A 230,686-nucleotide genomic window follows, 5' to 3' on the forward strand; every position below is an offset into this window, starting at 1 on the left:
TTAAGCCCCGGAGCGCCCATGGTACTGCCTTCACCGGCGGGAGAGTAGGTCGCCGCCAACCTTACTGTTTTTGCGGACGAGCCCCCGGCTGCGTCACCCAGTCTCCCCGTAGGGGGAGGAGGGGGATGCGCCGGGGGCTCGTCCCGTTTAGGGCCTTCCCAGCCGGGAGGCTCTTTTATCTATTTTGCTTAACAAGCCTATCTAGCGTTAACATTATAGTTGCAGGAATATGCGTTCTTCTCCATGCTTAATAATAATGCTGTTATAGGACAAGGACTAATAGCGCATAGACTGTTTTAAAGCGCACCTTTGGGCTCATAATAGAGTACCCAATAAACTTAGCTTATAGTCTATTGTAGAGGCTTGGTTGTTATTTGCTTCAGCGTTTTCTTAGGGCTAAGGATAATCAAGGATTTCACCTGGTTGAGAGTAAATAAAAAAGGCTTCCAGTATTTGGAAGCCTTTTTTATTTACTCGGTTATAGTTTTATCGTAACCGATCCATACTGCGTACCAGCTGTTCATCACGACGAATAAAACGGTTGGCCAGCACATTTAGGAGCAGTGCCAGCGTAGGTAGATAATATCCTGCCTGAAAGGTGCCAGGCATCTTTATGTTCAACATTTGCTCGGCCTGCCCAGAGTAATAAAACCCGGAGCCAAGTGTGCCGACAATAAGAAGGAAATTAACCATACCCAGTTTGAGCTGAGTGAAGCGGTTGCGGTACTGAAAAATCTCAACTATTGCTACCAAAGCAGAGGCTGCGGCGAATGCTGCAACAGGCCACGTGCTAATAGGTGCAGACATACCAGGATCAGCCTTTTGATAATTGATATGGTACGCGTCCATTACTAACAACTGGCCACTAGCAGGGTCTGTTTTGCTCCAGATAGGCAGGAACAAAACACTCAACATAGCCAAGGCCAATAAAAGGAGGAACACGCTTTGGATTCTTTGTATCATCTTTGTGTTTTGACGATTGAAAACTACTACTGCTCGGAATTTCCGGGCCGGCAAAAGTAGCCAACAACGACCGGAATAACCGCAATACACGCCAATGCCTACTGCTTATATCGTGGACGCTGTCCGCACTCCCATTGCCAAATTTGGTGGTGCACTCAGCAGCGTACGTCCCGACGACCTCGCCGCACACGTACTGCGCGAGTTACTACGCCGTAATCCTACCTTGGATAAAACGGCTATTGAAGATGTTATTATTGGGGCAGCTAACCAAGCCGGAGAAGACAACCGCAATGTGGCACGCATGGCAGCCTTGCTAGCTGGCTTACCCGTGACCATACCAGGGATAACGGTGAATCGGTTGTGTGCCTCAGGTCTGCAAAGCATTATGGATGCTTCGCGGGCTATTAAGGCTGGTGAAGGAGAAATCTACCTGGCTGGAGGTGCAGAGAGCATGACCCGTGCCCCTTTCGTGATGGCGAAGTCTACTACTGCTTTTGCTCGGGACTTTACTGCTCACGACACCACTTTGGGTTGGCGCTTCGTGAATCCCAAACTCACTAAGATGCATCATCCCTATGCCATGGGGGAGACTGCCGAAAATGTAGCGCGTAAGTATAGCATCACACGCCAGGAGCAAGACCAGTTTGCTTTCAACTCACAGCACAAATACCAGCGTGCTTTCGAGAAGGGCCGGTTCCGTCGTGAGATAGTGCCCGTGTTTGTGCCACAACCCAAGGGCGATACGGCATTGTTTGACCAAGATGAACCACCTCGCTTATCGAGCCTAGAGAAGCTAGGAGCTATTCGTCCGGCATTTCAGGTAGATGGTACCGTTACAGCGGGCAACTCTGCTGGCATCAATGATGGGGCCGCGGCAGTAATTGTGGTTAGTGAGGAAGCGTTAAAGCTTTACAACCTGAAACCAATGGCACGGGTTGTTGCTTCGGCTGTAGCGGGCGTAGACCCGGCCTATATGGGTCTAGGACCAGTACCAGCAACGCAGAAGGTATTGCAACGGGCCGGTCTCACTTTGCAGGATATTGACCTGATAGAGTTAAATGAGGCCTTCGCTGCTCAGAGTATTGCATGCATGCGTGATTTGGACCTCGATCCGGCCAAAGTAAACGTAAATGGCGGTTCGATTGCCATTGGGCACCCGTTAGGAACTAGTGGCTCGCGTATCACTGCAACGCTACTGCACGAAATGCAGCGCCGAGAAAACGTACGTTATGGTTTAGTCACCATGTGTGTTGGGGTAGGCCAAGGGGCCGCCGTCATATATGAGAAGATTTAGTAGCACAGTATAACAGAAAGGATGGACCTACTACTGGTTCATCCTTTCTGTTATACACTACCTCAACCACAGTGCTATGAATAGTCGGTTGTTGCAGCCCATCCTAGATCTGCCGCATACGGATGCTCGATTGCGGCCTTGGCATCTAACAGATGCTGCCGACTTGGTCCGGTGTGCTAACGACCGAAATATTTGGCAGAACCTGCGTGATACTTTTCCTCATCCCTACACCCTAGAGGATGCCGAGTACTTCTTGGCCGCAGTCAGTGACAACCAGCACGACTTGCATCTGACATTCGACGTACAGGGCGTAGCTACGGGCAGCATCGGCGTGCACTTCAAAACGGATGTACGACGGCGCTCTGCCGAAATTGGCTATTGGCTAGCCCGTGAACATTGGGGCCAAGGTCTGGCAACAGCGGCCGTACGAACCGTATCAGCTTACGTGCTGGCTAACTTCGATATCTGCCGCCTCTACGCAATTGTATTTGCGACCAATGTGGCCTCTGCCCGAGTACTAGAAAAGGCGGGCTACGAGCAAGAGGCGCTGCTTCGGCGCAGTATCACGAAGGATGGGTGTACTCTCGATGCACTGTTGTACGCTTTAGTGGTTTAAATCTAGCCTGATACCCTGGTAAGACACTTATACTGTACTTGCCCAGCGCCTAGAAGGGTGTCGTAACATTGCTCTTTCCTTGTTTTTTACGTAATGCGGTATTTTCTTCATCTGGCTTACAACGGCACTCCGTATCACGGCTGGCAAATACAGCCGGGGGTACTGACGGTGCAGCAGGAGCTAGATCGTTGTCTCACGCAGGTGTTACGTCAGCCTGTATACTCGTTGGGGAGTGGGCGCACTGATTCTGGTGTACATGCCAGCCATCAGGTAGCTCACTTCGACGCTCAGGTTCCCGAAGGGCTTGACCTACTAACCTTGCTCTACCGCATCAACCGCGCTTTGCCGCGTGATATACGGGCCCAGGCCCTGCATCCGGTGCCAGGTACTGCTCATGCCCGATTTGATGCCAAAGCGCGCACGTATGAGTACCATGTACGACTAGTACCAGACCCCTTCAGTCCCAATTTCTCGCTGTACCTCGATCGTGCCCCTGACGTGGCTGCCATGAACGAAGCAGCAAGTATGCTATTGGGTACCCATGATTTTACTAGTTTCTCGAAAGTAAAGGGCAGCGAAAAGCACTACGTCTGTACTTGTTTTGAGGCTGGCTGGCATGTAGTGCCGGGTGGGCTGCTCTTTCGCATTCGGGCCAACCGCTTTGTGCGTGGCATGGTCCGACTGGTGGTAGGTACCCTACTGACGGTAGGTAGGGGCAAAATGACGCCGCAAGAGTTTGGTGAAATATTTCGCTCTCTCAACCGTGTACATGCTAGTGGAGCTGCCCTAGCCAACGGACTGTTTCTATGCCGCGTAGAATATCCGCCGGAGCTACTGCAGAACCTAAGCCTTCCTACGGGCTTGCCGTATTTTTCCAGCAAATAACGTCACGGGTACGAAGATAAGATATAGGGATACTTCCGCGTGACTCGGCACTTTTTGCCGCTTCGCCTGTTACCCTCGTAGCTGATTTTCTTCCCTAGTTCTCGCATCCGAATGGAGCAAACTTCTACCGCCAAGAGCGGCAATATTTTCGACTGGCAGGTACTACGGCGGTTGATGACATACGTGCGCCCGTACCAGCGCATCTTTTACTTCCTGATTTTTCTGACGGTAGCCACCGCGGTGCTCGGCACGTTGCGGCCCTTCCTGATTCAGCGCATGGTAGACGTTACCATTGAGCAAAACGACTGGTCGGGCCTGAACCGCATGTTTGGGCTGTTACTCGTGCTGCTGGTTGCGCATGCCATTGTCAGCTATTTGCAGACCTATTTTGGGGGCTGGCTGGGGCAATATATTGTGCGCGACATTCGGGTAGATCTGTACCGGCACATTCTTGATTTGCGCCTAAAGTTTTTCGACCGCACGCCCATCGGAGTCTTGGTGACGCGCAATATTTCCGATGTTGAAACCCTCTCGGATGTATTCAGCGAAGGATTAGCGGCCATGATCGGTGATATCCTACAGCTTGTGTTCATCATGGGCTTCATGTTCTACATCGACTGGCGCCTGACGTTGGTGAGCTTGGCTGTCATTCCTCCCTTGCTGTTTAGCACGTATGTATTTAAGGAGAAGGTTAAGAAATCATTTCAGGAGGTGCGTACTGCGGTAGCTAACCTAAATTCCTTCGTGCAAGAGCACCTGACGGGCATGAACGTCGTGCAGATCTTCAACAACGAGGAGCGGGAGTTCCGCAAGTTCAAAGCCATCAACCAGGAACATACCCGCGCTAATATTCGCTCTGTGCTCTACTATAGCATCTACTTTCCCGTGGCCGAGGTTCTGGCGGCAGTGGGGGTAGGGTTGCTAGTGTGGTATGCAGCTCAAGGTCAGATTGAAGGCACCATTTCAAAAGGCGCCCTGATTGCATTTATTATGTACAACGCCCTGTTTTTCCGCCCCATTCGCCAGATTGCGGACCGGTTTAACACTCTGCAACTAGGACTAGTAAGCACGGAACGCTTGCTTAAGTTGCTAGACAGTAAAGAGCTGATTGCTGACAATGGAACCTACACCCCTGCCACGTTGCGCGGCGACGTAGACTTCGACCATGTGTGGTTTGCCTACAACGAAGAAGAGTGGGTATTGCGCGACGTGGATTTCAGCGTAAAGGCGGGTCAAACCGTAGCGTTTGTAGGAGCAACCGGTGCCGGCAAGACGAGTATAATTAACTTGCTCAGCCGATTCTACGAAATCAACCGCGGCACTATCCGGGTGGATGGCCACGACTTGCGCGAGTACGACCTAAAGGATTTGCGCCGTCATATTGGGGTTGTACTGCAAGACGTCTTCCTGTTCGCCGGCTCCATCCGCGATAATATCACCCTCGGTAAGCAGGACATCACCGACGAGCAAATCTGGGAAGCGGCCGAGCTAGTAGGGGCGCGGCGCTTTATCGAGCGGTTGCCAGACGGACTCCACTACCAGGTTATGGAACGAGGAGCAACCTTGTCAGTGGGACAGCGCCAGCTGATTAGTTTCGTGCGGGCTATGGTGTATCAGCCTCGCATTATCATTCTGGACGAAGCAACCTCGTCGGTAGACTCTGAGACGGAGGAATTGATTCAGGAAGCTATTGAAAAGTTAATGCAAGGGCGTACCTCATTGGTTATTGCACACCGGCTCAGCACAATTCAAAAAGCTGACCGCATTATTGTGCTCGATAAGGGCGAAATCAAAGAATCGGGTACTCACGAGGAGTTGCTCCGGCAGCAGGGCTTCTACGCCAACCTCTACCAAATGCAGTACAAAGGTGTACTAGAAGGGTAGTGGCGATGCACTACTTTTGCTAGTTCACTTCTCATCCCTCCTGCATGAATCGAATTCTTCTGACGCTGGCTCTCATCCTGGGCATCGGGTTTAGTTTTGCGTACTGGAAAATGGGCGGCTTTAAAACTGCTACCGTCACGGCCGAAACTACCAGCCAGCCGTACTTCGTAGCAGGTAGTTATTATGAAGGTCCTGCCAACGATGAAGGGTTTGGCGAACTAACCCGGAAAGCATACGAATACCGCCACAGTGGCAAGCTGCGTGGCGACTTCGGCAATATCTTCTACAACAGCCCCGAAACGACGAACGAAGCGGCTAAGGTGTTTGTCGGTATTGTGGTAGCAGATACCACTTCCCAGCAGCTGCCGGCCGGGTACCGCTACCGCGCGTTTGCGGCGGGCCAGCGGGTACTACATGCCCGCATCAACGCCAGCTATATGGTAGCACCAGAGAAACTATACTCTGGCATTAAAGACTACGCCGAGGCGCAAAAACTCACGCTGCAAGACATCTATTTAGAGCGTTTTCCTGAAAAGGGCGAGCCAGAAGTATTAGCTGTATTGAAATAACTGACGATTACTCTAAGCAGCAAGCAAAAGGCCACCTGAAATCAAGCAGGTGGCCTTTTTATTTCAACTGATTAATTGTGCCCCAAAAAAGAAGGCTGCTCCTATGTTCAGTTCCGACAGCCCAACTCCCAAATCGAGTGCGTTGGTAGTTACTTTTCTACCATATTGACTAACATTATCCTTAACGGCACACTGGCTATAGCTAAGACCTCGTAACGTTAGTTCTAGTCCATTTGGAGTAGTTTATCAGGCCGGAAACGAATGTAGTGCCGGCTGCTATCTGCGCTGTAGGTACACCCGCCGACATGCTCAAAAGAACTGCACTGCAAAGTTCGATAAGGATAAAATGAATGAAGGCAACAGCCGAATGAGCCCTAAACGTAGAGTTTATAAAAGATCATATATACTAATATGCCTAGCGCTTTGAGAAAGCAAACTTCTTTCAGCAGTTATAGAGCCAAGTAAAACGCAAAAAGCCCACTAGCTGAAGCTTAGTGGGCTTTTAAATGAAAGTGCGTCGGGGTGGCAGGATTCGAACCTACGGCCTCGTCGTCCCGAACGACGCGCGCTACCGGGCTGCGCTACACCCCGAAAATCGTACTACCAGAGCACGTATCAGGTAATTGCTTGTGGGTATTGTCGAAAAAAGCCTCCGGGTGGGGTTCCCAGAGGCTTTTCGAGCAATAAACTCTTCGGTCGGAGTGGCAGGATTCGAACCTACGACCTCCAGCACCCCATGCTGGCGCGATACCAGGCTACGCTACACCCCGAGAGAATTATGGCACAAATGTAGGGCGTAAAGGGGGAGCTTCGCAAGTATTTATGCGAAAATTTACCTGGCCGTATAGCGTTACTAGGACTCTGGCTTAGCTATCCTATTCAGTCAGTGGCCGTTGTCGTTAAAAAAGAAAACATTAAATAATTCGTAGCTCTGGCTGGCTATACGCTCTCCAAACCCACACTTGAGGTAGGGAGTGTACCGTCTCGGCCCATGAGCAGTTTAAAGCGCTTATAAAGCTGTATCTTTGTGAAGTTTAACTTCCTTAGAATACTGCTAAGAAGGCATATGAAGACGTATACATTTCTATTGGGGTTCGTAGCGGCATTCTTCACAGGTCACTTTGCTGATGCCCAAGCAAAACCTGCCAAGCCAATTTCTACCAAGCCTAGTCCAGTAATTAAGCCTGCTACCGTTGCAGCTAAACCAGCCGTAAAGCCCAGTACCACTGCCAAGCCAACTGCTACTACAACTAAGCCGGCTTCAACTGCCAAACCAGTAGCTGCTCCTACCGTTGCTACCGCCGCCTCAGCACCGCCTAGTCTTGTTACGGACAAAATGGAGCCTGTAGCGCCTAACACGGACGCACTGAAGCTGCGGCTGGATACTAACCCCGTGACGAAGCGCCTGACGGTACGCACCAATGCCTCGGGCCCAACCCGGGTGGAAATAAATGATGCTGGTGGGCGTCCCGTCCTCACCCGCGACCTGATGGTTGGGACTGACGCCACCGTACTAGACGTAAGCAGCCTACCTCCTGGCGCCTACCTGGTGCTTTGCACATCTGGAGAGCGACGGGGCCTCAAGCGCATCGTACTAGGTCAATAACACGAGCAGGTAGTATTTTGCCACGACACGGCAGAACAGCAGAAAGCCCCGCAGTACATCAGTACCGCCGGGCTTTCTGCTGTTCTGACGTGTTGTGGCTTAGGCAGCGTCTTCGCTTTGCAGTTGACGCTCATAAAGGGCACGATAAAGGCCCCCTTCTTCGCGCATTAAATCTTCATGTGTGCCGTGCTGCACAATAGTGCCGTCATCTAGCACGAGGATCAGATCGGCCAGCTTCACGGAGGATACCCGGTGGGAGATGATCAGGCTGGTTCGATTGTGCATGATGCGCTGAAGGCTATTCAGGATAGCGTTTTCTGTGTTGGTATCCACTGCCGATAGGGCATCGTCTAGGATCATAATTTTGGGCTCTTTGACTAGGGCCCGGGCAATACTGACTCGTTGTTTCTGGCCTCCTGAAAGCGTAATGCCCCGCTCACCTACTTTCGTATCGAACCCCTCGGGGAAGCGCATAATATTCTCATACACATTAGCGTCCTTAGCCGCTTGCAGCATACGTGCTTCATCCGGCTCGTCGAGGCCAAAGTTGATGTTGTTGCGGATGGAATCTGAAAACAGGAACACGTCTTGGGGCACGTAGCCAATTTGGCTTCGCAAAGCCCGAAGGGACAAGTCGCGCACATCAACCCCATCTACTCTGATAGTGCCACTGCTTACATCGTACAGGCGGGAGAGGAGAGCCGCAATGGTAGTCTTGCCCGAACCCGTGTTGCCAATGACCGCCAAGGTTTGACCCGGCCGGATGCGGAACGATACATCGTGCAAAGCTTGGATGCCCGTATCGGGGTAGGTGAAGGAAACGTGGTCAAAAACAATGTCGCCCTGAATGTCTAATTCCACATTCTGGCGCGACACCACGTCGGTTTGTTGTTGCATGAACTCGTTGATGCGAGCTTGGCTAGCCTCAGCCCGCTGCACTAGGGAACTCGTCCAGCCCAGGGCCGTAACGGGCCAGGTAAGCAAATTTACGTAGATGAGAAACTCAGCAATGCTACCCGTTGTGATGGTGCCCCGAATTACCTCCTGCCCACCAATCCAGACCGTAACGATGGTACTCAGGCCCACCAGAAACAGGATAAGGGGAAAAAACAGGGAGTTGACAAAGTTTAAGCTCAATGCTTTCTCCCGGTAGTTATCGGAAGCCACGGCGAATTGGTGGTGGGAATTCTCTTCGCGAACAAAGGATTTCAGCACCCGAATCCCGGAAAATGCCTCTTGCACGAATGTGGTCATGCTCGCCAAGGAGCGTTGAATTTCGTCGGACTTTCTCTCAATCAGGTTGTTGATGTAAAAGATGCTGATGCTCAGAATGGGTAGTGGTAGTAGCGTGTATATGGTCAGCTTCACATTCACCATGAACATAAGCGGCACAATAAGCACGAACAGCAGCACCAACTGTAGGAAGTACATGATGGCCGGTCCAAAGTACATGCGCACCCGTCCCACGTCCTCAGAAATGCGCGACATCAGGTCGCCGGTGCTGTGGCGGCGGTAAAAGCTGAGTGGTAGTGCCTGGTAATGCTGGTAGATTTCGTTTTTCTGGTCGTTTTCAATGTGCCGGCTCATCACAATAAGCGTTTGCCGCATAAAAAACAGAAAGATGCCCCGCAGCAAGGCCATTGTTACGATGATGATGCCATAGAGCAGCACGTTGCGCCCAAACAAAGAATACACGCTGCTTTGCGCGCTGGTACCAGCGTAAAGATGATAGAGGTCAATGCCCTCACTTACTAGGTCGAAGGCATAGCGCACAATCTGGGCTGGGAAAATGGCCAGCAAAGTGCTCAGGGCCACGAACAGCACCCCACCTAGGAAGTGCCATTTGTAGCGGAGAAGGTATTTATTCGTAGCGGAAAGGGCGCGCACAGCGGGAAGATGAAAAGTTTAGGCCGTTGGAGCTTAGAAAGTTTAAAGGGGTAGCTAGGGTTTCGGAGCTATCCGCTAGGATGATACCCATACGCACTAGCACTCATTCTAACCTGCTAACTCCCAAACCTCTAAACGGACAAAGAGCAACGGGAAAAGATGCCACTGGGGTGGTTGAAGTCGGAAAAACCGGCTACTTTTGCACCCGCATTGCGAGGGGTGGCCAATTGCCAGGCCTTCGCGTTTCGTTAAACGAACGAAAATGACCATCTGGCCAGCTCACTTCGTTTAAGGATTTGCGTATGCCACCAGCCGTACAGCCGGTGGACAAAGGTACAACAACCCACCCCCACCCACCTTCTTTTTCCTTTTTCCGATGGTTGAAACGAAAGAGCTGACCGATACTTCGGTTTTTGGTCAGATTGCCGAGCACCAACACGAGCAGGTAGTATTTTGCCACGACCACGAAACCGGTCTGCGCGCCATTATTGGCATTCATAACACCGTACTAGGTCCCGCGTTGGGTGGTACGCGCATGTGGCACTATGCTTCCGATGCGGAGGCCTTGAACGATGTGCTCCGCCTCTCGCGTGGTATGACCTATAAGGCGGCCATTTCGGGTCTTAACTTAGGCGGGGGCAAAGCCGTTATCATCGGCGACGCCAAAACCATGAAGACGGAGGCACTACTCCGTAAATTCGGGCGTTTTGTGCGTAACCTCAACGGCAAATACATTACGGCGGAGGATGTAAACATGACCACAAAGGACATGGAATACATTCGGCAGGAAACCAAGCATGTATCGGGTCTGCCCGAGAGTATGGGCGGCTCTGGCGACCCTTCGCCGGTGACAGCCTATGGCACTTATATGGGTATGAAAGCCGCCGCGCATAAGGCATTCGGCTCCGACTCTTTGGCGGGTAAGCGCGTGGCGGTGCAGGGGGTAGGTCACGTGGGTACCTACCTGCTGGAGTATTTGCAGAAGGAAGGTGCCAAATTGGTACTCACCGACTATTACGAAGACCGGGCCTTGGAAGCAGCCGCGCGTTTTGGTGCTACGGCAGTAGGCCTAGATGAAATCTACGACCAAGAGGTTGACATCTACTCGCCCTGCGCGCTAGGAGCTACCCTGAACGACAACACGCTGAGCCGGCTGAAGTGCCAGGTAGTAGCTGGCTGCGCCAACAACCAGCTAGCCGATGAGAACATTCACGGTCCGGCTTTGGTAGAACGTGGCATCATTTACGCCCCCGACTTCCTGATTAATGCGGGTGGTCTCATCAACGTAGCTTCGGAAGTACACGGTGGCAACCGCCAGTCGGTGATGACCCAAACCGAGCGTATTTACGATTTCACTACCCAAGTGCTGGCTCGTGCCGAGCAGGAAGGCTCGCATCCGCAGGCCGCAGCCATTCGCCAAGCCGAGGAGCGCATTGCTGCCATCGGTAAGGTTAAGTCAACGTTTTAATATTTTGGTGATGGGGTGAGTAAGGACAGGGCAAAACGGAATTCTTTGCCCCTGATTTACCTTATCACCTGCTCACTTCATTGCTTCATCACCCCCAAGAATGCTCAACCGTCGCACGCTTCGCATTAAGGTCATGCAGGCCCTCTACGCCTATCATCAGGCGGTAGGCTCCGATTATTTACTGGCTACTGACCGGATTGCGGACGCCTTTGCGCCCGACCTAAATTCTCCTGAGCCTCAGGACCGCAAGCACCTACAAGGGCAGCGGAAGCTGGCTGAGGTTGTGTTTAAGGAGTGGCACAAAACTGGTGAGGACCCGGAGAAAACCGAAGATGCCGACGTGAACGACGCTGTGCAGGATGCCATCAAGTTCTACCAGAAGGCCGTAGCCAAGGATGGTACGTTCTACGCAGGGCAGATGGTACAGGCTGCCGAGAGCATTCACGATCAGTACATTCACTTGCTCAATATTCCGCAGGCTTTGCTGGATGTGATTGACGAGGAAAAAGAGCGTGAAGCCCGCCGCTATACTGCTTCTAAAGAGCCCCTGTTGGATGCAACGCGCCTTAGCGAGAACCAGGTGATTCAGAAGCTGATCAGCAATGTGCAGCTGCAAGACCTTACCATTCGCCGCCGCATGCAGTGGAGTGGTGAGGACGAGACGACAGCCTTGCGCAACGCTTGGCGCCAGGAAATGAAGCAGGACCCTGAACTACTGAGCTACTTGGCAGCCCCCGCCGGCAACTATACCGAGGACCAGGAAATCCTGAAGCACCTCTTCAAAACCTACGTGTTTAAAGGGGAGAGCTTGCCGGCTTACATTGAAGAAGACGACCTGAACTGGGAAGAGAATCGGTCAATCGTGAAGAACCTGGTAGTGAAAACTATCAAAATGCTAGACGAAGCAGCCGATGAAAACCTGGAGCTTATGTCGTTATCGGCCAACTGGAAGGAGGACCGGGAGTTTGCCGAAAGCCTTTACCAGCAAACCTTGCAGGACGATGAGAAATATGAAAAGCTCATTGCCGAATCGGTGCAAAACTGGGATGTAGAGCGCGTTGCTCTCACCGACAAAATTCTGCTGAAGATGGCGCTGTGTGAGATGCACTTGTTCCGGGCTATTCCGGTGAAAGTGACCATCAACGAATACATCGAAATCAGCAAAATTTATAGCACGCCCAAGAGCAAGCAGTTTGTGAACGGGATTCTGGATAAATTGGCGCAGGACCTGACGGCTAGCGGCGCCATCCGCAAGTCGGGCCGGGGCCTGCTAGACAACCAGTAACACCAGGTTGGTAGCAACCTACTAGAAGGGTAAGCCGGGCTGTTCTCCTTAGAATATATCCTGCGGCCTATTTCTACGTATTTACCCGTACTTCCTTTCTCATACCTCACCCACTGTACTCACTTCCAAAGAAAATGGGTAGCAAAACCACCACCGGCATTCTGTGCTTCGCCGGCGGCGCCCTTACCGGCGCCGTTGTCGGGCTTCTCTATGCACCCGAAAAGGGCCGCGAAACGCGCAGCTGGCTCAGCTATAAACTCGAGAAGTACCGCGAGACGCTAGCCGACCTCACTGAAAACCTCGTGACAAGCCGGGCCGACCAAGGCCCTAGTTCCGCGAAGAGCGAAGGCCAACGCGTAATTCAAGACGCGAAAAGCAAGGCCGAGCAGCTTCTAGGCGATGTTGACCAGCTGATTAACCAGATTAACTCGCGCAAAATCATCTAACGAAATGCGCTACGCCGTGAATGTGCCGCCGTGCTAATGAGGAATCATGAGCGCAGCGGCACATTTCATTTTCAGTACATGCCACAAGGCGGTACCTTTGCAGCCGATTCCCCTTGGTGAGTACCGCACTCCGCTTGTACGGGCCTCACTTGCTATGTAGCACCTCAACTCCAAGTTCATCAACACAATGCACAGCATCACTCTTATCCCCGGCGACGGTATCGGTCCGGAAATCACGAAAGCAGTAACGGATATTTTCGCGGCGGCGCAGGTGCCGGTACAGTGGGAGGAGCAGAATGCTGGCCAAACCACGTTCGACCAGTCGGGGGAGCTGATTCCTCAGACGCTGCTTGACTCGCTGGAGAAAAACCGCGTGGCTCTGAAAGGCCCCATCACTACGCCAGTAGGCAAAGGCTTCCGCAGCATCAACATCACATTGCGCCAGAAGTACGACCTCTACCAGAACATCCGTCCCGCAAAAACGACGGCGGGTATTCAGAGCCGCTACGAGGGCATTGATTTAGTGCTGTTCCGGGAAAATACGGAAGGCCTATATTCCGGCCTGGAGCTGTTCGACGAGCGCCTGGGCGTGTCGGACTCCATTGCGCGTATCACGGTAGAAGGCTCGCGCAAGATTTGCCGCGCGGCTTTTGCCTATGCTGCCAAGCACGGCCGCAAAAAGGTAACGTTGGCGCACAAGGCCAACATCCTCAAAATTGCGGGCACCTTGATGATCAACGCATGCAAGGAAGCTGCCAACGAGTTTCCTCACATCATCTTCGAAGACAAAATCATCGATAACATGTGCATGCAGTTGGTAAACAAGCCTGAGCAGTTCGACGTGGTAGTAACCACCAACTTGTTTGGTGACATTCTCTCGGACCTGTGCGCTGGTTTGGTAGGCGGCCTGGGCGTAGTATCGGGTGCTAATGTGGGCGACAACATGGCCATCTTCGAGGCTGTGCACGGCTCGGCTCCGGATATTGCCGGTCAAGGCAAGGCTAACCCTACTGCGCTCCTTCGCTCGGCCCTCATGATGCTGCACCACATCGGGGAGCATGAGCACGCCGACCGTATTGAGAAGGCGCTCGAACTCACGTTGAACGATAAAGAGAAGTGCACCGGTGACTTGGGCGGTAAGGCCACGACCACCGAGTTTGCACAGGCTATCATCGATAATCTGGGTAAGTAAACAGCACTATCATTCCGACTCGAACAGGGAAGCCTCGGTAGCTGTTCTAGCTGCATCGGTACCCTGCTTTGGGCCGGAATGCTGACTTTGCGGCGTGGCATCAGACCAAATAATGCCGTACTTTCACAACATAAAATGTCTTTCACGTAAGCTGCTAAAACGAGGTGTTTTAGCTTCTTTTCTTGCTCTATGAAACGCACTCTGTTTTCTGCTTTTCTGCTTTCCAGTGGCTTGTGGCTGGGCAGCTGCTCCAACGATAAGCCCGCCGAAGTAGGTACCGAAGGGATGAACGCCGCCGCAACGGAAGCGGCAGCTAATCCTGTGGTAGATAACCCTAACGTGACCAACGAAACGGAGGCCCCAAACCCGAATGCTCCTGTAATGACCTTTGCCGTGGCCGACCACGACTTTGGTGATATTCAGCCCGGCTCGGTTGTAAAGCACACGTTCGAGTTTACAAACACGGGTAAGTCGCCCTTGCTGATCGAAAATGCTACGGCCTCTTGCGGCTGCACTACCCCCAACTGGACCAAAGAGCCCATTGCTCCCGGCGACAAAGGCAGCATTGATGTGCAGTTTGACTCCCACGGCAAAACCGGTATTCAGAACAAAGAAGTAGCAATCCGGGCGAATACCCAGCCTAACATCACCAAAGTGGTGATTAAGGCCAACGTGCTGTCAGACGGCCAGAACGGGCCCACCCGGTAAGTACTACCTAGTGTAGCGCCTGTGCGGCTGAGTTGGAGCGTTCAGTACGCAACCAGCTCGGCGGCACAGGCGTTTTCTTTCTTGTTGGCAGGCATTTCTGCTAGCTTCTTTCTACTTTACTCTATGCTTCTCTCTCTTCTGTTGCAGGCCACTACTTCAAGTGAAGGCCTCACGTCCCTGCTGTTTCCGGTTGGTATTGCCGTTATCGTGTACTTCTTCATGATCCGGCCCCAACAAAAGCGCGCCTCTGATGCAAAGAAGTTTCGGGCGGGTTTGGTGAAAGGTTCTTCGGTGGTAACCATAGGAGGCTTGCACGGCAAAGTGGTTGACCTAACGGAAGAAACAGTAACAGTAGAGGTAGACAAAGGTGTGCGCCTACGCTTCGAGCGCTCAGCCATTGCTCGGGAAGTAACGGGTAAATCCTCACCGGCTACTACTTCGTTGGCCTAAGTACTCGCCTATTATGCCTACCACCCGTCCTATCCGTTGGCTGCGCTGGTTTTCTGTTCCGTTCTTCGGGCAGGAGCGCAACTACTGGCGGGCGGTATTGGCGTGTTTTCTGGCGGCTAGCACTTTCTGGCTACTCAACTCCCTTAACAAGACGTATACCACGCGCATCACCTATCCGCTGGTCTGGCGCTACAATGCTAGCCAGTACATAGCAGTGCAGCCCTTACCTACTGAAGTAGCCGTGAACGTAACGGGCCGAGGCTGGAAGTTGCTGCGCCGCAACCTGGGCCTAGATGTGCGGCCTGCGGAATTGACGCTGCATGCGCTGCCCGCTACGCGCTACGTAACGGCGCGCAGCCTACGCCCTGCTTTGCAGCAGGCCATGGAAGGGCTGCAGTTCAACTACCTGCTCACCGACACACTGTGGGTTGAATTCGACAAGCTGGTGAGTCGGCGTCTGCCACTGGCGCTCAGCCCTGCGGCCGATGGCTCGGCGCTGCCGTATGCAGCCAGCTTCACGCCCGCTACAATTGTATTTCGAGGACCCGCTAGTAAGATCAATGCGCTGCCCAACCCCTACCTGGTGCACCTGCCCCAGGCACCGGCTGGTAGTACTACGGGTGATATTCGGGTGCCTATTGGTGGGCCCGAGCTTGTAGACCCCAACGTGCAGGATGTACGCGTGCGGTTACAGCAACGCCCCCTCGTGACGGTTCTAATGGAAGTGTTGCCCGAGTTGATGGATGCTCCTGTGGGCCGAACCTACCGCTTGTCGCCGGCTAGGGTGCGCGTGCGGCTGCAGTGCTTTCCTGAAGATACTGCCCACCTTAATCCGGCCGACATCCATGTGCAGTTGCACTATGGTCAGTTCATCAACTCCGATTCTACTCTACGGCCCTTCCTGGCCGACCGCCCTGATGCAGCTCGTGGTGGCCGTGTTATTACGCGCGGTGTGCGAGTAACTGTGGAAACAGGAAAGCTGTAGAGCGGGCAGCATTACTCTCACTTTTAGCCCCAACCGGCTACAGCACCTTCACGACTTTCGCCCTGCACAATTGCGTTATGCTGAAAATAGGAATTACTGGAGGTATTGGAACAGGAAAAAGCGTGGTATGTAAGCTGTTCCAAGTGCTAGGTACACCCGTTTACGATTCTGACAGCCGGGCGAAATGGGTGATGATCAACGATATAGTGCTACGGGATGAGTTGCGGGCTGCCTTCGGACCTGATACGTTTGACACTCTAGGTCAGCTCAACCGTACCTATCTCGCTAAGGTTGCCTTCTCCGACCCTCAACAAGTAGCGCGCCTGAATGCGCTAGTGCACCCCCGGGTAGGCGCCGACTTTGAACAGTGGACCATCGAACGCCAGGCGGAAGGCCACCGCTATATCCTGAAGGAAGCGGCACTCTTGTACGAGTCGGGAGCCTATCGGCAGCTCGACCGGATTATTACCGTGTTTGCCCCCTTGGCACTTCGCCAAACCCGCATCCAACGCCGCGACCCACACCGTACTACCGATGATATTCAAAACATCATTGGTAAGCAGATGAGCGAGGAGGAAAAGATCCAACGAGCTGACTACATGGTGTATAACGATAATGAGCACTTGCTCATTCCTCAGGCGCTGAAGCTGCACGCCGAGTTTGACGCCCTCGCGCAGCAGAGTGTATCTAACGGATGATGGGGCTTCGCTCGAATGGTCGGGTACGGTCGAAAAGGAAGCGGTACGTAACGTGCGTTTTGTAGATGCGGGCGCCGATAGAGCGGGTAAGTGCCAGCATCCGCGGATTGAAGTCGCCTATCCAGTTCATCTCAATGTCGGTGTAGCCGGCCCGCATGAACTCGGCCCGAGCGTGTACCATCAACGCCGACTCAATGCCCTTGCCCTGCCACTCCGGCACTACCCCGAAGATGACACCAAAGAGCTTTTTATCGGGGCGCTGCATGTACTTACGCTTCTCCCAGAGGAAGCGTAGCTTGCCCCAAAGGTTGAAGTTGCGGCCCACATGCTTGAAAATCTGGTTGAGCTCAGGTAAGCTCACGAAGAAGGCAATAGGCTCGTCGTTGTGGTAGGCAAACCACAGCAGCCGCTCATCCAGCACTGGCTTCATTTCCCGCACAAGTTCCCGCGCTTTCTCCAAGGGCATAGGGTTGACGCCGCTGTGGTTGGCCCAGGCTAGGTTATAAACGTGGTGGAAATCTCGTGCCAGCTTCTCGGCATCGCGCTTGCTGCCGTGCTGAAACCGGAAGGTAGGATACTGCTGAGCGTAGGTGTCGAAGGCCCGACTGAAGGTAGGGTGCAAATGCACGGCTACCTCGCGGTAGCAAGTATACTGCTTGAAGAACACCTGAAAACCATAGGTTTCAAATAGCTGCTGGTAGTACGGTGGATGGTAGAACATGCCGTAGTTGGGCTCAGTGAAGCCTGCTACCAGCAAGCCCCAAAACCGGTCTCGCTCGCCAAAGTTAATGGGGCCATCCATGGCGGCTAGTCCGCGCTGGCTGAGCCACTGTTGGGCTGCATCAAAGAGCTGGTTGGCGGCCGCCTGATTGTCGATGCACTCAAAAAAACCCAGGCCACCCACGGGTAAAGTAGGGTCGGTTTGCGGAGTTTCGTGGTTGATGAAGGCCGCTACGCGCCCGACAACCTCACCGGCCGGGTTAGTCAGCACCCAGCGGATAGCCTCGCCGTGGGCAAAGTTGTGATTACGCTTGGGGTCGAAGACAGACTCTATTTCATGATCAAGCGGCGAAATCCAATTTGGGTGGTTGCGGTAGATACGCGCCGGCAAGTCGAGAAACTGACGACGGTGCTCAGGGGTGGTGACTTCAACTAAAGGCATACGAAAGAAAAATCGGGGCAAAGCGAACTTGCTCCGGCAAAGAAAAGCGTTTCAGAGCCTGATAACAGCTTAGCGGCTCGGCTGGCGGAAAATCGACAGAACTTTTATGCCTTCTGTATGTAAAGTGTGGATTTCGGTGCCCATACTGTCAGCATATGTCTGTGGGTGCCAGCGGTAGGCAGTTATAAAATAATCTGCCTCAGCAAGAGGAACATACCGGATTCGTTGTCGTTGTTCGGGCCGAAGGATAAGCGTATTGTTGTACAGCGGGTTGTACCACGGCCAACGCACGTACACCCGAATAGGCCCCGTCGGTTGGTGCTGAAGCATCCATTCGATTCCGTGCCGAAATGTAAGCCCCCAATAGTCGCGCTCGAATAAGCGCTCAGCAGTTGGCGCGCTAATACAGCTAAAGTAAAGGTTTTGATAGGGATGCAGGCGCACCATGCGCACCGCCGTGTGAACTGTCTCAAGTCCGGCCAGCAAGGCGAGAATAATCGTTACTCGCCGCCCGCTGCTGGACTGCCGCGCTATAGCCGCCAGACCCACTGCACCGCGAACGGCAAGCAGCACCAAAGCTGGGTACACAAAATAAAGGTGACGCCACGAATCGTATAGTGCCGAGTGCAAGGCAATCACCAGCAGCAGCGGACCTAATAGCCACCCAACTAGTAGTGAATCAAGCTGGAACCCACGCTCTTGGAGCGCTAGCCAACCACGGCGTATAAAGTGTATAGCTACTGTTACCAGGCCACCCAGGGCTGCTACTACATACGGCAGAGGTGTCGTTACAAGTATCCAAACAGGGCCATAGTGCCACGGTATATCAGCTACTTTATGGAAATGGCCCAGGTAGAAATTCGTGAAAGACCACGGATAGTGGCTGAGGTTACGGAAAGCAGCCACGAAATGCCCCAGCGGATTCTCCCATAAGTAGGGCCAGCCAACTACGGTCATTACCATGGCGGCGACAAGGCAGCAACCTAGTAAGCGTAGCTGGTGCCCACGCTGAGGCGCATCATCTAGCAGCACAAGTACGACAGTAAAGGGAACAAGAATGCTTCCTAAAATCCGGGCATCAATGGCTAATCCAATGGCTAGGCCATGTAGCACTGCCCGTTGCCAGGTAGGTCGTTCCGTGAGTCGTACCAGCGTAGCCATGGCCAAGGTAAAAACGCCCAGAAACATGATGTCTTTTCCATTGAAGAAGGCTTCAGCAAATAGGCGCGGCGAAAGCACTAACAGCAATGCGGCCAGTAGCCCCAAGCGCCAGTCACGGAAGCGGACCCGCCCGATATAGTATACTCCCCAAACTCCCAGCAGAAATGTGCCAAAGATGCACAAGTGCCGCATGTAGTAATAAGCTTGCGGGTTATGCCGCGTGAACACGTAGCTAAGCACTGCTACGGGAATTTCGAAAATAACTCCGTGGTCGTTGTCGCGGTAGCCCTGCAACGGCGGGATTAATTGAGTGGTAGGTTCCTGCGCCACCTTTTCAGGTGCCACAAGTCCAACGATGTATTTCACATTGACCAAACCATTGAGGTGGTCTGTAGGCTCATCCCAGGAAACACCATAGTCTCGGTGCAGAAGTACGCCTAGCAGGGCTAAGAGTCCGAAGAAAGCACCAACTATCTGGCGCCGGTACGTCGTAGATTCAGCACGCAGCAAATCGGGTAATGGCATAAATAGCTTTAGCGAAGCCGAAAAATTGACAAGATAGGCAGCCCATTTACGCGCTGTTCAAACACCGCCGGACCGTAAGAATTTGGATACGCCTCTGGGTGCCAGCGGTAAGTGCCAAGGAAGTAGAGGGCTTGGTTGGGCGGCACCATACGCACCCTAGCTCGCTGAGGAGGTGAGAGTAGTAGTAGCGCATTATGGAGCGCTAACCGAGTGCGCGCATCAGTGCCTATTGGCACGGTAGAGGCGGTATCGTGGGCTAGAATCCACTCCAGTCCTCTACGACCCGAAAGCGCCCAATAATCGCGTTCAAACAGCATTCCTGTAGTGGCAACAGGGGGAATGCTGAAGTACACGTTTTGGTACGGATGATCTAGTGCCATGCGTACCACGGTATGTGCTAAACATACTCCCAACACCACAGTACCCACCCAGCCTGTTGTCTTCTTGAGAGGTGCACTGTGAAGATGATGCCACGCTTGCCACAATGCCTGCAAACCACGCACGGCCAGTAAAAGAAAAGCTGGGTAAATGAAATACAGGTGTCGCCACCCGTCATAGAGTACTGAGTGGAATACGATTACAGCCAACACTGGACCGATAAACCAGGCCAGCAGTAGCAGGTCTGCTCGCCCCATAGGTGACGCTAACCAGTGCAATGGCCGCAACGCTGCTCGCACAACTACTCCTATTCCCACAGCAAACAACCCCGAATACAGTAGGGGCGTAGTGACGAAAATCCAAATGGGTGCGTAGTGCCAGGGCAACGCCTGCACAGAAACATCTTGCCCCAAATAGTGGGTTAGCATATCGGAACGGTAGCGGCTGAAACTTTGGAAGGCTTCTACAAAGTTCTCTACCGGGTTTTCCCACAAATAAGGCCAAGCTAGCACCACGCCCACAGCCGTCAGCGGTAAGTAGAGGGCAAATGAACCAATGAATCGTTGCCATTCATTACGCCTGAACATTAGTTCTAGTCCCGCAAAGCTTATCGTCATCGGCACTAAAAGAACTCCCATCGTTCGGTTGTCGATAGCAGCGGCGCAGGCTAATGCGTGTAGAGTAGCGCGTTGCCAAGTAGGCTGGCGTAGCCAACCCAGCATGGTGTAAATAGCCAGCGCGAAAAACCCCATAAATACGGGGTCCTTGTAATTGTAAAACGACTCTGCAAATAAGCGAGGTGAGAGAACTAGCAACCCCGCTACTACGAGCCCCCACTGCCAGCTGCCAAAACGCCAAGCTCCCAACCGATACACCACCCACGTGCCGGCTACGCAAGTCAGCCAAATAGTCAAATGCCGAAGAAAGTACACGTCGCGGGTGTCTTCCACCCGAGCTACTTTCTCCAAGAGCACCAATGGTAACTGATATAATACCCCGTGGTCGGTGTCTTGGCTCCCATGCAAGTCGGGAATCTCGGCAAAGCTAGGCTGACGACGAGCTATTTCCGGCGCCAGCTTCATGGCTACATATTTGGCGTTGATAATGCCATTGAGACGATCTACTTGCTCATCCCAGCCTACGCCATAGTCCTGATATAATGCTACGCCTAGTAGGGCTAGCAACCCGAAAAACGCACCTACTGGCCAACGATGAGATAAAGTAGGAGTAACAGGCATAGTAAGTAATAGGCCCCTGCGAGTGGGGGCGAAAATCTGTGCAGATATGTGGCTCTTTTAGGTAAGAGCCATTTGCCGGACGGTGCTCAAGTGTACGAACCGTAAAACACGGCTAAATTCGGCAATTCATTTCCAACTCTACTCGTCTCCGCGTGCTGCGTACCATTCCTCGATTTGTTTGGCCTATAGCAGCGCTACTGTTATGCATACGGCTGGTGCTTAATCTACACCTCAACCCTGGCCTGGAGTGGAATTATGATGAGCGGCGTAACGGACGCATCGCCGACAATTACTTGGCGGGTCGTGGCTACGTCAGCACCGACCCAGAACGGCACATAGTGCGCCCCGATGCATTTCATGCCAGCTTTCCGGTGTTTGTATACATTGGCTGGGCACGGCTGGGCTTGCCAAAGCACTACCTCACGCTGCTTGTCTATGCGGCCGCGGCGGGTTGCTACCTCTTGGGCGGCCTGTATGTGCAACGTACGCTGTGGCACTTTGGCGTGAGCCACGGTTTGTCGTGGGTTGGGGCTGGGTTATGGGCCGTGTACCCATCGGTGGTTTACTACATTGGAGGCTTTTGGTGGTTCGAGAACCTGACGCTTCCTCTGCTCATTATGGTCATATACAAGCTCCTGCGCCTGTATGGGGGGCGTCCACTGTCCTGGCCTGATGCTTGGTTGCTAGTAGGTGCCGTCGTATTATCCTGCCTATTGCGCGGGTATTTACTGGCTGTATATGGGCTTGTATTCGGTGTGTTTGGGCTATTGATGTTATCCTGTGGGTCTCGTGCTACCCGACTAGCAATGGGCCTGAGTTTGGGCATCGCGCTGGCAGTAGGAATAGCGCACCTACCCATTTTTTTGAAGAATCACCAGCTATTTGGGGCGTGGACGCTTAGCAACCAAGCTGGTTTTGAACTGCTGCAAGGGCACAACTCCGTAACCCAGGGCCGCTTTATGTTCGACTGGGACGACCGTACCAAACCGTTCGACCAGTATTTACGGACCCATGTGCCCCAACTAGATGCGTTAGACCAGTACCAGGAAAGCCAAGCCCGCGCCCGTGTAGCCCGACAGTGGATAGCAACGCACCCTGCGCAAGAGGCACAGCTATGGTTGCGTAAAACGGCATTGTTCTTCTCACCCGAGAATTTCATTGCGGATGCCCCGCGCACGCCGTGGCACCCATTTACAGCCCTCGTGCACCTTGCTTTCTTTGTTGCGCTGGTACTCACCTTGGGGCAATACCAAGGTCTGCGCTTTGAGCGGCGCGATGCGCTACTGCTGACGCCTTTAATAGCTGCGTGGCTACTGAGCTTAATCTTCTTCGTAGGCTTCCGGTGGCGGTTCTTTGCGGAGCCTGCTCTACTGCTATTTCCCCTTATCACCGCCCAACGTTTTTGGCAGGGGCGTGTCCGCAGTGGGGCGCTATAGAATTCTTGCACCTCTTCAGCCCACCCCACAAATCCTTCTACAGTATCGGCGTACGGCTGTGATGTTCGGCAGTAGCCTGTCACAAAGGAATGTCAAGCCGCCGAGATGGGCAGGTGTAACAATCGTACTTGATCAGCGGGAGCAATCCACAGCTTGTAGTTATCCGGTGACGAGATAGGTGAAACACCAAGGAAATGTGATGCGCATGATCTGCCGCAAAAACAAAAAAGGACAGCCGTTGCCGACTGTCCTTAATCTGGTGGGAGATACTGGGTTCGAACCAGTGACCCTCTGCTTGTAAGGCAGATGCTCTGAACCAGCTGAGCTAATCTCCCGAGGGGTATGCGTACTCTAAAAAGTGGGAGATACTGGGTTCGAACCAGTGACCCTCTGCTTGTAAGGCAGATGCTCTGAACCAGCTGAGCTAATCTCCCATGGGCGTGTCCCGTTTGGGATGGCAAATATGGCAGGTCGTTTTTTCTTGCGCAACTCTTAACCTAAAGTTTAATTGGTTTTTTTTGAAAAAGGATGCCTGTAAAGCGTCAACTGGTTCATAGTCAGAAATTTTTGACCAATAAAAAAATTACAGTATTTATCGTGTGCTTGGCTGACTGCAGCGGCGTTTTGGGGTGAGGCTGGGGTTGATAGGAGTAAATCTCAACCTAATTAATGGCTTCGCGTTAAGATGCATCGATTCTTTCTCTTCCCTCCATCCCTCGCTTTACTATCATGGACGATAACCAACTTCTGCAAAATTACTCTGATCAGGAAAAAGCAGCTTACCTCAGCGTTATTGCCAGCCTAGCCTCTGCCGATCGGGAAGCTTCTGCTGCTGAAATAGAATTTCTACAGCAGTTGTCTCACCAGGCAGGCCTCTCGGGCGGTGCTACCCAGCAAGTGCTAGCTGCTGCCAAAGACGCTAACAATGAAAGCATTCGGCAGAACCTCGACGCTCTTCGCAATAGCGAACTGCGCTATTCGCTGGTTACGGACCTCATCAGCTTTGCGCGCGCCGATGGTGCCTACTCCAATACGGAGGAGGAAATGGTAAATAAAATTTCTAGCTACCTCGGTATTAGTCAAGAGCAAAAGCAAACCTTGGAGCAAGTAGTAGACCAAGCTGCTCAGGTACCCCACGATGCCAGCGACCCAGCGAAGCAAGGCTTCTTCAGCGGCGTTACCAATAAGCTTGAGAGTGCGGGCATCCCCAAGAGCGCCCTCATGGCCGGCTTGTTGGGTGTAGTAGCACCCATGGTAATATCCAAGGTGATGGGTGGCCGTAGCAGCCAAGGTGGTATGGGCGGCGGCCTAATGGGTGGCTCGATGGGTGGCCTATTGGGTGGCGCAGCCCAAGGCGGTATGGGTAGCTTACTTGGTGGCCTACTCGGCGGCGGTTTGCTTAGCGGTATGATGGGTGGCGGCCAGCAGGCTGGCTACGGCAACTACCCGCAGCAAGGGTCGCACGTAGGTGGGGGTGGCCTAGGCTCCCTCATGTCGATTCTAGGTGGCCTTGGTGGTCAGCCTAACTCACAGCCTCGTAGCGCTGGCGGCGGCGGCTTGATGGGCGGCGGCATGGGTAGCCTGCTAGGCGGCCTATTTGGTGGCCGCTAAGCGGTTACCACAGGGTAATGTATATAGAAGAGGCTTGCCTAATGTGGCAAGCCTCTTTTTTTATGACCCCATGACAATGCCGTAGTCAAGTGCCTTAGATAGGCTACTCAGCTATACCACTGGCGTATTGGTAGGGTTAAGGCCATCAAAGCGGCCACCACCTGCTAGTTGAACTACGGTAGTACCAGTACTGGCAAAACCTCCGCCAGCCGCTTCCACTACTTCTACCAGCCGGTAGTTTAGCTCCTCTTTCACAGCTAAGTATTCATCATAGTTGGTCGTTTCTACGAAGTACTGCACAGTAATTTCCTTGGCAGCAGGGGTAAGAGCAGAAAATTGAATCTGTACTTCCTTTGTAACCAATGGATTATCCTCAATGGCGTGCTTACCCTTTTCTACAATTTGGTGCAGCTGCTGGCTGGAAGTAGCATGACTAAGGGCCAGGGTAAAGTTTACGCGCCGAGCAGTACGCAGGGAAAGGTTGTCCAACGGCTTGTCAATCATAGACTTATTGGGTACGGTTACGTAGCTTTTCTCAGCGGTGCGTAACCGAGTGCTACGAAACCCTACCTTCTCTACGGTACCCGTTACAGCTCCTACTTCTACCAAGTCGCCCACGGCAAAGGGCCGGTCGAGGAAGATGGTAAAGGAGGCAATCAGGTTCTCCAAGCTTTCCTTAGCAGCAAAGGCCACGGCCAAACCACCAATGCCCAAGCCCCCAATCAGGGCCGTCACATTCACCCCAAACACCTTGCTGAGCAGTACTAGGAAAGCCATGGTCATTACCAGTACTTTCAATAAATCCTTAGCAAAGGGAATCAACTGGTCGTTTAGGCGGGATGTGTGCGTTTCGGCGCGGCGCCGAAACACCAGCACCATAAAATCTACCACCCGCAAGGCAATCCAGGCTACTCCCGTAATGATGGCTACTTGGTACAGCCGGAACAAGGCTACTTGCGGCCACGGCTCGTGCTTCGTGATTTCAGAACTGCGCACCGGGTAGTCTAGCACTTGAAAGGCTAGGTAGATGGTCACGAAAAAGACTACAATGGATACGGGCTGAATCAGGAGGGCCTGAAACTGCTCTTCACTAACGCCTTCGGCCCGCTTGCGAATAAAGCGAAATACCAGCTTGGAAAGCAGCCTAGAGAGCAGGGTCTTGAATAGGTAACCAAACAGCAGCAGAACGAGGCACGTTAGGTAGGCGCCTACATTATTACCAAGAAAACGGTAGTGCAGAATTTCCTGAAGGGACATGAAAAAGTACGCTTAGGCTTACAGGATAAAAGGTGGGATGACGCCCTGGCAGTCTGGCTGCCGGGCATCATCCCAGGGTACGGCCTCAAATACTATACCTGCGATTATACAAGCTGCCGCAGCGCCATCTCAAACGACTTCTGCGCAATACCCGTGAGGGAGTCGCTTTGCTGGCGAGTACGGGCCAGGGCTGCTTGAATAACCCGAGAAGTGTCTTGAAAAATAGCCTGGTCAGTAATTTCGGCGTCGGCTTCCATTAAGTAGGCAAACACGCGGGCCATGCCGCAGTTGGCAATGAAGTCGGGAATGACGCTTACGTGGTCGTCGGCAAACTCGCCGGTAGGACCGAAAAAGATTTCCGGGTCTTGGAAGGGAACGTTGGCTCCGCAGCTTATAACTTCTAGCCCACCGGCTACCAGCTGCTCTACCTGCTGGCGCGATACCAGGCGCGAGGCTGCTGCGGGAATGAAAATTTCGGCGCCGCTACTCCAAATGCGTTGGTTTACTTCTTCAAACGGTAGCACGTCAGCGGCAGTCAGGGCGTTGCCCTCGCGCTGTAGAAACAGCGTCCGGATTTCCTCCAGCGAGAAGCCCTCTTCCCGAATGAGGCCGCCGGCCCGGTCGATGATACCCGTGATGCGGGCGCCCTGGCTGGCAAGGTAGTAAGCGGCGGCCGCTCCTACGTTGCCCCAACCCTGGATAATGGCGCGCTTACCTAATACGGAGCGAGTGCCCCACAACTCGTAGTAGTGACGTACTGCCTCGGCTACCCCATATCCCGTGATAAGGTCTGCAATGGTGTACTTGCGGCCGAGGCTCGGCGAGAAGGTAGCGTCTTCGAGCACCTTCACTACTCCTTGGCGTAGCTGGCCCAACTTCTGAATCTTCTGGGGCTCGGTGGCACGGTAGTGGCCGTTTACGATGCCTTCCTGCGGGTGCCACAGGCCGTACTCCTCCGTAATCGGAATTACGTCGTGAATCTCGTCCACGTTCAGGTCGCCGCCGGTACCGTAATAGTTCTTCAGCAGCGGAATGACAGCTCGGTACCACCGTTCTAACACGCCACGCTTGCGCGGGTCCTGCGGGTCGAAGTTGATGCCCGATTTGGCGCCTCCAATAGCCGGGCCCGAAACGGTGAACTTCACTTCCATGGTTTTAGCCAAGCTCTCTACTTCGCGCTTGTCAAGGCCTTTACGCATGCGAGTACCCCCGCCGGCCGCTCCGCCCCGCAGGGAGTTAATCACTACCCAGCCCTCTGCCTCGGTTTCCGCATCTTTCCATTCAAATACAATTTCGGGGCGCTTAGTCTCAAAGGTAGCTAGTAGGTCTTTCATCAAGTAAAAAGTGGGGTGGGTGGAATACTACGCCCCAAAGGTAAGCACCTCGTCGGGCAAGCCCGGCGGTGTAGATATAGCATTGCAACAAGCGAATGGAATCGGGTACAATTTTTTGGTTTTTGTAAATTTTTTTGAGACCTGGTACGTTGAAAGGAACTTACCAACTGCGGAATATCGTATTACGCATATTCCTGCATAACCACTCTTTTGCAACCACCGTTGTAGCCCTCCATATGAAACCATTGCTTGCACGCGTAGAATCCAAAAAGGTAGATAAGGCTGCCGCCATGCTTAAGGTACTGGCGCACCCAAAACGACTGGCTATTGTTGACTTGCTGGGCAAGGAGGAAAAGATGACCGTAACGGAAATCTACCGCTCCCTGGATTTGCCACAGGCCATTGCCTCGCAGCACCTGATTACCCTGAAAGACCGCGGCATTTTGTCGTCGTTTAAAGTCGGGACCAAAATCTACTACTCTCTTTCTATTCCCAAATTGCTCGACGTAATCGACTCGCTGGAGGATTGCTGCGACACTCTATAGAAAGTAGCCCCCTCGCCCTGTAGGGTATGCGGTGCGTTACCAGCTAGTACTAACTAGCACGGCCCGCCTGATGCAGATCAGGCGGGCCGTGGTATGTAAGGGCGGCTCATAGAACCGAGAGTAGCAGTGTACTATACGGCGTTGGGTTGGCGCTCTAGGTCAAAGAGGTCGGTAAGCACGTCGATGAGTTGATCAGCTTCACCCCGCTTGCAGGCGGCTTTTAGTTGAATGACCGGCTGCTTTAGAACCTTCTGCATCAACGACTTCGTGATTTCGTCGACGCGGCGGGCTTCCTCGGGGCTCATCTTCTTCTGGAAGCGGTCCATTTCTTCGAGGCGAAGCTGCTCCAGCACATTCTTAAGCTTCTGGATGGTCGGCGACACCATCATCTCCTTGGTCCAGTCTTGCAGCCCCACGAGGCTTTCCTCAATAATGGCCCGAACGTGAGGCACGGCAGCCAATCGGCGCTCCAAGGCGGCCGAGGCTTTGCTCTGAATGGCGTCGATGTTATAAACCAGTACGCCGGGTACGTTCTCCACCTCAGCAGCAATGCTACGCGGTACCGATAAGTCAATGAAAAACTTGTAGCTCAGCACGTCGAGGCGCTCTACCATGCTGGGCGTGAAGAACGGCTCGTGGTGAGCAATGCTGCTGATGATGACGTCGGCTTCTTTCAGCGCGGGCACCAAGTTTTCAAAGTCGATGACCTTGAGCCCGCACTCTGCTGCTAGCAAATCGGCCTTGCTGCGGGTACGGTTGCAGATGGTGACATCGGTGAACAGCTTGCTGTCGCCAAAGTGCCGACAAACATCGGCTCCAATCTCTCCGAGGCCTACTACTAGTACCCGGGGGTTGTTGGTGTCGGCGGTGAGTTCTTCAACTAGCTCTAGCGCGGCGTAAGACGTCGAGGCTGCCCCGTCGCGGAAGGACGTTTCCTGCTGCACCCGCTTGTTGGTGAAGAACACGGTGTGCAAGAGGCGGTGCAAGAAAGGACCCGCCGCATCTTCATCGGCCGACCACTGGTAGGCCTGCTTCACCTGATTGCTAATTTGCAGGTCGCCTACCACCTGGGCATCGAGGCCCATGGCTACCTCAAAGAGGTGGCGGACGGCGTCGAGGTGTTGGTCGAGAATATCAAAGTAGGGGTAGTACTCGCTTACGTCAGCTAAGCCTTTGAGCTGGCCGAGAGCAGCAATAATAGCTGGGCTCTGGTCGCGCTCTGCGGAGTAGTAGATTTCAGTACGGTTGCAAGTGCTGAGCACAAGCAGGTCGGTGAGGGCCAGCTCGTGGTGGAGTGTATGCAGGAAACGGCGACAAGCGGCCTCATCTAATGAAATCAACTCCCGAATTGCTAAGGGAGCTTTTTTAAAGGAGAGACTAACGGCCTTGAATGGATGGAGCATAGCTGGAGCTAGTGCGAAAATCAGGGGGCAAAAATACGCCACAAATCGATAGAGTAAAAACAGGTGAAGGCGCTTAGGGGTTCACGTAAAGTGAAAACAATGCTTCTAGCGCTCCGGTGGCCTTTTTATCTCTGCTGATACTGAAAAAAGTTGGTAATTAGATAAGAAAGCGCGTGGTGAGAAGCCCGCTAGCCAACATCAGGCCCCGTACCTTCGTTGATACGGCCCGGTTCCCTTTCACTACTCGGAAAGGCAGAATAGCAGGTAGCCGACCTCACCAGCCGCCGCACGTGCCCTTTGTTTTTATCCGTTTTTTGTTTGTCCGTGCTTCCGATATACGACCAGAAGTCCCGTATTAAGCTCGTCATTGTGGCCGGGGCCCTGCTAATTGCCGCGGCTACGGTTATTTATACCAATATCCTGGTGCAGCGCCTCTCCGAGCGGGAGCAGCAGCAAATTGACCTGTACGCCAAAACCCAGCGCTACATTATCAACACGGAGGAGGAGTCAGACAACTCCTTCCTGATGGATGAAATCATCAAGGCCAACACGACCATTCCGGTTATTTTCACCGACGCGGACGCCAACATCATCGACGCCAAGAACGTGAGCATACCCAAGGGGCTCTCGGAGCAGGCGGCCATTGCGTTTTTGCGCCGCGAAATAGCCGTTATGAAGCAGCAGCATCCGCCTATTGTGGTGGAAATAGGGGCGGGCCTGCGCAACTTCATTTACTACAAAGAATCGGCCTTGCTTACGCAGCTGCGCTACTATCCTCTGGTGCAGCTGGCCGTAATTGGGTGCTTGGCTATTATTGCCTACTTCACCTTTAGCTACTCACGCCGGGCCGAGCAAAACCGGGTATGGGTAGGGCTTGCTAAGGAAACAGCCCACCAATTAGGCACTCCGCTGAGCAGCTTGGTAGGGTGGCAAGCCTACCTGCGGGAATCGGAACGGTTTCGAGACGAGCCCATTGTGGAGGAACTGGGCAAGGACATCCGGCGGCTGGAAATTATTACGGAGCGCTTCTCTAACATCGGCTCGGTGCCCGTTCTTAAGGATGAGAACATCCTGCGCGTAACCCAAAACGCCATCAGCTACTTGCAGAGCCGGGTGTCGCGGAAGGTAACGTTTGAGGTGAAAACGGACCTGCCCACCGATACGCCCGCCCAAGTCAACATTCCGCTGTTCGATTGGGTAATTGAAAACATCTGCAAAAATGCCGTGGACGCCATGGATGGCCGGGGCAGCATTACCCTGCACCTGCGCCGCCCCATCCGCAATAAAAGCCAAATTGCCATCGACATCACCGATACCGGCAAGGGCATCCCAAAAAGTAAAATTGAGCGCGTCTTCCTACCCGGCTACACTACCAAGAAGCGTGGCTGGGGGCTGGGCTTGGCCTTGGCCAAGCGCATTATTGAGAATTACCACCGGGGCAAGCTCTTCGTGAAATGGAGCGAGGTAGGGCGGGGCACTACCTTCCGGGTGATTCTGAAGGGGTAGGCTGCTCTTTGGCCTTTACAACCTCGGCGGCTTGGCGAGCTTTCTTGGCTTCACGACGGTTGGTAATTTCCACATAGCTATTGCCCTTCACCGGTTGGCCATTGTGAGTGCCCTCAACCCGGCACATCCCTTCCCAATAGTGCATTTTGATGCCCGCAAACAGCTTGAGCGTCAGTTCTTGGTCTGCTACGAGTGGCGTGATGGTGAGGTCGTAGCCCTGGCTAGGAACCCGCAGACGCCACTTGCTTGGGTACTGAAGCTTAGAATGCGGGCTGGTCCAGTAGGCCAGCGTTTCTAGCTGAAAATCATCCTGATTGAGGTGCTTATTCTGGGCCTGGTTGCTGTAATGCGAGCCGCCGCCAATGCTCTGGCCGGTAGCTTTATTGTAGAGTTGGTAGGCCATAAGCTCCTCACGCGGCTCGTCTAGCTGAATGCTAAACCAGTCCCAACCCAGGTCTTTAGTGGTCACGCTATTGCAGTTCCACTGCCGGTCGTACCACAGCTCACCTTCCACCTGACGAGTTTTACCGCCGATTTCCAAGGTGCCATTGGCCGCCAAGCGCGGGTAGCTATAGTAGCCCGCTCTGGCGGTAGGGCCGTACTGCTCGTAGCCCGTGCCGCTGTGCAGGAGTACGGGCTTGGCGGGTGTGGTAGTGAGGTTGATGGCTTCTCCGGCGTGCAGAGCCATCCGGGCTTGCAAGTGGTAGCGCCCCTCCTGGCCCGTCAGGGTCCATTGCTCGGCCCGCTTCTGGGTGGTCAGGCTCAGGGGCAGGGTGGCCGGGAGCAAGCTGGGCAGTTGCTCTACCTTATAATCATAGCGGAACCGTTGGGCCTTAGGGTCTGTCAGGGCAAAGTTTACCATCTGCCAATCCTTCTTACCCGTGAGGTTGAAGTGAAAAAAGACGTACTCTACGCCGAACGTTTCGCCGGTCTCCTTATCGCGCAAATGGCCGGTGAAATACCACCATTCCAAGGAGTTCTGTTTATGAACTGCTTCTTCCTGCGGTAGCTGGGCCCGGTCACTCACGACATCGTACTTGTTGGTGGGCTTCAGGGCACAACCAGCGGTTGTAAGTAATAGAATTAGAAAGGCAAGGATGCTGTGCTTCATACCCCAGAATAATACTTTTCAGGGGCGAAAGGTTTGCCGGCTTACTAGTTTAGCTTCTGCTTTTGCCGGAAAGGCCGCGTAATTCGGTTCCACAACCCGCGGGGTGAGTACCAGGGTGTCGCGTAGCGCCCATCAATCAAGACTACCTCTCCCAGCATACGGGAACCGCTAGCTAATACAATCCTCTGGGTGGCTGTGTCTTGCGGATTTACTTGCAGGTACTGGCTTTCGTAGCCCACAGAGCTGATGTAGAGTAGTACGGATTTGCTCTGGCGAAACGTGGCGGGCAACACCAACTCAAACGTGCCATCATCATTGGTGCTAACGCCCACGGTAGTCTCCGCTATTGTTACTATCACTCCCGGTAATGGAACACGACCTACCGCTTCTAGCACCACGCCCCGCACTACTGGCGCTGGTGGTACGCCAGGCCCAGTGGTAGGCCGGGTAGCAACCAAACCCATCGTAACAGGGTAGGGGTGCTCCGTTAGCACGGGCTGGGGCAACTGCGCCTGCACTACCGGGGTAGCTAGGGTACCTATGCCTAGGAACGCTACCAAAGCCAACCAGCGCTTACGTCCTGCAGCGCAGGGCTCCGGCAACGGGGCTGTCAGCGCACGGTTTAGCTGCGAGCTATGAAACCGCCCGCAACTAGCCCCCGCCGACCGGCCCAAGTAAGCCACTATCTCCGCATCCGACATGGAGGTGAAGTCGATTACCACTTTCGTGCAAGCCGCGCAGTGGCGGCCTTGGGCGGTGGGCGTCATAGCCTGCCAGTTCTCCTGGCAAGGCTGTGGTATGGAGAGGCTAGGGCGGCGCAGCATTAGAACAGCACGTTAGGTTTGCTGATCTGATGCCGCACCAAGCCAGATTCCATAATCTGGTGATAAGTATTTGCTGACAATAGGCCCGCAGAGGATATACTACTCGGCCGCAGTAGACGTACGGGTAGTGAGCCTAGGTGGCGGTGGCGGCGGAATGTTAGGCGTAGAGAGTGATCTGATGGCAGGTGAGAAGCATTCCCCGGGCTCTAATCTTGGGCTGCCGAGTACGGCGGCTCTGTTGCGCAGCCGCACAACTGCCGACTCAGAATCGGTGGCCATGAAGTAGCGAGGGGTATAGAAGGTAAAGTCCTCGTTTACCTTGGTAGGGGAGGTTGCGGCTACTAGTGCAGTGCCACGCAGGGCCACAGGTAACGGAAGCTGAAAAGTGCCATCTGGGGCCGTGCGGGTGTGCCGCGTGGTATCTTGCTCACTAACAACTAGGGCATGTACCACCGGCATGCCAGATTCCTTATCTACTACAGTGCCCTTCACCACAAAGAAGTTGCCTACAACTGGTGCTACGGTGCTAGTGACTGGAAGGGAAATGGTTGGCTCTACCTCGCACGATGATAAGGCCGCCACCACTGCCGCCAACCATGAAGCCCAGTTGGGCAGCGGATTAACGTGCTCCGAGCGAAATCTGCCGCAAGCCCCAGGGTGTTGCTTCAAGTAGGCCACGGCTTCTGCCTCCGATAACCGCGTGAAATCAACCACCACTTTATTGCAGGCAGCGCAGTGACGCCCGCCCGGAGCAGGAGTCATATCCTGCCAAGTAGCAGGGCAGGGTGTGGGAATGGTGATACAAACAGACATGGCTGAAAGATAAGGCGGTAGCACTACATGGTGCAGCCGCCCAGCATTATTCTGTATCTTTTGCCCCTCTTACCTTCTCTCAACCGACTTTGTCTACTCCGCTTCCCCCCTCGCGCTCTAGCGGCCTATTTCGCCGCAAAAGCCTCGATGACATCTTGCACAACCCGCCCGCCGATGCCGACGGCCATAGCCACGGTGGCGGACTAGAGCGCCATCTGACTGTGCGCGACCTCACGGCACTGGGTATTGCAGCGGTTATTGGGGCTGGCATTTTCAGCACCATCGGCAATGCCTCCCACGACGGTGGGCCGGCCGTATCCATGCTGTTCGTATTCACGGCCGTCGCCTGCGCCTTCTCGGCGTTGTGCTACGCTCAGTTTGCGGCTACCATTCCCGTGAGCGGCTCTGCCTACACCTACGCCTATGCTTCCTTCGGGGAACTGGCCGCCTGGATTATTGGCTGGGCACTGATTATGGAGTATGCCGTGGGCAACATTGTGGTGGCCATTTCCTGGTCCGATTACTTTACCGGGCTGCTGGAGGGCGTAGGCGTACACGTCCCTGTATGGCTTAGCATGGGCATGCAGAGCGCGCACAAGCACTACAATGAAGTGCTGGAACTGATGCAGGCTGGTAAGCCGCTGGCCGAAGCATCGGCGGCTCAGCTAGAAGGGTATAATGCGTGGAATACGGCGCCGGTGCTGCCCGGCGGCTTACGACTGGTAATTGACTTGCCGGCCGGCCTGATTACCCTGGCAATTACGGCTTTGGTGTACGTAGGTATTAAGGAATCGAAAAACGCTTCCAACCTGCTGGTAGCCCTGAAGCTGGTAGTAGTAGCGGTGGTAATTCTAGTAGGTGCCTTCTATGTGGAGCCCGCCAACTGGAGCCCCTTTGCGCCAAACGGCATTGGTGGCGTACTCAAAGGGGTATCGGCGGTGTTCTTCGCCTACATCGGTTTCGATGCTATTTCGACCACGGCCGAAGAATGCAAAAACCCCCAGCGCGACCTGCCCCGGGCTATGATTTATGCCCTTATCATCTGCACTATTCTCTACGTGATTATCACCTTGATACTCACCGGCATGGTAAACTATAAAGAGCTTGCCGTGGGCGACCCACTCGCGTACGTTTTCAATAAAGTAGGCGTAAAGTGGCTGGGCGGTGTAGTAGCCGTGTCGGCGGTGCTGGCTATGGCGTCGGTATTGCTAGTATTCCAGATTGGCCAGCCCCGCATCTGGATGACCATGAGCCGCGACGGGTTGCTGCCTCCCGTTTTCTCCAACGTGCACCCCAAGTTCCACACACCCTCATTTAGCACCATCGTCACGGGTTTCTTTGTGGGAGTGCCGGCCATGCTGCTGAATATGGACCTCGTCATCGACCTGACCAGCATTGGTACTTTGTTTGCCTTTGCGCTGGTGTGCGGCGGCATTCTCATCATTGACCCTCACGGCCAGAGCGATGCGCGTTTTAAGGTGCCTTACATCAATGGGCAGTTTCTGGTGCCCCTGGTTTTGGCGCTCGGGGCCGCGCTCTTGCTGCTATATAACCAGGCAGGTATTCAGGAATTTCAGACGGCCCTGAGTAGCGGGTACGAAGAGGGCCGCCACTACATACCTATGCTGGTGTTCTTTGTGTTCTGCCTGGTTTTGGCTTGGCTCTCATTCCGCAAGCGCCTCTCGTTGCTGCCGGTGTTGGGCCTGCTTACCAACCTGTACCTGATGACTCAACTGGGCATCAACAACTGGCTGTTGTTCTTCGGCTGGCTGGTTATCGGGCTGGCCTTGTACTTCAACTACGGCTTCAAGCACAGCAAACTGGGGCTGAAAAAAGTAACAACGAGCCGCTAGCTGACCCTGCGCCCAGTACTTTCACAAACCCGTTGGCCCCGGCGGCCGGCGGGTTTGTGTTATTTACTCCTTACCCAACAGCCCTGCCTAGCTGCGGCCCCGCCCTGTATGTCTGCTGATTCTACCACGTCTTCGCTAGCAGCGCGCCTGGAAGCTTCGCGTCGGGAACTGCTTGACCTGGGTATGCGCAACCCCATGCTCAACTTTCGCCACTCAGCGGCGCATGGGGTGGCCGTGGTAGAGGAAGAGGCCGCGGCGGTATATGAGGTGCTGGTACGCCAAGGCAAAGCCATGTATTTCCAAGCGGCACCAGCGCCCCAAATAGGCAGAGAGGAAAGGGTAGATGTGCATGCCGGTAGTGGCGAGAAAGTTGAGCAGCCTGATTCTGCATCTGCCGACTACAAGACAATAGAGACACCTGCTGAGCTACCAACGACGGCCCGACGCCTACCCGCAACCACCGACAACAAGCTGCAAACAGCCGAGCCCCCGGCCCGGCTGGAAAGGCGTCTGCTCAATACCTACTATGCTGCCCGCACCAGCCTGGAAGAACGGGGTGTAAATAGTCTGTATCTGGCCTTGGGCATGCTGACTTGGTACGAGGCCGCCAATAGCGGGGAGGCACGCCAGGCCCCGCTTGTGCTTGTGCCCGTGCTAGTGGAACGGGGCACCGCAGCCGAGCGGTTTAAGCTGCGGTATACGGGGGCAGAGGTAGAAGGCAACCTTTCTCTGGAAGCCAAGCTACAGGCCAGCTTTAGACTGAGCTTGCCGGAGTGGGACGAAGAAGCTGGGGTGGCGGCCTACCTTGCCGCCGTGGGGAAAGCCGTACGGGAAATGCCGCGCTGGCAAGTAGCGCCCTCCCAGATTGCGCTGGGCTTTTTCTCCTTCGGCACGTTCATGCTCTACCGCGACTTAGACCCCACAACCTGGCCTGCGGAGGCATCGTTGCTTCAGCATCCGTCCATTCAGGCCCTACTCGGGGTGGATACAGGCTTCCAGGATGCCCCACTCAGCCTAGATGATACGGCCTTCCTCGACCACGAAAGCGCCGCCCACGGCCTGCACCAAGTACTGGACGCCGACAGCTCGCAACTACTGGCTCTGCTGGCTGTGCAAGAAGGCCGCAACGTAGTGGTGCAAGGCCCGCCCGGCACCGGCAAGTCGCAGACTATTACTAACCTGCTAGCGGAAGCCATTGGCGCCGGTAAGAAAGTACTATTCGTGGCCGAAAAAATGGCGGCCCTGGAAGTAGTAAAGCGTCGCCTCGATAGCCTAGGCCTTGGAGCGGCTTGCTTGGAGCTGCACAGCCACAAGGCCAATAAAAAGGTAGTGCACGATGAGTTGCAAGCCACGCTCAGCCTGGGCCAGCCCGCTGCGGCTACGCTGGTAGCCGACCAAGTAGCCCAGTTGCCCCACTACCGCGCCCTCCTGAACAACTACGCTCTGGCCGTAAACGCTCCGCTGGGCCATAGTCAGCGCACTGCTCAGCAAGTAGCCGGAGAGCTACTGCACCTGCGCGAGCAAGTGGGCACTCTGGAGCTACCCCGGATTGCTTTTCTTACTCTGTCTACCTGGACTGATGCCGATGCCGCCCGTGCCGAGGCCCTAGGTGCCCGCCTACAGGCTGTGCTTCAAAAAATGGGAGTACCGCAACAACTGCTGTTTTGGGGAAGTGAACTGACCGTGCTGCTACCAGCCGACCAGGCCACGTTGGCACAGCAGCTCAGTGCCGCGCAGGTGGCCGTTACCCGTCTGGAGGAAACTGCCCGAGCATTGGCGCAGCACCTTGGCTTGCCCACCCCAGAGGAGCGTACTGCTGCCGAACAGCTCCTACCTGCCGCCCGCCACGCCCAGCTTGCACCCGCCATGCCAGCGGGAGTGGCCGTAGCGGATGTGGCCTGGTACCAGCAAGCTACTGCACTTCGAGAAATTATAGGAGCGGGGCTAGCCTACAACGCGCTACGTAAGCAGCATGAAGACACACTGCTGCCCGAAGCTTGGGAGCAGCAGTTACTTGCGGAGCGGGCCATCCTGCTCTCCACGGGCGACAAATGGTGGCGCCTGCTCAGCGGCGACTACCGCCGTGCCCGTAAGCACTTGCAAAGCTTCTGGCGCGGCCCACTGCCCGATGCAGCAGCAGCTGTAGTAGAGGTCATTGATGCTATTCATGAAGCAACTCGCCACGCCAACACCTTGGCGAAAGCTAGCGGCTTGGGGCAGCACTTATTCGGGCCGGGCTGGCAAGGTACGCGCTCCAACTGGCCCGTACTGCTCAAAGTACAGGAATACTTAACCCTGACGCAGCAACGAATAGCCAGGGGTGAGTTGCCCACCGCATTATTTGGCTACCTACAGCAAAATGCTCACCCCGGCGAGGTAGCCGAATTGTTGGCTGCGCTGGAAACTGCCCTAGCCAATCAACGCAATCGGGTGCAGGCAGTAGCCGGTAGCCTACACCTAAACGAAGCACGACGCTTCGGACCGGATGGCCGCTTGCAGTTTCAGCTCTTCAACCGTCAGCAAGCAACTCTGCAAGCCTGGGCGGCTGACCTACCCGCGTTGCGCAACCTAGTGGAATGGAACAACGTGGCAGCTAGTGTTCAGGCAGAAGGTATGCCGGAGCTGACTGCCCTGGCCGAGCGCTGGGAGCCTGCTGCCCACTATTTGGTAGCGGCCATACGCCAGACTTGGCTGGAGCAGCTGCACAAGCTGGCCTACGCGCAACCCCCGTTGCGTCAGTTTGAGCGAGCCAGCCACAAAGAAACAGCCTCACGCTTCCGCCAAGCCGACCACGACGCGCTCTACCATCACCGGGTACGGGCCATGCGCCAGCATTACGAGCAGCTTCCTCATCCGCAGGCTGGTGGGCAAATGCTGCTGCTGCGCAACGAATTCGCTAAGAAGGCGCGTCACCTACCATTACGGAAGCTTATGCAGCAGGCCGGGCGGGCAGTGCAGGCCATTAAGCCCATCTTCATGATGTCGCCGCTATCAGTAGCCAGCTTTCTGCCGCCGGGTGCCCTGGAGTTTGACCTGGTGGTGTTCGACGAAGCCAGCCAAGTGAAGCCTGTAGACGCGCTGGGCGCTATTGCCCGCGGCAAGCAACTCGTGGTAGTCGGCGACTCCAAGCAGTTGCCGCCCACGTCTTTCTTCAACTCTTTGACGAACAGTGGAGAAGATGCCGATGAAGAAAATGTAACGGCCGATGTGCAAAGCATTCTGGAGCTGTGCAAAGCCCGCCAGATGCCCGAAGGCATGTTGCGCTGGCACTACCGCAGCCTACACCAAAGCCTGATTGCGGCTTCTAACCATCTGTTTTACGACAACAAGCTGGTTATCTTCCCCAGCCCTGGTAGCCAGGAGCAGCTTGGGTTAGTATATCATCATTTGTCTGCTGCGTATTACGAGCGCGGCACTACGCGCACGAACCCCCTGGAGGCCCAGGCAGTGGCCGAGGCCGTGCTCCAGCACGCCCGCACCACGCCTCACTCCACGCTAGGAGTAGTGGCCTTCAGCATGGCCCAGCGCCAAGCCATTCAGGATGCGCTAGAAAAATTGCGGCGCCAGCATCCCGAAACGGAGGAGTTCTTCCGCCGCCACCCGTACGAACCGTTCTTCGTCAAGAACCTCGAAAACGTGCAAGGAGATGAACGCGACGTAATTTTCATCAGTGTGGGCTATGGCCGCACCCAAGAGGGCTCCCTGGCTATGAGCTTCGGACCCCTGAATGGGGAAGGAGGTGAGCGGCGTCTGAATGTGCTCATCACCCGGGCCAAACAGCGCTGCGAAGTTTTCACAAACCTCACGGCCGACGACCTCGACCTAAGCCGCACGAGCGCCAAAGGAGTAGCAGCCCTCAAGTTCTTCCTTGGTTTTGCTCAGCACGGCCGTCTTAATCTGCACGAAGAAGCGGGGCCCGCTACCGATTCGCCCTTTGAAGCGGCTGTGTACCGCGCCCTCACGGCCCGCGGCTACCACGTGCACTCACGGGTAGGCAGTCAGGGTTTCTACCTCGACTTAGCCATCGTGGACCCCGACCAGCCGGGACGCTACGTGCTAGGCATTGAGTGCGATGGAACCATGTACCACCGCGCCCGCTCCGCCCGCGACCGGGACCGGCTGCGCCAGCAAGTACTGGAAGCTATGGGGTGGCGCCTACACCGCATTTGGAGCACCGGCTGGCTACGTGACCCCCAGCGCGAGATGGATCGGGTAGTGCAGGCCATTGACCAAGCGCGCCGCCATGCAACCCAAGCTACGTCGGCTGAGCGAGAAGAGGCGCCCCCGGCAGTGATGCCGAACGGTATTGCACGGGAGGCTGCGCCTATTACCCCCGCTGCCTTAACCGAACCCTACCACGTAGCGCAACTACCTGCTGCTGTCGGTCATCGGGAACTGCATCAACACAGCTTGGGCCAGTTGGCCAATTGGCTGTCCTCGGTTGTGCGCATTGAAAGCCCAATACATATAGAGGAAGCTACGCGCCGCTTGGCTAATGCCAGTGGCGCAAGCCAGGTAGGGGCGCGCATACGAAAAGCGGTGCGGGATGCGGCCCTACTCGCCCAGAACCTGCGCCACTTGCGTCGCCAAGGTGACTTTCTCTGGGAAAATACCATGCGACGGCCTCCTCTCCGTAGTCGAACTGGTCTGCCCACCATTTCGCGCAAGCTGGCCTTTGTAGCACCCGAAGAGCTTACACTTGCTCTCCGAACTGTAGTGGCTCATAGCTTTGTGCTGCCTACTGATGCCGCCCTGCTGGCTGCGGTACGCCTGCTTGGGTTCAACCGCCTAAGCGAGGAAATGCGCCAGCAGTTGGAGCCGGTGTTACGGGAGTTGCTAGCCGCAGGGGAGGTAGAGGAAGTGCATGGTGTGTTGAGGCTACCCCTTAGCAGCACATAACCATCTGCTGCCAGCCTCTATGATGCACATCTTGCATCTTATGCGGCGCCTTAACTCAGGTGGTAGCAGAAGGCTGGGTTTTACTTCGCCCGGTGGATAATGGCTACGCTCACGAGGATAATTGCCATGCCCAGCAAGTGCCAAAGGTTGAACTGCTCGCCATCTAGTAAGCCCCAGCCAAGGGCCATAATGGGCACTAGGTACGTGTTAGAAGAGGCAAATAGCGCCGTGGAGCTTTGGATAAGCTTATTGAAAAGCACCATTGCTACGGCCGTGCTCATGGTAGCTAGGAGGGCAATATAGCCGAAGGCCGTCCAGGCCCCAGGTACCGTGGCTAGCTTGTGTAGAAACTGAGTGCCGAGCAGCAGGTAAGCCAACGCCGGCCCGCCAATAAAAAGCAGCAACAGGCCCGTAACGGCTACCGACGGAATGCCGTGCAGATGGTGCTTAATGACGTTTACACTCACGCCATAGCCCATCGTTGCCAGCACTATGTAGAGGCCGTACCAAGCATTGCTTTCCCCCGAGGGGGTAGCATCGCCGCCGCTACCGCCCAGCAGCATGAGCACTACCGTACCCACCAGCCCTAGGCCAATGCCCAGTACCCGCAAGCCCGTGAGCTTCTGACCAAACAGGGCGGCTCCTACCACCAAGGTAAATACGGCCGTCAGTGCGTTCAGCACCCCCGCCAGGCCCGATGCCAGGCGGGTTTCGGCGTAGGCGAACAGGAAGGCCGGGACCAGCGTGCCCACGACACCGCTCAGTACCAGCCACTTGAAACGGCTGCGCTCTACCTTGCCGATGTGCTTCAGGGCAAACGGTAGCAGCAGCAGCGCCGCCACGCTTACCCGCGTTGCTCCCAACTCTAGCGCCGAAAACACCACTAACCCTTTCTTCATCAAGATGAACGACGTGCCCCAGATGGTAACCAATACAATCAGCAGCACCCAGGCCGAGGTGGGAGTGCGGTGGGGTGGGGGTGGCGCTACGGCTGGCTGACGAGGGGCAGTAGTAACAGCCGGGGCGGGGGCAGTGGACATAAAGGTGAGCGGGTGGTGCGACGGAGAATATTAAAAAGGTACGTCCTGCGCGGGTAGTCGAAGGATGCTGTTGAGCGGGTAACGCAACAACATCCTTCGACTACCCGTGCAGGACGGCTAGCCGGAGAACTAGGCTACCAATACTGGCTCGGCGGCAATGATTTCGTCCATGATGGCGTGAATTTCCGCCGGGTCGTTGCTGTCCACGAGGCGAGTGCGCCACTGGCGGGCACCTTCTAAGCCGCGGAAGTACTGGGCATAGTGGCGGCGCATCTCGAAAATACCCGCACGTGGGCCTTTCCACTCCAAGCTCTTCTCAAAATGAAAGCGGCAGGCTTGCACCCGCTCCTCTACCGTGGGCGGGGCTAGCAGCTCGCCAGTGGCCGCGTAATGCTTTACTTCCCGGAAAATCCAGGGGTAGCCAATGGCCGCGCGGCCAATCATCACACCATCTACCCCGTAGCGGTTTTTATACTCCACTGCCTTCTGAGGCGAGTCGATGTCGCCATTGCCGAAGATGGGAATCTTAATGCGCGGGTTATTCTTAATAGCCGCAATTAGGCGCCAATCGGCCTCGCCCTTGTACATCTGCACGCGAGTACGGCCATGAACGGTGAGGGCCTCAATGCCAATGTCTTGAAGGCGCTCGGCTACTTCCTCCACGTTCTTGGTGGTGTCATCCCAGCCCAGGCGGGTCTTTACCGTCACGGGCAGGTGGGTAGCTTGCACCACGGCGGCGGTCATTTGCACCATCTTAGGAATATCGCGCAGCAGTGCTGCGCCGGCTCCCCGGCAGGCTACCTGCTTTACGGGGCAGCCGTAGTTGATGTCGATTAGGTCGGGACCAGCTTCGGTGCTGATGCGGGCGCACTCGCCCATGGTTTCCACATCGGAGCCGAATAGCTGAATACCAATGGGGCGCTCGTAGTCGAATACATCAAGCTTCTGTCGGCTTTTGGCGGCCGCCCGGATGAGGCCTTCCGAGGAAATAAACTCGGTATACATTAAGTCGGCCCCGCCTTGCTTGCAGACCGCCCGGAACGGCGGGTCCGATACGTCTTCCATGGGCGCGAGTAGCAAGGGGAAATCAGGCAGGGAAATGTTACGAATGTGTACCACGGCAGGCTATTCTAGTATTTTGCGCAAATTTACGACTTAGTGCTTAGTCGGTAGTGCTTGGTGCTTAGCACCTGGGCCTTGAGCCCGTAAAAACAGCACCTGAGCACCACGTATCACGCTCTAAGCACCAACTTCCTATGAAAGGTTTCGTTTCTAGCCGGTTGCATCCACTTCTTACCTTGCTTCTGCTCGTGGGGCTGGTGTTTGCTGGCTGGTGCGTGGGCCTGTTGCTGACATTTGCCGTCTGTCAGTTCGCGTATGAGATTAATATGCTGGAGGTGCAGCGCATCATGACCCAGCCCGCTACTTCACCCTACGGCTGGGCCATTATAATGCTGGTGCAAGGAGCTACGGCTTACTTAGGCTTCGTGGGAGGAGGCTTGCTGCTGCCCACACTTCAGGGGGCATCTTTATCAAGCTACTTTTTCCCGCGCCGACGCATTCCAGTAGGCTGGCTGCTGGGGGCCATGGTGCTGGTGCTGGCTTCCCTTCCCCTCATGACGGCCATTATGGAGTGGAACACCAACTTGCACCTGCCAAGCTTTCTGACGGAATGGGAAACCGAAGCGCGTGCCACCGAAGCCCGCTTACAGGAACTCACCCGCTTCCTCACGCGCTTCACTACCACGGGCCGCTTTATTATAGCGCTGGTAGTTATTGCGGCGGGTGCAGCCATTGGCGAAGAACTCATATTCCGAGGCGTAGTGCAACGGCAACTTACCCGCTTGTCTGGCTCGCCAGAAGCCGCTATTTGGCTAACGGCATTGCTGTTCAGCGCTATTCACTTCCAAGTACTTGGGTTTTTCCCGCGCTTTATTCTGGGTCTCGTATTTGGCTACCTCTACTTGTGGAGCGGTAACATTCTGGTGCCCATGGCCGCGCACTTCACTCAAAACGCCTTCCAGCTAGTGCTGCTCTACAACCAACAACGCCAGTGGACCAGCACCGATTTCGACCCCGACTCGACGGAAAGCATGGCGTGGTATTGGGTAGTAGCATCGTTGGTACTCTGTGCGAGCCTGCTTTGGTCGTTGCGCCGCCGCATGTTAGCGTATCCTATTGCCGAGGAGCCTACCGAAATGCACACGCTAAGTAGCGGGGGCGTAGCGGCAGCCACTGCTCACGCTGCTTCGGGCGGGCGCACCCTCAACCATCACGGCGTGGACGCCACCAAATTGTAGTTTTACGCCCCGTCATGTAGGAGCGCCGCCTGCTTTCGGTGCTTGCTAGTGTTGCTTGGTATTTATTTCTCCCATTTCCCGTGTCTACTTCTCCCGTCCCCTCCCCACCCGCCGAACCTCCCACGGGCAAGCCGCCCATGTCAAACTTAGCTCAGCGCATAATTTTTGGCCTGATTGGGGCTGCCCTGCTCCTAGGCAGTGTGTGGTATAGCGCCTGGACGTTCGCCCTATTTTTTGCCGTGGTGCAGATGCGCATGCTGTGGGAGTTCTATCGCATGATGCGCGAGGTAGGCTACAAACCCGGGGCTATCCTGGGCGGCAGCATCAGCTTGCTGATTTTTGTGGGTGTGTACGCCTTAAGCCAGGCGCTAGGAGTTGATACGGATACTTCTGGTTTTCATACCCTTGTTCTGGTAGGTGATTTACGCGTTGCTGGGCAAGCGTTGCTGGGTATTATCCTGCTGCTGCCTATCATTCTCATTCTGCGGGAAATGGCCGCGTGGCCGCGTGAGAATCAACAGCTAGCCCCTTTTGCCAACGTTGGGGTAGCACTACTGGGGCTGCTCTACGTGAGTTTGCCAATGAGCCTGTTCAATGTAGTAGCTTTCGGTAACCAAGGCTACGACTACCGTCGGGTTTTTGCCCTGCTGCTACTGGTATGGTCTTCAGATATTGGAGCATACGCGGCCGGCAAAACTTTCGGTAAGCACAAGCTAGCTCCCAAAATTTCGCCCGGTAAAACCTGGGAGGGAGCCATCGGCGGGTTCTTGCTCACGCTGGCAATGGGTTGGGCACTGGGCTACTTGCTGCCCGAGCTTTCACTGGCATTCCGCTTGGTAGTGGCGGGGGTAGTAGCCATCTTCGGGCCGCTCGGCGACTTAGCTGAATCCATGCTCAAGCGTAGTGTAGGCGTGAAAGATTCCGGCCGCATCATGCCTGGGCACGGCGGGCTGCTCGATAGATTCGATGCCTTCCTTTTTATCCTACCAGTGCTGGCCCTGCTCCAGCTAATCTGGGGATAGTCGGGTATAACAAAAATATAAAAAGCCAGTGCCCCCACGCGCTGGCTTTTTACGTTCAACAGCACGGTGGCCGTGTGCTACGGCTGGAGTAGTCGGATGCGGTAATATGCTAAGTGAACCGCAAGCCCCCAACTCCACGTAAACCTGCTACCTTTGCCCACCCAAATTTTTCCGCGCGCGACCATTGCTCCCACCGCTACTGGACGCCGTTATATTATTCACCCACCCCAATTCCTTCACCCGTATGGCTGCCACCACGGTGTACAAAGAACCGGCTCCCCGCGTCGATGCCGAAAATCCCCTGGAGTCTATGATGTCACGTTTCAACGTGGCAACTGAAATCTTGGGTCTCGACGATGAAACTTACAACGTACTGAAAGCGCCTGATAAGCAGGTTATTGTGCATATTCCTGTGACCATGGACGATGGCAAGGTGCACGTGTTTGAAGGCTACCGGGTAGTGCACAACACCATCCTGGGCCCCTCCAAAGGCGGTATCCGCTACGATAAGAATGTGCACTTGGACGAGGTGAAAGCCCTGGCCGCCTGGATGACGTGGAAGTGCGCCGTGGTTGACTTGCCCTACGGTGGTGCCAAAGGCGGCATTATTTGCGACCCTACCACCATGAGCGCCGGCGAAATTGAACGTCTGACCCGCGGCTACACCATGGCCATGAAAGACGTGTTTGGCCCCGACCGCGACATTCCGGCTCCTGACATGGGTACGGGTCCGCGCGAGATGGCGTGGCTGATGGACGAGTTCTCGAAGCGCGTAGGGGCTACCTCGCCCGCCGTAGTTACCGGCAAGCCGCTGGTAATGGGTGGTTCGTTGGGCCGCACGGAGGCTACGGGTCGTGGCGTAATGGTATCGGCGCTGGCAGCCATGAAAAAGCTGGGTATGGACCCCCGCCAGGCGTCGGCGGCGGTGCAAGGCTTCGGCAACGTAGGCTCTTGGGCAGCCAAGCTCCTGAGTGAGCAGGGCGTTAAAATCAAGTGCGTATCTGACGTAAGCGGTGCGTATTGGAATGAGAACGGCATCAACATCGACGAGGCCGTAGCATACAAAAATGCTCATAAAGGCCGCCTTGATGGCTTCACGGGTGCTGCCCTGATGGAGCACGCCGACGAACTGCTAACAGCTGACGTTGACGTACTGGTACCTGCCGCAGTAGAAGACGTTATTACCGAGCACAATGCCCACGATATCAAGGCCAAGCTGATTGTAGAAGGTGCCAACGGCCCTACTTCCGCTTCCGCCGACCCTATCATTAATGAGAAGGGAATTATGGTGGTGCCCGATATTCTGGCCAACTCAGGTGGCGTAACGGTATCTTACTTCGAGTGGGTGCAAAACCGCCAGGGCTTTAAGTGGACGGAGGAAATGGTAACGGAGCGCGCCGACCGTATCATGTCCGACGCTTTCGAGAAAGTGTACCAGACCAGCCAGAAGTATAACATCCCCATGCGCATTGCGGCCTACGTGGTAGCCATTGACAAGGTAGCCCAGACGTATAAGTTCCGCGGTGGCTTCTAAACCGTTATCATTCTGCGAGTAGCACAAATTCGCAGAATCTAACGTATACTGTCTGCTATATTTGTTTGCCCAGTAACCCGGACCGTACGGCCCGGGTTGCTTTTATCTGCTGACAACAACTCCTTTCCTTTGCCCCTGGCAACTTTACGTACCAGTTTTACTGTTCGATTGACCGACGCCGGCGCCTGTTGAGTTCCTACATGCCGCGTCAATCTGCGATTTATGAAGATTCACAAAGAAGGACGACGTATTCTGTTCTTTACCTTGTTGGCCCTGTTGGCTGTCAACTTGCTCCTGTTCCGGATCAACGCTGAGCACAATGACTTTAACAAAGTCTTTGCGGGCGTTTCGGTCATTGTATTCTTGGCGCTGCTGCAATTTTTCCGCAGCCCAGCCCGGCGCCTGTTTACGCACGAGGACTTGGTAATAGCACCAGCCGACGGCAAAGTGGTGGTTATTGAGGACGTGCATGAGCCGGAATACTTTGATGACGTGCGCAAGCAAATCAGCATCTTCATGTCGCCGATTAACGTGCACATTACTCGCAACCCTATCTCGGGTATTGTGCGCTACTTCAAGTACCACCCTGGCAACTACCTGGTTGCGTGGCACCCCAAGAGTAGCACCAAGAACGAGCGCACTACGGTAGTAGTAGAATCGGAGGCCGGTCCTTTTGTGTTGTTCCGGCAGATTGCGGGGGCTATGGCCCGCCGCATTGTGTGGTACGTGAACGAGGGCGACGAAGTAAGCCAAGGCGAGGAGTTTGGCTTCATCAAGTTCGGCTCCCGCGTAGACATCTTCGTGCCAGTAGATACCGAAGTGAAAGTACAGATTGGCGAGAAAGTAAAAGGTGGTCAGACCATCGTGGCTCAGCTGAAAGCCACCACACCTGGGTTGTTCTAATCCCTAGGCATATCCCAATCAAGCCCTACTAAAGCAGCGGCCTTCCTCATCAGGGAAGGCCGCTGCTTTATCTTATAGCTCTACTTGTGCTTGGATTAATGGGTTTATAAATCCGTTGCTGTGGCTTGCAGGCCAGCGGTGCTGCCTCCACCCGTAGCCAGGAGAGTAGTACCAGCAGTTTTGCTTTTCCTCTTCTATACACCCTAGCAGTTGGCCGTAGCTGATATGCGTTGCTTGCTGGCCCGACGATACTATGGTGCGGCTGCAGGAGAACTGAGGGGCTGTATACACCCATTCCATGGCTACGTAAAAGCCTTGGGCTGGAAACTGGATACCAGAGTTCAGGGCTACTGTGTGCCAGCCCGGGCGTTTCGCCGCCGTAAGTATGGTAGTCGTAAGAAGGTCGGTGCCAGGCATCCCATCGGGGCCGTCGGCTGCGTATACCCGTACTCGAAAGGGAGCTCCAGATTGGCCTTTACACTCCTGATGGGCACTAATGAAGTAAGCCACCCGCTGAATAGTGCCTTCAGCAGCGGGGTGAAAGAAACGAGCTACCTCAAACCCGCCTCGCTCAGCAGCTCGACCTGTAGAGCCCCAAGAGGCGTAGCTTTTGCGAGCAGTAGGCCCGAATACTTGCTTGCCACTTACCGGTGCACGAATCACCACTTCCTCGAGCGTAACCGCCCGGGGCAACAACACTAATTTGCAGGGGGAGGTGACGCCCGTGAATTGCTGCGCCACATACCCCAAAGCCGATACGTGAATAGTGTCAGAAGCGGTTAGCGCCTGTGGTATGGGGAGAGTGAAGCCGCCCGTTGCGCTGGCCTGAGTGCCTATCTTTTTGCTACGCAGCTCTACCACCGCAAAAGGAACAGCTTCTTTGGTTCCAGCGGCCACGACTACCCCCTGCAGGGTAGTCGTCTGTGCCCAACTAGTGCATGCGCTTCCCAGGCTGATTACGAAGAACCCTAGGGTGAGAAAGTGCATACCCAATGGCCGAGACAAGAGTAAGATTAACAACTAGCTATAAGCCTGCGTGTAGCGGGCAAGCTATACGTTTAGAACCACGATGCTACTAGCGGCATGAGCCGCTCCAAGGCTTGCTGATCATCGGAGTCGAAGTCGTTCAGTTGGTCGCTGTCCACATCCAGCACGGCTACTACCTGGCCATCTTTTAGTACGGGCACCACAATTTCTGACTTGGAATCAGAGCTACAAGCAATGTGCCCCGGGAACTGTTCTACGTCGGGCACGAGGATGGTAGCAGCTTGCTCCCAGCTTGCGCCGCAGACTCCTTTGCCGCGCCGGATGCGCGTGCAGGCAATAGGTCCTTGGAAGGGCCCAAGGACTAGTTCTTCATTTTTCACTAGGTAGAAACCCACCCAAAAGAAGTTGAACGCCTGGCGTAGCGCGGCGGCCGTGTTAGCTAAATTGGCTGTCAAATCAGGTTCGCCAGAGGTAAGTGCTTCTATTTGGGGAAGCAACTGACGGTATTGCTCTGCTTTGCTGACGGTGGTATCGAGGTGAAGTTCTTCGGCCATGAGTAAAAAGTAGTAAGGAGCAGGCGGTCAGGATGAGGCCACCAAGCTGCTCCTAGGTTGCTATGAAACAGACGAAACTGGTGTGACGCTATGTAAGTTTTCGTTCCGAAAGATAAATACCTCGTCATCCCCCAAGTGGAAGTGCTCCTGTAATCCTATCATACCCATTCGGGGTGCTGCTATGCCATTGCCCAACCGCTGCTGGCTCCGAATCACGCGAGCCTCATCCCACAGGCCGTCTTTCAGCAGGGAGGAAAGCACCGTGGTGCCCCCCTCTACCAGAACCGACTGCACCTGCCGCTGGTGCAAGTGCTGCAGAATCTGGGGGAATAAGTCAGCCGCTTCAGAAAGGCGAACATAGTCTAAGTTCTCCTTGGCTTGCCGCTCCCGATATGTGAAAACAACTGTGGGCTGACGGCCATCAAACAGGTGATGGGAGAGAGGTAAGCACAGATTTTTGTCGATGACGAGACGAATAGGATCGGGGCCAGGCCAGGCGCGCGCGTTTAGGTGGGGGTTGTCGTGCAAGGCAGTTCGGGTACCTACTAGAATAGCTTGCTCCTCTGTACGCCACTGGTGCACTGCCACGCGCGCCAACTCTCCGCTGATAGCTACAGACTGAAAAAAAGGACCAGCTAGGTACCCATCAGCCGTTTCCGCCCATTTAAGCACCACATGCGGCCGTTGCCGCTCCTGCGTAGTGAAGAATCGGCGGTTAAGCCAGCGTCCTTCCTGCTCTAGCACTCCGGTCTCCACCCGAATACCAGCGTCCCGAAGTTTCTGGAGGCCTCGGCCTGCCACCAACGGGTTAGGATCAAGATTGCAGACGACTACTTCTGCTACTCCCTTGGCAATAAGCAAATCGGCGCAGGGTGGAGTTTTGCCAAAGTGGGAGCACGGTTCCAGTGTAACGTATACCCGGCTCTGCGGGAGTAAATGAGGCTCCGTCACGGCCGCTACTGCATGCACCTCTGCGTGTGGTCCGCCGTACTGTTGGTGCCAGCCCTCTCCAATAATCCGGCCTTCGTGGGTGATAACGCAGCCTACCATGGGGTTCGGACGAGCGTGGCCAGCGCCCAAACGGGCAAGGTCGAGGGCGCGTCGCATCATCAGGTGGTCGAGGTCGGTGAGAGACATAGGGCGGAAATTGGTGGGGTGGTGAAGATAGAGTAGTTTCTACTTTGCCAGCGCTGGCTCGTACTATTACGGCATGCCCACTGATGACTTTCGTGAAGTCTACTACTAGCTAAGTAGGCGTAATAGTACCATCCGGTGCAGGTGCCGTACTTTTGTCGGTATGTCTACTCTTCGCCAGCTTACCACTGATTTGTCAGCCTCCCTGCAAGCTATCTATCCTGCATCGGAGGCAGATGCAATGGCCGGGCAAGTAGTAGAACATGTATTGAGCCTCTCACCCTTGCAGCGGCGGATGCAGGCTAACGAGGTGGTACCAATAGATAAGCTGACCGCTTTCCCCACTATACAAGAGCGCCTCCTACGTCATGAGCCATTGCAGTACGTGCTGGGGGTAGCCCATTTTGCCGGCCTAGAGCTAGAAGTAACTCGCGCTACACTCATCCCACGCCCTGAAACCGAGGAACTGGTTGCGTTGATATTGCAGGAACAGCGCGGCAAAGCAGGCATTCAGGTGTTAGATATTGGTACAGGTAGTGGATGTATTCCACTTGCACTTGCCCAAGGGTTGCCCGGAAGCTGCCTCACGGCCGTCGATATTTCGGCTGAAGCATTGATAGTAGCCCGTCGCAATGCTGCACGCTACAGCGTAAGCATCGAATTTCAACAGCTTGATATTCTGCATGCTGCGCCCCGAATTCCCGCTCCTTTAGATGTCCTTGTAAGTAATCCTCCCTACGTGCTGGAGCAGGAGCGCCCCCTAATGCGTGCCAACGTGCTAGACTACGAGCCCGCCGCGGCCCTCTTTGTACCCGATAATGATCCGCTGCTATTCTACCGCCGCATTGCTGAACTAGGCACCACGCTAATACGGCCTGGGGGCAGCATCTATTTTGAGATTAATGAGCAGTACGCCGCTGAAACAGTACGACTGCTTACTGCCATGGGGTATCAGCAGGCCACCGCGCATGCTGATCTGTTTGGCAAGATGCGTATAGCGCGGGCCACCTGGCCAGTATAGAGCAACCAGTGAGTAGCGTGTAAAAACTAGATGCTACGGCCCCCTTTTAGGCATATTACTTGCTTGGCCGCACGACTATCGTGTAAACGACCAAACTTCTACGCCCCGAACTGGCAAATCTCCTACCTTTGCAGGCTGAAAATCTGCTCATCCACCATTCCGGTATGAATAAGCCTCCGGCGTATACTGCGCATCCTACCGCCGTCCTCGACGAAGGTTGCCGTATTGGTAATGGATGTCGTATTTGGCATTTCACGCATGTAAGTGCCGGCGCTGAGCTGGGAGAGGACTGCTCCTTGGGGCAAAATGTGTTTGTAGCCGATGGCGTACGACTAGGTCGTAATGTGAAGGTGCAAAACAATGTGAGCTTATATACCGGCGTAGAGTGCGCCGATGATGTGTTTCTGGGACCTTCGGTCGTGTTTACTAACGTTCGTACGCCTCGCGCTGCCGTGCCGCGACGCGGACCTGCGCACTACTTGCCTACTCGTTTGGAGAAAGGCGTCAGCATTGGGGCTAATAGCACCATTGTATGTGGTGTGCAGTTAGGTGAACATGCTTTTGTTGGCGCGGGCTCAGTAGTAACGAAGAATGTAGCTCCTTATGCCCTTGTGTATGGTAATCCCGCTCGGCCTCGTGGGTGGGTTAGCGCGTATGGGCACCGACTAACTTTCGATGCCGAAGGCAATGCTACCTGTCCCGAAAGCAAAGAAAATTACCGCTTGCTAGAGGGGAAAGTCTCACGCATGAGTTCCTACAGCTAGCGTAAAGCAGTTGCTTTTCAGATTTTCAGTAGTCAATATCTAAGATTTTAAGTTCATAAGACCCTACGTCGTGTACGAACAACTTCTCCAAAAACAGGCCAAGCTGGCCGTTATCGGCCTCGGCTATGTAGGCCTGCCCATTGCCCTCGAGTTTGCCCGCAAAATCAAGGTTATTGGCTTTGATATCAATGCCAAGCGCGTGGAGATGATGCGTAACAACATTGACCCAAGCGGCGAGTTGGAAGCCAGTGCTTTCGAAGGTACAGACATTGAGTTCACAGATTCTCTGGATGTACTGCGTGAGGCTACCTTCTACGTAGTAGCTGTGCCAACGCCTATTGATGAGCACGCCCAGCCTGATTTGAAGCCCCTCCTTGGCGCTTCCCGCTCGGTAGGCAAAGTGCTGAAAAAAGGCGACTACGTTGTGTTTGAAAGCACCGTCTATCCCGGCTGCACGGAGGAGGACTGCATTCCCGTAATGGAAGAGCTGTCGGGCTTGAAGTTCCCCGAAGACTTCAAAGTAGGTTACTCACCTGAGCGCATCAACCCCGGCGACAAAGAGCATACGCTTTCTAGCATTGTGAAGGTAGTAGCAGGCTGCGACGGCGAATCGCTGGAAGAAATTGCCAAAACCTACGAGCTGGTAGTAAAAGCGGGCGTGCACCGTGCTAGCAGCATCAAAGTGGCCGAGGCTGCTAAGATCATCGAAAACACCCAGCGCGACGTGAATATTGCGTTGATGAACGAGCTGTCGATGATTTTTGACCGCATGAACATCAATACCTACGAAGTACTGGAAGCAGCTGGTACCAAGTGGAATTTCCTGAAGTTCTCGCCCGGCTTGGTAGGGGGGCACTGCATCGGGGTAGATCCTTACTATTTGACCTACAAGGCCAAAGAACTCGGGTATGATGCGAAAGTAATTCTGTCGGGGCGGACCACCAACGACAACATGGGTGCCTACATCGCGCGCAAGACGGTGCAGACCATGATTAAGCAGGGGAAAGACGTCGCTAAAAGCCGCGTATTGGTGATGGGTGCTACGTTCAAAGAGAACGTGGAAGATATCCGCAACTCGAAAGTGGCAGACGTAATCCAGGAGCTGAAAAACTTCTCTGTTAATGTGGATATCATCGATCCGCACGCTGACTCGGAGGAACTGCACCATGAGTACGGATTCCGCCTCACACCGGAAAACGAAGTGCGTACCGATTACGATGCTATTATTGTAGCCGTTAGCCACCAGCCCTACCTAGAGTTGGATGAGGCGTACTTTAAGTCCATCACTAACCAGCCAGCGGTTGTAGTTGACATTAAAGGCTTGTTCCGCAACAAGATAGAGGACCTCGTTTACTGGAGCCTGTAAGGTAAAGTGGTGAGTTGCTGGTCTGATAAATTGTTGTGCTAATGACCTCTTCTCACTTCTACTTTCGCAAGCCATCAGCTCACCACTTCACATTTAGCATCTATGGATCGGACAAAAATACTGGTAACGGGTGGTGCGGGCTATATTGGCTCCCATGCAGTTGTGGAGCTTTACAATGCTGGATATCAACCAATCATCGTTGATAACTTCAGCAATTCGCAGGAATCGGCACTAGTAGGAATCGAACAGATTCTGGGCGTGAAGGTGCCTGCCCACCGCATTGATTGCAACGACGCCGAAGCGCTTCGCGCGGTATTCGCCGAAGAGGGCAAATTGCGCGGCGTTATCCACTTCGCGGCCTATAAAGCAGTAGGGGAGTCGATGGGAAAACCCCTCGAATACTACCAGAATAACGTTGGTTCGTTGCTGACGCTCCTACAGGTAATGCGCGAGTTTGGCGTGGAAGCACTGGTGTTTTCATCATCGTGTACCGTATATGGCGTGCCCGATGCGTTACCCGTTACGGAACTTACGCCCACCAAAAAGGCCAACTCTCCCTACGGTGCTACCAAGCAGATGTGTGAAGATATCCTGCGGGATGTAGCAGCGGCACCCGAGGCCAGCTTGCGCACAATTCTGTTGCGATACTTCAATCCTATTGGGGCGCACGAATCTGCCCTTATCGGGGAACTGCCTTTGGGCGTGCCCCAGAACCTGATTCCGTACGTGACTCAAACAGCGGCTGGTATCCGGGAGCAACTCACAATTCACGGCGACACGTACGATACCCCCGATGGCACCAATATCCGGGACTATGTGCACGTGGTGGATTTGGCCAAAGCGCACGTAGTGGCTGTAGAGCGCCTCTTAGATGCCAAAGGCGAGAAGGTGGATACCTTCAACGTTGGTACCGGCCGCGGCAACTCGGTTTTGGAAGTAGTGCAGGCCTTTGAGCGTGCCACAGGAGAGAAACTAAACTACAAAATTGGGCCACCGCGTCCGGGTGATGTTCCTGCTATCTATGCCGATGTAACGAAGTCCGTGCAGGAGTTGGGTTTCAGCACGAGCACGTCTTTGGAAGACTCACTGGCCAGCGCCTGGAAATGGCAACAAGCATTGATGAGCTAACTCGTTGTTCAGTAGGTAACAACGCTCAGCACATCTTTACATCTGTACTGTAAAAACGTCATGAAAATAATCATCACCGGCGGGGCCGGCTTCATTGGGTCGCACGTGGTGCGCCTGTTTGTAACGAAGTATCCAGAGTATCAGATTCTGAACCTGGATGCCCTCACCTACGCTGGCAACCTCGAAAACCTACGCGACATTGAATCGGCGCCCAACTACCGGTTGGTGAAAGGAGATATTACCGACCAAGCCTTCGTCGACCATCTTTTTGCTACTGAAGAACCAGATGCGGTGATTCACCTAGCTGCTGAGTCGCACGTAGACCGCTCTATCACCGATCCGCTAGCCTTCGTTAAGACGAACGTGCTGGGTACGGTGCACCTGCTGAATGCGGCCAAAAACCTGTGGAAGCCGCTGGGCTATGAAGGCAAAACCTTCTACCACGTTTCTACCGATGAAGTGTACGGTTCTCTGGACTTCGGCCCGGAAATGTTTACGGAGAGCACCTCCTACGACCCTCGGTCGCCCTACTCGGCATCCAAGGCTTCTTCTGACCACTTCGTACGGGCTTGGCACCACACGTATGGTCTGCCAGTAAAGCTGAGTAACTGCTCTAACAACTACGGCCCGAACCACTTTCCTGAGAAGCTAATTCCGCTGGCTATTCACCGAATTCGTACCAACCAACCGGTACCAGTGTACGGCAAGGGCGAGAACGTACGCGACTGGCTGTTCGTGAAAGACCATGCCACCGCTATCGATGCCGTTTTCCACAAGGGCACCTTGGGCGAAACGTACAACATTGGCGGGGTGAATGAGTGGAAAAACCTAGACCTCATCCACTTGCTTTGCGATACGCTGGATGAGAAAACGGGTAAGGAAAAAGGTACCTCCCGTCAACTCATCACCTTCGTAACCGACCGCGCTGGCCACGATCTGCGCTACGCCATCGACTCAAGCAAAATTATGCAGGAGTTGGGCTGGAAGCCCAGCGTAACTTTTGAAGAAGGCCTTTCTCAGACTGTAGACTGGTACTTAGAAAATCAAGAGTGGCTAGAGCACGTGACCAGCGGAGCCTACCAAAGCTACTATCAGCAGCAATACGCTACCCGTTAATATGCTACTAGGGCTTCTACTCCTGGGCAGCATCACTGCGCAGGAGCAGAAGCACCATGGGTAAAAATCATCAAATTCTCAGCTCAACACTACCGTGTACGAAACCCCTTTTCACGACCAGCCACTCGATAACTTGGCATTCCTAGTTACGGGTGGAGCCGGTTTCATTGGCTCTAACCTGGTTGAATATCTGCTGAAGTACGGCGCCAAGGAAGTTCGGGTGTTGGATAACTATTCGAATGGCTTCCGCAAGAATGTAGCTCTGTTCGAGAGCAACCCGGCTCTGCGCGTTATCGAAGGTGATATCCGGGACCGGCAAACGTGCATTGATGCCTGCCAAGGTATTGATGTTGTACTGCATCAGGCTGCGCTAGGCTCTGTACCCCGCTCCATCAATGACCCCATTACAAGCAACGACGTAAACGTAGGTGGCTTTGTAAATATGTTGGTGGGGGCCAAGGAGGCGGGCGTAAAGCGCTTTGTATACGCCGCTTCTTCTTCTACTTATGGCGACCACAAGGCGCTGCCAAAAGTAGAAGACCGTATTGGCAAGCCTCTCTCGCCCTACGCCGTTACCAAATACGCCAATGAACTGTATGCTGACGTATTTGGCAAGACGTACGGAATGGAAATCATCGGGCTGCGTTACTTCAACATCTTTGGGCCTCGCCAAGATCCAAATGGTGCTTATGCCGCCGTTATTCCGTTGTTTATTGATGCGGTATTAGAAGGCAAGCCTCCACGCATGAATGGTGACGGTGGACAAACCCGCGACTTTACCTTCGTAGAGAACTGCGTGCAGGCCAACATCAAAGCCGCCCTAGTGCAGAGCCCCGAGGCCGTGAATCAGGTGTACAACATTGCCGTGGCCGACCGCACGTCACTCAACGATTTGTTCAACATCCTGAAAGAAGAAGCTGGTTCGTCTATTACCCCTGAGTACGGCCCTGACCGCCCCGGTGACATCCGCGACTCCTTGGCCGATATCAGCAAGGCAAACAACCTGCTTGGCTATAACCCGCAGATCCGCATTCGGGAAGGGCTGCAAAAAACGCTGGCTTGGTTTAAGGAAAACCAGGCTTTCATTGCGGAGCGCAATTAATTCTGCTTTGCCTGCTCCATTATGCACGGAGAAAGGATAGCTGCTACCAAGCATATGGTGGCAGTAGCTTAGCGTAATAACACGAGTTTTTGTAGTGCCCAGGTTGACAGCTTTCTAAGAACCAAGATTAAGCTCCTATATGAAAGGTATCATCCTCGCCGGCGGCTCCGGCACCCGACTGCACCCTCTGACGTTAGCTGTGTCTAAGCAGCTCATGCCCGTGTACGACAAGCCGATGATTTATTATCCCTTGTCGATTTTGATGATGGCCGGAATTAAGGACATTCTCATCATCACGACGCCGCATGACCAAGATCAATTCCGGAAGCTACTTGGCGACGGAAAGAACTTGGGCTGCAATTTCCAATATGTAGTGCAGGAGGTTCCCAATGGTCTAGCGCAAGCATTCGTGCTTGGTGCCGACTTCATTGGCGACGACAAAGTAGCGTTAGTGCTCGGCGATAATATCTTCCACGGCGAAGGCATGGAAGAATTGCTGAAAGCCAATAATAGCCCTGATGGTGGGGTGGTGTACGCCTATCACGTGCACGACCCAGAGCGTTACGGTGTGGTAGAGTTCGATGCGAACAACACGGCCCTCAGCATTGAAGAGAAGCCCAAGCATCCAAAAAGCAACTACGCTGTGCCTGGTCTATATTTCTACGATAATGATGTGGTAGAAATTGCTCGTAACCTGAAGCCTAGCCCTCGCGGTGAGTACGAAATCACCGACGTAAACCAGGAATATCTGCGGCGTGGTAAGCTCAAAGTAGGCATCTTAGGCCGCGGTACAGCGTGGCTTGACACGGGTACGTTCGAGAGCTTGATGCAAGCTGGCGAGTTTGTACGAGTGATTGAGCAGCGTCAGGGCCTGAAAGTTGGTTCCATTGAAGAAATAGCCTACCGTCAAGGATTCATTGATGCTGACCAGCTGCGCAAGATTGCGGAGCCCCTGCGCAAGAGCGGCTACGGCGACTATCTGCTTCACCTACCAGAACAGTTAGTAGTAAAAAGCTAACGAAACACTGGCTCAGTTTAAGAAAGGTCCTCCGTGCTGCTACTTGTCAGCATAGGGGGCCTTTCCTTTTTGGGTAACTCCTAAAACAAGATGCCGGCTAGCAAGGCTGCCCCCACAATTAGGTACGATGGAATCTTCTCCCAGAGTAGTACGAGAAAGGTAACGGCAATGAGCACAAGGTTCACGGGCGTATCGGGCAAAGGATGATACAGCAGAAAAGTAGCTGCGCACACCAGCCCCGCCGACACAGCGTTAATTCCTTCTAGCGAAGCCTTTACTACCCGGTAGCGCTTAAGTTGGTCCCAGAACCGAATCAGGAAAAAGATAAGCAAGGTGCCTGGCATAAAAATGCCTGCTGCACCTACCAAGGCTCCCAAAATCTGCCCATCGAAGCCGCTACCGTCGCGGCGCATGGCTAGGGCACCAATGTAGGCCGCAAACGAAAAATTAGGGCCGGGTAGCGCTTGAGTAAGACCATAGCCCGACAAAAACTCTTCGGCGCTGAGGTAGTTCTTAAACTCTACAAACTCTGTGTAGAACAGCGGCGCCAATACCTGGCCGCCTCCGAATACAAGGCTACCGTTGCGGTAGAAGTTTTCGAATAGCCGTACCGGCAATAGTTTCGTGTAGGAGCCAAGCAGCGCTGCTCCCACGAATATTCCTAGCCACAGGGCAAAGTTGGCCCACTCAATCCGCAACGGGATTTTATCTTCCTGAGGAATTTTGCGGTAGCGGAAGGTGGTAACTAAGCCCCCAGCCAGCAGCAGTATAGGCATAAGCCACGGTAGCTGAAAGCGGTACACCAGCATGGCTGCCACAACCATGAGCGCTACGGAAGTCTTAGTGTGAATAACCTTCTCCGCAATCTTGTAAGCAGAATAGGCCACAAACCCTACTGCCACAGGCTGCACATACTGCACTAGCCGTGCAACTAGGTCTTTGTCTAAGTAGCTGATCGTGAGACCTGCCACCGTCATGAAGGTCACGGCAGGTAGCATCCATACTAATAGAGTAAGGTAGGCCAGGTTGGGGCCGCCCAGCCGAAAGCCAATTGCCGTAATGGTTTGGGTAGAAGTGGGGCCCGGCAAAATCTGACACAGAGCAGTCAGCTCCAGTAACTCGGCCGCTGATAAGTAGCGGCGCTTGTCAACGAGGAGGCGCAGCATCATGGCCATGTGCGCCTGGGGACCACCAAAGGCCGTGAGGCCCAGGGTAGCAGCGTCCTTAAGAAAGATAAGGTTACGCCCGCGCCGAACCCGTTCCGGCGGACGAACGGGTGGCAGCTGAGTAGAAGGTGGGGTATTTGGGAGGGGCAAAGACAAGCGCGACAAGCAGGGTATCAAACAAATAAGCAGAAACCACCCGAAAAAACAACCGGCCCCGGCTGCTACTGGGCAGTCGGGGCCGGCGTGAAAACGAGGGAACGGGCAGGTGCGCGTGGAAGTACGTAAGGTTCCGATGAGTCAGGCGCGGGCACCTACGGCCAGGGGACTATTTTTTCTTTAGTCCCAGCTCAATTAGGCGCTCATTCAGGAATTCACCGGCAGTAATGTCGGCTTCCTTTTTCGGGTTTTCATCGGTAACGCAGTTCTCCAAAGCCGCCAGGCTCATTTCGGAGCGAGGGTGCATAAAGAACGGGATGCTGTAGCGGGAAGAGTTCATCCGCTCGCGGGGTGGGTTCACTACGCGGTGAATGGTGCTCTTCAATACGCCATTGGTGAGACGCTGGAGCATATCGCCCACGTTCACCACAATTTGGTCCGGCAGCGCCGTGATGGGAATCCACTTCCCGTCGCGACGCTTCACCTGCAGGCCATCAGCCGAGGCCCCCATCAGCAGCGTAATCAGATTGATGTCGCCGTGCTCAGCAGCCCGTACGGCGTCAGCAGGTACACTGTCGGGGTTCTCGATGGGGTAGTAGTGGATGGGGCGCAGGATGCTGTTGCCGTTGCGAACTTTGTCGTCGAAGTAGTTCTCCGGCAATTCCAAGTACAAAGCAATAGCACGTAGCACGTCTTTACCGGCCGCTTCGAGGGTGCGGTAGGTAGTAAGGGAGGTATCAGCAAAGCTGCCTACTTCCGAAGGCCAAATGTTGGCGGGGTACTCGGCACCAATAGGGTCGGAAGCGTCGTCCACTTCCTGGCCTACATGGTAGAACTCCTTTAAGTCGCCAGTGTTACGGCCCTTGGCGTGTTCCTTGCCCTTGCTCACATAGCCACGTTGGCCAGCTAACTCAGGCTTTTCGTACTGCTGCTTTACATCGTCAGGCAGTGCAAAAAAAGATTTCACGTCAGCGTAGAGCTTATCAGTTTGCTCTGCGTTCAGACCGTGATTTTTGAGAGCAATGAAGCCGATGTTTTGATAGGCTTCACCCAATTGTTGTACAAAGCGGGCTTTGCGCTCCGGGTCGCCGGAACGGAAATCGGCCAGGTCGAGAGAGGGAATTTCCTCTAGCAGTTTTTCTTCCATAGGGGAGAAACAATAGACTTTTGGGCGAACCTTACGTGGAGCAAAGGTACTCAAAAAGCGCCACCTTTCCTGGCAAGCCGCCTGGGCATCATCGTTCAAAATACGGTGCAAATTCCCCCTGTCCAGCGCGTAGACAACCGACTAGCATTCGAATAATGAGTATAGTAAAAGTAAGATTAGCTACTTGTTATGGCGCTACTACTACTACTACGGGTGTCTACTTTAGAGTAAAGTACCTCTCTAGCGTTGGCTACCTAGTGTGCCATTGCGTAATAGCTTTTCGCGCTACGCGCTGCGTATATCCTGACTAGGCGATAGTGCTTGCACACCAATCTGGGCGGTAGTCTCCCGGAGGGTTCGATTTTCTCACGCTGCATATGAATAGAATTCTATACTCGCTGTACGCCCTTGCTTTTCTAAGTTTAGTAGCTTGCGACGTAAGCCGCTGGCAGGCAGAAAATAACCCGCTGGCTACGGCGGAGGCCAATGCGGAAGCTACTTCTCTGGACCAGAATGGTATTCGTCTTACGCCCATTACTGACTTGCCGGGACAGCCTGCCGCGCTGCTAACTTTGAAAAATCGAGCATCGGGTGCGCCTGCCCCTCCGGGTGGTGCAGTACCCTTTGCATATGAGGTAACCAACTTTGCGTTGCCGAAAAGTGGGACCAGCTCGGTGGCCCGCAAGGCCGAAGTTTCGGATGGTCAGCATGTGCGTACCATCATCGACAATCAGCTTGTTTACAACCATAGTACCCCTGTCTTTGCCCTGCCGCTAGCAGCGGGGCCACACGTAGTATTGACTTTCTTGGAGGACGATGCCCACGTCAGCCTGAAGCACCAAGGCGCCTATGTCTTGCACTCTATTGGGATGAGCGAGGGAACTCGTGGAACGTTTGATGCAAGTGCACCGCATCTGTTTCACAGCCACCCACTAGGGGTATACAGTGGGAAAGATGCTGAAAATGTAGTGCTAGACTTTTACCTCGTCAATACTTCCTTATCGGAAAAGGGGAATAAGGTGCGTGCTACCCTCAACGGAACCGAGTTTCTGCTCAACGACTGGGTGCCGTACCGCATCGAAGGCTTGGCCCCGGGCGAGAATACAATCAAGCTGGAGCTGATAGACGAGCGGGGAAATCAGATTGTAGGGCCGTACAACGCAGAAACCCGCACATTCAATCTGGAACCATAGTCCAATAAATAGATGCAGTACAGATTCTGGATTTATGCAAAGTCTGTCACGTCAGCTTGCATACAGTACACGGTCAATAAAATATCGATGTTATTTTTCCGTTAGGAAAATAGCAAGCTGGTGTGAGAAAAGTAACGTGCTGATTACTAAAAGTAAGGCTCGGATTTATACAAAGTACTACTGCTTTGTAGCGGCTCGGCAGGCTGTAACTGAGCTGTAGGCCCTAATAAGCCAGGAAAAAGTACAGTTCGGGTCAATATTTTCTGCTTGCCCAGGAAGTGTGCGTACTTTTGGCCCGTCTTTCGCATCAGGTTGCAACTTACCGGGGAGGTAGGACGTCTTAAGAGATTCTATACCAGTACGTCGCCAGAGAAGTAGACTACCGAAAGCATTTGAATTTGCCCTTGACCATATGAGCATCCGAAAAATACTGTTGTCGGCGGGATTGTCAGTGGGAATAAGCGTGGTAGCACAAGCCCAACATGCAGTGTGGGCGGGTAAAGTAGTAGCTGTTTCTTCCCAAAAAGCCGAAGGGAAGGAAGCCTTTTCGCCGGAGAAAGTGCTAGGTGAGCCCAACGCACTGCCGCTAGGACAGGCAAGCAACGAAGCGTGGATTCCTAAAAAAGAAGGTACCAACGAGTTTATCGAGATTCGATTTGGTAAATCGTTGATAGCCAAACAGGTGACCGTGGTGGAGAATTTCAACCCCGGCTCGGTCACCAAAATTGAGTTGGTGGATACTCGCGGGCAGAAACACCAGGTGTACGAAAACACCAGCCCCGGACCTCTTCCCGAAACGTTTCGAGCACTACAAGCTACTTTTGCGCCGGGTACCTACCGTACCATTGGGGTAATCGTGACGATGAATACTAAGGCAGTGAATGGAGTCAACCAAATTGACGCTATTGGTATTGCTGACGTGGGCGAAACGATGGTGAAAAAGGAGTTTCAGGCCCCCAAGGATGCCGTAAGCTTCGACTCATCCATGGTAAACCTGGGAGCTAACGTCAATTCTAAGTACGTTGATACCCACCCGGTTATTTCACCAGATGGCCGGACGCTGTTTTTTGCTCGCCAGGAAAGCCCGCAGAACATAGGCGGCGGCAAAGACGGCCAAGACGTGTGGTACTCCACCATACAGAACGCGCAGAAAAAAACTTGGAACCCCGCCAAGAATATTGGTGGCCCCATTAACACTCCCGGCCCGAATGGATTGGCCTCCGTATCGTCGGACGGAAATACGGCCTTGCTAATCAACGTGTACAAACCCGATGGTACTCTTGATCCGAAAGGGCTAAGCCTGTCGCGGCGCACGAAGACTGGTTGGAGCCAGCCCGAGAAAGTAGAAATTGATGATTTCTACAACGATGATCAGGAAAACGTTGATTACTACCTCGGTACATCGGGGAAAGTGCTGCTGATGGCCGTAGACCGCAAAGACGGGCAGGGCCAGCAGGATATTTTCGTGAGTTTCCGCAAGGAGGATGGCCAGACGTGGACCAAGCCTCGCAACCTTGGTTCTACTATCAACACCAAAAAGCCGGAGTTTGCCCCCTTCCTGGCTGCCGATGGTAAGACGTTGTACTTCGCTTCGGAAGGCTGGGGCGGCTATGGTAAAAGCGACATTTTCTATAGCAAGCGCCTCGACGACAGCTGGACCAACTGGACCAAACCCCGGAATTTGGGCTCCACCGTTAACTCACCTGACTTCGATGCCTATTATGTAGTGTCGGCCGCAGGGGAGGATGCCTACCTGGTGTCGGCCCGCAAAGGTATTGATGGGTCTAAGGACATCTTCCGCATCAACCTCAAGCCTACCTTCCGGCCGGAAGTGGTAACGCTGGTGCGCGGCCGCGTGCTAGATGCGGCCACTAAAAAGCCAATTGCCTCCACCATTCGCTACGAAAACCTGCTGACGGGTGAGGAAATAGGAGTAGCTGAATCGAGCCCCGTAGATGGCAGCTATACCATTGTGCTGCCATCCGGCGCGCATTATGGTTACCGGGCCGACGCCAAGGACTACCTGGCTGAGTCGGACAACCTTGACGTAACGGACCGTCAAAAATATTCCGAAGTAAACCAAGACTTGTACCTGGTGCCCTTCGCCGTAGGTCAGACGATTAAGCTGAACAACATCTTCTTTGCGCAAAGCAAATACTACCTGCGCGAAACGTCTTACCCCGAGTTGCAGCGCCTAGTACGAACCCTGAAGGCCTACCCAGCGGTAGAAATCAAGATTGAAGGGCATACTGATAACCAAGGTGACGCCGCACTGAACCTAAAGCTGAGCCAAGACCGAGTAAACGAGGTGAAAAAATACCTGGTTAGCAAAGGTGTCAGTGGCAATCGGATTACGACGGAAGGCTTTGGCGACAAGAAGCCCATTGCTCCCAACGACCAGGAAGAAACGCGTAAGCTTAACCGCCGCGTAGAATTCCGAATCACGAAGAAGTAAGCTGCTGCCTCAGGCCTGTTGAACGTAAGTAGAATGCCTGAAAAAGGCCCGGCTCTGTACTAGAGCCGGGCCTTTTTATATGTCTTTGTCAGTAGATAACAGGGTAGCGACGTAGCAGCAAGTTAGCTCAGGCGGGTTTCGTCGCGGCCGGGCTTTGTGCTGCTGTTCTGGCCTCCCGGGTTTGCTATGGAGTCGCGCATGTCGGTATCTGATTGGATGTTACGCATCTTATAGTAATCCATGATGCCCAAGTTGCCGGATCGAAAAGCCTCGGCAATAGCTTTTGGAATTTCTGCTTCGGCATCAACCACGCGCGATTTTGCTTCCTGGGTCTTGGCCCGGTTTTCTTGCTCCATAGCTACTGCCATAGCTCGCCGTTCTTCCGCCCGGGCTTCGGCTACGCGCAAATCGGCAGAGGCTTGGTCAGTCTGCAGCTTCGCCCCAATGTTTTCGCCGATATCCACGTCAGCAATGTCAATGGACAAGATTTCGAAGGCTGTACCCGCATCCAGACCTTTGCTTAGCACCAGTTTCGAAATCTTATCGGGGTTTTCTAGCACCTCCTTATGAGAGCGGGAAGAACCAATGCTGGTGACAATGCCTTCGCCTACCCGGGCAAGAATGGTTTCTTCGCCGGCGCCGCCCACTAGCTGCGCAATGTTGGCTCGCACCGTTACGCGGGCCTTGGCAATCAGCTGGATGCCATCCTGAGCTACTGCCGCAACATTGGGCGTGTTAATCACTTTGGGGTTGACGGAGGTCGTGACAGCTTCGAATACGTCCCGACCGGCCAAGTCAATGGCCGTAGCCTGCTTGAAGGAGAGGGGAATGTTGGCCTTGTCGGCCGAAATCAGCGCCTTGATAACGCTAGGCACGTTGCCGCCCGCCAAATAATGCGTTTCTAGGTCGTTGGCAGTTAGCTCCAATCCGGCCTTGGTTGATGTAATCAGGGAGTTGACAATGAGGGACGGTGGCACCTTGCGAACCCGCATAAAGGCAAGCTGAAACAAGCTCACGCGCACTCCCGAAAATAGCGCCGTAATCCAGAGGCTTACAGGAAAAAAATACAGCAATACCAGCAGCACAATGCCACCAACGATAAGCGGGAGTAAGGGAAAGTTCATAAGGAAAGATAACGCACACGCGTGTGCAAGTAGAAGGACAGAGAAAAGGGAGCAGTAGCACAAGCTAGGGGCTACACCCAGCCAAGGCAGTTCACTAGAGTAGCAGGTTATACCACACGCTCCACCACAATCCGGTTATGCTCAATACCTAGCACCCGCACCTGGGCACCAGCAGCTATAAACTCACCCCGGGTAGTTACCTCGCGCCGGTCGGTAGCAAAGAGTACGGTGCCGGCCGGGCGAAGCGCCGATAAGGCCCGGCCAGTAGCGCCCAGCTCTACGTCGGGCTGACGGGCATCGCGCACTCGGCCATTGTTGACGCTAGTGAGGGCTACCTTATTGAGGTTTTTGGGTCGTAAGCCCACGTACACCAGAACTCCCACTGCTACCGCCGAGCCAGCTAGCATGAGGTGGCCTGTGGCGGAGCCTAAGTCGCGGTAACCAAACCAAATACCTGCTATCAGTAAGGCCAAACCGATCAGCCCAACAATAGTAGTACCGGGAATGAAGATAACCTCGGCGGCTAAAAACAGCAGGCCGAACACAAGTAGCAGCGCAATAGTAAGCCAGTCCATGGTGGAAAACAGTTGGTTGAGAAAAGATACGCAGAACCCCTCTGACCAGCCGAATATTGCCAGCAAGCTACTTGGGAGGATTAGCGGCCATAGCCGCAAAAACAACCACTTTGTGGCCCCTGCTCCGGGTGGCACTAGCAACTGGCAGCTTTGCTCTGTCGTTAAAACGATATGAGCCGAGCATTCGCCAAAGAAGATGATTCCCTTGAAGCCCCAATTATTCCGCCGCGGGCAGCCTTGCCCGTGGGTACGCCCAACTACGTAACTCCCCACGGGCTTGAGCAACTTCGGCAAGAACTCGTTGGTCTAGAGGCTGAGCGGGCCCAGGTAGAAGCCAACCGGGAAAACGAAGCGGACCGTACTCGCCTGCTAACGGTGCTTAACGGTCGGCTTAGCGCCCTCAATGCCCGGCTAGCTAGTGCCAAGGTGGTTGATCCACGTGGTCAAACAGCTCAGGAAGTACGGTTCGGTGCTACGGTACGCCTGCGCACCCGCCGCGGCGACAAACCTGGCTTGGAGCGGACGTTTACCCTGGTAGGGGTAGACGAAGCCGCCGTAGCGGAAGGCAAGGTAGCTTTTATTGCGCCTATTGCCCGCGCCGTGCAGGGTGCCCGCCTCGGTCAGGTTCTGACCATACGTGTGGGTGCCAAGGAAGAAGAGGTAGAGGTGCTGGAAATAAGCTATAAGGAATCATAAATTTGGTATTGCCAGTACTCCACACCCGTAGCAACCTCCTATGAAACAACGAGAAGTAACGGATAAGCATCACACCACCTGGACCTGCGTGCAGGCATACGCGGGCGTAGATAGCGCCGCGGCTACCGCCGCTACCGAGCGTAGTGCCGCTGCTGATGGTGGCGTGACAGTGGTGTGCACACCCACAGGCGGCGCTCAAACCGTGCGCCTAGAGCTGGCATCCGATTGGAATGATGCCCTTTCCGACGAAGAGTTGACGGCCGCTATTGCGAATGGATAGTAAAAGCACAAGGCCCTTCTACCTGGTAGAAGGGCCTTGTGTAAGAATAAGGGTGCCTGCACCCAAAAGAAATGGCAATTAGTATGCGCGGGCAAAGTATACGCGGCGCTTGCTGGGCTTGCCGGTTACCATGCACACACCATCTTCATCGGGCTCGTTGAGGGCGATGCACCGAATGGTAGCTTTGGTTTCTTCCTTGATGCGCTCTTCGGTTTCGGGAGTGCCATCCCAGTGAGCTACTACGAAGCCAGGGTTGCTATCGAGTACTTGCTTAAACTCCTCGTAGGAATCTACGCGGGTAGTGTGGGTTTCGCGGAAGCGCAGGGCCCGTTGGTAAATATTCTGCTGGATATCGGTCAGCAGCTGATCCACGCTATTGACGATGTCGGCCAGCGGAAGCGTCATTTTTTCCTTAGTGTCGCGTCGGGCTACTTCCACGGTGCCACCATCCAAGTCGCGCATGCCTACTGCAATACGCACGGGCACTCCTTTCAGCTCCCACTCGGCAAACTTGAACCCAGGACGCTCGGTGTCCCGGTCATCAATCTTCACGGAAATACCCCGCTGGATTAAGCCCATCTGCATGGGCCAAATGCGCTCCATCAACTCGTCGAGCTGGCCGGTCTTGTAAATAGGTACGATAACTACCTGGATAGGCGCCAGCTTGGGGGGGAGCACGAGACCTTCATCGTCGGAGTGAGCCATAATGAGGGCACCCATTAGGCGGGTGCTTACACCCCAGCTGGTGCCCCATACGTACTCTAGGCCCCCTTCTTTGTTGGCGAACTGCACGTCGAATGCTTTGGCGAAGTTCTGACCCAGGAAGTGGGAGGTGCCCGCCTGCAAGGCCTTGCCATCCTGCATTAGCCCTTCAATGCAGTAGGTGTCAAGGGCGCCGGCAAACCGCTCGTTGGCCGATTTTACTCCCTTCACGACGGGTAGCCCTATCCATTCCTCGGCAAACTGCGCGTATACTTCCAGCATCTGGCGGGTTTCGGCTACGGCTTCCTCGGCCGTGGCGTGGGCCGTGTGGCCTTCCTGCCAGAGAAACTCGGCGGTGCGCAAAAACAGACGCGTGCGCATTTCCCAGCGCACCACGTTTGCCCACTGGTTGATGAGCAGGGGCAGGTCGCGGTAGCTCTGAATCCAGTTTTTGTAGGTGCTCCAGATGATGGCCTCCGAGGTGGGGCGCACAATTAGCTCTTCCTCCAGCTTGGCATTGGGGTCCACGCGGAGTTTTCCTGGCTTATCAGGATCAGTTTGGAGGCGGTAGTGCGTTACTACAGCGCACTCTTTAGCAAAGCCTTCCGCATTTTGCTCCTCTGCTTCAAACAAGCTTTTAGGTACGAAAAGCGGGAAGTACGCGTTCTGGTGACCCGTACGCTTAAACATATCATCCAGCGTACGTTGCATCTTTTCCCAGATGGCATACCCATAGGGTTTGATGACCATACACCCGCGCACGGCCGAGTTTTCGGCTAGCCCCGCGCGCTTTACCAATTCGTTGTACCACAGGGAATAATCTTCGCTGCGCTTGGGCAAACTTTTGCTCATTTTCGGGGTATCTTTGAGTAGGCAGAACGGTTTTCTACTTGGTATAAGATTTGTCTTACAAAAAAGGGCACCGTTTCGGCACCAAATTACGTTATTAAATCCGGAGGAGTCGGCTACTATTGAGCTCTTCACTGCTGGGTTCCCGCACGTTCTTCCTCTTCCTGCCCATTCCTTCCGCATATGCAAGCCATGAGAAAATCCATCCACGCTGTATTGCCCGCTTTAGCCCTGCTCGCGTTGGGGGGCTGTGCTGGTACGTCGGTCCTGACGACTACCGAAAGCGACGGTATCTACTATTCCTCTAAAGACCGGACCATCATGCCGGCCTCCGTACCAACGGCTTCTACTATCCCCTATACTGGCGAAACAACTACTCCCGGCGACGTTACCAACCCCGACTATGTAGAGGGCAGCACTGCTAACAGCGCAGCCAGCACGGAGTATTACGATGATGACTACGGGTACGCCTCGCGCCTACGTCGCTTTCATTCTCCTTACCAAGGTTTGGGTTTAGGATACTACGACTTTGCTTACACCGACCCATTCTGGTACGGTGGCCCAGCCTATGCTATGTATCCGGGAGCATATTCGCCCTGGGGCTATGGTGGAGGCTACGGCTATGGCTACAGATCTTTCTACGACCCCTTCTACAGCCCGTACTGGGGCGGTTCAATGATAAGTATCAACATTGGACGGCCTTGGTACCGTCCGTGGGGGTATGGTGGGTATGGCTACGGCTACAACCCTTATGACTACTATGGCGGCTACGGTGGCTTTGGCTATGGTGGAGGCGGGTACTATAACGGCTTTGGACCAGGGTATTACAATGGGGGTAGCGTACGCAGCCGCGTGGTGTATGGGCCGCGTCGTGACGGTGCTACCAACGCCACTAATATCACCAGCAATGCTACCGGCGGCCGCGGCCGCGGCCGCGTTGAGCAGGGCGGCATTGTGCAGCCCGGCGGTGTAAATGGCACAGGCTTGTCTACGGATGGGGCCGTGGCTACCCCAGCACCCCAGCCGGCTCGGGGCCGCGGACGCAACCGCACGCTGGACCCAACTACTACTTCTGGAGTTACTTCGTCTGGTATAGCTGTTGATAACCCAAGCCAGCCCAATCCGAACTCTACTCCTGGCGGCCGTCGTTGGCAGGTGCTAGATCAGGCGGGTGCTGCTACTGGTTCGCAGCCCACTACGGCTCCTACCGATTATAACCAGCCTCGCCGGGGCCGGGGCAGTATGGGCGGTGCAGGCCAGTCTGGTCAGCAGTCGGGTACCTACCAGCCCACGCGTCGCCGGGCCGTAGCCGACCAACCTGTGCGTACGTATGAACAACCGACCCGCACGTATGAGCAGCCTGCGCGTAGCTACGAACAACCCTCACGGAGTTATTCCTCGCCTTCTAGCGGTGGCAACTTCGGTGGTGGTAGCAGCGGCGGGGGCGGCGGAGCGCGCGGCCGGGGCCGTGTGCAATAGTTAGTTACTTCCGAGCTGTTATCTATCCGCGTTATACATGGCCGGCCTACCTGGCCGGCCATGTGCACTTTCTCACCTTCCTTCCTGCAATGAAAAATCTGAAATGTGGGCTGAGCCTGGCGCTGCTAGGGTTAGCCAGCCACGCCTTTGCCCAAAGTGAAGTAGATGCGCTTCGCTATTCTCGCCTCCAGTTTGGAGGGCCTGCCCGAACTCAGGGCTTTGGTGGCGCTACCTCGGCTTTAGGGGCCAACTTGGGTAGCCTCGTCACTAACCCAGCGGGCCTGGGTCTTTATGTAAAATCGGACATTAGCTTTACTCCTGGCTACAGCCAAACAACGTCCAAAACGCAAACCGGCGCTGCCAATCTCTCCGACACTCGTTCGAGCTTAAATATTGGCAACTTCGGCATAGCCTTCACCAACCGGTTGCCCGACGATGACAACACTTCCGAGTGGCGTTCCGGTACGTTTGCCTTTGGAATTACTCGCCTGAACGACTTCAACCAGCGGTATCGGTACCGCAACACCACCACCGACAACCGTTCCTTATTCCAGCGGTTCCGGGAGCCCCGAGTTAGCTACGACGACATCGATAACGAGTTCCAGACGGGCTATACTTCCTTAGACGGGCTAGCCTATGGCACGTACTTATCGGAGTTTGTGGGAACCCCACCCAATGATGCCCTAGTACTTACCCCACGAAATGGGGAGATTGTGCAGGAAGAAACGGTGCAAACCAGTGGTGCGCAAACGCAATTTGACTTTGGCTATGGGGCCAGTTTCCGCGACAAACTATATATCGGTGGTGCCCTGGGTATCGTGAGCACGCGCTACAACGAAACGCGAGACTTTACCGAAACGGAAAACGACCCCTCAACGCCATTTACGAGCTTGTTGCGTCGCAACACGTTGGAAACGCAGGGTACCGGCGTCAACTTCCGCCTTGGGCTTATCTACCGGCCCACGGACATGGTACGGCTAGGTGCTTCCGTGCAGACGCCTACCTTCTCCAAGCTAACGGACTCGTACGGAGCCTCATTGCGTACCAACTTTAGCGAAGAACCTTTTCCGAACACGGGTACATCGAGAGCAGAAAGCACTGCTCCGGGAGAATATTCTTACAACCTCACGACACCCTTCCGCGCTACGGGTGGGGCAGCCGTCATACTAGGCAAGTACGGGTTCGTGACGGGCGACGTGGAATACGTGAACTACTCCCAGGCTCGTCTCAACGGCGACGGTTCCGACAGTGGCGCCGGAGTGTTTGACGTAGAAAATGAAGCCGTTAGCAACACCTACGGTTCGGCGGTAAACTTCCGCGGCGGGGTAGAAGGCCGTTTTGATGTGTTCCGGGTGCGGGCTGGCTTCGCTCACAACGGTGACCCCTTCAAAACGTCTACCTTCAACCGGGCGCAGAACTACTTTACTGGGGGCCTGGGGCTGTACCAGCGCAACGTGTACATAGATCTGGCTGGTGTATACAACACCGATGATAGCTACACTTCTGCCTATACTTTAGCAAGTGGTCTACAACCAGTAATCGGCGTTAAAACCAACCGCTTTACTACCTCTGTTACAGTCGGGGTCAACTTCTAACAGTTACCCAAACGGACTACACACAAACGGCTCCCAGTAGTGGGAGCCGTTTGTGTGTAGTCCGTTTGGTATCCTTACTTGGTCACAATAACCTGTAATGATATAGATGGAATTCCCGTGGTGTTGATGGCTGCAACCCGAAACAAACCGGTCTTATTTTCAGGAGTTTGAAAGGCCACTACTGTGTTGAGCTCCACGGGCGGGGTCCTGGTCACCGTAGGAGATGCCCCAGCGAAGGCAGCAGTTATCAGGGTTGGGGTAGTAAGCGCCTGAAACGCAGCATTATTGAGAGAAGTAAGTCGCAACTGAGTAGCTCTACGAGGAACCCACCGCGAGGAAAGCGTCAGGCCGGGGTCGGCGGGGGTAGCCAGCACCGGACCAGAACTAGCGCTACCAGGGTAGTAGATTAAGTCTACCAAGGCTTGATTCTCGGCGTTGGTGCGCACCATAAACTTGGGCATGGCTAGGCCTTCCCGGAGCGCCAAGAAGCTGCGCCGGCTGTTGTCCACAGTGGCAGGAGCTTGCAGTACTACTGAGTAGCTATGATAAAGGCTAAGCGAATCAACTCTAGTAAGACGAGCCTTGATGCTCCGAGCCCCTTGCTTCTTGTTGGCATCCGTAAATGTGTAGCTCCACGTTTCCAGGCCTGCCGTTGTGCGAGCAGAATGCACGCTCGTGAAGGCGAAATCAGAACGGGTAAAGGTGGAGTCGAGGTATACGAGCGTAGTTACACCCGGCTTTTCAGGGTCATACAGCGCATCGTAGATGAAGGGTGTGGGCTGAGGCGAATAGTTGAGCTCGATGCGTAAGTTGGTCAGCGGAGCGCTATCGTCTTCCTGTGCAGCGTACACCTTAGTTGTTACTGTGTCGGCAGGGACGGTGAGCCGCTGGTCAACGGTAGTGAAGCGAGAACTGCTAATTAGGTCCACACGCGGGCCCGACTCAAGGGAAGGCTCGCAGGCTGCCAAGGGCAACAGAAGCAGAAGAATAGAACGAAGGCGCATACTGCAGTAAAGGTCGGAAGAAGAAGGGAAGTTGCCTATTGCAAAGCATAACGGCAGGCGGCCCGGCTTTCATACGTGCTAAGTAAAAGCCGCGCTTTGGCAGGTGCAAGCGGGTAGGCGCGGGTGGGTGCAACCACCCGGCGGTGTTTGCTACTTTTACTTATACCTCCTTTTTCTTCTTTCCATGACGCTCCGCTCCTTTGGGCTTGCCTTGCTGCTGTCGGTGGCAAGCCCAGTAGTATTGCCGGCTACCTTGCCAGCCGCTTTTGCTCAGCAGAAATCCACCATTACGCTCGAAGACATCTGGCAAAAAGGCACCTTTCAGACCCGCTCCGTACCTGGGTTCAACTGGATGAAAGATGGCCGCTACTACTCTGCCCTTGATAAGGGCGACTTAGTACAGCACGATGTGACCACCGGCCAAGCAGTGCAAACGCTCGTGGCTGCCACCGACTTGAAACTGCCGGGCCAGAACCAGCTCTTACCCGTAGACGGCTACCGCTTCAATGCCGACGAAACCAAGGTGTTGTTCAGCACTGATACGGAGCCTATCTACCGGCGCTCTAGTAAGTCGTATTTCTTTGTGTATGACCGGGGTACCAAGCAGCTGACGCCCCTCAGTAAAACGGCTGGCAAGCAGCTCTACGCCACGTTTTCTCCCGATGGTAAGCACATTGCTTTCGTGCGCGACAACAACGTATTTGTAACCGACCTGGGTACCATGCGCGAAACCGCCGTGACAACGGATGGCGCTACGAACCGCATCATCAATGGCGGCACCGACTGGGTATACGAGGAGGAATTCTCGTTTGCGCAGGGCTTTCAATGGTCACCCGATTCGCGGCAGCTAGCGTACTACACCTTCGACGAAAGCCAGGTGCCCGAGTATAACATGCAGGAATGGGGCCCCCTTTACCCGCAGGACTACCGCTATAAGTACCCCAAAGCCGGAGAAAAAAACTCGGTGGTGGGCATCTCTACCTATGAGGTGGGCACCGCCAAAACCACGAGAATGGACGTGGGCGCCGAGACCAACCAATACATTCCGCGCATCCTCTGGACCCAGACGCCCAACTTGCTTAGCATTCAGCGCCTGAACCGCTTGCAGAATAAGCTGGAAATCTTGCACGCCGATGCGACCACCGGCAAAACCAGGGTAGTTCTAACCGATACGGACCCGGCCTACGTGGACGTGACCGACGACCTACGCTACCTCGAAGGTGGGAAGGAATTTCTGTTCACTAGTGAGAAAGACGGCTACCGCCATCTGTACCTGTATGCTATGAACGGCAAGTTGGTGCGCCAGCTTACAAAGGGTAACTGGGAAATCACCAACATCGACGGCTTCGACGAGAAGAAGGGCCTCGTATATTTCACCAGCACAGAGGCATCGCCCCTGCAGCGCCATCTCTACCGGGTTGATGTAAAAGGTAAGGGCAAAGTACGGCTCAGTGAAGCCGGCCCCGGTACCAACGCCGTGAACATGAGCTCCGATACGCGCTACTTCCTCAACTATCACTCGCAGGCTGGCGAGCCACAGGTAGTAAGCTTACGTAGCGGCCAAGATGGCAAGCTGGTGAAAGTGCTGGAAGACAATGCCGCACTGCGCCAGAAGCTGACAAACTTTACTTTCAGCAAGCTGGAGTTCATCAATTTCAAAACCGCTAGCGGGGTAGCCCTCAACGCGTCGGTGCTGAAGCCCGCCAATTTTGATCCAAGTAAAAAGTACCCCGTGCTCATGTACGTGTACGGCGGCCCTGGCTCCCAAACAGTAAAGGATGATCAGGGCGGTGGCATTGCCTTTACCAATTACCTCTGGCATCAACTGTTGGCCCAGCACGGCTACATTGTGGTGTCGGTAGATAACCGGGGTACAGGCGCGCGCGGGGCTGCATTCAAGAAAAGCACCTACGCTAACCTTGGTAAGCTAGAAACTATTGACCAGGGAGAAAGCGCCGCCTACCTAGCTACCCTGCCCTACGTTGACAAATCGCGCATTGGCATCTGGGGCTGGAGCTTCGGAGGCTATATGACCGCGCTGGCTATGACGAAGAATGCCGATATCTTCAAGATGGGTATTTCGGTGGCGCCAGTTACGAACTGGCGCTATTACGATACGGTGTACACAGAGCGGTTTCTGAAAACGCCTCAGGAAAATCCCCAGGGCTACGACGATAACTCTCCTGTGCAACACGCTGACAAGCTGAAAGGCAAACTGCTACTAGTGCACGGCACCGGCGACGACAACGTACACTTCCAAAACTCAGTAGCCTTTGTGGAAGCAATGGTGAAAGCCAACAAGGATTTCCAGACCCTGTACTACCCCAACCGCAACCACGGCATTTCGGGTGGCAACACGCGCCTACACCTGTACCGCCAGATGACGGACTACGTGTTGAAAAACCTATGATTCTGCTGCCACTAGCTACCAGCACAGCCACTTACGCGGCGGTAAGGCTGGTAGCTAGTGGTAATAGGATGGCTGGTTCTCCACAACTACATAGTCGTGGGTCTCCGTGGTGCTGCTCCGATGAAAGCGGATAGAAGTAATTTGTAGCCCGAGCAAGTAAGGGCTGCGAAATTGCTCGTAGAGGTCCGTTAGTATCTCGTGTAGCTCAGCAGTTTGGCTAGAAACCAGCCGCTTTACCTGCCGGGTGCCGACTATTTGTCCGCACTGCACTTCTGCCAGCGTAAGCTGACAACACACCATGTAGGGAAGCCCGCTTTTCATAGTCATCAGGAGGAAAGGATGGCAATGAGAACAATGCTTCAAAGCTAATAATATTAGCTTAAAATCCAATTAAGTTAGTATTAATTCGTTAGCCAGTTGCAGCCGTTTGGGCAGCAGAACTCGTTCTGGTAATTACCAGCCTAATCCTGCCCATCAGTTCACGACAGGGCTTGGGGTGGGGGCGAGCCACTACCTGCTGGCCTAGTTTTATCCTGTGGGAGGGGCACAAACTCCTTGTTATCATTAGGCGGTAGAATAATCCGGCCGGCTTGCCAATCGGCCTTTGCTTGCTCGATCCGCTCTCGTTTTGAGGATACAAAGTTCCACCAGATAAACCGCTCGCCGAGGGGTTCGCCCCCAAGGAGCATAAGGGTGCTAGCCTCACGGGCCACTAGTACCGGGTCGATGCCTGGGGTGAATACGAGTAGCTGTCCTGGTCCGTAGGTATGGCCGCTTACTTCTACCAGCCCCTTAGCCACGTAGGCACCCCGCTCGGGGTAGCCCTGGGGCAAGCCGAAGCGGGCACCCGGTTGCAGTACTACATGCAAATAGAACAAGGGCGAGTGGGTGCGTACCTCATTATGTAGCCCAAAGGCATTGCCAGCAATCAAGCGCATCCACACGCCTGGCTCGGTGAAAACAGGTAGCTTGTGGGTCTGATAGTTGGTGAAGGACGGAGCACATTCCTCATCAGCTTCGGGTAGGGCCACCCACGTCTGAAGCATTTCTAAGGCGCCACCAGCCAGCGTTGCAGGGTCCTCAAACCGCTCAGAATGAGCAATGCCGCTGCCTGCCGTCATCCAGTTTACCTCTCCGGGCCGAATAATTTGCTGTACGCCTAGGCTGTCGCGGTGGGTAACCTGCCCGCCAAATAGGTAGCTCACCGTGGACAAGCCAATGTGCGGGTGTGGCAGCACATCTAACGCCGAGAGTTGCTCGGGGGCCATATGTACGGGGCCAGCATGGTCCATAAAAATAAAAGGGCCTAGCATGCGCCGCAGTCGGTAAGGTAGAATTCGGCGAACCGCAAAGCCTGGGCTTAGGGCTGCCGGCCGGGCATCAATTACAAGGTCTAGCATAAGAACAGCGTAGAAACAAGAGGAACGGGTGCCTGCCGGGTTAAACAGCTGCGTTCTGGCTTGGCGAGCGAGTAGAAGCCCCTAAGACCACAGCAATGAGCGTCTAAAATAGAAGTATAGGCAATGAGTAGCGGCATAGCTATACTAAAATAGGTTTAACTCAACTATTTACTGGAAAAGCGTATCCTTGGGGCAGTAAAACGGACTTTTTTAGCGTAGAGCACGCGTATGCCAACGTTTACCCCAACTCGTTTCCTGCAGATAGGACTGCTAGGGATTCTTAGTACTGCCTGCCAGCAAGAGAAGCCAGCCCGTACGGAGCCAGCTACTAGCCCGGCCTTAGCCGATACGCTCAACCTGGATTCCCTGGCGCAGCCCGTGGCAACCCCCGTGCGGCGCGATTGGCACCGCGTAGAGCGGCCTACTAGCCGCAATGCTCCTTTAATAGTGTATCAGCGCGGCATCCACAAACCTGCGGCCTTCAATGCTGATGCCCCCCCCATGGAAGCCCGTCTACAGGACCTGACCCTGAAGGCCAGCGAATATTTTCAGATTGACCCGGCCCGGCCCGCCGAATTGCGTGGGCAGGATGGTACCATCGTGCGTATTCCGGCAGGCGCCCTTGTGGACCGGCAGCAACGCCCCGCTACCGGAACCGTGTGGATAGAGCTAAAGGAATGCTATTCCGTAGCGGACCTATTGCTGTCTAACCTCCTCACCGAAACCGAAACCGGCGTTGCGCTAGAGCTGGCAGGGGCCGTATTGGTGCGCGCTACCGCCGGAGGGCAACAGCTGGCCCTAGCTGCTGGGCGCGAAATGCAGGTAGAAATGGCGGAGGAAGCCCGGCGCGTGCAGCAGCTTTACTATGGGCAGGCTGCCCCCGCTACAGAGCCAGTTCGCTGGGCCGAGGCTCCTAGCAAAGAGGAGCCGGAGCAAAATGTGTACACCACAGCCGAGCAAATGCCCGGCTATGGCAATGGCCCCGCCGACCTCAACCGCCTCATTCGCTACCCACGCCAGGCGCAGGAGCGCCAAACACAAGGATTGGTATTGGCTTCGTTTGTGGTAGATGAAAGCGGGCGAATCACTAGCCCGCGCATTGTGCGGAGCCTTGGCGACGGGTGCGACCAAGAAGTGCTGCGCGTGTTACGCCAAACCTCTGGCCGCTGGAAGCCCGGCCGCCAGGGTGGACAAGCCGTAAAAGTGCGCATGACGCTGCCCATCCGCTTTTCCTTCCAAGAAGGGCGGGCTACTGCCGCCGATGAAATGCTTGCTACCACAGCCAGCGACGCCGAAGCCACGCTGCCCGGCTTCACCGACGTGACTGGTGGGCTATGGGTAGGGCAGTTGGGCTGGGTAGCGGTTGGGAAAGAGTGGCGCGGCCCTGCTTCACCTTACTACGTGCCCTTCGCCAGCGCCACCGAGCATACCACGTTGCGCGTTGTAGTGCCTGGCCGGCGGGTAGTACTAGCGGGCCAGCCCCAAGCTGGAGGCTATCAGTTTATGTCGGTGCCTTCTTTCACGAAGGTGGTCCTTCTGGGCATGCGCTATGAAAACGGCACGCCATTCGTCGCACGCCAGGACGTGCGCACCAGCAGCCCACCCGATTCGTTGCAATTTGCCGAAACTACCCTGGGCGATTTGGAAGCCACACTCGCCCGGTTCAACTAGTTGGTAGAGTATTTTTTAGAGCGTTTCGTGCGCTGTATAACCTTTTCTGGAATCCCCGTTGCATAGTACTCGGTGCAACGGGGATTTTTTGTTTCACACAGTGAAATGAGGCAATCAGAGAGTAAATATTACGCTCATCGAGAAACAGCCACCCTTGGCCAAAAACCAACAACATGAATTTAAATAAGCTAAGACGGGGTATGTAAATTTCGCTGATTGACTGTTGCCAGCTCCCTGCTCCACAACCACCTGTGCACTACTGTATGGTTCAACTCCTACTCCGCCTTTTTCTCCTTACACTTACTGTGCTTGGAGCCGCCCGCGGGTGGGCTCAAACCCCCGTATCAGCCCCTAACTCCCGACCGGTATCGGTCTATATCACAGCCCACCCCGATGACTGGCAGCTCTTTATGGGCTCTGATGCGTGCGATGATGTGCAGCGGCGCAACGCGAAAGTGGTTTTCATTTGCCTCACGGGTGGACAGGCCAATAAAGTAGATGATGCGTACTGGCAAAGCCGGGAAACCGCTTGCCAAGCTGCTATACAAAAAGCGGCTAACCTTACTACGGCTGCCAGCACAGTACCTATGCCAGCGCAAGAAAGCGTCAATGCCCATTCGGTGACAGTGGTGCGCTACCGGAGTACCGTTGCCTACTTTTTGCACTTACCCGATGGCAACCTTGATGGCAAAGGACAAAGCCGGGGCGGGTTCCAAAGCATGAAGTTACTTTTTAAGGCAGGGCGTCCTGTTGCCCCCTTAGATCATGGACCGGCCTACACTTCATGGAATGACTTAGTCGCGACTGTGCGGGCACTGTTGCAGCGCGAAGTAGGAAGCGCCAAGCTCGAAGTACATACTCCCCAGCCAAATGAGCGCTACAACCCCGGCGACCATTCTGACCACCGAATGGCAGGGGAACTGGCCCTGGCCGCCACAGCCCAAACGGAGTGCCGATACCAGTTGTATGTGGGGTACGACAGTAGCCGACGGCCCCTTAATCTGACGGCAACTCAAACCGAAAACCAGCGGGCTGTGTACCAGGCCTACAGCCAAAAGATGGCTGAGCAGGGCCAGCCAAGCTCCTGGGACGAAGCGCATCTACGCTTTATTGGCCGTCAGTACTCGTTTATTCGGCACTGCCCGGGAAATAGCCTCAACAGCGGTACCCCCGCCGCCCCCAGCACCTCTGCTTCGGGTACGAACCCAGATGAGCCAGTCGAGGTAGCCACGGGCATAGTATTGGAGCCGAGCTACCCCAATCCATTCAACGAGTCTAGCCTGCTGACGTACCGCTTGCCCACCGCCGCTGCCGTCTGGTTGCGCGTACTGGATAGTCAGGGCCGGGAGGTTGTGAGCCTATTGCGCGGAAGCCAACAGTCAGCCGGTAAGCACGAGCAATGGCTTGATGTTCATAGCTTTCCTGCTACAGGTTTGTACGTGGCAGAACTGCGCGTAGGTAGCCAGCACCGCATCTGCCGCCTCGAAATTATTCGCTGATTTTTCAGTTTTTGACGATGCATTTCCTGTTGACGGTACTTCGCCGCCGTCCTTCCCAGGCCGCTCTTTTGGGCGCGGCTTTGCTGCTTCAGTGTTTGCTGGTTTTTCGGGCCTTTGGCCTCCTGCTTACCGAGCCAGGCCAGCACCTGCTGGTTTCCGGCTTCGACGGAATGAAAAACTACTTCACCTTTCAAGCCTACGTGCAACAGCCCGCGGCCTACGGTATGCGGTGGTTTGGAATGATGAACTACCCCTTCGGCGACTACATTTTCTACACCGATAACACTCCCCTGCTCGCGTGGCTCGTCCGGCTATGGTCGCGCTACGTCTCTGATGTATCGCCTTGGGGAATTGACATCTACCATGTGCTGCTATTAGCAGGTATGTTGCTGAGTACGGGGCTGCTGGTAGCCATTCTGCGCCGCATACTGCACTACTGGGGGCTGATAGTGGTGTTTTCAGTTGTACTACCTTGGCTTAACCCCCAGCTAGGGCGTTTGCTGATGGGGCATTTCAACCTGTCGTATAGCTGGGTGATCTTGCTTGCCATTTGGGGGCTAATGCGCCTGTACGACCGCGCGGAGGCAGGACAACCCATCGGAAGGCTGGTAGCTGGTCTGACAACGGCCTTCACGCTTATTTCCTTTGTGCATCTGTATTATCTGCCGCAGTTAGCGCTGCTCACGGCTGCTTTCTTTGCCCTGTGGCTGCTTCCCAACGGCCGCTGGCGGCAGCAGCCACTGTTGCTGATGAGCACCGTGCTGACCTTAGCGCCCATGCTCCTAAGCGTTGGGTTCGTGCGCTTGGTAGACGCCTACTACTCTCTGCGACTAACAACCCCCACGGGTTTCAATACACCCGCGTGGAAGCTACAGGCGCTAGCGCTTATTCAGCCCTACGCATACCAAACTACACACTTCATCTTTGAGCCAACCAAACCGGTTTCAGAAGAGTCGCAGGCGTACTTAGGTGCCTTTGCCCTGTTCGGGCTCGTGGTTGCGCTTATTGGGTGGGTGTTTCGGCGGGCCCTGGTACGGCAATGGTGGCGGAGCTGGGGGCAACTCCCGCAACAGCGCCTACTTCTCCTGCTTGGGGTAGCGTCGTTGGCAGGCTTTTTTGCTTCGGTGGGCACGGTGTACGAAGTAGAGGACGGACAGTTTACGTGGCATAATTACCTGAGTGTCTTCTTCTACCTGCACAAGATTACGGGAGCCGCTGCTCATTTTCGTACGGTAGCTCGCTTCTGCTGGCCTTTCTTCTGGATGGTGAACCTACTGGTGGTAGCGGGGCTTGATTATTGGCTGCGCATTGGCCGGTGGACTGCTCGTTGGGTGGTGGTGGTGGCCCTGGTGTTACTTGCCCTCATCGACATGCGCGACACCATTAAGCACTACCGGCATAGCATCTTGCCCAACCCGCTCACCAATGTGCAAGCGCAACCGGAACTGGCGCCGCTGCTAGCGTCGCTTCGGCCCCACGACTACCAGGCTATTCTACCCGTGCCATTCTATCATGTGGGCAGTGAAGACATGGACCTAACGCTGGATGATGATAACCGCCACTCCCTGCATAGCTACCAGCTAGCCCTGCGCACCAACCTGCCTTTAATGGCTACGAAACTTTCGCGTACGCCACCTGTGCATGCTAAGCTGCTGCGTAGTGTGTTTGACTCTGCTGGTCCGGCACCGGAACTACGTCGGCAGCTAGTAGCCAATGGCAAACCCGTACTCGTGCTCTACGACCAGAGCTACTATGACGGCACCGACTCGTTGGCCGCCCGGCAAACCAACCCGTACGCTCGTCAATTGGTGGAGGCAGGCGCTAGCTTTCCAACCAACCAGCACCTAACCCTGCTGGCCCAGTCAGGGAAGCTACACCTGTACCGGTGGGACGTACGCTAAAACGGTAAGCTGTTATTTGGTAGCAGGTTGCCTATAGTTTGATGGTAACATTCTGCGGCTCGGTAAAGAAACGCAACGCCTCAATTCCGCCTTCGCGACCCACCCCAGAACTCTTCATACCCCCAAAGGGTGTGCGTAAGTCGCGATGCAGCCACGCATTCACCCACACAATACCGCTGTGCAGAGCGTGTGCTACCCGGTGAGCGCGCTTCAAGTCCGTGGTCCAGATAGTGGCGGCTAATCCATACTCCGTGCCATTGGCCCACTGAATAACCTCCGCTTCGGAGTCGAAGGGAGTGAGTGTGACAACAGGACCAAAGATTTCCTCGCGGTTTACGCGGCAGTTGGGTGGTAAGCTCTCAAATACAGTAGGTTGCATGAAGTGTCCGCCAGCGCAGCGGCCCGGTAAGTACACCCGCTGTCCTCCAGCCAGCAAGCGGCCGCCCTCTTCATGAGCCAGTGCCACGTACCCAAGCACCTTTTGCAAGTGAGCTTCGCTGACCAAGGCTCCTTGTTGGCTAGCCGGGTCTTGCGGGTCGCCGACGGTTAAAGCGGCTACTCCCTGCAGAAAGGCCTGCTTGAATGCCTCATAAAGGGGCCGTTCGATGAAGATGCGGGAGCCACACAAGCAAATTTGCCCCTGATTGGCAAAGGAACTCCGTAGGCTGGTGCTCACGGCTTCTTCCAAGTTGCAGTCGGCAAAGACTAGGTTGGGATTCTTACCCCCTAGCTCCAAGGAAAGCTTTTTGAATAAGGGTGCCGCCGTGCGTGCTATGTGTTCCCCGGTCTTGGTGCCCCCCGTGAAGCTGATGGCCTTCACTGCTGGATGCTCCACCAGGGCTTGGCCCACCTTGGCGCCCGTACCATGCACAATGTTGAGCACCCCCGGCGGCAAGCCAGCTTCCTGACACAACTCGCTCAGGAGAAATGCAGTGTACGGTGTAACTTCCGATGGTTTGGCCACAACGCAGCACCCAGCGGCGAGAGCCGGAGCAATCTTCCATGTGAATAGGTAGAGCGGCAGGTTCCAAGGGGAAATGCACGCTACCACGCCTAGCGGGTGGCGCACCGTGTAGTTTAGCGCGATGCCCTCCTGGAAGTGGGTTTCAGATGAAAAATGCTGTGCCGCCGTACCAAAAAAAGCAAAGTTGCTGGCTGCTCGTGGGATATCGACGGTGCGGGCCAAGTGCACGGGCTTGCCGTTATCCTGGCTTTCTGCCGCAGCTAGTCGGTCCTGGTCACGCTCAATCAATTCCGCAATACGAACCAAAAGCCGGCCCCTTTCTTCAGCCGGGCGAGTGCGCCAAGCCGGTAGCGCTTCTTCTGCCGCCTGCACCGCTAGCGCTACATCCGCGGCGTCAGAGTCAGGCAAGTAGGCGTGGGGCTGACCCGTAGCCGGCTCAAGAGTAGGTAGGTAACAACCAGCACTGGGAGGCACCAGCCGGCCGTTGATATAATTCTGAAGCTGAATCATAGGGACTACATAGGACGAAGCCTAGCGTCCAGTAGCAGATGGTTCGCTGGTCGGCTCCGGCAGGTTAGAGTCTGACACAATATACAACGGCCGCTGCCGCACATTGGCAGATAGCCGCGCTAGATATTCACCAATGATACCCACAGCAATGAGTTGCACCCCACCTAGGAACAAGATGCTAATCATCAACGACGCCCACCCAGCCTCGTAGTTGTCCGTCGCAAAACGGGCATACAGGGTATAAATCATTACCAGGAAGGCAAGGCCAGATACCACAAACCCGCTAATGGTAGCTGCCTTTAAGGGCACGTCGGAGAAAGCCGTAATACCGTCCAGGGCTAACCGAAGCATCTTACGGTATGTATAGCCTGTGGCGCCGCCAGCCCGTTCTGCCCGGTCATATTCCACGTAGGTTTGGCGGTATCCAATCCAAGAAATCTGACCTCGGATAAACTTATTTTGCTCGGGCATCTGCCGTAAGGCGCGCACAACCTTCTCAGAAATGATGCGAAAGTCTCCCGTGTCAACTGGAATAGAAATGTGGGTAATGCTAGCCAGAATACGGTAGAACAGTTTGGCTGTGAACTTCTTAGCGGCACTTTCGCCTTGGCGGGAGCGGCGCTTTGCGTACACTACCTCGTAGCCTTCGTGTAGGCGCTGGTATAGTTGCGGAATCAGCTCCGGTGGGTCCTGCAAGTCAGCATCAATAATGACGACTGCCTCGCCTGTGGCACGGTCTAGGCCGGCCGTAACAGCAATTTGGTGCCCGAAATTGCGGCTAAAATCTACGTACCGGACCCGCGTATCGCGCACTATTAAGTGCTGAATTAGTACCAGCGACTTATCGCGTGAGCCATCGTTTACGAAAATGAATTCGTAGCCTCCTGGCAATAACATTCCATCAAGAACCCCACGTAGCCGCTCGTAGAGCGAGAGAATATTGGCTTCTTCGTTGTAGATGGGAATAACGACGGAAAGATCCACGGAGTGACAGAAAGCAGGGAAGAGCAGAAATGACTAAGCAGGCTTACGGGCCAGGGCAAATACACTCACGCCTACCGGTAGGTTTAAATGGCGCAGTATTCGGTTTTCTGTGCGCAATAGCGAAAGCAGAGAGGTATTCAGAAAGGCGGGGAGTAGCTGCAAGTCTCCTGATGGAGAAGGCTCCGTTCCCGGCAAAAGTTTACGTAGCAGCCGTACCAGGGCTACCGGTGCGAATAAGAGAGAGTTCCAGTACGACAAACGCTGTTGCTGTAGCCCGTTGTGAGCAATAGCGGTGGATAGCTGTTGGCTGGAATACCGCCGAAAATGCTGATTCACATCGTCGTGAGAGCTCCATAGAAACTGGAAAGCCGGCACGAAGACGATCAGCTGACCGCCGGGGCGTAGCACGCGCTTCCACTCTTGCAAGGCTTGATTCTCATTTTCAATGTGCTCCAGCACATCTGAGGCAATAACCAAGTCGAAGCTGGCGTCTGCAAATTCTAATTTAGCACCATCCATAACAGCAACGTGCTCAAAACCGCGCTGCTTGGCAAGCTGAACCCCCTGGGCACTAATGTCAATGCCCGTAAGATTAGTATAACCTGCTTGCCGCAAGGCCAACAATAGGGGTCCTCCGGAACAGCCAATTTCCAGAATGGAAGCTGATTTGGGTAGCTGCAGTTCCTGAATTAGCTGGAACACCATACCGCGCCGGGCCTGAAACCACCAGTGCCCCTCTTCAATCTGATGGTAAGTTGCTTCGTAATCGGAATGCACAGGGCTCAGGGGTAAAGAGTCATCAAGATAGTTGTGCAAAGATAGGTTTATGTCCGTTTTACACGATAGATAACCACTGCATCCTAGTTGCGCCCCTGAAGAGGCCAGGATTGGTTTGCCTCTCTATCTTCGTTACTTACTGTGCTGTGTGATGACTAATTGCCGAGATTTTTTGCTTGAGCTATACCAATGGGTAAGAGGCATGTGGCCTGCCATCGTGACTTTGCGAATGGGGCGAATGTGTTGGTTCTTGGTAAGCACCTTGTGGCCAGTACTGGGAATTGCACAAGTTGGCTCTTTCACTGCCCCTTTGCGCATTACCTCATTTACCGCCTTAGCTAATTACGCGGGCGAAACAGATGCACCAGCCGGCCAGCTTATTCGGCGCTATAACGCAGAGATGACCATACGTCGGCCGGGCCGTGTATTTCCTCATCCAGAGGGTAGTAGTGAAAGCCCAGCTTTATTCAACTGTCGCCTTACTATTGCAAACACTTCTGAGCGAGATACCTTGTTTTATGCGCTCTTCTATCAAAATGAGAGCTACGCATTTGAGCCTGGCCATCCTCGGGATGATGAAAATTTCTACGGCACGTGGGGCTACGATGAAGGTAAGCAGCCAGGGTTTCGGAAGATAGCAGTACCTCGTAGGGCGGGAGGTACTACGCTTCAGGCGGGTGTGCGTCTGCGAGGAAACCCTAGAAATGAGAGCCTGTTCATGGATGCGCCAGCAGGCTCTAGGCCACTACCCGATGGGCCGGATGATGAAAACCTCTATGGTCGGTGGAAAAGGCCCCCCCGTATGGGCCGTTACCGATTTATGCTGGTCGTCACTACTGATACCTCCGAGATTGATTTCTATGCTCGCGACTGTCATCGCCGACGGTCGGATGGCCATTATCTCAACCCGTTTACGTACTTCTTAGGCCGCTCCTTTGCTCATACAGTTGTGCAAGTTGCCGATGAGCAACTGCAGATATACATGCGCCCGCCCAAGTTAGGGGCTCCTCTACCGGCCCGAGACTGGCGTATGCCAGCCACGGCGGAACAGATGGAAGCTAGTTTTCGGTACAGCAGTTTTGGTGGAGCCAAAATGCCAAACGTGCCAGTGGTAGCTGATGTCAACAATAACTCCTTTACACCGGCTGCTTACAATCGGCTGAAGCACCAGTTTGATCCTACTACTTTGCCAGTGGTAACTGTGGGTGACGATGGCCCAACGGCATCAGTAGCCGACTCAGGTCGTATTCAGCTTATTAATCCGGCTGCTGACCCGGCAGATCCGCATAAGTATGATGCTTCTGTGCGGACGCTCTTCGGGTTTACGTACGGACGGTTTCGGGCCCGCATTCGGTTTCCTCAAATAGTTAATTCAGCTGGCGTTTGGAATGGAATAAGCCCTGCATTCTGGCTGTTCTCAGCGGCTGGTGAACCTTGGAATTCGCTGAATCGGGACTACCGTGGCGGTTTTTGTACCGATGACGAACGTGCCTTCTTTTCCGAAATCGACATAGAAATATTTAAGGCTCAGTGCATACGTTACCGCAACTATCGCAACGATGGGTACGAAGGCCGGGCCCGTCACCGCCGGCGGTGGCTGCGTGAAGGAGGCGCTTTTCAAGACGAAAGCTGTGATTCTATCGTCATCGGCTGCAACAACTTCGACTACATGCGCCAGGATATTCCTCATCTCGTAAATGGCGCCGCCGCAACGCCACCTTGTGGCGCTAATGGCAACGACGAGCCGATTGTATACGAAGGCAAGACCTATCGGCTTCATCGTGATGGGGCCAGTACTGCTCTTTCGACCCGCGTGGTACTCAGTTCAACGGAGCTGTTCTCACCCCACGACACATGGTATGAAATAGAATGGCGCCCTACCGAAATCATCTGGCGCATAGGCCCTGACGAAAATCACTTACGCGTTATTGCTTATATGTCAGACCAGTATACGGTGGTGCCCAATACCCTTATGCATGTTATTCTGGCTCAGCATTGGCTACCTACCAACGACTACCATCCTTACTTTCAGGAGAACATTCCGTATCCGGCCTTTCCTATCCGAGGTGAAATTCTGGAATTCTCGGTGGAGTAAGGTGGGTGCATTGGCTTTATATGAGCCTTGGCTAGGTGGTAGAAAGTGCATGTAGTTCATAGGCAGACTACCTACCTTTGCTAGACTTACAAACTGTATCTATCACTCCTCTACATGAAAAAAATTGCTGTTTTGCTCGGTTTGGCCTTCCTAGGCGCCTGCTCATCGGATGATACATCAGCCGTTGCTTCCGACAGCAAAACGATTACTGCCAATGACTTCGAGTCGCTTGCTGGTTGGAACAATGACCCTGCCACGTTAGATAAGGGGCACGCGCATTCGGGACAGTATGCCATCAAAGTAGACAAGGACCATGAGTTCAGCACTACGTTTGATATGGCGCTTGGCCTAGCTACTCCCGCGAAAATTAAGACGGTTCACTTAGAAGCTTGGGCGTATTTGCCCAGCAATAAGGCAACCGGAATGCTAGGCGTTCAGGTAATGGACCCAGCTACAAACCAGCAGGTTTTCGGCGACGGTATTCGGTTGGGAGAGCAGGTAAAGGAATACAATAAGTGGACACAGGTTAGCAAAGACATTGTGTTGCCTGATAATATCACGTCCCTGCAACATATCCGTATGTCCCTGTGGCGTGCCGATGCGACGGACCGCGTCTTGGTAGACGATGTGAAATTGAGTATCAAAGACTAACCCGTAGCTATAGTCTGCTATTAGACGACCATTCTTGGTGGCGAGCTAGTCTATTGTAGGCTGGCTCACGCTACCATAGCCTCCAACTCTGCTTTGGCCGGAGGCTTAAATTCACGCAAGCTGTATGAATAAACGCTACTTATCGGGCTTGTTGATAGCGTTTGTAGTGCTAGATCTGATATACACCTATTGGCAAAACTATCAGTTGCCACTAGATGGTGATATCGTCCCGACGATCCTGCCCGCGCAGTGGTTTAGCAAGGTGCTACATGATCCGTTTGGATGGGCTGTACTGACTAGAAATGAGGTGTACGGCGGAACTAACCGGTTTTTTGCGCATGCCACTATGGGTCTGTACTTGAAGCGGGTGCCTCACCTGCTGCAATACTTTATTCCCCCCATTGCTAGTTTATACACGGCCACTGCGTTGTTCAACACGGCCACTCAGGCACTACTAACCGTGCTGCTAGCGTGCTACATCCGGCTGGGCGCAGGCGGCCCGCGTGCGGGGTGGAGCTTTTGGATAGCTGTAGCCCTTCTGGTGCCCTTATTTCAAACGAGTGGTTTCTATGAGCAGATGGGTATCACAAACTATGCTATTACTTATACGTTCTTTTATGCCTTTCCAATGGCTTTGCTACTGGTTGTGTGGTGGCCTATTTTTCAGGCCGTGCAGCGGCAGCAGCCCTTACACCTGCGGCCGTGGCAACTAGCGCTACTGGTAGCGTTAATCGTTGTTATTTCCTTCAATGGCCCAATTACTGTTGCGGCTATCGCCATCTTGCTGCTTGGAATCAGCCTGTACTGGCTGGCCCAACAGTGGCAGAACGGCCTACAGTGGCCATCCCTCCGGGCCATTCCTGGTAACTGGCTCTCGGGGCAGGTAGTTGTGCTTCTTGTCACTATGGGCGTTTTAGGCCTGTACTCCTTGTACATAGGGCGTAACAATGCAGAAAATACCCATACACACACTCTAGGTGAGCTTTATCAACTGTTGCCCACTGGTGTCTATTTGGAACTTACGCTTCACTGGGGATTGCCTATACTCATTGTGCTGGTGTTGGTCAATGTCCAGCTAGTATATCGTTTCACTGCTCCTTCCTTGGAGCGCCAGCGGGTATTGAACAGCATACGGTGGGTAGGGTTATTTGCCTGCGCATTCATCCTGCTTCTACCCTTTGGCGGCTACCGCGACTACCGCGCGTATCTAGTGCGGGGCGATTCTATTCTACCCGTCTTATTGGCGTTGTTCTACGCCTATGGCTTGTCGAGCTATTTCTTGGTGCTGCGGTTGTCAGGCCAGCGCCGGCACGCCTATATTGCTCTCATCGTCTTATTTGCTGCTACGTTCACTTACATGGATGTGGCTACGAAGCTGCCAGTCAATAATGATTGCGAGCGGTGGTCTATGGATCAAATAGCTCAATCTCCAGAGCCAGTAGTGCGCATTTCGCCTTATTGTAATGTCCTGACGTGGTCACCAGTGCCAGATTATCATCAGTCGGAGTTGCAGGCTGAGATGCTGTATTATTGGGGCGTGACCAAAAGCAAAAAGTTTTACTACCAGTAACATGCCTGTGAAGCGCCGCTCCTGGGCGTTGCTACACAGGTGTGTCTGGCCCTGCTAGCCTTTTTTCTACATCTCTCCCATGGTGAAATACGCCTCTGCTGCCCTTCTTTGTACCTTGTTTTTAGGAAGCTGCTCTCAGCAACCCAGCACTCCCTCGGCTCCTGGTGTGCTGGCGTCTAGCAGTTTCGAGAATTTGGATGGGTGGCTACCTGATGCGCCCGGCTTGGCCCTGCTCAGCCGCGACCAAGCTCACTCAGGAACGTATAGCACCATGGTTGCTCCTGACCATGACTTTAGCCTAGGGTATAATAACAAGCTCAGCCGTCTCGCGCCCGACTGGCCTGCTAAGCTAACCATTGGAGCTTGGGTGTTTCTTCCGAATGAGCAGGCCGCTGCTAAGCTTGTAACGGAAGTACGGAGTGATAAACCCAATCAGCCTAACCTACTATGGGAAGGATTAGACTTGTTGAGCACAGTAAAAGTGTACAACAAGTGGCAATACGTTGAGCAAACTGTTACCATGCCCGCCGCCGCCAAAGCAAATAGCCGCTTGCTAGTATACCTGTGGCGTGCCGATAGCAAGCAGCCCGTATACCTAGACGACGTGCAGATTTCCTTGGCTTCTAAGTAGTGGAGCCGAGGCTTTTCGCCAAGTAAGAGTTATTTAACTACCTCTACTGGCACGCGTAGCCGCACGGGCCAATCCACATAGTTCTTACTAATAAGGCTGATTTCAAATGTGTATCGTCCGGGCTGTGTGGGCGTGCGTAGGGGCAGTGTCTGTTTCCAAGGCTGCCATACATCCACCTCCAAAGCAGCTTCCATTGGCCCAACATCCGTAGGCCAGTCGTGTGACTTATAGAAAGCGGTGCGTAGCAAAGTAGGGTGCGGCAACCGGGTGCCCGAATGCAGAGGTCGGGCGTGGTCAGGTACGCTTACCTGTACCTCTACCTTGTTCCAGTTGTTGGCATGCAAAACGGGTAATGGTGCCGCCAACGTGAGCTGCACTCCTTGGTGAGCCCTTATATACGGGCGCAATGCCGCCGTATCCATAGGGGGCAGCGTGTTAAGCACACGATACGCGGTTTGTGGAAACTTGAGGTAGTTGGCAGGCATTGCGGCACTTTCTACCGTCTCAAACGGGCCAAATAGTACACCTGGGCGGGAGCCCGTTTGAGCTAACTCATCAATGTTCCAGCCTACCCGTACGGTTTGGGCCGAGTCGGGGCTATGGCGGGCACTCACCATCATCGTTTCACTTGCGGCGGCCCACCAGGGCCAGCCCGAACGCAGATTGTGAGGATCTACATTGTCGGGGTACATGATGAACTTACGTTCGGGAAACTGCCGAGTGTACGTGAGCAAGTGAGTAAGCCACTGCTGGTAAGCGGTGTAGGAAATGTGGCGGTGCCATAGTAGCCATAAACGAGCCCCTAGCACGACAGTTAGCAAGCCGATAATAAATACAGGGCCCCGACTGCTCCAGTTGCGCTCTATAGCTGGCAACAATTCCATAGCAAAAGGAATAGCCACGAACAAGGTGAGCGGAAAGAATAGGTTATCGAGGTAGGTAGCCTCCGTGTAGTCAGGCTTAGAAACGTTGATAATAAAAACGTACCCCGCTACTGATACCCACATTAGCGCAAGGCGCAGCCAGGCAAACGCGTCACGCTGCCTAACATAAAAGAAGGAAAGAGCAGCTAGAAGAAGCGGTAAGGCCAAAAACTCTTTCCTGCATAGCGCCCAGAATGTATCGAAGCTGCTTAGTACTAGGTAATTAGGGAAGAACTTGATTAGGTTAGGAAAGAAGGTCATGTACATGTCCTCGTACGAGCCTGGCGGAATTAGCATAGCCCGCAGTTTGTACATGGCTAGTGCTAAAACCAGCATGCCATAGTAGGCCCAGTCTTGGAACCGTCGATTCAGCAGCCAATCATATGCCCAGATAAATAGAAAGGGAAGGATAATAAGTGGGTGTCCAAAGATGAAAACCGGGACCAATGCTGCTAACGCCAGCGTGCTGAATCGTCGTTGTAACGGCGCTTGCCTCGATACACCGGCGTAAAATAGCAGCAGTGCTACAAGGCCTTGTGGCATCTCCGATTGGGCCCAGTAGAAGGCTCGCGAGGCCATCAAGACAAACAAAAACACTATCACTAGTGCTACCTGCTCATTTCGCAGCCAGTAAGCACACAGCAGAAATACAGCTAAATAGTAAAGGACAAAGACCACCGAATACAGCCGCAGTACCGAATCTAGCGGCCACCCAGCTCGAATGGCCAGTAAAGTGGGCCACTGCGTGACAATGGCTACGAAACGCCTGTTTTGGACAAATAGCGACTTGTCTTTTAGATACGTAAATAGGTGGTACGACAAGTCGTAGTAGGCCGCACGCTCCATGTAAAAGTGCCAGGCAAACACGAGCAGAACCAGCATGCTGATCAGCGCTAGGCGTATCGGGCCACGAGTGGCGTACTGTTTAGAAAGTAGCATGAACCGCATAAAAGGGCCTCTGATAAGAGCCCTGATGACAGAAGAATAACAGCCGGAAGGCGAGCACACCCGGGGACGTCCGTACTTGACGACGCAATATAGAGCCCCTAGCGGATCGCATCAATTTTGGGAGAAGCCATTCAGACCACAATAAAGGAGGGTGCTCTGATGGCAGCAGGCAGCAAGCTTGGTTGCATAAAGGGCCCACTACCTACCAATACTGCCTTTATTCGCCTCTACAAGTTGCTGGTACGGCCTCCATCTACGGGTATGTTGATGCCAGTAATATAGGCGGCTGCGTCGGAGGCCAGGAACCCCACGGCGGCGGCTACCTCAGCGGCGTGCCCAAAGCGCCGCGCCGGAATCTGCTGGAGCATGGCGGCTTCTATTTGGGCGGTGGTTTGCCCAGTCTGCTCTACTTTCTTCTCAATGAGCGAGGTGTGCCGTTGCGTGACGGTAGCACCAGGTAGCACATTGTTGACGGTAATGCCATCGGGGCCAAGCTCGGTTGCTAGCGTTTTGGCCCAGTTGCCTACGGCTGCCCGAATGGTGTTTGACACCCCTAGGCCGGGGAGGGGCTGCTTTACCGAAGTACTAATAACATTGATAATGCGGCCACGACCCCGCTGGCGCATGGCGGGTACCAATGCCTGAGCTAGCAGGTGGTTGCAAACGAGGTGCTGCTCAAAAGCTGCTCGGAAAGCATCTACTGGCGCATCTAAAATGGGCCCACCCGCGGGCCCACCGGTGTTGTTAACCAATATATCAAAGCCTTTGGGATGTTGGGTGAGATAGGCGTGCACGTTTTCAGCTACCTGATCCGGCTGGCAAAAGTCAGCCACAATGTAGTCATGGGTTTGGCCGGCAGGGGTAGGTAGGGCGGCGGCCACTTCCCGCAATGCGGTTTCATTGCGCGCAATGAGCGTAACAGCCGCACCGCGCTGGGCTAGCTCTTGGGCCACGGCGTGGCCAATACCTTGCGTGCTACCACCCACGAGGGCGCGTTGAGAAAGTAAGTCCATAGAAGTAGGGTAGGTGAAAAGGGGGAGGCGCACCTAGTCGGCATGAGTGGAACAATGGCGCCGGCAAGTTACGTACGCACGATACGCAGGAATATTGTTACTTGCCTGCCCGCACTCTTTTCACCTCTTCACTACCCTAGGTTATGCCCGTTGCCCGCCCCTTTCATTTTCAACAGTGGATTGAAGAACACCGGCACCTGCTCAAGCCACCCGTAGGCAATCAGCAAGTATTCAAAGACAACAAAGACTTCATAGTGATGGTGGTGGGCGGCCCCAACGCCCGCAAAGACTACCACGTCGACGAAGGGGAGGAGTTGTTTTTGCAGTTGGAGGGCGACATCGTAGTGAAGATTATTGAAGACGGAAAGCCAGTAGATATCGAAATAAAGGCGGGTAGCATGTTTCTGCTACCTCCGGGCGTGCCCCACTCCCCCCGCCGGCCGGCCGGTACCGTTGGGCTGGTGCTGGAGCGCTACCGCACTCCCGGCGAGCTAGACGGGTTTCAGTGGTACTGCGAAAACTGCGGCCACAAGCTCTATGAAGAGTTTGCGGAAATCACCGACATCGTGCAGCAGTTGCCTCCCATCATGAACCGCTTCTGGCAGGATGAGCACAAGCGCACTTGCCAGGTATGCGGCACGGTGCTGCAGCCCCCATCTCCGGTAGCGGCTCCGGCTGAATAATCTAAAGCGCCGCCTGCTTACTCCACCCCGTGGTATGGCCTGTTCTGCTCATCCTCTTACCATCGATATCCACACGCACATCCTGCCCAAAACCTGGCCCGACTTGCGGGAACGGTACGGGTACGGGGGCTTTATCCGTTTGGAGCATCACCGGCCCTGTTGCGCCCGGATGATGCAGGATGACAAGTTTTTCCGCGAGATTCAGGACAACTGCTGGGACCCACAGGTGCGCCTGCGAGAGTACGACCAGTTTGGTGCCCAAGTGCAGGTGCTCAGCACAGTGCCCGTCATGTTTAGCTACTGGGCTAAGCCTCTAGATACGCTCGATTTAAGCTGCTTGCTCAACGACCACCTGGCCGAGGTAGTGCAGCGCTACCCCAGCCGCTTTGTGGGCCTGGGTACGCTGCCTATGCAAGCCCCCGACCTGGCGGTGCGCGAACTAGAGCGGTGTGTAAAAGACCTAGGCTTAGCAGGAGTCCAGATCGGCTCCCACGTCAACGACTGGAATCTGGATGCCCCGGAGCTGTTTGAAGTGTTTCAAGCAGCCGAGCAGCTAGGCGCTTGCGTCTTTATCCATCCGTGGGATATGATGGCCCAGCAGAAAATGCCTAAGTACTGGCTGCCGTGGCTGGTGGGTATGCCCGCCGAAAGCACGTTGGCGCTGTGCTCTCTCATCTTTGGGGGCGTGCTAGAACGCTTGCCTCGCCTGCGCGTAGCTGTGGCCCACGGGGGCGGCACATTCGCCAGCACTATTGGGCGCATCGCCCACGGCTTCCAGGTACGCCCTGATTTGTGTGCCGTCGATAACCCCGTGAACCCACGCCAGTACTTGGGCCGTTTTTGGGTTGATTCGTTGGTGCACGACCCGCGCATGCTGGACTACTTGGTAGAAACCCTAGGCTCTGACAAAATCACGCTGGGTACCGACTACCCCTTTCCGCTGGGTGAGCTGGAACCTGGGCAGTTGATTCGCTCCATGCCATACTCTGAAGACGTGAAGGCCCGTATGCTGGGGCAAAATGCCCTGGACTGGCTTGGCTTACGGCAGGAGCACCTCGCCAAAATCATGGCGGCTACTGCATAGTGTAGGGGTGAGGCTCGTGGCTATCTTTGCCACTGATGACATTCGAACCCACCCTCGATTTCGCCCGTCAACTTGATGCGCAGGATCCGCTGCACGCGTTTCGCCAGCAGTTTCACATTCCGCCCGGCCCCGATGGGCAGGAGAGCCTGTATTTCTGCGGCAACTCCCTGGGCCTGCAACCCCGCACCGCCCGGGCTGCCGCCGAGCAGCAGTTTCTAAACTGGCAGGAGCGCGCCGTGGAAGGCCACTTCACCGGCAATACGCCCTGGATGCATTTCCATGAGCGCCTCACAGAGCCCACGGCCCGCATAGTAGGCGCCAAGCCGATCGAGGTAGTAGTGATGAACAACCTCACTACCAACTTGCACCTGTTACTTATTTCCTTCTACCAGCCCACGCCCACCCGCTACAAAGTGCTGATGGAAGGCGGCGCTTTTCCCTCGGATCAGTACGCCCTGGAAACCCAAGTGAAGCTGCACTGCCTTGATCCTGACGACGCTATAGTAGAGCTAGTGCCCCGAGCCGGCGAGCATACGCTGCGCACCGAGGACATCATAGCCAAGATTAATGAGCTCGGTGAGTCGCTTTGCACCATCATCATGGGCGGCATCAACTACTATACTGGACAGGTATACGACATGGCTGCCATCACCCAGGCGGGACATGCTGTAGGCGCAATGGTTGGCTTCGATCTAGCCCATGCTGCCGGCAACATCCCCCTGCACTTGCACGACTGGGACGTGGACTTTGCCTGCTGGTGCACCTATAAGTACCTAAACTCGGGCCCGGGTGGCGTGGCAGGGGCCTTTGTGCACGAGCGGTACGCCGACCGCCCCGACCTGTTGCGCTTGGCAGGGTGGTGGGGCCATGATGCGGCCGCGCGCTTTCAAATGCGCAAGGGCTTTCAGCCTTCTCGCGGAGCCGAGGGCTGGCAGCTCTCCAACGGGGCCGTGCTTACCCTAGCCGTGCACGAAGCGGGCTTAGCCATGCACGAAGCAGCTGGTGGGATGGAGCCGTTGCGCCGCAAAAGCGAACTGCTAACCGGCTACCTGGAATTCCTGATTACCCGGCTTGACCTACCCGCGTCGCGCCTGGAAATTATCACGCCCCGCGACCCTGCTCAGCGCGGATGCCAGCTGTCGTTATTGGTGCACCAGAATGGCCGCGACTTGTTTGAGCACTTAATGGCGGTGGGGGTTATTGGCGATTGGCGCGAACCAAATGTTATCAGGCTAGCGCCGGTTCCTCTGTACAATACCTTCGAGGATGTATACCGGGTAGGGGAGGTATTGGCCCAGTGGGCCAGCCAATAGCACGCGCCACTAAGTCGCCGAAAAACGGGTAAAATTTGGGGGTTTTTCGTCGGTTTCGCACGGGGTTCGTAGGAGTACGTACGCCGGTTTTTACACTTTGATCCTTTCCAATGGCCGAAGACTACGCGGCAAAAATGAGCCGCAAGACGCAAGCCGAACTCCTGCTGTACGTGCAGAACTACACGGAGTATCGTGAGGAGGCTGTGCTAGCTGCCCTCGACGAACTGGAAGCGCGCGGTCTGGAACCAGCCGCCGCCCACACAGAGCTGCGTGCCACTCTACGTACCAGTCAGCAAGAAACAGACCGCCGGGAAGCACAAGCCCGTCAGGAGCAGGCCGAGCAAGAACTAGCCCGGCGCCAATTGCGAGGGGAAGAACCGGTAGCCGCCGAGGCGCCTACGGGTCCCGCCCTATACTCACCGGGCACCATCACCATCTTCTCCGTTCTATTCAGCATGGTAGCAGGTGGCATAATGCTAGCTTTAAACCTACGCACCCTCCGCCGGACAGGACCAGCCCTGCTTGTACTACTGTTTATAGTGGTGTACTTGATTGGTGGCGTGTTCTTAGTATACTGGCTACGGCAGCAGAACACCCAATTAGAGAGCTGGATAGGTTCCTTATTTAACCTGCCAGCCATTCTGGTGTACAACCTGTACTTCTGGCCCCGCTATATTGGCGGGCAGCCCTACCGCAGCCGCGAGTGGCTCGGGCCGTTGCTCATCTGCGGACTGGTGATTCTAGGATTTTATTTCTGGCTGCGGCAGATGATGCCCGCTGTACCGGTATAGGCTCACTACTCAATAGGTACCAAGAAAACCGTCTACTAGGCCGCACTTCCCGCGCTAGTGGGCGGTTTGCTGTTGTATACCTACCGACTACTATGCCTCTTACTGCCCTCTCCTTACCCGATGCGGATCTGCTACTCGATACTGCTTTCCTGTCCCCGGAGGAAGCTGGTGACTTTTTAGCGGAGCTAACCGCCACTATTCCTTGGAAGCAGGAGCCCATTAAACTGTTCGGGAAAGAAGTGCTGCAACCCCGCCTTACGGCTTGGCACGGCGACGCACAGGCGCGGTACCGTTACTCAGGCCTTGCGCTGGAACCAAGCCCCTGGACACCAGCTCTTGAGCAGCTACGCAACCGGGTAGAGGCCGCCAGTGGAACTCAGTTTAATAGCGTGCTGCTAAACCTATACCGGACGGGCCAAGACAGCATGGGCTGGCATGCCGATAATGAGCCGGAATTAGGCCCTGAACCGGTTATTGCCTCCCTCAGCTTAGGAGCTACCCGTTTGTTTCGCTTCAAGCCTCGTGACCCCGTGCGTACTCCTCACCCGCCGTTGAGCGTAGCGCTTACTTCCGGCAGCTTGCTGCTTATGCGTGGCCTTACCCAGCAACACTGGCTGCATGCGCTGCCTAAAACGGCGCGCCCTCAGCAACCGCGTCTCAACCTTACCTTCCGCCGGGTCACCGTGAAGTAAGATTAGCGGTTGGCTAGGGTAACAACTAGCCAGTGGCTGCTTACAATACAAAGCCCCCGAAAACCGCCGACCATTGAGTAGTCGCGCTGGTAGTCGGGGGCTTGTTAGGCTAATGCTTCTCGCTAAGCTACTTCATGTCAATCTGCAACCCCACGTAGACTAACCGGCCTACCTGAGGGCCTCCGTACACTTGTATGTTGTTGGCGTTAAATAAATTAGAGGCGCCGGCCTGCACGGTGCTGCCGAACTTGGTGAGGGTATATCCGATGTAGGCGTCTACAGTGCTATAGTCAGCAAGCTTCCCTACGGCGAAAGGCAGGCCATACTCGTGGCCTTGGGCCCACCGGTAGTTCAGGGCGTAGCTCAAGTGTCCTAGCGCTACCCCATTGAAGCCAACGTTGTACTTGTGTTTGGGTGTGTTGAAGTAGGTTTGAAACTCTGCGTCTTGCACATCGCTGCGGTCCAGTACGTTCAGGGAGTAATTGGCCGCCACATTTAGAATAGGAAGCACCGCATAGGTAACGCCCACGGCAGCACCCTGGGTGCGAACTTCCTGGTCGGCATTTGTCCATACTTGCAGCACGCGACCCGCTGCGAGTGTTGCCGGCCGCGAGCCGTCTGCACTGCCAATAAAGCGCTGAGCACCGATGAAGTCGTTGTAGCGGCTCCGGTAGTAGTTTACATCTACCGCCACGTTGGTGCCTAGTGCTGCTTTGTAGCCAATTTCGTACGTGCTCAAGCGTTCCAACTGGAGTGCCGCAACGTCAATTGCTTGGCCCGTTGTAGTAGAGTATCCCTGGAATCCGCTACCTACGTTACCCAATAGAAGTGCTTGGCCGAGGTCTAAGCGAATGTATTGATCGAGCTGAGTAGGAGAGCGGAAGGCACGACCATAGCTAGCGCGAAAGTTGTGCTGGCGCTTGTCGCCAGCGGAGTACACAACAGATGCCCGGGGCGAAAAGGCCGCATCAAAGTTCTTGAAGCCGTCAACGCGACCCGCCAGCGCCAGCTTCAGCCGCTCATCGACAAGTTTCTTGGTGAATTGCGCGTAACCTCCTACCTCATGGTTTTGAATGCGGGAATTATCGTCGGAATAGAGGTTGCCATTGGAGCCAAGGCGAAACTTGCGGTAAGCGGCTCCCACAATGAGGTCGGCAGTTTCGCCTAACTTAAAGTTGTACTGGGCGTTGCCCTCGTTGAGCAGGGAGCTGGGGTTGAGGCGGGCCCCGCGGCCCGGGGTCGCATCCTTAATAATTTGGCTGCGCAGGTTGGCAAACGTGGGAGAAGTAGGGTCAAGTTGCAAGGGCATTGCCCCCGCTACTGCCGCTTCCTGGGCCTGGGCATCGGTTCGGCCAGCTAAGCGGTTGCCCGTGTAGGTTCTAACGTACTCGTTGAAATAACGCTGAGCGTACGTTTGAACAATAGGGTTGCCCTGCGCATCAACTGCTCCCGGAATAGGAGAGTTTTGAATGAAGGCGCCAAGGAAAGTTAAGTCGTAGCTATCATTGCCAAAGTCCTGCACCGACTGGCCCCGTAGAAACCACCGGTCGCCTTTGATTTCGCCGTGGTATTGGTTGGTGCCAAAGTTTTTGAAACGGTAGCGGCTAGAGCTTTGGTAGCTGGCAGTTCCGCGGCTTACGCTAGCGCCTACGGTTATTTTTACGCTGTTGGTCAGCAGGTAGGAAAGCGAGGGTTGGACTTTTAATGACTTGGCCTTGTCGTCGTTTCCTACCAGCGTCTGCTCCGTGAAACCCGGCATAAACACGGTTTTGCCACGCACTTCAGGAAAAGGGTACGTAGCGGGAAAGGTATAGCCTCCCACGTCACCATACCGGTTTACGGCGTCGTAGCCCAGGGTGGAGCTGCTAGGGTTGTTGTTGCGTTGCACCTGGGTGCTGGTTGCTTGGTAGTTGCTTGCCAGCCAATCGTTGGCGGTGAGGTAGGCGCCCGTGACCTTGAAAGCGAACTTGTCGCCCAGTTTTTTGGCGTAACGCAATTGCCCATCGAAAAAGCTTCTTTCCCCACCTCGTACCCGCACACTAAGGCCTTCGCTTACAAACGGGTCTTTGCTATTGAGTAGTAGCACCCCATTGAAAGCATTGGCCCCATACAATGCCGAAGCAGGACCGTGGATAATCTCGATGCTCTCAATATCCAGATCGGGCAGCCCTAACAGGTTACCCGAATTCACGTTCAGCGACGGTGATTGGGTATCAAAGTAATCTGTAAGCTGAATCAGGCGCTCCGACTTAGCTGAATTGAACCCGCGTGTGCTGAGGGAGTTCAGTAGCATACTTGCGCTGTTCACGTCAATGCCTTTCAGTTGGTTCAGGCCTACTTGCACGTCGGGCGGTGGCATGCGCAACACTTGCTGGGAAGTTACTTTCTCCACCGTTACAGGAGCCTGCAAAATGCCTTCTTCTACGCGCGAAGCCGAAGCAATTACCTCGTTGGTGAGAGTAGGGTTGAGCTTAAGCTGTACCAACACTGCATTATCAGGACCCGAAAGCGTAACCTCGCGGCTCTGGTAGCCCACAAAGGAAACAGACAGCGTCACAGGGCCATTCTCAAAGCTAGTCTTGAGCGCAAACTGCCCTTCACGGTCTGAGCTGGTGCCGATAAACGTGCCTCGAACGAAGATAGTAGCTCCTGGCAGAGGCTTCCCGCCTTCCGTTTGCACAGTGCCGCTCACTTGGCTACTCTCCTGTGCCCAGGCCAGCAAGCAGGAAAATTGTAACAGAAAAGTGAGAAGAGGTAAGTAGTATAATTTTCTCATACTGGGAAAATTGCAAAAAATATGATTTCAATTAGGGAAGAGAGAATAGGAAGCAGCTAGGTTGCCTACCGGTGCTATGTGGAGTCTTGACTCTATTGAATGGCGCTATATACGCCTAGTTTATTATTGTACTTTGTGCATAAAAAAAGCGCCCAAGGTGAGGCGCGCTGAAGGATTTGAGGAAGACTTTTAGCCCCGTGTAGTCTTAGTACCGAATGGTAGGGTCACCGTATAAGAGAGGGCATTCAACATCTCCTAGCAGGAAATCACCCAAACGGAAGCTTACAATGGCTGGGCGCTCGGCAAGAGGAGCTACGGTATTAGCCGCCTCTGCGAGTGCTTGTTGCGAGCGAGAGATAAGAAGATTGAATATATCCGGGGTTAAGAACACTTTGCCCGACCCAGTAGCAGCACGTAACCGATTGCGAACATAGTTGCGATAACTCACTGAGGTATGACGATAGGAGGGTGGCATAATACATGAGTCTTGCGAAGCGTTTCGATGAATAGTCCAAAGAAATAAGGTTCCAAACCGTCATTTTTTATTTTACGACTAACTACGGCTTCTACTGGGTTCAACTTTCTTATTTCCTCGATCAATCGAAGACAGAAGAATCGGTTACTTTCGCTCGGGCTCAAAAAGGTGCTACCTGCTGGCCCTTACTTACTCCACCAGTGTATATGTCTGATAGCGTCACGCCAACCTCGGCAGTTGTAAACGAAGCTCTTACGGTTATGGGAGGCGGCCTAGTTGGGTCGTTGCTGGCCCTATACCTAGCTCGGCACGGCCACACCGTAGATGTATTTGAGCGCCGAGAGGACCTGCGCAGGAGTGGGTTGGTGGAAGCGCGCTCCATCAACTTGGCCCTCTCAGACCGCGGGTGGCGAGCACTAGAAGGCGTGGGCATTGCTGATGCCGTTCGGCAAGTGGCTATTCCTATGCACCAACGCATTATGCATGATGCGCGGGGTCAACTCACCGCCCAGCCCTATGGCCAGCACAACCAGGCCATCTACTCCGTATCGCGAGCTGGGCTGAACCGGACCCTGCTTGATTTGGTGGAACAAGAGCCCCGCGTGCGGCTGCATTTCAACCAGCAGTGTCGCCGGGTAGATCTGCGCACCCGCACCTTGGAGCTACTACACACTGAAACCGGGGTTACTCAAACCCGGACGTATGAGCACCTGTTCGGTACTGATGGCGCCTTCTCGGCAGTGCGCGGGGCCATGCAGAAAACAGAACGCTTCAACTTCTCGCAGCACTACCTCGACTATGGTTACAAAGAGCTAACGATTGAGGCAGGGCCAGCTGGCGAATGGCGGCTAGAGAAGCACGCACTCCACATCTGGCCGCGCGGGCAATACATGATGATTGCGTTGCCTAACCTTGACGGGTCTTTCAACTGCACCTTGTTCTTCCCCTACGAAGGTCCCGCCTCCTTCTCGAGTTTGCAAACGCCAGAGCAGGTGCGAGCTTTCTTTCAGGAAGTATTCGCTGACGCGCTACCGCTAATGCCGAACTTGGAACAGGAGTTTTTTGAAAACCCAACCAGCTCCCTTGTTACAATTCGTTGCTACCCGTGGTCAATGGCCGACGAAGTTGTGCTACTCGGCGACGCCTCGCATGCCATCGTTCCCTTCTATGGGCAGGGTATGAACGCCGGGTTCGAGGACTGCACCATCTTGGATAGCTTGTTGCAAGAGTTCGGACCTGATTGGGGTGCCGTGTTCCGGGAGTTTCAGCAGCGCCGCAAACCCAATACCGATGCCATGGCCGACTTGGCAGTATACAACTTTGAGGAGATGCGCGACCGAGTAGCCGACCCCCGGTTCCTGCTCCAAAAGAAGATTGAAAGCAAGATTTCCGCGCAGTACCCCGACCAGTGGCTGCCATTATACTCCCAGGTTACTTTTTCGCATCGTCCCTATGCCGAGGCATTAGCCAATGGGCAACGGCAAGAGCAAATCATGCAGCGCCTAATGCCTCTCATCCAAACAGAAGCTGACTACGACCGGCCCGAGGTGCAGCAGCAGGTAGCCGCCGAAATGGCTAGCCGGTAGTTGGTTGAATGCTTGGTAGCAAGATCGTGTGATTCAGCCTATAACGAGGATATAAATTTGGCGGGAAGCTCCATCATGCCTTACCTGACTACCCCGTCACTTTGAGTTAGCCAGAGAATATACTCCACGTTCCTTGTAAGTAGATATGAGTTCTAAGAATGGGAAATACGCGCTGGTGCAGATGAGCTCGACTAGGATAAAAGGCAGACAAGCTGCAAGAAATCAGTAGGAGAGATGATCTGCCAGAATGTATCTTCGCAGTCCATAAACACTTCGTTTCTAGCTGAACAACTGTTTTTGCCTGGCGAACGGGGCCATTGTATGGCCAAATTTTTGCCTACTCTCGCTGTGCTTTCCCGCCTTTAGCTTCTGCTTATGACTGCTCCTGTACTTACCTGTGCCATTATCGACGACGAAGAAATCAATCGGCTTACGCTGGAGCACTATATCTCGTTGACAGATTCATTAGCGTTAGTAACTTCCATGGACGATGCCCTGCAGGGTCTGAACTACTTCCGGGCTGGCAACAAGGTGGATGTACTGTTTCTGGATGTGCAGATGCCCCAACTCAATGGGCTGGACCTGCTGCGTGTACTCCCCGACCCGCCCATCGTCATTCTCACCACGGCCCACGAAGACTTTGCCGTTGATGCCTTTGACTTACGGGTGACGGATTACCTAGTAAAGCCGTTTGACTATGCCCGCTTCAGCCGGGCCGTGCAACGGGCTTTGCAAGCGCGCGTGGCTGCACCAGCCGTCGTTCCTGCTCCGGCGCCTCCCACCGCTCCGCCCGACAACGACTTGTTTGTGAAGGTGAACAACAAGATGGTACGCATCAACTTCGATGAAGTTATTTACATCGAAGCCCTGTCGGATTACGTGGTTATCGTCACCGACAAGCAGAAATACATCGTTTATACTACCATGAAGGCGCTGGACGCACGCTTGCCGTTCGACCACTTTGTGCGGGTGCACCGTTCGTACATCCTGAACATGCGTCGTATTGAAGCCATTGAGGATGGCGCGGCAGTAGTGCCCGGCGGGCACCACGTGCCTATTGGCAAATCCTACCAGGAAGCATTTTTCCGTAAGCTGAACCGCATCTAATTTCCAACCTTACTGCCGTCGTGCAGTGATAGGGGTAAGGCCTCGAGCACGGCCGTAAGTAAGGTGGTTAGCCGCTCTACCGCGGGTAACAATACCTGCGGATTAGGTGCTGGCTTACCTTCGGGGCGGGAAAGCGGCTCTAAGAGGGCTACATCGTGCGCCGCGTCAATGCCCAGTAGCTGTAGCGAAGGCCGGAGCTTGTGTACTATCTCACCCACGGCGGGCCAGTCAGCCGCGGCGCTGGTTTCCTGCAGGCGTAACAAGGCCGGTGGCGTGTGGGCCCTGAACGACGTCAGGATTTTCTCCATGAAAATGGTGCTGCCACGGGCTGTTTCGTGCAAGCGGGTAAGGTTGTAGAGCGGTGCCGCTAAGGGGGCCTCTGCTGGCGCAGCAGCACTGACGAACGGGGTAGGGGCTACGGCTACTGCCGGTTCTTCCTCTAACCGGGCTACCGGCTCAGGACGCAGGTTGGCCTCAATTTTTCGAAACAAGTCATCTTCTTCAAACGGTTTCGACAGGTAGTCGAGGCCCGCGGCGCGGTAGGTTTCGTCGTCGGTGCGCATCACGTTAGCGGTAAGCGCAATAATGGGCGAGCAGGCACGGAGCGGATCGGGGTGCTGGCGCAAACGCCGTGAAACCTCTAGCCCGCTCATGCCTGGCATCTGAATATCCATCAGCACTACATCGTAGAGGCGGGCATCTAGCTGCGTTAGGGCTTCTAGGCCATCGGAAGCCACGTGGGTTTCTACGCCCCATCCTTCCAGTATTAACTGCACCAACTGCTGATTGACCGGATGATCTTCTACCAGCAGAATGCGCATGCCGCGCAGCCGCTCGTAGTTTAGCGAAGGTTGCGGGGTAGCCACTGGCAGCGTCTGATCGGCCTTGGGCAGGGTGAGAGAAAAGTAAAAGGTACTGCCTTTACCAAGCGTACTCTCCACCCACATGCGGCCACCAAGCTGCTCCACGAGCCGGCGGCTGATGGTAAGACCCAGCCCCGTACCCCCAAAGCGCCGGGAAATATCGGCGTAGGCCTGGGAAAAGCTCTCGAAAATGGTGTCGAGCTTCTCCGGCGCAATGCCAATACCAGTATCGTGCACCTGAAATTCCAGTTCGAGCTCTGCGGGGGTATTGCGTAGGGGGCGCGCTACAAATTCTACATAACCTTCTTCCGTAAACTTGATAGCGTTGGAAAGCAGGTTGAGCAGAATCTGATTAATGCGGCCTGGGTCACCGATAACGACAGGGCTGGGCAAATCGAGGTGGCGGATGCGGAACCCAATACCTTTTTCCTCGGCCCGGAATGCCAGGGTTTGCATAGCCTCCTGCACAGAATGGCCAATGTCGAAGGGCACTTGCTGTAAGTCCAGCTTGCCCGATTCTATTTTAGCTACATCCAGTACATCGTTGATGACATTGAGTAGGTGCCGGCCAGAGTTGCGCAGAATCCGCAAGTGGTTTTGCTGAAGCGGATCAAGCGACGTTTTGGCCAGCAGCCCCGCCATGCCGAGTACACCATTAATAGGCGTACGAATCTCATGACTCATGTTGGCCAAGAAATTCTCTTTGGCTTTGGCCGTGTTTTCGGCGGCATCTTTCGCGCGGCGCAGTTCCTGCTCGGCCTGAATACGCTCGGTAATCTCTTGTCCGTAGGCAATAACGTAGGGCGTCTCGCCCGGTTCCTCTACGCGGTAGTTGTTGTAAATGAGGTGGTGGGCCCGTCCGCTCGGGTCGCGCAGCGTCATCAGCCCCGTAAGTTCCTGCTGCTGCCCAGCCTGCTCCAAGTAGGCAGCTAGTTGGCGATGCACATCGGGAGTGAGTATCTCGTACAGGGAGCGTCCTACTAGCTGCTCAGAGGTAGCGCCTACCAACTGGGCCGCCGCCGGGTTTACGGATAGTAGCTTGCCCCCGAGGTCGTGCGTGCAGATGAGGGCCTGGGAATAGTGCATTAGGTCGCGGTACTGCTTGGCAGTGCGCTCCAGCGTTTGGCGGGCCTCCTTCATCTCGGTGATGTCGATGCTGACGCCGAGCACATTTAAACTACCATCGGCGCGGCGAAGGGGGCGTTTCGTGGTCTGTAGCCACAGCTGGGTTTGGTCGCGCAAGGTGTAGGACGTTTGCCGTACCCATTCCTGCCCGGTACGCACTACAAACGCGTCAGACTCCTGAAATAGTTGAATTTCAGCTAGCTCAGCGCTACTGAGTTGGGTTTGGTCGGCGTCGCGGTGGGCGCTACGGGCTACCACTTCGTCGAAAGCGCGGTTGCTGAAGATAACCCGACCCTGCCCGTTCGTCACCCAAATAAAGCTCGGTATAGAGTCTACTACCTGACGAACGAACTCTTGTTGTTCTTGCAGGCGGCTTTCGCTTTGCCGGAGGCCTTCCTCAGCTGCGTGCCGGGCCGTGATGTCGATACCATAGCCAATGACCATGCGCAGGGTATCATCGGGCCCGAACACCGGTTGCATGTGGCGCAAGGCTAGGCGGGGTCCTTCTGGCGTTATAATGTTCTCCTCCCACGCTACTACGGTGCGCTGCTGCACCGCTTGCAGAAACAGCCGGCGGCGCTGCGCTGCCAATTCCTGGGGCCGCTGCCGATACTGCACGTACTCAAAATCGTCGCGACCAATAATCCAGCGGCGCAGCTCCGGGTCGCGGATGGCAGCGGGGTTCACAAACCGGTAGCGGTGTTCAGTGTCCAGCACCGCAATGTCGGCCGGAATTTGGTTTAGGATTGTCTCGTAAAACTCCCGCTGGTCCACCAACTGCTTTTCTGCTTCCTTCAGATTAGAAACGTCAGTGAAGTAGAGGTTTACGTATTGGTCTTCGGGAAAGGGTGTGAGAGCTAGTTGATGGCAGCGGCCCAGAAAGCTAATTTCCTGCTGGGCTGGCTCGCCTGATGCTAGCGCCTGCTGGCATATGTGACGCAGCTGGCTGGCAAACTCCGTATCGGCCCACGGCGTAGTGTACTCACGGCGCATCGCCTCGGCCGAAGGATTGGCGTAAAGCAAATGCCCATCGGCATGGAGGCGCATCACCGGATTGGGGTTCTGCCCCGGAATGCGCGACAAGGTATGCAAGTACTGCTCGGTGCGGCGAGACTGGGTGACGTCGTGGAAGGAGAGAAGGAAGCCGGTTTGAACGAGCTCATCGGCCCCACTCATCGGGATGAAGTCAAAATCCAAGAGCGTGCCATCGGCCAGCGCCAATTGTTCTCCTAGCACGCGCTGGTTGTTGTGGCGCAACTCCTGCAGGCGGGCCGCAGTAGCAGCAGGCGCAACAGTGCTGTTGGCAAGCTGCTCTAACACGGGTGCTACTGGTTTGCCTACTTGTTTAGCGGCTGTTTCGGCTACCTCAAATAAGTCGCAGAACTCCTCATTCACCAGCGCTACCGTGCCATTCTGGTGTACTACTAATACTGCTACGCGCAACTTTTGCGTGAGGCCAGCAATGCTGCTAGTTGTGCGACGGACTACTTTCTGACTGGCTGCTAACAGTTTTTTGAGTTCCCGTACGTGTTGCTCAGCGGTTTGGCGCGCAAGTCGTTCCTGTGCTAACTGTTCGGCCAGGGCAGCGGCATCCAGTGAAGGGACTACGTTTTGCATACTGCGAGGTAGGAGCTACCGGAAAAAGTAAATAGGCTTGGTAAGATACATCTGTTCGTAGGAAGCTCCCACAAAATAGGGTAGTTATTGCCGCTACCTCAGTGTCAAGCCCGTGCCCAAGCCTAGCACTAGCCCTACCCCCAGTGCCAGCCCCGCCCATACTTGCGCCTCCGTATGGGCATTGAGGGCCAGCCGGGCGCTGCCTACTGCCCCAGCCAGAATGCAGGTAGCGACCAGCCACCATAAAACACCCGCATAAGGGTCCGCACTAACGTAGAGCAACCCAAATAGGCCTAGCGCCCCGCCCATCCCTACCCCGTGCGCCGAAATTTTCCAGCGCAACGTAATCACGAAAGTGAGGAGCACGGCTATCATCATGCCCAGCATCATGTGCCCCAGCAAGGCATCAAAGAAGCTTGGCCGGCGCAGCAAGAAGGCTGCAGCCCCAAAGCTGGCCGTGGCCAATAGCAAGGGCCACGCCCGCTGCCGGCGCTTAGGCATTTCCAGGGAGTCTATCAGGCCCGCATACAGCAGCATGCCGGAGCCCAGCGTGGGGAGCACAAACGTGAACAGCAACACTACGCCAAGCACCAGCCACCGGTCGGGTAGCAACGGGCGCAGCACCACGCCAGGTAGCTGGTAGCAAACGATGTAGAACAGGTAAGAAGGCACCAGCAGCGGATGAAATACCGCGGAAAGCACCGTCGCCAGAAAACGCGGCACGAGAAAACGGAACAAAACAGAACGATAGCGAAGATACGTAGTGACGTGCCGTTTCAGCTTTGCTAACGAGGGGTATATAAGCAAAAAGGATGGCCATGCCATCCTTTTTGCTTGTGCTGGTAGCACATGGGTCTACAGTTCCTTGCGTAGCCGAGCTACCGGGATGTTCAACTGCTCCCGGTACTTGGCTACCGTACGGCGGGCAATGTTGTAGCCGCGGGCGTTGAGCATTTTCTCCAGCTTATCGTCTGAAAGCGGCTTGTTTTTCTGCTCGCCCTCAATGATTTCTTTGAGAATATGCTTCACTTCCCGACTACTGGCATCCTCGCCCGAGTCGGTGGCAATGCCTTCGGAGAAGAAGTATTTGAGTGGGTAAATGCCGAACTCCGTTTGCACAGACTTGGAGTTAGCTACCCGGCTCACGGTACTGATGTCCATGCCTATTTCGGTGGCAATGTCCTTCAAAATCATAGGACGCAGCTTACTTTCGTCGCCATCTTGGAAGAAATCACGCTGGTAGCGCACAATGGCGTCCATCGTGCGCAGCAAGGTGTTTTGCCGCTGCCGAATGGCGTCAATAAACCACCGGGCCGAGTCCAGCTTCTGCTTCACGAAGGTTACGGCTTCCTTCATCTTTTTGTCCTTCTTCGACGCCTTATCGTAGGCCTGGAACATCTCCGTGTAGGCCGGCGACACGCGCAAATCCGGGGCGTTGCGCGAGTTGAGGGTCAGATTGAACTGGCCGTTGTCGTGGGTCAGGATAAAGTCAGGAATGATGTACTGCACCTTGCCCATGCCTACCGGGCCAGTGCCGCCGGGCTTGGGGTTTAGCTTCAGAATCAGAGCAATAGCTTCTTTTATTTCCTCGTCTTCTAGGTCGAGGCGCTGCTGAATGCGCTGATAGTGTTTCTTGGTAAACTCGTCGTAGGTCTCGTGCAGAATCCGCTCGGCGGCTTCCGTAATCTCGTCTTGGGGGCGGCGCTCAAGTTGCAGCAGCAAGCACTCCTGCAAATCGCGCGCACCAATACCCGCCGGATCGAAGGTTTGGATGACGTGCAGCACGCTCTCAACATCCGCTACTGACGCCTCAATGTTTTGCGAGAAAGCCAGGTCGTTGGCAATGGCCGCCAAGTCGCGGCGGATGTAGCCGTCGTTGTCGATGGAGCCGATGAGCTGGCGGCCAATAGCTTCCTGTTGCTCATCGAGATTAGCGAAGCCCAGCTGATCCAGTAAGGAGTCTATCAAGGAGCCGCTGGTATCAGCCAGCGGCATTTCCCGGTCGTCCTCGTCTTCACCAGGGCCGTCGCCCTGCATTTTATACCCGGCTATTTCGTCGTCGTTGAGGTAGTCGCTCAGGTCCAAATCATCATCGCCCGACTCTTTCGTGTCGGTCGGTTCATCGTCCTTGATAGGAAGCTCTACTTCAGGTTGCTCCTCGCCTTGGTCGTTATCGAAATCTTCGTCTAGTGTGTTATCGTCGTTGTCGAACTCCGAGTCTGGGTCGTCGTATTCCTCGTCGTCGCTGTCGTCGGCGCGCTCCTCTTCCTCGTACTCCTCATTATCATCGCCTTCCTCCAGGGCCGGGTTTACTTCCAGCTCTTCTTTAATGCGCGCTTCCAACTCTGCTGTTGGTATTTGCAGCAGCTTAATAAATTGTATTTGTTGGGGGCTCAGCTTCTGCGAAAGAAGCTGCTTCATGTCCAGTCGTTGCATACTCTAAAAACGCGTACGCCCCGCCGGGGTCGAAACGGGGATGAGGTCAAAGATAGGCCTTTCTGTACTTGACTTTACGGGAAAATGTTGGGATAAAGCGGCGCAAAGCTGCCGTTTCACCACCACAAGCTTGGCAGAGCCGCTGCCTCATTGCACCTCGCAAGAACGAGAATGAACCCGCGCCCTGGGTTCTAAGTGAATGCTTCCCCTTTCTTCTTCTACCTTTGCTGTATTCTAGTGCTATTAACCTGAGAACGAAAGTACCAATGTCCGACCTCCGAAAAACCAGCGTGCAGGAGCTGTTGCACAGCACCGAGCTGGACCGTGAAGTGCTGGTGAAAGGCTGGGTGCGCACCCGCCGCGGCAACAAATATGTGCAGTTCATTGCCGTCAACGATGGCTCTGGCTTTAATTCCATTCAGGTGGTAGCCAATGCCGAGCAGTTTCCGGAGGAAAAACTCAAGGCCGACGGCGTCGACAACGGCGCGGCCGTGATGGTGCGCGGCCAACTGGTGGCTTCGCAAGGCAAAGGACAAACCGTAGAAATCCAAGCGTCGGAAATTACCGTCTACGGCAAGGCTGACCCCGAAACGTATCCGTTGCAGAAGAAAGGACACTCACTCGAGTTTCTGCGCGAAATTGCCCACTTGCGCCCTCGCACCAACACGTTTGGAGCAGTGTTGCGCATCCGGCACGCCATGGCGTTTGCCGTACACCAGTACTTCAATAACCACGGCTTCTACTACGTGCACACGCCTATCATCACGGGCTCCGATGCCGAAGGTGCCGGCCAGATGTTCCGTGTAAGCACGCTGCCCGACCAAAACCCGCCCCTGACGGAAGACAAGTCGGCCGTAGACTACAAGCAGGACTTCTTCGGCAAGCAAACCAACCTAACCGTATCGGGGCAGCTGGAAGGCGAAGTAACGGCCATGGCACTAGGCAAGGTGTATACCTTCGGCCCCACGTTCCGGGCCGAAAACTCCAACACGGCCCGTCACCTAGCTGAGTTCTGGATGATTGAGCCCGAAGTGGCCTTCAACGACCTGCAGGACAACATGGACCTGGCCGAGGATTTCCTCCGCTACTTGGTGCGCTATGCCCTCGACAACTGCCAAGACGACCTCAAGTTCCTCAACGAACAGTACGACAAGGAACTGCTCACGCGCCTGCAGTTTGTGGTGGATAATGAATTCCAGCGCCTGAATTATACCGAGGCTGTTGAAATCCTGAAAACGGCCAAGCAGAAGTTTGAATTCCCCGTGGACTGGGGCACCGACCTGCAGAGCGAGCATGAGCGCTACTTGGTGGAGAAGCACTTCAAGAAGCCGGTTATCCTGACCAACTACCCCAAGGATATTAAGGCCTTCTACATGAAGCTCAACGACGACGGCAAAACCGTGCGGGCCATGGACGTGCTCTTCCCCGGTATCGGCGAAATCATCGGCGGCTCGGAGCGGGAAGAAAGCCTGGAGAAGCTTACTACCCGCATGGCCGAAATGAACGTGCCCGAGCATGACCTGTGGTGGTACCTGGAGCTGCGCAAGTATGGCACCGCGCCCCACGCCGGTTTCGGCCTGGGCTTCGAGCGCCTCATCCTGTTCGTCACTGGCATGGGCAACATCCGCGACGTAATCCCCTTCCCCCGCTTCCCAAAGAGCGCGGAGTTTTAAGCCTCAGCTCATTGCAAAGAACAGAAAGCGGCAGCCTCGGATGAGGCTGCCGCTTTCTGTTGTAAGGTGTAGAGTAAGCTAGTACGTCACTCTAAAAAGCGGATAATGCTTTTCGCTCCGGTCTTAAGGGCGTAACTGTAGAGGTGAAAGTGACCTAGCAGTAATTCCTCATTTCTTTGTCGTCCACGGCTACCAGAGCATCTAGGCGCAGCTCGAAGCCGTCGGCGAGGCGCAAGTACTCTACTTTGTCCTTGATGAACAGGTCTTGAATGGTGCCGTGGTAGGTGCTAGGCGGGGTGTCGGGCTCGGTGCGGTAGGTGAGGGTGCAAGGCTGGCCGGTGGTGGCGCGGGCTTCGAGCTCGTCGTAGAAAGAACAGTTGATGGGGGTGTAAGAGGACGTAGCCATAAACAGAGTGGGTAGGGTTGGTACACTCATCTACGAGAAAACAGCTATAAGGGTCCTTAGGGGTAACTGAAGGCGTCACATACAAAGCAAAGCCTCCCCTACGCTAGGTAGGAGAGGCCCGAAGTGCTTGTGAATAGGCGCAACTAGGTTAGTGCTTCCCTTTGCCGTTGCCCTTCCCATTTCCGTTGCCGGGGTGGCCGCCGTACACCTTCTTGGCTTGGCCGGGAGGTAGGCCCTTACCGCTTTCCAGGCGCTTAACCTGGCCCGGTGGTAGGCTAGCCGGGTAGAGTTGGCGGTGGCGGCTGTACTGAGACCAGGGCTGCGAGCCACGATAATCCAGTACCACTGGGTGGAAGTTGCGCTGGTCGTAGCCGCTGAGGTTAGCTACCCGCACCCACTGGCCGTTCTGCAACACGATATAGCGCTGAGCGCGCAGATCGTAGTAGCTCTTAGCTTCAGGAATGTAGTAGTACTCGGTGCCTGTGGGAGTAGAAGGTCCCCAAGAAGGTGGGTTGATATTGATGGTGACCTGGGCCTGCGCCGAAGAGGAAAGCAGGGAAAGGGAGCCGGCTAGCAAACCAGAAAGAGCAAGCTTTGGAAGAAGTTTCATGGAAGCAATGCGTGTGATGGGAGAATACATAGCTCCAGACAAGAACGGGGCCAAATTCATCTGGTATATGTCTTACCTTCTGAGAATGATTCAATAGCCGTGAAGGAGCACATTCAGTTGTGCAGCACAAAAAAGGCTCCTCTAGCGGAGGAGCCTTCTTGGCAGGTAGTTACTAGAAATTAGTTTAGTCGGCCGCGGCCTCTACCGCCGCTGCTTTGGCTAGCACCGTTGTTGTAGTTGCCAGGTACGCGCTGTCCACCCTGAGAAGCTTGGTTATTTGGTGCATTATAGTTGCCCGGGGCGTTTTGGCTGCCGCGGTTATCGTAACCGCCCCGGTCATTACCATTACGGTCATTGCGGTCATAGCCCCCGCGGTTGTCGTCACGGTCGTAACCGCCCCGGTTGTCGTTGCGGTTGCCATAATAGCCGCCCCGGTCGTCGCGGTAGTCCCCACGGGCATAACCGCCTTGGTTGTACGGACGGCCACCGTAGTAACCATCATTCCGGTAAGCGCCTCGGGGGCCTACGCTGTAACTGTAGCCACGGCCCGGCCAGTTGGGGCCGTAGTAGCGGCCTGGCTGCACACCCCAGTTATTGCAGTAAGCGCGGTGGTCGGGGAGGTAGCCCCAGGGCTGTCGACCCACGTACTGAATCACGACGGGGTGAAAGAACCGAGGATCGTACGAAGCGTAGGCGCGGGGTAGCACCGGCGAGCTAATCCAGGCGCCATACGCCGGGTCAAAAAAGAGGTACGACTGCGTGTACAGGTCGTAATACCCATCAATTTCCGGGATGTAATAGTATTGCACATTGGTAGGGACGGGAGGACCCCACACCGGAATATTTACGTTCACCCGGACTTGCGCCTGAGCAGTGCCGCTATGCAGCAGCAACCCCAGTGCTAAGACCAAGCCCGATTTCAACAAGTTTTTCATAAGGAGAGAAGGTCAAGGGAGCGTACTCTTTACTAAACGCAAAAGCCGCACCATAATTCATCCTGTTAGACTACATTCTGACACCAGGTTTAAAAGTTCTTTCAAACCCAGCGGGACCTTTCAGGGCCAAACCGTGTTATGGCTCATCTGCGTGCTTTCAAGCCCTTATTCTTGCCCCGAGTAGTCCGCCAATCTCCTTGGCAAATAAGCTATTCGGAGTAGCCGCCGGGGCTTGTTTTGCGTACCTTTGCAGACTTATTCGCTCCGCTGCTGCATGGCTAAAAAAACAACTGCCGCTCCTCCTATTCCTACCACTGCCGCGGCCACACCGGCGCCTGCGTCTTCGCGTGCGGCCAAGTCCAAATCAACGGCGGCTGCCAGTACTCAGGCGCCCAAGAAAAAGGCAGCCACCGCAAAAACTCCCGTAGCCACCGCTGCGGCAGTGGCCGATGGTACCAATCATCATGCTACGGCGGCCGTACAAGCTGTGCCGCGCTCTGAGCAAGTGAATGAAGCCGTGGTAGAAAACCGCATGCTTGTTCCTGGGCAGTTGGTAGGGCCGGCCGCCGACCTGGAAGCACCCTACATTGAAGTGTACGGCGCCCGGGAGCACAACCTGAAGAATGTGTCAATCAAGATTCCGCGCGGGCGCTTGGTAGTGTTTACAGGTATTTCTGGCTCTGGAAAGTCCTCGTTGGCATTCGATACGATTTATGCTGAAGGCCAGCGCCGCTACATGGAAACGTTTTCAGCCTACGCCCGCTCATTTATGGGCGGCTTAGAGCGGCCCGATGTGGACAAAATTGAGGGGTTGTCGCCGGTAATTAGCATTGAGCAGAAAACCACTTCGCGCAACCCTCGCTCCACCGTGGGCACCATCACCGAGATTTACGACTTCTTACGCTTGCTCTATGCCCGCACGGCCGAGGCCTTTAGCTACGCCACGGGAGAGAAGATGATTCGGCAGAGCGACGACCAGATCATCAATTACATCCTCAAGCACTACGACAACAAGAAGATGGTAGTGCTGGCGCCCGTAGTGAAGGGCCGGAAGGGGCACTACCGCGAGCTGTTTCAGCAAATTGCTAAACTAGGCTTTACCAAGGTGCGCGTTGATGGCGAATTGCTCGACATTACGCCCAAGATGCAGGTGGACCGCTACAAAATCCACGACATCGAAATTGTTATCGACCGGTTGCTGGTGAAGGAAGAGGACCGTTTCCGGCTGTCGGGTTCGGTGCAGAATGCCCTAACGCAGGGCAAGGGCACTATGCTCGTCCTGGACGCCGACAAGAAGAAGGACAACACCCAGTTCTTCTCCCGCTTCCTGATGGACCCTACCACCGGCATTGCCTACGATGACCCGGCGCCTAACACATTCAGCTTCAACTCTCCCTACGGAGCCTGCCCTACCTGCAACGGCTTAGGGGAGGTGCAGGAAATTACCGAAGATTCGGTAATGCCCGATAAGAAGCTGAGCATCAGCCGTGGTGGCATTGCACCGCTTGGTGAGTACCGCGACATCTGGATTTTTCAGCAGCTCAGCCTGATCGTTAAAAAGAACAAGGCTAGCCTGAGCACGCCCATTGAAAAGCTACCTGAGGACTTGGTGCAGCGGCTACTCCACGGTATTGCTGAGGAGGAAGATGCCGACCCCAAAAAGGCAAACTACACCGAGCCGTTCGAGGGAATCATTCCGTTCCTGCGTCGGCAAATGGAATCTGATTCGGAAAATATTCGGGAGTGGATTCAGCAGTACACCCAGGCCCAGGAGTGCCCCGAGTGCCACGGCTATCGGCTCAAAAAAGAGTCGTTGCACTTTAAGCTTGCGGATAAGCACATCGGTGAGCTGTCGGTGATGGACCTGAACGAGCTGGCGGGCTGGTTCGACGGAGTTGAGGACCGCCTCTCGGAGCGGCAGAACCTAATTGCGCGGGAGCTACTAAAGGAAATTCGGAAGCGGATTGGGTTCCTGCTAGAAGTAGGCCTCGACTACCTAAACCTGCACCGGTCGGTGCGCACCTTGTCAGGCGGCGAGTCGCAGCGTATTCGTTTGGCTACTCAAATTGGTACCCAACTCGTAGGTGTGCTTTACATCATGGACGAGCCGAGCATTGGCTTGCACCAGCGCGACAACGAACGCCTGATCAAGGCTCTTCAACACTTACGCGACTTGGGCAACTCGGTGATAGTAGTGGAGCACGATAAGGACATGATTATGCATGCCGACCACGTGCTGGACATTGGTCCGGGCGCTGGCATTCACGGCGGGCATATTGTGGCGGAGGGTACGCCCACGGAAATCTTCAGCTCGGGTAGTCTGACCTCACAGTACCTCAGCGGGCAGAAGCACATTGAGTTGCGGCGTCAGAAACGCAAGGGCGATGGGGGCCAGCTGGTGCTGAAGAATGCCAAAGGACACAACCTCAAAAATGTTACGGCTAAGTTCCCACTGGGTAAGCTTATCGCCGTAACGGGCGTTTCGGGCTCCGGCAAATCGTCGCTCATCCACGATACGCTGTACCCTATCCTGAATCAACATTTCTTCAACGCCAAGCGCGAGCCCCTGGCCCACGGCGGTATTGAAGGACTTGAGCTCATTGATAAGGTAATTGAGGTAGACCAGTCGCCAATTGGCCGTACGCCGCGTTCCAACCCGGCTACTTACACGGGAGTGTTCACTGAAATACGCCAACTGTTTTCTTCCTTGCCGGAAGCTAAAATTCGGGGTTACGGACCAGGGCGTTTCTCTTTTAACGTGAAAGGTGGGCGCTGCGAAACGTGTGAGGGCGCCGGTATGCGAACCATTGAGATGAACTTCCTGCCTGATGTGCACGTGCCCTGCGAAACGTGCAAAGGCCGCCGCTACAACCGCGAAACCCTAGAAGTGCGCTTCAAAGGAAAGTCTATTACCGATGTGCTGGACATGACGGTGGAAAAGGCGGTGGAGTTTTTTGAGTTTCAGCCCCGTATTCTGCGCAAGATTCAAACCCTGAACGAAGTAGGGTTGGGCTACCTCACCTTAGGTCAGCAAGCTACTACGCTATCGGGCGGCGAGGCCCAACGGGTAAAGCTGGCCACCGAACTCAGCAAGAAGGACACCGGCAAGACGTTCTACATCTTGGATGAGCCAACGACTGGTCTGCACTTCGAGGATATTAACCACCTGTCTACTGTGCTGCAAAAGCTAGTAGACAAAGGGAATACGGTTCTTATCATTGAGCACAACTTGGACTTGATTAAGGTAGCGGACCACATCATTGACATCGGTCCGGAAGGAGGGGCCGGTGGCGGTACCATTGTGGCGCAAGGAACTCCTGAGCAGGTAGCCAAAGTAGGCAAGGGCCACACAAGCCGCTTCTTAGCCGAAGAGTTGAAGACCAGTAAGTACGTAGAAACTATGTAAGCGCTAAGCTGAGCAGTAGCTGGCACCATGCTCCGGTAGCAGTTTTCCCTCGCAGGTTGACTACTACCGGAGCATTTTTTACTTTAAGAGCTTCGTCCTACACCCTATTGTTATGAAGGTTCTTGCGTTTCCGCTGCTGCTGGCCGCTGCTATTGCCACCGCGCCGCCTAAGCCCACCCGCTGGATGGGTACTATTCAAAACGGCGTAGAGGGCGCTAAAGTCAGTTTTTTACTATCACCCGATGGACAACGAGTTTCCAACTTCACGTTTGACGGGGTGTGGTGGTGTAGTGGAGACCTGAAACGACAGATAATCGGGCCTCAAAACACGTTTGAAGTTCGGGAAGGCAAACTGCATGGCGTTTCTCCCGAGCCAGCAAGTGAGGGAGCCACCGCTTGGCACTTCGAAGTAGCGGGCAGCATCGACAAGAGCAGCGCCAGCGGCACCTTCTGCATGAACAGCCCCACGCTAGGCTGCGACACCAACCAGCTCTACTGGACGGCAGTGCCCATGCCTTGAGCCACGCGCTCTACCGGCTGCTAGTACCAACAAAAGAAAAGCCCCTCCTCAACAGTGAGGAAGGGCTTCTGTAAGCTAAGAAATAGCTAAGCTTACATAGCAGCGTGCTGCTTGAACATGGTCAGGTGGTTCTGAACTACTGGCGTTACCGTACCAATAAAGCCTTGTAGGTCGGCGTCCTGGGTCATTTTCTGGTGAGCCACCATTGTGTTCAGCGTTTTCTGGTGGTCAGTCACCATTTGCTGCATATACTTAGTTTCAAACTCCTTGCCGGAGAGCTTGCGCATTTCAGCCGCAATAGCCTTGTGCTCAGCATCCATATCGGCAGGTAGCGTCACGTTCTTTTTCTGCGCAATAGGCTTCAAATCAGAAGTCGATTTGGTGTGGTCCTTAATCATAAGGTTAGCGTGGTCTTTCGCCATGCCAGTTACTCCTTTTTCTAGGGCCAGCTTGCTCAGTTGAATCTCATTCTGGTCGCTAGCAGCGGCCGATTGCATGAACTCCGCATCGGTAGAGTGGGGAGCCATAGGGCCATTCGGATCGGCAGCGGCAGCACCGCCACCCATTGCTGAGTCGGGCATGGCTCCAGTATTCATTGCGCCTGCAGCACCGCTAGTGTCACCAGACATGGAGGCATCTGTGGCAGCCGTGTCGGTAGTTGCCGTCGACGATTCATTGGAATTAGAGCATGCAGAAGTTACGAGGAGGGCCGCCATAGCTAGGCCCAGGAAAGAACGTTTCATAGTATTGTTGTTTTGAGAGAGGAAGATCTGCGAAGGAGCAAGCACGTAGCTACAGGCTACCACGTAGCGTGGCCTGGCTAGGTTGGAGAGGGGAAAGGTTACTGGTCGGTTGTAGAATCAGCGGCCAGTGCTGAGTCAGCATCTGCAGTTACAGTGGGACCCGCATCGTTGTCGATAACGGTAGCATCAGCTTGTACGCCGCCTTCTTCCACTGCTTTGTCCATGTCGCTTACGGCTTCGCCGGCTGTGCCATCGGTCCGTTTGTTAGCGTCGCCGCAGCTGCTCAAGGTCAACGCCGCTGCCAGCGTCAGGACAGAAAAAATCGATAATTTCATAGGTGGAAAGGTTGATGGAGAATGGATGAGGTAGGGTACGCAGAAACTACTTATCGAGTTGATCCTCTAACTGTTCAGCTGCTTCTAAATGCTGCTTGAGCGTGCTCACCTGCTGGTCGGCAAAGGTGCGGATATCACCGTCGTAAGCTTCCTCGCGCATATCATCAGCGGCTTCAATAGCCATCTTGTGTGTTCTGACAAGTAGTTCAGCGTACTTTTTGTCGAAGGCCGCGCCAGTGAGGGCCACCAACTCACCCACTTGGTCAGCTTGGTCGCCTCCCAAACCTTTGGGCAGTATCAGACTTTTTTGTGCTGCTAAGGTTTGCAAAGCCGTTTGAGCAGTAGTGTGCTGAGCTATCAGGCTCTGGGCCAAATATTTTACGTTGGCCGAAGTACTTTTCCGCTGGGCTACCTGGCTGATTTCCTGGATGAACATGTTGCGATTCGCAGAATTTACCACATACTCGGCATCCTGCTCCTGCTTCTTCGTAACAGCCTCGTTGCTGATGCGGCTCTCGTTTTTGAACTTCGCTTCAGCTACGGGGTCCTTATTGCTTTCCCCGCCGGAGCAGGCAACCAGGAGCGGCAGTAGGGTAACAGCAGAAAAGCGGCGAAAGAAGGTCATAGAGGCGGGGTATTAGCTGCAAATGAGAGGTATTGCAGGCTATACGGCCCCTCGTAGGCGGAGTTGAGATTGCCAGTTGGAAATACAGCAGTTCTCAGATGGCCGCCATTGGTAGCCTACAACATTCCCGCCCTGGAGCTTGCTTCCAGATGAGGGGCACTTTAGCTCCCTCTCTTTTGTAACCTAATAAGCTATCTGATATTTAGTTAGCTATAGAAAATACCAGGTCATTTACCCGCACTAACCCAGTAGTGCCTCTGCTAGCAACAAGTCCTCGGGCGTGGTGATCTTTAGGTTGCGGTAGTCGCCGGGTACTATGTGAATGGGGTGCAAGTCCTCCACAACGCTAGCATCATCGGTGAAGGTAGACAACTCTGGCAGCTGGTAGGCCCGACGCAACAGGCCCAATTCAAAGCACTGGGGCGTTTGCACCAAGCGCAAGCGTGAGCGGTCAAGCGCGTAGGAGCCTTCTTTGCTTAAGCCTCGCACCGAGTCTTTAGGCGTGACGGCTGCAATGGCAGCGCCATGTACCGCCGCCGCCGCATAGGTGGCTTCAATAACGCTTAGTGGAGTAAGTGGGCGCACGCCATCATGCACTGCTATGATGCCGGCCGGTTGTGCGTTGAGGTGGGCTAGGCCATTGCGCACGGAAGCCCAGCGCGACTCGCCTCCGGCTACTACCGTGTGCGGAAGCTTGATGTGATGCAGGGTGCATAGTTGTTGCCACGTCTCAAACTGCGCCGCCGGCAGCACCACTATGCACTCTTGCACTCCTAATGCTGCCTCCGAAAAACGCCGTAGTGTGTGCAGTAGCACTGGCTCACCCCGCAGTTCTAAGAACTGCTTGGGACGGTCGGCTCCCATGCGGGTTCCGCTGCCGCCAGCCACTAGGATAGCAAAGCGTGGAGTTTGAGTGGGAGCGGAAGCGGCAGCAGATGACAAAGCCAAGCAAGAAATAAGAGTTGATGAACAGTTCTGGGTAAAAATAAAGGCCCGGCCGTTAGAAACGGCTGGGCCTTTATTTTTAGGCAAACTAGTAAGGCGGATGCTGTGCTGCCTGACAGTTATGTGCTCGGTTTAGAGAATCAGCATGGCGTCGCCATAGCTGAAAAACTTATACTTCTCTTTAATAGCCGTTTGGTACGCTTCAATTAGAAGCTCGTAGCCAGCAAAGGCAGCGGCCATCATCATCAGCGTGCTTTCCGGGGTATGGAAGTTGGTCAGCAGCGCGTTGGCGATTTTGAAGTCATACGGAGGGAAGATAAACCGATCTGTCCAGCCTTCAGTTGGCTTCAGGCGAGAGTGCGCCGATACCGACGACTCCATGGCGCGCATGGAGGTAGTACCCACGGCACATACCCGCTTCTTGGCATCCAAGGCCCGGTTTACCACCGTAGCCGAATCGGCTGGTACGATGAAGTTCTCGGAGTCCATCTTATGCTTGGTCAGGTCTTCCACGTCAACGGGGCGGAACGTACCCAAGCCTACGTGTAGGGTTACCGGGACAACGTCTACACCTTTGATTTCCAGGCGCTTCATTACTTCGCGGGTGAAGTGCAAGCCCGCCGATGGGGCTGCTACTGCACCCGTGTGCTTAGCGTAGATGGTCTGGTAACGTTCCTTGTCGGCAGCTTCCGTTTCACGCGGAATAAATTCCTTTGGAATGGGGGTTTCGCCTAAGTCGTGCAGGGCCTTGTAGAACTCCTCATCGGAGCCATCAAATAGAAACTTGATGGTGCGCCCGCGCGACGTGGTGTTGTCAATCACCTCGGCTACCATATCCGATTCGCCGAAGTAAAGCTTGTTGCCTACCCGGATTTTACGGGCTGGATCTACCAACACGTCCCAGAGGTGAATCTCCTTGTTCAGCTCACGAAGCAAAAACACTTCGATCTGAGCTCCCGTTTTCTCTTTGTTGCCGTAGAGGCGGGCTGGGAATACTTTGGTATCGTTCACCACGAATACGTCGCCGTCGCCGAAGTACTCGATGATATCCTTGAATACACGGTGCTCAATCTTGCCGCTGTCGCGGTGCAGTACCATCAGACGAGACTCGTCACGGTTTTTGGCCGGGTGCTGCGCCAGCAGGTTTTCAGGCAGGTCAAATTTGAACTCGGTCAGTTTCATAGGCCAGATAAGGCAATAGGTGGGGAACCTAATGAAAAAATTGAGCCGCAAAAGTACTGATTAGCGTCGGAATAATCGTTACTTTTCGCCCGAAATCTGCTTATTGCCCTTCCCACGTCCAGCTGAACCTCCGTTTCTGCATGAAAGCTCTGCGTCTCACTTTGGAGAGTTTCCGCTTTGCGTGGCAAGCCCTGAAATCAAACCTGCTACGCACCATTCTCTCTCTACTGGGCGTCACGGTGGGTATCTTTGCCATTATTGCCGTATTCACCGTGGTCGATTCGCTCGAAGCCAATATTCGGCAGAGTATGACTTTCGTGGGCGATAAGGTGATTTACGTAAACAAGTGGCCCTGGGTATTTGACCGAAATTTTGCCTGGTGGAAATACTTTAAACGGCCAGTGCCCACGGTGCGTGAGTTTCGGGAACTGCAGCGCAGCTTAGGCCCCAACAACAAGGGAATTGCCATTTTTGCCAGTACCAGCGGCAATTTGTTTCGGGCAGGAACCAACAGCATGGAAAGCTGTAATCTGCAAGGGGCCAGCTTTGATTATCGGCAGGTGTCGGACGTGCCCGTGGTGGAAGGGCGCTACTTTACCCAGCAGGAAGTAGATGCCGCGCGCAACGTGGCCATTATTGGTGCTACCATTGCCGAGAACTTATTTCCTGGTCGGTCGGCGTTGGGCCAAGAGTTCAAAACGCGGGGGCAGAAGTTTGTGGTGATAGGGGTGATGGAAAAGGAGGGAAAGAAGCTGCTGGACACCCCCAGCAACGACACGAACTGCCTGATTCCCTTCGGAATGTTCACCAAGATGTTCGCGCTAAGCACCAATGGGATGGGCGGCGTAGCGCCTACCATTGCCGTGAAAGGAACTGATGAGGACCCCGGTTTGCTGGACTTGGAATATGAACTGAAGGGCACCATGCGCAACATTCGCGGCTTGCAGCCCCGCGACGAAGACAATTTTGCCCTGAATCGGCCGGAGATGCTGGCCAACGCTATTACCCAACTGTTTTCTGTAATTGGCATTGCGGGTGCCGTTATTGGGTCCTTTGCTATGCTGGTTGGGGGCTTTGGTATCGCCAACATCATGTTTGTGTCGGTGAAGGAGCGCACCAACATCATTGGGATTCAGAAATCGTTAGGCGCCAAAAACTACTTCATCCTATTCCAGTTTTTATTCGAGGCTGTGTTCTTGTGTTTGCTGGGTGGCGCAACGGGTATCTTACTCGTATTCCTAATTACGCTTATCCCTCAGGATGCTCTACCCCTGTTCCTCACTGCCAGTAATATCTCCTTGGGGCTTACCGTATCGGTTGTCATTGGGGTATTGGCGGGCATTATTCCGGCAGTGCTAGCTTCCAATCTCGACCCGGTTATTGCCATTCGGGCTCAATAAATCCATTTAGGCGAGCGGGCGAAAGCAGTAACAATTTAGCCACATCAACTAGGCTGATATTAACAAATTGTTAACTTGCCGCCCGCTATTTTTGGTCGCCTTCCTTCCGTGGGCGGCCTTCTTTTTGCCCTTTTCTTAATTCTTGTACCCTGGCCTGGGTTATCCCACATCTCCAGTGGCCCTGTGCTACTGGCCGCCCGTGCCACCTCTTTTCCAGCGTAGTGTATGTCAAAGCTTAAAAAAACCAGCCGCACCAAAGCGGCCGACCAAGCCCTAAATGCCGGCAGCGGGCAGACTATCGTTCAACCCGATGTCAACGATAATAAAGTAAAGACTATCAGTGATATTCGTGAGCAAACGCACGGCGAGCGTACCGTACAGCTAGACGATGAGCAGCGCATTCGCAAGGCGTTCGTAGATAAAGACTGGAATGAAATAAAGATTGCCGACTCTTGGCAGATCTTTAAAGTAATGGCCGAGTTCGTGGAGGGCTTCGAGAAGATGACCAAGATCGGCCCGTGCGTTTCCATCTTTGGCTCGGCCCGCACGAAGCCAGAAAACCCCTACTACCAGATGGCCGAAGAAATTGCGGCTAAGCTGGTACGCCACGGCTACGGCGTTATTACGGGCGGCGGCCCCGGCATCATGGAAGCCGGTAACAAAGGGGCCCGCTCCGAAGGAGGCAAGTCGGTAGGATTGAACATTGAGCTTCCCTTCGAGCAGTTTCACAACATTTACATTGACCCAGACAAGGTTATTAACTTTGACTACTTCTTTGTCCGGAAGGTGATGTTTGTGAAGTACGCCCAGGGCTTCATTGGTATGCCGGGCGGCTTCGGCACTCTCGACGAGCTATTCGAAGCTATTACCCTGATTCAGACCAAGAAGATTGGCCGCTTCCCCATTGTATTGGTGGGCTCAGCCTATTGGAACGGCCTGTTCAAATGGATTGAAGATGTGATGCTGCACGAGGAGCACAACATCTCTCCTGAGGACATGCATCTGGTGCAGATTGTGGATAACGCGGCGGACGCGGTGAAAATCATTGATGAATTCTACTCCAAGTACTTGCTCTCGCCAAACTTCTAAGCGCGGCTGTTGGCCGTATATACCATAGTAGGTAGGAAGCCGGACGGTTACGTCCGGCTTTTTATTTGCCCCTATCTTCGTCTGACTTACTGCCTCCTGTATGCCTACTTCTGCCACCGTACGTGATTATGACTACCTCATTATAGGAGGCGGAGCAGCGGGCTTGAGCCTGGCGTATCATATCAGCCAAGAGCCACGGTTGGCACAGAAACGGGTGCTGCTAGTGGAGCCCGAGGCAAAAGACCAAAATGACCGGACGTGGTCGTTTTGGACGGATGAACCTACGCTATTTGATTCTATAGTTAAGCACGAGTGGCAGAAAATAGCCTTTCGCAGCCCTTGGTTTGAGCAAGTGTTTCCTCTGGCGCGCCACCAGTACAAAATGATTCGGGGCCTCGACTTCTACACACACGTCCGGGAGGCCTTAGCCAGCCAGCCTCAGTTTACATGGTGTACCGCTACTGTGCATCAGGTGCAAGCTGCGGCCAGCGGAGGGGTACAAGCCACCACCTCAGCAGGGGAATTTACGGCCCGCTACGCCTTTGATAGCCGCCCCCCGCAGATACAACAGAACCCCAGCAAGCACCGCTACCTACTTCAGCATTTTGTGGGCTGGGAGGTAGAAACCGACCAGGATGTGTTCGACCCGACCACGGTAGAATTCATGGACTTTCGGGGCGAGCAGCACCAGGAGGCTAGGTTTATGTATGTGCTACCATTCAGCCCACGCAAAGCCTTAGTAGAGTACACGCTATTTTCTGGCACTACGCTGCCCAAGCCAGAATACGAAGCCGCCATGCGCGACTACTTGCATACCACGCTAGGAGTAGGGCACTTCCGCATTGAAGCGGAGGAAGTAGGCGCTATTCCCATGACCGACCATCCCTTGCCAGCAGGAGCAGGCCCTAGCATCATTAACCTGGGTACGCGGGCGGGTCGGGCTAAACCCAGCACAGGGTATGCTTTTAAGCGCATTCAGGCCCACTCGGCGCGGCTGGTGGCGGCGCTAGCGTCTACCGGCAAGCCTCCGCAGGATCTTACCGGCGACAAGTGGCAGTTTCACGTTTTTGATACGCTGCTGCTTGACATTATGCAGCGGAACGGTGAGCAAACCCGGGCCATCTTTACGGAGCTATTTCGACGCAATTCGGTGGAGCGCATCTTTGATTTCTTGGATGAGCGCACCTCGCCTTGGGAGAATTTGCAGGTGATGAACTCCGTGACACCCTGGCCCTTCCTACGTTCCATTGGGCATCTGCTGCGCGGCCGGCCTGGGCAGCGTGGGAAGTAGCAAAACGCACTGCTACGCTTTCTTACCAAGCCTGCCCCGCTATACTACCGTTAGGCTGTCTTCGCTTTCCAAGTAGGTCTTGGCCTCTTGCACGGTTGCGGCAGTGAGGGGCAGTAGGGTAGGCGTAGGAGCCGATAAATTCAAGAGGTAGCCCCGCAACGCAGGTAGGTTATCAAGGTCGTGGGTGATGCACAAAATGGTTTTGTGCTGCTGCGTGACCCAGGCCTGTAGTAGGTCGAATACGCGGCGGCGGTAGTACACATCAAGCTGCTGGGTGGGCTCGTCAAGCAGATAGAGAGCTGCATCTTGCAAGCTAAGCTGGGCCAGCCACACAAGCTGCTGTTCCCCACCCGAAAGCTGTGTAAAGTCACGGTTGGCTAAGTGAACCGCCCCTACTTGTGTTAGTGCCGCATCAGCCAGGGCATAATCTTGAGTTGAATATGAGCTCAAGAAACGATGGTGGCGGAAGCGGCCCATCACAACTAGCTCCCGCACCGATATGGAGAACCCTACATTGCCACGTTGAGGTAAGTGAGCTAGCAAGCCACTGGCAGCGGGACGGTGCACTTGGCGCAAGTCTTGCCCGTGCACGTGCGCCGTACCTTGATAAGCCAGTTGGCCCGTAAGGGCACGAAACAGTGTGGTTTTGCCGCTACCATTATGTCCCACAATGGCAACAAAGGCCGACTCGGGTACTGTAAAACACAAATTGCGGAGCAGGACGCGCTGTCCGTACCCCGCAATCAGGTTGTCTATTGCTAAAGAAGCTTGAGCGCTAGAGAATTCGCGGGAATGAGCCCCGGCATCTACAGTGTTCTGCTGGGAACTCATTGTGCTGCGTATGCTCTATAGGCCAAGTATTCAGTACTAGTACTCGTCCTCGTTGAACATGAAGTCTTCCTTGGTCGGGTAGTCCGGCCATACTTCTTCAATGTTCTCGTAAGGCTGGCCGTCGTCTTCCAGAGCCTGCAGGTTTTCTACTACCTCCATCGGAGCGCCCGAGCGGATGGAATAATCAATGAGCTCATCCTTGGTGGCAGGCCAGGGCGCATCTTCCAGATACGAAGCAAGTTCTAGGGTCCAGTACATAGTCGTGTGTGCTACTAAAAAAAGGTTGGCAAAAAGTGGGCGGCCGCAAATATCCGGCCGGTGTATGAGGCCTGACACCGTTACAGGTGCAGGGTTGCTTCGGAAAACGACAACGTAAAACGTAGCCGAAAGTTGGGTTAGCTAGCCAAGCGCTGGCGTAGCATCTCAATTAGGTCGTTTTTGGTGCGAATTTTCCGCTCGAAAGCGCGAATCTTCCCTTGCAGCATGGTTCGGAATGCGTCGTTGCCAGGTGAGTCGTTGAGCTTGCCCAAGTTCTCTTCTAGCACCTCCTGCTCTTGGCGGTCGTGCTTGATGAAGTCGCGTAGCGCCAGAATGCGCTGGTTGGTCTGATCTTGGGGCGTGCCGGGCTCAGCACCAGGTTGGCGCTTACGAATGTAGTGCTCCAAGGCACTTAATTCGAATACCTTATCGCACGCCAAAATGAACTGTTCCCACACGCGGTCTGATTCTTCGCCGCGTACGGGACCCACTTTCTTCCAAGCAGCTTGCAGCTCCTTAGCCCGCGACACGGCCTCCGACATGGGACGCTTTAGCAGGGCTTGAGCTTCGGCTACGAGGGCCCGCTTGCGGCTGAGGTTATCTTCGCCAGGGGAGGCGGTTTGCTGCTCAGCACGCTTGCTTTCGATGTGCACTTTCAGGCGCTCAAAGAAGTGGTTATGGGCGGCGCGGAAACGTGTCCACAGGTCGTTGGCCTGCTTGCGGGGGAGAGAGCCGTCAATTTCCTTCCACTCCTGCTGAAGTTGTTTCAGCTTGCGGGTAGTTTCCTCAAACTCGTTTGAGTTTTGCAGGGCCTCTGACTTGTGAATGAGCTCTTTGTACCGGTCGTATACGCGGTTGGTCATGGCCTTCTTCTCGGCCAGGAACTCCTTTTTATGCGCAAAGAACGTATCTACGGCCGCCTGAAAGCGTGCTTCCAGCTCGTCGATGAGGTGCTTCTCTACGGGGCCGGTTTTTATCCAGCCCTGGCGCAAGTCCTTGATCTTTTCGCTGCCGGCCTGCCAGTCAATGGTATCGGCTAGCGCCTCTACTTCCTGAATTAGGCTGATCTTGGTGGCCAGGTTTTTCTCGCGGTTGCGGCCGATAGTAACCTTAATGCCCTCCTCGGCCTCCGTAAGGCGGCGGTGTAGGCCTTCAAAGTCACCCAGGGCATCATAGCTTGCTACCTGCTCCTTGAGGTGCAGGGCTTTCATGAGGAAAGAGCCTTTGTTTTCAGATTCCTCAATCTTCTGGAGAAGGTCTTCCACTTTAGTGCGAAAGAGCCCGAAGCGCTGGGCGAAGTATACCAGCGAGGCATCAGCCGATTCTTTGACTTGGCCGACCTGACGGGCCGGTAGGTCTAGTAGTGGACGAAGCCACACCTGGTCGCCCTCGATGTAGCCGTATCGACGGGCTTCGGCCAGCAGGTGGTCGTGTTGTTCCATAATCAGATAGAGGGGAGCGAATAGGTGGAAAGGTCGGAGGTTAAGCCAAAAGGGTGTACAAGTTTACGGTTTGTCGACAAATTCCTCAGTCGTGGGCGGTCGTGGATTCTTTCACAGTGCTGCCTACCTTTGGCCAACAGCTTAGCAGACGGAAGCTCCCGTTTCGTTTGCAAAACTGCCGTTATAGCACTGTGAGGCTACGCACAGAAAGCCAACGCGGTTATCATCAGGACCCAAGATACAGGTAGGAGCGAATACCTCTTATCGTTTTTCGGTTGAGTAGTAGTAGAATTTACATCCGCAAAATAGGAAGCAAATTGGGCTACACAACTTCATAAATCGGCCACGGCCCGACTTTTCATCGGCTTTTACATGTCTTTCGCACGCTAGTACATCCTTCATATGAGCGACCAACCTACCATTATTTTCTCGATGGAGAGGGTAAGTAAGATTTACCCCCCTCAGAAGCAGGTTCTCAAAAACATCTACCTCTCGTTTTTCTACGGCGCCAAGATTGGCGTGCTCGGTCTTAACGGCTCGGGTAAGTCTTCGTTGCTGAAGATCATTGCTGGCGTTGACAAGCAAATTCAGGGCGACGTGGTATGGTCTCCGGGCTATACCGTGGGCTACCTGGAGCAGGAGCCCCAGCTTGATCCTGCCAAAACCGTGTTGGAAGTAGTGCAGGAAGGCACTGCCGAAACCGTAGCGCTGCTCAAAGAATTCGACGAAATTAACGAGGCCTTCGGGGCTGAGGATGCCGACTTCGACAAGCTGCTGGAGCGCCAAGGCACCGTGCAGGAGCGCCTCGACCAGCTCGATGCCTGGAACCTCGACAGCAAGCTGGAGCGTGCCATGGACGCCCTGCGCACCCCCGCCCCAGATGCCATTATTGGCAACCTCTCCGGGGGGGAGAAGCGCCGCGTAGCCCTGTGCCGCCTGTTGCTGCAAGAGCCCGACGTGTTGCTGCTGGACGAACCAACCAACCACCTCGACGCCGAGAGCGTGCTGTGGCTGGAGCAACACTTGCAACAGTACAAAGGCACCGTCATTGCCGTAACCCACGACCGGTATTTTCTCGACAACGTGGCCGGCTGGATTCTGGAGCTGGACCGCGGTGAAGGTATTCCGTGGAAGGGCAACTATTCTTCGTGGTTGGAGCAGAAAGCCAGCCGCTTGGCTCAGGAAGAGAAAACCGAGAGTAAGCGCCAGAAAACCCTACAGCGCGAGCTGGAATGGGTGCGCATGGCGCCCAAGGCCCGTCAGGCCAAGAGCAAGGCCCGCCTTGCTGGCTACGATAAGATGGTGAACGAGGACGCCAAGGAGAAGGAGCAGAAACTAGAACTATTTATTCCGGACGGTCCGCGCCTGGGAGCTCAGGTAATCGAAGCCGAAGGCTTGACCAAGGCGTTTGGCGACAAGCTGCTGTTTGAGAACCTGTCGTTCAACCTGCCCCAGGGTGGCATTGTGGGCATCATTGGGCCAAACGGCGCGGGCAAGACTACCCTGTTCCGCCTCATCACCGACCAGTTGCAGCCCGACGCCGGCACATTCGTGGTTGGCCCCACGGTGCAAACCGCCTACGTAGACCAGCAACACGACACGTTGGAACCCAACAAGTCGGTGTTCGAAACGATTTCAGGCGGCACGGAGACTATGCTGCTCGCGGGCCGGCAGGTAAACTCCCGTGCCTTCGTGAGCAACTTCAACTTCCGCGGCGGCGACCAGGAGAAGAAAGTAGGCAGCCTGTCAGGTGGCGAACGGAACCGCGTGCACCTAGCTACTACCCTCAAGCAAGGGGCCAACCTGCTCCTGCTCGACGAACCTACCAACGACCTAGACGTGAATGCCATCCGGGCCCTGGAAGATGCTCTGGAGAACTTCGCCGGCTGCGCCGTAATCATCAGTCACGACCGGTGGTTCCTGGACCGTCTGGCTACCCACATCCTAGCCTTCGAGGGCGACTCGCAGGTAGTGTGGTTCGAGGGTAACTTCTCCGACTACGAGGAAGCCAAGAAAAAGCGCCTTGGCGACGTGGAACCCAAGCGGGTTCGGTACCGCAGCCTGGGGTAGTAATTGGTTCTTTTGCTAGCTCTGACATGAAAAAGCGGGTCCTACTTCACCTTGAGTGAGGTAGGACCCGCTTTTTCGTGGCTTGCTGGTGCTTAAACCAAAGCTTGCGCCAACAAAGTGTGGGCCTTTTTTGAGCCTACGCGGTGAAGTACTTTAATCTCGCCGCCTTTTACGGAGTTGTAGGAGCTGAAAAAGTGCTCGATTTCGTGGAGCATTTCGCCGGAAAGGTCCGTGATTTCGTGAATGCCTTTGTGCAAGCGGGCATTAGCAGCCACGGCTAACAGCCGGTCGTTGCGCACAATGGAGCCATCGTCTTCGCGCTGCTCAATCTCAAGCGCACCAATCAGGCGAGCTTCTACTACGCAACCCGCGAAAGTGGGAGCATCCAGCAGGAGCAGAACATCGAGTGGGTCGCCGTCTTCCGCTAGGGTAGAGGGCACAAAGCCGAAATCGTAGGGAAAGGTGTGGCCTTCCGGTAGCACCCCCTTCAGCATAAACACACCTAGCTCGGGTTCAAACGCTACTTTGTTACGTTCGCCCCGGGGCGTTTCAACGACTACGTGGATAAGGGTACGCGAATGGGCAGTGTGCGCCGGTAACTGATGGAGGGGAGTAGACATACGTAGAGCAAAAAGTTGGCTTGGTCTACGGTGCAGAAGGGGGGTAGCGTTATAGTCGGGGTTGAAGATAAAAGTGAATGCAAAGCTGTATTCGGCAGACTTTCAGGGAGATGCAGTTTAGTGCGGCATGTGGCTGATCTTGGCTTCGTCGAGGTCTAGCTGGGCTTCCTGATGGCGCAGCATTTCTTCTTCAAACTCATCTTCGTGGCGTAGCACAAACAGTTCTTCCCGCTGCACGTGTAGCACATCGAGCAGCACTTGGTGGTAGCGCTGCAAGGCCTGGCGCTTCGACTCATCGTAGTCGAGGGCTTCGAGCAAGTTGCCGGTGCGCTGGGCCTCCGCCTGCATGCGCTGCTGTAAGGCCCTGATCAACTCATTCTGTTGCAAATCGTCCGCGTAGTGCTGGGCCATGTGCGAGAGGGCTACCCGCCGTAGGCGCAGCCGAATGCCCGCTTCCTGTTCCTCGGGCGGGATGCGCTCCTCTAGTTCTGCTACCCCGGTGAAACGGATAAGCGCCGGTAAAGTCAAGCCCTGAAAAACCAGCGTGATGAGTATCACCACAAACGTGATGAACAAGATAAGATTACGTTGCGGAAAGGCTTGCCCATTGCTGAGCAGTAGCGGCACCGACAAAGCCGAGGCCAAGGACACAACGCCCCGCATCCCGGCCCACCCGATAATTAAAGGGCCCTGCCAGCCGGGGCTGGTTTCACCAGTTCGGATGCTGTGGCTGAGTAAGCGTGGTACGAAGGCCGCCGGAAACATCCACAGCAACCGAATCAGAATGACGATGCCGCTGATGATGAGGCCATAAGAAATGGCTTCCCGAAGTGAGTAGCTGCCCAGCCCGCCTACCACCACGGGTAGCTCCAAGCCAATCAAGATAAACACCAGGCCATTGAGGGCAAAACCCACGCTGGCCCACACGCTGTTGGCTTGCAAACGCGTGTCGGCATCGAATACGCGGTGGGAGCGGAAGGACAACAAAAGCCCACCGCTTACTACGGCCAGCACTCCCGAGAAGTGAAACTCCTCGGCCAGGAGGTACATCCCGTACGGGGCAATGAACGTGAGCACCGTGTTGATGCTGGGCGTAGTGGGCAGGTAACGGTGAATCAGGTAAAATACATGGGATACCACCAGCCCCACCACAATACCCATTCCGCTAACCAGCACAAAGCTGGTAGCTGCTTCGTGCCAAACAAACGTGCCCGAAACCACAGCGGCCAGCGCAAACCGAAACACAATGAGGCTGCTGGCATCATTGATCAGGCTTTCTCCTTCTAGGATGCTTGTCACGCGCCGCGGCACTTTCACACCTTTCAGCACTGAGGTAGCAGCTACAGCATCGGGCGGGGAGATGATGCCGCCCAGCAGGAACCCCAGCGGCAGCGTGAAGCTCGGAATCATGGACCGAGATACGTAGGCCACAATGCTGGACGTGAAGAACACGAGCCCGAAGGCCAGCAACCCGATGGGGCGCTTCCACCGCCAGAAATCCTGCCAGGAGGTTTCCCAAGCTGCTTGGTACAACAGGGGCGGCAGGAAGATGAGAAAGATTAAATTGGGGTCGATGGTAATGGCCGGCAAACCCGGTATGAAGCTGAGTGCCAGGCCCGCCAGCACCAGAAAAATAGGGTAGGAGATGCGCATTTTCTGCCCCAGCATGACCAGGAGCAACATGGCAAACAACAGCCCCAAAACCAGCAAAATATTTCCGTGCAGGGTGCTTTCGTGCATCAGGAGAAAGTAGGGTAACTATGGTGAAACAACTGGCCGCCATTACAGAACCAGGCAAGCTCAGCGGCACCTGTCCGAAACAAGCCAGCGCGCAACTATGCGGGTAGGTGGTGGCCGAGCGCCGAGGTACAACCAGTAGCCTCAGGTAGCGGCCGGGGCGGAAGGTAGCGGCTCCATAGGTAAAAGGCTACTGCGAGAGCAAGCTTCTGAAAACAACGGCCTCGTTACCTTGCGGCCCTCATGCTCCATCTCGACCAATATCGTCGTCGCTTTCAGAAGCTACGCGTAGCCCGCAGCCGTCAGCACGGCGAGGCGCCTTACAAGCCTGCCTTGCTGCTGGCCGTCCTCGATGGAGTAGAAGACGGCTCTATCCTGGACAATCGAATTTATATTACTCCGGAACTGCTGGCGGCTTTTCGCAGCCTCTGTCGCGACTTAAGCACATCGGCCCTGTTTCGCGCCAACGATTTTTCCCTGCCTTTCTACCACCTCACCGGCGACGGGTTCTGGCACCTGCACACTCAACCGGGTATGGAGCTGTTGCTCACGGCGTCCCGCTCGGTTAAGAGCTTTCGCAGCCTTCGCGAAACCATCGACCACGCGGCCCTCGACCCCGCACTGTGGGCGCTGGTGCAAGACCCGGTGGCGCGCACTGAGTTGCGCCAAGCCTTACTGCTGCGCTATTTCCCGCAGACGCGCTTTCGCTACCAGCCCGCGGCCGGCCCACAGGCATTGGCTGTCATTAGGCGGCAGATACTGGAGGAGCCCGCCGCCATATACCGTACCCATGTGGCCGCCACCGATGAGCTTGATACTGCCGTGCGCAGTGGCCTCTTTAAGCGGCTGGTGCTGGAAGCCTACGACTATACTTGCGCCATTTCGGGGCTGAAACTTTTGAGCACGCGCGGCGCGGTGGCTCCGCTGCTGGATGCTTGTCACATTGTGCCCTGGGCTCTCAGCCACGATGATACGCTGCCCAATGGCTTCGCTCTTACGCCTACCCTGCACCGCGCCTTCGACCGTAAGCTGTTGTGGGTAGATGACGACTTCCGGGTGCGCATTGCTGATGGCTTCGCGGAGCTGGCCGGTGCCGAGCATGGTATTCAGCGTTTTGAGGGCCAACCCGTGCGCTTGCCAGCGGTGCCCGCCTGGCAGCCCCGCCGCGAAAACTTTCGTGCGCAGCGGACTGGCATCCTGCCATAGGGGACGGTGCCCACCTGCTGCCGCGTTGCCGCCGTCCGTAGCGCACGGTCAGCCAATGAGAACGGCATCAGCGCACATGGTACTGAGCACGACGCCTACCCAGCCCTGGCGCATGGCCTGCACCACCAACCCCACCAGCGTACGAACACCAGCTTTTTGAAGCAAGGCCCGTCGGTGGCTTTCCACGGTGCGCACGCTTACGCACAAGTGGTCGGCTATTTCCTGGTTGCAATGGTCATTTACCACTAGCCGCAGCACATCCAGTTCCCGTCGGCTGAAAGGGGTAGGCGTTAGCAAGTTGCGGGAAGCGGATGGAGAAGGGCTCGGTTGGTCTGCCACCGCGGATACATATTGGCGAAACAGCGCGGCCACCGTGGCCGGTGCTGCGTGGCGCGGCAGCCACGCGTGCGTAGCCGACCGCTCGGCCAGAAACAAGCGTAAATCGGGCGGTAGACGGTTGCTGGTGAGCAGCAACACCGGCTGGGCGCTACGGATGGCTTGCAAGCGGCGCAGAAAGGAGGCAACGGAGTCCGTGAATAAAGCGCAATCCAGCACGACTACAGCGTACGAATGCTGATAAAGTAGGGCTGGAATGGCAGCAGGATCGGTTTGTACAACCACATCTAAGCCCGGCCACACCTCACTAAGCATGGTAAGAAGGCCTTGCCGGTGCAGCGTTGGCAGCGCCACCACGAGTACGGAACCAGAGAGGGCATACATAGTCGGACCACGTAAGGATGTACGTTACTAATCGATGGGTAGTACTAGGTGTGTAGTAGTCAACCCCAACCACAAAAGCCGAGCGCGCGATTCTGATATGAATATAATAGTTATATAAATAATAAGTTTAATTATATATTAAATAAATCTAATGAAATCCTGCCCGTAGCTTAAACCACCTGCTAATAAGTTGTATGCTACGAGGCAACATGCTGAACTTCATATAGCTTACAGATAAAAGGACTGCATCTATTTACAGCAAAAGCCACCCTACATGAGGTGGCTTCTGCAAGATGAATTCCAGGGGCTGGTCGCTTATCAGCCACGGCTTGGGTGGCCGGGCAGTTGCTAGTTGGAACGGGTTTAAGCTCCTCTAACCCGCATAGGGAGAATGTATACAGCCTCGGAGGCCGTGATAAACAGGGTTTTGCGGTCTTTACCCCCGAAGCAAACATTGCCCGTCCAGGGCTCAGGAATAGCAATGTGCTCAATCTGCTTGCCCGCGGTGTTGTATACCGTAACCCCTTGGCCGGTTAAGTACACGTTGCCTTCGTTGTCAATGGTCATACCATCAGAGCCCTGCTCTACAAACAGCTCACGATTCGTGAGCTTCCCATCGGCGGTTATCTGGTAGCGGTAGGTTTTGTTGGCTTCAATGTCGGCCACGTACAGGTGCTTGCCATCGGGAGTACCAATGATGCCGTTGGGCTTCTGCAGCTGGTCGTCCACTACCACGGGCGTAGCGCGGTAGTTAGCCAAATAGTACAGCTTCTGGCCACCCAGGCTAGTGTCGGGCGTCGTGCGGGTCCAGTAGTCGCGCTGGTAGTAAGGGTCGGTGAAATACAGGCCTTCTCCTTTCGGGTTAATCCACAGGTCGTTTGGGCCATTTAGCCGGTGGCCCGCTACGTCTTTAAGCAGCACCGTGTGCTTACCATCTGGCGTAATAGACCACAGTTCATTATTCTCGTCGGCGCAGGCTATCAGGTTGCCCTTTTTATCGAAATACAGCCCGTTGGAACGGCCCGCTTGTGCCAGGAAAACCGTCAGCTTGCCCGCAAGATCGTACTTCCAGATTTTATTGTTGGGCTGATCGGTGAAGTACACGTTGCCGGCTTTGTCTACGGCTGGGCCTTCCGTGAACTTAAACTGTTTGGCAACAAGCTTGGGTCTGCCCGCACCAGCAATAATGGAGCCGTCGGAGCCCTGTTGCTCACTTGAGGCTAGCGTGAAAGCACTGGCTACCACGCCAGTACCAACTAGGGCGAAGTAAAGAAGAAGGCTGTTTGTCATAGGAAGAAAGGGATAAGGCAGCCCGACGGTACCGGGCCAGGTGTGCGTAGATGATACGACAATAGTAACGTGCCCGCCGCATAAGTAGCCACGCAGTACCGTATAGTAGTAGGGTAGCACCGGTGCCAGTTAACCTGACCTGTAGCAGCCGCGGGCTGCTCGCAGCCGTATGTTACGTGTCTGCTTACGAGCACATTTCCCCCGCGCTTTTACCGTTCTCATCCGTGGCTACCTCTACCACCGTACCAGCTGCTCCGGCCGCCGAGCCCACTTCTTCCAAAGTTGCTATTGTAGCGGCGTTGGGGGCCAATTTGGCCATTGCTGTCATCAAGTTCGTGGCCGCTACCTTTACGGGTAGCTCGGCCATGATGGCCGAAGGTATTCATTCCGTAGTAGATACTACCAATGAGTGGCTGCTCCTGTTGGGGCTGCGCCAAAGCCAGCGGCCCGCCCACGAGGGACGGCCATTTGGCTACGGAAAGGAGCTGTACTTCTGGTCGTTTATCGTGTCCATCTGCATTTTTGGCATCGGGGGCGGTATCTCCATTTACGAAGGCATTCAGCACTTGCGCCATCCCAGCGCCCTGCAAGATCCCCTGTGGAACTACGTTGTCCTGGGCTTGGCCTTTCTGTTCGATGGCGCTTCTTTCCTGGTAGCGCGTCGCACCTTCAACGCTCAGCGCAATGGCCGCTCGTTCTGGTCGGCCTTTCGGGAAAGCAAGGACCCCTCCAGTTTTGTGGTGCTGTTCGAGGACGCGGCCGACCTGCTCGGTATTATTGTGGCTTTTCTGGGCGTGTTCCTGAGCCATCAGCTCCAGAATCCCTACCTCGATGGGGTAGCGTCCTTGCTCATTGGCGTTATCCTGGTAGTGGTAGCGGCCTTGCTGCTGCGCGAAAATAAAAGCTTACTACTCGGCGAGCCGGCAGATGCCGCTATACTCCGCGAGGTAGCCAGCCGCGCTCAGGCCGATGCGGCAGTAACGGCCGTAGCGGCTCCTCTGTCGTCTTACCTGGGGCCGCACGAATTGCTGCTGGTCTTGCGTGTAGAGTTCAACTCTACTCTCTCCGCGGCGGAGCTGACGACGGCAGTTGCGCGTGTGCAAGCAGCTATTCGGGCGGCTTATCCCGATATTCAACATCTTTATGTAGAACCGGCTTTTTTACAGGCCCAACCATCAGAAATCCAATCGACAACGGCCGTGCCGGTGGCGGGCGCACTGTAGCGCTTGCCCGCGCACAACGAGGATGTAACTCATGCGTATGGATTGATTCTATTCCCCTGCCAGATGTTTGATTTTGCGACCTTATTTCGTCCCTTGGCTGAGAAAAGCCAGCAGCTCTACTTCGTGTATCACGTTGAAGCGCAGCGGCTCGTGTACCTCAGCCCAGCCTACAACGATGTGTTGGGGCTGCCGAACGAAACGGCGAACGAAGATTTGCCCCGCTTGGTAGCACGCATCCACCCCGACGACCAGCAGTACGCTGCTTTACGCTTTCGCCACGTGCTGCAAGGCCGCTTTGTGGAAGATGTAGAACTGCGCTTGTCCCCGGCCAACGACCCGGCGGGGCCACCGCAGTGGCTGTGTTTTACGGCGCACTTGGTAGCTCAGGAGCCGGAGCTGACTTACGTGAGCGGCACCGTGCAAAACATCACCCAGTCGCGGGAGTACATAGATAATGCCGACCGGTACAACAAGAAGAAGAACACCGTTCTGGAAATTCTTTCGCACGACTTGGCGGGTCCCTTCATCATGCTCAAGCAGGTAGCGGGCTACGTTGGCGGGCGCGTTGAGTCGTTGCAGGATGCAAAGCTCAATGAGTTGATAAACGTCATGCAGACTACCTGCCAGGAAAGTGTCAACCTTATCCGGGACTTCGTGGATACTGAGTTCTTGGAGTCGGCGAATGTGCAGCTCAAACTCGACCGGGTAGACGTGGCCGCGGAGCTGCGTGAGATGACGCAGCAACTACAGGAAGCCGAAGAAAATCTGAACTTGAGCTTTCAGTTTGAGGGCCCCACCACTTGCTACTTTCATCTTGACCGCAACAAGATTATGCAGGTCGTCAATAACTTGTTTAGCAACGCCATCAAGTTCACGCCCGATGGCGGTACTATTCGCCTGCGTCTGGATGAGCAGCCTACGCAACTCATCATCACGCTGACGGACAACGGTGTGGGCATCCCTGCCCAGCACCAGAGCGTGTTGTTTGAGCGGTTTACCCCCGCTCGGCGGCCCGGCCTGCGCGGGGAAAAAACTACCGGCTTGGGCATGTCCATCATCAAAACCATTGTGGAGCTGCACCAGGGGCAAATTCAGGTAAAGAGCGAGCTTGAGAAAGGTACAACCTTCACTATCACCCTGCCGCGCCACGACTAGGTAGCCTGCACTACTGCTGGCAAGGTAGCTCAGCCGCAGTGCGCTAGATAATATGCCTTCTTATAGCCTGATGGTGCTACCAGCGTGTAGGTGCCATAGGCTGCTAGTGCGGTTGTTGCAGTTTTCTGGCCACAACCGCGTTGCTATTTATTCCCGGTGTGCTAGCCTACTAAGCCGGGGGCTGGTGGTTTCGGCTACTAATCAACGCTACCCACTGATGCAGAGTGCGTAGCTCCAGCAGGAGTCTACTATTCAGAAAGAGTTGTTTCATGTCTTTTCTTCTCGGTAGCACGTAATACTAGCTCCACTTTAGCTAACAGGCCTGTTGTATGAAGAAAGCCCTGCTCCTCTGCCTCTACTGCTTTACGCTCACCGTGTCGGCCCAACAGAAGGATTTACGCAGTCCTCGTCAGTTGTTCCCGGGTTTGTTTGAGGCAGTGCAGATGGGGCGCATCTTTCCCGACAATAAAACCTTTGTGGATGCTACCCCGCGGGAAGCGCCAGCCGTAGTGCTGGCTGCCTATGCGGAGCAGCGCCGCCTGCCCGGCTTCGATTTGAAGCGGTTTGTAGAAGCGTACTTTCAGCTTCCTGAGGCCTCTGCTTCGGGCTACCACACCAACATTGCTGGGGGGCTGCCCCGTCACCTCGATACCCTCTGGACCGTATTGCGCCGGCCCGGCCAAGACTCCGTAGCACCGTATGCGTCGCTGCTGCCTTTGCCAAATTCCTACGTGGTGCCTGGTGGTCGTTTCCGGGAGGTGTATTATTGGGACTCCTACTTTACGATGCTGGGACTACGGGTTAGCCACCGCCCAGAGTTGCTGCGGGGCATGGTCGATAATTTTGCCTACCTCATTACGCGCTACGGCTTTATACCCAACGGCAACCGCACGTATTACCTCACCCGCTCTCAGCCGCCGTTCTTTAGCCGCATGGTAGAGTTGTTGGCTCAAGAGCAAGGCGACACCGTGCTACGGCGCTACCAACCAGCCCTGCTGCGCGAGTACCAGTTCTGGATGGCTGGGGCCGACTCGCTGGCACCTGGTGCGGCGCGGCGTTCTGTGGTGCGCCTGGCTGGGGGCGAAGTCCTGAACCGCTACTGGGACCAGAGTGCCGAACCCCGGGAGGAATCTTACCAGGAAGACGTAACGGCTGCCCAGCGTAGCCAGCGCCCGGCCGCCCAATTCTACCGCGACGTGCGGGCCGCCGCAGCCTCGGGGTGGGACTTTAGTAGCCGCTGGTTTGTGCCTGGGCAAGGCTTAGAGTCCATCCGTACTACCGGTCTAATTCCCGTTGACCTCAACTGTCTACTCTATCAGTTGGAAAATACCCTGGCACGTGCTAGCCACCTGCGGGGCGATGAAGCGGCCAGCCGCAACTTTCAGAAACAAGCTGCCGCGCGTCGGAAAGCCATCCAACGGTACTGCTGGGACGCGCGCGCCAACTGGTTTGTCGATTACGATTGGGAGCAGCGTAAGCTCTCCCTGGTACGGACTTTGGCAGGAGTGTTTCCCTTGGAAAGCGGTATTGCTACCTCTACTCAAGCCAGCAAAACGGCCGCCGGATTGCGCCGCGACTTTCTACGCCCTGGCGGCCTGATAACCACGCTAGCCACTACCGGGCAGCAGTGGGATGCTCCCAATGCCTGGGCTCCCCTGCAATGGATGGCCGTGCAGGGCCTACGCCGGTATGGGCAGCAGGAGCTAGCTAGCACCATTGCGCAACGGTGGATTTCGCTTAACCAGATTGTGTTCCAGCAAACTGGCAAACTAATGGAGAAGTACAACGTTGAGAATATAACGGCACTCGGTGGGGGAGGAGAGTATCCATTACAGGACGGATTTGGGTGGACAAATGGCGTTCTGTTGGATCTTACGAAGCAATATCCCGCATACAGCCGATAATCTAGGTATTGTTCAATGGGCACGGCAGTGCCATCTCATCATTGGTAGCTTTTGTTCTTTTTTAGAACTTTAGATATTTTTTTTTGGGCTATTCAAAGTGTACGGCTGGCTCACAATAAGTGGCTGTGCGTTAGCAAGTTATATTGTTGTGCTTTTACGGGTCATATGAGGTGTAATTAGAATAGTTATATAATAACGATTAATTTAAATTATTGGCTTTTTCTGTCAATATTAGCTTGTCACTATATAAATAAACCATTGAAATAGTATTAGTTGTACAGAATAGTGTATAACGATTCGATTAATTATTGTAATAGTCCAGAGAACTTTGTTCTTTTATTTAATTATATCGAGATGAGTGTAAATTTTGTATTGTACAAATAATTGAAGAATCCTTCCTTGCCGCTACAAGACCTGAGTTTAATCCCACCGTTCCTATTTCTTACTAAATGAAAACACTTTTCCTCAACACCAAGCCGCGATTGGCTATTTCGTGGTGGCAAAAGGCTGCCCTGGTAGCTGGACTATCGGCAGCGGCACTGCCGAGCATGGCGCAAACTGCCTCCATGGCTTTTCCGCGCAACGAGCCGTTTACCGGTAATGCAGCCACTAACTTCACATTTGGGGGCACGGCCCGCCTGACCGGCGTAGGTGGCACCGACAACGACCCGGTTGGCTCCGGCTACCTTCGTCTGACCAACGCTACTACTAACCAGGCGGGGTACGTGATTGATAACGTGGGCTTTCCCTCTTCGGAAGGGTTTTCTATTTCCTTTGAGTTCTTCTCCTATGGAGGGAGTGGGGCCGATGGCTTCAGCGTATTTCTGGTAGATGCCGACAATCAGCCAGCCGACGGCTTCCGTATTGGTGCTACGGGTGGTTCATTGGGATATGCCCAGAAAGACATTAGCCCGATTGCGCCCGGCGTGTCAGGCGGCTACATTGGCATCGGTATTGATGAGTTTGGTAACTACTCCAACAGATCGGAGGGCCGTTCTGGAGGAAGCAACTTTTTAACCAACGAGAACAAGGTGCCTCACGGGGTAGCTATTCGGGGTGCTGGCAATGGCTCTGCTAACACCGACTACCCTTATCTAGTAGGTACCAAGCCCGGCGACATGGGCTTTACGCTGGATGTACCAACTGTACGCGCCCAAAGCGGCTCAGCGGACTACCGCCGCGCCTACATCGACGTGGTTCCGACGACATCGGGCAGCACAACCACGTACCTCATTAGCGTCAGGATTCAGCACGGTCTGGAGGTGCGCACCACGGTTGAGAACTTCACCGTACCAAAGCCCCCCGCCAACCTGCGTCTGGGCTTCTCGGGCTCTACGGGTACCTACACCAACGTGCATGAAATTCGCAACCTGAATATTGTGCAGGTGCCATTTGCTACCGACGATGTGGCCTCCACCAATTATAATCAAGCTACTGACGTTAGAATCCTCAACAATGACGTGGCTCCCGGTAGCAACATCGACCCCCGCTCTGTAGACCTGGACCCCTCAGTTACGGGTCAGCAAACCGAACTGAGAGTGGAGGGTAAGGGTACCTTCCGTGTCAACCAGAGTGGTGTTGTAACGTTCGAACCATCGGGCACCTTTGCCGGTACGGTTGTCATTCCATACACCATGCAGTCTATTCTCGGGGCTGCGTACTCTTCTAGCCCAGCTAACATCACCGTGAACGTAGCCGGGGCCGACGTAGCTGCCACGCTTACGGGGCCTGCCACGGCCACCGCCGGCGAGGAGGTTACCTACACCATCAAAGGCGCTAACCGAAGTGGCCTCACGGCTACGGATGTGGTATTGTCGATGCGGCTACCTGCCAACTTGCCGGCCGGCGCCGTTGCCCCACAAGCTGGTGGCACCTACTATCCCACAACGGGCCTAGTAACCTTCGACAAGGTAAGCTCCCTCAGCAGCGGGGCCCCAGCCATCGAACGACGGGTAACGGTAACGCTACCTAATAGCCAGACGGAAACCATTGCCAACAAGGCCGAAGCCTGGTCTGCGGTGCCTGACCCCGTAACGAGCAACAACGTTGCTACCCTCAACACCGGTATATCAGCTCCTTTACCCGTCGAGCTTCTGAATTTTGTAGCGAAGCCCGTAGGAAGCGACGCCTACCTAACCTGGGAAACTTCCTCGGAGTTAAATAGCCGTCATTTCGAGGTAGAGCGCTCCCAGGATGGGCGCACGTTTAAGCGCATTGCCACGGTAGCATCCAAGGGTACTACCCAGCAGCATTCTGCTTACGCGCATACTGATGCTCGCGCCGCCAGCATCTCGTCGCAGCCTATTTACTACCGGTTGCGGCAGGTAGATTTGAATGGCAAGGCCAAATACAGCCAAGTGCAAACCGTGCAGTTTGGGCAGGAGCACCAAGCCATTATGGTATATCCTAACCCCGCCAACATCGCGGCCACACTCGACCTGACGGCTCTGCCCGTGGGTACTTATAGCCTCACCATATACGACGTTGTGGGCCGTCTAATTCTGCAAACGCAAGTTGCAGGCGGCGAGCTAAATCCCTTGGGAGTGGAGAAGATGCCCAAGGGCATGTATCTACTGCGAGTAAAGGGGCACGGCTTCTTCCGCAATCTGCCCTTGGTGCGGGAGTAGCAGCATCCTGCGGGGTAGCAGCCACTTACCACAAAAAGCGCTGGCCTATGCAGGTCAGCGCTTTTTATGTTCTGCCCAGAGTGAATAGCCGTAGTCGAATGGCGTTCTATTTCGTAGAAAGGATGGTTCTAACCGTTTTCTATCATGTGCGGACGTTATTCTCTCACGCCGGCCCCCGGCATCCTCGAAGACCGATTTGACGCTACGTTTGCTGCCCAACTTACGGGTCCAGCGTATAATGCGGCGCCATCACAGCAGCTGCCTGTTATTCTTAACACTGACCCGGGCAAGATTCAACTGCTACAGTGGGGCCTTATCCCAGGCTGGGTAAAAGAGCTGCAAAAAGCGCCCAAGCCCATTAATGCCCGCGCCGAGACTTTAACCGAAAAGCCTTCTTTCCGGCAGCTACTTCAGCGCCGCCGGGCCTTAATACCAGCCGATGGCTTCTATGAATGGCAAGCCACTACCAATGGCAAAATTCCTCATCGTATCCTGCGCCGCGACGAAGAAGTATTCGCCTTTGCTGGCCTCTGGGATGAGTGGCTAGACCGCACTACTGGTGAAGTGCTGCCCACCTTCACCATTATTACAACCGAGCCCAACGACCTCATGGCACCCATCCATAACCGCATGCCGGTAATCTTGAAGGACCGGGACGCAGAATTGGCGTGGCTCGATGACACAGTGCCGCTAGCTGCTCATCAAGAGCTGCTGCGCCCCCTACCAACTGAGCTGATGCGGGCCTATACGGTCAGCAAACTGGTAAATTCTCCGGCGCACAACAGCCCCGATGTGCTAGCGCCAGCAGCATAATCCAACCACAAGCCCCCGCTATGCTTACTAACCAAGAAGTCAATAAGCGTGGTGGGGGCTTATGTATGCAGATTGGTGCGTTGCCTGGTGGCTACTAACGGCGGAACACCTGCTTCTTATGCAAAGCGCGTGCGTAAGCAGGGCGAGGCAGCCGGCGGCCCTTCTTGCGCTTAAATAGGCTAAATCCTGGGCTGGGAAGCCCATGGACAGTAGTGGTACCAGAAACAGGAGCGCAAGATGCAGCCTCGCTAGGAAGCACAATAGCAACAGCAAAAAGTACGAGTAGGAGGTGTTTCATGGCATTTATGGAGTATATAATTGAACTATGACCTAATAATAAGAGAAACACTTTAATACTTGGATATTTAAATCCAATAAATGCTTGTTATGTTATAATTATGAGGATCAGAAACATGTTGCAATGAGGTTTCCATTCCCTTTTAGCTACCTCCTGTCACGACAAAAGGCCCTGTCAGCGCAAGCTGACAGGGCCTTTCTGGAGTCTATGAGGGCTCAGCCTAGTGGTGCGAGTCTTCGGCGTACTCGGTGGCTTTAGCCGCCGCAAATACAGCTAAGCCAGCCAGTACAGCTACCCCTAGGATGAGTTGGGTAGTAGTGAAGCGCTGGGATGCCTTACGTAGAAGTGTGCTGCCATTTTTCAGCAGATCATCTAGTTGGTCTTTGTCGCCGGTGAATACCTTATAGCCGCTTTGCAGGGTGTTAATGATATCCTCAGGCAGAATTTTTTCGATGTCCTTTTCTAGCTGGGTGCTGGGAGTGCTCATAATGCGGAAGGGAGAAACAGATGGATGAACATTCGGCGGCGCTGCCGCCGGAGTTCGTGTACGGCAAACCCTGCCTTTTTGATATAGCTCTGCTTGTATAAGTTGCGACAAGGCCGCGCCGAGTCATAAGCCAAAGGCTGGGATAAATGACCTCCTACCTAAACAACACCCTGTAACTGCTAAGGAGCACAGTGAAAGTAGCAGGCAACAAAAAAGGCCTCATCTACGGATGAGGCCTTTCTCTTTGGTTAGGAGTGGCTTATTCGTACACCTTCACCACGAACACGTAATCACGCAGCTTGCGAATTTGTTGAGGACGTGAGGTGCCTGCTAATTGGTTGGCCCGCGGTAAGTTGTAGGCCTGGCCGGCACCGGCAGCACTCAGAGAATCTACCAGTTTCATCAGATACGACGACTTGGTGGCAAAAGCCGCGCTTTGCACATCCATCTGCCGGCCGCTGATAATGCCAATCAAATTGCCCCGGTCGTCGAGCAGTGGGCCGCCCGAGTTGCCGGGGTTCACGGGAATGCTAATCTGGTAGAAACCCGTGTCGCCCTCAAAACCCGAACGGGCGCTCAACGAACCATCGTTGAACACGAGGTCTTCGCGGGGGTAGCCTAGGGTATACACTTTCTCACCTAAGTCCGACTGGCCCCGCTTGAAGGAGTAGGGCAAGCGGCCAAAGCCCTTAAAGTCTTTGTCTTTAATATGCAGAATAGCCAAGTCGTGGGCCACGTCTGTGAATACGGGTTCGGCGCGGTAGCGCTGCCGGTCACGGCTCTCGATCAGCAGAGAGTCGGCACCCTGAATTACGTGGTAGCTAGTTACTAAGTAACCATCTGCCGTGAGGGCAAAGCCAGTTCCGCTAAACTTGCCAGGGTTAATGATTTCGGGCTTCGCGTTGCCATCTACCTGGCTCAGAGTCCGGTTCATGGCTCGCTGGTTGCGCTTGATGCGCTCTACTTCGCGCCGTAGCACGGTGTAGCCATATAAAGAGCCAGAAGAGTTTTGCGCCGCCCGGTACATCTCCAGCCCAAGCAAGGTGGCAAATACGGCCAGCACCGCTACCGAGGCTGCCACCATCATGGTAGCGCGGTGACCATGCCAGAAGGTGCGCAGCTTTTCTTCCGTGCGTGAAATGCGCAGCAGTGGGCGAGGAGCCGTGCTAGTAGCAAAGGATTCTTGCGCAACCTCTGGGGTGATGCGTACTGCTGCTTCGGCATCCATTTCCGCCTGAATGGCGTGGAGCTTGCGGCGGGTAGCCAGCCGGCGCCCGTAAGCTGACAGGGTACCCGTCAGCTCCTCATAGTCTTGCAGGCGGCGGGCAAAGCCGGGGTCAGTAGCCAACCGATGCTCTAAGTCGGCCCGCTGGGGGGCGGCCAGCTCGCCAGAGCGGTAGGCATCAAATAAGGCGTAATAATCAGATTCGGTTTTCATTTCGTAGCGCGGGTGGGTGGTCCCGCCAGGTTCGGTGGCGCGGCCTCTTAGTAGTGCTCTTCTTCCTGATAGTGGTTGAAGAACAACTTCTTGAGGCGCACCAGACATTTATATTTCTGGTTCTTAGCATTGTCGGCGTTGGTATAGCCGAACTCCGCCGTGAGCTGCTGCATCGACTTGTCGAGCAGGTAAAATCCTTCTAAAAGCGAGCGGCATGGTTCTCCAATCCGGTCCAGCGCCTCCGCCATAGTGGCGAAGCGCCGGTCGCGCTCTTCGGCCAGCTCCAAGTCGGCCTCGGCGCCGGTTTCGAGGAAAGGCTCATGGTCATCGAGGCGGCCGCCAAAGCGGGTTTTCTCGGTAAGACGTTTCAGCCACAAGCGGCGGCACACGGCGTAGAGGTACGTTTTGATCTGGCAGCTCAGTTCCAAGGAGCCGTCGCGTACCTTCTCATAGAATACCATTACGCCCTCTTGGTACACGTCCTTTGCTTCGTCGTCGGTGCCGCTGTTTTGCAGCACGTAGTGCGAAATCATGGGGAAGTGCAGCCGGTAGAGCTGCGCCAGCGCCCGGTCGTCGCCGTGGCGGATAGCCGCCACAAACTCCTCATCGGTGTAGGAAGGTTGTCCCTTACCCATTCGCTTTGCTTATTAATACGTTGCCGTCCGGTTGGTAACCCGGTAAAAAAATATTTTCTACAGTTGGGTTACCATTCATCCAAGTAGGTATCAAGGACGTTTTTCGGACTAATTTTTTCAAACCTACTACCAAAAATGAAGAACCTCCTGAAGGTATCCGCTCTGGCTGTTGTATTCGCTGCTACCCTCGCTTCTTGCGGCGAGAACAAGACGGCTGAAGAAACCACTACCACCACTGAGGCTAGCACTGTAGAAACTGCTCCTGCTACCACGGATACCACTGCTGTAGCTGCTCCTGCTGGCGACTCTACCGCTGCTGATGCTGCTACCACCGCTGCTCCCGCTACTACGGAGTCGACTACCACGACGACGACTGAGCAGAAGTAATCACGCGCTGGCGTATGCCAGCGTGCTACTTGAAGGCCTGGGTTCTGTTCAACGGAACTCAGGCCTTTTTGCGTATAAAACGGCGGCACCAGCCTTCTGCATGGCATAGTAGCACACGCATACGCGGCTGGTGTTGTTGGGTTTTGTTGGCGGCAAGCCGTAAGATGCGGGCTCAACTTTTAGCTACCACTAGCCGTGCGAAGTTTTCAGGCAAGCAAAGCGAAGGCAGCATGCTTCTGACTACGTACGCAACAGGAAAAAGGCCGATGGGTGAGATTAGCAGGGGCTGACCCGTTAGAGTTTCTCCTCCAACCATAAGAAGCCTGCGCCGAGTAGAAACAGCACAAAGCCCCACCACCGAGACCAGGGTACTGAGGTAGTAGAGGCCGGAAGAACCGCATTAGAAACCTGCGTAGGCTGAGCCGCCCAAGCGGCGGCGGCGGCCTGCTGAGTTTGTAAGTGCGGGGTCATCCATTGGGTGGGGCTATACACGTACACCCACGAGGTAGCAGCTCCGCTGCTGAAACGGTGCCAGCCACTGGTAGTAGGCCAATAAGTAGCTGTTGCCCAATCTGGTATGTGCACATCTTGGTGCGGAGCCACGCGCACCGGCTGGCCCCCTGGAGGGGTTACTACAAGGGCCTGTGTGGTGCCGCTCAGGCGCAGGGTTAGTGGCGCGTTGGGCCGCGGCCAGGCTTGCTCCGCGGTGATAGTACCCGTTGGAGAAAGAGTAGGAGCCGCGGCCGATAGGAGCTGGCTCCAATAGGCACCGTACGTGGTGGCATTGCCCTGCAACATCCACGGGAACGTTTCGGTGAGCGTAGTCACCACAACTTGCCCCTGCCCAACGCGGCGGGCAGCAGCCACCGCTTGGTTCTGCGTGGTGGTTACCAGGGATTTAGCGGCGGAAGTAGAACGAAGCAAGGCGGGTACTAGCGCCGTAGCGCGGTCGGTGGCTCCGGCCCAGCGTACAACTTGAGGCTGTTGGGCGGCTGCACCAAAGCGCATTTCTAGCGCAAACGCAGAGCGGGCTGGTAACGCCCGTGGCAGGGTAGGGCTATCAGCCAGGAGTAGCACACCTGCTTGGCCTTCTTGCAGGGCGGCACGAAGCGCACCAGCTTCGGCCCCCGACAAAGCTGATACGCTAGCAGCATCGGCTACTACTACGTCGGTATGGCTAAGCAGGGAGGCGTTCAGACGAGTCAGATCAGCCGCCTTTTGATTCAAGAACTCGGTTTGGGTAAGGCCGCGGCTCAGGCCCGTGCGCAAGCTCACGGCGTGCCCCTGCTTTGCCAGGTAGTTTTTAAGAAAGCGAAACTCAAACGACGGAGTAGCGGCCAGTAGCAGCACGCGCAAGGGGCGGCTAGGAAGTATTTCTACTGGTAGAGGCTCTGTTTGTAGCTGGCTGGCTTGTGCTGAGGGGCGGGCGTCTAGTTCGTACACTGCCTGCCCCGGCGTTTTGGGGCGGAAGCTGACGCGAAAAGACCCTTTGCCCGTAGGAAGCTGCACCGAGTCGCGCAGGGCGCCTGCCGCGCGCAGGCGCACCCACACAGGCCCCGCCGGCAGGCCAATGTTATCGAACCACCCTTCTGCCACCCAGGGTTGCCCTACCTCTGGGCGCCGGGCCCAGGTAGCATGGCGAAAACCCGCCCCCGGCTTGGCTCCGTGGGTGATAAGTTGTATAGTGCCTAGGTCGGGTAAATCTGCGGCCGGAAGCCCCTGGCCTAGTACGTGCACTTGGCGTAGGGCCGGCACTTGGTGGCGCAAAACGGCCAGGTTAGTAAGTGCGGGGGTATCGGGAGAAGCGGTAGCGGGGTAGCGCCACAATGCCGTGCCAGGCCCCAACTGGCGTAGCAGATGGCGCAAAGTATCCGGCGAATAGCCATCCGTAAGTACCAGGGCTTCGTTGGTGGCGCGGGGTACGTGGTGCGTGGGCGGAAACGCCAGCAGCCACAGACCTGCTCCCGCGAGTAGTCCGGCCAGCAGCCTGCCGTAGCGCCACCGGGTATCAGGGCGCCGCCAGGCCGCTCGGATGAGCCCTACAGTCAAGAGCAAGCATAGCCCTAATACTAGCCAGAAGACTAACGGATATGTAGCAGAAACGGAAGGGGTTAAAAGCAGCACAGAGTCAGGAGCTAGAGCGAAGGGGGTGAAGGCAACAGCAGCATCGTTAGCGGCTTGTTGCCTCCAGTGCTTGGAAGTAGCGCCGGGCTAGTCGGTCGGCAGGGGCGCGGCGCTGGGGGGCGGGAGGAGTAGGGGGGAGCAAATCTGTCAGGGCTCGTTCTGCTAGCGGCAGGGCTGGCACGGGAACTGCGCGGCCAGCCCGCAATGCCCCACTAATGTCACGCAGAGCGCGGAGGGCGGTAAGGTAGCGGCCGGGCTGCTGCAGGGCTGCCCGTGTCAGCTCAGTGCCAGCACGGTCGAGGGTAGCGGCGGCGGTGCTTGGTACGGCCTGACCTTGGCGCAGGCGGCTCATGTGCTGCAAAGCCTCGCGCACGGTAGGTAGTGCTGCTGGGGTAGCTACTTGCTGCTGCCGTCGGGGCGCCTGCGTACCGGCCAAATCACCCGTGAGGCGGGTGGTAGCTTCGGGCATGGGTGGGGGCGTAAACCCGGCTTTTTTCACGTAGGCACGGGTTTGCTGCTGTACCTGCTTGAGCAGGCGCAGGGCTCGGTACTCAAACGGCAATGCTTCTTTGGGGCGACCGGTACGCAGGCGTAACTCGGCTTCCCACATCTGGCTTAGTACGCCCTGTAGCTTGGCTTTCACGGCGGGCTCCAGGAAATCGGCAGTTTCAGAGTCGTCGTGACGGTGAATGTAGGCTTCCATCAGTGCGGCCGTGGCTTCGGTACCCGCCGGAGCATTGGGGTCGGGTAGGGTGTGGCCGTGGTCGTGACCATCATCGGCCGTGTGTTCTTCGGCAGCATGGTCGGCGGTGGCGGGCTCTGCGTGGTCTTCGGCTACCACGGAGCCCAGGCCCGGTGCTTCTTCTGGCGTCTCCTCCGCTACGGGTGGGTGGTTTCCTTCCCCGAGACCATGGTCACCTTCCTCGCCTAAAAACTTGCCGTAGCGCAGGCGGAGCACCTTCTGGTCGAAGCCAATGGTGTTGGCCCGCTCTAGTAAGGTAGCGGCAGCCAAGCGGGGTTGTTCGGCCACCAACTTTTCCGTGTCAATGATGATTTGGCGCTGACTGCGAAAGTAAGCCGGAGCAGTATTAACGCCCAATGAGGCATCGAGAGTGCTGCTCGTAGCCGCAGTGTCCTCCCACTGCACCAGGTAGGTGTCGGAGCGGGTAGAATGTTGGTGGTTGTCCCAGGCCTGAATGTAGAAGTATACTTCGTCGCCATATGTTAGGCCCAGGACTGGTAGGCGCAACACGTGCTGTAGCGTAGCGCGTGTAGGCTGAGCGCCGCCCAGCCCAGCGCTGAGGTCGGTGGCTACTTCCCGAAACTTGACGGCCTCGCCTTGGCCCTGAGCAACGGTGGCTACTAGGCGGGCGCGAGTCAGGCCATAGTCGTCGCCGAGCGCCACGCGCACCGCCACTTGAGGCGGGTGCCCAAACTCCACCAGCGTGTACGCCTTGGGTGTGAGCAACCGCAGCGTGGGGGCTTGGTCGGCCTGGACATCAATAGCGTAATCATCGGAAACTTTCCCCGCGAAGCGCACCCGGTAGAGAGCAGACGATGTTACGTCCGCTTCCGTAGCATAGGCATCCGGCTGACCGGCCACGGCCCTCATGGGCAGCCGGCGCGGTCCTAGCTCTAACACGGGCGCGGCGGCACGGCCACTTACGCGCACTACCCAGCGCACCCGGCTGCCTTGAGGGCAGCGGAAAGAAGGCTGGGAGGCCGTGTACCCTGCCTGACGAGTATAGGTAGGTGGGCTTACGTGAATGGTGGTGCTACGTACAAGCGCTGGCACCACTTTTTCGCCCGCTACCGGCGCTTCCTGGAAGTGCAATTGCACCGCTGGCTCCGTCGTTGCTGACGGCCCAAAGGGTCGTAACCACCAAATAATAGCCGCGGCTACCAACAGGCCCGCAGTCAATAACGCAGGCTGCCTAAACGCTACGGGTAAAAGCGGAGTACCCGCAGACGCCAAGTGCTCCAGCCGCCGGCTAGTGCGTTGCTGCTGCAAAGATTCCAGCAGGTTGAAATCGGCGCTGTGTTGGAGAAGAAGGCCCGTACTATCTTCTAAGTCGGGATAACGCCGGTCTAGCTGGCGGGCCGCAGCCGCTATTGGGCTGCGAAAAATGCGAGCTAGTTGCCACCCTACCCCGCACAGCAATAGTACCCCGCTCACTAGCGCCAGCCAGCGCCAGGCCGGCCAGTAGGCTCCTACTACCCCCAGCAGCAGCAAGGCCGCTACCGTGGGTAGCACCACCGCCAAGGCCCGGCGCTGCAGCCAATTTTGGTGGAGCTTGGCAAGCACGGAGGAGGCTACTGGAGCAGGGGGGGGCGCAACACTACTCATGCGGCAGGAACGGATGAAGCGGAGGATTGAGCAAGACGGCGGGTAGCCAGCCACCTCTCCACGGCAAACAGTAGGCCCGCTGCTAGTACTACCCAGGGCGTAGAGTCGTGCACGGGGCCGCTCTGAGCGCTACTGACAGCAACTACCGATGATGGTGTTAGTTGGTTGCCAATGAGTTGCGTGGGATCTAGCTGGCGTGGGTCAAGGGAGTTTGTGCTGGTGGCGGGGGGCGCTAGTACCAGGGGGAGCAGTTGGCTGGGTAGCTCAGGGGAGTCGGCCAGCTCACTCCAGGTAGGAGCAAGGCGGGTGTGCAAATGGTATAGCAGACCACGACCAACTGCCTGCACGGAAAGCGCCGGACTTCCGTGGGCATCGGTCCAGAGCGCCCACGCACTGGTGTGCAGCGGCAGGGTATCGTGGCGCAGAAGGCGCACGGGAGGCTGTATGCTGCTGAAGGGCAAAGTAGTGGACACCGATGCACCTGAAGCTGGGGCATCTTGCCACAGGCGCATGCCCTGCTGCACCCGCTGGCGCCAAGCAACTGGTACGGGGGCGTCGCGCAGCCAGAACAGCCACGTGAGGGAATCAGTAAGCGGCGGAAGCTGGGTAGAAACAGTAAGGCGCGGCCGTATTGGCGCCACGGAGCCAGCCGCTTGCAGGGCAGCCCCCAACACGCGGGCATCGGGGGCGTGAGCCGCATCGTAGCTCACCCACCAGCGTGGAGTGGTAGCTTGCACGGGAACAATATAGGTAGTTGAGCCCGTGGTTACCCGTATGCGCGGTTGCCCGGCCTTGGGCTGGTAGGTAACCTGCGTTGGCGCTGGTAATATGGGGAGAATTGTTTCGGCCAGAGGGCGCCGCAACCGCAGGGGGCGTACGCGCACCGCAGTTTCGGAGCCGTGGGCCAGCACTAGTACTATGCTATCTGGGTGGGGCTGGTAGGCCGCTAGCAGCCACGTGGCAGAATCGGTGGAAGGCGGCACAGGGTGCCAAGTTACGTTGGCGGGTAGTGCGGGCCGGGTGCCCCGGAAGTTGCGCATCAGCAGTGGGGCTACCACTACCAGGGGGCGGTTGGGGAAGGAGTCGGCCGCTTGGCGTACCTGCGCCCACACGTTCGGGACTCCATCATCGGTAGCAAGTACTGAGTCGGGGGCGGTAGCGCGCAGGCGCGCAGTCCACGCTTCGGCTGAAAGTAGCGGAAGCCGCGGCCGCAGTTCCCGCAGCTCGTACCCACGGCGGCGAAGGGAGTCGATGGTAGGCTGAAGCGAGCTAAGTGCCTCCGCGGAAGCATCAGGGCTGAGTAACACCTGACCACGAGGGGCAGGAGCTGCCGCTTGCCAGCTTGGGTAAGCTAGGGCCAAGGCCAGCAGCCCCACAATGGCTGCTCGTACCAGCAGCAGTAGCAGCCCCTCAGGCTTGAGGCTACGTAAGCGGCGGTTGGCGCCTGTTTCCAGCCACCGTAAGCTGCCCACCTGCACTACCCGGCCGGGGCGCCTGTTCCAGAGGTAAATAGCCACTGGCACAGCCAACCCCAGTAGGGCCAGCACTCCGGCAGTAGCGTGTTGGAGGAAGAAGGCAGGCAAAGAGCTCAGGCAGTTAAGCGTGGAAACAAAAAGTCGTTCTTCGTGGCAGGAAAGCTGCGTGGTACGGACCGCTTTTTAGGCTAAGGTTCAGGCCATGCGGGTGGTGCGTTGTCGTAGAAACTCCCGCAGGGCGCGGTCCAGGGGTTCGGCAGTACTCAGCTGGTAGTAGTCGAATCCTTGGCGGCGGGTGGCGGTAGCCGTGCTGCGCAGCCATTCGTGCAGGTGAGTTTGCCAGGCGCTACGCTGCTGGTCGGCATCAAGCTGAAGGGTGCGGCCCGTTTCCAAGTCCTGAAACGTGACGGCCCCGCGAAATGAAAACTCCAGTTCGTTGCGCGCTAGCAAGTGCAATAGCAGCACGTCGCCGGAGGCGGCACGTAGCCGCGTTAGGAGCCGCATAATCTCATCCTGCTCCTCATACAAGTCGCTTAGACAAATAATGAGCCCGGGTTGGCGGCGGGCCGTGAGGGGAGCCAGCGTACTCCGGTCGGGGAAGGTGCCCTCGGCGCGTAGGGTTTCCAGCATGTGGTAGAGGCGCGGCAGCTGGCGCGGGTCGGCGCGCGGGGGCAGGTGCTGTAGGCCCGCCGGATGCAGCACCGTAAGCGCCACGGCATCGCCCTGCTGCGTAGCTACGTAGGCCAGCGCCGCGCACAGCAAACGGGCGTAATCGAGCTTGCTGAGGCCATTGTCGTCCTGGTGGTTCATGCTGGCGGTAGCATCCAGCACTAGGTGTACCGTCAGGCTGGTATCTATTTCCGATTCCCGCAGGTAGTACCGATCTGAGCGCGCCGCTAAGCGCCAGTCGAGGCGACGTAAATCGTCGCCGGGCTGGTAAGGCCGATACTGGCTGAACTCCATGCCGGCGCCCTTTCGGCGGCTGGCATGAGCCCCGTGCAACAGGCCCTCAGCCGCCTGCCGGGCCGCCAGCGGGAGGTTGCGCAGCGCATGAAGATGTTCGGGCGTCAGCATCGGCGAGTAACAATCAGTGGTTGGGTGCTGGGGGGCAGTAGGAAAATGCCAGTAGAAGCAGGTGCCAGCCGTAGCATGCAAGTTGAGCTAGCAGTACCTCCTTCTCTTCGCTTGCGGAAGCAGATAGCAGGCGCTGTGGGCAAGCGCGCTAGACCCGCACGGCCTTGAGCAGTTCCCGTACCGCATCATCTGGGGTGAGGCTTTCGGCCTCGGCGTTAAAGTTCAGCAGCACGCGGTGGCGCAACACAGCGGGAGCCAACGCGTGCAAATCTTCCACCGTAGCGGCAAAGCGGCCGAGCTGCAAGGCTCTGGCCTTGGCGCACAAAATAAGCGCCTGCCCAGCCCGGGGGCCCGCCCCCCAGCGCCCGTAGTCCCGAATGAACTGTACGTCGGAAGTAGCCGGGCGGGTAGCGCGCACCAGCCGGTTCACGAAGCCCAATAGCTCCGGACTAATGCTGACTTGGCGGGTGAGCTGCTGTAGCTGCCGGATTTCCTCGCCGCCCAGTACTGGTCGCACCTCGGGGCGCGCATTGCCGGTAGTGCCGCTCAGCACCGCTAGTTCTTCCTGCTCGGTGGGATAGCCAATGCGGATGTAAAGCAAAAAACGGTCGAGCTGGGCCTCGGGGAGGGGGTAGGTTCCGCTTTGCTCAATGGGGTTTTGCGTGGCCAGCAGGAAGAAGGGCTTTGGCAAGGCATGTTCCTGGCCGGCGTACGTTACATGGCCTTCCTGCATAGCCTCAAGCAGTGCCGCCTGGGTTTTAGGAGGCGTACGGTTGATTTCGTCGGCCAGCACCAAGCTCGCAAAGATGGGACCCTCATTAAATTTGAAGGAGCGGTGCCCAGTGCCGTGGTCTTCCTCCAGCACCTCCGTGCCCAGAATGTCGGTGGGCATCAGGTCGGGGGTGAACTGGATGCGGCGGAAGGGCAAGTCGGTGGCCTGGGCCAGGGTGCGTACCAGCAAGGTTTTGGCCAGGCCCGGCACGCCTTCTAATAGGGCGTGGCCACCGGCTAGCAGTGCCACCAGCACTTCATCCAGCACCTCCTGCTGGCCCACAATGACCTTGCTGATTTCCTGTTTGAGTTGGGGAAGCTTCTGAAGTAGGCGAGTAACGTCTTGTTCGGTCACTGACTCGGGCGTTGTGTGGAAGAGGAAGATGCGCGTAAGATAAAGTCAGCTATACCAAAGTAAGGATGCTTAGAAAAATGAATTTGCCGCATTTTTCTTTAGAAGCTAAAGTCTGATTGACGGGCAGAGTGGTTTGCCAGCCGCCGGTGCAAGTATCTACTTCGGGCCATGATACACAATTGCTCCTGCACTTGCCGCCTGCTCCGCTTCCTGATGCCAGCCGTTCTGGCGGCTTTTCTGAGTCCGGTTGCCCGCGCTCAAACCACCCCGGACACTACTCTCCAAGCGCCCCTTAGCTACCGCAACGCTGTTCGTCTGGACCTGGGTGGCGTGCTGGCCCGCAACGTTGCCTACAATGCGCTTACTAGTCAGCCCCGGGTACTGCTGCCGGTGCTAGTGGGCTATGAGCGGCAGCTAGGGCAGCGCACCAGTGCCAATGCCGAGGTGCTGGTGCACGGGGGCACGCCCGATGAGCGCACAAGCGGCCTGGCTTTGCAAGGCCGCTACTACTACTGTCAGCGGCACCAGCGGGGCCTAGCGGGCCTGTATGCTGCCCCTACCATCAGCTACCGATATGTGCGGCAGCAATTCTACTACATCCCCGTGGAAACGCACAAATTGGCCGGGGCCGGCGTGTTACTTGGAGCCCAAGTACCGCTTGGGGTGCGCCGTCGTCTCCTGCTCGATGTATCGGGCGGTATAATGACGTGGGCCCGGGTAAATCCTGTGCACACCAGCGCCGCACCTGGCGGCTACTATCAAGAGAAAACCTACTACGAGCGAAACAGATCGGTATTCGACGGTCGCATTAGCCTAGGCTACCGCTTCTAAGCTGCCAACTAGGCCGTGAGGGCGTACAGAATGATATTGACTCCAAATTTGGTGTTGTCCTCGGCCAGAAAACGCTTGTTGCGGAAGTCATAGTCCCATTCACAGCCGTAGTCTTTGTTGGAATAGAGCACGGCTAGCCGCCCGTTGATTTCGATGCCTTTCAGGTAGTCGTGCACCAGGTCGTCGCCCCAGCCATTGAGCTCGAAGCCGGTATTGGGAGGGCCTTCTGGAAACTTAAAAAACTGAGAGTAGATGGGGTGGGTCTTGGGTAGCTTCTTTAAAGCACCCGCCCCGAAACTAACCCGCATCTGTTCTTCGAAAGAACGGGCAAATAGTCCATCTATATCGTGGTTGCAGTCGTCCACGAATACGAAGCCCCCGCCGCGCACATACTGCTCGAAGTTTTTCTTTTCCGCCGCCGAAAACTGCACTAGGCGGTGCCCGGAGAGGTAGCAGAAGGGGTAGCGGAACAGCTCGGGAGAGTCGAGCGCTACTACTTTCTCTTTGGGGTCAACGGGTACTTTGGTATACTGCACCAAGGAGTGCAGCAAGTTGGCCGGCATCCGCTCATCCACGGCATCCCAGTCGCCGGAGCGGTATTGCAGGCGTACAAACGTAAACGGTGCGGGCACGGTAAAAAGATAGAGGTTCGGAGGGCAGCAGGGGAAGGACGCAATTTGCACTGCTAGGGTGGCTTACCCAGCCAGGAATCAAGAAAAACTAGCGTTGGGCTGGGTGGGGAATTTCAGGTGGCGCCTGCTGCAGCTATATACTAGGCGCGTATTTCTGCGTTTGACACGTACACCTGTTGTACTACAGAAATACTTGACTACCTGCAACTATGAAACAAAAATTGCTTCTCCTATTGCCGTCGCTCTTAGTAGCTGGCGCCGCGCACGCTCAGCTCGGAGTGAAAGCCGGTATTAATGCCGCCGTGCTGGATGGTGAAAACTTAGGCTCCACGTCCACCGACTACAAGACCTACTACCACGTGGGCCTGCTGTACCAAGCCAAAGTGCTGGGGCCGCTGTCTATTCAGCCCGAAGTGTTGTATTCATTGCAGGGTAGCTCATTTAAAGATGCCCTCGGCAACTACGATACGAAGCTGCACTACCTCAACGTGCCCATCCTGGCCAAAGTGACGCTGGGGCCAGTATTCGTGGAAGCCGGCCCCCAGTTTGGCGTGCTTCTCTCAGAAAAAGCCGATGGTGGCGTGAGTGCCTCATCCAGTGGCAACGGCCCCTATAGCAGCTACAAAAAGGGCGACGTGAGCTTGTGCGCGGGAGCCGGCTTAAAGCTGGGCAGCGTGCTGCTGGGTGCTCGGTTCAATGCCGGGGTCAATGACATCAACGACGTGAAAAGTGTGACCGGAACCAACGACCCCCGCCTGCGCAACCGGGTTGTGCAAGGATACTTGGCTTTCCAGTTCGGCAACTAAACTGCCAGCTTGTACCCGAAATGGTTTGGTGAGACTGAAACAAATGTCGTGCTTGCGACAAATTTCAGTTTCACTTCTTCGTTTTATGCAAAAATTTACGCTTGTATTCGGGTTGCTATTTAGTTCTACAGTGGCTTGCTGGGCTCAAACGGGAGTTCAGGTGGGCGCAAAAGCCGGCCTAAACCTCGCTGTGCTAGATGGCAGCATCAATCAAGACACCAAGTTTAAGCCTGGGTTTCACTTTGGGGGCGTACTACGGTGGCGCCCTACTGCGCATTTTGCCCTGCAGCCAGAGCTGGTATACTCCCAGCAAGGCTCCAATAATGAGATTCCCGTAGGGCCAGGAGTGGCGCTTGAGAACAAAACCAAACTCTCCTACCTAAACATTCCGGTGTTGGCAAAAATCTATCTGGGCAACGTAGTCAATCTGCAGGTAGGGCCGCAGTTTGGGCTGCTGCTGGCTGCTCAGCGGGAAGGCCAGGTGGGCTACTACGCAAGTTCCAACGGCAGCGGCTTCCGCACGGAAGATGTCGACGTGAAAGACAACTACAAAGGTGACGTGGCCCTGTGTGCCGGCCTGGGAGCTGACCTGAAAAATGGGTTGCTACTCTCGGCGCGCCTCAACTATGGAGTAACGGACATTAATAACGATGAGTCGCAAAAGCAACTGCGTGACTATCTGGATATTGGTGGCTTGCACAATCGCGTAGTAGAGTTTTCTGTCGGCTACCTATTTGGTTCCAAATAACCATCTGTCCCGTAGCTTCAATAGCAAAAGCCCTGCCTGGTTAACCAGGCAAGGCTTTTGCTGTATTATGCACCGTTGCTTACACCGCGTCGGAGAGGCTAGTGAAGGTGAAGTCCCGGATTTTCAGCGGGGGCACCAGGTTGCCGCCTAGGCGCTGAGGGCGGCCAATGGCTTCAATGTTGTTGAGCATAATCACGGGGCTCTCATTGAAGCGGAAGTTCTTGATGGGGAACTTGATCTTGCCGTTCTCAATGTAGAACGTGCCGTCGCGAGTGAGGCCAGTGTAAAGTAGCGTCTGCGGGTCTACGTCGCGGATGTACCACAGGCGCGTTACCAAAATGCCTTTGGCCGTGCTCTTGATAAGGTCGGCGGTGCTTTGAGTGCCCCCTTCCATGATGAAGTTGCCAGCAAATGCCGTGGGCTCCACGCCGTTTTTCTGAGCCCAGTAACGGGAATAGTACAAGTTCTTCACCACGCCCTTTTCTACCCAGTTGATGCGCTTTACGGGTAGGCCTTCTCCATCGAACACTGAGCCTGGGGCCTGAGCGTTTAGAGGGTCGGAGTAGATACTGATGCGCGAGTCGAATAGCTTGTCGCCCTTGCGGTTGCCGCCGCCCTTCTTACTCAGGAAGGAGCGGCCTTCATCGGCCTCACGGGCTCCAAAGTTGTACACCAGGTTATTGAGCAGCCCTTCATCCGACACCAAGGCGGCGGGCTCCAGAATCACGGTGTACTTGCCGGGCTCCAAGGCCTTGGCATTGCGCGAACCAGCTGCTTTATCGGCCGCAATCTGGGTTAAGTTTTTGGCATTAAACTTAGTGGCGTCGGTAAAATCGGCCACGGCGTAGCCGGAGCCGGTGCCATCGGGCGTACGCACAGTCACGGAGAAATCTAAGCCAGTACTTTGCTGGTAGGCCTCCAACCCCTTGTTGTTGCGTAGCGCCTGGAAGTAGGCGCCATCCTCTAAATAGCCCGCGGCCGTCAGCTGCTTGCTTGAGCTAAGCGCAATGCTGTCGGCGGCGGCCTGAGCCCGGAAGTCGGGTCTGATGGCAGCGGTACTGGTTGCGTAGCTCACGGGCGTAAGATACTGCTGAGGCCCTAGCAGGGGCATGTACTCCTGGTCTTCCGGGGCAAGGCGGGCAATTTCCTCGGCCCGCTGCACGCAGCGGCGCAGGGTGGCATCATCGAACTGGTTGCAGGTAGCTACCCCGCTCCGCTTGCCGAAGCGTGCTTCCACCGCCAGCGACACGTTGTCGGACACGCCGGCCGTGCTCACGTTGTTGCGGGCGTAGCGGATGTTGCCTACCGTACGACCACTCAGGCTGGCTTGGCACTCATCGGCGGTGCTGAAGCTCAGCACCTTTTTCAGGATAGCCTGAGACTCGTCTTTGGAGAGAATGGGCATGGAATTGAGGAGCCGATTTTTGAGATGAACAGAACCCAGCTTTCTACTCGTCTTTCCGGCCGGGCCAGCAATTCGGGAGCATTACTGCTAATCAACCCAAACCCTGGTCCTGCCCGGAAAGAGCGGTAGAAATAGCTAGCCGATTTTGCGGGCAGTATTGATGACGTTGACGGCGTTGAAGCGGGTAGTAGCGGAGCCGTGGCTCACGGCGGAGCTTTGGCTGGGCTGGCCCTTGCCGTCGTTGAAGAAGCCCGCAAAACGGTAGTCCGACTGGTCGCAGGTGGCGGCGCAGCTGTTCCAGAATTCTAGCGTGTTGGTCTGGTAGGCCACGTCTTCCAGCATCCCGGCAATCTTACCTTTCTCAATGGCGTAGAATACCTGCCCGCCAAACTGCGAGTTGTAGCGCTGCTGGTCGATGGAGAAGGAGCCGTTGCCGGCAATGTAGATGCCTTTGTCTACGCCTTTTACCAGATCATCCACGCTCATTTTCTGCGCGCTGGGCTTGAGGCTTACATTGGGCATGCGCTGGAACTGCACATCCTGCCACGACTGCGCGTAGCAGCACCCGTCCGATTCGGTCTGACCTACAATGTGTGCTTGGTCACGAATCTTCTCGTAGTTCACCAGCTTGCCTTGCTCAATCAGGTTCCACTCCTTGGTTTTCACGCCCTCATCGTCGTAGCCCACTGCGCCCAAGGAACCGGGCTGCAGCTTGTCGGCCACAATGTTGACTACCTTCGAGCCATACGGAATGTTCTTAGCCTTCCACTCTAGGGTGGCGAAGCTGGTGCCGGCGTAGTTAGCTTCATAGCCCAGCACCCGGTCGAGTTCCAGGGGGTGTCCTACCGACTCGTGAATGGTAAGGCCCAGGTGGTGCGGATCCAGCACCAGGTCGTACTTACCGGGCGTCACCGACTTGGCCGTGAGCTTTTCCTTTACCTGCTTAGCGGCGCGGGCGGCGTCTTCCAGAATGTCGTAGCTGTTCTTGTACCCAATAACGTCGGAGCCAGCGGGGCCCGCTATTTTATCGGCGGCTTTGGGCGTGAGGTACTCGTAGCCCAGGCCCATGGGCGCGCTCAGGGCCTGACGGGAGCGGAACTTGCCCGAAGCCCGGTCGATGGCCGTCACGCTGAACGTGGGGTAAATGCGGTGAATATCCTGGTCGATGTAGGAGCCGTCGGTGCTGGCGAAGTACTTCTGCTCGTTTACCTGAAACAGCACCGAATTCACAAAGCTGGCACCGTTTTCCAGGGCCTTAGCATTGGTAGCTAGCAGCAAATCCACCTTGTCTTTGATGGGCACCTCGAAGGCATTTTGCTGAATAGGAGCCTTCCACGACACTTCTCCGTAGCCGCGCTGGGGGGCTAGCTGCACCTTTTCCTTTTGGGTTTTGGAGTTTGCCTTGGCAATTTCTACTGCTAGCTGCGCCGCCTTAGCCATGCCAGCCTCCGTCACCACGTTGGTAGAAGCAAAGCCCCAGGTGCCGTTGGCAATTACGCGGATGCCCGCGCCGTAGCTTTCCGTGTTGGCAATATTTTGGACCTGCTTTTCGCGGGTGAAAATGCCTTGGTTGAGGTAGCGCCCAATGCGCACATCGGTATAGGTAGCGCCGGCGGCTTTGGCCGCGTTCAGAGCAGCGTCGGCCAGGCGCTTTTTCACGGCTACATCTGCGCCTCCTTGCAGTAGGTGGGCAGGGTCCACTTCGGTGCCGCCGAAGCTGGGCAGGGAAGGCAGCCACAAGGCGCTGGTGGCTAGGCCCGTCAGGCCCACAAAGTCACGTCTTTTCACAGTATCGGAAGATTGGAAGTGGAAGAAGAAAGTGCCGCTCCGCGTGCTGCGCCGCAGCTAAGCTTCTGCTCAAGGAAGCTACCTCAGCTGCGGCGCAGTACGAGGAAGGGCAGTTCTAGACTGCGTCGGAAAGGCTAGTGAAGGTGAAGTCCCGAATCTTGAGCGGGGGCACCAGGTTGCCACCTACCCGCACGGGCTTGCCAATGGCTTCCAGGTTGTTGAGCATGATAATGGGCGACTCGTTGAAGCGGAAGTTTTTCACTGGGTGCTTGATCTTGCCATTCTCAATATAGAATGTACCGTCGCGGGTGAGGCCAGTGTAGAGCAGCGTCTGCGGGTCTACTGGGCGGATGTACCACAGGCGCGTTACCAAAATGCCGCGCTGGGTGCTCTTGATAAGGTCGGCGGTGCTTTGGGTGCCGCCCTCCATAATCCAGCCGCCGGGGCGGGGCAGGTCGGGGATGTTGTTTTTCTGGGCCCAGTAGCGGGTAGTGTACAGGTTTTTCACTACGCCCTTTTCAATCCAAGTCACCTTTTTCTGCGGGCGACCATCACCTGAGAACGTCAGGTCGGCCACGTCGGCGTTGGTTGGGTCGGAGTAGATGGTTACGCGCTCATCGAACAGCTTTTCACCCTTGCGGTTGCCACCACCCTTCTTGCTCAGGAAGGAGCGGCCTTCGTCGGCGTTGCGCGCGTCGAGGGCACTCATGAGGGCCTGGAGCAGAGAGGCATCGGTGTTGGCTACTAGGGCGGCGGGTTCCAGAATCACGGTGTATTTGCCGGGTTCCAGAGCCTTCGCGTTTACCGAACCGGCCGCTTTATCGGCCGCAATTTGCGTAAGGCGCGTCGCGTCGAACTTGCTGGCGTCGTTGTAGTCGGCGGTAGCGTAGCCTGAGCCGGTACCATCCGGGGTGCGCACCGTAATGCTGAACTCCAAATTGGTAAGTTGTTGGTAAGCTTCCAGTCCTTTGTTGTTGCGCTTCGCTATAAAGCCCGACGAGTCGTTGAGGAAGGCTGCCGACGTGAGCTTCTTCTGGTCGCAGAGCTGCATGCTGGCCCCTACCTGCTTGGCGCGGTAGTCGGGCGTGATGCCTGCTGTGCTAGCGGTAAACGACTTGGGTGACTCTAGGTACTGCTGGGGGCCTAGCAAGGGCATGTATTCGGGGCTCTCCGGGGCAAGGCGGGCAATTTCCTCGGCCCGCTGCACGCAGCGGCGCAGGGTGGCATCGTCGAACTGGTTACAGGTAGCTACCCCGCTCCGCTTGCCGAAGCGAGATTCTACGGTGAGGGCTACGTTATCAACGCCGCCGCTGGTGCTGATGGCGTTACGGGCCGAGCGCACGTTGCCACCAATTTGGCCGTTAAGCGTGGCCTCGCACTCGTCGGCGGTGCTAAAGCTCAGCACCTTTTTCAGGATGTTCTGAGCTTCGTCTTTAGAAAGGATTGCCATATAAGTTGCTGTGCTGATTTCTACTGGAAGGGCGGCTTGCGCAGTCCTAGCCGATTTTGCGGGCAGTATTGATGACGTTGACGGCGTTGAAGCGGGTAGTAGCGGAGCCGTGGCTCACGGCCGATACTTGGCTGGGCTGGCCTTTACCGTCGAAGAAAGAGCCGAACAGGCGGTAGTCCGACTGGTCGCAGGTGGCGGCACAGCTGTTCCAGAACTCCTGGGTATTGGCCTGGTAGGCCACATCTTCCAGCATCCCGGCAATCTTGCCTTTCTCAATGGCGTAGAACACCGTGCCGCCAAACTGAAAGTTATAGCGCTGCTGGTCGATAGAGAAAGAGCCCCGGCCAGCAATGTAAACGCCCTTGTCCACGCCCTTAATCATGTCGTCGACGCTCATTTTCTGCGTGCCGGGCTTGAGGCTGATGTTGGCCATGCGCTGGAACTGCACATCCTGCCACGACTGGGCGTAGCAGCACCCGTCGGAGTGGTCTTGGCCCACAATGGCGGCTTGGTCACGGATTTTCTGGTAGTCTACCAGCTTGCCTTCCTTGATGATATCCCACTGCCCGGTTTTCACGCCCTCATCGTCGTAGCCCACTGCGCCTAGAGAGCCCACCTGGGTCTTATCGGCCACAATGTTGACCACTTTTGAGCCGTAGGGCAGGTTTTTAGCTTTCCATTCCAAGGTGGCGAAGCTGGTGCCGGCGTAGTTGGCCTCGTAGCCCAGCACCCGGTCGAGTTCCGTCGCGTGGCCGATGCTTTCGTGAATGGTAAGGCCCAGGTGGTTTGGGTCCAGCACCAGGTCGTACTTGCCCGCCGTTACCGACTTGGCCGTGAGCTTAGCTTTGGCTTGCTGGGCCGCCAAAGTGGCATCTTCCAGAATATCGTAGCTGTTCTTGTAGCCGATGAGGCCCGTACCGCTGGGGCCGGCAATCTTATCAACAGCCTTGGGCACCATGTATTCGTAGCCCATGCCCATGGGCGAGCTGAGCGCATCGCGGGTGCGGAACTTACCGGAGGCCCGGTCGATGGCCGTGGCCGAGAACGTAGGCCAGATGCGGTGAATATCCTGGTCGATGTAGGAGCCGTCGGTGCTGGCGAAGTACTTCTGCTCGTTGATTTGAAACAAGGAAGAATTCACGAAGCTGGCGCCGTTTTCCAGGGCCTTGGCATTGGCCGCTAGCAGCAGTTCGGCCTTTTCCTTCACTGGCACTTCAAAGGCATTCTGCTGAATGGGCGTTTTCCAGCTTACCTCCCCGTAGCCGCGCTGGGGAGCCAGCTGCACGGGCTGCTTCTGCACCTTGGCGTTGGCCTTAGCAATTTCCACGGCCAGCTTGGCGGCTTTTGCCAGGCCCTCTTCCGTTACTACGTTGGTAGCCGAAAAGCCCCAGGTGCCATTAGCAATTACGCGTACTCCGGCTCCGTAGCTTTCCGTGTTGGCAATATTTTGGACCTGCTTTTCGCGGGTGAAGATGCTTTGGTTGAGGTAGCGCCCAATGCGCACGTCGGCGTAGGTAGCGCCGGCCGATTTGGCCGCGTTTAGAGCGGCGTCGGCCAGGCGTTTTTTCACGGCGGGATCCACCTGCTCCAGCAGCTGGGCGGGGTCTACCAGCGTGCCGCCGAATCCTGGAAAGGAGGGTAGCAGCAACGCTCCAGTAGCCAGGCCGGATAGTCCCACGAAGTCACGTCTGTTCAAAGAAGTAAGGGTTTGGTGATGGAGAGGAAATCAGATTGGAATAGAAATGTAGGCAGAAGCCTGCGAATTGCAACCTAGGGACGCAATTGCCGTAAGAGGGCTGCATTTTTGTAAAGAAGTAGAGGAATTGTTGCAATCCGTAGCAAAATCTGAGGTTATTCTAGATTCTGTTATTCGCCGTTGGCTTCTTTCCTGCTCTGCAAAAGGGGCACACTACTCATCCCTGACACCACCTTGGTAACTGCCAGAAAGTAGTGCCCTGCCCGCATGGTTCTGCTTGGCGCCCACTCCCGCGCCCACGAAATACTTAGGCAACCAGGGCTAGCAAGTCAGCGGCAATCTGCTCCCAGGGCTGAGCCAGGTCGATGGTGACAATGCGTACGGGGTGGCCGCCGAGGGTGTAGCGCACATCAATGTCCTGGGCGGCAGCAGGATACAGCAAGATGCCTTCTAGCTGCTGCCCCGGAGCAGTGGGCTGGTTTTGCAAGTAGGCGTAGAGCTGGTAGAGGTGGGGCGATATTAGCTTCTGCTGACTGTAGCGCTGGCGTAGCGCGGCGGCGTAGTACTTGGTATCGAGGATGATTTTGCGCTCGGGGCTGTCCAGGGTAGTGTCCGTAACCATGCTGGGTAGTAGACTGAGCACCTCGGGAGCCGCTTCGGCCTGCCATTGAATGGTCTCGCTCAGTACCCGAAAGTGGCGCTGCTCTAGGCGATAGAAGTTGCGCACAAACTGCTCGAAGATGCGCGCCATCAACGCTTCGTCGCGGCGGAAGTCGCGGAAGTGGGTAGGGCCGTCGGCGTGCGGAGAGGGGAGGGCACTCTGGTGTATCAGTTCACACACGCTCAGCAGAAAGCCGCCTAGCCCCGTGGGCCGCAGCCGACGCGCCGCGCGGAGGGTGGCGGGCGTAACAGCGTCTGCCGCAATACCCGCCGGAAAGCGCCGCATCACTACGCGCACCTCGTGGCGCACGGCCGCCGGCAGGCTGCGGGCCCGACTTAGCTGGTGCAAGGTGCCCAGCAGTACGCGCGCCAGCACCGTATCAGGTCCCAGCTCGTCGAACTCACAGATGGCCCGGCTGCGCTGTAGTAAGTTGCGGCTGAGCGTAGGCGCGAGCTGCACCCGGCCCCGCAGCTCCGGTAGCTCCTGAATCTGCTCGGTGTACGCAACCGGCAAGCCTTGTCGCAGCTGGCGGCGCGTAGCCGTTAGGAGTACGTGCGTAAGTAGCTCCAGCGGACGGTGGAAGGTAGTTGTTTCGGTGGCTAGCAGCTCCGCCCGCTCGGGCAGGCGGTTCCACGCATAACAGAGCAGGTAGTACAGATTCTGAATGGGAATCATCCGGCTGATGAGGCTAGCAGCTTTTTCTTTTGCTGGGCCGCTTTGGCCGGCTGATCTAGCCAATAGTCATCCAACAGCGGCGCAATTTCTTGTTCCAAAATCAGCTGGAGCCACTCGGGTGCCGCACTGGGAGTAGCTGGAGGCTGGCAGAAATAGCTATGCCCGATGCAGAAATCAGGGCCTAAATCGGGGTCGTCAGCAATTACTTGGTTGAGGGCCGTCAAGTGCGCCACGAGCCGGGTAATGACTGGTGCGGGTACCTGCTGGGCTGCCAAGAATGCCTGCAACGGTTCCCCAAACTCTGGCTCTAGCCCCACAAAAGCAAAGCGGCGGCGCAGGGCATAGTCGAGTGGGGCCAAGCTCCGGTCGGCCAGATTCATCGTCCCAATAAGGTAGAGGTTCTCGGGTACGAAAAACGGCGGACTACCCACCGGGGCGTAGGGCAAACGAATGGCATGGGCGGGGCCGCGCTTATCGGCCTCTAGTAGCAGCAGCAGTTCGCCAAAGATGCGCGCCACATTGCCGCGGTTCAGCTCATCAATCAGCAAAATGTGGGGGCGCTCGGGGTCTTGGGCCGCCCGGTGGCAAAAATTCACCAAGATGCCATCCTGCAATCGAAAGGAGCCGGCTCCATCGGGGCGGAAGCCTTGCACAAAGTCCTCGTAGCTAAAGCTGGGGTGAAATTGTACCACTTCCACCCGGGCCGCATCGGTAGCGCCCAGCTCAAGCCAGGCCAAGCGCCGAGCCAGGAACGTTTTGCCGGTGCCGGGTGGGCCCTGCAAAATCAGGTTGCGGCGGCGGCGCAGGGCGGCCTGGGTGGTCGTGAGCTTATCAGCAGAAATAAACAGCTCCGCTAGGGCAGTAGCTTGGTTGTAGGGTTGGGGCGCCGGAAGCTGGTAGGCCAACGCTGGCTCCTGCACGTCGGCCGGCAGGGCCTCCGTGGGTTCGGGGGTAGCTAGGGCTCCGGGCTCAGGCTCTGCCGTAGCTTCGTTGCGGCTGGCGGGGCGGCCTTTCCGGGGCGCGGGCTTTTGGGTAGCTCCGGTATACAGCTCCTGCATATGCTCCTGGGCGGCCACGTCTCCATCCAGTAAAGGCGAGTTTTCCAGGGTGGGGCGCTTGGTAGCCACCGTGAAGTCGAGCTTTTCCAGCACCCGGTTGGTAGGGGTGCCCGCTGGCAGCGGCCAAGGAGCCTCAGGCTGATTGAGTGCCAAGCGCCACGCCAACTGCGCTACGGCCCGCGGCGCGTAGCGCCGGCCCTGGTATACAAGGTCGTACACCGTGCTCAGAGGCATGCGCGGGCCTTCCTGGTCCATCTGATGAAGGGCGCGCAGCACATGGTCACGGGAAAGCTGGGAAAGGTCGAGGTCGGGAGTCGGCATTCGGTTCTAAAGTACAAGCAAAACACCGTTGGTCGGGCGTTTTGCTCCCGCAGTGGGAAATTCCTAACGTACAACGGCCCGGCTACACGAATGCAGCCGGGCCGTTGTAGGGTCAGGAAAGGCGACTAGCCTTTCTGCGTGGTTTTCTTTTTGCCGTCGGGCCGGTCTTTCACGGTCTCTTCGTTTTTCTTCTCTTTATTCTTGGTAGCGGGGTCCGTGTGCTGGGGGGTGGAAGTAGGCTGGGCCATAGGAAAGGCAGGTAAAGGTGAACACTAGTACCTGCGTATACGGCCGGGCTTGGAGAGTGATAGTGTGGAGCAGAAATTATATGTGAAATGGGGGGCGTTAGCCAGCCGTGATAGTCCGCTGAATACCCAGCTTTTTCATGCGGGCCTCCAAGGTTTTGGGGTTGATATCGAGAAGAATGGCCGCGCCGTTGGGGCCACTCACGCGGCCGCTGGTTCGGCGCAGGGCGGCCAGAATATGGTCGCGCTCCTGGTCCTTGAGCGTTTTGATGGGGCCGCCCGCCTCCGTGGCGGCAGGAACCATTTGGGCCGCCGCCGAAAAGCCCGCAAACTCCAGAAAAGGCCCCTGGCTCACAATTACGGCCTGCTCCAGCACGTGTTCCAACTCGCGCACATTGCCGGGCCAGCCGTACTGGCGCAGGGCCTTGAGGTCCCGTTCGCGCAGGCCCCGCACGGGCTTGCCCATTTGCTTGGTGAAGCGCTCCAAAAAGTAGCGCATCAGCGGCTCAATATCATCGGGCCGCTCGCGCAGGGCGGGCAGTTTGATGGGGAACACATTGAGGCGGTAGTACAAGTCGGCGCGGAAGCGGCCAGCGGCTACCTCATCTTCCAGCACGCGGTTGGTAGCGGCAATTACCCGCACATCGGTATGGATAACGCGGCGGCCGCCAATGCGCTCAAACTCCTTCTCCTGCAACACCCGCAGCAGCTTGGCCTGCAAGTCCAACGGCAGCTCGCCTATCTCATCCAGGAAGATGGTGCCCCCATCGGCCAGTTCAAATTTCCCAATGCGCCGGTCGTGGGCGCCAGTGAAGGCGCCTTTTTCGTGCCCGAATAGCTCGCTCTCAATTAGTTGTGCGGGCAGGGCAGCGCAGTTGATTTTAATAAGTGCCCGTTCCTTACGGGGCGAGAGGTTGTGCAGGGCACGGGCCACCAATTCCTTGCCCGTGCCCGTTTCGCCCGTGATGAGCACCGTGGTATCAGTGGGGGCTACCTGGGCTAGGCGCGTGTACACTTGCTGCATCACGGCGCTTCCGCCCACAAAGTCATCGAGGCGGGCGGCGGCGGTGGTATTAATCTCGTCAATCAGGTAGGTGCGTTCCCGCTCAAGCTGGGTCCGCAGCAAATCAATCTGCTCAAACGCCAGCACGTTCTGAATAGCCAGCCGGATTTGGGGCACCAGCGTTTGAATAAGCTCTAAGGTTTCCTCAGTGAAGGCCAAGGGTTGGTGGCTGGCCAGGATCAGGGCTGCCGTAGGTTCATCGGTAGTATCCAGAGGGGTGCAGAGAATAGACTGGGTGCCCCGCTCTTCCCGGATGAAGCGCAGAAACTTGTAGCGCTTGGTTAGCTCCTCAAAGCCAGCGCCCACATACACGGCCGGGCGCAGAAACACCTCCACTATCTCTTGTTTGTCGAGGGGTGGGTGCGGCAGCTCGTCGTAGCGGTTTTCATCGAGGGCAGCGAAGGTGCCATCGGGTTGCTTGTTGAACTCGGCCAGCACCCGTACCGGCGAGTTGGTTTCGCGCACTCTTACCCCAAAGTAGTCGCAAGGAACTACGTGGTTGATTTCAGTTGCAATGGTGCGAAACAGCTCCCCGCGCTCCTTAATGCTGAGTAGCGCATTGTTTAGCGCAAGCTGCATCGACTTTTCCTGCTCTCGACGCGCAATATCCTCGAAGGCTAGCGTGTTGGTAACGGCCACGGCCACGAGGCTTCCTATCTTCTCAAGCAGGTCTACGTCGTTGGGCGCAAATTCGGGGTGGCGCCGGGCTACCAGCGACATGAGGCCGATGAGCTGCCCCCCCGTGCGTAGAGGAATGACCAGGAAGTAGCGCATACCTTTTTCCAGCAATGCCCGGAAGGGGTCGTACTGGGGGTAAGTTGCCACTAGTTCCTGCAAGCTGTACTGGTGAAAGTGAGGCTCGCGGATAAACAGCTCCACGGGCGTACCCTCTATGGGCATTCGGCCCAGGGGCTTGCGGCCTAGTTGGTCGGGTAGAAGCACTTCGCCTAGGTAGTCGCGCAGAAATACCCGACGGTACTGCCGCTCACTATCCACGGTAAGGATGGTAATGGCATCGAAGGGAAAGATCAGGCGCAGCTTCTCCGTTACGCTCCGAAACAAGTCGTCCTTGTTTCGGGTAGTAGCAATGGCCTCATTCAAGTAGAGTAGCAAGGAGTCATCTTGGTCTGGCATGGCCGTAGGAATAGTGTTGAGCTAGCAAGAAATAGCTTAATTATTCCTGAAATATAAGGAATAAAAACAAGGGTTTTCTGAAATATGAGGAAAAAAGTGCGGCTGAGCAGTAGTGGTTTTGATCAGGATGAAAAAATATTTTATGCGTTTGTGCGCAATAGAAGGGGTTTTCACTACACATTAAAATAATTTTAACGGCTTGGCACGTAGTTAGGTAAAGAGCGCATATCCATAAGCTGTTTTAGATATGCTTTTCCGACCACAACATGCTGCACCGCTGCTCGCAACTTTAGGGTTGCTGGTAGGTAGTGCAGCCCACGCTCAGGTGCCAATTGCCGCCGCAACGGCCGGCGACTCCCTGTCGCTGGAAACTACTGTCCGCTCGGTACTTGATGCCAATCCGGCCATCAACGCCCTTCAAGAAGAAGTAAACCAAGCCCAAAGCCGCCTTGAGGAAACGCGTACCGCGCTGCGGCCCGTTGTAGACGGCACTGCCAGCTACACCCGCGTTGATCCGCAGGTGAAGCTGCAACTTAGCCCCGATGCACCCGCTTTTCAGTTGGCGCCTAATAACAACTACGACACGCACGTAACGGCGCGCTACACGGTGCTCGACTTCGGGCGGGTTAACGCGGCTATTGAGGCTGCGCGCAACCGTGCCCTCACGGCCTCTGACCAGATCAACGTGACTCGGCGCGACTTGGCTTACGCTGCCGCTCAGAGCTACTATAGCATCCTATTTGCCCGCGAGGCCATCCGGGTGCAGGACTCGCAGATTGCCTCGCTCCGCCAACACCAGCGCGAGATGGAAAAGCGGGTGCAAGGCGGTGTAAGCACCAACTTCGACGTGACGACTACCCAGGTGCGCATTGCTCAGGCCCAGGACCGCAAGATCGACCTGCAAAACCAGCTCCGCAACCAGGAGATTCAACTGGCCCGCTTGCTGCATCGCCCCGAGGGCGAAGTAACGCCCGTGCGCGGCCGTTTTGAATACAACCCCCAGACCGTGGACGTAGCCGCCGCTCTAGCTGCTGGCTCGTCGAACCGCCCCGAGGTGAAGCTGGCCCAGGATGCCGAAGCTGCTGCCGCCGCCCAGTTGCGCGTAGCCGAAACCAGCAACAAGCCGTCTTTGAGCGTGTTGGCCCAGGCCGGGGGCAAAAACGGATACATCGTACCTAATCTGGAGCGCTTCCGCTTCAACACAGTGGCTGGTGCCCAGTTGAACGTGCCGATTTACGACGGGGGCCGGAACCGCACCCAGCGCGCCGTGGCGCAATCGGCCATTAAAGGAGCACAGGCCCGCACCCAGGACACCCAGGAGCAGGTACGTGCCGATGTGCTGCAAGCAGTAAACAACATGCAAACCAGCACCGCCCGCTACGACAACTCCCAAGTGCAGATTGAGCAAGCGACCGACGCCCTAACCCGGGCCAAGGCCCGCTACCGCTACGGCGTAGGCAACAACCTTGATGTTCTCGATGCCGAAACCCAGCTGGCTCAGTCGCGCCTGTCGCGCCTCCAATCTATCTACAATTACACCCTTGGCCAGTACCAGCTCCGCCGCGCTACTGGCGAGCAAATTTGGTAGCAGTGAATGCCCGAGTGGGTGAGGCAAGCGGATAGCTAAGCAAAGGCCACCAGCGGCACCTCACCCCACCTTTTCACTCTCCACACAACTAGTGATATGACCATCCTGTGTCCGATTGACTTTTCTGCCGCAACCGAGGCGGTAGTAATGTACTCGGCGGCCCTGGCAACGGGAACGGGCGCGGAGCTACGGTTGCTACACGTACTAGAGCCTGAACCCCGGGCTTCCACGGCGCCCGTCAACGATATGGAGCTAGCCTACCGGCTGGCCCAGCACCGGGAAGCCGTACAACGCACGGGGGCGCACGTATCAACCGCCATTATTACCGGCGACGCGGCCCGCACCATTGTAGAAGAAGCCCGCCGCTACCCCGCCGACCTCATTGTAATTGGAGCGCACGGGCAAACCGGCCTGACGCGCTTTTTAATGGGTAGCACCGCCGAAACTGTAGTACGAACCGCTTCTTGCGTGACACTGTTAGTAAAGCCAGGCTGCCCAAATGCCTACCGCCAATCGGCGTAAATACCTCCGATAGGTTGCTGCTCGTCAGACAGCCTGTTCTCCTTACCAATCGACAACGAACAACCAAGTACCCATATGGCAACTCCCGTTCAACATGACTCGGCCGTAGCGCCTACTCAATCTGCGGCTTACGAGCCCGTAGTGGACGAGCAACCCGCGGGCCGCTCGAAGCGCCCGATTATCTTCCTTGTGCTGGCCCTGCTCCTACTCGTAGGAGGCTACTTTGGCTGGCAGCGTTACCAGTTCGGCCAAGCGCATGAGGAAACCGATGATGCCCAGGTGGAGGGCGACGTGTACCCTATTTTGCCCCGCGTGAGCGGCCCCGTGCTGGAAGTGAAAGTGGAAGACAACCAGCCCGTGAAAAAAGGGGACGTATTAGTAACGGTAGACCCTGCTGACTATCAGCAGCGCGTAAATGCCGCCGAGGCTGCTCTAGCTGCCGCCCAAGCCAACGTAGTAGCGGCCCGTGCCGCCGTGGGTACGGCTTCGGCCAACGTGAGCACCGCCCAAACGACCATTGGAGTAAGTGAGGCCAACCGTGCCCGCTTGCAGAAGGACTTGCAGCGCAGTGAATTCCTGCGCAAAGAGGACATCATCCCCCAGAGCGAGTACGATGCTGTGCAGGCCAACTTGAAATCGACTAGTGCCCAGCGTGCCACGGCCCAACAGCAAGTGCGCGTAGCCCAGCAGCAAGTAACGGCCGCCCGTCAGCAGGTAGCCGTAGCTGAAGCCGTTGTGAAGCAGCGCCAAGCCGACCTCGACAATGCCAAGCTCCAGCTGAGCTACACGACCATTACGGCGCCCGGCAACGGCATCGTGAGCAAGAAGAGCGTGCAGCCCGGCCAGGTAGTAAGCCCCAACCAGCAGCTAATGGGCTTGGTAGCCAGCGGCAACACCTGGATTATTGCCAACTTCAAGGAAACGCAGCTGGAGAATATGAAAGTAGGCCAGCCTGTGCAAGTTGAGGTAGACGCCTACCCCAACGAGGAGTTTGCTGGTCATATCGAGTCGCTCTCGGCTGCTACCGGGGCCCGCTTTGCCCTGCTGCCCCCCGATAACGCCAGCGGCAACTTTGTGAAAGTAACCCAGCGCGTACCTGTGAAAATTGTGCTCGACAAGATTGACTCCGAGCACCCCCTCCGCGCTGGTATGAGCGTGGTGGCCACGGTGAAAACCAAGTAATCACCTAGTTGCCGCGTGCCGGTTGCCAGCCTCTTTGCGGGAGCTGCGCCAACCAGCACGCGGTAGCTGGCAACCGACTAAGTATGGAAACCGGATTTACCAAGTGGATCATCGTCATTACGGTGGTGATGTGCTGCTTGCTGGAGCTTATTGACACCAGCATTGTAAACGTGGCCCTAACCCAGATGATGGGTAACCTCTCGGCCACGCAACAAGAAGTAAGCTGGGTAGTGGCGTCCTACGGCATTGCCAACGTTATTGTGATTCCGATGACGGGCTTCCTGGCCGAACAGTTCGGCCGCAAGAATTACTACCTGTTCTCGGTAGTGCTGTTCACCTTTGCCTCCATGCTTTGCGGGCAGAGCACCAACATCTGGGAGCTGGTAGCATTCCGCTTTATTCAAGGGGTAGGTGGCGGAGCCCTCATGGCCACGTCGCAGGCTATCCTGATTGACACCTTCCCCCCTAAGCAGTTAGCCTTAGGCCAAGCACTGTTCGGTATGGGCGTGATTATCGGTCCTACCATCGGCCCCACGCTGGGGGGCTACATTGTGGATAACTACGACTGGCCCTGGATTTTCTACGTGAACGTACCAGTAGGCGTGTTGGCTTCCATCTTCACCGTACTGTTCATTCGCGACCCGGAGCGTATTCGGAACGCTATTCCGCGTCCCATTCGGGAAATCGACTGGTTGGGTATTTTCCTGCTCGTGTTGGGGGTTGGCTCGTTGCAACTAGTGCTGGAGCAGGGCGAAACCGAAGACTGGTTTGAAAGCGCCTACATCAACCTGTTTACGCTGCTGGCCGTCATTGGCATGGTAGGCTTCATCATTCGAGAACTCACTGCCAAGCAGCCCATTGTAGATTTGCGCGTACTCACGCGCAGCCGCAACCTAGCCGTAGGAGCCTTCCTCTCCTTTATTCTAGGGTTTGGGCTGTTTGCGTCGGTCTTCGTGTTCCCCATTTTCTGCCAGCGCATCTTGGGCTTCACGGCCGAGCAAACGGGCTACCTGCTTCTACCGGGGGCATTGCTCTCGGGCTTCATGATGCCCATAGTGGGTAAGATGATTCAGGGAGGCGTGCCGCAGAAGTTTATTCTGCCCGTAGGCTTCACTGTCTTCTTTATCTTCTCCTACTGGATGAGCACGCGCATTACTCCGCTGGCGGGTGAGAGTGATTTTTTCTGGCCATTGATTCTACGGGGCTTTGGGTTGGCCCTGTTGTTTCTCCCCATTACTACCATGTCACTATCGGGCATTAGTGGGAAGGATGCGGGCCAGGCTGCCGGTCTCACTGGCATGATCCGCCAGCTGGGTGGTTCCTTCGGGGTAGCCTTGGTAGGTACTTACCTAGAGCGCTCTACTGCCCAAAACCGGGTGGGCATTTCTTCCAACGTGTCGTTATACGACCCCGAAACTCAGCAGCGCATTCAGGGGCTGACCGCCAGCTTTATGTCGAAGGGGGCTGGCTTCATGCAAGCGCAGCAGCAAGCTTTTGCCGCCCTGGAAGGCATGATTATGAAGCAAACGGCCATCATCACCTATGCTCAAACCTTCCTGATGATTGGCGCCTTCTTCCTCCTATGCCTACCGCTGATGCTCATCATCAAGAGCCCACGCCCCGGCGAGAAAGTAGACCTCAATGCCGCGCACTAAGTAGCCGCGCAGATAAGACATATAGCAACCACAACAAAACGGCCTCCTGCAATGCAGGAGGCCGTTTTGTTGTGATTAAGTAAGCGGGCAACTTATTGGTACTGAATGTACAGTGGCTTAGGTGTCAGCTCGGTTAGTACTTCCTTGGGCGTCATGATGTGGTGCGGGGCGGGGCGGCCATCGTACTCATAGAACAGCTTGAAGCCCGTGTATTGCACTGGCTCAGCCTCGATATAGTCCCGATACGAATCCTTTTTCAGCACGGGGTTGCCGTGGCCGTCCATATGCATCACTACCTGCACGCGCGGGTCGAGCTTAATCTTCTTGTAGTTGGTAATCATCTTCCGGGTAAAGCGGTGCACCGTCAGTACCTTAGGCGGTAGCTTGTTTTCGCTCACAATGCGAGCCAGGAAGTTGATGGTGAAGTTCACGTCCTTGGCGTCGAGGGTACCAATGCGCTGGTTAGGACGGATGCCCGGCATGGTGGCCAGCGAAAACTCGGGGTCAATGCCGAGATGGATGTCCGGCTGCTTCAGGTATTGCTCCAGCTTGGGTAGCTCAGCTTCCAGGGTGCTGTGACCGGGCTGCACATCCAGAAACAGGATGCAATTATGCTCACGAGCCCAGGAAATTACTTCCTCAATAGTGGCTTTAGAGTTCATCAGGCGCCATTTACCGTCCTTGCCGGGCGTGCCCTGAGCCGTAATCGTCACGTTGTGGAGCGCCGCCTGCACCGGAATGCTGGGGTCAGCTGCCTGCCACTCCTTCAGGACCCCTGCAAACTTGCGGAACATCTGCTCCTTGGGCTCCCGGCCCAGAATACCCATACCCTTGGAGCGGATGTTGCCATAAAATGCCACAATGCGGTGACCTGGCAAAATAGCGCCCGGAAGCTGACCGTTTTTCCGGGCAATAGAATCCGCCTTGAGCGAGTCGCGCCGGGCCGCTTGGCGTTTCAGGGCCAGCGTGTCCACCACTACGGGCTTGGTAGTGTCGGCCAGCGCCGTGGGATTTTCCGCGTCGGTGCCAGAGCGGGAGCCGCAGCCGGGCAGCGTAGCGAGTGAGAAGACGAGGCCTAGCGTAGCTAGTGCGGGAACCGTCAGGCGGGTAATTGTCCGGAAATAAGACACGGAAGAGAATCGGGATTGGTGTCGGAAACGCAACGAAGGTAAAACGTTTCCGTGACTGAACAGAAGAAATATTTGCACCCTGACCCGGTTGAAATCAGATAGAAAGGAAATAATTCAACAGCATTTCCACCAGTATAAGCCGGCCTGTTCAGCTTCTGCTAGCTTGTTGCTAGGGGTTGCTGTAGGCACACTCCCATGGTGGCAGCCTAGTAAGTCACTATAATATATTATTCGGCTACCTCAAGCAGATGGAACCTACTCGTGGCACGCCATGCTGTTCTCTTAGTGCCCACATCTGCTAGGGAAATCCGGCAGCATTACGTATGATCAGCCAGCAATAGTAGCGCGCAATGCTCCCTTTAGCTGCGTTGATGGGTGCTGTACAAAGGCCAAACAACGGCCTCGCTATCAGTAGCAGCCCGCCTAAGGAGGTATGGGACAAGCACCCTGCTGTATAGCAGGGCGTAGCTGACAGGCCGCCTACTGGTACTGAATGTACAGGGGGGTGGGCGAAAGCGCACTAACTTCTTCTGGCGTCATCAAGCGCGACGTGCCCTTGCGGTCGTTGCGGTAAAAGATTTTGAAGCCGGCGTATTCTACCGGTTCGCGCTTAATGAACTTGCGGTAGGAGCTACGCTTGATGTGGGGAGTTCCCCAGCCATCCATGTGCATCACAATTTGCACGCGCGGGTCGAGCTTAATATTCTGGTAGTTGGTGACCATATCCTGCCGGAAGCGGTGCACAACCAACACCTTAGGCGGCAAGTGATTTTCGCTGACCAGGCGGGCCAGAAACTGCCGGGCGTAGTTGATATCCTGGGCGTCAAACTCGCCTACCTCCGTGCCCGGCCGCCGGCCCGATTTCATGGAAAACTCCGGGTCGATACCCAAGTGCACAAAGGGGAGCTGCAAGTAGGGCGCCAAGGGTGGTAGCTCGTGCTGTAAGTCGCTGAGGCCTACTTGTACATCCAAAAATACTAGGGCGTTATGCTCACGCCCCCAGTTGATTACGCGCCGAATAGTGGTGTCTGGAAGGGGAAGACGGTACTTGCCATCGGCGCCGGAGTCGCGCTGTGCAATAACGGCGGTCATGTGCAGAGCTGGCCGAACGGGGATGGTATCTGCCTGCTGCCACGCTGCCGTTTGCTGTTGCAGACGGCGGAGCATTTCCTCTTTGGGGTATTGACCCAAGATGCCCATGGCCTTATGCAGCGGGTTGCCATAGAAGGCTACAATGCGGTTGTCGGGCAGGATGGCGCCCGGAAGCTGCCCCCCAGCCTGGGCTATTGAGTCGGCCCGCAGAGAGTCCTGTCGTAGGGTGGCCTGCGCACGACGTAGCATTTCAGCTGTACTGATGCGGACGGAGTGCGGGGTAGAGTCGCACCCCCCCAGACTTGCGGTAAGGAACAATAGGCTGACGGCAAGAGCCGCCCAGCGGGAGGAAAAAACAAGCGCAGCCACCAAATCGAAACGCATCAAAAAGCCAAGCACACAACCTTACCGAAGCAACAGAGTTTCGTAATAACCACCAGAATGAGCTATTCGTTACATCTGTCCTCGCTCACCAAGATAAGGCGTAAAGCCAAAAACGCCACCCGGGCCGTGCTGGGTGGCGTTTTTGCTAGCTAGGTATAACGGGTTATTTCAAGTTAAAACTTATAGGCACGGTATAATAAACGGGTACGGGCTTGCCCCCTTGGCGGCCCGGCGTCCACTTGCCCGGCAGGGTGCGCAGGGCGGTTAGGGCCGCCTCGTTCATGGCGCTGGCTATGGCTTCCTGACCTTGGGGCACCGTAATGCCCTTCTGCAACTCAAAGGCCTGCATACTACCATCGGACCCTACAATAAACTTTATAAAAACCTTACCCTCCACTTTGGCCGCTATAGCGGCCGGTGGGTACTTCACTGCCTCGCCCAAATCGTGCACTAGCTGTGTAATGCCTCCAGTATACTCGGGCATTTGCTCCACATAGAAATATACTGAGGGAGGTGGGGGCGGGGCCGGCATATCTACCACGGTTGGCGGCGGTGGGGGCGGCATATCCACCACGGTTGGTGGGGGTGGTGGCGGTAGCTCGGCTGCTTTTTCGCAGGCCAGCAGCCCGAGTAGGAACACGCTGAAGGGCAGTGCTACCCACTGCTTCCAGCGGCGCACGGGGGAATGGGAGGTAAGCATACGGATACGGGTAAGAGTGAAGGATTGAGTGAATAAATGGGTAAGCGGTAAATCGGGCTGGAACTGGCGCAGGGCTACCCGAGCTAGTAGAGTCGTGTAGGTTTCGGCGGTAGTGGGGGCCACCTGTTGCCGGATAGCAGCTTGATCGGCTAAAAACTCGTGGGTGATGGCTAAGTCACGCGAGAAGAGGTACACGAATGGGCAGGCCCACAAGAGGGCTTGTGCTACTTCCAGCAAGAGCCGGTCGTGGGAGTGGCCTTGTTGCACGTGGGCTACTTCGTGGGCTAGCATGGCCTGCGCCTCACTAGAATTTAGCGGGGTCGCTTCGTTCCAGAACACCCAGCGCCCGAAGGAGCTAACCGGGCGCCGGCCCCCCGTATATACTAAGGTGTGGGTAGCGTGTTCCTGGCGGGGCCAATGGCGCGTGGTCAGCCAGAGTTGGAGCAGCTGCCCCCCTAGGCGCAATAGGAGGCCCAGGGCTACCAGGGCATATATACTGGGGAGCCACACCCATAGGCTGGTTTGTAGTGCACCCCCCGAAGAGCCACCTACCGCCACTTGCACCGTAGGGAGTAGCCCGCCCGATAGCAGCTCCGTGTTCAGTGAAGCTAAATGCCAGCGTTCCAGTATCCTAGTCAGCGGCAGGCTAAGGGCGGAAAGCAAAGGTGGCGCGACCACCGCAAACCAGGGCGCTAGCAGCAGAAAGCGGCGGTTATAGTGGAAGCACCGTTCGTGCCGCAGCACCAAGTGGTAAAACAGCCAAGCCATGCCTAGCAGCAGGGTGCTGTATTTCAGCCAGCTAAGCAGGCTGAGTAGGCTCGTGGGAAGCAGTGGGAGGAAGCTGGCCATCGGTGGGTGAGGTAGGAGGTGGAGACTGGGCGTGGCGGAGTAGTTCGTCTAGTTGGGCGGCGTCGAGGTTTTCTTCCTTGGCGAAGAAGGAAACCAACCGGCTAAAGGAGCCCCCGAAATAGCCCCCTAGTAGTTTGCGCAGGGAAAATCGGCGGTATTCATCTTGGCCAACTAAGGCATAGTAGCGGTGAGTGCGCCCAAAGGCCTCGTGCCCCACAAACCCCTTCTGTTCTAGAATGCGGATGATGGTGGACACTGTATTATAGGCCGGGGTAGGAGCCGGTAGCTCTGGTACCACATCCTTCACGAAGGAAGGACCAAGCCGCCAAAGCACTTGCATGACTTGTTCTTCGGCGCGCGTGAGTTCGGGGAAAGGCTGTTGCATGAGAGAGAAGAATTGCGTGATTGAATATATAACTAATAATTTAGTTATACAACTAACTTCTTAGAAGAAAACGAAAAAAGTGGTGTAGAAAGCAAAGTAGGTAGTGAGGTGGCTTGCCAAAATGCGCTGACAAACAAGGTGTTGGTTTAGGATTAAAGCGGCGTTAGTAAGCGCTGGGAGGAATCTTTTGCCTGAATTGGTGTTAAGAAAATAAGCATCACCGCGTCTATAATTTCCTTTCAGTGACTATACTCAACACTACCCGTCGTTTGGCCCGCTTTGCTCCAGCTTGGCTGATAGGCCTTCTTTTAGTAACAACTGCTCCCGGTTGCAAAAGTGAATCGCCCCAGCCTGATGCTACCACGGACGAGACGCCGGCGCCTACTCCGGTACTGGTAGGGAGCACCTTGATTGGCGAGTACAGCACTACCACGCTGGCTGGTCGCGTTAGGGAAATCCCTCTGGTGGGCTCTTTGGCGCGGTATCCCATCAAGGTGTACCGGCTGACATATACCACGCACAATACGGATGGGCAGGCCATTACGGCCTCAGGGGCGCTACTAGTGCCAGTGGTGTCTACGGCATTACCCCTTATTAGCTATCAGCATGGCACCATCCGACCCAGTGACGAAGACCGCGCCCCTTCTTACTACAGCACTAGTAGCGAGATATGGTCGGCCGTATCCGTGCTGGCTTCTACCGGCTACATTGTATCGGCTCCCGACTACATTGGGTACGGGGCTTCCAAGGCGCTACCTCACCCGTACGAACACGCGGCTTCGTTAGCTTCGGCCTCGGCGGATATGCTGCGGGCAACGCGGGAGTTTTGTAAGCAACAGAACATTAGTGTAAACCAGAAGAACTTCCTGTTGGGGTACTCGGAGGGTGGCTACGCTACCATGGCCCTGCACAAGTACCTGGAGGAGAAGTACCCGGCGGAGTTGCCCGTAGCGGCCAGTGCCCCTGGGGCTGGCGCTTACAACAAGTCGGGCTTCGCTAAGTACGTTGTCAACTCTACTCAGCCCCTGAGCTTTCTGAGCACCTACGTGTGGGTTCTCGACACGTATAACCGGGTGTACAAACTGAACCGACCATTTTCGGCCTACTTCCAGGAGCCTTACGCTACTCAGTTGCAGGCTAACCCATTTGGCTCGGTTCCTAGCTTGCCGAGCCAGTTGTTTACGGCCAGCTTCCGCCAAAGCGTCGCTACTGATTCGGATGCGGCCCTTACGGCAAGCTTGCGCGATAACGACATTTACGATTGGAAGCCCAAGGCGCCGCTGGCCCTGTTCCACGGTACCGCCGACGATTACGTGCCGTACTTCAACTCGCAGGACGCCTATAAGGCAATGCAGGCTCGCGGGGCCACTCAGGTGCAGCTAAAGCCAATTCAGGGCGGCAACCACTTTACTTCCGTGGCTACTTACACCTTGCAGGCTTATGCATTTATTTCGCAGTACTAAGCTGCCAGGTCATTCAGTACTTGTCCGTCAACAAAAAAGCGGTTTGCTACTATAGCAAACCGCTTTTTTGTTACAGTACATTCCGCAAAACTTTACCGTTGGGGCGCGGTAGAATGCGCGGCTGTTGGACTTGCCGCCTGCCGAAGCCACGTGCCACTAACTGCCGCTAAGCCGCCTACCAATCCGGCTACTACCCCGCTTAGTGCAAGCAACAGCCAGGCATTGCCACCCAAGGGCAAGAGCGTAGCCAGCCGGCCGGCTAGCCGAGCAGCCCCATGGGTGGTGAGCCACAGAGCCGGTAGCCACCAGCTGAGGCCCGCCCCCAGCAACCCAGCAGCAAATGCCTGCCCACTAGATGGGCGCTGCCAAGCCGCCAACCCCAAGCACACAAGTACGAGGCTCCACCAGGGCATAATCAACTGCAAAAGCGCGCAGCCCACCAGCATTAAAAGGGTAAGTAAACCGAAGGACTTCATAGGGGCAATGAGGGTAGAAGCGAGAAGAAAAGTGTAGACGCCGTTAGAATGGGCGCGCAACGTTGGCGGGTGCTTCAGGTAATATTCTAGAGCTAAAGCAACCAGAATAATTCTGCTGTGATACTTGCGGCCACGTACTACAACGCGGGCTGACGGACGAAGTACTGCGGGGCATTCGGGTAGAAGAAGTGAAATCAGTGTATTCTACCTAAGCTATAAGGTAATCTGCTAGTGGTAATTACTTCGAGGGGGCTTCTAGCCGCCAGGCGGCCCGTAGGCGCGGGTGGTTTTCATCGGCAGCGCGTAGGAATACCAGTTCATCTAGCTGCCCCTGGCGCCAGGGCTCAATCATGTCGTCGTAGTAGGTAGAGGCGGGGTTGCCGCTTTGTCCACCGGGAAAAATCCCGTAGGCCCTCACCTGAGGACCCAATGCTACCACCATGCGCCAAGAAGGGCCATTGCGCGGACCAGTGGCATTCACCGAGCCTGGGCTACCCCCGCAGTTTATATCCATCCGGCCAAATCCCGCCAGGTTGGCAAGGTGAGTAATGTCAGTGCTTTTCTGATTGGCCCAGCGCCACTCTGGCCCCAGAGGGCCAAACTTGCGAGTCAATGAATCGACGGTGAAGTGCAGCGACGCCGTTAGTAGGTCGTGTATGTTCTCGCGCGGCGAGGTGGTACGGTCGTCTACCCAGGGGGAGGTAGCCGATTCTTTCAGTAGCAGCTGATTGGTACGGGCGCTGGAAGGATAGCGCATTTCGAGGCCCGTAGCGGCGCCAAAGTCGTCTTCCCAAAGGCGGCGCACCAGGGTTGTGTACCAAAGCTCGAAAATGGAAGCCGCTACTGCCTCGGTGGTGTAGTGGTAGTCCCACTGCCGGAGAACTTGCACGGCGGCACCCTCGGGGCTACTTGGCAACGGGGGCCTGGGTTGCTGAGTGGCGCCAGCATTTTCCGTCACGAGTTGTAGCATCCAGGGCAGCATCAGGCGGGCGTTTACGCCTAAATTATCGTTTTGGAGCTGGCGCAAGCTGTCGGGCGTAGCGTGCTGCATCTGAGCAAGGCGCTCATTAATGCGGTGCGCACGGTCGGAGGGGTTATAGTCCCAGCCTAAGTAGTACGGATAGTCGAACCCGGCCGAGGGCTGATTAGCCGACGATACGAAGCCGCGGGCTGGGTTGCGCACATTAGGGTTGTGTGCCATCGGAATCCAGCCCTGCCAGTCGTGCCGGGCATCGGTCCCGTCCAAGATAAACTTACCCTGGTCGGCCCACTTCAGCGGGAAGCTACCGTTGGGCTGAATGGCAATAGTGTTCTGGTTGTCGGCGAAGATGAAGTTCTGAGCGGGCGAAGCGTACGTGCTCAGCGCCGTCTGGTAGTCCTCGTAGTTGCGGGCCCGGTCGAGGCGGTAGAAGGCTAGCACTTCGTTGCCGCCATCGTGAGCAGTCCAGCGCAGAGCGTGCCTGGTGGGCGTCTGCTTGTCGAATACCGTCTCATCGTGGTCGTACACGATGGGGCCGTGGTGGGTATACAGCACCGTATCGAGGCGGTCGGGCTGCCCGCGCACCACAATGCGCTCCACCACCCGGCGTATTGGTTTCCAGCGTCCATCGTGCCAGTACTCGCGCATGCTGGCATCCCGAAACTTGAGCTGGTACCAATCGAGCACGTCGCCGCCCACATTGGTTACTCCCCACGCCACTTGCTCATTAAATCCGATGATAATGGCAGGAGCACCCGGAATGGTCACCCCATACACGTTCAGGCCCGGCGCGTGCAACTGCATCTGGTACCATATGCTAGGGAGGTTAAGCTGCAAGTGCGGGTCGTTGGCTAGAATAGGAAGTCCCGAAGCAGACCGCGCCCCCGCCACCGCAAAGTTGTTGGAGCCCAGTTCGGCATCGGGCTCCCGGCTAGGCACCTTGTTCGAGAGGTTTGCGGACAGCAATGGGGGTACGGCCGGTACGGGTACCGGCGTAAACGTGCGGGGTGTGCCGGTTGGCACTATGGCGTCGGTGCGGTTGGGATAATCGGGAAAGAGGTCCTGCACCACCGCTGGGCCATACTTACCCAAGATGTTACTCAGGCGCAAGTCGTCGGAGCGGCCGCTCAGCGTCCAGGCCATCAGCTTCAGCAGCAGGGCACTTTTAAGGGGTTGCCAGGGCTCTGGGGCGTAATCCAGCAGCTTGTACTCGAAGGGATAGTCCTTTGGGGAGAGGCTGCTGATGTAAGCATTCACGCCCTCCGCATACGACTCCAACACGAGGCGCGTAGTGGGGTCCTGCATCATTTCGCGCTCCGACCGGGCCGCGCCGTAGGGCAGGCCCATGCGCCGCTGAAACCGGTCGTACTCCAGTGCTTTGGGCCCCACCACCTCCGAAATGCGGCCTGCTGCTACCCGCGTAGTAAACTCCATCTGCCAAAGACGGTCGCGGGCCGTGAGGTAGCCCTGGGCGTAGTACAAGTCGTGCTCGTTCTGGGCAAAAACGTGGGGTACGTGTCTGTCATCAAAGCGCACGCGCACGGGCTGGTGCAAACCAGGTAACGTTAGCGTCTGCTGGTCGGGAAAATCGGCGGCTGTCTCGCCATTCTGCCAGAAGCCGCGGTAGGGACTCAGTAACTTGCCAATGGGCGGAATATCGCCTTGTTTGGTATTGAGCACCCACGTAAGCACGAGTGTAATAAGTAGGGCGAGGCTCGCCTTCAGAATACGAAGCATAAACGACCAGTGAGCAGGAAGCAGGAAGGTAGCAAATGCTTCGTATTCTACATCAGCGGCTTGCTAGCTTACGCTATTGCCCGGGAGCCGCGACGGTAGCTCTTAGCGGTAAGCACACTCGGAAACCAAATCTGGTAGGCACTATGCCAAGCCATCAACAGAAAGCACCCAACGCAGAAAAGGCACCCTCTGGTAAGAGGATGCCTTTTCTGTATACTAAGTAGTGTTGGGTAGGCCTGCTAATCAGAGGTTTTCACCCTGGCGTACTAACCCGTTTATGCCCGCGCGGGCCAACCGTTGGCGCACAACATCGGCCTCCGCTTGCGTGGCAAAACGGCCTACTACCACTCGGTTGAGGGGCTTGCCTGCGGGCGTACTGGCGGCCACGGTAGAAGCAATGAGCTGAGGCTCTAGGTTTTGAATCTTGGTAAGCAAGGCCTGGGCGTTGCGCACGTCGCCGAAGGTGCCCGCTTGAATAACATACGTGGCGGTGGGCTCCGGCATCAGCGCTACGTCCGCAGCCTCCGTGTCACCGGCCTGAATATTAGTGTGTAAGCCAGCCTCCGTAACGGCGGTAGTGTCGCTGAGCAAGGCGGCCAAGTCCTGAGGTGCATCCGTGGGGCCAAGCTCCGTATCATCGGGAACCACTTCGGCTACTACCGATACGGCACCGTGGGTAACAATGCCCAACGGACGAGCCGCAATTTCTGATAAGTCGAGGATGCGCTGGTGGCGGAAAGGGCCCCGGTCGGTTACGCGTACTACCACGGCTTTGCCGCTTTCGGGGTTGGTTACGCGCAGCTTAGTGCCGAAAGGAAGAGTCTTATGAGCGCAGGTGTACTGGTGCCGATCAAACCGCTCGCCATTGCTGGTGCGGTGACCTTGGTGCTCCTTTCCGTACCAGGAGGCGCGGCCGCGGAGTACGGCAGTTTTCTTGGCCGAGGCGGCCGGGGCTTTTTCATCATCACTGAACCAGACGCGGGCCTGCACTGGAAAGGCCGTGAGCATTGTCAGGTACATGGCCATCAGCAAGCCCGAGACATGCAGTCGTGTAATCAACTTCATTCATTCTCTTGGTTGGTGGGTCTGACAAATCTAGCAGCACCCACTAAACCCGCTCGCAAATCCCAACGTAGTTAGCTAAGTAAATGAGCAAGTAATTTACCTTTTTCAAGAAAACTTGCATTTAAATAATCAGATACAACGGCACGAAATGATTGATTGTGTTTCGTTAAGTCGTGTTTTGTACTCTAATTAGATAGTAAGCTGAACCCTGACGAAATAAGACTATGCGCCGCTCAAAAAATTTTGGCTTTGACGCGGGAAACCAGCCTTGGGGTAGGTTGCAAAAGTCTCGGAAATTTCATAAGGGATAGAGGGTAAGCCTCCACCAAAGGAAAGACCAAACACCCGCTTACCCGTCCATAGCACCCCGAGCGGTTTTGCCGTACCTTCGGGTATGGATTTTGGCCGCCTTTCCGACCTTCGCTACGTTAACTTTCGCCTACCCCCCGACCATCCCGAAACGGCTGGTGTGCTTGCCCGGGCCTTGCCTGCCCAGCCGGCTCCACCGCGCGTGTACGTGGGCTGCCCCATCTGGACCAACAAAGCGTGGCTAGGCAGCTACTTCCCGGCGGGCATCAAAGACGCCGACTACTTGCACCACTACGCCCGCCAATTCAATAGTATTGAGCTGAATACAACTCACTACCGTATTCCCGATGCTACTACCGTGCGCAAGTGGCGTGATGCCGTGCCTGCCGCGTTTCGGTTTTGCCCGAAGTTTCCGCAGATCATCAGCCACGACCGGGCCTTGTACAACGCCGATGATCTAACTACTTCTTTCTGCCGGGCTATTGAGGGCTTGGGCCAAAACCTGGGCCATGCCTTCTTGCAGTTGCCACCCACGTTTGGGCCCGAGCACTTGCCGCGCCTGGAGCGCTACCTTCTCGATTTTCCCGATTACGTACCCCTGGCCGTAGAACTACGCCACCCCGGCTGGTTTTCCGACCATGAGCTGTTGGCGGCTGTTTCGGCAATGCTAGAGGCACTGGGCAAAACACTGGTAGTGAGTGATGTGGCTGGCCGCCGCGACGTGCTTCATATGCGCCTGACCAGCCCCGTCGCCTTCATTCGGCTGAACGGCCACGGCCTAGTAGCCTCCGACTTCCAGCGTGCCGACGACTGGGCGAATCGCCTGGCGAGCTGGCTGGAAGCAGGCTTGCACACGGTCTATGTATTCATCCATCAGAAAGACATCATGCACTCGCCGGTATGGGCCCAGCACTTCCTGGGCCGATTGCACGCCCTGACGGGTATGGGGGTGCAGCCCCCGCGTATAATTCCGCAACCCGTGCAGGGAAGCTTATTCTAACAACGAGGGCGCTGCAAGCTGCGGCGCCCTCGTTGTTACTTAATGTACTAGACTGAGTTTGACACCTACTTCAAGGTTTGGATCAATAACGCGGCCCTGCCTGTAGTGTCCGTTCCGATAACGGAACGCGTAGTCGTTTTGGATGCCTCCGCCAGCGTATGCGTCAAACAAACCATGCCGACCGATGCGGCGCTGCATGCCCCATACCACATTAAGTGTTGAGTAGCCATAACGGTAGTGCGCCCCATCCGCATTAGCATTGGCATAAAAGGTAGCCGTTGTCATAGCCGACAGATAATTGCCCGTAAAGGGTCCAGTAGCCCTACCTTTTTGCCGGCGTTTCTCTTGGTTGTAATAGTATCGAGCCCCTATATCAGCTCCGCACTCGCGCACTAACGGTAGGGTTGAATCATAGTATTTACCCTCAATCACCTCCAGTCCCGCATAAGCGTTTCCCGACACGGACCAGGCCGATGTGATATGATGTTCAACGCCAAGTACAATAGGGGCTGTCAGCGTATTAGTTCTAAATCTAAAACCACGGGTAAGACCAGTACCTAATTTTACCATCGTGTTGCGAGGCGTACCAACCGCAGTAGATGCAGGGGATGGGGGATCCGCTGGAGTAGCTGCTGGTGAATTGGTTTGGGCCAGCAGAGTAGCCGGACTACAGCAGATCAGCGCTAGTGCTGTCCTTAGATAGGTAGTGCGCATAAAGTATTGGTAAGTATGGAAATGAAGATTACTCAGGGCTAGCTTATTACCTGCAAGGTAGCCTTAGAGTACATCCCGTACAATCAGTAATTCAGCATGAAAAGTATAGGCCGCGTTCAGTGGTATGGCTCAGGTGTAATGTATCTAGTGCGTAATTGATATGTGTCGAATAGCACTTTGCCGGTTGCCAATTATTGGTGACCTGCCATACGGTAGAAGAAGCACTAAGCATAGGGCTTCTCCGAAGCGAAAGGAACTGCAAATAAGTAGAAAAGGCTGTATACGAATGGATAGAGCTGCAAGCAGCCACGTAGTGCCCCACAGATATAGCATACCTACCTGCTTGTGACTGGGCTATAGGATACCTCTGCTCCCAAGCCAATCCGCTGCAAAAACTTATCAGTAGGGCGGCTGTGGCATGACCCACTCAGGGCAAAACCCCGTATCTTGAGCCTGGGCCATACCCGGCTCTCTGCCCTCATGAAAGCACCCCTACTTACTTTGCTGCTGGCGCCAATTGTGCTCCTCAGCAGCCCCGGTACTGCCGTTGCCCAGTCAGCTGCTACCACCCCGGACATACACTGCTCTCTGTTGCCACTAGATCCGGAAGCACGAACTGCGCACGTACCGCTAGTACTAGAAGGCGAAGTGCTAAGCAGCAAGGGAATGCGTACCAGCGCCGGCCGCATCTACACCACGCACCGAGTGCGCGTGTACAAGCTACTAAAAGGCACGGCCCCCGCCGAGATTACCCTGATGACGGAGGGCGGCACAGTAGGGCTTGAGCGTCAGGAAATCACCAACACGCTCCGCTTGACGGTGGGTGAGCAAGGAGTGTTTTTCTTGGAACCCGCTGCGTTTCCCGGCACCGGCGCCGCAGGCGCTTGGTCTGTGTACGCTAGTCAGCAAGGCTTTGTACGCTACGAATTGCACACGGCCACGGCAATAGAGCCTTATCATATTTACACTGGGTTGGGTACAAGCCTGTACCGGCAGCTAGGCAACGCCCGGCCGCGCGAGGTGCAGCCCAACGTGACGCTAACAACCGCCCTGCGTCGGCAGACTGAGCCAATTGCGGCTAAGGTAGCAGCTCCCGTTGTGACAAGTCTAGCACCGCTTAGCCTCACGGCCGGAACCGGGGCGGTGCTTACCATTCGCGGTACCGGATTCGGAGCCACTCGGGGTACCGGGTTTGTGGAGTTTCGGAATGCAGACGTCAACAACTCCTTCACGAAAGCAGCCGACAGGGACTATGTAAGCTGGTCAGATACGGAAATCCGCGTGACGGTGCCTTCCATTAGCGCCTCTGGCAATACGGCTGGCACCGGTCCGGTGCGGATTACGAGCACCGACCAGCTTACCACCCAAAGCGTAAGTTCCGTAACGGTAGTATTTGCCGCCAGCAACGTGCAGGATGAGGCTACCAGCCAGCGGGTTATTCCGGGCCACCTCAACCAGAATGGCACCGGCGGTTATACATTCCGCTTCGATCCTACCTTTGACAGCAACACCAGCGCCACAACGGCTTGGCGGCGGGCCTTGGCTAACTGGCGCTGCCAAACGGGCATCAACTGGGTGGTAGGCACTACGCGCACTAAAAGCGGCGTGGCCGATGACGGCGAAAACGCGGTGGGCTTCGATAGCGGCACGACGCTGCCCGCCAACGTGCTGGGCCGCACTACCAGCTACTACCGGGGGTGCTACCAAGCCGATGGCAGCGTAAGCTTCTACGTGCAGGAAATCGATACGGAGTTTGATGATGCTACCAACTGGCAGTTTGGGCCGGGCACGCCTAACTCTAATCAGATCGACTTCGAGTCAGTAGCCTTGCACGAGTTAGGGCACGCCCAGCAGTTGTCGCACCTGATCTTGCCTTCTGCCGTGATGCACTACGCCATTGCCCGAGGGCAAGTGAGCCGCACCCTGGCAGCCCCTAGCGACATTGCTGGCGGCCGCTACGTGCTACGTCGCCGGGGCTTTTTGGCAGATGAATGCGGTGTAACACCTATGCTGCCCGCACCACTTACTTCTCAATTTGCCCGCTATGAAGAAGGTGCGGGAGTAGTCGTGCAGTGGAGCACGCAAAATGAGTGCTTCGTGACAGAATTTGTGGTAGAGCGGGCCCCTTCCGATACCACCCGGGCCTGGCAAGCCGTGGCGACGGTGCGCGCCGGCGCGGGCCCGGTTTACCGCTACACCGACCCCCAGCCGCTGAGTGGTATGAGCTACTACCGCGTTCGGGTGCGCCGGCCCGATACTTCCCTGGATACCCCAACCCCAACCGCCGTAACGGATGATGCCACCATTGCTAGTGGCGTGCAGTTCTATCCTAACCCGCTGACAAACGCCGACTTGCTCCGGCTACAGTACGTAGGTGGGGGGCTGCCGGGCACCCTCACCCTACGTTTCTACGATGCCGTGGGGCGCTACTTGCGCGGCACGGTGATTCGGTACCAGCCCGGCCTCAATACGCTTGCCGTAGAGCCTCCGTACTTGAGCCCAGGCTGGTACATCATCCGGTGGAACGATTCAGAAGGCCCTTCGGGCACTTCCCGCCTAGTAAAGATAGACTAGCCCGAAGCCCCATAACGTGCGAGCTTCCTAGGTTAGCGCGCCAAGAGCATGGCCCCGTAGGAGTAACCGCCACCAAAGACGGTAATAACTATCTGGTTGCCGGGTTTGAGCAAGGCCCACGTATCGGCTAGCGCAATGGCGGCGCCGGCGCAGCCGGTATTGCCTAAGTCCTGGATGTTTGATACGGCCCGGTCTTCGGGCAAGCCTAGCTGCTGTAGCACATTCTTGGTAATGCGCAGGTTGGCTTGATGGGGAATGAGGTAAGTTACATCCTCCACGCTCAAGTTATTGCGCTCCAAAACCTGCTGCGTTACGCGGGCCATATACTGGCAGGCGTTGATAAACACGTCCTTGCCGAAGGGCATCACAATACCTTTCTCCACGGGCTTGAGTGTTACGGCTACGTCGGCCTTGCCCACATTGGCAACTCCGCCGGTCAGCACCGTACGCACATCCAGGTCGTTTTCAGACAAGCGCTCAGGAGTGAGCAACAAAGCCGCTGCACCGTCGCCCCACAGGTGGCCAGCCATGGTGTCTTGCTCGTTGTTATAGGCTGTATTATGCTCGCTCACTACAACCAAGGCCCGCCGCGCCTTACCCATGGCAAAATAGCCCTCCACAATTTCAATGGCATTGAGCAGTGAGGAGCACGCCGAAGAAATGCTGACTACCGGAATTTCTCCTACGTTGAGCTCCCGCTGCACGGCATGAGCCAGGGTATAAATAGTATCGTGAGGGGTATATGTGGCCCCCACAATGAGGTCCACCTCAGCAGCGGGGAAAGCGGGGGCAGCGGCTAACACGCGGCGTGTGGCCTCCAAGGCCATCGTATTGGTATTTTCGCCGGGGGCTGCCTTTCGGCGAGTTTGTATGCCGGTGCGCTCCGTAATCCACTCGTGTGAGAGGCCATTGAGACGCGTAAAGTGCTCGTTGGTAATGATTTCGGCGGGCAGGTAGGCCGCCACCTGATGAATGTACACGGGGAAAGGAAGAGTGAGAGACAAGGCAGAAATACGGGACCAAGGTACGGTTATTGGCGGTAGTGGCCGCCAGCTTTTCTGCAGATAGCCCGTACTTTGCACGTAAGACGTTCGTTCAACGGACCCAGGCAGGCCAGGTTGGGCTGCTCATCTTATAATATTATGATGTTTTCACATTTCCTTCGGCGGTTATTTCTGGGTGCTACCTTGGGCCTGGGTTGTGGGCTAGTAGCTGCTCCGGCAGCGCAGGCCCAGAAATATCGTACGGCCGCTGGCCTGCGGGTAGGTGGGGGGCAGTACGGCATCACCGTGCAGCAAAAGATTCTCGACAAAACTACCCTCGAAGGGCTAGGGCTTGTTTCCTCGCGGGAGGTAAGTGCTACTCTGCTGGCCGAGCGACACTTCGGTATTCTAGGCCCTAGCCTCAACTACTACTTCGGAGCTGGTGGCCACGTCGGCAACCACAAGGACAATGGGGCCTTTGGTGGAATTGATGCGCTAGCCGGTATCGAATACAAGGTAGCCCTTACCCCCTTCGTCTTATCGGTTGACTTTAAGCCTACCGTAGAGTTTGGCGCGGAGGACTGGACGCGCTTCCCCACAGCCGTTTCCGTGCGCTACATCCTAGTGAAGGAGAAAAACACGGGCATCTTCAACGGGATGTTTGGCGGCGACAAAGACAAGGACAAAAAGAAAAAGAGCAAGTCGAAATCCAAGAGTAAATCGGGCGGCGGCCTGTTTGATTTCTAGCCTTAGTTTCAGGCGCTACGCCAACAGCACTCGTCAGCACCCAACAAGAAGGGCCCCGACCACATCTGGTCGGGGCCCTTCTTGTTGGGTGCCGTGGTCAATTACTGGCGATGGACGCGGCCGCTACCAACTGTAGAGGTACTGATCTTGGGGTTGCCGCTTACGTACACATCGCCTGAGCCCACAATGCTGGCGCTTAGGTTCTGCGTGGCCTGAACCCGGCAGTCGCCCGAGCCGCTAATGCTCACTCGGCAATCGGTGGTGTGTAGCTTAGTAGCTCTCACCTCGCCCGAGCCGCTGATACTAATATCGTGGCGAGGGGCATTACCGGCAGCCTGTACCGAGCCCGACCCGGCTAGTGACGTGCTGATTTTATCGGCCGTAACGCTGGCCAACTCAAGGTCGCCCGAGCCACTCACCGACAACGACAGATTATCGGTCTTTAGGGCATCAGCAGCGCGCATATTTCCCGAGCCGCTCACGGATAAGGATTTGATAACGGGCGTAGTAACGTACACCGTAACAGGGCCTTTGAAGCGGTAAGACGAGGTGAAATTCGATTCGCGTTTGGGTCCCACACGCAGTTGGCCACCGCTAACAACAGTTTCAAAGTGAGCTAGGTCGGCAGGGTCGGCTTCTACCTCCACTTTCTGGGGGCTACCCTGGCGCAGGATGACGTTGGCTGAGCCCGCTAGCCCAACGGAAGTGAAGTTTTCTACCGGGCGATTTTCGCGCGGTGCCACCACCCGGAAAGCCGATAGCACAAGCAGGAAAAGGAGCAGAGCAGGGAGGAAGGAGCGCATGGTTTTCATCGGATTTCTAGCGAGTTAAGAGGTAGATCTACCCACTAGATGGGTGGAAAGAACCAACCGTTGCCCACGCCGGAAAAAGAATTTTGCTTGCTTTATATAGCGTAGAAACTGGCGCGTTGAGAATCGGGGTCTGCTTCGTGGTAGGCCTATATACAGCCTGGATTTCGAGAAGAGAGGCGCGGTAGAAAAAGCACCGCCTTCCCACAAATAGCAGGAAGGCGGTGCAACACAATGGAGCCTGAAAGAGGTATTACCAGATTTTCACCCGGGCCGAATCAGGGAGGTAGAGTTTCTGGCCGGGTTGCACGTTGAATGCTTCGTAGAAGGCAGGTACGTCGGCAAAGGGGCCGTTCACGCGATACTGGGCCGGGGAGTGTACATCTGTGAGGATGCGTTGAGCCAGCACTTCGTCGCGCTGATGGTTTTGCCAGCCTAGCGCATAGCCCAGGAAGTAGCGCTGGGTAGGCGTGAGGCCCCCAATCTTCTCGCCTTTCTTGTACTGGTCCGTTTTCTTGAAGGCATCGAAGGCAATGACGATACCACCCAAATCGGCAATGTTCTCACCGGCAGTGGCTTTACCGTTGATGTGTAAGGAGTCGAGCACCGTGTAGCCGTTGAACTGGCGCACAATGCCGTTCACGCGCTGCTGGAAAGCGGCCCGGTCTTTTTTGCTCCACCAGTTGCGTAGGTTGCCTTTCTCATCAAACTGGCTGCCCTCGTCGTCAAAGCCATGCGTAAGCTCGTGGCCGATGGTGCTAGCGCCCGCGTAGCCGTAAATGATGGCATCATCGGCGTCTTTGTCGGCCAGGCCAGGAATGGAGAAGATGGCCGCCGGCAGCACAATCTCATTGTTGCTGGGGTTGTAGTAGGCATTGTAGGTCTGGGGCGTCATTTCCCACTCCGTGCGGTCCACGGGTTTGCCCAGCTTGTTGGCGTTGTAGCGGTACTGCCACTCATTGGCTCGCATGACGTTGGCGAGGTAAGAGTCGCGGCTGATTTTGAGCGAAGAATAGTCGCGCCACTTGTCGGGGTAGCCCACCTTGGGTGCAATTTTAGTCAGCTTCACCAAGGCCTTCTGCTTGGTAGAGTCGCTCATCCAATCCAGGGCCTGAATATGCTCGCGGAAGGTGGCCACCACATTCTCGGTTAGCTGAGCGTAGCGCTCCTTGGTTTCGGGCGTGAAGTACTCCTTCACAAACAGCTGACCCAGAATTTCGCCCATGCCAGCTTCCTCCTCGTCTAGCACGCGCTTCCAGCGGGGGCGCTGCTCTTTTTGCCCCTGCAAGATGGTGCCGTAAAAACGGAAGTTTTCCGTGTCGATGGGACGGCTGAGCTGGCTGGCGAAAGTATGCACCAGATGCCACTGCAAATAGGCCTGCCACTGGTCGAGGGGGGTAGTCTTCAGCAGCTGACCAGCTTTCTGGTAGAACTCAGGCTGGCCCACTATCACCGTGTCTACCTTGGGTAGCTCCATCTGCCTCAGCCACGAATTCCAGTCGATGCCGGGCGTGATCTGGCCCAGATCGGCCACGGCGCGCTTGTTGTAGTTGGCGTAGGGGTCGCGCAGGGCTTCCAGCTTGCGCGAAGAGGCCGCTAGCGCCGTTTCCAGCTGCATAACCTGGGCGCTATGGCGCTGTGCCGTTACGGAGTCTTGGCCGAGTAGCTGCAACATGCGGGCTACGTGGCGCACATACTCCTTGCGAATGGTAGCGGTGCGGGTATCCTTATTGAAGTAGTAGTCGCGGTTGGGAAGGCCCAGGCCTGCTTGATACAGGTGCATGGCCATCTTTTCGCTGTTTTTAGCATCTTGGCGTACGTAGCCGCCGATAAGCGAATTCACGCCCAGTACTTTGTGGCGGGCTATTACGGCTTGCACATCGGCCACCGACTTGATGGCTGCAATGCGGTCTAGCTCCGGCTTTAGGGGAGCAATGCCTTGCTTGTCAATGGTCACCGAATCAAGGCCCGACGCCCAGAAGTCCCCGATTTTTTGCTGGTTTTCGCCTTCCTTGGCGTTGGCCTTGGCTGCTTCTTGGTTTAGTGCCCGGAGGCGGGCGTATACCTCATTTTGTACTTCCTTACCAATTCCCCAGGAGCTTTCGGAAGCCGGAATGGGGTGCGCCTTCAGCCACGTGCCGTTGGCATACGTGAAAAAGTCGTCGCCGGGGCGCACGGTGGTGTCGAGGTTGGCTTGAAGCAGATCGGGCGTGGTAGTACCCGACTTACCGCCGGGCTGGCAACTAGTAGCCAACAAGCCTAACAAGGGAGCTGCTACCAGCCAAGGCCGTAAGGAAGAGGACAAATGCATGAGCAAAGGAAACGAACAGTGAGTATGCGGGCGAATGTAGCGCGAACCGGCCGGTTCACGTAGGCGCAAAGACAGCTATTCTCTGCTTGCCGTTGCCTGCGTATGACCTTGCCCCATCTACTCCAGCTCAACTTTGCGCTGGCCGCCTACCTCACCGGCCTAATCTGGACCGTGCAACTAGTACACTACCCCAGCTTTGCCCAGGTAGCACCCGAGAAATTTGTGGTATTTCATCGGCAGCATTCTACTCGTATGGGCTGGATAGTAATGGTGCCTATGGTACTGGAACTGGGTTTGGCGGCGTGGCTAGCTTGGGCAGGCCAAGCATTGGGAGGCGCCGTGTGGTGGAGCTTGGCGCTGGTACTACTGATTTGGGCAGCCACCTTTTTCATCAGCGTCCCGTTTCATAATCGCCTAGCGCAGGGCTACAATTACATAGCCATCGACGGGCTCGTACGCACCAACTGGATTAGGACTCTGGCCTGGACGGTGCGCCCGTTCTTGCTGGGTACTTTGCTGTGGTAATAGGCCGCGGCCTGGGCTGGCCCGTATGTATCCTTCGATTCGCGCAAGGCAAAATGCTACCTTGCTTTCCTACTTTACTTGATTACGCTTTCTGCTTCACCCGCTCCTTTCCTTATGATTCCGCCCGCCGATGCCTTCTTGCCTGAGCTTCAGTTCCAAACCAGCCGGAGCAGCGGCCCAGGTGGCCAAAACGTCAATAAAGTTGAATCGCGCGTGGAACTGCGCTTCCGGGTGGCTGACTCCCAAGTGCTGACCGATGAGCAAAAGCAGACGCTAGTACAAAAGCTGGCTTCTCGCCTTACTACCGATGGGGAACTGCTGATTGCTGCCCAGGAAGACCGGAGCCAGCTGCGCAACAAAGAAACGGCCATCCGTAAGTTTCACGAAACCCTGCAAAAGGCCTTGTACAAGCCCAAAGCGCGCAAAGCCACCAAGCCTAGCCAAGGAGCCGTCCGCCAGCGGTTAGAATCCAAGAAAAAGCACGGCGACAAAAAGGCAAACCGCGGCCGAGTCGATTTCTAGGTGGGCAGGAAGTAGTCAATAGCGCACGGCTGTGCTGCCTATCTAGCACGCGTGGTAATGTGGTGGCTAACGCCAGAACTTGGCTGGTGCAAGGGCGCCGGTTTCTTTGCCCCGCTAGCCTTTGCGAAGACCCGCCCGCAGCCAGTCCTCAGCCTGTAGTTGGTCCTCAAAAATGCCTACTTCAAAGCGACCATTAATGCGTGTTCGCAGAGCATCGGCAGACTCTACGGAAAATGCGCCGGGATTGTCTAGATGAGCCCAGTAGCGCAGGCCAGTGCTGAGTGCGTGCGGAATCCACTGTTGCTCCAGAAATTCCAGGGAAGCATCCCAGCGGCCTACCAAGCGGCGGTTGTCATTGAGCACGGCACGGCACCCTTGCTTCTGCATCTGATCGAGGTAGGCCAATGCCCCTTGCAGAACGCTATTGCCGGTGGGGTAGCCAATCCAATCGGCGTGAATCCAGGGCCCTTCCGGACGGTAAGAAATGGACAAATAGGTTTTACCTAATGAGGACTGTAGTTCTTCCAGAAGCATCCGTATGATGTAGCCTGATATGTGCGGCGGAAAATACGCTTAGGCTAGTAGACGGTAACTAGCTCCCTATGGTTTTAGTTCAGGTCAAGACCGAACAGCACTCCCACCCAGGGGTGGTTTTGGTAGACCCAATAGCGTCCATCGGGGCCTAGCAAATGGTCTACTCCCACGGCCAACCCCAGGTTCAGCAGGCGGGCATCGTAAATAATGGCCGCGCCACCGTGTAGGGTAAAGCCTTCATAGTCAGTAACTGCCCGTTGCTGGGTAAGGTCGGCGGTGATGACGGACGAGCCAAGGCCCCCGAAAAGCCCGTAGCCAAACCCGTTGCTGCGGATAAAGGGGCGCGGCTGAAACGGTGAAAGCCGCCGGTTGCTAAAGCGGTAAAAATCGAGGCGGCGGCCCACGTACAAGGCCACGTTGAAATTCGTGTTGAGCTGCACCGGCAAGCCTCCCCGGGGCGGCAGCGCCTTGAAGGGAATGGAAAAGATATCGAGGTCGAAGCTGCGGTGTAGCAGCGTGACGGACTCCCGGGGAAGCAGCTCGTAGAGAGTAGTAGGTGGAATGGCCGCCGAAGTAGCAGGCGGGGTGAAAGCCAGCGTATCGCCGTGCTGCTGTACGTAGTAGCGTCGGTGGGGGGCGCGTAGTTGCTGCAAGAGCGTATCATTGCTGGCCGTAAGCACGCGGTAGTACCCGTCATTGAGCTGGTTGAGCCGGGCGAACCGGGCGCAACTAGTACTGCCTACGGTAGCTGCCAGCAGCATCAACAGTCGGTACACAAATAGGCCGCGTTTCATAGCGTAGGGATACGAGTTCAGCGCACAACAAGAAATTCCCTGGTCTGCTTAGAGCAACGTGCCGCGTAGGAACACCAGCGCCACCGAGAAGTAGATAATCAGCCCCGTAACGTCCACTAAAGTAGCCACAAAAGGAGCCGAAGAGGTAGCAGGGTCTAGGCCCAGGCGCTTCAGGATGAGGGGTAGCATAGACCCCGCCAGGGAGCCCCAGAGCACAATGCCCAGCAAGGCAAAGGCTACCGTAAGACCAATTAGAACCCAGTGCTCCCCGTAGATAGGCGTTATCAGTTGCCAGACCGCAATGCGCGCAAACCCTACAACACCCAGAATAATGCCCAGCATGAGGCCCGATAGTATTTCGCGCCGCATTACCAACCACCACTCGCTCAACGCAAACTCACCCAAGCTCATGGCCCGGATGATGAGAGAAGTAGCCTGCGAGCCAGAGTTGCCACCAGAGCTGATGATGAGCGGAATGAACTGCACCAGGATAATGGCCTTCTGCAACTCGCCTTCGAAGAACTGCATGGCCGAGGCCGTCAGCAGCTCACCCAGGAACAGGATGACCAGCCAGCCCGCTCGCTTCTGCACCATGCGTTGGAGAGGAATGGTGAGGTAGGGCTCATCCAAGGCCTCCGAGCCACCTAGTTTTTGGATGTCCTCAGTATCTTCCTCTTCCCTAATGTCGAGAATGTCGTCGATGGTGACGATGCCGAACAGCACCCCTTCACTATTCACCACGGGTAGGGCCACTCGGTCGTTGCGGCGGAACACCTCAATGGCTTCCTCCTGATCCTGCATGGTGTTGAGTTTCACGGAGCGGTGGTCCATCAGGTCGCTCACGCGCTTCTGCGGATCGGCCAGCAGCACCTCCCGGATGCTAATGTCGTCAATCAGCACGCCTCGCTCGTCGGTCACGTACAGCACGCTGAGGGTTTCCGACTGCCCGCCGTGACGACGGATGTAGTCGAGCACCTGTTGCACCGTCCAGTTCTCGCGAATAGCAATGTAGTCGGGCGTCATCAGACGGCCCACCGAGTACTCGGGGTAGCCCAGCAGTTCCAGCGTCACGCGGCGCTCCGGCTCCGAAAGGGTCTGAATCAGCTCCCGCACCAATTCGTCGGGCAGGAATTCCAGCAGCGCCGTCCGGTCGTCGGGCGACATCTCGTTCAGGATGTCCGTGATTTTATCCTGGGACAGATTCGCCAGGAAGTGCTTTTGAATGTCGAGGTCGAGGTATTCAAATACCTCCGTTGCCAGGCTGAGCGGTAGGAGCCGAAAAACAATCAGCTGCTCGCGTTCCTCTTCCTGCTCAATGAGTTCTACTACCTCGTTGGGCTCAAATCGTTTGAGAACCTCTTTGAGCTTAAAAAACTCGCCCTCCTGAATCAGGGACGTAATGTGTTCGGTAGTCGGATGCTGATTCATGAACTAGTAGAGGGGGTGTTTTTCGCTAGGCAGAAGGGAATTGGTGAGAAGGGCCGAACCGGCGCGCAAAAGTAGCCTTTTCCGTCCCGGAATGATAACTAACGCAGGATATTTCTGCGAGCTGTTTCCGGTACGTATACCGCCTGGTACGGTTGGGCTTAGGCTCCTGAGAAAAGCCAGTGGGAAGCAAGTGCTCCGAACTCGGCCGTAACCTTCCCCAGCCTTGCACAGTTCCTCCAAGCGCGCCCGTCTCTATTTTAAGTTGCTACTCTCCGCTTCTGCCTATGTCTCACTTGTCTACTGCCATGCCCCTTGGTACGCTCGTTGCTCTCGGCGGCGGTGATGATGACGCACTACTAGCCTTACTCTGCGACCTGCTGCCTTCCTTAGATACGGCAGTAGAAATTGTTGCCACTGCTTCTCCCCACGATGCCCAGGCTACCGCCACGGCATATGAGAAGGCCTTTCGGGAGCTTGGCTGCACAGCGGCGCGCCACTTGCCCATTGGAGAGCATCACCCCGCCGACGCGCCCGTAACCCTGCGCCGCCTGCGCCGGGCCGGGCTGGTATTCTTTTCCGGCGGCGACCAGGAGCGCATCACGGAGTTTATCCGGGGCACGGAGTTTCAGCAGGTGCTGCACCAGCGCTACCTTAGCGAAGCATCCTTTATTGTGGCTGGTACCAGCGCGGGTGCCGCCGCTCTCACAGAATATATGCTGGTAGACGGCTACGGGTGGCGGGCCCTGCGCAAGGGCGGCATTCGTACCAGGGCGGGGCTGGGTCTGTTGCCTCGCCTGCTCATTGATCAGCATTTCGTGGAGCGGGGCCGCTTTGGCCGGCTAGCCCACGCCCTGCTGGCGCACCCTATGTGCCTCGGAGTAGGCTTAGCCGAAGAAACGGGCATCATTGTGCGTGGCGGAAAGCAGGCCGAAGTATTCGGCGACGGCGTGGTAACTGTAGTAGATGGCCGTCACTTGCGTGGCAGCAACCTTGGCCGGGTAGGGCAAGGTGAGCCCGTAAGCGGCCAAGACTTGCGAGTGCATCTACTAGTAGCCGGACAGTACCTCGATTTGGCTTCTCGGGAAGTTGCAGCAAGCTAACCTGTGAGTGAATACTTACTCATGTGAGTTGAAGTCGCAAGAGCCGTGGTGAGGTTTTGGGAGTGGCCGTGCAGGCTGAGAGTAGAAAAAATGTGGATAGAAGAGCAGGAAAAGCATTTTTAAACTTACTCGGCGTGCCGAGTAAACTTCGTTTTTCTGCCTACATTTAGGCCTCCAATCCCCAAAATTCTCACACATTCCTGTATATGAACCTAAAATCTTTACTCCTCGCCGGAGGGGCGCTGCTCTCGGGCACAGCAGCGTCGGCGGGTGGCTACCAGGTAACGCTGGCAGGTCAGAAAAATAATGGCATGGGCGGCGTAGGGGTAGGCCTGTCGCTGGATCAAGCGGCCATGTTTTACAACCCCGGTGCCCTAGCAATGGTGCGCGACCGTGGCATACAGGTAGGCGTGAATGCTACCCTGGCTCGGCAAGCGTTCCGCTCTCAATATGGCGGACCGCAGCGCGAGCTGCAAAACCACGTGGTAACACCTTTTAACCTGTACGCTGGCTTCGGCTCAGAGGACAACAAGTTTGCCGCCGGTATTGCCGTGTACACTCCCTTTGGCAATAAGGTACAGTACGCCGATGGATGGGAAGGACGCTATTCGCTCACCGAAATCGACCTAAAGTCGATCTACGTGCAGCCAACGGTTAGCTATGCCCTAACGGACAAGCTGAGTGTGGGGGCGGGATTGGTGATTTTGGCTTACGGGGCAGTAAATCTGCAGCGCGACATTCCCGTGGAAGGTGCTGCGGGAGCCGGCGCTGCGCACGTGGAGCTGGATGGTAAGGCGACGACCAAAATTGGCTACAACGCAGGTATTTACTTTAAGCCTACCGATAAGCTGAGCCTGGGTGCTAGCTACCGCTCAAAGATAGATGCCCAGGTAGAAGGGGGCGACGTGACTTTCAGCAATGTGCCCGCCTCCCTGGGCTCGCGCTTTACTGCTACTGAGTTTGATGCTACGCTGCCCCTGCCTGCTACTACTAGCATCGGCGTGGGCTTCATGCCGAATGAGAAGCTGACCATCGGCTTCGACGCCAACTACGTGGAATGGAGCAAGTACAAAATCCTGCGGTTTGATTTCCGGGGCAACAACGGGGCCGGTGGCTTGGTGTCTACCTCTGGTCAGGTGGGCGGATCGAACGTGAGCACTTCGCGCCGGGAGTACAAGAATGCGTGGACGTTGCGCGCTGGTGCCCAGTACCAGCTCACCAGTGGCCTGACGGTGCGGGGAGGCGGTTCCTACGATTTCTCGCCGGTGAAAGACGGCTTTGTAACGCCCGAAACGCCCGATGCTGACCGCCTAGGACTTACAGTGGGGGCTTCCTACAAGTTCGGTAGCTTCGGTATTGATGTTTCGGGTCAGTTTATTGACCTGAAAAAGCGGACTCAGACTGAAGCCGACTTGGTGGCTAACAACACCGCCGACCGTGTGGCTGGTACCTACAAAACCCGTGTTCTGATTCCTGGTATCGGTCTGAACTACACCTTCTAAGTCTCTCCTACTTCCCATGTATACTTTCTTCAAACGCACTGCACCAGCACTGGCTCTACTAGGACTGGGACTGGCTGGCTGCCAGCCCGAACTGGATGCGCCTAAAGCCGACCGAGGCTCCGCCGACTTCTCCCGTTATATTGCCGTTGGCAACTCGCTCACGGCCGGCGTTTCAGATGGCGGACTGTACCTGGAGGGCCAACTGAATTCCTACCCTAACCTATTGGCTCAACAGTTCAAGGCCGTTGGCGGTGGCGACTTCGCTCAGCCTTTATTCCAAAGCGGTCAGGAAAATGGATCAGGCTATATACGTCTCGCGGGTTTCACCAGCACTGGTGCTCCCATTACAGCAAGCGTGACTACTAACTTGGCCGTGCGAGGTAGGGTAGAGACGCGCACAAACCCTGCATCAAACCCTCAGCTTATCTACACAAAATATACGGAGCCGATTAATAACCTGGGCGTACCCGGAATTCGGATGTCGGATATTGAAACCAGGGGATTTGGGAATGTAGCCTCAACAGGGGGGACCTTGTTAGCGCCTACTCCTATTTTCAACTCCTATTTTGAGCGTATTACCCCTGCCGGAAGTGATCAAACCTACCTAGAGCGGGTAGCGGCCTCTAACCCAACGTTCTTTACGAGCTGGTTGGGCAACAACGATGTGCTGGGGTTTGCCACAGCCGGAGCAGCCGCAAGCTTCCTGACGCCTGTAGCTGATTTTACGGATAAGAACAACAAGCTTATTAACGCGCTGACTGCCAATGGGGCCAAAGGGCTGGTTGCTACCATTCCGGATGTCACCAGCATTCCCTTTTTTACCACTGTAGGCCCTACATTCAAGGCTACCCTACTTGCTGCTAACGTACCGGGTATTGTGGTAACTACCGGCGCTTTTTCCTCGACGCCGGGTACGCCAGCCACCCGTAAGTCTATTGCTACCGCCGACATTAAAGGAGCAGATGGCAACGGACGGCAACTGTTTACCCTTACGTCCTCACCGTATGTAGCCCTGTTTGGTCGACCCAATAATGGCAAAGCATGGCGTGATGTATACAACCAGGCACGTGCTTCGTTGCCACCGGTTGTCAGCCTTGGTGTGTTTTTAGCTATTCAGGGAGTGGATACCACGAAGGCGTTTGGCGCTTCAGTTGAGAACCCGTTCCCAAGCACGCTGGTGTTGGATGATGTAGAGCAAGTGGCAGTAAGAACTGCCACCACGGCCTTCAATAATGCGCTTACGGCCAAAGCCAATGAAAAAGGGCTGGCTATTTTCGATGCCAATGCCTCCCTCTCCCGCATTGTTACTACTGGTATCGTGTCAGATGCGGTGAATAATACAGCTGCTTTCATTTCCGGCAACTTGTTTTCGCTGGATGGGGTGCACTTCACACCTCGTGGCTACGCCATTATCGCCAACGAAATGATTAACGCTATAAATACCAAGTATGGCGCTAGTCTGCAAACCGTAAATCCGAACAACTACCGCGGCGTACGGTTCCCGTAAGCTTCGTCTATTGCCAACAAAAAAGCCCTTGCTCAGCACGAGCAAGGGCTTTTTTGTTGAAGTTACTTATTTGCTCAGCTGCACTGGCTGTAGCACTTCTGGCAACTCAGGAGCCTGTTCGCCGGCTAGTCGGGCGGCAATAACTTGGGCGTGGTAGCGACCATTCTCAATAAACCAACGACTAGTATTTAAGCCACCGCAAACAGTGCCCGCCAGGTATACGCCCGGGCGGTTGGTTTCGAGGGTTTCGGCGTCGTGGGTGGGCGTTTGCGCGGCGTCGGTTTGGCAGGTGATGCCCAGAGCCGCTAGCAAGGAAAAATCGGGGTGATAGCCCGTGAGGGCGTACACGTAGGAAGCAGGTAGTGCATGCCGCCCTTCAGGCGTTTGAATTTCTACCGCGTCGGGGGTGATGCGTTCCACCGTTGCGTTGAAGTAGGCGGTGATGCGGCCTTCCTTAATGCGGTTGAGAAGGTCGGGCCGAATCCAGTATTTCACCGAGTCGCTGACGGCAGCGCCCCGAACCACCATGGTAACGTGAGCGCCAGCCCGCAGAAGCTGGAGAGCAGCCTTGGCCGAGGAGTTTTTGGCGCCAACTACCACTACATGCTGCCCCGTGTGTGCGTAGGGCTCCTTATAGTAATGCGTTACGTGGGGCAGGTCTTCGCCAGGTACGCGCAAATAGTTTGGCACGTCGTAGAAGCCCGTAGCTACAATAACGTAGCGGCACTGAATGCGGCCTTTCTCCGTTACTACCTCATATTGGTCGGGCTCACCTTCCAGCCCTACTACCCGCTCGTAGAGGCGCAAGTTGAGGTTCTCGGCAAAGGCTACGCGGCGGTAATAATCCAAGCCATCTTCGCGCAGAGGCTTGTAGTGACTAGTGGGGAAGGGGTGGCCCCCAATTTCTAGGAGTTCTGGGGTGGAGAAGAACTCCATGTTGGTGGGGTAGCCGATAATGGAATTCACCAAAGCGCCTTTGTCCACCACCACAGCCGAGAAACCGCGCCGCTGCACCTCAATAGCGGATGCCAAGCCCACCGGCCCGGCCCCAATTACCACCACATCGAAAACAGAAGATTCAGAAGTTGAAGCCATAGAAATATAATACCAACAAAAGGCCGGGGGAGTTTAAAATCTGATGGTAGATAGTGGAATTAAGAGCCTCGTGTTGAGTAGCTACATGGAGCAAGGCCTGTTACAACCTGGTTGGTCGATGCATACCCCGGAGAGCGTCATACCAGAAGGGTCCCGCCACGGCGAGACCCTTCTGGTACTACTACATATAGCTCTTAGCCCATTTAGTGCGCCTGTAGCCAGTTGCGGCCGGTGCCTACCTCTACCTCTAAGGGCACGCCGTGGGGTAGCAGAAGGGCCTGCGTCATTAGCTCTTTAATCTTGGGCGTGATGTAGTCTACCTCTTCCTGCACGGCATCGAACACCAGTTCATCGTGCACCTGCAAAATCATGCGCGTGCCAAGTTTTTCCTGAATCAGCCACTCATGAATGTTAATCATGGCCTTCTTGATAATGTCGGCCGCCGTACCCTGGATAGGGGCGTTAATGGCGTTACGCTCAGTGTAGCCGCGCAGAGTAGCATTGCGCGAGTTGATGTCGCGCAGGTAGCGTCGCCGCCCAAGGAGGGTAGTAGCGTACTCTAGCTCCCGCGCCCGATTGATGCTGTCATCCATGAACTGCTTCACCGAAGGAAACTCCTGGAAGTACGTATCAATGATTTCGGTAGCTTCCTTACGACTGATACCGATGCGCTGGGCCAGGCCGAAAGCCGAAATACCGTAGATGATGCCGAAGTTGACGGTTTTGGCTTTGCGGCGCATTTCGCCATCTACCTCCGTGATGGGCACGTGAAATACTTTGCTGGCCGTGCTGGTATGAATATCAAGACCTTGGCGGAAGGCTTCAATCATGGTTTTGTCGCCCGAGAAGTCAGCCATGATGCGCAGCTCTACTTGCGAGTAGTCGGCTGCGAGCAGCACGTGCTGTGTATCGCGCGGTACAAACGCCTTGCGGATTTCCCGGCCCTTTTCGGTGCGAATGGGAATGTTCTGGAGGTTGGGGTTTGTGGAGCTGAGGCGGCCCGTAGCCGTTACGGCCTGGTTAAAGGATGTGTGTACTCGCCCGTCTACCTCGCACACAAGTTGGGGTAGGGCTTCTACGTAGGTGCTGCGTAGCTTCGTGAGCTGGCGGTGCTCCAGAATCAAGCCGGCAATGGGGTTATCGGCGGCAAGCTGGCTGAGCACCTCCTCGCCAGTGGCATACTGCCCCGTCTTGGTTTTTTTGATTTTGCCGCCACCCAGACCCATGCGGTCGAACAGCACCTCGCCCAGCTGCTTAGGCGAGCCAATGTTGAATTCCTCGCCGGCTGCCTGAAAAATTTGCTGTTCGATTTCGGTGATGTAGCCTTGCAACTCGGCCGAATACTCACCCATGGCCCCGCTGTCAATCTTTACCCCTTCATACTCAATGTCGGCCAGCACGGGCACCAGCGGATTCTCTACCTCGTTCAGCAAATCCAGTAAGCCTACTTCCTTCAGCAAAGGCTCAAATACATGCTTGAGCTGTAAGGTTACGTCGGCGTCCTCACAGGCGTAATCCGACACCTCGGCCGGTGGGATATCGGCCATGGTTTTCTGGTTTTTGCCTTTGGGACCAATTAGCGAAATGATAGAAACTGGCGTGTAGTGCAGGTAGGTTTCGGCTAGCACATCCATGTTGTGGCGCATGTCGGGCTCCAGCAGGTAGTGGGCCAGCATAGTGTCAAACAGCTTACCCCGCATCTGCACGTGGTAGTGCTTCAGAATGGTAAGGTCGTACTTGATGTTTTGCCCAATTTTCAGAATGTGCTCGGCCTCAAAGAAGGGGCAGAACTCGTTTACTAGGGCTTGGGCCGCAGTGTGGTCGTCGTGGGGGACGGGCACGTAGTAGGCCTCACCGGGTAGCCAGCAAAACGAAAGACCCACTAGCCGGGCCGTCATGGTGTCGAGGCCAGTTGTCTCGGTGTCGAAGCTCACTTCCTTTTGCTGCAAAAGAAAATCTAATAAGGATTTACGCAGCTCCGGAGTATCAATCAGGTGATACTGGTGGGGTACGTCCTCCAACGTGAGTCGTGGGCCCGCCGGTGCTCCGTAGGAACCGGTTTCACCCTCCTCGGCGCCGATAGCTACGGCTGCATCCGAAGAAGAGCCGAACAAGCTGCCCTGGCCTTCCGCTACCTTGGGCCGTCGGGCGCCGCGCGGAGTGGGAGCGGTGCTGCTCACTCCGGCTGGGCTGCCCCCGCCTAGTACGCGGGCAGCTAGCTGCCGAAACTCCAACTCTTCAAACAGTTGGCGCAAGGCGTCTACATTGGGCTCTTCCAGCGTCAGGTTTTCCTCGTGGAACTCAATGGGTACGTCTAAGTGAATGGTGGCTAGCTCCTTGCTTAGTAAGCCCTGCTCGGCAAAGTTGCGTACGTTTTCCTGCTGCTTACCTTTCAGCTCGTCCACGTTGGCAATCAGGTTTTCTACCGAGCCATACTTTTGAATAAGCGTTTTGGCGGTTTTCTCGCCAATGCCCGGTATGCCCGGAATGTTGTCCGACGCGTCGCCCTGCAAGCCTAGAATGTCAATTACCTGCTCGGGGCGCTCAATCTCGAAGCGTTGCAGCACGTGGGCTACATCCAGCACCTCGGCAGCATTGCCCATAAAGGCCGGCCGGTAGATTTTCACGCAGTCGGTTACCAGCTGGCAGTAGTCTTTGTCGGGTGTCATCATGAACACTTCCCCAAAGCCTTGCGCCTCGGCACGGCGGGCTAGTGTACCAATCACATCGTCGGCCTCAAACCCATCCACCACCAGAATAGGGATGTTGAAGGCTTGGATAATCTTCTTGATGTAGGGAATGGCCAGCCCAATATCCTCAGGCATGGCCTGGCGTTGGGCTTTATATTCGGCAAACTGCTCGTGGCGGAACGTCTTTTTTTGCGCGTCGAAAGCCACGCCTATATGGGTGGGCTTTTCCTTTTGCAATACTTCCACCAACGTGTTCGTAAAGCCAAGGATGGCTCCGGTGTTCAAGCCCTTGGAATTCACGCGCGGGTTTTTGCTGAAGGCAAAGTGGGCGCGATAAATCAGGGCAAAGGCGTCGAGGAGGAAGAGCTTTTTGGCGGGAGCAGAGGCAGCATCAGTCATAGGTACGAAGGTACGCAAGGCAGCAGAGAAGGGTACAGCCCCAGCCGTATCAGTATCTACAAAGAGCAGGCTGCGGGAGGCCAGCTAAGCCAGCGCGCACAAGCGGAAGGCTGCTCAGCTAAAGCTGCGGTGCTTTATTTGCACTATGAAATACGTACCTCTCTTTATCCTGCTGCTGTATTCTGGTCTGACGTATGCTCAAACTACTGGGGGCACTCAGCGCCCTACAATGCAGAAGCATGCCCAGCAGGTAGTTGCGTTTCAGCAGGAGTTGAATGCCGAGTATCGGGACTCGACTCGCACACCGCTGCTGGTGGCAGAGCGGAGTACATTTACTGGCTTGCCATTCTATTCTATCAACTACGCGGCCTGCGTGGAGGCCAAGTTTGAACCAGATTCCTTAGGCGCGCCCTTTCAAATGCAGACTAGCACCGTCCGGCGGCCCTTGTACCGGAAGTACGGCGTATTGCTTTTTACACTTGAGGGCAAGCCCCAACACTTAGCGGTGTATCAAAGCTTGGACCTACAGCAAAACCCAGAGTACCGCGACTATTTATTCGTACCCTTCACCGACCGTACGAACGGCCACGGCAGCTACGGGGGTGGCCGCTACATTGACCTGCGCCGGGGGCAAATTCACCAGGGCCGAGTTGTGCTCGACTTTAACCGTGCCTATAATCCCTACTGCGCTTACGGCGGCAACTACTCCTGCCCCGTACCACCCGCCGAAAATCATCTACCCGTTGCTATTCGGGCGGGAGTTATGAGCTCACACTAACTCTCATAAGGCTTGGCTTACTTCGAAGGCGAGGCTGGTGCTTCCCGACAGGCCGTTCGCCGCCAAGCCTTGTACTACCACCTGATACATACCAGGTTGGTCAGAAGTATAAAACTCCAACGCGCGGGCAGCAGAAGTTGTCGTTACGGCAGGGTTCCAGTAGAGAAGGTTTCGCAAATCTGGCAGGCGACTTTGCTGTTGGGCCGGGGTTTCATAGCGCGGAGCGTAGAACTCACGTTGCAATTGCATGCCCTCATACTCCTGCACTAATGCTTTCGGGTCGAGTGGAAAGCCATCTAAGTTGCCCTTATACGTGGTAAAGCTCACAATGCCACTATACATAGAGCGTCCTTGGAAATAGCGGCTGTCTAGCACCTCCAGCTTCTGAATTTTCAGCGGGTCCATGGCCATAATTCTATTCGTGTTGAATACAGGCATGCCGTCCAGCAAGACTAAGGGTGGGTCGGAGAAAATGGAACGATTAGGATTGTCGAGCACAGTAAAGTGAAAGCCATCCTTTTTGATTCTGACTTTTACGCCCGGCACGTATTCGCGTAGCACCTCTTCCAGGGTTTTGAACCGCGTGTAATCATCCAGCATGTAGCGCTCGTCGGGCATACCATAGAAGGCTAGGCTATCGGTATCCGGCAAGGTGTACAGGTTATTGTACCGGCGGAAATAGGCGTTCTGCACCTGCGCTTGCACATGACGCTGGGTAAACGCATTTTTAAAGCGCGGATAGGGCGTGAACACGCTGCTGAATACCCCAGTGGCATACTGCTGAGAAAAAGGCGAGAAAATCTCTACTGCGTACGTGCTGTCGTGCTGGGTATTTGTTTGTACCACGATATCGCGCGTGCCATAGAAATCATCCACTTCAAACTGGATGCTTCCGTCGCGGGCACTGATGGAGTTGGCTAGTCGGATAAGGCGGCTGGGCGAGGACAAGTACGCCGTAATATCGGGGGCTGGCTGGCCAGTGCCCTGGTGCGTAATGCGCCCCCGAACTAAATGGCTCTGTAGCTCGGGTAGGTACTGAAATGCAGGCAGCCTATTGGCCAGCACATCTTCCCACCGAAACCGGCTCCACCCATGCGTAAGCATTAGGTTTTCGGTAGCGGCAGCGGCTTCCGGTTCAGTGCTTGTGAAGTAGTAGTCGGGGTTTTCGACCATACCCTTCAGATCAGAAGCCAGCCAGAGGTAGCTAGTAATGCTGGGTGCCGGTGCTGCCAGTGAATCGAGCCGGTACACGGCTACGGAAAGATTTGCCGGCAGGGGCTGACTAGCCGTGGCAGTGGTCAACTGCAGGTTAACCTTCTGACGAGTAGCGTACTGGCCTTTGTCTAGTTGAGCCTTGATAGTAAGCTGTTGTTTCGGGCGCTGGAAGTAGAGCCTTTCGCACACCGGCTGGTGGCGGTGGTTGAACACTGTGAAATGAGAAATGCCTTCGCTCAAAGTTGCCTTGTTGATGAGAAACTCGGCCTGGCCGTTGCGGATTGGAGCACTGGTAGCAGTAGTGAGTTGCTGGCGGGCGTGGCCCAGCAGATCCACGCGGTCGGCATCAGCGTCGGTGGTCTGCACCACAATGCGGATCTGCTGTAACCCGGCTTCCTCCAAGTGCATCACGTAGCCAGCCCTGTACACGGCCGGTAACTTGCGTGACACTATGCGGCCACTGGGCAGCTTCAGCACAGCCGTGTAGGCGGCTTCGGCAGCGGGGGTGAAGGTGAAAGCGCCCATACCGAACCTGAGCGTTTTGAAAGTAGTGAGCGACTTGCCTTGTGCATCAAGCAAGGTGCCTACTACGGGTATACTCCGGCCGGCCCGGTCCGTCACCTTGAAGGCTACCTTGCTGGCTATGCCGCGCACTAGGTTGCCCCCCTCTGGAAAGAAATGCACGTCATAAGATGCCGTGTCTAACGTAGATACCACCCCCGAAGCCCGAGCTGTATTAACGATAGTAACCGGGCTGTGGAAATAATACTCGGGGCTAAAGTTCTTCATCCAACTAGTATAGGCCCGCACCGTGTAGCTACCCGAGTTAAGGGAAGAAGGTAACTGAAAAGAGCCCTGACCTATGGCCTTAGCAAGTGGGACCTTACCCTGCAATACTGCCCGCCGATTTTTATCCAACACTTCCACGTATACCACAGCACTTTGAGCCAGCGGTTGTGCGTAGGTTCCATCTACGGCGTACACCTTAAACCACATTGTTTCCCCGGTCAGGTACAAAGGGCGGTCTAGGTGTAGATACAGCTTTTCTTGAAGGGTTTGCTGCTGGTACTGGTTGAAACGACGGGCTAGGCTCCGTACAGAGTCAGACTGAGCTTGGGCAGTGCCAACTCCCATTATCCACAGAAGCAGAACGGGCAAGTACTGGCGCGAAAAGCTTCTTATGCAAGAAATAGACGAAGACATAGGCGTAGGGAGGGAAGTCAGTGAGGAAAGGTGGGCACTTAGGGCCAGAAGCTGGGCTTGACATTACTACCCCGCAGGCGACAGTCTATACAGTCTGGTGTTTGATTTTCAAACCCGATAATCGTGCCCCTACTATCTCGGATTTCAGTCACCGGGACGCGATACGTAGTATCAGCAAAGAACTTGTACATGTTATAGCCATGGCGTTCGGTAGAATCATGGAGTAGAGTATTTAAACCAGTGCACCTCTCATAGCCCTCATTCTGAGGGTGCCATTCGTTTGGTAGAGTAAGCCGATCGACGAAGAGGCGCTGCTCTACTACCGTTGCAGCACCCACAAAGCCGAGCACGGGCTCCGTGTCATCAGTGAGGCAGTGCACGTTGCCCTGGATCTGGCTGGGCAAGGGGTCGAACAGGGTGCCGATGTTCTCCGTGTTCTTCTTGATGGCCTCCCAGTAGTCAAACTCAGCTGCTGACATGGCATACTGCCGCACCAGAATGCTGTATAGTGATTGTAGCCGACCTGAACTTGAAGGAATCAATTTGAGCCGGTAGTCGCGCACGGCATCTTGGCTTAAACGTAATGTATTAGCCGTGTTGATAAGGGCAGATGCTTCTGTTCGCCAGCAGTGGTGTATATCTTCTGTTCGCCGGAAGTAGGTGCGACGCTCACTGTTTCCCTTTCCAAACCGCCAACGGCTCCAATATGCAGAGGTAAATGCCCACGTTTCTGTGTATTCCCAGCGGTAGTATTGCGTTTGCCTAGTTTCGTCGTGGGCACTAATGTAAATCTGAAGCCCGTCGGCTTGAGCCCGCCCTTCTAAGTTGTCAATAGGAGGCGTTTGCTTTAACAATACATAATCAGACGCGTATTCGCGGCCCGTGCTCGTACGAATATGTAAACGGTATTGGTCTACTGGAAGCACTTGCTGCGGAGAGGTATACACGCCAGCACTATCTTCCTGTAAGGAATAGCGTAAGCCGTTTTTGTTTTCGATGGCTACACTAGCGTTTATTTCCGGTGGGTAGGTGTTTTTCTCAGCTATGTTGATCGATCGGGATAGTCGAATCGTTGTACTGCCGTTACCATTGATGAATCCATCTACTACTAGGTAATTATTGGCCGACTGGATTACCTCCGGTGCGTAGCTATCTACGCAGCCACTCAGTAGAAGCAACAGGCACCAGATAATTGGATGGGTAGAAATGCGCATAGAGTAAACATGTTATAATGATTAGGTATAAAGTGCCTAAGGCCAAAAGCTCGGTTTCACGTTTGTGCCTCGTAAACGACAATCGACGCACTCAGGCGTTTGTGCTGTGAAAGCTATGCTTGTCCGACTCACCGGAATTCGAAGCTGCGGATCGCCAAAATACTCTTGTAGCGTCCAGCCCTTCCACCGTTCACTTGGGAAAGTGTCAAGGGCCGTACAGGTTTCGTACCCGTCGAGGTTAGTGCGCCATTCGTTTGGTAGAGTAAGCCGATCGACGAAGAGGCGCTGCTCTACTACCGTTGCAGCACCCACAAAGCCGAGCACGGGCTCCGTGTCATCAGTGAGGCAGTGCACGTTGCCCTGGATCTGGCTGGGCAAGGGGTCGAACAGGGTGCCGATGTTCTCCGTGTTCTTCTTGATGGCCTCCCAGTAGTCAAACTCAGCTGCTGACATGGCATACTGCCGCACCAAAATGCTATAGCGGTAGCGCAAGCGGCCAGCTGAGGAGGGGATGAACAGCAGGCGGTAGTCGCGCACGGCGTCTTGGCTCAGGCGCACCGTGCTGGTAGTATTGATGGTGGAGGAGTTCTCCGTGCGCCAGCAGTTATAAATGTTTTCTCGGCGAGATATTACCTGATTTCTGCTGTCGTCATAACGCAGCGTACTACGAAAGGCAGAAGTAAACTCCCATGTTTCGGTGTATTCCCAGCGGTAATATTGCGTTTTTCCCTCATCATCATGAGTATCAACGTATATCTGTAATCCATTTTCCTGTATTCTGGCTTTCAAATTGTCAATGGGAAGCGGCTGCTTTGCCACCGTGTAGTCAGACGTATACTCGCGGCCAGTACTAGTGCGGATATAAAGATGGTAACGCGTACTTGAGGGGAGTTTTTGGCTGGTAGAAATGTATACGCCGGGACTCGTTTCGGTTAAAGGATAGCGAGTACCTGCTTCACTCTCAATCCTTACTGTGGCCTTAGTTTCGGCCGGATAGCCGCCTGCACTGCTTAAGTCTTGGGAGCGAGTGAGGGTAATCGTTGTAACACCATCAGTATTGATAAAACCATCTAATACCAGCAAATTGGCGGCAGTGCCAACAAGCTTTGGCTCGTAGGGCTCCACGCAGCTTGCAGTCAGCAGCAGTAATAGCCAAGTCAGCAAACGTAGACGGGGGTACAGCATCTCTTTCGCCTATTAAAATTTGAAGTTATAAGTAGCAGTAGGAATCGGCTGCCCGAAGATGGACAATTGGTACCCCCGAATTTGACCACCTACTGACTTGAAGTACACCGAGTAAGGATTTTTGCGTCCTGTGAGGTTGTACACGCCGAAGGTCCAGGAACTGTGAGCCAGCTTTTTCACCTTGTGGTTGCCCTCCAGGTTTAGGGCTAGGTCGGCGCGATAGTAATCAGGCACGCGGTAGGCATTGCGCTCCGAGTAGTACACGCGGGTGGCGCTGCCCACGTAATATTTGGCCAATGGCAGCGTAATGGGGCGGCCGGTGCTGTATGTGTAGTTCAGTGAAGCGCTAATACGACGACTGAAGCGGTAGTTGCCGATAAGAGTGAAGTCATGAGGTTTATCGAAGTTGCTGGGGTAGTAGCGGCCCCCATTTATCATGTCGGAGGTGGTACCTTGGTTTACCTGTACCAGGGAGCGGGAGTAAGTGTAGCTCGCCCAGCCGTTGATTTTACCGGTCAGCTTGCGTAGCATCACCTCCACACCATAGGCCTTACCCACGGCATTTACAATGTCGGTTTCAATGTGTCGGTTCAAGATCAGGGTAGCACCTCCTTTGTAGTCTACAAAGTCACGAGTAGACTTATAATAGGTCTCTACCGAGAATTCAATGGTGTTAGCGCGGAAGTTATGGTAGTAGCCCACTGAGTACTGGTCACCAACTTGGGGGCGTACGTTAGAGTCACTCAGCTTCCAAATATCCGTCGGTGACATGGCCGTGGTATTAGACAGCATGTGTATGTACTGACGGGTACGGTTGTAGCTAGCTTTAACCGATGAGTTGTCCGTGAGGCTATAACGGGCCGACAGGCGGTATTCTGGCCCGTGGTAGGTAGCCAGTGCCTTGCCTGACCCATAGGACACGGTATCAGTGATGGTGTTCAAGGTCTTCGTTAAACCGGGTACGTAGTTGTACACTTCACGCGGCCCCAATGCAGTGTAAAGCGAGTAACGAAGCCCTAGCGATACCGACAGCCGCGGTGATACGTCTATGCGGTCTGACACGTACAGCGCGCTTTCTACCCCTTGTTCCCGCGGCAACACGTCCTGCGTAATTAAAGACTCAGTGCCCGAGGGGGCGAGCCCGCCCGGCGACACGTGGTAGAGCACCGAGCTTCCCCCGAAATCGATGTTGTGCTTGGTGTTAAGCACGTAGGAAAAATCAGCCTGCACATTGTACTGCTTGATATCATATGTCAACCTCGAAGCCGTTGACACATCTCGCTTGCTGGTAATATTGTACTCATACGTACTCATGGCCCCCGTCAGTACCCCGTAGAGCTTGTTACTGAAGGTATGCCGCCATTTCAGGCTGGCATTCTGGTTGCGGTACCGATAGGCCGTGTCGCTTGCCAGCTGAAATTTGTCGGTACTGAGGTAAGCCGTCAGATACAGCGCATTCTTCTCATTGATTTCGTGGCTGATGTGGGCACTTACATCGTAAAACGACGCTGAGCTTTGCTTGAAGCTCTCATTGGGTAACAAGTGCAGAATCCAGTCGGAATAGCTAGTGCGGCCCCCTACTATAAATGAAGTTTTGTCTTTGACAATAGGTCCTTCGAGCGTGAGGCGGCTGGTAAGCGGGCCGACGCCTCCCGAGCCGGAGAACTTCTTCTTGTTGCCGTCGCGAGTAGCAATGTCTAGCACTGACGACAAGCGTCCTCCATACTTAGCCGGAATAGCACTCTTATACAGTTCCACCGACTTGATAACATCGGGGTTGAACGCCGAGAAGAACCCGAATAAGTGCGACGGATTGTAAACGGTAGCGTCGTTAAATAAAATAAGGTTCTGGTCAGTGGCACCACCGCGCACATTCAGGCCCGTGTTGCCTTCCCCCACCGACTTGACCCCCGGCAAGGTGAGTACCACGCGCAGCACGTCTGTCTCGCCGAAGGCTGTGGGTACCTGACGCATCGTTTTGATATCGAGCCGTTCCACGCCCATTTGCAGGCCAGCTACGTTGCGGTCCTTCTCGGCCTCAATTACTACCTCCCGCAAAGTGGTAATATCCTCCTCCGTTTCAATATCCAACTTGCCGTCGCCACGTAGCATCACTTGGCGCTTGGTGTTTTTGATACCAATACCGCGTATAGTTAGCTCATGCCGCCCTACTGGCAGCGTTAGCGAGTAAAGGCCAAACTGATCTGTGCTGGCCCCCACCTTGAGGGCCTCACTGTATATGGTAGCGCCTACTACGGGCTCACCATTTTTGACCTCGCGTAGTCTACCTGCTAAGGTAGCTTTGCCTGTACTAGAACCGGTGCCAATATCGTACAAGCGAAAAGCAGAAGTGCGAGCTGTGCGGATAGAGTTACCTGGCAGCGGGTTATCCGACGCCACTGGATCAGTACTAGCGGCCTCGTCCTTTTCCGGCTGAAAAAAATTGTCTGACAGTGTCAACTGCACGGGGTTGCCAGTAGTAACGAATACCCGGTTGTGCTCATCTATTGCAAAGCGCAGTATCGTCTGTTGCAGCGCCAGCGTTAGTACCTCTTGCAGGGGTTGGTTTTGGGCCTGTACTGTAATTGTCAAGCTATCGACAGCCGTAGGAGTGTAATAAAACCTGTACGGTGTGGTAGCCTCAATTTGCTTAACGAACTGCTCAAATGGCACCTGCTGAAAGCTACCACTAATGCGCTGTGAAGTGACTTGTTGCGCAAAACCAGCAAAACCCAAACAGGAGAGTAGTAGAAAGAAAAGTATAGAGCAGAAATGTTTCATATAGCGCGTGGATAGGGTAGGGACGTATAAATTGCCCGGACTAGTGCTTAGGCTACGGGCCTATTGGGGCAAGCTGGCATAATAGTTTACCAGCGCAATGAGGTCGTCTTCAAGCCCTTTCTTGCGGAAGCGTAGCTTCTTCTCCCGAGCATATTGCTGCAGCTCTCTGCGCCGGTCTGGGAATAATGAAATGAAAGAGCCCCGACCTTTAACGGGATAATAAACTCGGTCGCGCTTAATAAAGTATTGGTTAGTAGCGGAGAACGACGCCTTGGTTATATTCTGGCTGGGCTGCACTTGTATCTTCTTCACGCGCCGGGCCAGTAACGTAACGCCCTTGTCAACCAGCAAATCATAGAAGCCGGGCGTAATATCCTGATTTGCTGCGGTGTCCTTGGTAAGACGAATAAACGTATGACCTTGTAGCGTAAAGCGGCTAACTTTCTCACTCACCAGCCTCAGGGTAAACAAGTTGGTGGGCTGCTGCACTACCACTTGGTCTAGGCGGGTATCATAAAGCAACGGAACGTTTGAGTAGTAATGGCCGGCGTAATACACGGAGCCTGGTTGAGCAGTAGCAGTGCCGAAAAACTGATTGCCTTGGACTTCCTGGTAGTATCTGGTGTAATTGAAATATTCAGGACCATTGTACAACTGCGACTGATCTTGAATATGTGCGGTGTAGTGTTGTGCAACTTGGCTTTTGGCTGCTGCTAGAAGGGTAGTATCTGAGGAAGTACTCTGCGCTACGGCCTGCCTACTACTGGCTATACTTAGCACGGCCAAGCCGTACAGAGGTAAGGATATTTTCATAACTAGAAAGGGATAGAGGCGCGGTAATTAACAGACAGCCAATGGATGAGAATAGCTGCACTGCTCGCTTACTTCTGAGGAAGTAGTGAGCTAGCAAACATACGTTAAAAAGGACAGGCTGCCGCTAGTGTTGGTCAAGACGACGGCAAGCGTTAGCAATGGCAGTATCGTATTGCTGCCATGCGCATTTCAAAGCAAGAACTCCCTGTGGGCAGCCGCGTACATGTGAATCTATGCGCTATATTTCCCTTGATCTTGAGACTTCTGGGGGTAAGCCCCAGCGCCACCAAATTCTAGAGTTAGCCGCCGTGGTAGAAGATACCAAGCACCTGCTACCGTTAGAGCAGTTGCCGGCCTTTCGGCGCGTAGTGCGCCACCCTGAATATGTGGGTACCGCCGGTGCCTTGGCATTGAATGCTCGGTTACTAGAAGAGTTGGCTCGCAAGGAAACCAACCCCGAACTGTGCACGCCCGAGGACCTGCTACCTCAATTGCGGGATTTTTTGTTGGCGCAAGGCTTCCGGCCCGACAAGCAGGATTGCGTAACAGTGACTATGGCCGGAAAAAATATTGCGTCCTTCGATCTAGGCTTTCTGCGAGAGCTACCGGGCTATGGTACCCTCGTGCGTGCGGAACCGGCCATGCTAGACCCGGCTGCTTTCTACCTGAACTGGCGTAAAGACACGCGGCTACCGACTATGCAAACCTGCAAGGCCCGCGCTGGCTTCGAGAACGATACCGTAGCTCACGAAGCCTTAGCCGACGCCCTTGACGTGGTGCAATTGCTACGCCCGTTCTATGAGCTACCTGTGTATAAGCAAACAGGCTCAGCAGAGTCGTTATAGCAGGGAAACAGCTGCCAAGATGAGGGCAAACTAGCTCTACCGTTATCACAAGAATGCCTCGTGCTTCCAACTGCGCACGAGGCTAAAAACGTACACAGGCAGCTAGGTTGGTCCTAGCTGCCTGTGCCATAGCTGATGCGGAGTAACAGAGGGTTACCAGTCGCCGGAAGCGCCGCCGCCGCCGAAGCTACCGCCGCCGAAGCCGCCGAAGCCACCCCCGCCGCCACCTCCGCCACCAAACCCACCGCCGCCAAATACGCCGCGGCCGCCGGAAAAGTCGCCGAAAATGATGGGAGGAACCATACCCCCGCCAAAGCCCCGGTTGCGGCGCCCGCCGCCACCGCCGCCCCGGTTGCGGAGCAGAATGAAGAGTAGCAAGATGCCGATGACAATCCAGAACGTCCAGCTAGAATCTCCGCTGTCTTGGGCACGTGGCCGGTTCTGGGTAGTAGCATCAGCCTTATATTCCCCTTTCGCTAAGGCAATAAGCTGATCCGTTGCGCGGTCTAGTCCTTCATAATACCGCTGTTCTTTGAAAGCAGGTACAACCGTGTTAGAAATAATGCGCTTAGATAGGGCATCGGTTATTGCGCCTTCTAAGCCGTAGCCGGTATGAATTCGGGCCTTGCGCTCCTGCTCTGCTACTAGTAGCAAAATACCATTGTTGCGGCCCTTGTTACCAATACCCCAGGCTTCGCCCAGCTTCTGCGCGTAGTCTACAATATCGTAGTCGCCAATGCTGGGCACCGTCACGATGGCAATCTGGGAAGAAGTACTATCGTCGTAAGCCACCAGCTTCTGTTCTAGGGCGGCTACTTGCTCTGGGGTCAGCATCCCGGCCACGTCGTTGACAAGGCGCGGCGGGTTTGGGCGCGGTGGTATGTCTTGAGCCAGGGCGCTACCCAGGCCAAGTAACACACATACAGCTAGTAGAAAGGGGCGAAGCCAGGTGCGAACTATAGGAAGGGAAGGGGATGTCATACGCGAGGAGGCTGGGATTCGCCACCACCAAAAGAGATAGAGTCGTCGAGCTCATTCTTGTCAGTAGCAGCGTCGTAGGGGAAGTAGCGCCGGAGCTGCTCGCCTACGCGCCGGATGCCTTGCTCTAGGCCTGGCACGTACCGCGAAGCACGAAACTCTTGTAGCACTGTTTCCTTAGTAGTTTCCCAGAAGTCGTCGGGCACGGCAGCATTGATGCCCGCGTCGCCGATGACAGCAAACTGTCGGCTCTGCCACGCCAGGTAAAATAGCACACCATTGCGCTGGGCAGTACGGTGCATATTTAGCTCAGCAAATACCTGGGCCGCTCGGTCGAGTGGTTCGGGGGTGGGGCAGTGGTCTTCCAGATGTACCCGAATTTCGCCAGATGTCCGCAGTTCGGCCTGCCGAATGGCGGCTACCAGTGCTGCTTCTTGCTCGGGAGTGAGAAGGTTATTCATATTCAGTTGCCGATGGCCAGTGGCCAGCTACCGGCCGCGGAAACAAACCGGTAGCTGGCAGCTGGCAACTGAGTTAGAACTGAACGGTAGGTGCTTTTTGCGAAGCAGCATCGGCTTCGAAGTATGCTTTCTCCTTGAAGCCAAACACACCCGCAAACAGGTTGTTAGGGAAGGATTTTACAAAACCGTTGTAGTCGTTGGTTACGGTGTTGAACTTGTTCCGCTCTACGTTGATGCGGTTTTCAGTTCCTTCAATTTGGGATTGCAACTCCTGGAAGTTGGCGTTGGCCTTCAACTCAGGGTAGTTTTCCGATACGGCCAGCAAGCGGCCCAGGCCGCTGCTCAATTGGCTTTGGGCCTCTTGGAAGCGCTGAATGTTCTCGGGAGTTAGCTGATCGGCATTCAGCTGAACGCTCGAGGCCTTGGCCCGTGCGTTTACTACATCGGTCAGGGTAGTTTTCTCAAAATTGGCGGCGCCTTTCACCGTGTTCACCAAGTTCGGGATAAGGTCGGAGCGACGCTGGTAGGCGCTTTGCACGTTAGCCCACTGTGCCTTCACGGCTTGGTCACGGCTAACCATGCCGTTGTACCCGCAGGAAGATTGCGAGAGCAGCAGCAGTATACCGGCGAAATAGAGCAGAAAACGTTTCATGTGTGCAGGAAGAATAAATAGTTGGGAAAAAGGAGAAACAATGGATGACACCAAACCCTAGCCAGGGTGCGCCGGTTTACGCTCGGTGCGCTGCAAAGTACGAATTCAGGCCACAGCGGTTGTGTCGGATGCAGCTCCGGCCCCGATTCACTATTTTGCGTGCTTAGTTACGCTTCTTCTACATGAAAGCAGTCATTCCAGTTGCCGGCATCGGGTCGCGCCTGCGTCCGCACACGCATACCCAGCCTAAATCGCTGGTGCCCGTGGCCGGCAATACCATCTTGGGCCACATCATCGACCGCCTCGTGGAAGCCGGCGTGAGAGAGTTCGTTTTTATCATTGGCTACCTCGGTGAAAAGATTGAGCGCTACGTGCGCCGGCAGTATCCGGAGCTGCTAGCTTCATTCGTGGTGCAGGAGCCGCGCGAGGGTATTGCCCACGCGCTCTGGCTGGCCCGCGACCAGTTCAGGACTGAGAAAGAGGGTATTCTGATTTTGCTGGGCGACACCATTGTGGATGTAGACCTGCAGGAGATGATGCGCACCCCCGGCAACGTGCTCGGCGTGAAAGAGGTGAAAACACCGTCTATGTTTGGCTTGGTGGAGACGAGTGCTACCGGCCGCGTGACCAAGGTGGTAGAAAAGCCGCGCATCCCGAAGTCTAACTACGCCATGGTGGGCCTATACAAAATAGCCAATGCCGATTGGCTAGCCACGGCCCTCGAACGCATCATCGACCAGAACCAGCGTACCCACGGGGAATTTCAGCTCACCGATGCCCTGATGCTCATGATTCAAGATGGCGCGGAAATGACCACTACTTCCGTAGATAATTGGTTTGACTGCGGCCGCAAGGAAAGCCTGCTGGAAGCGAATGCGCGGCTACTCAATTTGCCGGAGTTCTTGAAGCGCCGAGAATATCCCGAGTTTCCGGATACCATCATCATTCCACCCGTCAGCATTGGGAATGATTGCCAGATCAGTGGTTCCATCATTGGTCCCAACGTGGCTATCGGCGACCGGACCATTGTTAAGAATACCATTCTGAGTGACTCCATCATTGGGTCGTACAGTGAACTACGCTCAGCCGTTATGCACGACTGCATTGTGGGTTCTGATGCGCTCTTCAAGGGTACTCGTCACAGCCTCAACATCGGCGACAACACCGAGATTGACTACAGCTAAGCGGGGCTATGTTCAACTCCCTGAAGAAACTGCTTGGTTTAGCGGCAAGCACACCAGCAGAGCAGCAAGCCAATTCGTTGCCGACTGAGCATATAACCGAGCAGTTTCGTCAGCGTGTTAAAACTGAGTCTGAGGCAAAAGTGCTGGCGCTCGGTGGCCGCATCTGCGACTGGCTGCCGCTGCTAGATGCACCAGAACTACGTGAAGTAGCGGAAGTTTGTGGCCGCATGAGTGTGTTAAATGCACTGATCAATATTTCCTTTCAGGCGCCCGTTGCAGTCATAAGCGCATGGCTCGCGCAAGAAAATCTGCTCGGCCACCTTTCGCCGGAAGAGGCGGCTATACTAGCAAAGGATAATGAGCAACTCACGGAGCAGGAGTTAACAAATCTACGCTGGAGTATGGAGAGCTTGTGGGCTATGATGTGGGCTACGCGTATGGTGCCTACGTTGGACCCCGTGAAGTGGTGCGGCGATAATATGGCGTCGCTATTACCCAACTTAGAGCGAGGGGAGAGCAATGAAAAGCTTGCGAAACTTCAAGCCCTAAGACCGGTGGCTGAACTGTACCATATGCTGGACTATTATTATCGGCTACACTGGTACTGTGTAGATGAGCGGCTACATGGCCGGGCCGCCATCGTATCGGAGTCATTAATATATGAGAGGCGCAAAGCGCTGGAGTGGATTTACAACCGACAGTATGCATGGGACGATGTGGAAATGAGTACGTAACTCTCTTAAGCCGAAGGGTAATACCATCAACTTTAGACAAGGGAAACAGGTAGGCTACAACTTCTCAACCACAAGATGTATCCGGCGCGGGCAGAATGTCGTTACTTTAGCCCGATGCGCTACCTGACTTCCTTTTCCCGTCTTTGGCCCGCGCTGGGCCTCTCGCTTGCCCTGTTGCCCGGCTGCTACTCCCGCTCCGATATGAAAACGGAGGCGGGAACCGCTACCGGAACCCCTACTGCTGTACCACCCGCTGAGGTTCCTGCGGCGGTGTCGCCTAATACGGCTACCCCTACGGAAGCTGCAAACTCCACGCAGCCTCTACAGGCCGTGAACGTGTTTCTGGAAGTGTCGGGGTCGATGGAAGGCTTTATGCCCAAAACGGGGGCGAGCGGCGAGAATACTAAATTTCAGCAGCATGTAGCCCAGTTTCTGTCGGAAGTGAACCGCACCGCTACAGTTCGCCAGAAAGCGTTTTACCGCATCAAGGAAAAGCCCTACGAAGATTCTTACCAAGGCATTTCCAGCACCGTGCGCAGCGGAATTCAGCAGCCCGCAAAAAGCACCGACATCCCCTCGGTGCTTGATACACTGATGAGCAATTATTACCAGCCTGGTACTGTAAGCGTGCTGATTTCGGACTTTATCTACTCGCCGAAAAATGCGGGTGCCATTCCCTACATCAAAACCGACATTACGGACGCGCTGAGCCGCAGTGGTAGCCACCCCGAACTTGGTGTTTCAGTGTACGGGTACACCTCTGATTTCCGCGGTACATACTACCCCGCCCTAAAAGCGGCCGGTAAGAAAACTAACTGCTGCGACACGGAAATTCCTTACTACATCTGGGTGCTAGGGCCAGCCGACGCGGTACGCCGCTTCGATGCCGCCTTATTGGAGCAACAGCCAGCGAAACAGGCTCACTTCGGCGTCACATACCTGCGTCCTCACTACTCCTTACTTAATAAATTTCAGAACAAGGGTAGCTGGTATTACGGCGACGCAGGGGCTAGCAAGCAAACTGCCGATGCCTACCGCGTGGTAGCTGTAAGTGAAGCATCAGCCCAGCAACCCGTCGAGTTTGTCGTCGGCATCGACCTAAGTAGGTTGCCCGGCCAGTACCGCGATGTTGCCTACCTCAAGCAGAACTTAAAGCTTCAAGGTGTAGACACCGACGCCACATTGCTGGATGTAATGGCCGCTACCGACCAAACCAAAGCGAGCAGCGGACCGGAAAGTAAGTTCACGCACTTTGCCAAAGTTCGCCTGACTAGACAGCCCAAAGCTGCTCGTCCGCTGGTGCTCCGCCTACAAGACCAGCGCCCCGCTTGGGTAGCGCAATGGACAACCAAAAACGATGCAACACCGGCGTCCAAAACCTTTGCGCTTAGCTCACTGCTAGACGGCCTAGCACCTTCACAAGAAGGCGGTGCCCGGCAGATTTTTGAGTTGCCACTGACCTTACAGCCAGGCGAGTAAGCCTTTGCTTCGTTGCCGCTAACCCTAGCGAACAGCCTGTTTCGGTTCAATCTGGAATGGTTTTCGTTCATTCGGTAGTGGTTGTACCTCTACTTCCCAGTTGTGGGTTCGACTACAATTTCGTTCTGCCCTTATCGTTCAACGATTCGCGAAGTATCTCTTCGCCCTATCTCCTTCCATGAAAGCACTGTTCCGTTCCATTTACGAACTCATCGGCTCACCCCAACCGCCCGCCGATACCCCGGTGTATCGCGACGTAGTGTTCCCCAACATTGGGTTGCTCAACTTGGGTATTTCGCTGGCCTTAGTGGTAATATTCTACTATGTCATCAACCGGGCAATGGGTGTGGCTACCTTCAATAAAGGCCGGCATTGGGCTATTTTCTTAGTACTGAATGCCCTCATTGCTTTTGGAGTGGCTATTGGGCAAGCCCACGCTCAGCAGGTCACGGACCACAGCTACATCTACTGGCTGGCCACCTGGAACGCCATTCTAGGTATCTTCTGGTTCTTTATCTTCTCCCTCATTCTGCGCAAAGGCTCCACCAACGCGAGTACTACGCCGTTCTAGAGTTTAAAAACTAGTTCCTCTTCCCAGATGATGTTGCGCATCAAGCAAGGAGGGGGCAGGGGTGATTGACCAAGGCGTTGAACGTTACTACTACGTATTGTTCAACCAAATAACATCAGCAATAAGCCAATCACCCCAGTTCAGCTTTGCGGCTGAACAGCTCCTCCTTAGCCAAGGAGGGGAGTTTCGTTCAACATCAGCAACTCATGGCTAAACTCTTTTTATTCGGTATTGGCGGCACGGGCTCTCGCGTGATTCGCTCGCTCACCATGCTGCTGGCCGCGGGCGTAGATTTGCCCAACTGCGACCGGGTAGTGCCCATCATCATCGACCCCGACGCCCACAACGGCGACATGAACCGAACGGTGCAGTTGCTGCAGAGCTACCAGCAGATTTATAAGCGCCTCGGCCCCCGCGAGGAAGGCTTCTTCAAGACCGATATCAGCACTCTGAGCGGTATTTCGCAAGATGTAAACGGCTCGGTGAAGGATACCTTTATCTTCGACTTCGGGGGCATTAACCAGAGCTTCCGGCAGTACCTGAGCTACGATGGACTTTCAGTTGACTCCAAGGGCCTCGTGGATTTGCTCTTCACCCAGGATAACCTCGAAAGCCCCCTGACCATTGGCTTCCGCGGCTCCCCGAACGTGGGCAGCATTGTGCTGAACAAGCTGGTGGAAAGCCCCGAAATGCGGTTTTTTGCCGACAATTTCCAGGATGGTGACCGGATATTCTTCGTGTCGAGCATCTTCGGTGGTACAGGGGCAGCGGGTTTCCCGCTCATGCTCAAGAATCTGAAGGACACCAATACGCGCCTCAGCAACGCCCGTTACCTGCGTGATGCGCCCACCGGCGCGGTAACGGTGATGCCTTACTTCGCCCTCCAAAGCGAAGACAACGCCGTCATCGACTCCAACAACTTCCTGACGAAAACCAAGGCGGCGCTCAGCTACTACGAGCATAACCTCCAAGGCCTCGATGCGCTGTACTACCTCGCCGACACGCCCGATACACCCTACGAAAACCAGCCCGGCGGCACCCAGCAGAAGAACAAGGCCCACGTAATTGAGTTGCTGGCGGCCCTAAGCATCGTAGACTTCATGCGCTACTCGCCCGCCGAGCTGCGCACCGGTGGCCCGCACTTCCACGAGTATGGCCTACAGGCCGACGCCCCGGAAATCCAGTTCAGCCACCTGCCCGATGAGTCGCGCGAAATCATTGCCAAGCAGCTCACGCAGTTCCTGTACTTCACGCGCTACCACAAGCAGCACCTGCCCACCGACAAGGCACCCTATGCCGACAACCTGAAGCTGGACTACGCCATGCGCAACGAGCCCATCTTCCGGGAGCTGAACACCTTCCTGCACAGCCAGGACTCGGGCGTAGATCAGTGGCTTCAGGAGCTGGCCCAGAACCGTCGTTCCTTCCGCCCCTTCGACCTGCAAACCGACGACTTCAACGCCATGATCCTCGGCAAGCCCGTGGAAAAGAAGTGGAATGACTTCTTCAACAAAGGTCTCAGCCACAACTACCTCCTCGACAACCTCAACAAAACCGAGAAGTCCATCCAAGAGCCCGACAGCTTCCGCAAGATGCTGGAACTGTTCTATGATGTGACCGACAAGGCGTTTGAGGAGAAGGTGAAGGTGGTGTAGTTAGAGGAACTAAAACTCCCCTCCTCAGATGAGGAGGGGACGCGGCGGCTCAGCCGACGCTGGGGTGGTTGACCCCGTTGCTGACGTTGTTTATGTACTCCGCTCAGCATGATGTTCTAAAAGGAACATCATGCTGAGCGGAGCCGAAGCATCTCTACCACTTTGTTTGAACTAGCCATTTTCACTTTGAAGATGACCGCAAGCGAGTATAAGCGTCTAAAAGAGCAAGGCAATGTTCTTGATTTTACTACGCTCAACACTACTCGTGAGCTTTTGGAGAAGGCTGGCCACCAGAAGTTGGTGCGAAGCATCACCGAAATCATAGCAAATGGAGAAATCAGCAAACCAATTCTACACAACAATCAAAATAGCTGGACCGCCTTCTTTCAGGTCAGTCTTACAGTTGAAGATATTGATCTAGTCATTTCCACTCTTCTTGATGCAGAGGTAGCCGCGCTTGATGACAACTATGAAACAACAGCTAAGGCTTCGTTTTATGCATTAATGGTGAATAGATGGACTGAACTTCAGCAAACAGTAGAGATGCTTGGACAGACTCAACGCAATAGCTTAGGAAACACACCCTAGGCCACTCCACTGCCCCTAACCCCTCCTCAGCTGAGGAGAGGAACTAGCTTTTTAGAATAGATTTCAGCAGCATATGGCCAAAGTCCTTCGCTTACATAATAATGGCTCCCAGCAGGTTCAGGGCTGGCAGAAAACGGCGCCGGTAACGAGCACCGAAATCAATACCGTTACGGACCCGGCGGGCGGCAAATCCCGCAACCTAGCCGTGAGCATTCCGACGCCTTTTGCGCGGATGCACCTGTTTGAAACGGCTTTCGACTTCCTGGCTCGCGAAGGGCAGCGCAACCCCGGCTCGGTGTACCACGAGCTGACGACGCACTTCTGGGACTTGCTGGAGCTGCTCTATAACTACCACCTCTACACCCAGGCGGGCCGCAAAATCACGTTGCGCCGCTGGAATGCCGAGGCCGAAATCCGCCGGATGCGGCAGGAAGAGGGCACGCGTCTGCTGGGCGAAACGCTGCAGCTGTACATGCAGGACGAGCGCTTCCGCGACTTTACCGACATGTACCTGGTGTACTATGAGTCGCCGGAGCTGGCGGGTGGCACGCGCCTGCTAGGCGGTACTTCACCGCTGACCATTCTGTTCACCGGCCCCGAAGTGAAGCCCCTCGACCTGGAGCGTCCCCAGGCCCGCGGCCACTACTTCGATAAGCAAACCGTTCTGCTCGAAGACCGTGACCCGCAGTTCCGGGAGTTCGTGTATGAGCTGTTCCTGGCCTACCCGCAGCTGCAGCGCCGCGAGTTTGCGGGCAGCGTGTATGCCGGCCTCGACCGCAGCAAAATCAACCAGCTCCAGATGCAGGGCGACCGGAGCGCGCAGCAGTTTGCGGCCCGCTACCCCGCGCTGGTAGACGTGCACGGCAACCTGGTGAGCGTAAAAGGTGTGCCGCTTCCCGGCCGCGCCGACCAGTCGGCTGTGACCAGCTCCGACCTGTTCATTCAGCCCACGCGCGAAGCCATTGCCGGTCGGCCTAGGCCACTGGTGTTGCGCCCCAACCTGACGATGCCCGGCGCCAACTACCTCAACGGCCAGCCCTGGGACGACCGCACGCCGGTACCCTATTATGACGAAGTAGCCCTGGAAAGCCGCGTGCTGCCCGGCAAAGGCTTCAAGTATCCCTACCTCACGGTAGGCGACTTGCTGGAAGATTCGCTGGTAGAACTGCCCTATGAGCTGAATACACAGCGTTTTCACACGGGTAAAGTCACGTTCCAGTACGGCGCTGACGGTCAGGGCCGCGCCCGGTTCCCCTACCTGCTGCCGCTGAAACAGGCGTTCTTCGAGTACTTCACCGAGAATGAGCTGGCCGAGCTGCTCACCTTCACCATTGATCTGAGCCACGTGCGCGTGCAGCTGCGCGTACCGGTGCAGGCGGGCCGCTTCATCACGTTTGAGCGCAGCTACTACACCAATCCGCAGAACCCGAAGGATGCCCAGGGCCGCGAGATTCTGGAGAAGGGCCGCATTGTGAAGGCTACTGTAGGCGTGGGCGTGTTCCCCTTCTACAAGGTGCGCTACCAGCCCGAGTACAACGACCTCTACAAGGTAATGCTGGTGGACGCTGACAACTCGCCCACCATGCTCAGCCGACGCTACGACCTGCAGTTCTTCGTGAACGGGGAGCGAATCACGGAGCAGGGTGCCGCCCGCCGCGCCACCCGCTACGAGCGCACCCAGAAGAGCATGGCCACCGCCGGCAGCACCTACTATGAGGTTACCGGCACCCACTTCGACTTAGTAGAGCTGACCTGCCCGCCTGCCACCATTGGTGCCGAGCCTGCCCGGGGCCTGTTCGTGCCGCGCTGGCGCGAGCTGGACCGCGGTACCCGCCGCTTCACCTTCGCGGTGGACTTCGGTACTACTAACACCCACATTGCCTACGCTGACTCGCCCACCGCGCACCCGCGCCCGCTGGCCATTGGCGAAGCCGATGTGCAAGTGGAGTGGCTGCACGCACCGGTAGCCGATGCGGGCCTCTCGGCTGCGCAACGCTACCGTACAGGCGCCGGCCAGATCTGGACCTACATTGCTACCCTGCAGAACCGGGAGTTTGTGCCCTCTTTTGTGGGTGAAGGTGGCTCGGTGTATGAATTCCCCATTCGTACTGCTGTTTGCGAAACCACGTCGTTTGCCAATGAGCCCGCCAAGGTGCTCAGCAACATCAACATTGGCTTCAGCATCAACACCGAAAACGCTTCGGAGCTACCCCAGAACCGCTTCATTACCAACCTGAAGTGGTCGGCGGAGCTAGACCCCCAGGGCGTGTCGCGCATTGAGGCCTTCTTCAAGGAAATTCTGCTATTGCTTCGCCACAAGGCGGCGCTGCATGGCGGTATTCTGGAAGATACTCGCGTGGTATGGTTTGCGCCGCTGAGCTTCGATGGCTTCCTGCGTAACCAATTCCAGCAGGTCTGGGACGAGTCGTTCCAGCAGGTGTTCAAGACGCGCCGCCCCACTATCTGCCTCACCGAGTCGGTGGCGCCGTACTACTACCTCACAGCTACTAACCAGGTAGTGCCCAACCGCGACGAAAACGTGGTGAACATCGACATCGGCGGCGGCACCACTGACTTGCTGCTCTTCGCCGACCAGAAACCGGCCTACAGCACCTCGTTCCGCTTCGCCGGCGACGACCTATGGGGCGACGGCTACGCCCGCGTGCAGGGCGCGCCCAAGCAAAACGGCCTCCTGCGCCTGGGTGTAGGCCACGTAGAAAGCCTGCCCGACTCCGAGCAAAATCAGGAATATAAGGGCTACTTGCGCGCCGCGCTCAGCAATACCGATTTCGGCTCCGCTGATGTAACCAGCTTGCTGTTCAAGTACGACGATGCCCTACGTTTTACGCAGGCCCTGGGCCTCGGCAAAGGCCGGCAGTTGCGGGTACTATTCTACCTGCACTACACCAGCATCATCTACCACACGGCGCAGTTGGTGAAGCACCTCAGTCTGAAAACGCCGCGTTACCTCTGCTTCTCGGGTAAAGGCAGCCTCTACCTGCGTCTGCTGGCCGGCGGCAGCTCCCTGGTAGCCATCGAGAAGATTACGAAAGCCATCTTCCAAGCCGTAACCGGTACGGAGCCGCCGCATAACTTCCGCGTTATCTTGGCCGATAATCCCAAGGAAGCTACTACCAACGGTGGCGTGCTCTTCGAGGAGAAGTCGAATACGGCTGATTACGACAGTATTAAACCCGTGAAGTATAGTGGCGCCGTAGAAGGAACCGAGCTGAATCAACAGCGCCTGAAGCTAAACCAGGTGGACGCCACACTGAAAGACACGGTGCTGGAAAACGTGCGCAACTACCTCACCCTCGTACTGGAAGGCGACGAAGTAGCGCCCTACCTACGTGAAGTAGGTGTAGACGTGGACCGTCAGCGCGTGAAGGACATTCTGCAGCGCGAAATCGAGGATAGCTTGAGCCTAGGCCTGCACCAGTTTCAGCGCCAGCTTTCCTCCGATGAAACCTTGCCGGAAACCCTGTTCTTCCTGCCGCTGAAACAGGCGCTCTACAACCTGAGCCGCGAGTTGTAATTGTGCTAACCAGTAGCCCAGGGCTGCAGCCCTGGGCTACATAGTGCTTGTGCATTGAGGAGTCTTATGATATTCACTCATAGATCCTATGCAGAGCGGCTCTAGAATTAGTGGCTATTTGTAGTCAAATAGCTAGTTACGGTTAGCGTTTTTCTGTCCATACGCTGGCTGAACTAAGGGTTTGACCCTGAGGCCTGCGTTTGCTTTCTCCCCCTACCCAACACCCTATGACCCTTTCCCGCCTCGCTGCTTCTTTACTCGCTGGCTTGCTGCTTATGGCGGCAGGCAGCCATGCCCAAACGCCGCTAGGCCAGCCTACGCTGGATGAGCAGAAGGTGCAGATTTGGTGCGCTACAGTGCGCTACGTGTACGACGACAATGGACGCTCCAACTTGAAGAATAGGCTGCAGTGCGGCAGCTCGTTGAAAGCGTTTGAAAACAGCATCAAGGCCGATAGTCAAAAGGTATACAGCCTGTTGTATCAACCTTTGGAGGGTAGAGGAACCATGTACAAGGGGCTTGGTACCAACCAGTCGAGGTTGCAGAAGCTGACTACGGAAATCATTAACCGGCTGAAGTCATCCGCGGCCCGCCGGGCCGATCCAGCTCGTATGCAGCGGTTGGCTACGCTGGAAAGCTCGCTGAACAACTACGTGGCAAACGGCACGCCCATCAGTGAGCAAAGTACAGACGAGGTAGCCACCGCCGAAACCGTAGACACCACTGCTACCAGTGACGAGGCGACGGCGGCCGCGCCCGGCGATGCTGGCTTGGATGAAGCAGGCGTGGCTACTGCTGCCTCCTCAACCAACAGCGGAGCAGGAGAGAGCCTAATAAACAAATTCTTCGGGCCGCTGGCCCTGATTATGTCTTTGCTAAGCCTAGTGCTCTACTATCTGCTGCGCAAGAACATTGATGGCTTTCAAAAGGAGCTAGGTGCCCGCATTGATAAGCGCCGCGACGAAATCCTGGCCTTGCAAAACGCTCCGGCTGGTAGCGGCGCAAAAGTAGCAGCGGCTTCTACCACTGCTGACCGCCTGACCCCGGCGCAGCAGCGCGAAGTAGAAAAGCTAGTGCAGCAGCGCGTGGAGGAAGAAGTTAAGAAGCTTCGTAGCCAACTTGTGGGTGCTGCCGCACCGGCTGCTCCTGCGGCGGTGCCAGCATCAGCGCAACCGGGACAGCCAGCGCCTACATCGGCTCCCATTGCAAGCCCAATACCGCAACCCATTCCGGCCGCGGCTCCCGTGGCACCACCTACGGCCGCTATTTACGCCGCCCCGGCTCAGCCCACGAATGTAGTTGCGGTGACACCCGTTCCGCCCGCGGGGCCCCCATCCGATACGCCTCAAGAGGAGTTTGAGAGCCTAGTGCCGCCTGTGCAACTACCAACTCCACCCGTCGCGGCGGCTGATCTGCCCCGGACACGCTACGTAAAGGTGCCCGTAAACGGTACCTTCAACGAGTATGACTTCAGCGACGAGCCCCAGCACGATAGTATCTACGAGATTCATCTGGATCCTCAGTGGCCGGAGCTAGCTACGTTCAGTGTAACCTCTAACCCCGCCGTACACGCGTACGCCATTCAGAGCGCCCAGTACTCGCTCCGGGAAGCTTGCAAATATCAGCAGCCGGCTGGCCCTGTTACGCGTATTGTTACGGAGGAAGAAGGGGTGCTGCGTAAGATGGCAGGAAACTGGCAAATTGAGCAGAAGGCTGCCATTCGGTTTGAATGAGTTATCGGGCCCACCTACATCGGGCACGAAATACTAGTTTGCCAATGGCATGGCGGCTCAGTTCGTTTCGTTCCTGCCTGGTTTGTTGCATGGGGTTGCTGAGGCAGCACCAACTACTGCCCCGAAACTGGTATGAAAGACAACTGCTAGCGTTTTACAATGAGCAGTTCGAGTTATCCGGCCTAGGTAGGATGCAGGAAAGCAATCTAGCTGCTGATCTGCTTCTACAGAAAGCTACTGAGGATTTGGAGCGTCGTCGCAACATATACCTCGTTCGCCTTCGCCTGTATCAGAAATGGCGTATCCAGGAAAAGGTGGGTGGTCGCCGAATTGGGAGCCTACTTGCAGTACCCTCTCATGGCTTTTTGCCTGACGAATGGCTACCACATAGCCAAGTTGCGTAGTTTTAGCCATGCTTGAAATCATACTTGAAGTGGCGGTGGTGGCCGTGGTTGTAGGCCTGCAGATTCGTACGTTTCTGAGGACGAAGGCCAACGCGGTACGCCTCAGCCAGCTATACCCTCCTAAAGAGGCGTTACGTGTCGAGCAGCGCATTGTGCTGGCCGATGGCCGCGACCTGCCCGACTACGCCGCCGACGCTCCTCCGGAGTCGTTCGCCTCCAACCTCATCAAGGCGGAAAACGCTTCGCCTGAGTTTCAGGAAATTCTGCTGGATACTAATGACTACCTGCGCCACAACAAGGGTGCGGCGGCTGATTTCGGCATTCTGAAAGACATATCGGAGCGGCAGAGTGAAGTACTGGACAACAGTGTGCAGGCCAACGTGGCTACGCCACTCTACTTGGGCTTACTTGGTACCTTCCTGGGGGTAATTCTAGGGTTGGTGGGCATTGCCCGCAACGGGGTATCGGACGAGAATGCCCTAACGCCCTTCCTAACCGGCGTGCTCATTGCCATGACGGGCTCTTTCGTGGGCTTGCTCTTAACCCTGCTCGGCAATGGCGTCCTGCGTCAGGCCCGCGAGCAGCTCGATCGGCTTCAAAACCAGTACTACACCTTCCTGCAGGCGCGCTTGCTACCCGTGCTGCACGCCGATATGGCTAGCTCCCTTACCAACCTAAAGTCGGTGCTGGATGCGTTCAATCAGCAGTTTGTAGGGCAGGTAGAGTTGTTTAATCCGCTGATGGACAAGGTCACCCAGAACATTCGGGTGCAGAGCGACTTCCTAGAGCGCCTCGATACCATTGGCTACGACAAGATGGCTGCCGCCAACATTCTGGTGTTTGAGAAGGTGCGCGAATCGGCGGAGATGTTTGCAGCCTTTACGGGCTATCAGCAGAAGCTGAACGATATGCTCGCCAAGGGGTATCAGTCGGCCGAGAGCATAAACAGCATCCTGGACCGTTTGCGCGGCTTTGAGAAGGGTATCAATGACTTGGGCCAGTATATAGGGGGCAACAACAACTCGGTGCAGCTCATGCTCGACTTCTTCCAGAAGCATCAAGTAGAGCTACGCAACCTCAAGGACCGCGCCGAGCAACATATCGACCAGGCCGGGGTAGGCCTCGCCGACGTGATGAGCCAACGCCTGGCCTACAACGAGCGCCAAGCCCAACTGGCTTACGAGAAATGGCAGCAGTACTTCGACAAGCTCAACGCCGACAACGTTTTCGAGAAGCTGCTGAAACAGCTAGAGCCCTTCCAGAACCTCAACGTGCAGCAAGCCGACCTCAGCCGCGACGTAACCGCCACCCAGCGGGAACTCATGCGCAAAGTGGAACTAGACTCCCAGATTCAGGCCAAGCTGCTCTCCGAACTTTCCAATCTGAATACAGTGCTGGTGAAAGCCACTTCCAAGAACCGTTTCCAGCGGTTTATGGATAAGCTGTTCGGCGGCGTGCAGCCGCAGTAATTACTTCTTTATTGAAGGTGGTTACCCGCCTCTGCGGCATTGCCTCCGCTCTACTTAAGAAGGCTCTCACCTCATGAAATTGAAAAACTACGCAATTCATAAGGTGATTAATGGAAACGAAGAATGGGCTCGGGTACGCAAGAGGCTAGCTGAATTTCCACCACACTTTCATTCTTATAAAACAATTGAGTTGCTTGATGTATGTCGGGCTTCTAGACTTGTTCGGTATTTAGACCCCTACATCAGTCTGAGCCGACTAGGGTTACATAGATATGACACGTATGAGGCAGGAATAGCAGATGATTTCTTGTGCCTTTATTTCCACCAGAACCAATATGTGGTTTCTACCTATGACAACTACCAGAAGTGGTTCTTTAGCGAGGCTCAAGAAGCAGTTGAGTTTGTTAAAAGAAATCTGGATAAAGAGAAGGTGTTTAGTTGATTGAAAACATCAAACCTGGAAATACAGCTTCCTGATAAGTATCTAGCATAGACTCAAAACATGAACAATACTACCTCCAACAAACGCCAAAGCAACGACTTCTTCTGGCCCAGCTACGTGGACCTGATGACGTCCTTGTTTGTGGTGATGCTGGTGCTGTTCGTGTACAGCTTCAAGCTGTTTAAAGACCGGGAGGGAGAACTAAAGCAGGCCAATGGGGAGCTAAAAGCCAAGGCCATTGAGCTGGAGCAGATTACTAAGATCCGCCGTTCCTTACAGCAGCTAGAAGGCAAGTATTTTAAGTATGACCCTGCTAATGAACGGCATGAACTGCTGGTGCCGGTACAATTCAAGGCCGGTCGCGACGAAATTCAGGAAGCCTACAAACCTGCTCTTTTGCAGGCGGGTCGTACCCTGCGTAAGGTGCTTAAAAGCATCAAAACCGACCAGCCCGTGCGCTACCTCGTGATTGTGGAAGGTATGGCCGCGCGCTACCCCCAAGGCGACCCACGCAACGCCCGCGAGGAGCAAACCACCTATCAGCTCAGCTACCGTCGGGCGTTGAATCTGCTCAATCTTTGGAAGCAGAACGGGCTGAACTTCGGCCAAGACCGTGGCATTGAGCTGATTATTGGTGGTAGCGGCTTCTATGGCACTGGCCGCTACAGCGGCCGCCGCGAGGGCGACAACAAGCGCTTTCTGATTCAGGTAATTCCGAAGGTAGGACGCATGCAATAAGGCCAGGGAAAGCGGGCCAGCTAAGTGCGCACCTACTACCAATAGTGGGCTCCACTAGGTGCCTGCCTAGCTGGTGCCGAAGACGATGGCTGGGAGATGATGCGCGAGTAGTAGGTAGTCTTACCAAAAGAATGAACAGGACTAATCAAACCTTCGGTTCTCTGGTTTATCTTCGGCGCCCTCCGTACTACTCTCTGACCATGCAAAAACTCACTATTCCCGTGCTCGCGCTAGCGGCGCTAACCTCGTGCCGCTCATCGCAGCCAGGAACGCCCGATGCTCCTGCCAAGCATTCTGCCGCAACGGGTAGCAGTGCCACCTCTAGATTAGCTTCTGTGCAATACCCTGAAACCAAGAAAGTCGACCATAAAGATGATTACTTCGGCACGCCCGTTGCCGATCCTTACCGCTGGCTGGAAGAC

Annotated in this window: 184 protein-coding genes and 4 tRNA genes (1 of these 188 cut by a window edge); 95 read left to right on the forward strand and 93 right to left on the reverse strand. The window is 55.5% G+C overall.

From position 1 onward, the window contains the following. Positions 1 to 486 precede the first annotated feature (486 nt). Complete coding sequence (locus CHB83_RS14675) at positions 487 to 963, reverse strand: DUF4293 domain-containing protein (protein ID WP_089333173.1); 477 nt, start codon at positions 961 to 963, stop codon at positions 487 to 489. Positions 964 to 1,057: 94 nt separating this feature from the next. Here CHB83_RS14675 and CHB83_RS14680 point away from each other — a divergent pair, with 94 nt between their 5' ends. The 5 genes from CHB83_RS14680 to CHB83_RS14700 all read left to right on the forward strand — a co-directional run bounded on the left by CHB83_RS14680 (position 1,058) and on the right by CHB83_RS14700 (position 6,211). Beyond that, positions 1,058 to 2,257 (forward strand): thiolase family protein, encoded by a 1,200-nt coding sequence (locus tag CHB83_RS14680; protein WP_089333174.1) that lies wholly within the window; start codon positions 1,058 to 1,060, stop codon positions 2,255 to 2,257. Between the two features lie 76 nt (positions 2,258 to 2,333). Then, the gene (locus CHB83_RS14685; protein ID WP_089333175.1) at positions 2,334 to 2,873 is read left to right on the forward strand and encodes a GNAT family N-acetyltransferase; all 540 of its coding nucleotides are present in this window, start codon (positions 2,334 to 2,336) and stop codon (positions 2,871 to 2,873) included. Positions 2,874 to 2,966: 93 nt separating this feature from the next. Then, positions 2,967 to 3,758, forward strand: a complete 792-nt coding sequence (gene truA / locus CHB83_RS14690) for a tRNA pseudouridine(38-40) synthase TruA (protein WP_089333176.1) — start codon at positions 2,967 to 2,969, stop codon at positions 3,756 to 3,758. 111 nt (positions 3,759 to 3,869) lie between these two features. After that, positions 3,870 to 5,642: an ABC transporter ATP-binding protein gene (locus CHB83_RS14695; RefSeq protein ID WP_089333177.1), complete on the forward strand. Its 1,773-nt coding sequence runs from the start codon at positions 3,870 to 3,872 to the stop codon at positions 5,640 to 5,642. Positions 5,643 to 5,686: 44 nt separating this feature from the next. Next, complete coding sequence (locus tag CHB83_RS14700; protein WP_045688757.1) at positions 5,687 to 6,211, forward strand: hypothetical protein; 525 nt, start codon at positions 5,687 to 5,689, stop codon at positions 6,209 to 6,211. A gap of 517 nt (positions 6,212 to 6,728) precedes the next feature. Here CHB83_RS14700 and CHB83_RS14705 read toward each other — a convergent pair. Next, positions 6,729 to 6,802 (reverse strand) — tRNA-Pro (locus CHB83_RS14705). 105 nt (positions 6,803 to 6,907) lie between these two features. Further along, positions 6,908 to 6,981: transfer RNA gene (locus CHB83_RS14710), tRNA-Pro, on the reverse strand. Between the two features lie 296 nt (positions 6,982 to 7,277). On the opposite strand from CHB83_RS14710, the gene CHB83_RS14715 reads away from it, so the two are divergent. Next, on the forward strand, positions 7,278 to 7,817 hold the full coding sequence (locus CHB83_RS14715) for a T9SS type A sorting domain-containing protein (RefSeq protein WP_089333178.1): 540 nt from the start codon (positions 7,278 to 7,280) through the stop codon (positions 7,815 to 7,817). A gap of 99 nt (positions 7,818 to 7,916) precedes the next feature. Here CHB83_RS14715 and CHB83_RS14720 read toward each other — a convergent pair whose 3' ends face one another. Then, positions 7,917 to 9,704, reverse strand: coding sequence for an ABC transporter ATP-binding protein (locus CHB83_RS14720; RefSeq protein WP_089333179.1), 1,788 nt, complete (start codon positions 9,702 to 9,704; stop codon positions 7,917 to 7,919). A gap of 376 nt (positions 9,705 to 10,080) precedes the next feature. Here CHB83_RS14720 and CHB83_RS14725 point away from each other — a divergent pair, with 376 nt between their 5' ends. The 8 genes from CHB83_RS14725 (at position 10,081) to coaE (ending at position 16,936) form a co-directional block, all read left to right on the forward strand. Then, positions 10,081 to 11,172: a Glu/Leu/Phe/Val dehydrogenase dimerization domain-containing protein gene (locus CHB83_RS14725; protein WP_089333180.1), complete on the forward strand. Its 1,092-nt coding sequence runs from the start codon at positions 10,081 to 10,083 to the stop codon at positions 11,170 to 11,172. A 100-nt stretch (positions 11,173 to 11,272) separates the two neighbouring features. Continuing rightward, on the forward strand, positions 11,273 to 12,457 hold the full coding sequence (gene nusB, locus CHB83_RS14730) for a transcription antitermination factor NusB (RefSeq protein ID WP_045687011.1): 1,185 nt from the start codon (positions 11,273 to 11,275) through the stop codon (positions 12,455 to 12,457). 134 nt (positions 12,458 to 12,591) lie between these two features. Then, the gene (locus CHB83_RS14735; RefSeq protein WP_045687012.1) at positions 12,592 to 12,903 is read left to right on the forward strand and encodes a YtxH domain-containing protein; all 312 of its coding nucleotides are present in this window, start codon (positions 12,592 to 12,594) and stop codon (positions 12,901 to 12,903) included. Positions 12,904 to 13,090: 187 nt separating this feature from the next. After that, complete coding sequence (locus CHB83_RS14740) at positions 13,091 to 14,095, forward strand: isocitrate/isopropylmalate dehydrogenase family protein (protein ID WP_045687013.1); 1,005 nt, start codon at positions 13,091 to 13,093, stop codon at positions 14,093 to 14,095. Positions 14,096 to 14,284: 189 nt separating this feature from the next. Beyond that, positions 14,285 to 14,803 (forward strand): DUF1573 domain-containing protein, encoded by a 519-nt coding sequence (locus CHB83_RS14745; protein WP_045687014.1) that lies wholly within the window; start codon positions 14,285 to 14,287, stop codon positions 14,801 to 14,803. A gap of 123 nt (positions 14,804 to 14,926) precedes the next feature. Beyond that, the gene (yajC, locus tag CHB83_RS14750; RefSeq protein ID WP_045687029.1) at positions 14,927 to 15,253 is read left to right on the forward strand and encodes a preprotein translocase subunit YajC; all 327 of its coding nucleotides are present in this window, start codon (positions 14,927 to 14,929) and stop codon (positions 15,251 to 15,253) included. Positions 15,254 to 15,266: 13 nt separating this feature from the next. Beyond that, positions 15,267 to 16,238 (forward strand): YbbR-like domain-containing protein, encoded by a 972-nt coding sequence (locus CHB83_RS14755; RefSeq protein WP_052694899.1) that lies wholly within the window; start codon positions 15,267 to 15,269, stop codon positions 16,236 to 16,238. A gap of 77 nt (positions 16,239 to 16,315) precedes the next feature. Continuing rightward, positions 16,316 to 16,936 carry a dephospho-CoA kinase gene (coaE, locus tag CHB83_RS14760; protein ID WP_089333181.1) on the forward strand — a complete coding sequence of 207 codons (621 nt, stop codon included), beginning with the start codon at positions 16,316 to 16,318 and terminating at the stop codon, positions 16,934 to 16,936. Here the strand turns inward: coaE and CHB83_RS14765 are convergent. The 3 genes from CHB83_RS14765 to CHB83_RS14775 all read right to left on the reverse strand — a co-directional run bounded on the left by CHB83_RS14765 (position 16,926) and on the right by CHB83_RS14775 (position 21,400). Further along, a complete protein-coding gene (locus tag CHB83_RS14765; RefSeq protein ID WP_089333182.1) occupies positions 16,926 to 18,098 on the reverse strand; it encodes a GNAT family N-acetyltransferase in 1,173 nt (390 codons plus the stop codon). The two genes, coaE and CHB83_RS14765, sit on opposite strands and share 11 nt — an antisense overlap. 69 nt (positions 18,099 to 18,167) lie before the next feature. After that, positions 18,168 to 19,784, reverse strand: a complete 1,617-nt coding sequence (locus CHB83_RS14770; RefSeq protein WP_089333183.1) for a glycosyltransferase family 39 protein — start codon at positions 19,782 to 19,784, stop codon at positions 18,168 to 18,170. 8 nt (positions 19,785 to 19,792) lie between these two features. Continuing rightward, complete coding sequence (locus CHB83_RS14775; protein ID WP_143437141.1) at positions 19,793 to 21,400, reverse strand: ArnT family glycosyltransferase; 1,608 nt, start codon at positions 21,398 to 21,400, stop codon at positions 19,793 to 19,795. Between the two features lie 215 nt (positions 21,401 to 21,615). On the opposite strand from CHB83_RS14775, the gene CHB83_RS14780 reads away from it, so the two are divergent. Beyond that, entirely contained in the window at positions 21,616 to 22,836 is a 1,221-nt protein-coding gene (locus tag CHB83_RS14780; protein WP_089333185.1) for a hypothetical protein, read from the forward strand. A 257-nt stretch (positions 22,837 to 23,093) separates the two neighbouring features. Here the strand turns inward: CHB83_RS14780 and CHB83_RS14785 are convergent. Together CHB83_RS14785 and CHB83_RS14790 are read right to left on the reverse strand one after the other, a co-directional pair. Then, positions 23,094 to 23,171: transfer RNA gene (locus tag CHB83_RS14785), tRNA-Val, on the reverse strand. Between the two features lie 24 nt (positions 23,172 to 23,195). Then, positions 23,196 to 23,270: transfer RNA gene (locus CHB83_RS14790), tRNA-Val, on the reverse strand. A 295-nt stretch (positions 23,271 to 23,565) separates the two neighbouring features. On the opposite strand from CHB83_RS14790, the gene CHB83_RS14795 reads away from it, so the two are divergent. Next, complete coding sequence (locus CHB83_RS14795; protein ID WP_045687020.1) at positions 23,566 to 24,447, forward strand: TerB family tellurite resistance protein; 882 nt, start codon at positions 23,566 to 23,568, stop codon at positions 24,445 to 24,447. A 111-nt stretch (positions 24,448 to 24,558) separates the two neighbouring features. Here the strand turns inward: CHB83_RS14795 and CHB83_RS14800 are convergent, their stop codons facing one another. Then, entirely contained in the window at positions 24,559 to 25,704 is a 1,146-nt protein-coding gene (locus tag CHB83_RS14800) for a mechanosensitive ion channel family protein (protein ID WP_089333186.1), read from the reverse strand. Positions 25,705 to 25,808: 104 nt separating this feature from the next. Further along, entirely contained in the window at positions 25,809 to 27,038 is a 1,230-nt protein-coding gene (locus CHB83_RS14805) for a Glu/Leu/Phe/Val dehydrogenase dimerization domain-containing protein (protein WP_089333187.1), read from the reverse strand. A 236-nt stretch (positions 27,039 to 27,274) separates the two neighbouring features. Here CHB83_RS14805 and CHB83_RS14810 point away from each other — a divergent pair, with 236 nt between their 5' ends. Further along, the gene (locus CHB83_RS14810) at positions 27,275 to 27,583 is read left to right on the forward strand and encodes an ArsR/SmtB family transcription factor (RefSeq protein ID WP_045687022.1); all 309 of its coding nucleotides are present in this window, start codon (positions 27,275 to 27,277) and stop codon (positions 27,581 to 27,583) included. Between the two features lie 131 nt (positions 27,584 to 27,714). Here the strand turns inward: CHB83_RS14810 and hemA are convergent, their stop codons facing one another. Next, on the reverse strand, positions 27,715 to 28,986 hold the full coding sequence (hemA, locus tag CHB83_RS14815; RefSeq protein ID WP_089333188.1) for a glutamyl-tRNA reductase: 1,272 nt from the start codon (positions 28,984 to 28,986) through the stop codon (positions 27,715 to 27,717). Positions 28,987 to 29,310: 324 nt separating this feature from the next. On the opposite strand from hemA, the gene CHB83_RS14820 reads away from it, so the two are divergent. Beyond that, positions 29,311 to 30,492: an ATP-binding protein gene (locus CHB83_RS14820; protein WP_055562377.1), complete on the forward strand. Its 1,182-nt coding sequence runs from the start codon at positions 29,311 to 29,313 to the stop codon at positions 30,490 to 30,492. Here the strand turns inward: CHB83_RS14820 and CHB83_RS14825 are convergent. The 3 genes from CHB83_RS14825 to CHB83_RS14835 all read right to left on the reverse strand — a co-directional run bounded on the left by CHB83_RS14825 (position 30,464) and on the right by CHB83_RS14835 (position 33,240). Next, positions 30,464 to 31,603, reverse strand: coding sequence for a lipocalin family protein (locus tag CHB83_RS14825; RefSeq protein WP_089333189.1), 1,140 nt, complete (start codon positions 31,601 to 31,603; stop codon positions 30,464 to 30,466). The two genes, CHB83_RS14820 and CHB83_RS14825, sit on opposite strands and share 29 nt — an antisense overlap. A 44-nt stretch (positions 31,604 to 31,647) precedes the next feature. Continuing rightward, a complete protein-coding gene (locus tag CHB83_RS14830; protein ID WP_089333190.1) occupies positions 31,648 to 32,427 on the reverse strand; it encodes a carboxypeptidase-like regulatory domain-containing protein in 780 nt (259 codons plus the stop codon). A gap of 99 nt (positions 32,428 to 32,526) precedes the next feature. Next, the gene (locus tag CHB83_RS14835) at positions 32,527 to 33,240 is read right to left on the reverse strand and encodes a peptidase associated/transthyretin-like domain-containing protein (protein WP_143437142.1); all 714 of its coding nucleotides are present in this window, start codon (positions 33,238 to 33,240) and stop codon (positions 32,527 to 32,529) included. Positions 33,241 to 33,329: 89 nt separating this feature from the next. On the opposite strand from CHB83_RS14835, the gene CHB83_RS14840 reads away from it, so the two are divergent. Both CHB83_RS14840 and CHB83_RS14845 read left to right on the forward strand, forming a co-directional pair. Next, a complete protein-coding gene (locus tag CHB83_RS14840; protein WP_045687027.1) occupies positions 33,330 to 35,093 on the forward strand; it encodes an amino acid permease in 1,764 nt (587 codons plus the stop codon). A 108-nt stretch (positions 35,094 to 35,201) separates the two neighbouring features. Next, on the forward strand, positions 35,202 to 39,992 hold the full coding sequence (locus tag CHB83_RS14845) for a DUF3320 domain-containing protein (protein ID WP_089333192.1): 4,791 nt from the start codon (positions 35,202 to 35,204) through the stop codon (positions 39,990 to 39,992). Positions 39,993 to 40,072: 80 nt separating this feature from the next. On the opposite strand, the gene CHB83_RS14850 is transcribed toward CHB83_RS14845, so the two are convergent. Together CHB83_RS14850 and dusB are read right to left on the reverse strand one after the other, a co-directional pair. After that, positions 40,073 to 41,032: a DMT family transporter gene (locus CHB83_RS14850; RefSeq protein WP_089333193.1), complete on the reverse strand. Its 960-nt coding sequence runs from the start codon at positions 41,030 to 41,032 to the stop codon at positions 40,073 to 40,075. Positions 41,033 to 41,161: 129 nt separating this feature from the next. Further along, positions 41,162 to 42,151: a tRNA dihydrouridine synthase DusB gene (gene dusB, locus CHB83_RS14855; protein ID WP_089333194.1), complete on the reverse strand. Its 990-nt coding sequence runs from the start codon at positions 42,149 to 42,151 to the stop codon at positions 41,162 to 41,164. Between the two features lie 137 nt (positions 42,152 to 42,288). Here dusB and CHB83_RS14860 point away from each other — a divergent pair, with 137 nt between their 5' ends. The 4 genes from CHB83_RS14860 (at position 42,289) to CHB83_RS14875 (ending at position 46,791) form a co-directional block, all read left to right on the forward strand. Further along, positions 42,289 to 43,332: a CPBP family intramembrane glutamic endopeptidase gene (locus tag CHB83_RS14860; protein ID WP_089333195.1), complete on the forward strand. Its 1,044-nt coding sequence runs from the start codon at positions 42,289 to 42,291 to the stop codon at positions 43,330 to 43,332. 80 nt (positions 43,333 to 43,412) lie between these two features. After that, on the forward strand, positions 43,413 to 44,354 hold the full coding sequence (locus CHB83_RS14865; protein WP_089333196.1) for a phosphatidate cytidylyltransferase: 942 nt from the start codon (positions 43,413 to 43,415) through the stop codon (positions 44,352 to 44,354). 244 nt (positions 44,355 to 44,598) lie between these two features. Further along, positions 44,599 to 45,888 carry a Glu/Leu/Phe/Val family dehydrogenase gene (locus tag CHB83_RS14870; RefSeq protein ID WP_045688652.1) on the forward strand — a complete coding sequence of 430 codons (1,290 nt, stop codon included), beginning with the start codon at positions 44,599 to 44,601 and terminating at the stop codon, positions 45,886 to 45,888. Between the two features lie 222 nt (positions 45,889 to 46,110). Next, entirely contained in the window at positions 46,111 to 46,791 is a 681-nt protein-coding gene (locus CHB83_RS14875; RefSeq protein WP_045688647.1) for a phosphatidylserine decarboxylase family protein, read from the forward strand. Between the two features lie 72 nt (positions 46,792 to 46,863). On the opposite strand, the gene CHB83_RS14880 is transcribed toward CHB83_RS14875, so the two are convergent. From CHB83_RS14880 to ribD, 3 genes are all read right to left on the reverse strand, one after another. Beyond that, positions 46,864 to 47,778 carry a carboxypeptidase-like regulatory domain-containing protein gene (locus tag CHB83_RS14880; protein ID WP_089333197.1) on the reverse strand — a complete coding sequence of 305 codons (915 nt, stop codon included), beginning with the start codon at positions 47,776 to 47,778 and terminating at the stop codon, positions 46,864 to 46,866. A 71-nt stretch (positions 47,779 to 47,849) separates the two neighbouring features. Continuing rightward, a complete protein-coding gene (locus CHB83_RS14885) occupies positions 47,850 to 48,332 on the reverse strand; it encodes a GAF domain-containing protein (RefSeq protein ID WP_045688645.1) in 483 nt (160 codons plus the stop codon). A 60-nt stretch (positions 48,333 to 48,392) separates the two neighbouring features. Further along, positions 48,393 to 49,469, reverse strand: a complete 1,077-nt coding sequence (ribD, locus tag CHB83_RS14890) for a bifunctional diaminohydroxyphosphoribosylaminopyrimidine deaminase/5-amino-6-(5-phosphoribosylamino)uracil reductase RibD (protein ID WP_089333198.1) — start codon at positions 49,467 to 49,469, stop codon at positions 48,393 to 48,395. Between the two features lie 160 nt (positions 49,470 to 49,629). Between ribD and prmC the strand changes: the two genes are divergently transcribed. The 7 genes from prmC (at position 49,630) to rfbA (ending at position 56,981) form a co-directional block, all read left to right on the forward strand. Beyond that, positions 49,630 to 50,487, forward strand: coding sequence for a peptide chain release factor N(5)-glutamine methyltransferase (gene prmC / locus CHB83_RS14895; RefSeq protein WP_089333199.1), 858 nt, complete (start codon positions 49,630 to 49,632; stop codon positions 50,485 to 50,487). Positions 50,488 to 50,651: 164 nt separating this feature from the next. Continuing rightward, entirely contained in the window at positions 50,652 to 51,251 is a 600-nt protein-coding gene (locus CHB83_RS14900; RefSeq protein WP_045688642.1) for an acyltransferase, read from the forward strand. A 70-nt stretch (positions 51,252 to 51,321) separates the two neighbouring features. Beyond that, complete coding sequence (locus CHB83_RS14905; RefSeq protein WP_089333200.1) at positions 51,322 to 52,617, forward strand: nucleotide sugar dehydrogenase; 1,296 nt, start codon at positions 51,322 to 51,324, stop codon at positions 52,615 to 52,617. A gap of 102 nt (positions 52,618 to 52,719) precedes the next feature. Next, positions 52,720 to 53,745 (forward strand): UDP-glucose 4-epimerase GalE, encoded by a 1,026-nt coding sequence (galE, locus tag CHB83_RS14910; protein WP_089333201.1) that lies wholly within the window; start codon positions 52,720 to 52,722, stop codon positions 53,743 to 53,745. A 60-nt stretch (positions 53,746 to 53,805) separates the two neighbouring features. Then, the gene (gene rfbB / locus CHB83_RS14915) at positions 53,806 to 54,861 is read left to right on the forward strand and encodes a dTDP-glucose 4,6-dehydratase (protein ID WP_055562365.1); all 1,056 of its coding nucleotides are present in this window, start codon (positions 53,806 to 53,808) and stop codon (positions 54,859 to 54,861) included. Between the two features lie 94 nt (positions 54,862 to 54,955). Next, positions 54,956 to 55,963 (forward strand): SDR family oxidoreductase, encoded by a 1,008-nt coding sequence (locus CHB83_RS14920; protein ID WP_045688639.1) that lies wholly within the window; start codon positions 54,956 to 54,958, stop codon positions 55,961 to 55,963. A gap of 139 nt (positions 55,964 to 56,102) precedes the next feature. Then, positions 56,103 to 56,981: a glucose-1-phosphate thymidylyltransferase RfbA gene (gene rfbA, locus CHB83_RS14925; protein WP_045688638.1), complete on the forward strand. Its 879-nt coding sequence runs from the start codon at positions 56,103 to 56,105 to the stop codon at positions 56,979 to 56,981. 80 nt (positions 56,982 to 57,061) lie between these two features. Here rfbA and chrA read toward each other — a convergent pair whose 3' ends face one another. Then, entirely contained in the window at positions 57,062 to 58,297 is a 1,236-nt protein-coding gene (gene chrA / locus CHB83_RS14930) for a chromate efflux transporter (protein WP_082455428.1), read from the reverse strand. Positions 58,298 to 58,472: 175 nt separating this feature from the next. Then, the gene (locus CHB83_RS14935; protein WP_045688637.1) at positions 58,473 to 59,450 is read right to left on the reverse strand and encodes an isopenicillin N synthase family dioxygenase; all 978 of its coding nucleotides are present in this window, start codon (positions 59,448 to 59,450) and stop codon (positions 58,473 to 58,475) included. A gap of 377 nt (positions 59,451 to 59,827) precedes the next feature. On the opposite strand from CHB83_RS14935, the gene CHB83_RS14940 reads away from it, so the two are divergent. Together CHB83_RS14940 and CHB83_RS14945 are read left to right on the forward strand one after the other, a co-directional pair. Then, positions 59,828 to 60,643 (forward strand): hypothetical protein, encoded by an 816-nt coding sequence (locus tag CHB83_RS14940; RefSeq protein ID WP_089333202.1) that lies wholly within the window; start codon positions 59,828 to 59,830, stop codon positions 60,641 to 60,643. A 412-nt stretch (positions 60,644 to 61,055) separates the two neighbouring features. Further along, positions 61,056 to 63,098: an OmpA family protein gene (locus CHB83_RS14945; protein ID WP_089333203.1), complete on the forward strand. Its 2,043-nt coding sequence runs from the start codon at positions 61,056 to 61,058 to the stop codon at positions 63,096 to 63,098. 122 nt (positions 63,099 to 63,220) lie between these two features. On the opposite strand, the gene floA is transcribed toward CHB83_RS14945, so the two are convergent. Together floA and CHB83_RS24465 are read right to left on the reverse strand one after the other, a co-directional pair. Next, the gene (gene floA, locus CHB83_RS14950; protein WP_045688635.1) at positions 63,221 to 64,222 is read right to left on the reverse strand and encodes a flotillin-like protein FloA; all 1,002 of its coding nucleotides are present in this window, start codon (positions 64,220 to 64,222) and stop codon (positions 63,221 to 63,223) included. Positions 64,223 to 64,329: 107 nt separating this feature from the next. Continuing rightward, positions 64,330 to 65,070 (reverse strand): NfeD family protein, encoded by a 741-nt coding sequence (locus CHB83_RS24465; protein ID WP_449404497.1) that lies wholly within the window; start codon positions 65,068 to 65,070, stop codon positions 64,330 to 64,332. Here CHB83_RS24465 and CHB83_RS14960 point away from each other — a divergent pair. Together CHB83_RS14960 and CHB83_RS14965 are read left to right on the forward strand one after the other, a co-directional pair. Beyond that, positions 64,969 to 65,493 carry a GreA/GreB family elongation factor gene (locus CHB83_RS14960; RefSeq protein ID WP_089333204.1) on the forward strand — a complete coding sequence of 175 codons (525 nt, stop codon included), beginning with the start codon at positions 64,969 to 64,971 and terminating at the stop codon, positions 65,491 to 65,493. The two genes, CHB83_RS24465 and CHB83_RS14960, sit on opposite strands and share 102 nt — an antisense overlap. Before the next feature lie 40 nt (positions 65,494 to 65,533). Beyond that, positions 65,534 to 65,773, forward strand: coding sequence for a hypothetical protein (locus CHB83_RS14965; protein ID WP_089333205.1), 240 nt, complete (start codon positions 65,534 to 65,536; stop codon positions 65,771 to 65,773). A 78-nt stretch (positions 65,774 to 65,851) separates the two neighbouring features. On the opposite strand, the gene proS is transcribed toward CHB83_RS14965, so the two are convergent. Continuing rightward, the gene (proS, locus tag CHB83_RS14970; RefSeq protein WP_089333206.1) at positions 65,852 to 67,327 is read right to left on the reverse strand and encodes a proline--tRNA ligase; all 1,476 of its coding nucleotides are present in this window, start codon (positions 67,325 to 67,327) and stop codon (positions 65,852 to 65,854) included. Positions 67,328 to 67,516: 189 nt separating this feature from the next. Here proS and CHB83_RS14975 point away from each other — a divergent pair, with 189 nt between their 5' ends. Both CHB83_RS14975 and CHB83_RS14980 read left to right on the forward strand, forming a co-directional pair. Next, complete coding sequence (locus CHB83_RS14975; RefSeq protein WP_143437143.1) at positions 67,517 to 68,803, forward strand: hypothetical protein; 1,287 nt, start codon at positions 67,517 to 67,519, stop codon at positions 68,801 to 68,803. Positions 68,804 to 68,892: 89 nt separating this feature from the next. Continuing rightward, the gene (locus tag CHB83_RS14980; RefSeq protein ID WP_089333208.1) at positions 68,893 to 70,398 is read left to right on the forward strand and encodes an OmpP1/FadL family transporter; all 1,506 of its coding nucleotides are present in this window, start codon (positions 68,893 to 68,895) and stop codon (positions 70,396 to 70,398) included. Between the two features lie 74 nt (positions 70,399 to 70,472). Here CHB83_RS14980 and CHB83_RS14985 read toward each other — a convergent pair whose 3' ends face one another. Next, positions 70,473 to 71,402 (reverse strand): hypothetical protein, encoded by a 930-nt coding sequence (locus tag CHB83_RS14985; protein ID WP_045688628.1) that lies wholly within the window; start codon positions 71,400 to 71,402, stop codon positions 70,473 to 70,475. A gap of 184 nt (positions 71,403 to 71,586) precedes the next feature. On the opposite strand from CHB83_RS14985, the gene CHB83_RS14990 reads away from it, so the two are divergent. After that, entirely contained in the window at positions 71,587 to 73,812 is a 2,226-nt protein-coding gene (locus CHB83_RS14990; RefSeq protein WP_089333209.1) for a S9 family peptidase, read from the forward strand. A 54-nt stretch (positions 73,813 to 73,866) separates the two neighbouring features. Here the strand turns inward: CHB83_RS14990 and CHB83_RS14995 are convergent, their stop codons facing one another. Continuing rightward, positions 73,867 to 74,139 (reverse strand): hypothetical protein, encoded by a 273-nt coding sequence (locus CHB83_RS14995; protein WP_045688626.1) that lies wholly within the window; start codon positions 74,137 to 74,139, stop codon positions 73,867 to 73,869. A gap of 152 nt (positions 74,140 to 74,291) precedes the next feature. Beyond that, a complete protein-coding gene (locus CHB83_RS15000) occupies positions 74,292 to 75,212 on the reverse strand; it encodes a pirin family protein (protein ID WP_045688625.1) in 921 nt (306 codons plus the stop codon). 228 nt (positions 75,213 to 75,440) lie between these two features. Here CHB83_RS15000 and CHB83_RS15005 point away from each other — a divergent pair, with 228 nt between their 5' ends. The 3 genes from CHB83_RS15005 (at position 75,441) to CHB83_RS15015 (ending at position 80,283) form a co-directional block, all read left to right on the forward strand. Beyond that, positions 75,441 to 76,883, forward strand: a complete 1,443-nt coding sequence (locus tag CHB83_RS15005; protein ID WP_089333210.1) for an energy transducer TonB — start codon at positions 75,441 to 75,443, stop codon at positions 76,881 to 76,883. A 263-nt stretch (positions 76,884 to 77,146) separates the two neighbouring features. Next, entirely contained in the window at positions 77,147 to 78,382 is a 1,236-nt protein-coding gene (locus tag CHB83_RS15010; RefSeq protein WP_089333211.1) for a PIG-L family deacetylase, read from the forward strand. Between the two features lie 17 nt (positions 78,383 to 78,399). After that, positions 78,400 to 80,283, forward strand: a complete 1,884-nt coding sequence (locus CHB83_RS15015) for a hypothetical protein (protein ID WP_089333212.1) — start codon at positions 78,400 to 78,402, stop codon at positions 80,281 to 80,283. Positions 80,284 to 80,314: 31 nt separating this feature from the next. On the opposite strand, the gene CHB83_RS15020 is transcribed toward CHB83_RS15015, so the two are convergent. The 3 genes from CHB83_RS15020 to CHB83_RS15030 are packed head-to-tail and all read right to left on the reverse strand — an operon-like array spanning position 80,315 to position 83,518. Continuing rightward, positions 80,315 to 81,757 carry an aldehyde dehydrogenase gene (locus CHB83_RS15020; protein ID WP_089333213.1) on the reverse strand — a complete coding sequence of 481 codons (1,443 nt, stop codon included), beginning with the start codon at positions 81,755 to 81,757 and terminating at the stop codon, positions 80,315 to 80,317. A gap of 21 nt (positions 81,758 to 81,778) precedes the next feature. Then, complete coding sequence (locus CHB83_RS15025; protein WP_055562368.1) at positions 81,779 to 82,741, reverse strand: glycosyltransferase family 2 protein; 963 nt, start codon at positions 82,739 to 82,741, stop codon at positions 81,779 to 81,781. Positions 82,742 to 82,774: 33 nt separating this feature from the next. Further along, positions 82,775 to 83,518, reverse strand: a complete 744-nt coding sequence (locus CHB83_RS15030) for a class I SAM-dependent methyltransferase (protein WP_089333214.1) — start codon at positions 83,516 to 83,518, stop codon at positions 82,775 to 82,777. A gap of 310 nt (positions 83,519 to 83,828) precedes the next feature. Between CHB83_RS15030 and CHB83_RS15035 the strand changes: the two genes are divergently transcribed. From CHB83_RS15035 to CHB83_RS15050, 4 genes are all read left to right on the forward strand, one after another. After that, complete coding sequence (locus CHB83_RS15035) at positions 83,829 to 85,613, forward strand: LamG domain-containing protein (protein WP_143437144.1); 1,785 nt, start codon at positions 83,829 to 83,831, stop codon at positions 85,611 to 85,613. Positions 85,614 to 85,727: 114 nt separating this feature from the next. Beyond that, the gene (locus tag CHB83_RS15040) at positions 85,728 to 86,264 is read left to right on the forward strand and encodes a hypothetical protein (RefSeq protein ID WP_045688617.1); all 537 of its coding nucleotides are present in this window, start codon (positions 85,728 to 85,730) and stop codon (positions 86,262 to 86,264) included. A gap of 124 nt (positions 86,265 to 86,388) precedes the next feature. Continuing rightward, positions 86,389 to 87,834 (forward strand): hypothetical protein, encoded by a 1,446-nt coding sequence (locus tag CHB83_RS15045; protein WP_089333216.1) that lies wholly within the window; start codon positions 86,389 to 86,391, stop codon positions 87,832 to 87,834. A 79-nt stretch (positions 87,835 to 87,913) separates the two neighbouring features. Then, positions 87,914 to 88,465 (forward strand): carbohydrate binding domain-containing protein, encoded by a 552-nt coding sequence (locus CHB83_RS15050; protein WP_055562370.1) that lies wholly within the window; start codon positions 87,914 to 87,916, stop codon positions 88,463 to 88,465. Positions 88,466 to 88,494: 29 nt separating this feature from the next. Here CHB83_RS15050 and CHB83_RS15055 read toward each other — a convergent pair whose 3' ends face one another. Both CHB83_RS15055 and CHB83_RS15060 read right to left on the reverse strand, forming a co-directional pair. Further along, a complete protein-coding gene (locus CHB83_RS15055) occupies positions 88,495 to 90,327 on the reverse strand; it encodes a hypothetical protein (RefSeq protein WP_143437145.1) in 1,833 nt (610 codons plus the stop codon). 236 nt (positions 90,328 to 90,563) lie between these two features. Then, positions 90,564 to 91,349 carry an SDR family oxidoreductase gene (locus CHB83_RS15060; protein WP_089333218.1) on the reverse strand — a complete coding sequence of 262 codons (786 nt, stop codon included), beginning with the start codon at positions 91,347 to 91,349 and terminating at the stop codon, positions 90,564 to 90,566. Positions 91,350 to 91,492: 143 nt separating this feature from the next. Here CHB83_RS15060 and CHB83_RS15065 point away from each other — a divergent pair, with 143 nt between their 5' ends. The 5 genes from CHB83_RS15065 (at position 91,493) to CHB83_RS15085 (ending at position 95,912) form a co-directional block, all read left to right on the forward strand. After that, positions 91,493 to 92,032, forward strand: a complete 540-nt coding sequence (locus CHB83_RS15065; RefSeq protein WP_089333219.1) for a 3-hydroxyanthranilate 3,4-dioxygenase — start codon at positions 91,493 to 91,495, stop codon at positions 92,030 to 92,032. Positions 92,033 to 92,066: 34 nt separating this feature from the next. Beyond that, positions 92,067 to 93,116, forward strand: coding sequence for an amidohydrolase family protein (locus CHB83_RS15070; RefSeq protein WP_089333220.1), 1,050 nt, complete (start codon positions 92,067 to 92,069; stop codon positions 93,114 to 93,116). Positions 93,117 to 93,151: 35 nt separating this feature from the next. Then, entirely contained in the window at positions 93,152 to 94,429 is a 1,278-nt protein-coding gene (gene kynU, locus CHB83_RS15075) for a kynureninase (protein ID WP_089333221.1), read from the forward strand. A 110-nt stretch (positions 94,430 to 94,539) separates the two neighbouring features. Next, positions 94,540 to 95,220, forward strand: coding sequence for a hypothetical protein (locus tag CHB83_RS15080; protein ID WP_045688610.1), 681 nt, complete (start codon positions 94,540 to 94,542; stop codon positions 95,218 to 95,220). 92 nt (positions 95,221 to 95,312) lie between these two features. Beyond that, a complete protein-coding gene (locus CHB83_RS15085; protein ID WP_089333222.1) occupies positions 95,313 to 95,912 on the forward strand; it encodes an alpha-ketoglutarate-dependent dioxygenase AlkB family protein in 600 nt (199 codons plus the stop codon). Between the two features lie 127 nt (positions 95,913 to 96,039). Here the strand turns inward: CHB83_RS15085 and CHB83_RS15090 are convergent, their stop codons facing one another. Next, on the reverse strand, positions 96,040 to 98,688 hold the full coding sequence (locus CHB83_RS15090; protein WP_089333223.1) for a TonB-dependent receptor: 2,649 nt from the start codon (positions 98,686 to 98,688) through the stop codon (positions 96,040 to 96,042). Between the two features lie 681 nt (positions 98,689 to 99,369). On the opposite strand from CHB83_RS15090, the gene CHB83_RS15095 reads away from it, so the two are divergent. Then, positions 99,370 to 100,749, forward strand: a complete 1,380-nt coding sequence (locus CHB83_RS15095; protein ID WP_089333224.1) for an FAD-dependent oxidoreductase — start codon at positions 99,370 to 99,372, stop codon at positions 100,747 to 100,749. Between the two features lie 375 nt (positions 100,750 to 101,124). Continuing rightward, the gene (locus CHB83_RS15100) at positions 101,125 to 101,856 is read left to right on the forward strand and encodes a LytR/AlgR family response regulator transcription factor (protein ID WP_045687187.1); all 732 of its coding nucleotides are present in this window, start codon (positions 101,125 to 101,127) and stop codon (positions 101,854 to 101,856) included. Here the strand turns inward: CHB83_RS15100 and CHB83_RS15105 are convergent. From CHB83_RS15105 to rpoN, 3 genes are all read right to left on the reverse strand, one after another. Beyond that, complete coding sequence (locus tag CHB83_RS15105; RefSeq protein WP_089333225.1) at positions 101,853 to 105,461, reverse strand: PAS domain S-box protein; 3,609 nt, start codon at positions 105,459 to 105,461, stop codon at positions 101,853 to 101,855. The two genes, CHB83_RS15100 and CHB83_RS15105, sit on opposite strands and share 4 nt — an antisense overlap. A gap of 93 nt (positions 105,462 to 105,554) precedes the next feature. Continuing rightward, complete coding sequence (locus CHB83_RS15110; protein ID WP_089333226.1) at positions 105,555 to 106,199, reverse strand: hypothetical protein; 645 nt, start codon at positions 106,197 to 106,199, stop codon at positions 105,555 to 105,557. A 117-nt stretch (positions 106,200 to 106,316) separates the two neighbouring features. Next, on the reverse strand, positions 106,317 to 107,897 hold the full coding sequence (gene rpoN / locus CHB83_RS15115) for an RNA polymerase factor sigma-54 (protein WP_045687185.1): 1,581 nt from the start codon (positions 107,895 to 107,897) through the stop codon (positions 106,317 to 106,319). Between the two features lie 266 nt (positions 107,898 to 108,163). On the opposite strand from rpoN, the gene asnS reads away from it, so the two are divergent. Next, on the forward strand, positions 108,164 to 109,570 hold the full coding sequence (gene asnS / locus CHB83_RS15120) for an asparagine--tRNA ligase (protein WP_045687184.1): 1,407 nt from the start codon (positions 108,164 to 108,166) through the stop codon (positions 109,568 to 109,570). 154 nt (positions 109,571 to 109,724) lie between these two features. Here asnS and CHB83_RS15125 read toward each other — a convergent pair whose 3' ends face one another. From CHB83_RS15125 to CHB83_RS15135, 3 genes are all read right to left on the reverse strand, one after another. After that, the gene (locus CHB83_RS15125; protein ID WP_045687198.1) at positions 109,725 to 109,976 is read right to left on the reverse strand and encodes a hypothetical protein; all 252 of its coding nucleotides are present in this window, start codon (positions 109,974 to 109,976) and stop codon (positions 109,725 to 109,727) included. Between the two features lie 148 nt (positions 109,977 to 110,124). Further along, the gene (locus tag CHB83_RS15130) at positions 110,125 to 110,586 is read right to left on the reverse strand and encodes a hypothetical protein (protein WP_045687197.1); all 462 of its coding nucleotides are present in this window, start codon (positions 110,584 to 110,586) and stop codon (positions 110,125 to 110,127) included. A gap of 179 nt (positions 110,587 to 110,765) precedes the next feature. Next, entirely contained in the window at positions 110,766 to 111,521 is a 756-nt protein-coding gene (locus CHB83_RS15135) for a hypothetical protein (protein ID WP_089333228.1), read from the reverse strand. Positions 111,522 to 112,053: 532 nt separating this feature from the next. Here CHB83_RS15135 and uvrA point away from each other — a divergent pair. Beyond that, positions 112,054 to 114,927, forward strand: a complete 2,874-nt coding sequence (gene uvrA / locus CHB83_RS15140; RefSeq protein WP_089333362.1) for an excinuclease ABC subunit UvrA — start codon at positions 112,054 to 112,056, stop codon at positions 114,925 to 114,927. Between the two features lie 112 nt (positions 114,928 to 115,039). After that, positions 115,040 to 115,447, forward strand: coding sequence for a hypothetical protein (locus tag CHB83_RS15145; protein ID WP_045687183.1), 408 nt, complete (start codon positions 115,040 to 115,042; stop codon positions 115,445 to 115,447). A gap of 92 nt (positions 115,448 to 115,539) precedes the next feature. Here the strand turns inward: CHB83_RS15145 and CHB83_RS15150 are convergent, their stop codons facing one another. From CHB83_RS15150 to queA, 5 genes are all read right to left on the reverse strand, one after another. After that, on the reverse strand, positions 115,540 to 116,190 hold the full coding sequence (locus tag CHB83_RS15150) for a DUF4142 domain-containing protein (protein ID WP_143437146.1): 651 nt from the start codon (positions 116,188 to 116,190) through the stop codon (positions 115,540 to 115,542). A gap of 98 nt (positions 116,191 to 116,288) precedes the next feature. Further along, entirely contained in the window at positions 116,289 to 116,525 is a 237-nt protein-coding gene (locus tag CHB83_RS15155; protein WP_143437147.1) for a hypothetical protein, read from the reverse strand. 46 nt (positions 116,526 to 116,571) lie between these two features. Further along, positions 116,572 to 117,150 (reverse strand): DUF4142 domain-containing protein, encoded by a 579-nt coding sequence (locus CHB83_RS15160; RefSeq protein WP_089333229.1) that lies wholly within the window; start codon positions 117,148 to 117,150, stop codon positions 116,572 to 116,574. A 240-nt stretch (positions 117,151 to 117,390) separates the two neighbouring features. Further along, on the reverse strand, positions 117,391 to 118,092 hold the full coding sequence (locus tag CHB83_RS15165) for a 2-C-methyl-D-erythritol 4-phosphate cytidylyltransferase (protein WP_245855366.1): 702 nt from the start codon (positions 118,090 to 118,092) through the stop codon (positions 117,391 to 117,393). Positions 118,093 to 118,227: 135 nt separating this feature from the next. Then, entirely contained in the window at positions 118,228 to 119,277 is a 1,050-nt protein-coding gene (gene queA, locus CHB83_RS15170; RefSeq protein WP_045687181.1) for a tRNA preQ1(34) S-adenosylmethionine ribosyltransferase-isomerase QueA, read from the reverse strand. A gap of 140 nt (positions 119,278 to 119,417) precedes the next feature. Between queA and CHB83_RS15175 the strand changes: the two genes are divergently transcribed. The 3 genes from CHB83_RS15175 to CHB83_RS15185 all read left to right on the forward strand — a co-directional run bounded on the left by CHB83_RS15175 (position 119,418) and on the right by CHB83_RS15185 (position 123,057). Continuing rightward, positions 119,418 to 120,677, forward strand: coding sequence for an ABC transporter permease (locus CHB83_RS15175; RefSeq protein ID WP_045687180.1), 1,260 nt, complete (start codon positions 119,418 to 119,420; stop codon positions 120,675 to 120,677). A gap of 225 nt (positions 120,678 to 120,902) precedes the next feature. After that, positions 120,903 to 121,766, forward strand: coding sequence for an LOG family protein (locus tag CHB83_RS15180; RefSeq protein WP_089333230.1), 864 nt, complete (start codon positions 120,903 to 120,905; stop codon positions 121,764 to 121,766). 100 nt (positions 121,767 to 121,866) lie between these two features. Then, on the forward strand, positions 121,867 to 123,057 hold the full coding sequence (locus CHB83_RS15185; protein WP_089333231.1) for a lycopene cyclase family protein: 1,191 nt from the start codon (positions 121,867 to 121,869) through the stop codon (positions 123,055 to 123,057). 39 nt (positions 123,058 to 123,096) lie between these two features. Here CHB83_RS15185 and CHB83_RS15190 read toward each other — a convergent pair whose 3' ends face one another. The 3 genes from CHB83_RS15190 to CHB83_RS15200 form a co-directional block, all read right to left on the reverse strand. Next, on the reverse strand, positions 123,097 to 123,888 hold the full coding sequence (locus CHB83_RS15190) for an ABC transporter ATP-binding protein (protein ID WP_245855367.1): 792 nt from the start codon (positions 123,886 to 123,888) through the stop codon (positions 123,097 to 123,099). Positions 123,889 to 123,924: 36 nt separating this feature from the next. Then, the gene (locus CHB83_RS15195) at positions 123,925 to 124,146 is read right to left on the reverse strand and encodes a DUF2795 domain-containing protein (RefSeq protein ID WP_019948259.1); all 222 of its coding nucleotides are present in this window, start codon (positions 124,144 to 124,146) and stop codon (positions 123,925 to 123,927) included. A 137-nt stretch (positions 124,147 to 124,283) separates the two neighbouring features. Beyond that, positions 124,284 to 125,588, reverse strand: a complete 1,305-nt coding sequence (locus tag CHB83_RS15200) for a DUF349 domain-containing protein (RefSeq protein ID WP_089333232.1) — start codon at positions 125,586 to 125,588, stop codon at positions 124,284 to 124,286. 402 nt (positions 125,589 to 125,990) lie between these two features. Here CHB83_RS15200 and ettA point away from each other — a divergent pair, with 402 nt between their 5' ends. Further along, positions 125,991 to 127,658, forward strand: a complete 1,668-nt coding sequence (gene ettA, locus CHB83_RS15205) for an energy-dependent translational throttle protein EttA (protein WP_055562376.1) — start codon at positions 125,991 to 125,993, stop codon at positions 127,656 to 127,658. A 92-nt stretch (positions 127,659 to 127,750) separates the two neighbouring features. Here the strand turns inward: ettA and CHB83_RS15210 are convergent, their stop codons facing one another. Next, positions 127,751 to 128,278: an inorganic diphosphatase gene (locus CHB83_RS15210; protein ID WP_089333233.1), complete on the reverse strand. Its 528-nt coding sequence runs from the start codon at positions 128,276 to 128,278 to the stop codon at positions 127,751 to 127,753. Between the two features lie 117 nt (positions 128,279 to 128,395). Beyond that, positions 128,396 to 130,018 carry a Na+/H+ antiporter gene (locus CHB83_RS15215; RefSeq protein WP_089333234.1) on the reverse strand — a complete coding sequence of 541 codons (1,623 nt, stop codon included), beginning with the start codon at positions 130,016 to 130,018 and terminating at the stop codon, positions 128,396 to 128,398. A gap of 240 nt (positions 130,019 to 130,258) precedes the next feature. Between CHB83_RS15215 and CHB83_RS15220 the strand changes: the two genes are divergently transcribed. Then, a complete protein-coding gene (locus CHB83_RS15220; RefSeq protein ID WP_089333235.1) occupies positions 130,259 to 131,221 on the forward strand; it encodes an HNH endonuclease in 963 nt (320 codons plus the stop codon). Positions 131,222 to 131,269: 48 nt separating this feature from the next. On the opposite strand, the gene CHB83_RS15225 is transcribed toward CHB83_RS15220, so the two are convergent. Together CHB83_RS15225 and CHB83_RS15230 are read right to left on the reverse strand one after the other, a co-directional pair. Continuing rightward, complete coding sequence (locus CHB83_RS15225; RefSeq protein ID WP_089333236.1) at positions 131,270 to 131,941, reverse strand: helix-turn-helix transcriptional regulator; 672 nt, start codon at positions 131,939 to 131,941, stop codon at positions 131,270 to 131,272. Between the two features lie 363 nt (positions 131,942 to 132,304). Then, positions 132,305 to 133,231 (reverse strand): SMP-30/gluconolactonase/LRE family protein, encoded by a 927-nt coding sequence (locus tag CHB83_RS15230; RefSeq protein WP_089333237.1) that lies wholly within the window; start codon positions 133,229 to 133,231, stop codon positions 132,305 to 132,307. Between the two features lie 224 nt (positions 133,232 to 133,455). Here CHB83_RS15230 and CHB83_RS15235 point away from each other — a divergent pair, with 224 nt between their 5' ends. From CHB83_RS15235 to CHB83_RS15255, 5 genes are all read left to right on the forward strand, one after another. After that, a complete protein-coding gene (locus tag CHB83_RS15235) occupies positions 133,456 to 134,454 on the forward strand; it encodes a cation diffusion facilitator family transporter (protein WP_045690097.1) in 999 nt (332 codons plus the stop codon). 63 nt (positions 134,455 to 134,517) lie between these two features. Continuing rightward, the gene (locus CHB83_RS15240; protein ID WP_089333238.1) at positions 134,518 to 135,609 is read left to right on the forward strand and encodes a sensor histidine kinase; all 1,092 of its coding nucleotides are present in this window, start codon (positions 134,518 to 134,520) and stop codon (positions 135,607 to 135,609) included. A gap of 329 nt (positions 135,610 to 135,938) precedes the next feature. Beyond that, positions 135,939 to 137,513, forward strand: a complete 1,575-nt coding sequence (gene treF, locus CHB83_RS15245) for an alpha,alpha-trehalase TreF (RefSeq protein ID WP_089333239.1) — start codon at positions 135,939 to 135,941, stop codon at positions 137,511 to 137,513. A 449-nt stretch (positions 137,514 to 137,962) separates the two neighbouring features. Further along, a complete protein-coding gene (locus CHB83_RS15250; protein ID WP_089333240.1) occupies positions 137,963 to 140,140 on the forward strand; it encodes a T9SS type A sorting domain-containing protein in 2,178 nt (725 codons plus the stop codon). Positions 140,141 to 140,284: 144 nt separating this feature from the next. Beyond that, positions 140,285 to 140,953, forward strand: coding sequence for an SOS response-associated peptidase (locus CHB83_RS15255; protein ID WP_089333241.1), 669 nt, complete (start codon positions 140,285 to 140,287; stop codon positions 140,951 to 140,953). A 518-nt stretch (positions 140,954 to 141,471) separates the two neighbouring features. Here CHB83_RS15255 and CHB83_RS15260 read toward each other — a convergent pair. The 3 genes from CHB83_RS15260 to CHB83_RS15270 all read right to left on the reverse strand — a co-directional run bounded on the left by CHB83_RS15260 (position 141,472) and on the right by CHB83_RS15270 (position 143,811). Then, positions 141,472 to 141,738: a hypothetical protein gene (locus tag CHB83_RS15260; RefSeq protein ID WP_045690104.1), complete on the reverse strand. Its 267-nt coding sequence runs from the start codon at positions 141,736 to 141,738 to the stop codon at positions 141,472 to 141,474. Between the two features lie 259 nt (positions 141,739 to 141,997). Continuing rightward, complete coding sequence (locus tag CHB83_RS15265; RefSeq protein ID WP_052695531.1) at positions 141,998 to 143,176, reverse strand: S1 family peptidase; 1,179 nt, start codon at positions 143,174 to 143,176, stop codon at positions 141,998 to 142,000. 47 nt (positions 143,177 to 143,223) lie between these two features. Further along, positions 143,224 to 143,811, reverse strand: coding sequence for an RNA polymerase sigma factor (locus CHB83_RS15270; protein ID WP_045690105.1), 588 nt, complete (start codon positions 143,809 to 143,811; stop codon positions 143,224 to 143,226). 135 nt (positions 143,812 to 143,946) lie between these two features. On the opposite strand from CHB83_RS15270, the gene CHB83_RS15275 reads away from it, so the two are divergent. Then, positions 143,947 to 144,198 carry a hypothetical protein gene (locus CHB83_RS15275; protein ID WP_045690106.1) on the forward strand — a complete coding sequence of 84 codons (252 nt, stop codon included), beginning with the start codon at positions 143,947 to 143,949 and terminating at the stop codon, positions 144,196 to 144,198. Positions 144,199 to 144,492: 294 nt separating this feature from the next. Here CHB83_RS15275 and CHB83_RS15280 read toward each other — a convergent pair whose 3' ends face one another. From CHB83_RS15280 to CHB83_RS15300, 5 genes are all read right to left on the reverse strand, one after another. Then, positions 144,493 to 146,247, reverse strand: a complete 1,755-nt coding sequence (locus CHB83_RS15280) for a hypothetical protein (protein WP_089333242.1) — start codon at positions 146,245 to 146,247, stop codon at positions 144,493 to 144,495. Between the two features lie 121 nt (positions 146,248 to 146,368). Next, the gene (locus CHB83_RS15285) at positions 146,369 to 148,669 is read right to left on the reverse strand and encodes a DUF4175 family protein (RefSeq protein WP_089333243.1); all 2,301 of its coding nucleotides are present in this window, start codon (positions 148,667 to 148,669) and stop codon (positions 146,369 to 146,371) included. Further along, the gene (locus CHB83_RS15290) at positions 148,666 to 150,252 is read right to left on the reverse strand and encodes a BatA domain-containing protein (RefSeq protein ID WP_179225539.1); all 1,587 of its coding nucleotides are present in this window, start codon (positions 150,250 to 150,252) and stop codon (positions 148,666 to 148,668) included. Before CHB83_RS15290 ends, CHB83_RS15285 begins: the two co-directional genes overlap by 4 nt. 87 nt (positions 150,253 to 150,339) lie before the next feature. Next, entirely contained in the window at positions 150,340 to 151,218 is an 879-nt protein-coding gene (locus tag CHB83_RS15295) for a DUF58 domain-containing protein (protein ID WP_045688875.1), read from the reverse strand. Between the two features lie 148 nt (positions 151,219 to 151,366). Continuing rightward, positions 151,367 to 152,344, reverse strand: a complete 978-nt coding sequence (locus CHB83_RS15300; protein WP_045688876.1) for an AAA family ATPase — start codon at positions 152,342 to 152,344, stop codon at positions 151,367 to 151,369. A 168-nt stretch (positions 152,345 to 152,512) separates the two neighbouring features. Between CHB83_RS15300 and CHB83_RS15305 the strand changes: the two genes are divergently transcribed. Continuing rightward, on the forward strand, positions 152,513 to 153,175 hold the full coding sequence (locus tag CHB83_RS15305; protein ID WP_143437148.1) for a hypothetical protein: 663 nt from the start codon (positions 152,513 to 152,515) through the stop codon (positions 153,173 to 153,175). A gap of 8 nt (positions 153,176 to 153,183) precedes the next feature. Here the strand turns inward: CHB83_RS15305 and CHB83_RS15310 are convergent, their stop codons facing one another. Beyond that, positions 153,184 to 153,807 (reverse strand): DUF4159 domain-containing protein, encoded by a 624-nt coding sequence (locus CHB83_RS15310; RefSeq protein WP_045688878.1) that lies wholly within the window; start codon positions 153,805 to 153,807, stop codon positions 153,184 to 153,186. 209 nt (positions 153,808 to 154,016) lie between these two features. Here CHB83_RS15310 and CHB83_RS15315 point away from each other — a divergent pair, with 209 nt between their 5' ends. Next, complete coding sequence (locus tag CHB83_RS15315; protein ID WP_052695264.1) at positions 154,017 to 154,613, forward strand: porin family protein; 597 nt, start codon at positions 154,017 to 154,019, stop codon at positions 154,611 to 154,613. Between the two features lie 85 nt (positions 154,614 to 154,698). After that, a complete protein-coding gene (locus CHB83_RS15320) occupies positions 154,699 to 155,361 on the forward strand; it encodes a porin family protein (protein ID WP_179225540.1) in 663 nt (220 codons plus the stop codon). Positions 155,362 to 155,440: 79 nt separating this feature from the next. On the opposite strand, the gene CHB83_RS15325 is transcribed toward CHB83_RS15320, so the two are convergent. The 8 genes from CHB83_RS15325 to CHB83_RS15355 form a co-directional block, all read right to left on the reverse strand. Beyond that, the gene (locus tag CHB83_RS15325) at positions 155,441 to 156,766 is read right to left on the reverse strand and encodes a TldD/PmbA family protein (protein WP_045687307.1); all 1,326 of its coding nucleotides are present in this window, start codon (positions 156,764 to 156,766) and stop codon (positions 155,441 to 155,443) included. Between the two features lie 135 nt (positions 156,767 to 156,901). After that, positions 156,902 to 158,554: a TldD/PmbA family protein gene (locus CHB83_RS15330; RefSeq protein ID WP_045687308.1), complete on the reverse strand. Its 1,653-nt coding sequence runs from the start codon at positions 158,552 to 158,554 to the stop codon at positions 156,902 to 156,904. Between the two features lie 115 nt (positions 158,555 to 158,669). Continuing rightward, positions 158,670 to 160,004, reverse strand: a complete 1,335-nt coding sequence (locus CHB83_RS15335) for a TldD/PmbA family protein (protein WP_089333247.1) — start codon at positions 160,002 to 160,004, stop codon at positions 158,670 to 158,672. Between the two features lie 46 nt (positions 160,005 to 160,050). After that, a complete protein-coding gene (locus CHB83_RS15340) occupies positions 160,051 to 161,700 on the reverse strand; it encodes a TldD/PmbA family protein (protein ID WP_089333248.1) in 1,650 nt (549 codons plus the stop codon). Positions 161,701 to 162,007: 307 nt separating this feature from the next. Next, a complete protein-coding gene (locus tag CHB83_RS15345; protein WP_089333249.1) occupies positions 162,008 to 163,036 on the reverse strand; it encodes a 5-methylcytosine restriction system specificity protein McrC in 1,029 nt (342 codons plus the stop codon). Continuing rightward, positions 163,033 to 164,415, reverse strand: a complete 1,383-nt coding sequence (locus CHB83_RS23845) for an AAA family ATPase (protein WP_179225541.1) — start codon at positions 164,413 to 164,415, stop codon at positions 163,033 to 163,035. Before CHB83_RS23845 ends, CHB83_RS15345 begins: the two co-directional genes overlap by 4 nt. A 125-nt stretch (positions 164,416 to 164,540) precedes the next feature. Then, positions 164,541 to 164,663, reverse strand: a complete 123-nt coding sequence (locus CHB83_RS24225) for a hypothetical protein (protein ID WP_262489933.1) — start codon at positions 164,661 to 164,663, stop codon at positions 164,541 to 164,543. A 97-nt stretch (positions 164,664 to 164,760) separates the two neighbouring features. After that, on the reverse strand, positions 164,761 to 166,857 hold the full coding sequence (locus CHB83_RS15355) for a sigma 54-interacting transcriptional regulator (protein ID WP_045687311.1): 2,097 nt from the start codon (positions 166,855 to 166,857) through the stop codon (positions 164,761 to 164,763). A 247-nt stretch (positions 166,858 to 167,104) separates the two neighbouring features. Between CHB83_RS15355 and CHB83_RS15360 the strand changes: the two genes are divergently transcribed. The 4 genes from CHB83_RS15360 to CHB83_RS15375 all read left to right on the forward strand — a co-directional run bounded on the left by CHB83_RS15360 (position 167,105) and on the right by CHB83_RS15375 (position 171,804). Beyond that, on the forward strand, positions 167,105 to 168,445 hold the full coding sequence (locus tag CHB83_RS15360) for a TolC family protein (protein ID WP_082455455.1): 1,341 nt from the start codon (positions 167,105 to 167,107) through the stop codon (positions 168,443 to 168,445). 96 nt (positions 168,446 to 168,541) lie between these two features. Next, positions 168,542 to 168,967, forward strand: coding sequence for a universal stress protein (locus CHB83_RS15365; RefSeq protein WP_045687315.1), 426 nt, complete (start codon positions 168,542 to 168,544; stop codon positions 168,965 to 168,967). Positions 168,968 to 169,042: 75 nt separating this feature from the next. Next, on the forward strand, positions 169,043 to 170,149 hold the full coding sequence (locus tag CHB83_RS15370) for an HlyD family secretion protein (RefSeq protein ID WP_052694967.1): 1,107 nt from the start codon (positions 169,043 to 169,045) through the stop codon (positions 170,147 to 170,149). 83 nt (positions 170,150 to 170,232) lie between these two features. Then, positions 170,233 to 171,804, forward strand: coding sequence for a DHA2 family efflux MFS transporter permease subunit (locus CHB83_RS15375; RefSeq protein WP_045687313.1), 1,572 nt, complete (start codon positions 170,233 to 170,235; stop codon positions 171,802 to 171,804). Between the two features lie 92 nt (positions 171,805 to 171,896). Here CHB83_RS15375 and CHB83_RS15380 read toward each other — a convergent pair whose 3' ends face one another. The 4 genes from CHB83_RS15380 to CHB83_RS15395 form a co-directional block, all read right to left on the reverse strand. Further along, positions 171,897 to 172,934 carry a hypothetical protein gene (locus CHB83_RS15380; protein ID WP_173664786.1) on the reverse strand — a complete coding sequence of 346 codons (1,038 nt, stop codon included), beginning with the start codon at positions 172,932 to 172,934 and terminating at the stop codon, positions 171,897 to 171,899. A gap of 480 nt (positions 172,935 to 173,414) precedes the next feature. Then, on the reverse strand, positions 173,415 to 174,410 hold the full coding sequence (locus tag CHB83_RS15385; RefSeq protein ID WP_245855368.1) for a hypothetical protein: 996 nt from the start codon (positions 174,408 to 174,410) through the stop codon (positions 173,415 to 173,417). Positions 174,411 to 174,573: 163 nt separating this feature from the next. Continuing rightward, positions 174,574 to 175,959, reverse strand: coding sequence for a M56 family metallopeptidase (locus tag CHB83_RS15390; RefSeq protein WP_089333250.1), 1,386 nt, complete (start codon positions 175,957 to 175,959; stop codon positions 174,574 to 174,576). Continuing rightward, the gene (locus tag CHB83_RS15395; protein ID WP_089333251.1) at positions 175,910 to 176,344 is read right to left on the reverse strand and encodes a BlaI/MecI/CopY family transcriptional regulator; all 435 of its coding nucleotides are present in this window, start codon (positions 176,342 to 176,344) and stop codon (positions 175,910 to 175,912) included. The genes CHB83_RS15390 and CHB83_RS15395 overlap by 50 nt, the downstream gene beginning before the upstream one ends. 242 nt (positions 176,345 to 176,586) lie before the next feature. On the opposite strand from CHB83_RS15395, the gene CHB83_RS15400 reads away from it, so the two are divergent. Then, positions 176,587 to 177,807, forward strand: coding sequence for an alpha/beta hydrolase family protein (locus CHB83_RS15400; RefSeq protein ID WP_245855369.1), 1,221 nt, complete (start codon positions 176,587 to 176,589; stop codon positions 177,805 to 177,807). 92 nt (positions 177,808 to 177,899) lie between these two features. Here CHB83_RS15400 and CHB83_RS15405 read toward each other — a convergent pair whose 3' ends face one another. The 3 genes from CHB83_RS15405 to CHB83_RS15415 all read right to left on the reverse strand — a co-directional run bounded on the left by CHB83_RS15405 (position 177,900) and on the right by CHB83_RS15415 (position 182,064). Continuing rightward, positions 177,900 to 178,283: a hypothetical protein gene (locus CHB83_RS15405; RefSeq protein WP_143437149.1), complete on the reverse strand. Its 384-nt coding sequence runs from the start codon at positions 178,281 to 178,283 to the stop codon at positions 177,900 to 177,902. Between the two features lie 238 nt (positions 178,284 to 178,521). Continuing rightward, a complete protein-coding gene (locus CHB83_RS15410; RefSeq protein WP_089333253.1) occupies positions 178,522 to 180,999 on the reverse strand; it encodes a penicillin acylase family protein in 2,478 nt (825 codons plus the stop codon). A 243-nt stretch (positions 181,000 to 181,242) separates the two neighbouring features. Next, positions 181,243 to 182,064: a septal ring lytic transglycosylase RlpA family protein gene (locus CHB83_RS15415; RefSeq protein WP_089333254.1), complete on the reverse strand. Its 822-nt coding sequence runs from the start codon at positions 182,062 to 182,064 to the stop codon at positions 181,243 to 181,245. A gap of 394 nt (positions 182,065 to 182,458) precedes the next feature. On the opposite strand from CHB83_RS15415, the gene CHB83_RS15420 reads away from it, so the two are divergent. Continuing rightward, a complete protein-coding gene (locus CHB83_RS15420; RefSeq protein WP_089333255.1) occupies positions 182,459 to 183,373 on the forward strand; it encodes a DUF72 domain-containing protein in 915 nt (304 codons plus the stop codon). A gap of 39 nt (positions 183,374 to 183,412) precedes the next feature. On the opposite strand, the gene CHB83_RS23550 is transcribed toward CHB83_RS15420, so the two are convergent. Continuing rightward, positions 183,413 to 183,835, reverse strand: coding sequence for a hypothetical protein (locus CHB83_RS23550; RefSeq protein ID WP_143437150.1), 423 nt, complete (start codon positions 183,833 to 183,835; stop codon positions 183,413 to 183,415). 732 nt (positions 183,836 to 184,567) lie between these two features. Between CHB83_RS23550 and CHB83_RS15430 the strand changes: the two genes are divergently transcribed. Further along, on the forward strand, positions 184,568 to 186,661 hold the full coding sequence (locus CHB83_RS15430) for a matrixin family metalloprotease (protein ID WP_089333257.1): 2,094 nt from the start codon (positions 184,568 to 184,570) through the stop codon (positions 186,659 to 186,661). Between the two features lie 32 nt (positions 186,662 to 186,693). On the opposite strand, the gene CHB83_RS15435 is transcribed toward CHB83_RS15430, so the two are convergent. Beyond that, positions 186,694 to 187,641 (reverse strand): 3-oxoacyl-ACP synthase III family protein, encoded by a 948-nt coding sequence (locus CHB83_RS15435; RefSeq protein ID WP_045690333.1) that lies wholly within the window; start codon positions 187,639 to 187,641, stop codon positions 186,694 to 186,696. 162 nt (positions 187,642 to 187,803) lie between these two features. Between CHB83_RS15435 and CHB83_RS15440 the strand changes: the two genes are divergently transcribed. Then, positions 187,804 to 188,391, forward strand: coding sequence for a hypothetical protein (locus CHB83_RS15440; RefSeq protein WP_179225542.1), 588 nt, complete (start codon positions 187,804 to 187,806; stop codon positions 188,389 to 188,391). 101 nt (positions 188,392 to 188,492) lie between these two features. Here CHB83_RS15440 and CHB83_RS15445 read toward each other — a convergent pair whose 3' ends face one another. Both CHB83_RS15445 and CHB83_RS15450 read right to left on the reverse strand, forming a co-directional pair. After that, complete coding sequence (locus CHB83_RS15445) at positions 188,493 to 189,203, reverse strand: head GIN domain-containing protein (RefSeq protein WP_089333258.1); 711 nt, start codon at positions 189,201 to 189,203, stop codon at positions 188,493 to 188,495. 250 nt (positions 189,204 to 189,453) lie between these two features. Next, positions 189,454 to 191,511, reverse strand: coding sequence for a M13 family metallopeptidase (locus tag CHB83_RS15450; protein WP_089333259.1), 2,058 nt, complete (start codon positions 191,509 to 191,511; stop codon positions 189,454 to 189,456). Positions 191,512 to 191,613: 102 nt separating this feature from the next. On the opposite strand from CHB83_RS15450, the gene CHB83_RS15455 reads away from it, so the two are divergent. Continuing rightward, positions 191,614 to 192,036: a hypothetical protein gene (locus CHB83_RS15455; RefSeq protein WP_089333260.1), complete on the forward strand. Its 423-nt coding sequence runs from the start codon at positions 191,614 to 191,616 to the stop codon at positions 192,034 to 192,036. Between the two features lie 114 nt (positions 192,037 to 192,150). Next, on the forward strand, positions 192,151 to 192,558 hold the full coding sequence (gene arfB / locus CHB83_RS15460; protein WP_045687491.1) for an alternative ribosome rescue aminoacyl-tRNA hydrolase ArfB: 408 nt from the start codon (positions 192,151 to 192,153) through the stop codon (positions 192,556 to 192,558). A 114-nt stretch (positions 192,559 to 192,672) separates the two neighbouring features. Here arfB and CHB83_RS15465 read toward each other — a convergent pair whose 3' ends face one another. The 3 genes from CHB83_RS15465 to mgtE form a co-directional block, all read right to left on the reverse strand. Further along, complete coding sequence (locus tag CHB83_RS15465) at positions 192,673 to 193,050, reverse strand: hypothetical protein (RefSeq protein WP_143437151.1); 378 nt, start codon at positions 193,048 to 193,050, stop codon at positions 192,673 to 192,675. Positions 193,051 to 193,166: 116 nt separating this feature from the next. Then, on the reverse strand, positions 193,167 to 193,886 hold the full coding sequence (locus CHB83_RS15470) for a hypothetical protein (protein WP_045687482.1): 720 nt from the start codon (positions 193,884 to 193,886) through the stop codon (positions 193,167 to 193,169). A 48-nt stretch (positions 193,887 to 193,934) separates the two neighbouring features. Continuing rightward, positions 193,935 to 195,314, reverse strand: a complete 1,380-nt coding sequence (mgtE, locus tag CHB83_RS15475) for a magnesium transporter (protein WP_055562426.1) — start codon at positions 195,312 to 195,314, stop codon at positions 193,935 to 193,937. Positions 195,315 to 195,598: 284 nt separating this feature from the next. Here mgtE and CHB83_RS15480 point away from each other — a divergent pair, with 284 nt between their 5' ends. From CHB83_RS15480 to CHB83_RS15490, 3 genes are all read left to right on the forward strand, one after another. Further along, entirely contained in the window at positions 195,599 to 196,414 is an 816-nt protein-coding gene (locus CHB83_RS15480) for a cyanophycinase (protein WP_089333261.1), read from the forward strand. Positions 196,415 to 196,620: 206 nt separating this feature from the next. Then, a complete protein-coding gene (locus CHB83_RS15485) occupies positions 196,621 to 197,916 on the forward strand; it encodes an OmpP1/FadL family transporter (protein ID WP_045687483.1) in 1,296 nt (431 codons plus the stop codon). 16 nt (positions 197,917 to 197,932) lie between these two features. Continuing rightward, the gene (locus CHB83_RS15490; RefSeq protein ID WP_089333262.1) at positions 197,933 to 199,423 is read left to right on the forward strand and encodes an SGNH/GDSL hydrolase family protein; all 1,491 of its coding nucleotides are present in this window, start codon (positions 197,933 to 197,935) and stop codon (positions 199,421 to 199,423) included. Positions 199,424 to 199,489: 66 nt separating this feature from the next. Here the strand turns inward: CHB83_RS15490 and CHB83_RS15495 are convergent, their stop codons facing one another. Together CHB83_RS15495 and polA are read right to left on the reverse strand one after the other, a co-directional pair. After that, complete coding sequence (locus CHB83_RS15495) at positions 199,490 to 200,518, reverse strand: YpdA family putative bacillithiol disulfide reductase (RefSeq protein WP_045687484.1); 1,029 nt, start codon at positions 200,516 to 200,518, stop codon at positions 199,490 to 199,492. A 203-nt stretch (positions 200,519 to 200,721) separates the two neighbouring features. Further along, positions 200,722 to 203,607 carry a DNA polymerase I gene (gene polA / locus CHB83_RS15500; protein WP_045687485.1) on the reverse strand — a complete coding sequence of 962 codons (2,886 nt, stop codon included), beginning with the start codon at positions 203,605 to 203,607 and terminating at the stop codon, positions 200,722 to 200,724. A gap of 145 nt (positions 203,608 to 203,752) precedes the next feature. Between polA and CHB83_RS15505 the strand changes: the two genes are divergently transcribed. Next, positions 203,753 to 204,385 (forward strand): DUF1684 domain-containing protein, encoded by a 633-nt coding sequence (locus tag CHB83_RS15505; protein WP_089333263.1) that lies wholly within the window; start codon positions 203,753 to 203,755, stop codon positions 204,383 to 204,385. A 3-nt stretch (positions 204,386 to 204,388) separates the two neighbouring features. Here the strand turns inward: CHB83_RS15505 and CHB83_RS15510 are convergent, their stop codons facing one another. The 5 genes from CHB83_RS15510 to CHB83_RS15530 are packed head-to-tail and all read right to left on the reverse strand — an operon-like array spanning position 204,389 to position 212,796. Then, complete coding sequence (locus CHB83_RS15510) at positions 204,389 to 206,803, reverse strand: MG2 domain-containing protein (protein ID WP_089333264.1); 2,415 nt, start codon at positions 206,801 to 206,803, stop codon at positions 204,389 to 204,391. Positions 206,804 to 206,841: 38 nt separating this feature from the next. Then, a complete protein-coding gene (locus CHB83_RS15515) occupies positions 206,842 to 208,017 on the reverse strand; it encodes a DUF4249 domain-containing protein (protein WP_055562425.1) in 1,176 nt (391 codons plus the stop codon). A 36-nt stretch (positions 208,018 to 208,053) separates the two neighbouring features. After that, entirely contained in the window at positions 208,054 to 209,181 is a 1,128-nt protein-coding gene (locus CHB83_RS15520; RefSeq protein WP_179225543.1) for a DUF4249 domain-containing protein, read from the reverse strand. A gap of 33 nt (positions 209,182 to 209,214) precedes the next feature. Next, positions 209,215 to 211,983, reverse strand: a complete 2,769-nt coding sequence (locus tag CHB83_RS15525; protein ID WP_089333266.1) for a TonB-dependent receptor — start codon at positions 211,981 to 211,983, stop codon at positions 209,215 to 209,217. 60 nt (positions 211,984 to 212,043) lie between these two features. Continuing rightward, positions 212,044 to 212,796: a hypothetical protein gene (locus tag CHB83_RS15530; protein WP_089333267.1), complete on the reverse strand. Its 753-nt coding sequence runs from the start codon at positions 212,794 to 212,796 to the stop codon at positions 212,044 to 212,046. Positions 212,797 to 213,029: 233 nt separating this feature from the next. Between CHB83_RS15530 and CHB83_RS15535 the strand changes: the two genes are divergently transcribed. Further along, entirely contained in the window at positions 213,030 to 213,641 is a 612-nt protein-coding gene (locus CHB83_RS15535; protein ID WP_052695013.1) for an exonuclease domain-containing protein, read from the forward strand. 153 nt (positions 213,642 to 213,794) lie between these two features. Here the strand turns inward: CHB83_RS15535 and CHB83_RS24230 are convergent, their stop codons facing one another. The 3 genes from CHB83_RS24230 to CHB83_RS15550 form a co-directional block, all read right to left on the reverse strand. Continuing rightward, the gene (locus CHB83_RS24230; RefSeq protein ID WP_089333269.1) at positions 213,795 to 214,622 is read right to left on the reverse strand and encodes a TPM domain-containing protein; all 828 of its coding nucleotides are present in this window, start codon (positions 214,620 to 214,622) and stop codon (positions 213,795 to 213,797) included. Next, positions 214,619 to 215,080 carry a TPM domain-containing protein gene (locus CHB83_RS15545; protein ID WP_045688041.1) on the reverse strand — a complete coding sequence of 154 codons (462 nt, stop codon included), beginning with the start codon at positions 215,078 to 215,080 and terminating at the stop codon, positions 214,619 to 214,621. The genes CHB83_RS24230 and CHB83_RS15545 overlap by 4 nt, the downstream gene beginning before the upstream one ends. 73 nt (positions 215,081 to 215,153) lie before the next feature. Then, positions 215,154 to 215,732 carry a LemA family protein gene (locus CHB83_RS15550; protein ID WP_045688040.1) on the reverse strand — a complete coding sequence of 193 codons (579 nt, stop codon included), beginning with the start codon at positions 215,730 to 215,732 and terminating at the stop codon, positions 215,154 to 215,156. A gap of 182 nt (positions 215,733 to 215,914) precedes the next feature. On the opposite strand from CHB83_RS15550, the gene CHB83_RS15555 reads away from it, so the two are divergent. The 11 genes from CHB83_RS15555 to CHB83_RS15615 form a co-directional block, all read left to right on the forward strand. Further along, positions 215,915 to 216,916, forward strand: coding sequence for a sugar phosphate nucleotidyltransferase (locus CHB83_RS15555; RefSeq protein ID WP_045688039.1), 1,002 nt, complete (start codon positions 215,915 to 215,917; stop codon positions 216,914 to 216,916). Positions 216,917 to 216,924: 8 nt separating this feature from the next. Then, entirely contained in the window at positions 216,925 to 217,650 is a 726-nt protein-coding gene (locus CHB83_RS15560) for a DUF4272 domain-containing protein (RefSeq protein WP_089333270.1), read from the forward strand. Positions 217,651 to 217,764: 114 nt separating this feature from the next. Further along, entirely contained in the window at positions 217,765 to 219,129 is a 1,365-nt protein-coding gene (locus CHB83_RS15565) for a hypothetical protein (RefSeq protein WP_089333271.1), read from the forward strand. A gap of 178 nt (positions 219,130 to 219,307) precedes the next feature. Next, entirely contained in the window at positions 219,308 to 219,700 is a 393-nt protein-coding gene (locus CHB83_RS15570; protein WP_089333272.1) for a hypothetical protein, read from the forward strand. A gap of 206 nt (positions 219,701 to 219,906) precedes the next feature. After that, positions 219,907 to 221,355 carry a hypothetical protein gene (locus tag CHB83_RS15575; protein WP_089333273.1) on the forward strand — a complete coding sequence of 483 codons (1,449 nt, stop codon included), beginning with the start codon at positions 219,907 to 219,909 and terminating at the stop codon, positions 221,353 to 221,355. A 162-nt stretch (positions 221,356 to 221,517) separates the two neighbouring features. Next, positions 221,518 to 221,943 carry a hypothetical protein gene (locus CHB83_RS15580; protein ID WP_143437152.1) on the forward strand — a complete coding sequence of 142 codons (426 nt, stop codon included), beginning with the start codon at positions 221,518 to 221,520 and terminating at the stop codon, positions 221,941 to 221,943. 73 nt (positions 221,944 to 222,016) lie between these two features. After that, on the forward strand, positions 222,017 to 225,478 hold the full coding sequence (locus CHB83_RS15585) for an acetate and sugar kinases/Hsc70/actin family protein (protein WP_089333275.1): 3,462 nt from the start codon (positions 222,017 to 222,019) through the stop codon (positions 225,476 to 225,478). Positions 225,479 to 225,705: 227 nt separating this feature from the next. Beyond that, positions 225,706 to 227,211 carry a hypothetical protein gene (locus CHB83_RS15590; RefSeq protein WP_089333276.1) on the forward strand — a complete coding sequence of 502 codons (1,506 nt, stop codon included), beginning with the start codon at positions 225,706 to 225,708 and terminating at the stop codon, positions 227,209 to 227,211. 412 nt (positions 227,212 to 227,623) lie between these two features. Continuing rightward, positions 227,624 to 229,084, forward strand: coding sequence for a hypothetical protein (locus CHB83_RS15600; protein WP_055562299.1), 1,461 nt, complete (start codon positions 227,624 to 227,626; stop codon positions 229,082 to 229,084). 502 nt (positions 229,085 to 229,586) lie between these two features. Next, positions 229,587 to 230,264: a hypothetical protein gene (locus CHB83_RS15610; protein ID WP_045688030.1), complete on the forward strand. Its 678-nt coding sequence runs from the start codon at positions 229,587 to 229,589 to the stop codon at positions 230,262 to 230,264. 200 nt (positions 230,265 to 230,464) lie between these two features. Next, positions 230,465 to 230,686, forward strand: partial view of a prolyl oligopeptidase family serine peptidase gene (locus CHB83_RS15615; protein ID WP_089333279.1) — the start only. Its footprint extends 1,977 nt past the window's final position; the window shows 222 of its 2,199 coding nt (coding positions 1-222); it begins with the start codon at positions 230,465 to 230,467; its stop codon lies beyond the right edge, outside the window.

Source organism: Hymenobacter mucosus (assembly GCF_900188255.1).
GTDB lineage: Bacteria > Bacteroidota > Bacteroidia > Cytophagales > Hymenobacteraceae > Hymenobacter > Hymenobacter mucosus.

Coding starts and splice junctions, on each gene's coding strand:
- CHB83_RS14675 (WP_089333173.1), bottom strand. CDS start 963: ATGATACAAAGAATCCAAAGCGTGTTCCTCCTTTTATTGGCCTTGGCT.
- CHB83_RS14680 (WP_089333174.1), top strand. CDS start 1,058: ATGCCTACTGCTTATATCGTGGACGCTGTCCGCACTCCCATTGCCAAA.
- CHB83_RS14685 (WP_089333175.1), top strand. CDS start 2,334: ATGAATAGTCGGTTGTTGCAGCCCATCCTAGATCTGCCGCATACGGAT.
- truA (WP_089333176.1), top strand. CDS start 2,967: ATGCGGTATTTTCTTCATCTGGCTTACAACGGCACTCCGTATCACGGC.
- CHB83_RS14695 (WP_089333177.1), top strand. CDS start 3,870: ATGGAGCAAACTTCTACCGCCAAGAGCGGCAATATTTTCGACTGGCAG.
- CHB83_RS14700 (WP_045688757.1), top strand. CDS start 5,687: ATGAATCGAATTCTTCTGACGCTGGCTCTCATCCTGGGCATCGGGTTT.
- CHB83_RS14715 (WP_089333178.1), top strand. CDS start 7,278: ATGAAGACGTATACATTTCTATTGGGGTTCGTAGCGGCATTCTTCACA.
- CHB83_RS14725 (WP_089333180.1), top strand. CDS start 10,081: ATGGTTGAAACGAAAGAGCTGACCGATACTTCGGTTTTTGGTCAGATT.
- nusB (WP_045687011.1), top strand. CDS start 11,273: ATGCTCAACCGTCGCACGCTTCGCATTAAGGTCATGCAGGCCCTCTAC.
- CHB83_RS14735 (WP_045687012.1), top strand. CDS start 12,592: ATGGGTAGCAAAACCACCACCGGCATTCTGTGCTTCGCCGGCGGCGCC.
- CHB83_RS14740 (WP_045687013.1), top strand. CDS start 13,091: ATGCACAGCATCACTCTTATCCCCGGCGACGGTATCGGTCCGGAAATC.
- CHB83_RS14745 (WP_045687014.1), top strand. CDS start 14,285: ATGAAACGCACTCTGTTTTCTGCTTTTCTGCTTTCCAGTGGCTTGTGG.
- yajC (WP_045687029.1), top strand. CDS start 14,927: ATGCTTCTCTCTCTTCTGTTGCAGGCCACTACTTCAAGTGAAGGCCTC.
- CHB83_RS14755 (WP_052694899.1), top strand. CDS start 15,267: ATGCCTACCACCCGTCCTATCCGTTGGCTGCGCTGGTTTTCTGTTCCG.
- coaE (WP_089333181.1), top strand. CDS start 16,316: ATGCTGAAAATAGGAATTACTGGAGGTATTGGAACAGGAAAAAGCGTG.
- CHB83_RS14765 (WP_089333182.1), bottom strand. CDS start 18,098: ATGCCTTTAGTTGAAGTCACCACCCCTGAGCACCGTCGTCAGTTTCTC.
- CHB83_RS14770 (WP_089333183.1), bottom strand. CDS start 19,784: ATGCCATTACCCGATTTGCTGCGTGCTGAATCTACGACGTACCGGCGC.
- CHB83_RS14775 (WP_143437141.1), bottom strand. CDS start 21,400: ATGCCTGTTACTCCTACTTTATCTCATCGTTGGCCAGTAGGTGCGTTT.
- CHB83_RS14795 (WP_045687020.1), top strand. CDS start 23,566: ATGGACGATAACCAACTTCTGCAAAATTACTCTGATCAGGAAAAAGCA.
- CHB83_RS14800 (WP_089333186.1), bottom strand. CDS start 25,704: ATGTCCCTTCAGGAAATTCTGCACTACCGTTTTCTTGGTAATAATGTA.
- CHB83_RS14805 (WP_089333187.1), bottom strand. CDS start 27,038: ATGAAAGACCTACTAGCTACCTTTGAGACTAAGCGCCCCGAAATTGTA.
- CHB83_RS14810 (WP_045687022.1), top strand. CDS start 27,275: ATGAAACCATTGCTTGCACGCGTAGAATCCAAAAAGGTAGATAAGGCT.
- hemA (WP_089333188.1), bottom strand. CDS start 28,986: ATGCTCCATCCATTCAAGGCCGTTAGTCTCTCCTTTAAAAAAGCTCCC.
- CHB83_RS14825 (WP_089333189.1), bottom strand. CDS start 31,603: ATGAAGCACAGCATCCTTGCCTTTCTAATTCTATTACTTACAACCGCT.
- CHB83_RS14830 (WP_089333190.1), bottom strand. CDS start 32,427: ATGCTGCGCCGCCCTAGCCTCTCCATACCACAGCCTTGCCAGGAGAAC.
- CHB83_RS14835 (WP_143437142.1), bottom strand. CDS start 33,240: ATGTCTGTTTGTATCACCATTCCCACACCCTGCCCTGCTACTTGGCAG.
- CHB83_RS14845 (WP_089333192.1), top strand. CDS start 35,202: ATGTCTGCTGATTCTACCACGTCTTCGCTAGCAGCGCGCCTGGAAGCT.
- CHB83_RS14850 (WP_089333193.1), bottom strand. CDS start 41,032: ATGTCCACTGCCCCCGCCCCGGCTGTTACTACTGCCCCTCGTCAGCCA.
- CHB83_RS14860 (WP_089333195.1), top strand. CDS start 42,289: ATGAAAGGTTTCGTTTCTAGCCGGTTGCATCCACTTCTTACCTTGCTT.
- CHB83_RS14870 (WP_045688652.1), top strand. CDS start 44,599: ATGGCTGCCACCACGGTGTACAAAGAACCGGCTCCCCGCGTCGATGCC.
- CHB83_RS14875 (WP_045688647.1), top strand. CDS start 46,111: ATGAAGATTCACAAAGAAGGACGACGTATTCTGTTCTTTACCTTGTTG.
- CHB83_RS14880 (WP_089333197.1), bottom strand. CDS start 47,778: ATGCACTTTCTCACCCTAGGGTTCTTCGTAATCAGCCTGGGAAGCGCA.
- CHB83_RS14885 (WP_045688645.1), bottom strand. CDS start 48,332: ATGGCCGAAGAACTTCACCTCGATACCACCGTCAGCAAAGCAGAGCAA.
- ribD (WP_089333198.1), bottom strand. CDS start 49,469: ATGTCTCTCACCGACCTCGACCACCTGATGATGCGACGCGCCCTCGAC.
- prmC (WP_089333199.1), top strand. CDS start 49,630: ATGTCTACTCTTCGCCAGCTTACCACTGATTTGTCAGCCTCCCTGCAA.
- CHB83_RS14900 (WP_045688642.1), top strand. CDS start 50,652: ATGAATAAGCCTCCGGCGTATACTGCGCATCCTACCGCCGTCCTCGAC.
- galE (WP_089333201.1), top strand. CDS start 52,720: ATGGATCGGACAAAAATACTGGTAACGGGTGGTGCGGGCTATATTGGC.
- rfbB (WP_055562365.1), top strand. CDS start 53,806: ATGAAAATAATCATCACCGGCGGGGCCGGCTTCATTGGGTCGCACGTG.
- rfbA (WP_045688638.1), top strand. CDS start 56,103: ATGAAAGGTATCATCCTCGCCGGCGGCTCCGGCACCCGACTGCACCCT.
- CHB83_RS14935 (WP_045688637.1), bottom strand. CDS start 59,450: ATGGAAGAAAAACTGCTAGAGGAAATTCCCTCTCTCGACCTGGCCGAT.
- CHB83_RS14940 (WP_089333202.1), top strand. CDS start 59,828: ATGAATAGAATTCTATACTCGCTGTACGCCCTTGCTTTTCTAAGTTTA.
- CHB83_RS14945 (WP_089333203.1), top strand. CDS start 61,056: ATGAGCATCCGAAAAATACTGTTGTCGGCGGGATTGTCAGTGGGAATA.
- floA (WP_045688635.1), bottom strand. CDS start 64,222: ATGAACTTTCCCTTACTCCCGCTTATCGTTGGTGGCATTGTGCTGCTG.
- CHB83_RS14960 (WP_089333204.1), top strand. CDS start 64,969: ATGAGCCGAGCATTCGCCAAAGAAGATGATTCCCTTGAAGCCCCAATT.
- CHB83_RS14965 (WP_089333205.1), top strand. CDS start 65,534: ATGAAACAACGAGAAGTAACGGATAAGCATCACACCACCTGGACCTGC.
- proS (WP_089333206.1), bottom strand. CDS start 67,327: ATGAGCAAAAGTTTGCCCAAGCGCAGCGAAGATTATTCCCTGTGGTAC.
- CHB83_RS14975 (WP_143437143.1), top strand. CDS start 67,517: ATGAGAAAATCCATCCACGCTGTATTGCCCGCTTTAGCCCTGCTCGCG.
- CHB83_RS14980 (WP_089333208.1), top strand. CDS start 68,893: ATGAAAAATCTGAAATGTGGGCTGAGCCTGGCGCTGCTAGGGTTAGCC.
- CHB83_RS14985 (WP_045688628.1), bottom strand. CDS start 71,402: ATGCGCCTTCGTTCTATTCTTCTGCTTCTGTTGCCCTTGGCAGCCTGC.
- CHB83_RS14990 (WP_089333209.1), top strand. CDS start 71,587: ATGACGCTCCGCTCCTTTGGGCTTGCCTTGCTGCTGTCGGTGGCAAGC.
- CHB83_RS14995 (WP_045688626.1), bottom strand. CDS start 74,139: ATGACTATGAAAAGCGGGCTTCCCTACATGGTGTGTTGTCAGCTTACG.
- CHB83_RS15000 (WP_045688625.1), bottom strand. CDS start 75,212: ATGCTAGACCTTGTAATTGATGCCCGGCCGGCAGCCCTAAGCCCAGGC.
- CHB83_RS15005 (WP_089333210.1), top strand. CDS start 75,441: ATGCCAACGTTTACCCCAACTCGTTTCCTGCAGATAGGACTGCTAGGG.
- CHB83_RS15010 (WP_089333211.1), top strand. CDS start 77,147: ATGGTTCAACTCCTACTCCGCCTTTTTCTCCTTACACTTACTGTGCTT.
- CHB83_RS15015 (WP_089333212.1), top strand. CDS start 78,400: ATGCATTTCCTGTTGACGGTACTTCGCCGCCGTCCTTCCCAGGCCGCT.
- CHB83_RS15020 (WP_089333213.1), bottom strand. CDS start 81,757: ATGATTCAGCTTCAGAATTATATCAACGGCCGGCTGGTGCCTCCCAGT.
- CHB83_RS15040 (WP_045688617.1), top strand. CDS start 85,728: ATGAAAAAAATTGCTGTTTTGCTCGGTTTGGCCTTCCTAGGCGCCTGC.
- CHB83_RS15045 (WP_089333216.1), top strand. CDS start 86,389: ATGAATAAACGCTACTTATCGGGCTTGTTGATAGCGTTTGTAGTGCTA.
- CHB83_RS15050 (WP_055562370.1), top strand. CDS start 87,914: ATGGTGAAATACGCCTCTGCTGCCCTTCTTTGTACCTTGTTTTTAGGA.
- CHB83_RS15055 (WP_143437145.1), bottom strand. CDS start 90,327: ATGCTACTTTCTAAACAGTACGCCACTCGTGGCCCGATACGCCTAGCG.
- CHB83_RS15060 (WP_089333218.1), bottom strand. CDS start 91,349: ATGGACTTACTTTCTCAACGCGCCCTCGTGGGTGGTAGCACGCAAGGT.
- CHB83_RS15065 (WP_089333219.1), top strand. CDS start 91,493: ATGCCCGTTGCCCGCCCCTTTCATTTTCAACAGTGGATTGAAGAACAC.
- CHB83_RS15070 (WP_089333220.1), top strand. CDS start 92,067: ATGGCCTGTTCTGCTCATCCTCTTACCATCGATATCCACACGCACATC.
- kynU (WP_089333221.1), top strand. CDS start 93,152: ATGACATTCGAACCCACCCTCGATTTCGCCCGTCAACTTGATGCGCAG.
- CHB83_RS15080 (WP_045688610.1), top strand. CDS start 94,540: ATGGCCGAAGACTACGCGGCAAAAATGAGCCGCAAGACGCAAGCCGAA.
- CHB83_RS15085 (WP_089333222.1), top strand. CDS start 95,313: ATGCCTCTTACTGCCCTCTCCTTACCCGATGCGGATCTGCTACTCGAT.
- CHB83_RS15090 (WP_089333223.1), bottom strand. CDS start 98,688: ATGAGAAAATTATACTACTTACCTCTTCTCACTTTTCTGTTACAATTT.
- CHB83_RS15095 (WP_089333224.1), top strand. CDS start 99,370: ATGTCTGATAGCGTCACGCCAACCTCGGCAGTTGTAAACGAAGCTCTT.
- CHB83_RS15100 (WP_045687187.1), top strand. CDS start 101,125: ATGACTGCTCCTGTACTTACCTGTGCCATTATCGACGACGAAGAAATC.
- CHB83_RS15105 (WP_089333225.1), bottom strand. CDS start 105,461: ATGCAAAACGTAGTCCCTTCACTGGATGCCGCTGCCCTGGCCGAACAG.
- rpoN (WP_045687185.1), bottom strand. CDS start 107,897: ATGCAACGACTGGACATGAAGCAGCTTCTTTCGCAGAAGCTGAGCCCC.
- asnS (WP_045687184.1), top strand. CDS start 108,164: ATGTCCGACCTCCGAAAAACCAGCGTGCAGGAGCTGTTGCACAGCACC.
- CHB83_RS15125 (WP_045687198.1), bottom strand. CDS start 109,976: ATGGCTACGTCCTCTTACACCCCCATCAACTGTTCTTTCTACGACGAG.
- CHB83_RS15130 (WP_045687197.1), bottom strand. CDS start 110,586: ATGAAACTTCTTCCAAAGCTTGCTCTTTCTGGTTTGCTAGCCGGCTCC.
- CHB83_RS15135 (WP_089333228.1), bottom strand. CDS start 111,521: ATGAAAAACTTGTTGAAATCGGGCTTGGTCTTAGCACTGGGGTTGCTG.
- uvrA (WP_089333362.1), top strand. CDS start 112,054: ATGCTTGTTCCTGGGCAGTTGGTAGGGCCGGCCGCCGACCTGGAAGCA.
- CHB83_RS15145 (WP_045687183.1), top strand. CDS start 115,040: ATGAAGGTTCTTGCGTTTCCGCTGCTGCTGGCCGCTGCTATTGCCACC.
- CHB83_RS15150 (WP_143437146.1), bottom strand. CDS start 116,190: ATGAAACGTTCTTTCCTGGGCCTAGCTATGGCGGCCCTCCTCGTAACT.
- CHB83_RS15155 (WP_143437147.1), bottom strand. CDS start 116,525: ATGAAATTATCGATTTTTTCTGTCCTGACGCTGGCAGCGGCGTTGACC.
- CHB83_RS15160 (WP_089333229.1), bottom strand. CDS start 117,150: ATGACCTTCTTTCGCCGCTTTTCTGCTGTTACCCTACTGCCGCTCCTG.
- queA (WP_045687181.1), bottom strand. CDS start 119,277: ATGAAACTGACCGAGTTCAAATTTGACCTGCCTGAAAACCTGCTGGCG.
- CHB83_RS15175 (WP_045687180.1), top strand. CDS start 119,418: ATGAAAGCTCTGCGTCTCACTTTGGAGAGTTTCCGCTTTGCGTGGCAA.
- CHB83_RS15180 (WP_089333230.1), top strand. CDS start 120,903: ATGTCAAAGCTTAAAAAAACCAGCCGCACCAAAGCGGCCGACCAAGCC.
- CHB83_RS15185 (WP_089333231.1), top strand. CDS start 121,867: ATGCCTACTTCTGCCACCGTACGTGATTATGACTACCTCATTATAGGA.
- CHB83_RS15190 (WP_245855367.1), bottom strand. CDS start 123,888: ATGAGTTCCCAGCAGAACACTGTAGATGCCGGGGCTCATTCCCGCGAA.
- CHB83_RS15195 (WP_019948259.1), bottom strand. CDS start 124,146: ATGTACTGGACCCTAGAACTTGCTTCGTATCTGGAAGATGCGCCCTGG.
- CHB83_RS15200 (WP_089333232.1), bottom strand. CDS start 125,588: ATGGAACAACACGACCACCTGCTGGCCGAAGCCCGTCGATACGGCTAC.
- ettA (WP_055562376.1), top strand. CDS start 125,991: ATGAGCGACCAACCTACCATTATTTTCTCGATGGAGAGGGTAAGTAAG.
- CHB83_RS15210 (WP_089333233.1), bottom strand. CDS start 128,278: ATGTCTACTCCCCTCCATCAGTTACCGGCGCACACTGCCCATTCGCGT.
- CHB83_RS15215 (WP_089333234.1), bottom strand. CDS start 130,018: ATGCACGAAAGCACCCTGCACGGAAATATTTTGCTGGTTTTGGGGCTG.
- CHB83_RS15220 (WP_089333235.1), top strand. CDS start 130,259: ATGCTCCATCTCGACCAATATCGTCGTCGCTTTCAGAAGCTACGCGTA.
- CHB83_RS15225 (WP_089333236.1), bottom strand. CDS start 131,941: ATGTATGCCCTCTCTGGTTCCGTACTCGTGGTGGCGCTGCCAACGCTG.
- CHB83_RS15230 (WP_089333237.1), bottom strand. CDS start 133,231: ATGACAAACAGCCTTCTTCTTTACTTCGCCCTAGTTGGTACTGGCGTG.
- CHB83_RS15240 (WP_089333238.1), top strand. CDS start 134,518: ATGTTTGATTTTGCGACCTTATTTCGTCCCTTGGCTGAGAAAAGCCAG.
- treF (WP_089333239.1), top strand. CDS start 135,939: ATGAAGAAAGCCCTGCTCCTCTGCCTCTACTGCTTTACGCTCACCGTG.
- CHB83_RS15250 (WP_089333240.1), top strand. CDS start 137,963: ATGAAAACACTTTTCCTCAACACCAAGCCGCGATTGGCTATTTCGTGG.
- CHB83_RS15255 (WP_089333241.1), top strand. CDS start 140,285: ATGTGCGGACGTTATTCTCTCACGCCGGCCCCCGGCATCCTCGAAGAC.
- CHB83_RS15260 (WP_045690104.1), bottom strand. CDS start 141,738: ATGAGCACTCCCAGCACCCAGCTAGAAAAGGACATCGAAAAAATTCTG.
- CHB83_RS15265 (WP_052695531.1), bottom strand. CDS start 143,176: ATGAAAACCGAATCTGATTATTACGCCTTATTTGATGCCTACCGCTCT.
- CHB83_RS15270 (WP_045690105.1), bottom strand. CDS start 143,811: ATGGGTAAGGGACAACCTTCCTACACCGATGAGGAGTTTGTGGCGGCT.
- CHB83_RS15275 (WP_045690106.1), top strand. CDS start 143,947: ATGAAGAACCTCCTGAAGGTATCCGCTCTGGCTGTTGTATTCGCTGCT.
- CHB83_RS15285 (WP_089333243.1), bottom strand. CDS start 148,669: ATGAGTAGTGTTGCGCCCCCCCCTGCTCCAGTAGCCTCCTCCGTGCTT.
- CHB83_RS15295 (WP_045688875.1), bottom strand. CDS start 151,218: ATGCTGACGCCCGAACATCTTCATGCGCTGCGCAACCTCCCGCTGGCG.
- CHB83_RS15305 (WP_143437148.1), top strand. CDS start 152,513: ATGATACACAATTGCTCCTGCACTTGCCGCCTGCTCCGCTTCCTGATG.
- CHB83_RS15315 (WP_052695264.1), top strand. CDS start 154,017: ATGAAACAAAAATTGCTTCTCCTATTGCCGTCGCTCTTAGTAGCTGGC.
- CHB83_RS15320 (WP_179225540.1), top strand. CDS start 154,699: ATGCAAAAATTTACGCTTGTATTCGGGTTGCTATTTAGTTCTACAGTG.
- CHB83_RS15325 (WP_045687307.1), bottom strand. CDS start 156,766: ATGCCCATTCTCTCCAAAGACGAGTCTCAGGCTATCCTGAAAAAGGTG.
- CHB83_RS15335 (WP_089333247.1), bottom strand. CDS start 160,004: ATGGCAATCCTTTCTAAAGACGAAGCTCAGAACATCCTGAAAAAGGTG.
- CHB83_RS15345 (WP_089333249.1), bottom strand. CDS start 163,036: ATGATTCCCATTCAGAATCTGTACTACCTGCTCTGTTATGCGTGGAAC.
- CHB83_RS23845 (WP_179225541.1), bottom strand. CDS start 164,415: ATGCCGACTCCCGACCTCGACCTTTCCCAGCTTTCCCGTGACCATGTG.
- CHB83_RS24225 (WP_262489933.1), bottom strand. CDS start 164,663: ATGGCCCAGCCTACTTCCACCCCCCAGCACACGGACCCCGCTACCAAG.
- CHB83_RS15355 (WP_045687311.1), bottom strand. CDS start 166,857: ATGCCAGACCAAGATGACTCCTTGCTACTCTACTTGAATGAGGCCATT.
- CHB83_RS15360 (WP_082455455.1), top strand. CDS start 167,105: ATGCTTTTCCGACCACAACATGCTGCACCGCTGCTCGCAACTTTAGGG.
- CHB83_RS15365 (WP_045687315.1), top strand. CDS start 168,542: ATGACCATCCTGTGTCCGATTGACTTTTCTGCCGCAACCGAGGCGGTA.
- CHB83_RS15370 (WP_052694967.1), top strand. CDS start 169,043: ATGGCAACTCCCGTTCAACATGACTCGGCCGTAGCGCCTACTCAATCT.
- CHB83_RS15375 (WP_045687313.1), top strand. CDS start 170,233: ATGGAAACCGGATTTACCAAGTGGATCATCGTCATTACGGTGGTGATG.
- CHB83_RS15385 (WP_245855368.1), bottom strand. CDS start 174,410: ATGCGTTTCGATTTGGTGGCTGCGCTTGTTTTTTCCTCCCGCTGGGCG.
- CHB83_RS15390 (WP_089333250.1), bottom strand. CDS start 175,959: ATGGCCAGCTTCCTCCCACTGCTTCCCACGAGCCTACTCAGCCTGCTT.
- CHB83_RS15395 (WP_089333251.1), bottom strand. CDS start 176,344: ATGCAACAGCCTTTCCCCGAACTCACGCGCGCCGAAGAACAAGTCATG.
- CHB83_RS15405 (WP_143437149.1), bottom strand. CDS start 178,283: ATGAAGTCCTTCGGTTTACTTACCCTTTTAATGCTGGTGGGCTGCGCG.
- CHB83_RS15410 (WP_089333253.1), bottom strand. CDS start 180,999: ATGCTTCGTATTCTGAAGGCGAGCCTCGCCCTACTTATTACACTCGTG.
- CHB83_RS15415 (WP_089333254.1), bottom strand. CDS start 182,064: ATGAAGTTGATTACACGACTGCATGTCTCGGGCTTGCTGATGGCCATG.
- CHB83_RS15420 (WP_089333255.1), top strand. CDS start 182,459: ATGGATTTTGGCCGCCTTTCCGACCTTCGCTACGTTAACTTTCGCCTA.
- CHB83_RS15430 (WP_089333257.1), top strand. CDS start 184,568: ATGAAAGCACCCCTACTTACTTTGCTGCTGGCGCCAATTGTGCTCCTC.
- CHB83_RS15440 (WP_179225542.1), top strand. CDS start 187,804: ATGATGTTTTCACATTTCCTTCGGCGGTTATTTCTGGGTGCTACCTTG.
- CHB83_RS15445 (WP_089333258.1), bottom strand. CDS start 189,203: ATGAAAACCATGCGCTCCTTCCTCCCTGCTCTGCTCCTTTTCCTGCTT.
- CHB83_RS15450 (WP_089333259.1), bottom strand. CDS start 191,511: ATGCATTTGTCCTCTTCCTTACGGCCTTGGCTGGTAGCAGCTCCCTTG.
- CHB83_RS15455 (WP_089333260.1), top strand. CDS start 191,614: ATGACCTTGCCCCATCTACTCCAGCTCAACTTTGCGCTGGCCGCCTAC.
- arfB (WP_045687491.1), top strand. CDS start 192,151: ATGATTCCGCCCGCCGATGCCTTCTTGCCTGAGCTTCAGTTCCAAACC.
- CHB83_RS15470 (WP_045687482.1), bottom strand. CDS start 193,886: ATGAAACGCGGCCTATTTGTGTACCGACTGTTGATGCTGCTGGCAGCT.
- mgtE (WP_055562426.1), bottom strand. CDS start 195,314: ATGAATCAGCATCCGACTACCGAACACATTACGTCCCTGATTCAGGAG.
- CHB83_RS15480 (WP_089333261.1), top strand. CDS start 195,599: ATGTCTCACTTGTCTACTGCCATGCCCCTTGGTACGCTCGTTGCTCTC.
- CHB83_RS15485 (WP_045687483.1), top strand. CDS start 196,621: ATGAACCTAAAATCTTTACTCCTCGCCGGAGGGGCGCTGCTCTCGGGC.
- CHB83_RS15490 (WP_089333262.1), top strand. CDS start 197,933: ATGTATACTTTCTTCAAACGCACTGCACCAGCACTGGCTCTACTAGGA.
- CHB83_RS15495 (WP_045687484.1), bottom strand. CDS start 200,518: ATGGCTTCAACTTCTGAATCTTCTGTTTTCGATGTGGTGGTAATTGGG.
- polA (WP_045687485.1), bottom strand. CDS start 203,607: ATGACTGATGCTGCCTCTGCTCCCGCCAAAAAGCTCTTCCTCCTCGAC.
- CHB83_RS15505 (WP_089333263.1), top strand. CDS start 203,753: ATGAAATACGTACCTCTCTTTATCCTGCTGCTGTATTCTGGTCTGACG.
- CHB83_RS15510 (WP_089333264.1), bottom strand. CDS start 206,803: ATGTCTTCGTCTATTTCTTGCATAAGAAGCTTTTCGCGCCAGTACTTG.
- CHB83_RS15515 (WP_055562425.1), bottom strand. CDS start 208,017: ATGCGCATTTCTACCCATCCAATTATCTGGTGCCTGTTGCTTCTACTG.
- CHB83_RS15525 (WP_089333266.1), bottom strand. CDS start 211,983: ATGAAACATTTCTGCTCTATACTTTTCTTTCTACTACTCTCCTGTTTG.
- CHB83_RS15530 (WP_089333267.1), bottom strand. CDS start 212,796: ATGAAAATATCCTTACCTCTGTACGGCTTGGCCGTGCTAAGTATAGCC.
- CHB83_RS15535 (WP_052695013.1), top strand. CDS start 213,030: ATGCGCTATATTTCCCTTGATCTTGAGACTTCTGGGGGTAAGCCCCAG.
- CHB83_RS24230 (WP_089333269.1), bottom strand. CDS start 214,622: ATGACATCCCCTTCCCTTCCTATAGTTCGCACCTGGCTTCGCCCCTTT.
- CHB83_RS15545 (WP_045688041.1), bottom strand. CDS start 215,080: ATGAATAACCTTCTCACTCCCGAGCAAGAAGCAGCACTGGTAGCCGCC.
- CHB83_RS15550 (WP_045688040.1), bottom strand. CDS start 215,732: ATGAAACGTTTTCTGCTCTATTTCGCCGGTATACTGCTGCTGCTCTCG.
- CHB83_RS15555 (WP_045688039.1), top strand. CDS start 215,915: ATGAAAGCAGTCATTCCAGTTGCCGGCATCGGGTCGCGCCTGCGTCCG.
- CHB83_RS15560 (WP_089333270.1), top strand. CDS start 216,925: ATGTTCAACTCCCTGAAGAAACTGCTTGGTTTAGCGGCAAGCACACCA.
- CHB83_RS15565 (WP_089333271.1), top strand. CDS start 217,765: ATGCGCTACCTGACTTCCTTTTCCCGTCTTTGGCCCGCGCTGGGCCTC.
- CHB83_RS15570 (WP_089333272.1), top strand. CDS start 219,308: ATGAAAGCACTGTTCCGTTCCATTTACGAACTCATCGGCTCACCCCAA.
- CHB83_RS15575 (WP_089333273.1), top strand. CDS start 219,907: ATGGCTAAACTCTTTTTATTCGGTATTGGCGGCACGGGCTCTCGCGTG.
- CHB83_RS15585 (WP_089333275.1), top strand. CDS start 222,017: ATGGCCAAAGTCCTTCGCTTACATAATAATGGCTCCCAGCAGGTTCAG.
- CHB83_RS15590 (WP_089333276.1), top strand. CDS start 225,706: ATGACCCTTTCCCGCCTCGCTGCTTCTTTACTCGCTGGCTTGCTGCTT.
- CHB83_RS15600 (WP_055562299.1), top strand. CDS start 227,624: ATGCTTGAAATCATACTTGAAGTGGCGGTGGTGGCCGTGGTTGTAGGC.
- CHB83_RS15610 (WP_045688030.1), top strand. CDS start 229,587: ATGAACAATACTACCTCCAACAAACGCCAAAGCAACGACTTCTTCTGG.